At 60.9% G+C, this 166299-nt stretch carries 148 protein-coding genes, 2 tRNA genes and 3 pseudogenes (1 of these 153 only partly in view); 56 read left to right on the top strand and 97 right to left on the bottom strand.

Going from position 1 to position 166299, the window contains the following annotated elements; translation table 11 throughout:
• The 3 genes from ACFQ95_RS08155 to ACFQ95_RS08145 all read right to left on the bottom strand — a co-directional run.
• Positions 1 to 1174: GMC family oxidoreductase (locus ACFQ95_RS08155; RefSeq protein WP_422830341.1), on the bottom strand; the 1174-nt coding region annotated here is incomplete at its 3' end.
• A gap of 4 nt (positions 1175 to 1178) precedes the next feature.
• A complete protein-coding gene (locus ACFQ95_RS08150; RefSeq protein WP_422830340.1) occupies positions 1179 to 2795 on the bottom strand; it encodes a GMC family oxidoreductase in 1617 nt (538 codons plus the stop codon).
• Between the two features lie 9 nt (positions 2796 to 2804).
• The gene (locus ACFQ95_RS08145; protein WP_422830339.1) at positions 2805 to 3788 is read right to left on the bottom strand and encodes a Bug family tripartite tricarboxylate transporter substrate binding protein; all 984 of its coding nucleotides are present in this window, start codon (positions 3786 to 3788) and stop codon (positions 2805 to 2807) included.
• A gap of 493 nt (positions 3789 to 4281) precedes the next feature.
• Between ACFQ95_RS08145 and ACFQ95_RS08140 the strand changes: the two genes are divergently transcribed.
• Positions 4282 to 4578 carry a YciI family protein gene (locus ACFQ95_RS08140; RefSeq protein WP_422830338.1) on the top strand — a complete coding sequence of 99 codons (297 nt, stop codon included), beginning with the start codon at positions 4282 to 4284 and terminating at the stop codon, positions 4576 to 4578.
• Positions 4579 to 4745: 167 nt separating this feature from the next.
• Here ACFQ95_RS08140 and ACFQ95_RS08135 read toward each other — a convergent pair.
• Positions 4746 to 5489: pseudogene (locus tag ACFQ95_RS08135) on the bottom strand (Bug family tripartite tricarboxylate transporter substrate binding protein).
• 321 nt (positions 5490 to 5810) lie between these two features.
• Between ACFQ95_RS08135 and ACFQ95_RS08130 the strand changes: the two are divergent.
• From ACFQ95_RS08130 to ACFQ95_RS08110, 5 genes are all read left to right on the top strand, one after another.
• Positions 5811 to 6137, top strand: a complete 327-nt coding sequence (locus tag ACFQ95_RS08130; RefSeq protein WP_422830337.1) for a hypothetical protein — start codon at positions 5811 to 5813, stop codon at positions 6135 to 6137.
• 69 nt (positions 6138 to 6206) lie between these two features.
• A complete protein-coding gene (locus ACFQ95_RS08125; RefSeq protein WP_422830336.1) occupies positions 6207 to 7349 on the top strand; it encodes a Re/Si-specific NAD(P)(+) transhydrogenase subunit alpha in 1143 nt (380 codons plus the stop codon).
• A gap of 14 nt (positions 7350 to 7363) precedes the next feature.
• On the top strand, positions 7364 to 7690 hold the full coding sequence (locus ACFQ95_RS08120; RefSeq protein WP_422830335.1) for an NAD(P) transhydrogenase subunit alpha: 327 nt from the start codon (positions 7364 to 7366) through the stop codon (positions 7688 to 7690).
• Positions 7687 to 9123 (top strand): NAD(P)(+) transhydrogenase (Re/Si-specific) subunit beta, encoded by a 1437-nt coding sequence (locus ACFQ95_RS08115; protein ID WP_422830334.1) that lies wholly within the window; start codon positions 7687 to 7689, stop codon positions 9121 to 9123. The genes ACFQ95_RS08120 and ACFQ95_RS08115 overlap by 4 nt, the downstream gene beginning before the upstream one ends.
• A gap of 134 nt (positions 9124 to 9257) precedes the next feature.
• Complete coding sequence (locus ACFQ95_RS08110; RefSeq protein WP_422830333.1) at positions 9258 to 10652, top strand: MmgE/PrpD family protein; 1395 nt, start codon at positions 9258 to 9260, stop codon at positions 10650 to 10652.
• A gap of 43 nt (positions 10653 to 10695) precedes the next feature.
• Here the strand turns inward: ACFQ95_RS08110 and ACFQ95_RS08105 are convergent, their stop codons facing one another.
• The 3 genes from ACFQ95_RS08105 to ACFQ95_RS08095 form a co-directional block, all read right to left on the bottom strand.
• Positions 10696 to 11238 carry a nuclear transport factor 2 family protein gene (locus ACFQ95_RS08105; RefSeq protein WP_422830332.1) on the bottom strand — a complete coding sequence of 181 codons (543 nt, stop codon included), beginning with the start codon at positions 11236 to 11238 and terminating at the stop codon, positions 10696 to 10698.
• Complete coding sequence (locus ACFQ95_RS08100) at positions 11225 to 12733, bottom strand: aldehyde dehydrogenase family protein (protein WP_422830331.1); 1509 nt, start codon at positions 12731 to 12733, stop codon at positions 11225 to 11227. The genes ACFQ95_RS08105 and ACFQ95_RS08100 overlap by 14 nt, the downstream gene beginning before the upstream one ends.
• Positions 12734 to 12803: 70 nt before the next feature.
• Positions 12804 to 13856, bottom strand: coding sequence for a zinc-dependent alcohol dehydrogenase family protein (locus ACFQ95_RS08095; RefSeq protein WP_422830330.1), 1053 nt, complete (start codon positions 13854 to 13856; stop codon positions 12804 to 12806).
• Between the two features lie 261 nt (positions 13857 to 14117).
• Between ACFQ95_RS08095 and ACFQ95_RS08090 the strand changes: the two genes are divergently transcribed.
• The 6 genes from ACFQ95_RS08090 (at position 14118) to ACFQ95_RS08065 (ending at position 19738) form a co-directional block, all read left to right on the top strand.
• The gene (locus tag ACFQ95_RS08090; protein ID WP_422830329.1) at positions 14118 to 14999 is read left to right on the top strand and encodes a 3-keto-5-aminohexanoate cleavage protein; all 882 of its coding nucleotides are present in this window, start codon (positions 14118 to 14120) and stop codon (positions 14997 to 14999) included.
• Positions 14996 to 15832, top strand: coding sequence for a carbon-nitrogen hydrolase family protein (locus ACFQ95_RS08085; protein ID WP_422830328.1), 837 nt, complete (start codon positions 14996 to 14998; stop codon positions 15830 to 15832). Before ACFQ95_RS08090 ends, ACFQ95_RS08085 begins: the two co-directional genes overlap by 4 nt.
• Positions 15833 to 15844: 12 nt before the next feature.
• Positions 15845 to 16411 carry a carboxymuconolactone decarboxylase family protein gene (locus ACFQ95_RS08080; RefSeq protein WP_422830327.1) on the top strand — a complete coding sequence of 189 codons (567 nt, stop codon included), beginning with the start codon at positions 15845 to 15847 and terminating at the stop codon, positions 16409 to 16411.
• The gene (locus tag ACFQ95_RS08075; RefSeq protein ID WP_422830349.1) at positions 16309 to 17337 is read left to right on the top strand and encodes an NAD(P)-dependent oxidoreductase; all 1029 of its coding nucleotides are present in this window, start codon (positions 16309 to 16311) and stop codon (positions 17335 to 17337) included. The genes ACFQ95_RS08080 and ACFQ95_RS08075 overlap by 103 nt, the downstream gene beginning before the upstream one ends.
• A gap of 3 nt (positions 17338 to 17340) precedes the next feature.
• Positions 17341 to 18705 carry an MmgE/PrpD family protein gene (locus tag ACFQ95_RS08070; protein WP_422830326.1) on the top strand — a complete coding sequence of 455 codons (1365 nt, stop codon included), beginning with the start codon at positions 17341 to 17343 and terminating at the stop codon, positions 18703 to 18705.
• A 130-nt stretch (positions 18706 to 18835) separates the two neighbouring features.
• Complete coding sequence (locus ACFQ95_RS08065) at positions 18836 to 19738, top strand: IclR family transcriptional regulator (RefSeq protein ID WP_422830325.1); 903 nt, start codon at positions 18836 to 18838, stop codon at positions 19736 to 19738.
• Positions 19739 to 19813: 75 nt separating this feature from the next.
• On the opposite strand, the gene ACFQ95_RS08060 is transcribed toward ACFQ95_RS08065, so the two are convergent.
• Positions 19814 to 20638: an SDR family NAD(P)-dependent oxidoreductase gene (locus tag ACFQ95_RS08060; RefSeq protein WP_422830324.1), complete on the bottom strand. Its 825-nt coding sequence runs from the start codon at positions 20636 to 20638 to the stop codon at positions 19814 to 19816.
• A 270-nt stretch (positions 20639 to 20908) separates the two neighbouring features.
• Between ACFQ95_RS08060 and ACFQ95_RS08055 the strand changes: the two genes are divergently transcribed.
• From ACFQ95_RS08055 to trxB, 4 genes are read left to right on the top strand one after another with little or no spacing between them, the layout of a single operon-like run.
• Complete coding sequence (locus ACFQ95_RS08055; protein WP_422830323.1) at positions 20909 to 22009, top strand: WD40/YVTN/BNR-like repeat-containing protein; 1101 nt, start codon at positions 20909 to 20911, stop codon at positions 22007 to 22009.
• 42 nt (positions 22010 to 22051) lie between these two features.
• Positions 22052 to 23761: a GMC family oxidoreductase gene (locus ACFQ95_RS08050; protein ID WP_422830322.1), complete on the top strand. Its 1710-nt coding sequence runs from the start codon at positions 22052 to 22054 to the stop codon at positions 23759 to 23761.
• A gap of 19 nt (positions 23762 to 23780) precedes the next feature.
• On the top strand, positions 23781 to 24569 hold the full coding sequence (locus ACFQ95_RS08045; protein WP_422830321.1) for an SDR family NAD(P)-dependent oxidoreductase: 789 nt from the start codon (positions 23781 to 23783) through the stop codon (positions 24567 to 24569).
• 12 nt (positions 24570 to 24581) lie between these two features.
• Positions 24582 to 25532, top strand: a complete 951-nt coding sequence (gene trxB, locus ACFQ95_RS08040; RefSeq protein WP_422830320.1) for a thioredoxin-disulfide reductase — start codon at positions 24582 to 24584, stop codon at positions 25530 to 25532.
• Between the two features lie 42 nt (positions 25533 to 25574).
• On the opposite strand, the gene ACFQ95_RS08035 is transcribed toward trxB, so the two are convergent.
• On the bottom strand, positions 25575 to 26594 hold the full coding sequence (locus ACFQ95_RS08035; protein WP_422830319.1) for a Bug family tripartite tricarboxylate transporter substrate binding protein: 1020 nt from the start codon (positions 26592 to 26594) through the stop codon (positions 25575 to 25577).
• A gap of 50 nt (positions 26595 to 26644) precedes the next feature.
• Positions 26645 to 27574 carry a Bug family tripartite tricarboxylate transporter substrate binding protein gene (locus ACFQ95_RS08030; RefSeq protein ID WP_422830318.1) on the bottom strand — a complete coding sequence of 310 codons (930 nt, stop codon included), beginning with the start codon at positions 27572 to 27574 and terminating at the stop codon, positions 26645 to 26647.
• A gap of 407 nt (positions 27575 to 27981) precedes the next feature.
• On the opposite strand from ACFQ95_RS08030, the gene ACFQ95_RS08025 reads away from it, so the two are divergent.
• Positions 27982 to 28725, top strand: coding sequence for an SDR family NAD(P)-dependent oxidoreductase (locus ACFQ95_RS08025; RefSeq protein WP_422830317.1), 744 nt, complete (start codon positions 27982 to 27984; stop codon positions 28723 to 28725).
• A 19-nt stretch (positions 28726 to 28744) separates the two neighbouring features.
• Here the strand turns inward: ACFQ95_RS08025 and ACFQ95_RS08020 are convergent, their stop codons facing one another.
• The 12 genes from ACFQ95_RS08020 to ACFQ95_RS07965 all read right to left on the bottom strand — a co-directional run bounded on the left by ACFQ95_RS08020 (position 28745) and on the right by ACFQ95_RS07965 (position 39415).
• Positions 28745 to 29680, bottom strand: coding sequence for a LysR substrate-binding domain-containing protein (locus tag ACFQ95_RS08020; RefSeq protein WP_422830316.1), 936 nt, complete (start codon positions 29678 to 29680; stop codon positions 28745 to 28747).
• A 210-nt stretch (positions 29681 to 29890) separates the two neighbouring features.
• Positions 29891 to 30757 (bottom strand): NAD(P)-dependent oxidoreductase, encoded by an 867-nt coding sequence (locus ACFQ95_RS08015; protein WP_422830315.1) that lies wholly within the window; start codon positions 30755 to 30757, stop codon positions 29891 to 29893.
• A 1-nt stretch (position 30758) separates the two neighbouring features.
• Complete coding sequence (locus ACFQ95_RS08010) at positions 30759 to 31679, bottom strand: NAD(P)-dependent oxidoreductase (RefSeq protein ID WP_422830314.1); 921 nt, start codon at positions 31677 to 31679, stop codon at positions 30759 to 30761.
• A gap of 206 nt (positions 31680 to 31885) precedes the next feature.
• Positions 31886 to 32392, bottom strand: a complete 507-nt coding sequence (locus tag ACFQ95_RS08005) for a peroxiredoxin (protein WP_422830313.1) — start codon at positions 32390 to 32392, stop codon at positions 31886 to 31888.
• A 246-nt stretch (positions 32393 to 32638) separates the two neighbouring features.
• Entirely contained in the window at positions 32639 to 32920 is a 282-nt protein-coding gene (locus ACFQ95_RS08000) for a LysR substrate-binding domain-containing protein (protein WP_422830312.1), read from the bottom strand.
• Positions 32835 to 33548: a LysR family transcriptional regulator gene (locus ACFQ95_RS07995; RefSeq protein WP_422830311.1), complete on the bottom strand. Its 714-nt coding sequence runs from the start codon at positions 33546 to 33548 to the stop codon at positions 32835 to 32837. Before ACFQ95_RS07995 ends, ACFQ95_RS08000 begins: the two co-directional genes overlap by 86 nt.
• 77 nt (positions 33549 to 33625) lie before the next feature.
• Complete coding sequence (locus ACFQ95_RS07990) at positions 33626 to 34603, bottom strand: Bug family tripartite tricarboxylate transporter substrate binding protein (protein ID WP_422830310.1); 978 nt, start codon at positions 34601 to 34603, stop codon at positions 33626 to 33628.
• A 279-nt stretch (positions 34604 to 34882) separates the two neighbouring features.
• Entirely contained in the window at positions 34883 to 35638 is a 756-nt protein-coding gene (locus ACFQ95_RS07985) for an SDR family NAD(P)-dependent oxidoreductase (RefSeq protein ID WP_422830309.1), read from the bottom strand.
• A gap of 46 nt (positions 35639 to 35684) precedes the next feature.
• A complete protein-coding gene (locus ACFQ95_RS07980) occupies positions 35685 to 37166 on the bottom strand; it encodes an aldehyde dehydrogenase (RefSeq protein ID WP_422830308.1) in 1482 nt (493 codons plus the stop codon).
• Between the two features lie 13 nt (positions 37167 to 37179).
• Positions 37180 to 38157 carry a Bug family tripartite tricarboxylate transporter substrate binding protein gene (locus tag ACFQ95_RS07975; RefSeq protein WP_422830307.1) on the bottom strand — a complete coding sequence of 326 codons (978 nt, stop codon included), beginning with the start codon at positions 38155 to 38157 and terminating at the stop codon, positions 37180 to 37182.
• Between the two features lie 628 nt (positions 38158 to 38785).
• The gene (locus ACFQ95_RS07970; RefSeq protein ID WP_422830306.1) at positions 38786 to 39067 is read right to left on the bottom strand and encodes an aldolase/citrate lyase family protein; all 282 of its coding nucleotides are present in this window, start codon (positions 39065 to 39067) and stop codon (positions 38786 to 38788) included.
• A gap of 126 nt (positions 39068 to 39193) precedes the next feature.
• Entirely contained in the window at positions 39194 to 39415 is a 222-nt protein-coding gene (locus ACFQ95_RS07965) for a hypothetical protein (protein ID WP_422830305.1), read from the bottom strand.
• Between the two features lie 92 nt (positions 39416 to 39507).
• Between ACFQ95_RS07965 and ACFQ95_RS07960 the strand changes: the two are divergent.
• Positions 39508 to 39772, top strand: a pseudogene (locus tag ACFQ95_RS07960) (transposase); the annotation flags it as partial.
• A 265-nt stretch (positions 39773 to 40037) separates the two neighbouring features.
• Here the strand turns inward: ACFQ95_RS07960 and ACFQ95_RS07955 are convergent.
• Positions 40038 to 40628, bottom strand: a complete 591-nt coding sequence (locus tag ACFQ95_RS07955) for a VOC family protein (protein WP_422830304.1) — start codon at positions 40626 to 40628, stop codon at positions 40038 to 40040.
• A gap of 652 nt (positions 40629 to 41280) precedes the next feature.
• Here ACFQ95_RS07955 and ACFQ95_RS07950 point away from each other — a divergent pair.
• The gene (locus tag ACFQ95_RS07950; RefSeq protein ID WP_422830303.1) at positions 41281 to 42702 is read left to right on the top strand and encodes an aldehyde dehydrogenase family protein; all 1422 of its coding nucleotides are present in this window, start codon (positions 41281 to 41283) and stop codon (positions 42700 to 42702) included.
• Between the two features lie 6 nt (positions 42703 to 42708).
• Here ACFQ95_RS07950 and ACFQ95_RS07945 read toward each other — a convergent pair whose 3' ends face one another.
• The 3 genes from ACFQ95_RS07945 to ACFQ95_RS07935 form a co-directional block, all read right to left on the bottom strand.
• Positions 42709 to 43353, bottom strand: coding sequence for a carboxymuconolactone decarboxylase family protein (locus ACFQ95_RS07945; protein ID WP_422830348.1), 645 nt, complete (start codon positions 43351 to 43353; stop codon positions 42709 to 42711).
• Between the two features lie 103 nt (positions 43354 to 43456).
• The gene (locus ACFQ95_RS07940; RefSeq protein ID WP_422830302.1) at positions 43457 to 43960 is read right to left on the bottom strand and encodes a (R)-mandelonitrile lyase; all 504 of its coding nucleotides are present in this window, start codon (positions 43958 to 43960) and stop codon (positions 43457 to 43459) included.
• 42 nt (positions 43961 to 44002) lie between these two features.
• Positions 44003 to 44428 carry a (R)-mandelonitrile lyase gene (locus ACFQ95_RS07935; protein ID WP_422830347.1) on the bottom strand — a complete coding sequence of 142 codons (426 nt, stop codon included), beginning with the start codon at positions 44426 to 44428 and terminating at the stop codon, positions 44003 to 44005.
• Positions 44429 to 44557: 129 nt separating this feature from the next.
• Between ACFQ95_RS07935 and ACFQ95_RS07930 the strand changes: the two genes are divergently transcribed.
• A complete protein-coding gene (locus tag ACFQ95_RS07930) occupies positions 44558 to 45478 on the top strand; it encodes a LysR family transcriptional regulator (protein WP_422830301.1) in 921 nt (306 codons plus the stop codon).
• Between the two features lie 21 nt (positions 45479 to 45499).
• Here the strand turns inward: ACFQ95_RS07930 and ACFQ95_RS07925 are convergent, their stop codons facing one another.
• The 10 genes from ACFQ95_RS07925 to ACFQ95_RS07880 all read right to left on the bottom strand — a co-directional run bounded on the left by ACFQ95_RS07925 (position 45500) and on the right by ACFQ95_RS07880 (position 56107).
• Positions 45500 to 45856 carry a cyclophilin-like fold protein gene (locus ACFQ95_RS07925; RefSeq protein ID WP_422830300.1) on the bottom strand — a complete coding sequence of 119 codons (357 nt, stop codon included), beginning with the start codon at positions 45854 to 45856 and terminating at the stop codon, positions 45500 to 45502.
• Positions 45853 to 47034 (bottom strand): arabinose transporter, encoded by a 1182-nt coding sequence (locus ACFQ95_RS07920; protein WP_422830299.1) that lies wholly within the window; start codon positions 47032 to 47034, stop codon positions 45853 to 45855. Before ACFQ95_RS07920 ends, ACFQ95_RS07925 begins: the two co-directional genes overlap by 4 nt.
• A 115-nt stretch (positions 47035 to 47149) precedes the next feature.
• Positions 47150 to 49342 (bottom strand): xanthine dehydrogenase family protein molybdopterin-binding subunit, encoded by a 2193-nt coding sequence (locus tag ACFQ95_RS07915; protein ID WP_422830298.1) that lies wholly within the window; start codon positions 49340 to 49342, stop codon positions 47150 to 47152.
• A 13-nt stretch (positions 49343 to 49355) separates the two neighbouring features.
• Positions 49356 to 50348, bottom strand: a complete 993-nt coding sequence (locus tag ACFQ95_RS07910) for an FAD binding domain-containing protein (RefSeq protein WP_422830297.1) — start codon at positions 50346 to 50348, stop codon at positions 49356 to 49358.
• Positions 50335 to 51087, bottom strand: coding sequence for a 2Fe-2S iron-sulfur cluster-binding protein (locus ACFQ95_RS07905; protein WP_422830346.1), 753 nt, complete (start codon positions 51085 to 51087; stop codon positions 50335 to 50337). Before ACFQ95_RS07905 ends, ACFQ95_RS07910 begins: the two co-directional genes overlap by 14 nt.
• Positions 51088 to 51406: 319 nt before the next feature.
• On the bottom strand, positions 51407 to 52570 hold the full coding sequence (locus ACFQ95_RS07900; RefSeq protein ID WP_422830296.1) for an MBL fold metallo-hydrolase: 1164 nt from the start codon (positions 52568 to 52570) through the stop codon (positions 51407 to 51409).
• Positions 52567 to 53211 (bottom strand): NAD(P)H-binding protein, encoded by a 645-nt coding sequence (locus ACFQ95_RS07895; RefSeq protein WP_422830295.1) that lies wholly within the window; start codon positions 53209 to 53211, stop codon positions 52567 to 52569. The genes ACFQ95_RS07900 and ACFQ95_RS07895 overlap by 4 nt, the downstream gene beginning before the upstream one ends.
• Before the next feature lie 3 nt (positions 53212 to 53214).
• On the bottom strand, positions 53215 to 53748 hold the full coding sequence (locus ACFQ95_RS07890; protein ID WP_422830294.1) for a cyclophilin-like fold protein: 534 nt from the start codon (positions 53746 to 53748) through the stop codon (positions 53215 to 53217).
• Positions 53745 to 54965 (bottom strand): MFS transporter, encoded by a 1221-nt coding sequence (locus tag ACFQ95_RS07885; RefSeq protein WP_422830293.1) that lies wholly within the window; start codon positions 54963 to 54965, stop codon positions 53745 to 53747. The genes ACFQ95_RS07890 and ACFQ95_RS07885 overlap by 4 nt, the downstream gene beginning before the upstream one ends.
• Complete coding sequence (locus tag ACFQ95_RS07880; protein WP_422830292.1) at positions 54962 to 56107, bottom strand: alpha/beta hydrolase; 1146 nt, start codon at positions 56105 to 56107, stop codon at positions 54962 to 54964. Before ACFQ95_RS07880 ends, ACFQ95_RS07885 begins: the two co-directional genes overlap by 4 nt.
• Positions 56108 to 56274: 167 nt before the next feature.
• On the opposite strand from ACFQ95_RS07880, the gene ACFQ95_RS07875 reads away from it, so the two are divergent.
• The 4 genes and pseudogenes from ACFQ95_RS07875 to ACFQ95_RS07860 all read left to right on the top strand — a co-directional run.
• Positions 56275 to 57180 (top strand): LysR family transcriptional regulator, encoded by a 906-nt coding sequence (locus ACFQ95_RS07875; RefSeq protein ID WP_422830291.1) that lies wholly within the window; start codon positions 56275 to 56277, stop codon positions 57178 to 57180.
• Between the two features lie 632 nt (positions 57181 to 57812).
• Positions 57813 to 58367 carry a hypothetical protein gene (locus ACFQ95_RS07870; protein WP_422830290.1) on the top strand — a complete coding sequence of 185 codons (555 nt, stop codon included), beginning with the start codon at positions 57813 to 57815 and terminating at the stop codon, positions 58365 to 58367.
• A 41-nt stretch (positions 58368 to 58408) separates the two neighbouring features.
• A complete protein-coding gene (locus ACFQ95_RS07865) occupies positions 58409 to 58903 on the top strand; it encodes a hypothetical protein (protein ID WP_422830289.1) in 495 nt (164 codons plus the stop codon).
• Between the two features lie 736 nt (positions 58904 to 59639).
• Positions 59640 to 60884, top strand: a pseudogene (locus ACFQ95_RS07860) (amidohydrolase family protein); the annotation flags it as partial.
• Positions 60885 to 61110: 226 nt separating this feature from the next.
• On the opposite strand, the gene ACFQ95_RS07855 reads toward ACFQ95_RS07860, so the two are convergent.
• From ACFQ95_RS07855 to ACFQ95_RS07845, 3 genes are all read right to left on the bottom strand, one after another.
• On the bottom strand, positions 61111 to 63390 hold the full coding sequence (locus ACFQ95_RS07855) for a hypothetical protein (protein WP_422830288.1): 2280 nt from the start codon (positions 63388 to 63390) through the stop codon (positions 61111 to 61113).
• Positions 63391 to 63712: 322 nt separating this feature from the next.
• Positions 63713 to 65584, bottom strand: coding sequence for an ATP-binding protein (locus tag ACFQ95_RS07850; RefSeq protein WP_422830287.1), 1872 nt, complete (start codon positions 65582 to 65584; stop codon positions 63713 to 63715).
• Positions 65585 to 65977: 393 nt separating this feature from the next.
• The gene (locus ACFQ95_RS07845) at positions 65978 to 67483 is read right to left on the bottom strand and encodes a hypothetical protein (protein WP_422830286.1); all 1506 of its coding nucleotides are present in this window, start codon (positions 67481 to 67483) and stop codon (positions 65978 to 65980) included.
• 267 nt (positions 67484 to 67750) lie between these two features.
• On the opposite strand from ACFQ95_RS07845, the gene ACFQ95_RS07840 reads away from it, so the two are divergent.
• A complete protein-coding gene (locus ACFQ95_RS07840) occupies positions 67751 to 70588 on the top strand; it encodes an AAA family ATPase (RefSeq protein WP_422830285.1) in 2838 nt (945 codons plus the stop codon).
• Positions 70589 to 71333: 745 nt separating this feature from the next.
• Here ACFQ95_RS07840 and glmS read toward each other — a convergent pair.
• Positions 71334 to 73235 (bottom strand): glutamine--fructose-6-phosphate transaminase (isomerizing), encoded by a 1902-nt coding sequence (glmS, locus tag ACFQ95_RS07835; RefSeq protein ID WP_422830284.1) that lies wholly within the window; start codon positions 73233 to 73235, stop codon positions 71334 to 71336.
• A gap of 134 nt (positions 73236 to 73369) precedes the next feature.
• Here glmS and ACFQ95_RS07830 point away from each other — a divergent pair, with 134 nt between their 5' ends.
• The 4 genes from ACFQ95_RS07830 (at position 73370) to ACFQ95_RS07815 (ending at position 76892) form a co-directional block, all read left to right on the top strand.
• Positions 73370 to 73855, top strand: coding sequence for an Lrp/AsnC family transcriptional regulator (locus ACFQ95_RS07830; protein WP_422830283.1), 486 nt, complete (start codon positions 73370 to 73372; stop codon positions 73853 to 73855).
• 267 nt (positions 73856 to 74122) lie between these two features.
• A complete protein-coding gene (locus ACFQ95_RS07825) occupies positions 74123 to 74281 on the top strand; it encodes a hypothetical protein (protein ID WP_422830282.1) in 159 nt (52 codons plus the stop codon).
• 457 nt (positions 74282 to 74738) lie between these two features.
• Positions 74739 to 75671, top strand: a complete 933-nt coding sequence (rpoH, locus tag ACFQ95_RS07820; RefSeq protein ID WP_422830281.1) for an RNA polymerase sigma factor RpoH — start codon at positions 74739 to 74741, stop codon at positions 75669 to 75671.
• Between the two features lie 159 nt (positions 75672 to 75830).
• The gene (locus tag ACFQ95_RS07815; protein WP_422830280.1) at positions 75831 to 76892 is read left to right on the top strand and encodes a Bug family tripartite tricarboxylate transporter substrate binding protein; all 1062 of its coding nucleotides are present in this window, start codon (positions 75831 to 75833) and stop codon (positions 76890 to 76892) included.
• Between the two features lie 82 nt (positions 76893 to 76974).
• On the opposite strand, the gene ACFQ95_RS07810 is transcribed toward ACFQ95_RS07815, so the two are convergent.
• The 5 genes from ACFQ95_RS07810 to ACFQ95_RS07790 form a co-directional block, all read right to left on the bottom strand.
• A complete protein-coding gene (locus tag ACFQ95_RS07810) occupies positions 76975 to 77589 on the bottom strand; it encodes an SCO family protein (RefSeq protein ID WP_422830279.1) in 615 nt (204 codons plus the stop codon).
• 17 nt (positions 77590 to 77606) lie between these two features.
• A complete protein-coding gene (gene cyoE, locus ACFQ95_RS07805; RefSeq protein WP_422830278.1) occupies positions 77607 to 78542 on the bottom strand; it encodes a heme o synthase in 936 nt (311 codons plus the stop codon).
• Positions 78539 to 79708 carry a COX15/CtaA family protein gene (locus ACFQ95_RS07800; protein ID WP_422830277.1) on the bottom strand — a complete coding sequence of 390 codons (1170 nt, stop codon included), beginning with the start codon at positions 79706 to 79708 and terminating at the stop codon, positions 78539 to 78541. The genes cyoE and ACFQ95_RS07800 overlap by 4 nt, the downstream gene beginning before the upstream one ends.
• 130 nt (positions 79709 to 79838) lie before the next feature.
• On the bottom strand, positions 79839 to 80579 hold the full coding sequence (locus ACFQ95_RS07795; RefSeq protein ID WP_422830276.1) for a hypothetical protein: 741 nt from the start codon (positions 80577 to 80579) through the stop codon (positions 79839 to 79841).
• Positions 80512 to 81282, bottom strand: a complete 771-nt coding sequence (locus ACFQ95_RS07790) for an SURF1 family protein (RefSeq protein ID WP_422830275.1) — start codon at positions 81280 to 81282, stop codon at positions 80512 to 80514. Before ACFQ95_RS07790 ends, ACFQ95_RS07795 begins: the two co-directional genes overlap by 68 nt.
• Positions 81283 to 81309: 27 nt before the next feature.
• Between ACFQ95_RS07790 and ACFQ95_RS07785 the strand changes: the two genes are divergently transcribed.
• Positions 81310 to 81540 carry a twin transmembrane helix small protein gene (locus tag ACFQ95_RS07785; protein WP_422830274.1) on the top strand — a complete coding sequence of 77 codons (231 nt, stop codon included), beginning with the start codon at positions 81310 to 81312 and terminating at the stop codon, positions 81538 to 81540.
• A gap of 74 nt (positions 81541 to 81614) precedes the next feature.
• On the opposite strand, the gene ACFQ95_RS07780 is transcribed toward ACFQ95_RS07785, so the two are convergent.
• The 8 genes from ACFQ95_RS07780 to ACFQ95_RS07745 form a co-directional block, all read right to left on the bottom strand.
• Positions 81615 to 82496 (bottom strand): cytochrome c oxidase subunit 3, encoded by an 882-nt coding sequence (locus ACFQ95_RS07780; RefSeq protein WP_422830273.1) that lies wholly within the window; start codon positions 82494 to 82496, stop codon positions 81615 to 81617.
• Positions 82497 to 82544: 48 nt separating this feature from the next.
• Positions 82545 to 82760: a DUF2970 domain-containing protein gene (locus ACFQ95_RS07775; protein ID WP_422830272.1), complete on the bottom strand. Its 216-nt coding sequence runs from the start codon at positions 82758 to 82760 to the stop codon at positions 82545 to 82547.
• Position 82761: 1 nt separating this feature from the next.
• The gene (locus ACFQ95_RS07770; RefSeq protein WP_422830271.1) at positions 82762 to 83379 is read right to left on the bottom strand and encodes a cytochrome c oxidase assembly protein; all 618 of its coding nucleotides are present in this window, start codon (positions 83377 to 83379) and stop codon (positions 82762 to 82764) included.
• Between the two features lie 19 nt (positions 83380 to 83398).
• Positions 83399 to 83509 (bottom strand): cytochrome oxidase small assembly protein, encoded by a 111-nt coding sequence (locus tag ACFQ95_RS07765; protein ID WP_422830270.1) that lies wholly within the window; start codon positions 83507 to 83509, stop codon positions 83399 to 83401.
• A gap of 15 nt (positions 83510 to 83524) precedes the next feature.
• Positions 83525 to 85147 (bottom strand): cytochrome c oxidase subunit I, encoded by a 1623-nt coding sequence (gene ctaD, locus ACFQ95_RS07760; RefSeq protein WP_422830269.1) that lies wholly within the window; start codon positions 85145 to 85147, stop codon positions 83525 to 83527.
• 40 nt (positions 85148 to 85187) lie between these two features.
• Positions 85188 to 86375: a cytochrome c oxidase subunit II gene (coxB, locus tag ACFQ95_RS07755; RefSeq protein WP_422830268.1), complete on the bottom strand. Its 1188-nt coding sequence runs from the start codon at positions 86373 to 86375 to the stop codon at positions 85188 to 85190.
• Between the two features lie 23 nt (positions 86376 to 86398).
• Entirely contained in the window at positions 86399 to 86920 is a 522-nt protein-coding gene (locus ACFQ95_RS07750; RefSeq protein ID WP_422830267.1) for a DUF2244 domain-containing protein, read from the bottom strand.
• A 168-nt stretch (positions 86921 to 87088) separates the two neighbouring features.
• Positions 87089 to 87994, bottom strand: a complete 906-nt coding sequence (locus ACFQ95_RS07745) for a biotin synthase (protein ID WP_422830266.1) — start codon at positions 87992 to 87994, stop codon at positions 87089 to 87091.
• A 75-nt stretch (positions 87995 to 88069) separates the two neighbouring features.
• Here ACFQ95_RS07745 and ACFQ95_RS07740 point away from each other — a divergent pair, with 75 nt between their 5' ends.
• Positions 88070 to 88786 (top strand): ComF family protein, encoded by a 717-nt coding sequence (locus tag ACFQ95_RS07740; protein WP_422830265.1) that lies wholly within the window; start codon positions 88070 to 88072, stop codon positions 88784 to 88786.
• 36 nt (positions 88787 to 88822) lie between these two features.
• Positions 88823 to 89293: a tRNA (cytidine(34)-2'-O)-methyltransferase gene (locus tag ACFQ95_RS07735; protein WP_422830264.1), complete on the top strand. Its 471-nt coding sequence runs from the start codon at positions 88823 to 88825 to the stop codon at positions 89291 to 89293.
• 54 nt (positions 89294 to 89347) lie between these two features.
• On the opposite strand, the gene ACFQ95_RS07730 is transcribed toward ACFQ95_RS07735, so the two are convergent.
• Positions 89348 to 89989 carry an AAA family ATPase gene (locus ACFQ95_RS07730; protein WP_422830263.1) on the bottom strand — a complete coding sequence of 214 codons (642 nt, stop codon included), beginning with the start codon at positions 89987 to 89989 and terminating at the stop codon, positions 89348 to 89350.
• A gap of 105 nt (positions 89990 to 90094) precedes the next feature.
• Between ACFQ95_RS07730 and ACFQ95_RS07725 the strand changes: the two genes are divergently transcribed.
• The 3 genes from ACFQ95_RS07725 (at position 90095) to ACFQ95_RS07715 (ending at position 92793) form a co-directional block, all read left to right on the top strand.
• Positions 90095 to 90760, top strand: a complete 666-nt coding sequence (locus ACFQ95_RS07725) for an NAD(P)H-dependent oxidoreductase (protein WP_422830262.1) — start codon at positions 90095 to 90097, stop codon at positions 90758 to 90760.
• A 9-nt stretch (positions 90761 to 90769) separates the two neighbouring features.
• The gene (gene kefC / locus ACFQ95_RS07720; protein ID WP_422830261.1) at positions 90770 to 92611 is read left to right on the top strand and encodes a glutathione-regulated potassium-efflux system protein KefC; all 1842 of its coding nucleotides are present in this window, start codon (positions 90770 to 90772) and stop codon (positions 92609 to 92611) included.
• A 106-nt stretch (positions 92612 to 92717) separates the two neighbouring features.
• A tRNA-Gly gene (locus ACFQ95_RS07715) sits at positions 92718 to 92793 on the top strand.
• 148 nt (positions 92794 to 92941) lie between these two features.
• Here ACFQ95_RS07715 and ACFQ95_RS07710 read toward each other — a convergent pair.
• From ACFQ95_RS07710 to ACFQ95_RS07685, 6 genes are all read right to left on the bottom strand, one after another.
• On the bottom strand, positions 92942 to 93697 hold the full coding sequence (locus tag ACFQ95_RS07710) for a sulfite exporter TauE/SafE family protein (RefSeq protein WP_422830260.1): 756 nt from the start codon (positions 93695 to 93697) through the stop codon (positions 92942 to 92944).
• A 79-nt stretch (positions 93698 to 93776) separates the two neighbouring features.
• A complete protein-coding gene (locus tag ACFQ95_RS07705; RefSeq protein WP_422830259.1) occupies positions 93777 to 95015 on the bottom strand; it encodes an FtsX-like permease family protein in 1239 nt (412 codons plus the stop codon).
• Positions 95009 to 95692: an ABC transporter ATP-binding protein gene (locus tag ACFQ95_RS07700; RefSeq protein ID WP_422830258.1), complete on the bottom strand. Its 684-nt coding sequence runs from the start codon at positions 95690 to 95692 to the stop codon at positions 95009 to 95011. The genes ACFQ95_RS07705 and ACFQ95_RS07700 overlap by 7 nt, the downstream gene beginning before the upstream one ends.
• Before the next feature lie 14 nt (positions 95693 to 95706).
• Entirely contained in the window at positions 95707 to 96150 is a 444-nt protein-coding gene (locus ACFQ95_RS07695) for a hypothetical protein (RefSeq protein WP_422830257.1), read from the bottom strand.
• Between the two features lie 10 nt (positions 96151 to 96160).
• The gene (locus ACFQ95_RS07690; protein WP_422830256.1) at positions 96161 to 97921 is read right to left on the bottom strand and encodes an alkaline phosphatase; all 1761 of its coding nucleotides are present in this window, start codon (positions 97919 to 97921) and stop codon (positions 96161 to 96163) included.
• 115 nt (positions 97922 to 98036) lie between these two features.
• Positions 98037 to 98258: a hypothetical protein gene (locus ACFQ95_RS07685; protein ID WP_422830255.1), complete on the bottom strand. Its 222-nt coding sequence runs from the start codon at positions 98256 to 98258 to the stop codon at positions 98037 to 98039.
• A gap of 148 nt (positions 98259 to 98406) precedes the next feature.
• On the opposite strand from ACFQ95_RS07685, the gene ACFQ95_RS07680 reads away from it, so the two are divergent.
• Positions 98407 to 98841, top strand: coding sequence for a DUF1841 family protein (locus tag ACFQ95_RS07680; RefSeq protein ID WP_422830254.1), 435 nt, complete (start codon positions 98407 to 98409; stop codon positions 98839 to 98841).
• Positions 98842 to 98947: 106 nt separating this feature from the next.
• Here ACFQ95_RS07680 and ACFQ95_RS07675 read toward each other — a convergent pair whose 3' ends face one another.
• The gene (locus tag ACFQ95_RS07675) at positions 98948 to 99562 is read right to left on the bottom strand and encodes a c-type cytochrome (RefSeq protein WP_422830253.1); all 615 of its coding nucleotides are present in this window, start codon (positions 99560 to 99562) and stop codon (positions 98948 to 98950) included.
• Positions 99563 to 99737: 175 nt separating this feature from the next.
• Between ACFQ95_RS07675 and ACFQ95_RS07670 the strand changes: the two genes are divergently transcribed.
• From ACFQ95_RS07670 to ACFQ95_RS07630, 9 genes are all read left to right on the top strand, one after another.
• Positions 99738 to 100601: an AAA family ATPase gene (locus tag ACFQ95_RS07670; RefSeq protein WP_422830345.1), complete on the top strand. Its 864-nt coding sequence runs from the start codon at positions 99738 to 99740 to the stop codon at positions 100599 to 100601.
• A 49-nt stretch (positions 100602 to 100650) separates the two neighbouring features.
• The gene (locus ACFQ95_RS07665) at positions 100651 to 101238 is read left to right on the top strand and encodes a GNAT family N-acetyltransferase (protein ID WP_422830252.1); all 588 of its coding nucleotides are present in this window, start codon (positions 100651 to 100653) and stop codon (positions 101236 to 101238) included.
• 18 nt (positions 101239 to 101256) lie between these two features.
• Positions 101257 to 102471, top strand: coding sequence for a vWA domain-containing protein (locus ACFQ95_RS07660; protein WP_422830251.1), 1215 nt, complete (start codon positions 101257 to 101259; stop codon positions 102469 to 102471).
• A 68-nt stretch (positions 102472 to 102539) separates the two neighbouring features.
• Complete coding sequence (locus ACFQ95_RS07655; RefSeq protein ID WP_422830250.1) at positions 102540 to 103064, top strand: C40 family peptidase; 525 nt, start codon at positions 102540 to 102542, stop codon at positions 103062 to 103064.
• A 76-nt stretch (positions 103065 to 103140) separates the two neighbouring features.
• A complete protein-coding gene (locus ACFQ95_RS07650) occupies positions 103141 to 105129 on the top strand; it encodes an autotransporter assembly complex protein TamA (protein WP_422830249.1) in 1989 nt (662 codons plus the stop codon).
• Positions 105126 to 108965, top strand: a complete 3840-nt coding sequence (locus tag ACFQ95_RS07645; protein ID WP_422830248.1) for a translocation/assembly module TamB domain-containing protein — start codon at positions 105126 to 105128, stop codon at positions 108963 to 108965. The genes ACFQ95_RS07650 and ACFQ95_RS07645 overlap by 4 nt, the downstream gene beginning before the upstream one ends.
• Positions 108966 to 109006: 41 nt before the next feature.
• Positions 109007 to 109081: transfer RNA gene (locus ACFQ95_RS07640), tRNA-Arg, on the top strand.
• Positions 109082 to 109217: 136 nt separating this feature from the next.
• Positions 109218 to 109418 carry a hypothetical protein gene (locus ACFQ95_RS07635; protein ID WP_422830247.1) on the top strand — a complete coding sequence of 67 codons (201 nt, stop codon included), beginning with the start codon at positions 109218 to 109220 and terminating at the stop codon, positions 109416 to 109418.
• Between the two features lie 64 nt (positions 109419 to 109482).
• Positions 109483 to 110505, top strand: coding sequence for a sensor domain-containing diguanylate cyclase (locus ACFQ95_RS07630; protein ID WP_422830246.1), 1023 nt, complete (start codon positions 109483 to 109485; stop codon positions 110503 to 110505).
• A gap of 23 nt (positions 110506 to 110528) precedes the next feature.
• Here the strand turns inward: ACFQ95_RS07630 and ACFQ95_RS07625 are convergent, their stop codons facing one another.
• Positions 110529 to 111734 carry a saccharopine dehydrogenase C-terminal domain-containing protein gene (locus ACFQ95_RS07625; protein ID WP_422830245.1) on the bottom strand — a complete coding sequence of 402 codons (1206 nt, stop codon included), beginning with the start codon at positions 111732 to 111734 and terminating at the stop codon, positions 110529 to 110531.
• Between the two features lie 146 nt (positions 111735 to 111880).
• Here ACFQ95_RS07625 and ACFQ95_RS07620 point away from each other — a divergent pair, with 146 nt between their 5' ends.
• The gene (locus ACFQ95_RS07620) at positions 111881 to 112342 is read left to right on the top strand and encodes an Lrp/AsnC family transcriptional regulator (RefSeq protein ID WP_422830244.1); all 462 of its coding nucleotides are present in this window, start codon (positions 111881 to 111883) and stop codon (positions 112340 to 112342) included.
• 9 nt (positions 112343 to 112351) lie between these two features.
• Here the strand turns inward: ACFQ95_RS07620 and ACFQ95_RS07615 are convergent, their stop codons facing one another.
• The 17 genes from ACFQ95_RS07615 to mraZ all read right to left on the bottom strand — a co-directional run bounded on the left by ACFQ95_RS07615 (position 112352) and on the right by mraZ (position 131253).
• On the bottom strand, positions 112352 to 112528 hold the full coding sequence (locus ACFQ95_RS07615; RefSeq protein WP_422830243.1) for a hypothetical protein: 177 nt from the start codon (positions 112526 to 112528) through the stop codon (positions 112352 to 112354).
• Between the two features lie 11 nt (positions 112529 to 112539).
• Positions 112540 to 113463 (bottom strand): UDP-3-O-acyl-N-acetylglucosamine deacetylase, encoded by a 924-nt coding sequence (gene lpxC / locus ACFQ95_RS07610; protein ID WP_422830242.1) that lies wholly within the window; start codon positions 113461 to 113463, stop codon positions 112540 to 112542.
• Between the two features lie 122 nt (positions 113464 to 113585).
• A complete protein-coding gene (ftsZ, locus tag ACFQ95_RS07605; RefSeq protein WP_422830241.1) occupies positions 113586 to 114833 on the bottom strand; it encodes a cell division protein FtsZ in 1248 nt (415 codons plus the stop codon).
• A 179-nt stretch (positions 114834 to 115012) separates the two neighbouring features.
• Positions 115013 to 116242 (bottom strand): cell division protein FtsA, encoded by a 1230-nt coding sequence (gene ftsA, locus ACFQ95_RS07600; RefSeq protein WP_422830240.1) that lies wholly within the window; start codon positions 116240 to 116242, stop codon positions 115013 to 115015.
• 18 nt (positions 116243 to 116260) lie between these two features.
• Positions 116261 to 117055, bottom strand: a complete 795-nt coding sequence (locus ACFQ95_RS07595; RefSeq protein WP_422830239.1) for a cell division protein FtsQ/DivIB — start codon at positions 117053 to 117055, stop codon at positions 116261 to 116263.
• Entirely contained in the window at positions 117052 to 118041 is a 990-nt protein-coding gene (locus tag ACFQ95_RS07590; RefSeq protein ID WP_422830238.1) for a D-alanine--D-alanine ligase, read from the bottom strand. Before ACFQ95_RS07590 ends, ACFQ95_RS07595 begins: the two co-directional genes overlap by 4 nt.
• Positions 118038 to 119471 (bottom strand): UDP-N-acetylmuramate--L-alanine ligase, encoded by a 1434-nt coding sequence (gene murC / locus ACFQ95_RS07585; protein WP_422830237.1) that lies wholly within the window; start codon positions 119469 to 119471, stop codon positions 118038 to 118040. Before murC ends, ACFQ95_RS07590 begins: the two co-directional genes overlap by 4 nt.
• A complete protein-coding gene (gene murG / locus ACFQ95_RS07580) occupies positions 119468 to 120586 on the bottom strand; it encodes an undecaprenyldiphospho-muramoylpentapeptide beta-N-acetylglucosaminyltransferase (protein ID WP_422830236.1) in 1119 nt (372 codons plus the stop codon). The genes murC and murG overlap by 4 nt, the downstream gene beginning before the upstream one ends.
• Positions 120583 to 121842, bottom strand: a complete 1260-nt coding sequence (gene ftsW / locus ACFQ95_RS07575; protein ID WP_422830235.1) for a putative lipid II flippase FtsW — start codon at positions 121840 to 121842, stop codon at positions 120583 to 120585. Before ftsW ends, murG begins: the two co-directional genes overlap by 4 nt.
• Entirely contained in the window at positions 121839 to 123605 is a 1767-nt protein-coding gene (gene murD, locus ACFQ95_RS07570; protein WP_422830234.1) for a UDP-N-acetylmuramoyl-L-alanine--D-glutamate ligase, read from the bottom strand. The genes ftsW and murD overlap by 4 nt, the downstream gene beginning before the upstream one ends.
• A 4-nt stretch (positions 123606 to 123609) precedes the next feature.
• Positions 123610 to 124788 carry a phospho-N-acetylmuramoyl-pentapeptide-transferase gene (gene mraY / locus ACFQ95_RS07565; RefSeq protein WP_422830233.1) on the bottom strand — a complete coding sequence of 393 codons (1179 nt, stop codon included), beginning with the start codon at positions 124786 to 124788 and terminating at the stop codon, positions 123610 to 123612.
• Positions 124778 to 126253 carry a UDP-N-acetylmuramoyl-tripeptide--D-alanyl-D-alanine ligase gene (locus ACFQ95_RS07560; protein WP_422830232.1) on the bottom strand — a complete coding sequence of 492 codons (1476 nt, stop codon included), beginning with the start codon at positions 126251 to 126253 and terminating at the stop codon, positions 124778 to 124780. The genes mraY and ACFQ95_RS07560 overlap by 11 nt, the downstream gene beginning before the upstream one ends.
• Positions 126250 to 127755 (bottom strand): UDP-N-acetylmuramoyl-L-alanyl-D-glutamate--2,6-diaminopimelate ligase, encoded by a 1506-nt coding sequence (locus ACFQ95_RS07555; RefSeq protein ID WP_422830231.1) that lies wholly within the window; start codon positions 127753 to 127755, stop codon positions 126250 to 126252. Before ACFQ95_RS07555 ends, ACFQ95_RS07560 begins: the two co-directional genes overlap by 4 nt.
• Positions 127755 to 129515: a peptidoglycan D,D-transpeptidase FtsI family protein gene (locus ACFQ95_RS07550; RefSeq protein ID WP_422830230.1), complete on the bottom strand. Its 1761-nt coding sequence runs from the start codon at positions 129513 to 129515 to the stop codon at positions 127755 to 127757. Before ACFQ95_RS07550 ends, ACFQ95_RS07555 begins: the two co-directional genes overlap by 1 nt.
• Positions 129512 to 129871: a cell division protein FtsL gene (gene ftsL / locus ACFQ95_RS07545; RefSeq protein WP_422830229.1), complete on the bottom strand. Its 360-nt coding sequence runs from the start codon at positions 129869 to 129871 to the stop codon at positions 129512 to 129514. Before ftsL ends, ACFQ95_RS07550 begins: the two co-directional genes overlap by 4 nt.
• Positions 129868 to 130815 (bottom strand): 16S rRNA (cytosine(1402)-N(4))-methyltransferase RsmH, encoded by a 948-nt coding sequence (gene rsmH, locus ACFQ95_RS07540; RefSeq protein WP_422830228.1) that lies wholly within the window; start codon positions 130813 to 130815, stop codon positions 129868 to 129870. The genes ftsL and rsmH overlap by 4 nt, the downstream gene beginning before the upstream one ends.
• 9 nt (positions 130816 to 130824) lie before the next feature.
• Positions 130825 to 131253, bottom strand: a complete 429-nt coding sequence (mraZ, locus tag ACFQ95_RS07535) for a division/cell wall cluster transcriptional repressor MraZ (protein ID WP_422830227.1) — start codon at positions 131251 to 131253, stop codon at positions 130825 to 130827.
• Between the two features lie 570 nt (positions 131254 to 131823).
• Between mraZ and ACFQ95_RS07530 the strand changes: the two genes are divergently transcribed.
• A complete protein-coding gene (locus ACFQ95_RS07530; RefSeq protein ID WP_422830226.1) occupies positions 131824 to 131976 on the top strand; it encodes a hypothetical protein in 153 nt (50 codons plus the stop codon).
• A gap of 323 nt (positions 131977 to 132299) precedes the next feature.
• The gene (locus ACFQ95_RS07525; RefSeq protein ID WP_422830225.1) at positions 132300 to 132971 is read left to right on the top strand and encodes a hypothetical protein; all 672 of its coding nucleotides are present in this window, start codon (positions 132300 to 132302) and stop codon (positions 132969 to 132971) included.
• 377 nt (positions 132972 to 133348) lie between these two features.
• On the opposite strand, the gene ACFQ95_RS07520 is transcribed toward ACFQ95_RS07525, so the two are convergent.
• On the bottom strand, positions 133349 to 134365 hold the full coding sequence (locus ACFQ95_RS07520) for a zinc-dependent alcohol dehydrogenase family protein (RefSeq protein WP_422830224.1): 1017 nt from the start codon (positions 134363 to 134365) through the stop codon (positions 133349 to 133351).
• 34 nt (positions 134366 to 134399) lie between these two features.
• Complete coding sequence (locus tag ACFQ95_RS07515) at positions 134400 to 135158, bottom strand: SDR family oxidoreductase (RefSeq protein WP_422830223.1); 759 nt, start codon at positions 135156 to 135158, stop codon at positions 134400 to 134402.
• Positions 135159 to 135251: 93 nt separating this feature from the next.
• Here ACFQ95_RS07515 and ACFQ95_RS07510 point away from each other — a divergent pair, with 93 nt between their 5' ends.
• Entirely contained in the window at positions 135252 to 136136 is an 885-nt protein-coding gene (locus ACFQ95_RS07510) for a LysR substrate-binding domain-containing protein (RefSeq protein ID WP_422830222.1), read from the top strand.
• 159 nt (positions 136137 to 136295) lie between these two features.
• Here the strand turns inward: ACFQ95_RS07510 and hslU are convergent, their stop codons facing one another.
• From hslU to ACFQ95_RS07460, 10 genes are all read right to left on the bottom strand, one after another.
• A complete protein-coding gene (gene hslU, locus ACFQ95_RS07505) occupies positions 136296 to 137654 on the bottom strand; it encodes an ATP-dependent protease ATPase subunit HslU (protein ID WP_422830221.1) in 1359 nt (452 codons plus the stop codon).
• Positions 137655 to 137657: 3 nt separating this feature from the next.
• Positions 137658 to 138206: an ATP-dependent protease subunit HslV gene (gene hslV / locus ACFQ95_RS07500; RefSeq protein ID WP_422830220.1), complete on the bottom strand. Its 549-nt coding sequence runs from the start codon at positions 138204 to 138206 to the stop codon at positions 137658 to 137660.
• Positions 138207 to 138349: 143 nt separating this feature from the next.
• Positions 138350 to 140239: an STAS domain-containing protein gene (locus tag ACFQ95_RS07495; protein WP_422830219.1), complete on the bottom strand. Its 1890-nt coding sequence runs from the start codon at positions 140237 to 140239 to the stop codon at positions 138350 to 138352.
• 47 nt (positions 140240 to 140286) lie between these two features.
• A complete protein-coding gene (dksA, locus tag ACFQ95_RS07490) occupies positions 140287 to 141159 on the bottom strand; it encodes an RNA polymerase-binding protein DksA (RefSeq protein WP_422830344.1) in 873 nt (290 codons plus the stop codon).
• A 430-nt stretch (positions 141160 to 141589) separates the two neighbouring features.
• Positions 141590 to 142657 (bottom strand): CobW family GTP-binding protein, encoded by a 1068-nt coding sequence (locus ACFQ95_RS07485; RefSeq protein WP_422830218.1) that lies wholly within the window; start codon positions 142655 to 142657, stop codon positions 141590 to 141592.
• A 217-nt stretch (positions 142658 to 142874) separates the two neighbouring features.
• Positions 142875 to 144077: a class I SAM-dependent rRNA methyltransferase gene (locus ACFQ95_RS07480; protein WP_422830217.1), complete on the bottom strand. Its 1203-nt coding sequence runs from the start codon at positions 144075 to 144077 to the stop codon at positions 142875 to 142877.
• Positions 144078 to 144172: 95 nt separating this feature from the next.
• The gene (locus ACFQ95_RS07475) at positions 144173 to 145144 is read right to left on the bottom strand and encodes a tyrosine recombinase XerC (RefSeq protein WP_422830216.1); all 972 of its coding nucleotides are present in this window, start codon (positions 145142 to 145144) and stop codon (positions 144173 to 144175) included.
• Positions 145145 to 145158: 14 nt separating this feature from the next.
• The gene (locus tag ACFQ95_RS07470; RefSeq protein WP_422830215.1) at positions 145159 to 145842 is read right to left on the bottom strand and encodes a DUF484 family protein; all 684 of its coding nucleotides are present in this window, start codon (positions 145840 to 145842) and stop codon (positions 145159 to 145161) included.
• A gap of 16 nt (positions 145843 to 145858) precedes the next feature.
• Positions 145859 to 146752: a diaminopimelate epimerase gene (gene dapF, locus ACFQ95_RS07465; RefSeq protein WP_422830214.1), complete on the bottom strand. Its 894-nt coding sequence runs from the start codon at positions 146750 to 146752 to the stop codon at positions 145859 to 145861.
• Between the two features lie 25 nt (positions 146753 to 146777).
• Complete coding sequence (locus ACFQ95_RS07460) at positions 146778 to 147692, bottom strand: LysR family transcriptional regulator (RefSeq protein WP_422830213.1); 915 nt, start codon at positions 147690 to 147692, stop codon at positions 146778 to 146780.
• A gap of 119 nt (positions 147693 to 147811) precedes the next feature.
• Between ACFQ95_RS07460 and ACFQ95_RS07455 the strand changes: the two genes are divergently transcribed.
• The 6 genes from ACFQ95_RS07455 to ACFQ95_RS07430 all read left to right on the top strand — a co-directional run bounded on the left by ACFQ95_RS07455 (position 147812) and on the right by ACFQ95_RS07430 (position 154972).
• Entirely contained in the window at positions 147812 to 148744 is a 933-nt protein-coding gene (locus tag ACFQ95_RS07455) for a dihydrodipicolinate synthase family protein (RefSeq protein WP_422830212.1), read from the top strand.
• Positions 148745 to 148776: 32 nt separating this feature from the next.
• Positions 148777 to 149775, top strand: coding sequence for a Bug family tripartite tricarboxylate transporter substrate binding protein (locus ACFQ95_RS07450; protein WP_422830211.1), 999 nt, complete (start codon positions 148777 to 148779; stop codon positions 149773 to 149775).
• A gap of 200 nt (positions 149776 to 149975) precedes the next feature.
• Positions 149976 to 150674, top strand: coding sequence for an SDR family NAD(P)-dependent oxidoreductase (locus ACFQ95_RS07445; RefSeq protein WP_422830210.1), 699 nt, complete (start codon positions 149976 to 149978; stop codon positions 150672 to 150674).
• A gap of 46 nt (positions 150675 to 150720) precedes the next feature.
• Complete coding sequence (locus ACFQ95_RS07440) at positions 150721 to 151887, top strand: mandelate racemase/muconate lactonizing enzyme family protein (RefSeq protein ID WP_422830209.1); 1167 nt, start codon at positions 150721 to 150723, stop codon at positions 151885 to 151887.
• 282 nt (positions 151888 to 152169) lie between these two features.
• Entirely contained in the window at positions 152170 to 152748 is a 579-nt protein-coding gene (locus ACFQ95_RS07435; RefSeq protein ID WP_422830208.1) for a PEP-CTERM sorting domain-containing protein, read from the top strand.
• A 34-nt stretch (positions 152749 to 152782) separates the two neighbouring features.
• Complete coding sequence (locus ACFQ95_RS07430) at positions 152783 to 154972, top strand: phosphocholine-specific phospholipase C (protein WP_422830207.1); 2190 nt, start codon at positions 152783 to 152785, stop codon at positions 154970 to 154972.
• Positions 154973 to 155052: 80 nt separating this feature from the next.
• Here ACFQ95_RS07430 and ACFQ95_RS07425 read toward each other — a convergent pair whose 3' ends face one another.
• From ACFQ95_RS07425 to ACFQ95_RS07400, 6 genes are all read right to left on the bottom strand, one after another.
• Positions 155053 to 155631, bottom strand: coding sequence for a nucleotidyltransferase family protein (locus ACFQ95_RS07425; protein ID WP_422830206.1), 579 nt, complete (start codon positions 155629 to 155631; stop codon positions 155053 to 155055).
• A 352-nt stretch (positions 155632 to 155983) separates the two neighbouring features.
• The gene (locus ACFQ95_RS07420; protein WP_422830205.1) at positions 155984 to 158350 is read right to left on the bottom strand and encodes an arylsulfatase; all 2367 of its coding nucleotides are present in this window, start codon (positions 158348 to 158350) and stop codon (positions 155984 to 155986) included.
• A 458-nt stretch (positions 158351 to 158808) separates the two neighbouring features.
• Positions 158809 to 160371 carry an arylsulfatase gene (locus ACFQ95_RS07415; RefSeq protein WP_422830204.1) on the bottom strand — a complete coding sequence of 521 codons (1563 nt, stop codon included), beginning with the start codon at positions 160369 to 160371 and terminating at the stop codon, positions 158809 to 158811.
• Between the two features lie 438 nt (positions 160372 to 160809).
• Positions 160810 to 164157: an autotransporter outer membrane beta-barrel domain-containing protein gene (locus ACFQ95_RS07410; RefSeq protein WP_422830203.1), complete on the bottom strand. Its 3348-nt coding sequence runs from the start codon at positions 164155 to 164157 to the stop codon at positions 160810 to 160812.
• 338 nt (positions 164158 to 164495) lie between these two features.
• Positions 164496 to 164726 carry a hypothetical protein gene (locus tag ACFQ95_RS07405; protein WP_422830350.1) on the bottom strand — a complete coding sequence of 77 codons (231 nt, stop codon included), beginning with the start codon at positions 164724 to 164726 and terminating at the stop codon, positions 164496 to 164498.
• A gap of 585 nt (positions 164727 to 165311) precedes the next feature.
• Positions 165312 to 166091 carry an IclR family transcriptional regulator domain-containing protein gene (locus ACFQ95_RS07400; RefSeq protein WP_422830202.1) on the bottom strand — a complete coding sequence of 260 codons (780 nt, stop codon included), beginning with the start codon at positions 166089 to 166091 and terminating at the stop codon, positions 165312 to 165314.
• A 164-nt stretch (positions 166092 to 166255) separates the two neighbouring features.
• Here ACFQ95_RS07400 and ACFQ95_RS07395 point away from each other — a divergent pair, with 164 nt between their 5' ends.
• A protein-coding gene (locus ACFQ95_RS07395; protein ID WP_422830201.1) for a 3-ketoacyl-ACP reductase crosses the window boundary here: on the top strand, positions 166256 to 166299 show its 5' end (the start). It continues 745 nt past the right edge of the window; only the first 44 of its 789 coding nucleotides appear in the window; it begins with the start codon at positions 166256 to 166258; its stop codon lies off the right edge, out of view.

Raw genomic sequence — 166299 nt, 5'->3', positions numbered from 1 at the left:
GGCGCGAAACGATCGGGCGTAGATAGAAGAGATCCTTCCATTCGTTGAAGCCAGGAAACCAGGGCTTAGCCTCGAGAGCTCCCGCACCAAACAGCACCTGCAGATCAGCCGGCTCACTGCCAGGACGCGAGCGAAGAATTGCGTTGACGCCTCCGGGCAGGACGGTCGCCGTTCCTTTTCCCGCAAAGATTGCATTGGCCAAGGCGGGGATCAGCCGATCTGCGCGCAACATCCGATGCAGCGGGCTTTCTTCACCGATGCGCCGATACTCCAGCGGTATCGACAGATGGTCTTGCAGATTTTCACCGACGCCTGGCAAATGCTGAACACATTCGATGCCCAAGCGATTCAGCTCAGACGCATTGCCTATGCCCGAAAGCAGCAGCAACTGGGGCGAAATGAACGCTCCGCCACACAGGATGACCTCTCGATCAGCTCGGACCTTGTGGACTGAGCCTCCGTGCGAATACTGTATTCCCGCGGCCACCTTTCGTTCGAAAAGGATCCGCGTACTTAGAGCCCGGGTCCGGACGGTCAGGTTTCTGCGGGAACGAACAGGCCGCAGGTACGCGCGAGATGCACTCGAACGCCGCCCCCCATCGATCGCTGACTGCGCAAGGCCAAACCCCAGCGGCTCAGGGCCATTGATGTCATCGAAGATAGGATGTCCCGCTGCTCGGGCCGACTCCAGAACAGCGAGGCCAATTGGGTCACCTTGGCACGTGTACGTTATTCCAACCGGTCCAGCATCTCCACGATGTTCAGCAGTTCCACCGTGCCAGGTTTCGAGTCGTTTGAAGTAAGGCAACAGCTTGTCGTATGACCAGTCCGTGACGCCAAGCCGTTCCCACCGTTGGTAGTCACCACGACTGCCCCTGTTGTGGGCCATGAAATTGATAGACGATGAGCCGCCGAGGACTTTTCCGCGCTTCAACTCAATGACTCGATTCCCAAGATTAGACTGCGGTTCACTCAGATAGCCCCAATCGAACAGCCCTTTCTGACGGATGCGTCCTACGCCAAGTGGAATCTGAATGTAGGGGTGCCAGTCTGGTCCGCCAGCTTCTAGAAGGAGGACCCGAACGTCCGGATCTTCACTCAGTCGTGCGGCGAGCACGCATCCGGCTGAGCCGCCACCCACGATGACGTAGTCGAAATTTTCTCCACGCTTCATCGGATCAGTTAACTAGTTGTCGGCCAAGCTTTTCGCCAATCATCATGCATGCCGCATTAATGTTTCCGCTGATGAGGTCGGGCATCACCGATGCATCGGCAATCCAGAGGTTTTCAAGGCCTTTGACCTTCAGGTCTGGCGTCACCACCGCCATTTCGTCGACGCCCATCCTGCAAGTGCCCGACGCGTGGTACGCCAGCCCTGTGCGTGATTTCACATACTCAACCAGCGCTGCTTCGGATGTCGCATGTGCGCCCGGCTCGACTTCGTCCAACACCATCTCGGCCAACGGCGACATGGAGACAATTCGACGCACGATGCCCATCGCCTTCACCAAAGTTTCCACATCCCTGTGGTCCGCCAAAAGGTTGGGATTGATCAATGGCGCTGCCTTTGGATCAGGACTGGCGAGCCGGACCGTGCCTCGGCTAAGGGGGTAACTCTTGTCTAGCACCATCGAGAACGAAGGGTACGGAAGAACTTTGAGGCTCTTGTAGAACTTTCGTTCGTCATCGTTGACAGCGCCTGCAACCGAAAACAGCATGTGCACGTCCGGCATGGTTTCGGCAGGTGAAGTTCTCAGGAATGCCATGGCTTCCGTGATGGTCGCGAGCGGACCTTGTCCGGTCAGCAAGAACTTGGCGCCAAAGCCGGCCATCCGCAACATGTTGTTCGTGGGGCTGTAGCTCGCCCCTTTCACGCGCCAAGTCGGCCTAATGAGGGGATGCTCCATCAAGTTACGACCCACACCCGGCGTGTGCAATGCGACATCGATGCCAAGTGACTGCAGATCATGCCCATCGCCAATGCCCGACAACATCAACAACTGAGGCGTGTTGATCGCCCCTCCACAAAGGATCACACGCCCCGCCCTCACCTGGCTTACGACGCCATCGCGCTCGTAGGTGACCCCCTCGATGCGGCCATTGTTAACCAGCAGTTTTTTGACGAGCGCGTCCGTGATCAGTTGCAGGTTTGGTCGCCGCAGCGCCGGCTTAAGCCAGGCATCGACCGAACTGACTCGCATCCCCCGGCGCTGATTGAACTGCCCGTAGCCGACCCCTTCTTGTTGCGCACCATTGAAGTCGGGCGTTTGAGGAATTCCGGCCAGCTGTGCAGCTTTAAGAAATGCCTCGGTGAGCGGGTGGCAGTGCCGCACCTCGCGAATAGGCAACGGCCCTGAGTTCCCGCGGATGGCGTAGTCGGGCGGCGCGTGGTAGCCCGGTTCGCAACGTTCCATGTCGCGGAACAAAGGCATGACTTCGTCGGCCGACCAACCGACGTTGCCCATGGCGGCCCACCGGTCATAATCGGCGCGGGCGCCGCGCACGTAGTTCATCCCGTTGATGGTGCCGCTTCCACCGACCACACGTCCGCGCCGCCAATGGTCAGTTCGCATGTTCCGCGTCGAATCGGGCTGGGACCAGAATCCCCACTCGTAGCGGGAGAAGTCAAGGTAGTAGCTAAGACCGAACGGCTTCATGAGCCAGACGTCTCGCGGGCCGGCCTCCAGCACAAGTACGCGTCGTGAAGTGTTCTCACTGAGGCGCGCTGCGACGACACAGCCAGCGCTGCCTGCCCCGATGACGATGTCGTCCCACTGCGATGAGTCTTGATGCATGGAGGAAATTCAGTTGAACTTGATGTTCAATTTCTTACCGAGTTCCCGCCATTTGTTGCCCTCGACTTCAAGGTACTGACGGACCTCGTTCGGCGCGGACGTGGTCGCTTTGACATAGATGCCGTCAAGCCTTTGCGACACCTCCGGCATCTGAGCAACCTTGTTGAGCGCATCATTCAGGACTTTGACTACGGGTGCGGGAAGGCCGGCTGGCCCCAGCAGCGCATACACGGAGTAGACACCGGAGGACTTCAGCGCGTCGACGCCCTCGCCCATCGTCGGCACATTAGGCAGCGCTTTCAAGCGTTGCGTTCCTGTAACAGCGATGGCTTTGAACTTCTTCTCGTTCACGAAAGGAACCGCCTGCGCCGCAACCGGGATGCCGAAGTCAACGGTACCCGCAGTCAGCTCCCGGGCCACGTCGACATCACCCTTGAACGGCACATGCGTCATCTTGATGCCCGTCACGTTCATGATGTATTCGGTCAGGAGATGGTTGCCCGATCCAACCCCCGCAGTCGCGAAGAACAATTTGTTCGGATTGGCCTTGGCGTAACTGACCAATTCGGGAAGGGAGTTGACTGGCAGCTCGTTGCGGACGGCAAGGACAGCTTCAACCTCTCCGATCCTGGCAACCTGTGTGAAGTTCTTGATCACATCGTAGGGGATGTCAGTTCGCACACCCGGCCCCATCGTCAAAGCACCAGCCGTGCCTAACCAAAGCATGTAGCCATCGGGCTGCGACGCTAGTACGGCCTGTGCCGCCAGTTGTTCGAACGCGCCCGCTTTGTTCTCGACAATAACCGGCGTGTTCAGTACGGTCGAAAGCTTCTCTGCATAGACTCGCGCCGTCAGATCAGCAGCACCGCCTGGCCCGTAACCCACGACGATCTTGATAGGCCTAGACGGAAATGTCTGAGCGAACACCGCGCCCATGAACAGCGATATCCAGCCCGCGATGGCGAGCGTACGCAAAAAAGATAGATATTTCATTTGTTGTCTCCTGTTGACGCTGCGGCGCCTGTTGTGAATATCGGTGTCGGCCGCTGGTGTGGACTGCAAGCCATGCCTACAACCAATTCCCAAACTAGTCCCATATATCGGGATAAGTGTAGTTATCCACATGGGCATTAACAAGCAAAAATGACTTTTGCCACGGTAAGTTCGTCTTACGGATGGTCAACAATTTACGAATGGACGGCCTTTGCCCCTATGCCTACAGTTCGTCGGCCCTACGTCGTTGGACTCAACAGAACGCTGGGTCAATAGATCAGCGGAATTCATCACACGCGGGGCCAGACGTCATGAGATGGCGTGAGAACTGAAACGGTCACTGCAACAGGCCACTGCGTGACGAAGACACAGTGATAACCCGCTGCTTCAGGGCGCGATTCAACAAGCGAAGACTTACAGGCACCTCATCGACATTTGCGGCTTAGCCAGTCTCTGGTCAGCGTCCATTAAAAACTGCAACCGAAAGCCAAACATGCCATTTGCCATTACTTTTTTCGACAAACCGGGAACCGATAAATCTACTAAGAGCAGTTTTCGCCAAACACATATCGACTATGTATCGAGCAAGGCCAAGCTCATCATCGCAAGCGGCGGTCTCTTTCCGGATGATGACGATTTTCCGAACGGGGGCTTGATTCTTCTGGACGTGCAAACGAGGGGGGAAGCCGTGCAATACATCGAGAACGACCCGTTCTTCATTCACGGGATCTTCAACAGCTACAACATTGTTCGATGGAAGAAGTTTGTGTTTGACCATCAGCGTGTTTAGGCCTCACGGTTCATTCCCCTCCCCATCCATCTTCTCCACTTAAGGCGATGGTCAGGGCGGTGTAACGTCATAGCCAGCTTCAACGTTGGCTTTCAACGCGGGCATGAACTGAAACTGATCAGATCAAATACTCAGGACGCCCCCACCTTGATCTTGCCGCGCAGTTTCTACCACTTCGCCAGGTCATACTGCAGTTGCTGCCGAAAGGTATCGGGCGAACCGGAGCCGGGCCGCAGACTCACATCACGCAGGCGTTGAGCCACTTCTGTCATCTGAGCCACCTTGTTGAAGGCATCGTTCAACTGCTTAACGAGATCAGGTGCCATGCCAGCAGGGCCCATCAGCGCATAGAAGGTGTACGACCCGACTTCCTTCAGTTCCGGAATGCCGGACTCGGCGATTGTTGCCACGTCAGCCAATGCATTGATCCGGCTCTTACCCGTCACTCCCAACGGCTTCACCTTTCCGTCCTTGATGAGGGGCACTGCGGTCGCCACCATAGCCATGCTCACGTCCAGATTGCCGGCAATGTTGTCCCGGGTAGATTCCGCCTCACCCTTGTAGGGTACATGCAGCGCCGATGCACCGGTCAGCGTGAGAATGTACTCGGCTGTCAGGTGACTACCAGAGCCCATACCGGCGGAACCATAAGACAACTTTCCGGGATGCACGCGCGCATAGGCGATCAGCGCATTTGGGGTGAAATCCTTCAGCGGGTCGTACGGCAGGTCGGTTCGAACGCCGGGGCCCTAAACCAGGGCCCCGCCCGATCCGATCCACAAAGTATGCCCATCGGGCGGTGCGCGCATAACAGGCTGCGCGGCAAGAATCTCCGAAGCGCCCGGCCTGTTTTCAACAATGACGGGGACTTTCAGCAATTCCGGTAGCTTGGCGGCGTAGAGGCGCGCCATCGTGTCCATGCCACCACCCGGCGAGTAGCCCACCATGAGGCGAATTGGCTTACCCGACAGCGGCTGAGCCACGGCTACCACGGGGAGCAAAGCGGACGCAACGATAGTCGCGGCCACGCGACGGGTGATCCTGAAATCGGGCATGTAAATGTCTCCTAATAGAAGTTATGTTTTTTTTGACAAGCCTGCGTAGCAGGTTGAGAACACCGATAATCGAAGACTACATAAGTCCCACATATTGAGACAAGTTATAGTAACGTCGATCGGATTTGCAAGTCAATCCCAGTCGGCTTGAGACATCTTTTCAATGAGGAAGCGAACATGAACATGAAGGCATCGACCGTACGCGTCGCCGAGGTCAATCAAGCCGCTGTCACACGGTACAAGGAAATGCGCAGCGCCCTGCTGCCGAGCGAGGATGGTGATGAACGGCGATGGTGTGAGATCGTCATCACGTCCCAGCTTGCCCTTCTAGGCCATGAAGTCCCCTTCAAGTTGCACGCCATCCGGCTCTTCGAATTGAAAGTTTCGAAAGAACAGCTTGAGCGCGTGATCCTGTGGGGTGTAGGCGTGACCTTCCTACTGCCACAAGCCGCACAGGTTCTCGACTGGATAGACGAAGCACACCGCAGTTTTGTGGCTGGTTAAACGGCCGCCACGCTCCGTCAGGCGCCGATGCACTGACCACATTCATGTTTTTAATTTGGAGATCAAGCGATGCTGATAGGCGTGCCAGTGGAGACGGTAGCGGGAGAGACGCGGGTGGCGCTGACGCCCGAGACGGCGAAGAAACTCAAAGCGCAGGGCCACACCCTGCGACTGCAAAGCGGAGCCGGTGTGGCCGCGAGTGCACCAGACGATGTGTACCAGGCGGTGGGCGTGGAGATCACCGACGCCGCAGGCGCCTTCGCTTGTGACCTGGTGCTCAAGGTTCGCGCCCCGACCGCCACCGAACTCCCCTTGCTCAAACCCGGCACCACTGTCGTTGGCATGCTCAACCCCTTCGATCTAGACGCCCTGCAACGCCTGGCCGCTGCGGGTGTCACCGGCTACGCCCTGGAAGCCGCCCCACGCACCACGCGCGCCCAAAGCATGGACGTGCTCTCCAGCCAGGCCAACATCGCCGGCTACAAGGCCGTGGTGCTGGCCGCCAACGCCTACCAACGCTTCTTTCCCATGCTGATGACGGCGGCGGGCACCGTGAAGGCCGCCCGCGTCGTCATCCTCGGCGTCGGTGTCGCCGGCCTGCAAGCCATCGCCACCGCCAAACGCCTGGGCGCGGTGATCGAAGCCAGCGACGTGCGCCCCAGCGTCAAGGAACAGGTGGAATCCTTGGGCGCCAAGTTCATCGACGTGCCCTACGAAACGCCGGAAGAGAAAGAAGCCGCCGAAGGTGTGGGCGGCTACGCCAAACCCATGCCGCCAAGCTGGCTGGCGCGGCAAAAGGTGGAAGTCGCCAAACGTGTGGCGCAGGCCGACGTGGTGATCACCACCGCCCTCATTCCCGGCCGTGCCGCCCCGGAGCTGGTGAGCGAAGACATGGTCAAGGCGATGAAGCCGGGTTCGGTGCTGGTCGACTTGGCCGCAGGGAAGGGCGTGGCCCGGCCGGATGGGGGTATCGGCGGCAACTGCCCCATCACGGTTGCCGACCAAACGGTCGTGCTGCACGGCGTCACCCTGATCGGCGACACCAACCTGCCAGCCTTGGTCGCCGCCGACGCCTCGGCCCTGTACGCACGCAACGTCCTCGACTTCCTCAAGCTCGTCGTCACCAAAGAAGGCACGCTGCACCAAGACTTGAACGACGACATCGTTGCCGCCTGCCTGATGACCCACGGCGGCGAAGTCAAGCGCAAATAAAAAAGGACAAAGACATGGACGCTGTTTCCCCCACCCTGATCAACCTGATCATCTTTGTGCTCGCCATCTACGTGGGCTACCACGTGGTCTGGACGGTGACCCCGGCGCTGCACACCCCGCTGATGGCCGTGACCAACGCCATCTCCGCCATCGTCATCGTCGGCGCCATGCTGGCCGCCGCGCTGACCGAAACCACCCTCGGCAAAACCATGGGCGTGCTGGCCGTGGCGCTGGCGGCGGTCAACGTCTTCGGCGGCTTTCTGGTGACGCGCCGCATGCTGGAGATGTTCAAGAAGAAAGAGAAAAAGGCACCTGCCGCCGAACAAGGAGCCAAGCCATGAGCATGAACTTGGTGACTTTGCTGTACCTGATCGCCAGCGTGTGTTTTATCCAGGCGCTGAAAGGCTTGAGCCACCCCACGACCTCCATCCGTGGCAACCTGTTCGGCATGAGCGGCATGGCGATCGCCACGCTGACCACCGTGGGGCTCATTTACACCCACGCGACGGCCTTGCAGCGCAACCCGGTCGAAGGCCTGGTCTACGTGGTCGTGGCCCTGCTGGTCGGCGGCACCGCCGGCGCCCTCATGGCCAAACGCGTGGAGATGACCAAGATGCCCGAACTCGTCGCCTTCATGCACAGCATGATCGGCCTGGCGGCGGTGTTCATCGCCGTGGCCGCCGTGGCTGAGCCTTGGGCGTTTGCCATTGCCGCCAAGGGTGAAGCCATTCCCGGCGGCAACCGTATCGAACTGGCCTTGGGCGCCTTCATCGGTGCCGTGACCTTCAGCGGCTCGGTCATCGCCTTTGGCAAGCTCAGCGGCAAATACAAGTTCCGCCTGTTCCAGGGCACGCCGGTCAGCTTCCCTGGCCAGCACAAACTGAACCTCGTGCTGGGTTTGGCAGCGGCTTTCTTCATCTTTGGTTTCTGGCACAGCCAAAGCTGGATGGACATCTGCCTGGTCATCGCGCTGGGTTTTGCACTCGGCGTGTTGCTCATCATCCCCATCGGTGGCGCCGACATGCCGGTGGTGGTGTCCATGCTCAACAGCTACTCGGGTTGGGCGGCGGCGGGCATCGGCTTCAGCCTGAACAACAGCATGTTGATCATTGCGGGTAGCCTGGTGGGCAGCTCCGGCGCCATCCTCAGCTACATCATGTGCAAGGCCATGAACCGCTCGTTCTTCAACGTGATCGGTGGCGGCTTTGGTGGCGATGCCACGGCCGCATCCGGCACTGCCGCCGTGCAGCGCCCGGTGAAAAGCGGCAGCGCCGACGACGCCGCCTTTGTGCTGGCGAATGCCGAAACGGTGGTCATCGTGCCGGGCTACGGCCTGGCGGTGGCGCGTGCCCAGCATGCGGTGAAGGAGCTCGCGGCCAAGCTCACCGAAAAAGGCATCACCGTCAAATACGCCATCCACCCGGTGGCCGGGCGCATGCCGGGCCACATGAACGTGCTCTTGGCCGAGGCCGAGGTGCCGTACGACCAGGTGTTCGAGATGGAAGACATCAACGGCGAGTTTGGCCAGGCGGACGTGGCCATCATCCTGGGCGCCAACGACGTGGTGAACCCGGCGGCGCACACCAAGGGCAGTGCGATCTACGGCATGCCCATCCTCGAGGCCTACCGCGCCAAGACCGTGATCGTCAACAAACGCAGCATGGCCGCGGGTTATGCGGGCCTGGACAACGAGCTGTTCTACATGGACAAAACCATGATGGTCTTTGGGGACGCCAAGAAGGTCGTGGAGGATATGGGCAAGGCGATTGAATGACTTAATGCCTTCGAAATGCAAACGAAAATTCACCCCGATCACGCATCCCGTGACCAGTCCGGACCGATAGCTGGGGCACTCCTATCCACCGCATCACGAACGCATTCGGTCACCAAAAATGTTGCTCTATAGCTATGACCACTTCGACAAATGTGATCTCTGATCTTTGCGAGGATATTGCCGACTACGTCATCACGTCCCGGTTCGAAAAGTTGACGCCGAGCGTGGTTACGTCGGCAAAGATGGCTTTGATCGATCATCTTGGCGTGACACTCGCAGCCAGCGGCCTGGAGCCAGCCGTGCAAAGCGCCATCGCGGTCGCCAGGGAGGCGGGAGGCAAGCCTGAAAGTGTGGTCATCGGGTGTGGATTTCGGACTTCAGCCGTCATGGCGGCTTTTGCTAACGGCGCGATGGCGCATTGCCTTGATTTCGACGATCAGTCACCCTGGGGTCAGCATGCCGGCAGTTCCGTTCTCCCCGCGGTTGTCGCCCTGGCACAGCGTCAGCACGTTGTGAATGGCAAAGACGTCATCACGGCGATCGCCATCGGCCACGAATTGTTCAACCGCTTCATTCAGAACCTTGTCTGGAAGAAAGACTGGAACTTCTCGACGGTCGTAGGCGTCTTCTGTGCCACGGCCTCCGCCTGCCATATTCTAAAATTGTCGCGTGACCAGACCAAACATGCGCTCGGTATCGCCTTGATGCAGTGCAGCGGAACGATGGAAGTCATCAATTCCGTGGGCAGCGATCTACGTGCGATGTACGCCGGGTTTTCTGCCAAGGGCGCGGTCCTTGCGAGCTTGCTCGCAGAAAAGGGGGTCACAGGCGTTCCAAAGGTATTCGAGGGTCCCCATGGACTTTTCCAGATGTATTTCGGCGGTCGATACAACCGTGAAGCCATCCTGGACGGCCTGGGGCAGAAATACATCGGTGACCAGACTTTGTTCAAGCGATGGCCTGCAGTGGGGACTTCTCACAGCCACATTCATGCGACTATCGATCTGGTTGCAGAGAACAAAATTTCTCCGGCGGAAATCCAGGAAATTCGAGTGCATGTCGGCGACTACCACCAACTGATGTGCGAGCCGATTGCCTCGCGCCGCGCGCCTGCAACACTCGTCGATGCCAAATTCAGCCTGCCGTTTCTGGTGGCGATAGCAGCAGCGAAGGGTGGAATGGGCCTCATCGATTTCACGAGCACCGAGTTGAGAAATCCGGAAGTGCTGGCCACCGCACAAAAGGTGGTGCCAGTGCCGGATACTGCGTTCAACTGGAAAACGGAAATGCCGCTGGGGCATGTCGAAATTCACACCACGGATGGGCGGATATTTGCCCGGACCGGCATCGATGTGCCTGGAAGCCCAAGCGCGCCGATGGACTGGACCGCCCTCCGGACGAAATTCGAGGAATGCAACACGGTCGCGGCTTTGCCCAGGACGCCGGAGCAACTTCGCAGCGCGCTGGCCATGGGGCAAAACCTGAACAAGGAAACAGACTGCACTCAGCTGTTTACGTTGCTCCAGTAGACAGCTCAAGGTCGATGTCCTCCGGCTCAAGAGGCCGGCGGGTTTATCCCATCTGCAGGCCGTGCCACGAAGTCAACTTCTCGGCAAAGGGTCTCGCAAATGTACAAGGTACAGCCATCGCCCAATCCAGCGTGTGCAGGCGTGCAGCGACCTTCCATTCACCATCTTCTTTGCGCAAACGGTCGAGGTAACGCAGGCTCCGAATAGCGACCGTGGTGCCGCTCTGATCGACGAGGCAGGCAAACGCATTCAACTCCGTTTCTGCCCATTCGCGTCGCAGCTCCTTGAAGCGCAGGTTGCCGGCGAAATGTGTGGAAACGCGGCAGACACCGGACGCCAGATTGCCCAGCAGAACAATCTGCTCTAGCAGTGCATCGACGCCGCGTACTTCGGGCCTACTTTCGTACTGCGCCCGCACATCCTCTGTGAAGCACTGGCGTACGGCCAGCCGGTCTCCCGCATCCGCCGCGCTGAAGTACAGCATCAGCACGTCCTGGATCGCGGCGCGATCGATCAGCGCCTGAATTTCAGGCGGAATCGTTGCGCCGTCGCGTTGCTCGCGTGATCTGTCGTCAAGCAGTGACATTGATGTAGGCAGCCTTCTGGTACAGGTAGCCGTCGATCTGGGCGGCGCCGCCTTTCCAGCCATACCCGCTTTCCTTGTAGCCACCGAAACCCACCGCCGGATCGACCATGCCGTAGCAGTTGACCCAGACGGTGCCCGCCTGAATGCCATGGACCATCTTCATCACGGTATTAACGTTCGCCGACCACACTCCGCTGGCCAGGCCGTATGGCGTGGCGTTGGCCAGCGCCAGGGCTTCATCGGCCGTGTCGAACGGAATGACCGATGCGACAGGCCCGAAAATTTCTTCCTGCGCCACGGTCATCTGGTTGCTGACGTTGCCGAAGAGCGTCGGCTCCAGGAAGTAGCCATTGGCCAGATCGCCTCCGAGCCGCCTGCCTCCCGAGACCAGCGCGGCGCCCTCCTGCTTGCCTTGTTCCACATAGCCCAGAACCCGATCGAGCTGTCGCTGCGTGATCAACGGCCCGAGGTCTGTCTCCAAGGCCAGCGGGTCGCCCACCTTCAGCGTGTTGCCGAAGGCGCTCATCCGCTCCAGAAATTCCGCCTGGATGCTGCGCTGCACGAACACGCGAGTGCCGGCGAAGCAAATCTGGCCGCTGTTTCCATAAACACCCATCGCCACGCCGGGCACGGCCTTGTCGAGGTCGGCATCAGCAAACACGATGTCCGGCGACTTGCCGCCCAACTCGAGCTGCAGTCGCTTCATATTGCCAGCAGAAGCCTTGATGATTTCCCGGCCCACGCCGGTAGAGCCGGTGAACGCGATGCGGTTGACATCGGGATGTGCCGCAAGCGCCGCGCCGGCTTCAGCGCCGATGCCCGTCACCACGTTCACGACACCGGGCGGAAGCCCCGCCTCCACCAACAGCTCGGCCGTACGCAAGACGGTCAGCGATGCATCTTCGGCCGGCTTGATGATGGCGGTGCAGCCTGTGGCGAGCACCGGGCCGAGCACGTGCATCTGCGCGAACAAGGGGCCGTTCCAAGGAATGATGGCCCCCACTACACCCACGGGCGCCTTCAGGATCATCGTGGTGACCTGGCCGGGCAGGGAGTTGTGGGGCGTTTCGCCCTGGATATTCCGGGCCTGTGCCGCGTAGTAAAGAATGGTCTGCACCAGGGCCGCCTTGCCAGGCCGCAGCCGTGTGTGCAGCGGGGCTCCCATGTCGAGCGATTCGAGCAGCGTGAGTTCATCGAAATGCTTGTCGAAGAGCTCGGCAAAACGCATGATCAGCCGCTGCCGTTGGCCAGGCGTGAAGCGCCGCCATGGCCCCTCGAAGGCCTGACGCGCCACGCGGACCGCACGGTCGACGTCCTCCTGTCGGCCCCGGGCCAGTGTGGCCAGCAGTCCGCCCGTCGCGGGATTGAAAGTGTCGATGCATTCGCCGGACGCGGAGCCGACCCATCGGCCGTCGATGAAGTGTTTCTTGTTGCGTTCCACCAGAAAGGGAGTGAGAAGCGGAGTGGAAAGCGCTGCGTTGGAGATGGCGTTCAACGGATGTCCTTGATGGTGTGGCTGAGGGAAGGGGCCGGATTGCTAAAACGGCCCGAGGGGCTCAAAGGCCTCAAAACTCGAAGACTGCCTTACCGGAAGTCTGTTTGTCGAATTCCTGGTAGGCGCGCACGGCATCTTCTAGCTTCCACCGTTCGCTGAACTGCTGGTCCAGGTCGATTCCGTGGTCGGCCACGAAGCGCACGCATCGGGCCATCGCCACGTCCGAGAACGTGAGGTGCCCGATAACGGTACGCTGGCGGAGAATCAGGTCGGCCGTCACGTCGAAAGACACATTTCCGCCAACGCCAACGAAAGCGATCCGTCCCCAGGTCGAGGTCGACCTCACGGCCGCATGGCGGGCGGCGGCCACCCCCGCGCAGTCGATGGCCGTGGATACGCCCTTGCCCCCGCTCCACTGCATGATGGCCTCGACCGGGTCGGACTGGCTCGAGTCGAAGGCTGCAGTGGCTCCGAATGAAAGTGCGCGGGCCACGCGTTCCGCCGACACGTCCACGGCCACCGTCCGCACGCCCATGGCTTTCGCCAGCTGAATGGCCGACAAGCCGACTGGGCCGAGACCGAACACGGCCAAGGTATCCCGACCGCTCACGTCGAGGCGTTCGAGCGCGGCAAACGCCGTACCGGTGCCGCAGGACACGGCGGCGCCCGCCGCGAAACTGATCTCCGACGGTAGATGGATCAGGGATTTGGCGGGGGCCACCATGTAGTGCGCATGGCCGCCGTGCGCGGTCTGCCCATAGACCGTGGAGCCACGTTCGCACATCTGCACCCAGCCGGTGCGGCACTGGTCGCAATAGCGGCATCCGTCGTAGTGGTAGACCATGACGCGATCGCCTTTAGCAAACGCCCTGGGATCGACGTTCTTGCCGATTTCCGCCACGATGCCGCAGGGCTCGTGCCCCGCGATGATCGGGTCGTCGAAGCTGATGCCGCGCTCGCGCAGGAACTCGGGGCTCTTTACGCGCAGGGATTCGCCGCGGGCGCCTCGGTAGTGATGCAGATCGCTGCCGCAGAACCCGGACGCCTTTATCTCGATGACCACGCTGTCCGCTCCGGGCTCCGGGTCCTTGAAGTCCATCAACGCCAGTTGGCGATGGCCCATGAAAACGACTCCACGCATTGAATCTCCTTGGTGATTTCTGATGTGCGGTCCATCGACAGCGCTGGTGCACCGCGGTCGAAATAGACTTGTAAATTTCAATAATCCCTATATTCGAGATTATTTTATTCACATCTATAGTTCACAGCAAGTCAAAATTAAATTGATTAAATATTGCACCAATCCCTAAATATGAGACTTATTGACAAACCGCGCGTCGGTCAGGATAATTTGTCTGAACCATCCAGACCTTAAGGAACAGCCTTGAAACAACCAGTCATCCTGACCTGCGCGGTCACCGGCGGCGACGACACCGCAGGCCGATTTCAGGCCGTGCCCGTCACGCCAGAACAGATCGCCCATGCCGCAATCGAGTCCTGCAAGGCAGGTGCGGCCATCGCCCACATTCACGTTCGCAACCCCGAGTCGGGCAAGCCGAGTATGGAGTTGGCGCTGTACCGCGAGGTCGTCGACCGGATACGCGACAGCGGCAGCGAAGTGATCGTCAACCTGACCACCGGCCCCGGCGCCCGCTTCGTGCCGAGCGATTCCGAAACCAACCAGGCTCAGCCCGGATCGAACCTCAGGCCGCCGCTCGAACGCGTTCAGCACATCGTTGCGCTGAAGCCTGACATTTGCAGCCTGGACATGGGCACGCTGAATTTCGGCAAGGGTGCGCTGGTCAACGTGCCCGGCCACGTGGAGACGATTGCCGCAGCGATCCGCAGCGCCGGCGTCAAGCCAGAGCTCGAAGTCTTTGACACCGGCCACATCGCCCTGGCGCTCGACATGATCCGCCGTGGCCTGCTCGACGATAAGCCGCTGTTCCAGATGGTCATGGGCGTACCCTGGGGCGCCCCGGCCACCACGGAGGTGCTGGCCGCGATGAAGAGCATGTTGCCGCAGGGTGCGGAATGGGCGGCCTTCGGCGTCGGCCGCTCGCAGTTCCCCATGGTGGCGCAGGCCCTGATCCTCGGTGGTCATATCCGCGTGGGACTTGAAGACAACCTGTACATCGCCAAGGGTGAGCTCGCCCCCGACAACGCGTCGCTGGTGCGCAAGGCCGCCAACATCGTCGACCTGCTCGGCAGCCGCCTGGCGACTCCAGCCGAAGCACGTGCCATGCTGGGGATCAACGCGGCATGAGCGCAGATCAGTTCATCGTCGGCTGCGTGCAACTGTGCCCCGGCGAAGACCGCGACGCCAACCTGGCGCGGGTGGTGGACGGCGTCAGGTCCGCCAAGGACCAGGGCGCGGCCCTGGTCGCCTTGCCGGAGTACGCCACCTTCCTGCATGCGAGTGGTGCAGCGATGCGGGCCAATGCCGACGAGGAGGCAAGCGATCCATCCCTGCCCAAGCTGCAGAAGCTGGCCATCGACCAGAAGGTATGGCTGCTGGTCGGCTCGCTGGCGCTGAACGGCCCCGAGGGCCGTCTGGTGAACCGCTCCTACCTGTTGTCGCCCAGTGGTGACGTGGTCGCAAGTTACGACAAGATCCACATGTTCGACGCCACCCTGAAGAACGGCCGGGTGATTCGCGAATCGTCGGCCTACGCGCCGGGAGGCCGCGCCGTGGTGGCGCGAACGCCTTGGGCCTGCATCGGCATGTCGGTCTGCTACGACGCCCGATTTCCGCAGCTCTATCGGGCTCTGGCGCAGGGCGGGGCCGAGGTGCTTGCGGTTCCCGCGGCCTTCACTCGGCAGACAGGCACACTTCACTGGAAGGCTTTGCTCCAGGCGCGCGCCATCGAAAACGGCGCCTTCATCATCGCGCCTGCCACCTGTGGAGAACATCCCGGTGGCCACCAGACCTACGGCCACGCGATGATCATCGACCCAAATGGCCAAATACTGGCCGAGGCCGGTGAAGCATCAGAGGTCATCTGTGCGCCCATCGACCTCGGCCAGGTGGCGCTGGCACGGTCGCGTATTCCGTCACTCAGCCACGACCGCATCTTCGAACTCGCACACGCAGGTTAACCCGAGACTTCCATGACTAGATTCGACATTCTTGAACGCGAACAAATGAGCGAGCAGCAGCGCGAGGTTGCCGATGTCATCGCCAGCGGACCGCGCGGGGCGCTCAAGGGCCCCTTCTTGGCCCTGATCCACAACCCGGCGCTCGCCAGCAAGGTACAGGCGCTCGGCGAACACCTTCGGTACGGCACCGGCCTGCCGGCGGCCCTGGTCGAGATTGCCATCCTTGTCACGGCGCGGCGCTGGGCATGCGATTACGAATGGGTTGCGCATGCGCGGATCGCCCGTGAAGCGGGCCTGCGCGAGGCGGTGATCGAATCCGTATCCCGAGGCCGTCGACCCGAGAACATGGATCACCGTGAATCCCTCGTGCACGACTTCGCCCACGAGACCGTGTGGCGGGGCGAACCCTCCGACGCCTCGTTCGATGCTGTGGCGGAAACCTTCGGCAAGCCGGCTGCGCTCGACCTGCTCGCCGTCTGCGGCTACTACACCATGCTCGCGTTCGTCCTGAATACCGCCAGGCTGCCCCTGCCCGCGGGCGCTTCGCCGCTGCCAGCTTTGGCAGGAGAACAGCCATGACCGGCATCAAGGTAGGCCTGATCGGCGTCGGCAACATGGGCCAGCCGATGGCCCTTAGGCTACTCGAGCAAGGTGTGGACCTCACCGTCTGCGACCGCAACCCCGAAGCCCTGAAGCCGCTCGTCGCGCAAGGTGCGCAGGTGGCCGAAGATCCGCTGGACATGGCGAACCGCTGTGAACTGATCATCGCCTCCATGCCGTCGCGCGACGCCAGCCTAGCTGTCGCGCTGGGCGAGCGCGGCGTCGTCGGCGGCAGCGCCTTGCGCGTCTACGTCGAGACTTCCACGCTGGGCAGCGCCATCATCGACCGGATCGCCACCGAGCTGCGCGCGCGCGGCATCGGCCTGATCGACGCGCCGGTCAGCGGCGGACCGCCCGGCGCGCGGGCCGGCACGCTGGCGGTGCTGGCCTCCGGCAGCGAGGCTGATTTCGCCTTCGCCCACGCCACCCTCGACCTGATGGCCGGAAAACTGATCTACCTTGGCGCGAAGCCTGGCATCTCGCAGGTGGCGAAGGTGATCAACAACCATGTTTCCGCGGCCGGCCGGATGGCGGTCTTCGAAGGCCTAGCGATGGGTGTCAAGGCCGGCCTCGACCCCAAAGTATTGAACGACGTGCTGAACGCCGGTTCCGGCCAGAACTACACGACGACACACAAGATCCCGGCCGCCATCCTCAGCGGAACCTTCAAATACAACGGCCCGCTGTCGATCGGCCTGAAGGACGAGGCGCTGATGCTCGAAGAGGCCCAGCGCCACGGTGCCCCCCTGTGGCTGGCACCGCGCATCCTCGAGCTCTACCGCGAGGCTGCGGCCGCGGGCTACCGCGACGAGGACAGCATGAAGGTGTTCCTGTTCATGCAGTCCCAGTCGTTGCCCGATGGCGGTGCCGCCGTGGCCCCGCAGTGGTCTTCGGAAAAGGCCTGAACCATGCCTGAGTCAACGGTCCGTTCCGGCCTGACGGCGGAGCTTGCACGTTACGTGCAAGACCTGGCGCTCGCGTCGGTGCCCGACGGCGCGCGTCATGCCGCGAAGCGGGCCCTGGTGAACATCGTCGGCTGCTGCGTGGGCGGCGCGCGCCACGAGATCGTGGATGTCGCCATCCGCGCACTGCTGCCGTTCGGCGGCGCACCGACCTCGGGCCTGCTAGGCCGGCCGGAGCGGTCCGACGCACTGAGTGCCAGCCTGTTCAATGCCTTGAGTTCGGCGGCCTACTCGTTCGACGACACCCATGCACAGACCATCCTGCATCCCACCGGCGCGGTGGCGGCGGCGCTGTTAGCGCTTGCCGGTCGGAAGCCGCTGTCGGGAGACGAGTTCCTGCTGGCGCTGATCGTCGGCGTGGAAGTCGCGTCCCGGGTCAGCAAGGCGATTTCGGTGGCGCCAGCGCGCGGCCACATCGGCTGGTCACAGACGGGCGTGGCCGCGGGCATCGGCGCCGCCGCCGGCGTGGCGAAGGCCATGCGGCTGGACGCCCGCGCCATCGGCTGGGCCATCGGCCATGCGGCCCAGCAGGCTTCCGGCCTGCGCGTGGCCCACGGCAGCATGTCGGCGACGATGATTTTCGGCAACGCCGCCCAGGGTGGCTTGCGCTCCGCCCTGCTCGCGCAGCAAGGCATGGCTGGGCCGGCGGCCCCGCTCGAGGGCCAATACGGTTTCACGGACCTGTTCGCCATCGAGCCGCACCTGGCCTATCTGACCGATGGTCTGCCGATGAATTTCGAAGTCACTGCGCTGGCTTACAAGCCCTATCCTTGCGGGATCGTGATCCATCCGGCGGTAGATGCTGCCATCGCCTGGCACCGGGGCCACCAGGCACCCGGCGACCCGATCGCTGGCGTGCGCGTGCGGCTGCACCCTTCTGCACTGGCATTGGGCTTTCGGCGGCATCCGGCGAACGCACTCGAGGCCAAAGTCAGCCTCTACCACTGGATCGCCGTCGCGCTGGCTTTCGGGCGCGCAGGCCTTGCCGAAGGCCAACAGTCTGTAATCGATGACCCTCACGTGGTCCGTTTGCGCGACGCCATTGAAGCCGAGCCGGACGAACAACTTACCTCCGAGGCGGCCGAACTCTCGGTCGTCTGCCAGAGCGGCCGGCGCACCGAAGAGCTCATCCAGCATTGCAAAGGCAGCGTTGCCAACCCGATGACTGATGTCGATCTCGCCGACAAGTTTCGGGGACAGACCGGACTGCTGCTAAACGCCGCCGCGTCCACGCGCCTGCTGGACGCCTGCTGGGGAATCGAAAAGTCTCGCGACGTGACAGAGCTGATCACGCTCGCGCAGCCCGGCTGAGCTCGCTGTCCGTTGGTGTTTCTGTCGCACGGGCCTCACACCGGGTGCCCCTTTCGCCAGGGGAGCTCGGCTATAGTTCCATCCATCTTTCATAGACAGGTGGGATTTATTCCACAGACCATCCTCGACCATGGCGACACGTACGACCAAAACCTCTACCGCCCCAAAGGCCACCGTTTCCAAGGCCGCCCCGTCAGCCGTGAAACGTAAGTCCGAGGGCGACACACAAAGCAGCTTCGAGCGCATGCTCGGCTTGCTCGACCTGTTCACGCCGGGCATGTCCGTCCGGCCAGCCATCGACCTGGTCAACTACCTCGGCACTTCCCGGTCCACCTCGTACCGCTACATCAAGGCATTGCACGCTGCGGGTTTGATCGAAGCCGTGTCCAACGGCCGCTATGTGCTCGGCCCACGCATCGTTGAGTTCGACCGGCAGATCCGCATGTCGGACCCCCTTTACAAAAGCAGCGCCAAGGTGTTGCAGCCCCTGGTCGCGCTGACGGGCAATTCGGCGCTGTTGTGTGCACTCTACAGCGACACGGTGATGTGCATCCGCGAAGAGTTGGCCGAAGGCAGTCCACCCGTGCTGTTCTCGCGAGGTCAGCGCCGGCCGCTGTTCGCGGGCGCCGCATCCAAGGTGATTCTTCCTTACCTGCCGCCGCACCGCTTGCGAAGCATCTTCCAGCAGCACCAGCGCTCTATCGCGCTGGCCGGCCTAGGCACCGACTGGACTTCGTTCCGCGTAAGCCTAGCCGCCATCCGGCGAGACGGTTTTGTGGTCAGCCAGGGCGAGTTCAACCCCGGTGTGTTCGGCATTTCGGCACCGGTGTTCAACGCCGACGGCCTGGTGGTAGGGAGCATCGGCGTGGCCGGTGCCCAGGACCGGCTGGACCGCAAACGCATGCCCGGCTTCTGCGAGGCGGTGGTGGCCGCTGGCAAACAGCTGAGCGAAGCCCTGGTCAATGAGGACACCGACCTGGTCAGCCCACCGAGGGCATTTGGCTCGGTGTCGGCGCGGAACAACACGCGCTAGGCAACGGGCGATGACGCGTGCGGCACTCACTCACTGAACGGGGGCGATTGACGCCCGGCTAAATCAGCTAGTGAATCAGCTGCTGTGGGTCAGGCCGCCATCACAGGCAATGGTCTGGCCGGTCACGAAGGCCGATGCCGGCGAGGTGAGAAACATCACCAGACCTACCAGATCTGCCGGAACCTGGCTGCGTGGCACGCACTGCTGGGCCAACTGTTGCTGGCGTCTTTCGAGCGTCGGGTTCACCGTCCGGTCCACTTCGGTCGAAACCCCACCCGGCCGGATGCAGTTGACGGTGATGCCGTGGCGACCCAGTTCACGCGCCAGCGCGTTCGTCATGCCGATGAGCGCGGACTTCGAAGTCACGTAATGCAGGTAGTTCGCCACGCCGAGCCGAACGGCATCAGACGAGATGTTGACGATGCGGCCCCAACCCGCTTCGCGCATGACGGGCACCACTGCGCAGACGCTGTTAAACACACCGGTGATATTGATCCGCATAACACGCTCCCATTCCTGCAAGCCGATCTGATCGAAGGGCTTTTTCTCGAGCGTCGCGAAGATGGCAGCGTTGTTGATCAAGGCATCGACGCGGCCATGTTCGGCCAGTGTCGCATGGACCATCGCATCGACGGACGCGCGGTCGCCGACGTCCACCTTCACCGCCATCCCACGACCGCCTGCGGCCTTGATTTCGGCCAGCACCGCCTGAGCACTTTCGATGTTGAGATCAGCCACAACCGGAATCGCACCAGCCGCCGCGAACTGCCTGGCGAATTCCCGGCCAATGCCCTGGCCCGCACCGGTGATGACCACCACCCTTCCGGCGACGCCGAAATCGCGTGCACTTTCCGGCACACCGGAGTCCTGAGGCGCGTGAACCAATGCTTTCGTTTCCATGTTTGTCTCTTTAAAGGGTTGGCCTAGGCAACTAGGCTGAAGTGACTGCAGCGGCAGCCGGCCGCAAGCCGACGGTGTGCAAATAGGGATGTGCCGATGACTAGCCATTATAACTTATCCCGCATAAGGAGATTATTTTAAAACAAGATTGAACAGTTGGGCAAGGGAAATCCGTCTAAAGGTAAATCGACGATTCTTAAAACAGCATGAGACAGAATCTATACATTAGTGTCATATCATGGGATAATTAAACAAACTTCCAAGTCCAACATGAAGCCCAAAAGCACTCTTGATGCAAGCGCTACTGGCGCACTCCATTCCGCCCCAATACAGGAGATCCACCTCTACGCGGGCACTGCAGGCCATTCGGCATGGTTCAGCGACGACCTGGGAGAGACCTGGGTTCATCCGAACAGCCATTCCGGCATGTACCTAGAGGCGCGGGTCTGGGCCATGAGCAGTCATCCCGAGGCCCCGCAGACCTTGCATGCCGGCACGGACGAAGGCATGTATCTCTGGGACGAGCCCACGGCGCGTTGGCAGGCGATCTGTCCCGGGCTGGGCGACGTCTGGGCGGTGGCCCACGACCCCAACGACCCACACACCTTGTTCGCCGGAACACGGCCCGCGGCCCTGTTCCGCTCAAGCGACAACGGGGTCAGTTGGACCGAACTGGCCGCGCCTGGCATTGCCCAGTTCTCCGATATCAACATGGGCCCCACACGCGTCACGCAACTGATGTTCGACCCTTTTTCAGACAACACCTTGTGGGCAACCGTAGAGATCGGTGGCATCTACCGAAGCGACGACCGTGGCCAGAACTGGAAGCTGCTGACCGAAGGGCTGATCTCCGCCGACGTGCACGGTATCGCCGTGACACGCACGCCGACCGGTCAGGCGCGGGTCATTGCATCGACTAACCGCGGCCTGCATTACAGCGAAGACCAAGGCGAACATTGGCGATTCGTTGAAATCGATTCCCCCTGGCAGTACACCCGCTGTGTGGTGACGCGCACCGACGACCCCGCCACCGTGTTCCTCACCAATGGCAATGGCCCTCCGGGTAACGACGGGCGCCTCCTGCGCAGCCGGAATGGCGGCGACAGTTGGGAACGCCTGACGCTGCCAGGGGAACTCAACAGCACGTTATGGTGCGTCGCGCTGCACCCATCCAACCCCGACCTGATGTTTATCTGCACAAACCTCGGACAACTTTTCCGAAGCACGGACGGCGGCGATCAATGGCAGCGCATGCCGCACGAATTCGGTGAACTCCGCTCGCTTCATTGGCGCGCAGTACCGGCGGGCACTCGCGCTGCCCCGCATTCGATCACTCGACCCATCGCGCCAAAACCGGTTGTGACGGCCTGACCCCGAAGCATCTAGCCACAGGTCGAGAACACAGAGAAACGAATGCAAACAGCTTACGACTACATCATTGTCGGCGCGGGATCGGCCGGCTGCGTCCTAGCAAGCCGGCTTTCCGCTGACAACCGCACCACCGTGCTGCTGCTCGAAGCCGCGCCGGACACCGCCGCATCGGGCGAGGCGAAGGACGTACTCGATCCCTATCCCCTGTCTTCATACAACCAGTCCTATTTCTGGCCCGAAGTGAAGGCATTTTGGCGCAATGGCACGAGCGGCGGTGCGGTTAAATTTCCACAGGCGCGCGTGATGGGGGGCGGTTCGTCGGTGGCGGGCATGGTCGCGTTTCGCGGCACGGCCGACGACTATGCTGAATGGGAAGAGCAAGGCGCATCGGGCTGGGCCTGGAACGATGTCCTGCCCTACTTCTGCAAGCTCGAATCGGACCAGGATTTCCAGGGCCCCGCCCACGGCAACACCGGGCCGATCCCGATCCGCAGAATTCCCCAAAGCGAGTGGCCACCACTCAGCAAAGCACTGTACCGTTACGCCAGCGGCGATGGCATGGCTTATGTGTCGGACATGAACGCCGACTTTCGCGACGGCTACGGCATGACACCGATCGGCAACAGCAAGGCCGGCCGCGTCACAACCGCCGCCGGTTACCTGACGCCCGAAGTACGGCGCCGACCCAATCTCACCGTAATGGCCGGTTCGACCGTGCGCTCGCTCCGATTCGACGGCACGCGCGTCGTCGGACTGGACGCAGAAGCTGCGGGATTAGTTGTCAACTTCAGCGCCCGCGAGGTGATCCTTTGCATGGGGACCATCCATTCGCCCGCGATGCTGCTGCGCTCGGGCATCGGCGATGCGCAGGCACTCGCGAAACTCGGCATTCCGGTCGTGGCGGACCGCCCTGGCGTGGGCCGCAATCTGCAGAACCACGCGGCCCTGTTCGTGGGCGCGATTCTGGGCCGCAATTTCCGCCAGGACCCGGCACTGCGCACGCATCCCACCACCTGTATGCGCCTGACCTCCACACAGCCCGACGCGCCGCGCTCCGACCTCTACATCAACATCCAGAGCAAGACATCCTGGAACGCGATGGGGCTGCGCCTTGCGAGTCTGAATGCCGTGCTGCTGAAACCGCAGGGCACCGGCCGGGTCAGTCTGGCGAGCGCCGAGGCAGCCCGAGCTCCACTGGTGGAGTTCGGCTTTGGCGACCACGAAGGTGACTTGCTCCGGTTGTCGGAAGGCTTGCTGCGCATCTTCGACATGCTGGCCTCGGAGCATGTGGCACCACATATCGGTACGCCGTTCATCGTGCGTGTCGGGGACCGCATCCGCAAATGGAATGCCCTGACCGAACGCAATGCGGTGCAGGCGCGTATCTTCTCGCTGTTGCTCGATGCCATGCCAATGGCGCTGGCCGACCGTGTCCTGGCCCGCATGACCGGCAAGGCGCTCGACGTAAAAGGCCTATCGCAGGACCGGCAAGCACTGCTGGACTTCGTGCGTAGCGAGGTATCGGGTGTCTACCACCCCGTGGGCACCTGCCGGATGGGACGAGAGGACGACCCACAAGCCGTGGTCGATTCGAACGGACGGGTGCTCGGGGTGCAGGGCCTGAGTGTCGTCGACGCTTCCATCATGCCGACCATTCCGAGAGGCAACACGAACATCCCGACCATCATGGTCGCCGAGAAGATGTCCGACCACATCCTGCGGAGCCACGCAGCGAAGATTCACACGTACTAAGGTAAGGGGTAAAGCAGCCATGGATCTCAAACTCAACGGAAAACATGTTTTGATCACGGGTGGCTCTAAAGGCATCGGGCTGGCCTGCGCGCGTGAGTTCCTGCAGGAAGGCTGCACGGTCAGCTTGGTGGGACGTGACCAGGCCCGGCTCGCACAAGTATGCGAGGAACTCGACGTCTCGGGCCAGCATGCGCATGGTCTGACGGCCGATCTGACGGACGCAAAGAGCGCCCTGGCGGTGGTCACGCAGGCCGAAGCGGCTTACGGGCCGATCGACGTGCTGGTGAACGCCGCGGGTGCGGCCCGACAGAAGCCGTTCAGGGAGCTCGAGCCGCAGGATTGGCGCGGGGCGATGGACGCCAAGTTTTTCACCTACATCAACGTCATGGACCCGCTGATCAAGCTCATGGCCGCACGTGGCCACGGCGCGATCGTGAACGTCATCGGCATGGGCGGGAAGATCCCCATCACTACCCACCTAATCGGCGGCGCAGCGAACGCCGCCCTGATGCTGGCCACCGCCGGCCTGGCCCTGGCCTATGCGCCGCAAGGCGTGCGGGTGAATGCGCTCAACCCATCCAAAACGTCTACAGGCAGGCTGGTGGAAGGTGTCGAGGCCGATGCACGCCAGCGCAACATCACCGAGGATGCCGCCATGATCAAGGCGCGTGAGTCGTTGCCCATTGGACGGATAGCAACGCCGGAGGACGTGGCCGCTGCGGTGGTGTTTCTGGCATCACCGCGCGCTGGCTACATTTCGGGCTCGGTGCTGTCGATGGATGGTGCGACACGGCCAATGGTTGTCTGAGGCTTTGCATTCATGAACCCAAGCAAACACGCCAAGGTGCTGATACTGGGCTCCGGCCCTGCCGGCTACTCAGCCGCCGTCTACGCCGCGCGCGCCAATCTGCAGCCGGTGCTGATCACCGGCATCGCGCAGGGCGGCCAACTTATGACAACGACCGAAGTCGACAACTGGCCGGCCGACGTGCACGGCGTGCAGGGGCCGGAGCTGATGCAGCGTTTCCTGGAACACGCCCGGCGTTTCAACACCGAAATCATCTTCGACCACATCAGCGAGGTCGATTTCAGCGAGCGGCCGTTCAAGCTTAAGGGCGACAGCGGCAGTTATAGCTGCGACGCGCTGATCCTGTGTACTGGTGCGTCGGCGCAGTACCTCGGGTTGGAATCCGAGACGGCCTTCCAGGGCCGCGGCGTCTCCGGCTGCGCAACCTGCGACGGCTTTTTCTACCGCGACCAGGAGGTCTGTGTGGTCGGCGGCGGCAATACGGCGGTCGAAGAGGCCTTGTATTTATCAAACATCGCCAGCAAGGTGGTGCTAGTGCACCGACGCGACGGGTTCAAGGCCGAGGCCATTCTGGTCGACAAACTTATGGATAAAGTGGCCTCTGGCAAGATCGAGCTGAAGCTGTTCCATACACTGGACGAGGTACTTGGCGACGCGTCAGGCGTGACCGGCGTGCGCCTGCGTCACGCACTCGAAGGTACTTTGCATGAGGTGGCGCTCAAGGGTTGTTTCATCGCCATTGGTCACAAGCCGAATACTCAGATCTTTGAGGGCAAGCTGACGATGAAGAACGGCTACATCGTCACGCATGCGGGAACAGAAGGATTTGCAACGATGACGAGTGTACCGGGGGTGTTTGCCGCCGGCGACGTGCAGGATCATGTATATCGCCAGGCCATCACCAGCGCCGGCACCGGTTGCATGGCGGCGTTGGATGCCCACCGGTTTTTGGCGAACCAATAAAACAAGACGATTGTGAGGGCCTCGCGCCCCCGCTTCCCATCTTCAGTCGACAGCAATTTTCGCCGACCGTATCAGCTTCCCCCAGCGGACGCTTTCTTCCTGTATGAACTTGGCCATTTCAGCCGGCGTACTTCCAATCGGCAGAATGCTCATGCCTTGAAGCTTGGCCTCGACATCGCTTTGCTTCATGACCTCTGCAATCGCAGCGGATAACTTCACCGCGATTGCAGGCGGAGTTTTGGGCGGAGCAACCAAGCCATACCACGCCGAGGTCGTGAAAGAAGGCAGCGTTTCTGCCATGGTCGGCACGTCTGGCAATGAGGATACGCGCTTGACACTGCCAATGGCGATGGCCCGGACCCTGCCGTCCCTGATGAAAGGCATGCTGTTGCCAAGTTCTGCTACAAAAAAATCCGCTTGCCCCTGGATGAATCCTGACATCGCTGCCGCCGAACCTTTGTAAGGAATGTGCAGGATATCAAGCCCTGCCTGTGATTTCAACATCTCGACCGCTAGATGCTGGGTGGTGCCCGCACCACCGCTGGCGTAGCTGAGCGCGCCCGGACGGGCCTTGGCATGTTCAATAATTTCCCCCAAAGTCTTGAATGGAGAGTTGGCCCTGACCACAAGAACGTTTTGGGCCGACGCCACCAATGAAATTGGAACGAAATCAGCAGGATCGAACCCGAGCTTTGGATAGAGGAACTTGTTGATCGACAGTGGTCCGGGGGACGCGAAAAGCAGGGTGTAGCCGTCTGGCTGCGCACGTGCGGCGTACTCGGATCCAACATTACCTGCAGCGCCACTGGCTCGGTTTTCCACCACAAAAGTGGCGTTCATCTTGACCCGTAGGTTTTCTGCGATCAAGCGCGCCAAGTAGTCGGTTGCGAACCCCGGTGCCACTGGCACGACGATCCGGATCGGCTTGCTGGGATAGTCGCTTTGCGCGGTCGCGTAGGCAGGCATGGCAAGCGCCCCCACGGCGAGCGCACGACGCAACAACTCGCGCCGGCCAAGGCAGGCCTCAAGGCCCGATTCGATGAGGTGAAAAATGTCGGTCATGGCGGCTTTGATAGTGATGTGCAGCTGGCGTACTGGTCGTTACACCCATGCTAAGGCTTGCTGGCGAGGTTGGCGTCTCGAACCAGTTTCCCAAGGCGCAGACTGTCACTCTGCTGGAATGCAGTGAAAGCGTTCCCAGTCAGAGGCAAAGGCTCCAACGCATAGGTGGTGAAGGCGTCCTTCACGGATTGAGTCTTCAAGGCTTTTTCAACGATGTCACGCATCGCCGCAACAATGGCTGGCGGTGTCTTCGCCGGAAAGTAAGCTGCCCACCAGCCGCTGACTTCATAGCCGGCAAGTCCTTCCTCTTGCGCGGTAGGCACATCGGGCAAGGCCGACATGCGTGACGTGCCGGTCACCGCCAATGGACGCACCCTACCGGACTTGTAGTGTGGACTCGAACCCGGCAAGTCCATGAATACTATGTCCACCTGTCCGCCAGCTAGGCCGACGATGGCATCCGTCTGCGATTTGTAAGGCACTGCAAGCAGCTTGATACCTCCCAGGCTTTGCAACAATTCAGCAGCAAGCCGTGTAGTGGCCGTACCGCTTCCAAAACTAAACTTCCCCGGATTCTCCCGTGCAGCCTTCAGCAGTTCACGCAAATTGGGCTGGGTGACTGACGGCCCGGCATTCAAGATCAGCGAGAACTTGGCGATGCCGGCTACCGGCGTGAAATCGACCACCGGGTCGTAGGCGAGATTGGGGATCATGTGCGGATTGAGCACCTGGGTTGAACTCGTCGTCATCACCAGGGTGTAGCCATCGGGCGCCGCAGTTTTACCAGCCACCATGCCGATCTGGCCCTCAGCACCGGCCTTGTTGTCGACGATCACATTCAGTCCGGCCACGTCGGAGATGCCCTTGGCGAGAGCGCGGGCCAGGATATCAGTCGAGCTGGCCGCACCGAACGGGACAAGTACCCGCACGGCGCGGGACTTATCCGGATAAACCTGGGCGAACGCGGAGGTGCTCAACATGCCCAGGCAAAGAAACCCCGCCATGAGGACGGGGGCCAGCCGTACTTCAGTCCATCCGCATTTATTCATCTTCTGGCACTCCTTTGTTGGTTGTTATCGCCCGGTCTGCCTGTGATTAACGCATGACATAGTGTCAATATATGGGATTAATTTAACATAAGTCCGCCACCCCTAGTGGCGATGAACGCGTTTCACGGCTGCCGCGTCTGTTAGTTTTTCTTACGGGTTGTCAACTTAATGCAAATGGACGATTTACCACGAAGGCCATAAAGTTCCTGTGTCCCAAAGCCGTCGGCAACGCTGCGTGCTTGGGCCCCCAGAACCACCGGACTTCGAATGCAACGCACACTTCCTGCCCACATGAGCCGCACGCCCGACATCTCCTCATTTCAATCCGGAGATGGCGTATGAGCCAGAGAATCACATTGATCACCGGCGGCGCAGGCGGTATCGGCATGGCCTGCGCCGAGATGTTCGCGGCCGCAGGACACAGCGTTGCGCTGGTCGACCGCAACCCGGATGTCCACCGGATGGCAGCCGAGCTCGGCGAAAGGCACAACGTGGCGACCGTTGGCTTCGTTGTCAATCTGTCGCATGAAGCCGAGGTTGTGGGGCTGGCCCGGGATGCGCTGGCCTGGAAGGGATGCATCGACATCTTGGTCAACAATGCCGGCATCCACCCGAAACAGGCCGACCGCAAGTTCAACCTCGAGGAAGTGACCAGTGAGCACTGGGCCGAAGTCTTTGCGATCAACCTCACCGCGCCATTTATTCTCACGCGGGAATTGCTGCCGCAGATGAAGGCGCGCGGCTGGGGACGCATCGTCAACAATGCGTCGACCTCCGGCCGTACCGGGCGCATCAACGGCAGCACCCCCTACACCGCTTCCAAACACGGCCTAATCGGGCTCACGCGCAGTGCGGCCGTCGAGTCGGGCCAGTCCGGCGTGACGGTGAATGCGATCGCGCCCGGACCGGTGCTGACTCAACGCATCATGAACGCACCGGAATACCGATCAGGCAAGGCGCAGATGGTCCGCTACGGCAAACCGGAAGAGGCCGCCGCGGTGATTAACTTCCTAGCGTCTGAAGCAGCAGCCTATGTGAACGGCGCGGTCTACGATGTCAACGGCGGCACTCTGATGGCGTGAGCCCGGCTGGGGCGGTTGGTCAACCTGCGATCGACTCGACAATCTCGATCATGCGGTCAAGCGCTGGTGTTCGCTCGCCTTTCACCCACGCGAACACGAACGTCGTCGGATAATTCATGTCGCTGATGGGCAGGACCGTCAGGTCGGGCGGGTACATGAAATTTTTCCCAATAATGGACAGGCCGATCCCCATGCCGACGGACACCAGGTTCAATTGCGAAACCGTGGTGCTCACCTCCTGCACGATCCTCGGCTCGAAGCCGGCTTTGCGGCAAAGGTCGAGGATCGCGCCATGCCCCGGGCTGCTGATACCCCGAGGCACAACGACGAAGCGCTCGTTCGCCAACTCGGCGAGCTTCACAGATCTCTTCTTGGCAAGCGGATGCTCGTTCAGCATCACCACGCCGACCTTCCCCGCTTGAATATTCACCCAATCAAGCGCCGTGCGATCCTGGCCACTCACCAGCGGCGTGGTCCTGCGTTTACGCAGGAACGCCTTGTTAGGCCCGAAGTGCATGAAGCCCGCGTGGATCTTCCCGTCCTCGAGGGCTTTCTGTTGGTCGATCGTCACCTGCTCTACCAGCGAAAGCGTGACATCGGGGAATTCCTCGCGAAAACGCTTGATGGCGCCACGAAATAGCGAGTGAAGCAAGGTGAGCGACCCGTACCCGATTGTGAGTGCGCCGCTTTTACCTTCGCCAACCCGCTTAGTCATCGCCAGCGCATCGTGCAAATCGTTCATCAGCGCGTCTAGTCTTGGCAGTAAGGCCTTGCCAGCTTCGGTCAACCGGACGCGGTGGGCCAATCGTTCGAACAGTTGGGTGCCAAGCTCGCTCTCGAGATCGGCGATCAGTTGCGACACGGCTGGCCGGGTCACGTGCAGGCGTTCCGCGGCCCGCCCGAAGTGCTCCTCCTCTGCGGCAGCCTTGAAGTAGCGAAGATGTCGAAGTTCCATGAATTGCTCGTTGTACTGCTGTTGGCTGACCTGCCGTGCGCATCTGCGGACAGATGGATGTCGACGACGTCAGGGGCGCCATGGCAACTATCGTAGCCATTTCCGTGGCGCGATAGTGGCGCTCGTGGGACCGCGCCCGTATGGATTGGAGCCCAGGGCGCACGGCTGGTCGACTTTCCACGTCCTTGCCGCCCTGCCGCGAAGCTTACGCTAAGCGTCTGCGAACCTGAAGTCTCCGACAGACTCGTAGAAGCGCGCAACATCGTCCAGTGTTGCATCATCCGACAGCTCGTTGTACGCCATCTCGACGACGCTGCGTGCTAGATTGCCGATGAGCACCGGAGCACCGAAGCTGGCCGCGGCCTTGCAGAATAGCTGCAGGTCTTGCACCACCCGGCCCAGGGGAACGTCCGCAGTAGGCTGCGCCAAGTAGAAACTTGGTAACAGCCGCTCTGTTGCACTGCTGCGGCCTGAACTGTTGTTGAGTACGGTGTCCATGTCCCGCATAGTCAACCCCTGCCGCGCGCCAAGACCCGCGCACTCGCAAGTCACCACGCGGTTACATATCGCGATGGCCTGTACCACCAGATAGGTGGCGTGGCCATTGCCGGAAGCACCGGCAAGCACGACCCGCGGTGTGATGACCTCGAGCAGAGGCTTTACCTTGGCCAGCGTGGCCGCGTCTCCGCCGCAAAAAATCGCTGCGTGGGCCGCGAGGTCGGCCCAGATTTCGGCATGCACTGGGGCATCGACCAGTTGCACCCCGCGTTCACTCAAAGCGACCGCAACGACCCGCGTCGACTCTGGATCACCCGCAGTCAGGTCCACTACTATCTTCCCGGGCTCTAAGTTGGAAGCGAAATCGCCGTGCTCGAACACAACGTCGTGCAGATTTTCCTCCAACGGTTTGCCACAAACCACAATCACATCGCTGGCCCGGACGAGCGCCGAAAGCTCGATATCATTCTGGGCGCGGGCGTTCCGTGTCGCGTCAAACACCAATACATCATGCTTCAGTGCAAGCTGCTGAATAAGGGTATGACCGAGCGGTCCAAAATTCACACATCCGACCTTCATCTCAAGCCCTTTCAAATTGATTCTGCGCCACCGGCACCGGCTCAACGAAGTGCACGCCCGCCAACGATTCGATGAGACCGATCATCTGCTCCAGCTGCGAGTTCTTTCCCAGCGTGTTGACGCCTATCTGCAGCAGGCCGCGCACGATGGTCGTGATCGGCATGGGTGCGCAATTCTCCAAGCTAAGAGCCAGCGCCTGGTTCGTGTCCTTCAACTGCAACGCCAGGCCGAAATTTGTTGCCTGCCGTCTTTCGGCGATCGCATGCAACATGCCGGTCGAAGTAAAGTTGCTTGCCGTGGTGTGGTTAATTGCTTCGGTCATCACCTCGAGAGGTAATCCCATCTTGCGCCCCAGCGCGACGACCTCAAGCGTAGAAAACCGGCAGCCCGTATTCATGAGGTTATTCACCGATTTCATCGTCTGGCCGTTACCGACGCGATCTCCACAACGGTAGACATGCCGGCTGATAGCCTGCAGCACTGGCTTGGCCAGTTCATAAGCTTCTTCAGGTCCTGAAGTGATGATCGACACCGTTCCTGCCTCGGCCGCGGCCATCGAGCCCGACACGGGCGCATCGAACAGCACCACGCCGCTTTCGGCCAGACGCCGCGCAAACGCACGGGTCTGGTCAGGAATGCCACTGGTCTGGTCGATCAGTATTTTCCCCGGAGACAGCCCCTCGATCAGCCCATTCAGCCCGAAGATCACCTTCCCAACGTCCGAGCTGCGCGGCAGGCACATCAGGACGATGTCGCACTGCCGCGCCATGTCCGCGGCCGTTGAAACCGCAACAGCCCCTTTTTTCTCGAAGTCCGCGACGACAGCGGCATTGAGGTCCAACACCCACAAGGGAAATTTCCCGATGATCTGGCGTGCCAGTGCTCCGCCCATAGCACCCAGTCCGATATAACCAACGTTCATCATTTGTCTCCAGATCAGCAACTACTGACGATCAATACGTTAATTATTCAAAGTGAAGAGCAGCGGGTCAAGACACATTTTTTGGTGCGTCAGGTCAGCTTTTCTTACCTTCAAAATGGTCACCAGGTGGGCTGCGATTATTAGCGACCGAGGAGCCCAGGCGGTGGCAGGCGATTGGTCCGCGATGCCATCCGCCGACCTGCGGATCAGGCCTTGGCCTGGGCCAGCAGCGTCTCGGCGTTGCTGACTTCGAACGCCCCGGGACGTTCGACGTTGAGGTTGGACACCACGCCATCCTTCACCAACATCGAGTAGCGGCTGCTGCGCACCCCCATGCCGCGAGCCGTGAGGTCCAGCGCGAGGCCGGTGGCGTTAGTGAACAATGCGCTGCCGTCACCCAGCATGCGCACCTTGCCGCCGGTCTGCTGGTCTTTCGCCCAAGCACCCATGACGAAGGCGTCATTGACGCTCACGCACCAAATCTCATCGACCCCGGCCGCATTAAAAGCTTCCGCATGCTCGACATAGCCGGGCACGTGGCTCGCTGAGCAGGTGGGCGTGAAAGCACCTGGCAACGCGAACAATGCGATGGTCTTGCCGGCGCTCGCCTCGGAGACATCCACTGGATTGGGGCCCAGACTGCAGCCTTCTCCCTCGTGTTCGATATATTCCATCAGGGTGGCAGGGGGAAGTGTGTCACCGACTTTGATCATGAGTCTCTCCGTTTGTATTGAGCCATCAGGGCAAGCCATGAAGAATGGCCGTGCCTCATACCGATGTCGCTGATACGCGCCTGATGGACCTGAAAGCATCCCTTGAGAATACCAAGGGGCGTCAAACCAGCCGAGCTGCGTAAGGCAACATCCGACTCTAGATGGCCGCCTGGATCATGTCCATTTGGATTTAGTTCATCACGCGTCAGCAAAACTGACCGGACTGCGGAGTTGGCCTGGGAGCCCCTAGGCCTGGGTCAGCGCTTGGCCGGTTTCTTCAATGCACCTGATCAGATCCTGGCTGACGGCAGCAAGAGGCGCGTTCTCCCGAAACACCACCGCGATGTTCCGCTTCAGCGACGAAACGTCCAATGGCAAGGCCTTGATGAAGCCCGCACTCACATCGGCTGCAACTGCATGAATGGGCAGCATCGCCAGATGGTCACTCGAACGGATGAGTGTTCTGGTGAAGTCGATCGATCCACATTCCACAAGGTTCACTGGCAAGCGAATCCCTTCCCCGTCCATGACGCTTTTCAAGCACGGTGCGCTGCGACCGACCGACCATCGGGCAGATCCAGGGGCACTTCGCTGCGTCGTTCCAGTTCACTGTTTTCTGCTGGAAGAGACCATGGTCAGCCCGCGCGAAAACGGATAACTTGTCTCGAAACAGGACCCGCTGTTTCAGTCCGTCGAAAAGAATGTCGAAGAATTCAGTCAGCCCAACGACAAAATCGAACTTACCCCGCTGCAGCCCGACCAGCAGCTCGATCTGCACTTTCTCCACGACACGCAGCAACACGTTCGGGTGGGCCTTTCGCCAACGCGCCACGGAGAGCGGAATGAGGTTGCTCGCAAGACTCGGCAAGGTGGCAATGGTCACTACGTTTGCCCGGGCATCGTCCCGCTCGGAACAGCTCTTGGCGCGGGTCATCTCCTCGCGGATCAACTTTGCATGCGCATAGGCAAGCTCACCCGGCTTCGTCGGTGCGACACCGGTGGGGCCACGTTCGAGCAGACGGACGCCGAACTCGCCCTCCAGCCGGTCCATCGATTTCGAAAGCGCCGGCTGCGAAACAGCCAGTTGCTTGGCCGCCTTGGCCAGACTGCCCTGCTCGCTGCTGGTGGCGAAGTAAAGAAGTTTTCGAGGATCCACCGCGGACGCTTCAATCGTTGATCACACGCCGCAAACTGAAACCAGGCTCCTGCTGGGATCAGAGCGGTCGGCGCCTATCAATCCAACGAAATCTTCAAGGATTTGATCACTTCGCCAAATTGCTGGTAGTCCTCGTCCATCACCTTACGCAGTTGCGCAGGACTGCCCGCCCAGGCTGTGAAACCCACGGCATCCAGACGCTCGCGGATGTCGGCTTCGGACATGACGCGTACCAGGTCAGCATTGACCTTGTCCACGATTGGCTTGGGCACGCCCGTCGGAGCGAACAGCGCCACCCAGGTGCGCGCCTCCACGTTGGCTGGGCCACCCGACTCTCGTACCGTAGGAATGTCCGGGTAGCTCGGGTGGCGCTGCGGCGCCGCGATGGCCAACATCCTCACCTTGCCTGACTTGGCCAAGGGACCGACGGTGGCCGCCGTGCCGAACGCCCAGGCGATGTCGCCACGCGCGATGCTCACGTAGATCTGCGGCGTGTCCTTAATGGGAATGTGGTTCATCGGCAGCCCGAGCGCGGTTTCCAGGATGGCTGCGTTCACATGAAGCTGGCTGCCCACGCCCGATGATCCGTAGGTCAGTTGGCCCTTGGCCTCCTTGGCCGCGGCGGCCAGATCGGCTACGCTTTTCCATTTCGAATCCGCCGCCACCACGATGAAGTAGTTCGTGCGGTACATAGGGCCCACTGGCTCGAAATCATGGAACGGATCGAACGGCATCTTCTTGTACAGATGCGGCTGGATGGTCATGTAGGACGCATCGACCTGCAGAAAAGTGTATCCATCGGGGGCGGATCTTTTGGCAGCTTCCACCGCGATCCAGCCGTTGCCGCCAGGCCGGTTGTCGATGATGACCGATGTGTTCCAGAGCTTGCCCAGCTTCTCGCCCACAAGGCGCATCACCCCGTCCGGCCCCGTGCCGGCCGGGAACGGAAGAATAATTTTTACCGGCTTGTTGGGAAAGGCCTGTGACCAGGCCGCAGTAGGCAACACCGCGGCCATGGACAACGACAGCAGCAAGCTTCGTTTAGATAGGTTCATCTAGAGTCTCCTGTTTATAAAATTCGGCTCGTACGAATGCGATGCCGGTCGGCATTTCCGTTGCCGTTGACGTCGAAAATGTAGACCTGAGCCCGGGTGGAGTCCATTTGTTTTTTGTGTCCCGATACGTTAGAAAAACTAACCATTTTCTCGAGACAGGTGCGCTGCTGCGGGGCAGGCGGTAGAGGTGCAAAGGGGCGCGGCGGCGGCACGCGCATGGAAGCCTTTGACTCCGGCCCCCGAGCCCGTTGAAACAGGTTTGTGGTCTAGATGCAATACTCAGTGGAAGGATCGTCCGCCGTCCGTTGCAAGGGCGGCCCCCGTCACATAGGAAGAGTCCGAGAGTGTGAGGAACAGGATCGCGCGGGCGATTTCCAAGGGATCGGCCAGCCGCTTCAAGGCGTAGTTGCCGACGTTGGCCCGGTAGCCGTCGGCCATTGGCGTATCAACCATGCCTGGGCAAACCGAATTCACGCGGATCTGTGGCGCCAGTTCAGCGGCAAGCACGCGCGTCAATGCAATGACTCCACCTTTTGATGCTGCGTAGGCCGTGAGGCCCGCCGCGTTGGACAACAAGCCCGCGGCGGAGGCGATGTTGACGATCGTCCCTTCCGACTCGCGTTGCATCCACGGCAGGCAGCTTCGGACCACGATGTAAGTGCCGGTCAGATTCACATCCAGAATGCGGCGCCAGGCATCGGCGGGCACTTCGGTGGTGAGCCCCTTGGACATAATGCCCGCCGCGTTGACTACGCCGTCGATGCCCGACATCACCTGGCCGGCCTGCTCGATCACCTGCATGACCGCACTCTCGTCGGTGATGTCGACGACATAGCCGGTAGCGCCGATTTCCTGGGCCGTCTCTGCAACGCGCGCATCACGGTCGAGTAGCGCGAGCGACGCACCTTCGGCAGCGAACAACCGGGCAACTGCCCTGCCGATGCCGGAAGCGCCGCCTGTGACCACCAGTCGCCGCCCTGCAAGCCTGTTCGAAGGCGCTGCGCTCCCCGCCTGGTTCAATTCTTTCTCAGCCATCGTTATCTACCCTTTTGTCATTTTGAAGTTTTGGAAGTCCGCACGCTCATCGTTGGACAAATGCGTTCGCTGGCGCGCCTTCTGCGGTGGAGATGAACACACTCTTCGTCTCAAGGTATTCGTTGACCGATTCGATACCCTGCTCACGCCCGATGCCCGAACGCTTCATGCCGCCGAAGGGCATCATGTAGCTGTAGGTTCGGTAAGTGTTAATCCAGACGGTGCCGACCTCAAGACTCTTCGACATGCGTAACGCCCTGCCGATGCTCTTCGTCCAAACGGCTGCAACCAGACCGAAGTCGACGTCGTTGGCAATCTCGACGGCCTGCTCTTCGCCGTCGAATTCAATGATCGACAACACCGGGCCGAAGACCTCTTCCTGTGCGATACGCATGCCGTTAGTGACACCATCGAAGATGGTCGGTTCGACGAACTGGCCGCCAATCAAACCCGGTCCCACGGCTGGCTTTCCACCGAGGATGCATCGCGCGCCGTCTTCCTTGGCAACTGCGATGTAATGCAGCACCTTCTGGAACTGGGGTGGTGTTGCGATGGGCCCTACATTGGTGGCCGGATCCATGGGATCGCCGAGTCGAATGTTCTTCGCCATCTGCAGCAGCTTCTGGGTGAACTCCTCCTTGATCGACTTTTCAATCAACAAGCGTGAACCGGCGGAACACATCTGGCCCGCAGCACCAAAGATGCCAGAGACAACACCCGCCGCAGCTAGATCGAGATCGGCATCCGCGAACACGATGTTCGGGGACTTGCCACCCAGCTCCAGGGATACCCGCTTCAGGGTGCGGGCCGCGGTCTCGTAAATTCGGGTGCCGGTGACGTCCGATCCCGTGAAAGTTATCTTGGCGATGTCGCGATGCTCGACGAGCGCCGCTCCGGCTTCGTGCCCGAGCCCCGTAACCACATTGAAGACACCATCCGGCACGCCAGCCTCTTTCAGCAGCGCTGCGAATTCCAGTGTGCTGACCGAAGCAAACTCCGAAGGTTTTACCACCACCGAACACCCGGCGGCCATGGCTGGAGCAGCCTTGACCGTGGCGAACCACAAAGGGGAGTTCCAGGCCGTGAGAGCGGCCACTACGCCGATGGGTTCACGTGTAGTGAAAGCAAAGGTATCGGGTTTTTCCACCGGAACCGATGAGCCCTGAATCTTGTCGGCGAGGCCGGCGTAGTAGTACCAGCATTCTGAAATGGCGGCAAGCTGCCCATGCATCTCAGCAAGCAGTTTGCCGTTGTCCCTGGCCTCGATCTCGGCCAGGCGCACGGCGTTCTTCGCCACCACGTCGCCAATGCTGCGCATCACCTTGCCACGCTTGGTCGCCGACATCGTGGCCCATGCACCCTTGGTCATCGCCAGCCTGGCGGCAGCTACGGCCCGGTCCACATCCTCCGCACCTCCACGCGCGATCGACGCCCAGGCTTCACCGCGATACGGATCCACCGTCTCGAGCCATTCGCCTCCCTGAGGATCAACTTCGCGTCCGTCGATGTACAAACCATACTTTTTCATAATTTCCTTGAGATCAGTCGGTAACTCGAATGTTGTTCTCGGTGATGACTTCACGCCAACGGGCGGCCTCGCCGGTGATGAATGCAGTCAGCGCCGCACCTGTCTTGACGTCGGTCTGAAATGCCAGCGACTTGAATCGATTCTGGAAATCGGGCTGGTTCACGCCTTGGGTGATGACGTCGGCGATCTTCGCCACGATGTCGGGAGGTGTACCAGCTGGCGCGACGAATCCATGCCACAGCGACGTGTTGATTTGCGGAAGCCCCAACTCGCGCGTGGTTGGCACGTCGAGCAAATTGCTGGAGCGCTCCGGCGACGACACAGCCAACACGCGCAACAGGCCATCGCCTCTCATCGGAGCTACCTCCGATACCGAGGCGAACATCATGTCCGCGAATCCTCCCGCAATGGCTTGGAGACACTCGGGGTTGTTACGGTATGGCACGTGCAAGCCCGTACCGCCAATCGTTTTGAGAAACTTGACCGCGTTCAGATGGCCCATGGTCCCGACGCCACCGGAGGCGAACTTGACGCCACCTGGCGCTTTGGCCGCGGCCTTGAGGTCATCCATCGTCTTGATATTGCCGGACGCTGAGACCGCCAAGCCCAGTGGGAATCCACCGACGCCGGCGATCGGGACAAAACTGTCGAGGCTATACCGCATCTTTTCGCGCAAGACAGTTTGCACGATGCTGGTACCGATCAAGCAAAGCACGGTGTAGCCATCAGGCGCCGCCGACGCCACGTAGCCGCCTGCAATCGTGGTGGAAGCGCCGCCACGATTTTCAATGATGACGGGCTGCGCCCAGCGGCTTGTCATGTATTGACCAAGCGTACGACTGATCAGATCATCTGTCCCACCGGGGGCGTTGCCGACAACGATCTTGATGAGACGCGTCGGGTAGGCTGCATCGGCCATGGCCTTTCCCACTGGAATGCCGACCACGGCAAGACCTGAGGCCGCCTGTAAAACTGCTCGCCTTGAAATCATTTTTTGTCTCCAGGTTTTATACTTCTTTGTCGTGGACGCTTCGTTCCCGCAATGAATGCTCTTGCGAACTGCCAAAGCACACCACTGCGGCTCGACGCGGCCCAGACACCCACCGCGGGTGTTCTTTCCTACGGTGTGGCGAGTATTGAAGTTGCCAGAACAGGGGTCAAGACGGCTTTTCTGCAGCGTTCGTTAAGATTTTCTTACGTCGCATGCTCCAACCTTTCAGCGCTCTGCTCGCTGCCCTGACGGGAAGTCATGCTGCGACATCGACGATGCGAATATCCCGGTTAGCTCCACCGGCGAGAGCGCGCAAAGCCCCTGGTATGCGGCCCCATCGTGCGTGGCGGTGGCCTGGACGGCCCGGCCGACAAGCTTGCCGTATATCGCAAGTGCGTCCGGTTGGGTGATCCCACAGTAGGTCTTGATGCAATAGGCTTTAGCCAAGCGGAAGCTTCTTCTGTTGTTGAACATTAGCGAATGGGCATGGGAGCTCCCGCTTTGGATGGTTAGCCACCCTGGGCTTCTCTGCCTACGGCAGCAAACCCATATCTCAGTTGCCGCAAGCCTGCTTGGCCTTCGGAGTCGCACCGTTCAGCAGAAACGACAGATCGGTGCGGGTCGAGATCTACCGGCAACCTAGGGCAATCATTTCGGTGGCCAATTTGGGGAAGGCCACGAGGCCACCGATGCCGAGATGTTTGCACTGCTTGCGGCAGGGGGCGATGCTCGTTGCATGGGCCTCGCGGACCTTGGGGTGTTCCAGTTCACCCGGGATGCCCAGCGACGAAGCGTGATCGTTTGAGCTGATAAAGAGCGTGTCGACGCCCGGCACAGCCGCAATCTCTTCCACGTTGGCAAGCGTCTGGCCGGATTCAATCATGACAACCACCATGCTGGCCTCGTTCATGGCCAAGAAAACATCTTTGGTTGGAAACGACTTGACCCTAAGGTGGGGCAAGGCTCCGTTAAACCCTAAATTGCCAAGAGGCGGAAACTTTGAGGGATCGACTGGCCGATTCCACATGGGGTGCTATCACGCTAGTGCGCCGCCGTCCGGCACGCGGCCGATTGACTCGGGGGATGTATTCGCGACCCGGACGAGCGGCGTGATACCGAGCGCGAGTCGTGCCATGCAGATCTGCGCGGTGGTCTCGAGCGAGAAGCTGCTGTGCTCCATATCGATGTAGAAAGTATCGAATCTGGCAGACCCTGCAATCTCTGCGATCTCGACCGTACGCACCAGGCGCACCGTCATCTAAACCACCAGCGCGTCTCGCGCGAAGGAAGGTCTGCATAAATCCGCTCCCGACGTTCTCGTTGAGCCGACGCGCTGACAAAATCTGGGCCATGAAACAAGCCGACCTGGGACTGAGCCTGACGACCAAGCGCACGCTCCCGCCGTTTTTCGTGGAGACAATGTTGCGCATCCACTTCATGCAGCAAGGGTTCACGCTTGGTGATCCGGCGATGGAAGAAGTACTGCACGACATCGGGATGTTCCGCAAGTTCGCGGTCTGAACTTGGACAGAGCGCCGCCCGACGAGACGACGATTCCTCGGTTCCGCCAGTGGCTGAGGAGCACAAGCTGGCCCCGCAAATCCTGGCGCTGGTATGCCTTCATGGCGCCTGCAGCGCCCCCCGCGACATGACGCCTTCGCCAAAGTGTTGAAGGATCCGGAGGTTCAGTGTCGCTTGAGCGCAATCGGCTTCTTTGCTGAGAGCAAGAATGCGCCTGCCGTGGCCGCTATGATCAAAAGCGAGGCTCAGCGATGGGCAAGGTGATCAAGGACAATCACATACAAGTGTCGGAATAACCATCTCCAACTGAGTATCGGCCTGTGTCCTGCACCGAGGGCGCAAGCTCCCGCATGCAAAGGTCAGCTGCAGACCTTGGCCAGAAACTCGACACTATCGCGATAACGCCGTACCGGATCCATGCCGTCCCACGAGGCGGCAAGTGCCTTGATGCGGTCGTAGTAGGTTCGGCGCGCAGGCGTCATAGGCACCAGCTCGACCACAACCCCCACGCTTTCAGGGCTCTGAAAATAGCTCACGTTCTTGGTTCCGTCGGGCATGTGGATGGCGCTCACTTCTTTGAAGCCGATGGCCTGAAAACGCCGGCAGGCTTGCTCATAGTCGGCTGCGGCAAATGCAATGTGCTGCAAGCCCTCACGGCCGGAAGCAAAGAATTCGGAATAGATGGAAGGCGCGTCGTTGACCTGGGTGATGATCTCGATCTGGGTCTCGCCGCGGTATGACAGCGCAACGGACATCTGCACGTCGCTGACCTTGCCATGGTGCAGGAAACGCCTGTCGCCGAGCGACTTTTCAAAAACGACGAACGGGCCGACGCCCATTTGCAGCGTCCACAAATCGAGAGCGGCATCGAGGTCTTTCACTACGAAGCTGATCTGAAGATCAGGGCCCAACAGTTCGCGCAAAGTTTTAAGGTCTTGATGGGGAGGCATATGAATTTCGATCTATCTATGTCAGTTTTGATTACAAGACGTCGACTTGTTCCAAAGCTGCAGGCCTTGGTGGAGTGAGCGTGCTAAGCAATCTAAATGGCGCTGTAGCGGTCGTCACACAGCAACGACGGTTTCTCGATGGGCAAGTTTCTCGCGGATTAATCTGATTCTTGACCTTCAAGTCTCGAGAGCTTTTCAGAACCCTTTGGTTCTGAACGGCATGAACTGTTGCCTTCGGCGTCATATCCTTTCCTTATTTTTCGTATCATTTCTCACGTGATCTAGCGACGAGGTCTGGAGGACTGGGCTCAAGCCCCTACCGTACTTTGACGCAGCGAAAAATGCGCGTCCAGTCACATTTCATGCCCCGACTGGTAAACGGAACTAACAACCGACAGCGGCTTCCAGCGCTTCAATAAATTATGTTGCGTTTAACGACGTGCAAGCGCTGCAGTGGTAAGCAGAACTTACGGTTGATCAATAAATTACGAATAGACGTTTCATCTCTCGGTCCGTAAAGTAACTGAATCTCTATGCCAACCGGACGAAGAGTCAGACTGCATTGCGGCCTCAGCATGCCCGGCTGATTGGACGACTGCTGGCTCGCCTTCGCTCTGCATTTCATCAACCAAAAATCTGACGACGATCGAAAATGAAAACACTTGACAAATGCTATATCGATGGGCTGTGGGTACCCGTGAGTGGCCGCGATAGTTTCGAGCGAAAGAATCCGACGACCGAAGAGCCTCTGGTAAGGCTGAAGATGGCCACCGCAGCCGATGCCGACCAAGCCGTCAAAGCTGCCCGGCGCGCGTTTCCCCGCTTTAGCCGCAGCTCGACCGCTGAACGCATCGAGCTGCTCGAAAGCGTCATTGCCCGCTTCACGGCAAGACAGGCCGAACTCGCCGACATCGTCTGCACCGAGCTCGGCGCGCCGAAGAGCGCGACCATCCATACCGTGGGCACAATTGGCGTGCTCAATGAAGCCGTCGCCACGCTGAAGAACTACAAGTTCGAAGTCTTTCAGGGCCCCAATCTGATCAGCCGCGATCCCATCGGTGTCTGCGCGTTGATCGCCGCCTGGAACTGGCCGCTTCAGTTGCTTGGCACGAAGGTCGGCTATGCGTTAGCGGCAGGCTGCACAATGGTGCTCAAGCCGAGCGAATTCACGCCACTTAGCGCGATCGCCTTCGCTGAAATCCTGCACGAAGCCGGCACGCCACCGGGCGTCTTCAATCTTGTGATCGGCGATGGTGCAACGGTAGGCAATGCACTGTGCGCGCACCCTGAGGTCGATATGGTGTCGTTCACCGGTTCGACCCGCGCTGGAATATTGGTCGCGGAAGCCGCCGCACCCACGGTGAAACGCGTGTCCCAGGAACTGGGCGGCAAGTCTCCGTGCGTTGTACTACCTGATGCCGACGTGACTGCGGCCGCCCAGTGGACCATGGGCCGCGCGTTTTTCAACACGGGCCAATCCTGCCACGCACCGACAAGATTGCTGGTTCACGAGAGCCAGATCGACGAGGCCATCGCCGCACTTCGCAAAGAGGGAGCGAAGGTACAACCCGGCGATCCCTTCGATTCCGGCACCACGATGGGCCCGTTGATCAATGAGGCTCAATTCGAACGGGTGCAAAAGTACATCCAGATCGGAATGGACGAGGGTGCGGAACTCGTATGCGGTGGCCTAGGTCGGCCGGAAGGATTGAAGCGTGGTTACTTTGCTAAGCCAACCGTTTTTGCGAGAGTGGATCCACGCTCTAAGATCGCGCAGGAAGAAGTATTCGGCCCTGTACTGGCCCTGATCGCGTACTCGGATGTGAAGGAGGCCATCGATATCGCGAACGGCACGGAATACGGTCTTGGCGCATACGCCTTCTCCAAAGACCCGGATGCCGGGCTTGCCCTCTGCCGCCAACTCAGAGCCGGGAGGGTGTTTTTCAACGGCGCCGCAAGCAATCCCGCAGCGCCGATGGGTGGGTACAAAAAATCCGGGAACGGTCGCGCCATGGGTGTCTTCGGCCTCGAGGAGTACCTCGAGGTGAAGGCGATGGTTGGCTTCGCGGATTAATAAGATTTAAACGCCCTTTGCAAGGTGACGTGTCAGTGCTCCGCGCGCGCGTTGCGCTGCGGTAGCATCCACGTGCTCATCTAGCACGTGGGTCAGTTGATTGAGTTGTTCTGCCGTCAAGCCGACGTTCATGCTCATGCCCATGTGTGACTGCAGCTGCGAATCCGCGCCCTGCAACGCAGAAAGCATGCCCAGCGTGGCGATTTCACGGCTTTGCCAGTCGAGGTTGTCTCGCTCGAAGATGTCGCCAAACAGATGCGTCCTCAGGTATTCACCGGCGGCAGGTGCAAAGTCGAACAAGGCCCCCTTCACAGGCGCTCCAACGAGCTTGGTTTGGTTGGCGGTGCCTGCCGCAAGCAATGCATCGCCTTTGGGAATCGCGCGACGGGGCTCTTGGCCCTGCGCATCTTGAATACCGCGTTGTCGACGTTGTTCAACAACTTTCATCAACTCGCTTAGCGCGTTCAAGCTGCGCGGAAAACCGGCGTAGGCGTAGAGTTGAACCAGTACCTCCTTCGCGTCACTAACGGTCAGCCCCGCGTCGAGGCCTTGGTTCAGCGCGACCCCGAGCCTTGTGATGTCGCCAGCCGCACCGAATGCAGCGATGGGAATAATGGACTGCTGACGAATCGACAAAGAGTCCGACTTCATCTGGACTTTGAGCGTGGCGTCGGTCTTCTTCTCAGATGCGGTGGCATCGGCGCATAACGCGGAGACCCCGAGCGCGAGGCCGAGCGCGACCTGCTTGGAAAGACTAGCGGGCTGTGTATTGTTCATCGGTGACCTTTTCCATCCATTCCACGTTTTTGCCGTTAAGCGTTCCTGAAACCGCAATGTGCGTCATCGCCGTTGTGGGCGACGCGCCATGCCAATGCTTGATGCCTGGCGGGCACCACACGCTGTCACCAGCGCGAAGTTCCTGCATCGGTTTGCCCCATTCCTGCGTTCTGCCAACACCGGATGTGACCACCAGCCTTTGGCCGCTCGGATGGGTATGCCAAGCAGAGCGCGCGCCGGGCTCGAAGGTGACATAGGCGCCCGATGCATTGATCTCTTGGCTAGCGGGCCAGATGGGGTCCACCCTCACGCGTCCCGTGAAAAACGCGTCTGGTCCAGAAGCGGACGGCTGTGATCCTGCGAGCGTAATTTCTTGGCCGTGGGTGGGCGGGGCGGACTTGCCGGACGCATCGACAGCGCTGGCTATACCGCCCTGCACTACCGCTAAGAAGACTACAACTTTACGTAGACGATTGTTCATGTTGATTAAACATCCAGTTGTTAAGAATAGTTGGCATCAAGGTCAGCAACCCTGTGCCGAGCTGCTTCGCGGCCCCACCGAATACTCCTCATCGGTGACATGGCTGAGCCACACGACGTTCTTGCCATCGAGCGCTTCTTGAATTGCAATATGGGTCATCGCCGTTGTGGCAGACGCGCCATGCCAATGCTTATGGCCGGGCGGGCACCAGATCACGTCGCCGGCGCGAATTTCCACAATCAACTCACCTTCGCATTGGGTCCATCCACAACCCGCTGTGATGATCAATGTCTGTCCCAAGGGGTGCGTGTGCCAGGCTGATCGAGCGCCCGGCTCAAACGTCACGCTTGCACAAGAAACACGAGATGGCTCCGGAGGGCTATTCAGCATGTCGATGCGCACATTGCCTGTGAAATATTCGGTAGAACCCTTGATCGAGGGTTGTGCTCCGGGATGATGGAGTTGCATGTCTTTATCCTGAGTGATTGAAGTGGCACCTTTACCGCGAAAATCGGTGCCCAAGCGGTAACTCTATAGTCGGCTCCGACTTCTGAGAAGATAGGTAAATCGGGAAACGCTTGTGCAAATGAATCACCAATGGCCAAAGAAAATTTGAATGACCTTCAGGCGTTCGTAGTGGTTGCACGCGAACGCAGCTTCACACGTGCCGCCGCCCAACTCGGGTTGTCGCGTTCAGCGCTGAGCCACTCCATGCTGGCATTGGAGGCGCGGTTGGGTGTGCGTCTTTTGACACGCACCACGCGAAGCGTTTCGACCACCGAAGCGGGTGACAGACTGCTCAACAGTGTTGCGCCACGGCTGACGGAAATTGAAGCCGAGCTCAGCGCGTTAAGCGCGATGCGCGACAAACCTGCGGGCACAGTTCGCATCACGGCACATGATCACGCCATCGCGTCCGCGCTCTGGCCGCGCCTGATGCCGCTGCTCAAGGCCTACCCCGACATTCAGATCGAGTTCAACGTTGACTATGCTTTCACAGACATCGCGGCACAGCGTTTCGATGCGGGGGTTCGATCCGGCAATAGGGTGGACAAGGACATGGTGGCCGTTCGCATCGCGCCAGCGTTGCGCATGGCCGTAACGGCATCACCCGAATACTTGAATGGCAGGATCTTGCCGATCATCCCCCAAGGTCTGACGGTCCATCGCTGTGTGAACCTTCGGCTGCCAACCCACGGAGGTCTTTACGCCTGGGATTTCGAGAAGGAAGGTGAAACGGTCAAGGTGCGTGTCGAAGGACAGACTGTGTTCAACAACACATTGCTGATGGTGCAGGCAGCCCTAGATGGCATGGGCTTCGCCTACGTGCCGTTAGACATCGTTCGACCGCACATCGCAGAGGGAAAATTGATTCCGGTACTGGAAGACTGGTGGCCAAGTTTTCCAGGTTATCACCTCTACTATGCGAACCGACGTCAGATTTCGCCTGCACTGGCGCTAGTGATCGAAGCGTTGCGATACCGCGAAGAGCCGCCAGAGGCGCCTAGTCCAGCGTGAACTCACTCGACGATCTGCGTCTCAATCTCTAGCTCGTTCAATCCGTACGCTCGCCGAACCAAGATGCTCGATTGCGTCGACCCCGAAATCAAGGCGAGCCAAGCGGACGAGCCCAATCGAAAAATCTCCGTCCTTGTAGAAAATGGCTAAGTTGCCCCAGGGGACGTAGTAACTGAGGTCGCCCACGCTCGGTGTATAGGCATCACGAGCCCCTTCAACAGATAACTTTTGTGAAAGACTGGCAATCTTTTCGGTCGCGGCATAGTCTTTCAGCGATAGGTCCAGCGGAAGCAGCTCCGCAAAATCGCGAGCACTTTCGTTGTTGTCGAGTGTTGCCCGTGCGATGACGGCCCCGTCTACAGTCATCTGAATTTTCATAAGACCCTCTGCGTGTCGGATCGCAATTCGCCTTCCGCTCCACGACGCTGGCGAGCGATCAGCCCGACCGCGATGGCTGTTGCCGCCAGCGCTGCAAACGCACTGAACAGAAAGATTCTGGAAAGACCGGCCACATCGCCGATCCAGCCCATCGCTGGACTCGCGAGTCCGAGCGAAAGGTCGAGAAACGCCGTGTACACCCCGATGGCAAGCGCACGGTTGGAGGGTTGAACCCGGCTGACGGCTTCGACACCAAAGCCGGGAAACACCAACGAAAAGCCGAATCCGGTGAGAGCGGCGCCGACAAGCGCGACCGTCTGCGTCGATGCTAAACCAATCAGCGCGAGCCCAATGGCTTCAATGACCAGGCACACTAACGCGACCCGCGCGCCACCGAATCGATCGGCCATGTGACTTAAAGCGACCCGGGCCATGATGAATGCAATCGCATAGGACGAGAAGATGGGCCAGCTTGGCGACCAGCCTCTATCGGCGAAGAGAAGCGATCCGAACCCGATGATGGCGCCGAAGCCGGTGCAGCTCAAGGCCAAGCCGATCCCGGGCAGCCATACCGCGCTTAACACCGTACGCGCTGAGGCTCGCTCGGCAACGATCGGAGGCGCGCCGCGAATCGGCGCGACGACGAGCAAAGTCAGAAGCGGCAGAGCCATCGTCGTCGCAGCCACGGCGCCGAAACCGTAGATGACGTAGAGAACCGATCCGGCCGGTGCGCCTACCGCGAAGGCCGCGAACATGGCCGTGCCGACCCATGCGATGACTCTTCCGGTGTGCTGTGGGCTGGCCAGCCCGAGACCCCATCCCAGAGCGCCGGTGATGATGAAGCTCTCAGCTCCCCCCAAAACGCCCCGGCCCACAATCAATAGAGCCGCCGACACCATCGGTGAGCCGACGACTTGCAGCGATGCCAGGTAGAAACCGCCTGCCACTACGGCAGAGATCAATCCGACAACGACCGCTTGTTTGCCACCGGCCCGATCAGCGAAGAGTCCTGCCCAGGGACGACAGAGCAGAGATGCGCCGAACTGGCTGCCGGATATCAAGCCGACGGCAACCGGTCCCATCCCCAGTTGGTCTTGTACATGCAGGGGAAGTGCCGGCAACGCCATACCTATGGTTGCAAAGCTCAGCAGCATAATCACCATGATCGGAAACAGCACCAGCAGGAGCGATGGGGCGCTCCTGCCTGATCCTCGTGATACCGATGCAACCATTACGGCTAGGCTTCTAGTCTTGGGCTGAACACTAGGCCTTCAACTCCTGGTAGTCGACGCCTCAAAGCAACTTATCCGGCGTGATCGGCAAATCGCGCACCCGTTTGCCCGTTGCATGAAAGATCGCATTGGCAATCGCCGCCGGTATACCCACCATGCCGAGTTCCCCCATGCCCTTCACGCCCAGTGGATTGACGATGGTGTCGTCTTCCTCGACAAAGATAGTTTCTATCGAATGGATGTCGGCGTTCACCGGCACGTGGTAGTGCTGCAGGTTAGCATTCATGATGCGGCCGTACCGATGGTCAATCTCGGTTCCTTCCTCCAGCGCCATGCCTATGCCCCAGACCACGCCACCGATCTCCTGGCTGTGTGATGCGAGCGGGTTGAGGATCTTGCCGCAGGCGGTGACCTCGATAACGCGGGTGACCTTCACCGTGCCGAGGTCCGGATCGACCTTTACCTCGACGAACTGGGCACCGTGCGCCAGCGTTGCATACTTCGCTCGCTCCGGCGATGGCGTCGAATCAAAGGTCTCGGCAATTTCGCTGGTTCCCGTGCGGCGCATGACTTCGACGATATTGACCGAACGCGAAGCATCACTTTTCAGGCTCAGGCGACCATCCAACATCTCCACGTCCGTGGACTTAACGCCTTTCAGCGGCGAAGCGGCGTCCTGGTTCGCCAGTTCCATCAGCTTGCCAACAATGCTCAGCGCGGCGCCCTGCACTGCTGACCCGACGCTCGAAGTAGTCCACGAGCCGCCTTGCGGTGGTGCCTTGGGCTGCCGGGTGTCGCCCAGTTCGAAGTGCACCTGGTCGAGCCGCAGCCCGAGGAACTCGGCGGCGATCATGGTCATCACGGTGTAGGTGCCTGGCCCGATATCGCTGGTGGCACTGGTCACGCCGGCCGAGCCATCGGCACGGAAGATGATGCGCGCGCTGGCGGGCTGCTGCATGGCGCCCCACACGCTGGAGGCCATACCCCAACCCACCAACAGGCGGCCGTCGCGCATCGAGCGCGGCTCGGGCTTGCGGTTCTTCCAGCCAAACTTTTCTGCACCCAGGCGGTAGCACTCGCGCAACGCCTTGCTGGAGAACGGCTTGCCGCTTTCCGGGTCGACTTCGGCATAGTTGACGAGGCGCAGTTGCATGGGATCGATCTTGAGTGCGTAGGACAGTTCATCCATGGCACTCTCCAGCGCGAACATGCCGCTCACTGCGCCGGGCGCGCGCATCCAGGTGGGTGTGGCCATGTCCGTCGCCGCCACCTTCAGAGGTGCGTGGAGGTTGGGACAGGCATAAACCTGTCGCGTGAAACCTGTGGTCGCATCCGAGAACGGCTCGAACGAAGAGGTGTTGTGAAAGGCCTCGTGCACCATGGCCGAGAGCTTGCCGTTGCGATCAGCCCCCAGCGCAACCTTCTGGATGGTGTGTGGCCGGTAGCCATGCCCCGTGAACATTTGGGCGCGGGTGAACACCACCTTGACCGGGCGCTTGAGCTCACGGGCCGCCATGGCGGTCAGCGACGGATAGTAGTTGGGATTCAAAGATGAGCCAAAAGCACCGCCCACAAAGGGCGAGACCACGCGAATGTTCGCCGCCGGCAGGCCAAAACTTTCTGCAAGGTGGCCCTGCACGCCGAAGACGTTTTGTGTCTTGTCGAAGATCGTCAACTCATCGCCCTGCCAAAACGCAATGGCCGCATGCGGTTCAATTGGGTTGTGGTGGTTGATTGGAATGCGGTACTCGGCTTCGACCTTCACCGCCGCTGCCTGCAGGGCCGCGACCGGGTTGCCACGCGGCTTGCCCTTTGCAGTTTCTGCGTCCGGCTGCGCACGCTCGAGCACCGTGGCGAAGTCGGTGTTGTGGGGCTCGGTTTGGTAGCTCACCTTCACCAGCCGCGCTGCGTACCGGGCCTGCTCGTAACTTTCTGCCACCACCAGCGCCACCGGCTGGCCGTTGAAGAACACACGGTCTGATTGCAGGGGCCTGGACCACTGCGCGGGTGCACCGGCCACGGGTGCTGGACCCATTTTGGCGGCGTTCAAGTGCGTGAAGATGCGGATCACGCCGCCGGCCTGCTCGGCCTCTCGTGTGTCGATGGCGGAGATGCGCCCCTTGGCTACCGTGCTCAGCACGATGAAGCCGTAGGTGACATGCGGGACCTGAAACTCGGCCGTGTATTTCGCCTTGCCGGTGACCTTGGCGAGCCCGTCGACGCGGGTCGTTTCTTTGCCTAGATAGCGTGCCATGACGATCCTTCTTTCAAGCCAGTTGCGCGGCGCGCATCAGCGCTCGCACGACAGAACGGTGACCCAATTCGACCTTGTAGGCGTTGTGCGCCAATGGCCGGGCATCCTGCAATGCCGCGCTGGCGGCCCGCCGGAAGCTTGCCTCGTCAGCGCGCTGGCCCACCAGTGCCGCTTCAGCCTCGGCGCTGCGCCAAGGCTTGTGGGCCACCCCCCCCATCACCACACGCGCTTGTCGAATCGTGCCGCCGTCCAGGTCTAGCGCGGCGGCCACAGACACCAGCGCGAAAGCGTACGAGGCCCGGTCGCGCACTTTCAGGTAGTGCGAATGGCGCGCGAAGTCGGCTGTAGCCACCGGAAGTTCGATCGCCACGATCAACTCGCCATGCGCAAGATTGTGGTCGCGTTGCGGCGTGTCGCCCGGCAACCGGTGGAAGTCGGTGATCGCGATCAAACGCTCGCTGGCATCTGGCGCGCGCACCCGCACCTTGGCGTCAAGCGCATACAAGGCAGTGGCCATGTCGCCGGGATAGGTGGCCACGCAGGCTTCGCTCCAACCCAAAATCGCATGGATCTTATTGAGCCCATCGCGTGCACCGCAGCCACTGCCGGCCTCGCGCTTGTTGCACGGTGTGGCCGTGTCGTAGAAGTAGTTGCACCGCGTGCGCTGCAGCAGGTTGCCACCGTTGGTGGCCATGTTGCGCAGCTGCCCCGAGGCACCCGCCACAATGGCCTGCGTGAGCAGTGGATAGTTCTCCCGGATCGACGCGTGGTTGGCCGTTTCGCTGTTGGTGGCCAGGGCGCCGATGGAGAGGCCGGCGCGGGTACGCACGATGTCGCGCAGAGGCAGGCGCGTGATGTCCACCAGGCGCGTTGGGCGCTCCACGTCTTCCTTCATCAGGTCGAGCAGGTTGCTGCCGCCGGCAAGATACTTGGCTTGCGGCGCGGCAAACACGGCGGTGGTCGCAGAGGCGGCATCGGCCGCACGTACGTATTCAAACGGTCGCATGGCCGTCCTCCTTCTTGGCGCTGGCTAATTGCGTTTCGGTAGCAAATCCCCAAGTCTGTGCGGCCTGGCGGCCCGAATGCACTTCCTGAATCGCCGCCACGATGCCTGGATAGGCGCCGCAACGGCAGATATTGCCGCTCATGCGCTCGCGAATCTCGTCATTGCTCAGTCGCGTGGTGGTCTTGCCAACGTTCTCCGTCACATGGCTGACCTGCCCGCGCTGCGCCTCGCCCAGCATCCCAACGGCTGAGCAGATTTGTCCCGAAGTGCAGTAGCCGCATTGAAAGCCATCGTGTTTGATGAAGGCCGCCTGCATGGGGTGAAGGCGGTCGCCGGTGGCAAGCCCTTCAATTGTCGTCACTTCGCGGTCCTGGAGCGTTGCCGCCAGCGTCAGGCACGAGAGGACGCGTTGTCCATCGACCAGCACGGTGCATGCGCCGCATTGGCCCTGGTCGCAGCCCTTCTTGGTGCCAGTCAATGCCAGATGCTCACGGAGAGCATCGAGCAACACCACGCGTGAATCGAGCGCCAGTGCCTGCGGCGCTCCGTTGACCTTGAATACGACCTTCACGACGTTTTGCGCGACGACTGGAGCGGAGGCGGCGCCAGACACAGGCGCCATCTGGGCCAGCGCCGACTCAGTAGCCAACAAGTTCGCGGCAAACAGCCCGATGCCGCCGCCACCGGTCTGCATCATGAACGTGCGCCGCGACTGGCCGACGTCGCTCAGGTCCGGCATCTCCGCCAGAAGCGCCTGTTCGTCTGCACTCAATTCAGGTGGCATTTGGTGATCTATTTCGTGGGGCATGAAGTTCTCCTTTTTAATGTTGGTGGGTTGGCCGAATGCCAATCCAAGACGGAGCGTGCGCGAGTTGTTCTGTTTATTTTTTGCCACCTATCAGTGTGGCAAACGCCCTGCCGGTTGACTAGATAGAAATGCTTAAAAAGCTTATTACCTGTACTACTCAATCGCGACACCGAAAGTCGTGCCCGACGCCGGCGTGACGGCCACAGTGGCACGCGCAGAAAAGCGAGCTGCGAGCAAATGACGTGTCGGCTCAGAGGTCATTGCCACCCGCCAATTTTTGTGGGGCGTTAGCGTTAACCGAAGGCCACCATGGCGAGAAGCTCTGCTCACGTCCGTCCAGAAAGACCGGGCGGCCGATCACTGGTGTCCACAGGGCATAACCACGCCCTTGGCTGGCCGCAGTGATACGCCTGAATGGATCATCCCAGTCATGCGCAGAAATGGAGAAACGCCCTACATGCCCTGGCGTCAGCGCCCGGGTGTGAAGATCATCGGCGGCTTGAGCGGCCCGCTCAGGATGCATGTGAACATTGGCCCAACGAGGGTCATACTGGCCGGCGTCCAAAGCAACCCAGTCGAACGGTCCATAGCGCTGGCCAATCTCAGCAAAGTGCGGCGAATAGCCTGAATCACCGCTGAAGAAGATACGACGCTGTTCCGACACCAGCGCAAAGCCAACCCATAGAGACTTATCGCGAGTGAAGGTGCGTCCGGAGAAATGACGGGCAGGCGTGACATGGATCTGCAGCTTGGGTACTGGGGCGACGGTGTCGTACCAGTCGGCCTCGTGAACGACATTCTTGTCGTAGCCCCAAGCCTCGAAATGCGCACCCACACCAAGCCCTGCTACCACCTGCTTGACCTTGGGCTGCAACGCCTTGATGCTCGGGTAGTCCAGATGGTCGTAGTGGTCGTGGGTGATTAACACAAGGTCGATGATCGGCATGTCTTCTGCCGCGTAGATGCTGGTGCCAACGAACGCTACGTTCGTCAGTGGTACGGGCGACGCGTTGGTGCTGAACACCGGATCGATCAGAATTCGCTGCCCACCCAGTTGAACGTAGTAGGACGAATGGCCAAGCCAGATCACTAGATCCTCGGAGGGGTCCAGTGCTTTAAGATCCGTCTTGACTGTCGGCACAATGCCAGGTGGACGAACCTGGCCCTTCTTGCCTAACGAATCGCTGAGCATGATCGAAAGTTGGGAATCGTCCGTCGTCAACATGGGCGTGTCGATCTGGTTGCGGAACGCGCCGTCGAGCTGGTTAACCGAGCGAGTGATGCGGTCGAGCCGCTCTCCTTCCGGTAATGCCCCGAAGAGCGGGTGTTGCAGGTAGGCGCAGATGGCCAGTGCTCCTAACGCGAAGATGATCATGATGACCTTGACAACAGAACGGGCAGAAAAAGGAGTCATTGGGCGTAGGCCTGCGGCCGGTTGCCATCGGTATCGGGTTGGCTGATTCCCAGGTCTTCATTGGCATGGAGCGCCGGGTCTTTCACTACGTTTGCCACAAAGCGGCCGATGCTCGCGCGGGAAGTTTCCGTGCCTTTGTAGACTTCGCCTCTTTTTGTCAGTTGGAACACTTCGGTAGGTTTGTCGGTCAGCCAAACAGGACGCAAGACGGTATAGATCAGCGATGATTTCTCGATCTCCTGAACTGCTCTTAAATTGACCGGTCGAAACGAACCGACCATACTTTTGTCCCAGGCATTGAAGGGCTCAGGCAGTTCGTCATAAATACCGCCGGCACTGATCGCGATGACGCGCCGGGTGCCCACGACCTGAGTTGCCTTTACAACATTTGCGGTTTTGAAGTCGAGATCTCCACCACCCATGGTGCTGACCACAATGTCCTGGCCCTTGATGGCGTTCCTCAAATTCTCTAGGTTCGTGGCGTCCCCCTCAACAAAATTGACGCGATCGCTTCTTAAATGCGCCAGGCGGTTGGTACGGCGCATGAATAGGGTCAGCCTCACGTCCGCCTGTACAAGCAAACGAGGAATGATTTGCCGGGAGGTGGCCCCATTGGCACCGATCAGAATCACGTTCTTCATCGTTTAATTCTTGGAGAACGCCACCCGCGCATTGCGTGGTCCAAGCGTCTGAGCTAGGCCGGCGGGGTCGTCCACACGGCCGAGGCGCGTGTACGCATATAAAGAGTCGAATGTCAGATAAAAAAGGACCACTGTGTTCGAGCCGTACAGCATGAGGTCACCATTGCGGATCGCTCCTGGGCGACTGGCATTCGCAGGTAGCGGTGTTGGCAAGTCGAACTTCTTTTCGTTGCCGTTGAGTTCGGTCATGTCCAACGTCATCGGCAGTCGCGCGGCAAATGCGCTGGCCGCATCGGTATCGGCCAAGGTGATGGCGAAGCGGCGCTCGCCAATAGTCATCCACAAGCGCGACGCCGTAGTTCTGGACGATGCCGCACCAACATCAGTGGTAGCGGCAGCCAAGGGGCTAGGCGCTGGGCGCTCTTCGGCTTGGCAGGCGGCAACTACGAACAGGCCGAACAGCATACCCATTGACCTAAGGCGCAAAGAGCTATGGTGCGCAGCACCTACGGCAAATCGAAATAAGTCTTGCGTCATGTTGGCCTCTCTTTGTCCGCACTTGCTGTAAGTAAAACAAGAGCCGCGCCAATCAGCAGCGCAACTGCGCTGAATGCAAACGTGCTCTGGTAGCCGCGATGGTCAAAAAGCAAGCCCCCCACCGTGGACCCCAGCGCGATAAAGAGTTGAACCACAGCCACCATGAGCCCGCCGCCAGCTTCTGCGTCGTTTGGCAGGGTTCTGGCAACCCAGGTCCACCAGCCCACCGGTGCGCCAGTGGTCACCAGGCCCCACAGCCCCAGCAGCACCGTGGTGATGGTGACCGAGGCGCCAAAGGCCATCAGCGTCAGCGCAATGGCTGCCATCAGCACGGGAATCGCCGCAAGCGTGCTGTAGAAGCCCATCTCCAGAACCCGCCCGATCTGCGAGGTGCCAATAAAGCCTGCAATACCCAGCGTTAGCAAGATGAGCGACAAGGTCGATACGTCGACCCGCGTCACGGCTTCCAGGAACGGCCGAAGGTAAGTAAACAACGCAAACTGGCCCATGAAGAAGATACCTACCGCCAACATGCCGAGCGCGACCACCCGGTTCTTTAAGAGCCGAAAGACGTTACCTGACCCTGGCGCCCGTGGCTTGGCATGCATGGAAGGCAAACTAAACCACTGCCACACAAACGCGATGACAGCCACCGGCACGAGGCAAAAGAACGCGCCGCGCCAGCCCACGATGGACGCGAGGTAACTGCCCAGCGGTGCCGCGACCACCGTGGCAAGCGCGTTGCCCCCGTTGAAGATCGCCAGCGCGCGCGGCACCTTGGCGGTTGGCACCAGTTGCATGGCCGTGGCCGCCGACATGGACCAGAAGCCGCCCACCACAACACCGATCAACGCCCGACCTAGCATGTAGGCCAGGTAGTTTGGGGCCAGCGCGACGATGGCGCCAGAGAGGCACATCAACGCCGTCAATCCCAGCAACAGCGTCTTACGATTGAGCATGCCCGCAATCGCCGAGATCGACAGGCTGGTGAGCACCGCGAAGGCGCCAGAGATGGCAATGCCCTGCCCGGCCATGCCTTCGGTAACCTGGAGATCGGTTGCCATCGGCGTGAGCAGACTCACCGGCATGAACTCCGAGGCTATCAAGGCAAAGACGCAAAGCGTCATGGCAAAGACACCTCCCCAGTGCGCAGGCTGTGACTCGCCCCGTGAATCCAAGGAGTCACCCGTTGGTGCGCTAATTGCCTGGGCTGTCATGCGGCACTCGGCGTGACAAAATGCTTGCTGAAAAACGACGTGAGCTTATCGAATGGAATCAACGGCACTCGGTCGTACAGGTCAACGTGACCAGCCCCTGGGACCACGTGCAGTTCCTTGGGTTCTGCGGCCAGCTTAAAGGCGAGTTCGCTGAATTCTTTGGAATGCGCCTGGTCGCCGGTTATGAAGAGCATGGGGCGAGGCGAAATCGTCTCAATGTCGTTGAACGGGTAGAAGTTCATGAACTTCACGTTGCTGGTCAGCGTGGGCATGGTGGTGGTTCGAGAAGATGCGCCTTTAGGCGTGACCTCGCCACGCGGTGTGCGGTAGAAATCGTAGAACTCACGCTGAATAGGATGTGTGTCGGCAGCCAATGCGAGTACCGTTCCGCCGGTGTACTGCACGGCACCGCCGTTGAATTCCGCCAAGCGCTGCTCGGCTGCTGCAGCGATGATCTGCTTGCGCTGCTCCAACGTTTGCGAATGGTTGAGCGCATCGCGGTTAGCCGCACCCATGTCGTACATGCTGACGGTGGCGATAGCCTTCATGCGAGGGTCGATCTTCGCTGCGCTGATGACAAAACTGCCACTACCGCAAACGCCAATCGCCCCGATCTGCTGCCTGTCCACGAAAGTTTGGCTGCTCAGGAAATCGACAGCCGCGCTGAACGTTTCGGCGTACATGTCCGGTGAGACGGCGTTGCGGGGTTGCCCCGCGCTGCCACCCCAAAAAGCGAGGTCGACAGACAAGGTAACGAAGCCTTGCTCGGCCATTTTGGTGGCATACAGATTCGCACTTTGCTCCTTCACCGCCCCCATGGGATGACCGACCACAATGGCTGGATGACGCTTCTTCCGATCAAGTGTCTTGGGCACGAAGAGGCTGCCTTCCACCGTCATTTGGTATTGGTTTTTGAAAGTGACCTTCTGCACCGTCAGCTTGTCGCTGGTGTAGAAATTGTCGGCGCCGTTCGGCAGCGCGGTGTTCTTGTTCGGAGTCGCGGCCAATACCTCGCTGGTGCTCGACAACATGCCCGCGGCCACAACGCCGGTCCCTGCCATCTTCAGGAAATCGCGTCGATCCGACGTTTTGAAGTGATGTTCTACTGTGGTAGCGAAGGTGCTCTCGGCGGATGTTTTCATGTGTTGCTCCTTAGGAAATTGGCGACAGGGCAGTCACGCATTGCCTTGTCAGAGAGTGTTTTCAGCGTTGAGGAAGTTTGCCAAGCGTTGAGGAAATTGACTAGATAATGAATGCTTAATACATTTATTACTCATGCTAATCAGTCAGTACGACAAGCGGAATCCATATGCCTCGACGTAATTTCAATGATCTATTGGCTTTTGTGACGGTCGCACGTGAAGGAAGCTTCACCAAAGCCGCTGGCACACTCGGCGTAACGCAATCGGCGCTCAGCCAGGCCATTCGAGGACTTGAGGAAGGACTGCAGATCCGTTTGCTGACGCGCACCACGCGCAGCGTGGCGCCGACATCGGCCGGAGAACGGCTCATGAAAGCCATTGGCCACCGCTTCGACGAGATCGAGTCCGAGCTAGCAGCTTTGACAGAGCTGCGCGAAAAGCCAGCTGGCACCGTGCGAATCACCTGCGGTGATCATGTGCTGCACACGATTCTTTTGCCCAAACTCATGCCACTGCTGCGCGAGTACAAAGAGGTCAAGCTGGAGTTCGACATGAATTACGGCTTCCGAGACATCGTCGCCGATCGCTTCGATGCCGGCGTTCGGATGGGAAACACGATTGATAACGACATGATCGCTGTGCCTATCGGGCCGCCGTTGCAGATGGCCGTGGTGGCTTCGCCCGACTACTTTGCGGTCAACCCCATCCCCAAGACGCCCGCTGATCTGACCATGCATCAATGCATTAACCAGCGCATGCCGACTTCTGGTGGACTGTACGTGTGGGACTTTCAGAAGCGAGGCCGCAAGGTCAATGTCCGTGTCGACGGACCTTTGATCTTCAACACCACCATTCCGCAGGTGGATGCCGCCCTTGCTGGAATGGGTATAACTCTCCTGCCGGAAGATGAGCTGATGCAGCACATCGAATCGGGCCGCCTTGTGCGTGTAATGCAGGACTGGTGCCCCAAGTTCTCTGGCTACCATCTGTACTACCCCAGCAAGCGACAACCTTCCCCTGCGTTTTCTCTGGTGGTTAAAGCGCTGCGCTTCACCGGATCGAGACAGCAATAGGCTTGCCGATGGTGCAGCCAGCCCTTGCGCCAACCATTACGATTCCGTGGTTTTCGATGCGTTGGTACAGGCCTGGAAGATCTGCCGCACGTTGATATAAAGGCCAGAGGCTTCGATTTGGCTGTGTAGAGTACCCAGTACCACGCCGGGGAATGGGTGATACAGCTGTAGAAAATTTGATCACGTCGGCCAATTTAAGTGCTCAACTTGCGAGTTGGAAAACCGATGGCTAGCGTGAATCTCTACACGGGTGCGAGGCTCATCAGATTTTGGCCGGGTGCTTAAACCCATTTCGCAGAAATAGTTCGAACTTTACCTCCAGCCTGAGTTTGACCGCAGTGCTCTGGTGGAGGCCGAGGCATTGATCCCCTGCCCCCCGCCCATGAAATCGTGGCTCCCGGCAGGTTCAACCCTATCGATGAGGAGACAGCGTAAGCTCTCGCTGGAAGTGTGCCATGGAGCATTGATTACCCCAACTAATATAGCTTTTAAGTTTTCATTAGCTAGTCGGGTTGACTGCTGAGCCGCAACATAAAGGGTCTGAAAAATTTAGTGCCGATGCCTCTGGGCTGGCGGAGACGTCGTGCCCTGTGGGCTTAGTGGAGCAACTGATTAAAGCGGAGAGATGAAGAATGCCCAATGCCGACCAGAAACACATTCTTGGGAATAAGGCTGTATCGCGCGGCCGACGACGCGTGATCATCGGCGCTGCTGCGCTGGCCTCGTTTTTACCCGCCCTACCGGCGTTCGCACATCACGGGTGGCCCGGCTTCAACACAGACCATCTCATCTACATCGCGGGAACAGTATCTTCCGATGGAGTCTGGGGTAATCCGCACTCGCTATTCGATGTAACCCTGGATACCAGCTTGCCCGCCCGCACTCCCAGACTGGTTATTCCAAAAGAGTTGCAAGATCCAGAGGACAGCATCCGGGTCAATGCCGCGCCCTCGTACAAAGGCTCCCAAAAGGGGCTAGAGATCGTCATCGCGCCGCCGGCCTGGTCGGGCAGGTGGGGGCTGGCTCGCGCGCTGAAGATCGGGGAGCGCTTCCAGGCGGTCGGCTACATCAATCGGACAGACGACGGCTTGTTTCGGCCCGTTGTATTTTGGTACGGACCTGACGCAATTCCCGTGAATCAGATCATTGGCAACACGCTTCCGGTGCGGGCTCCGCTGCCGAAGTAAGGCTAGCGGACGCTATCGCACCGAGCGGAATTGAACGAACCATGGCTGAATTACTAAACGCGCTGCTGAAGCTGTTGCAGGGCTCTGCGCTCGGCGAGGCGGTGCGCAGCGCCGAATACCTCTATCCCGCGCTTGAAGCTAGCCACATCCTCGGGATCGCTGTCCTTGTTGGCCCGGCTTTCACTTTCGACCTACGATTGCTGGGAGTTGGACGCCACGTTGTGTCTGTCACCTCGGCTGCTCGCAATCTGCTGCCCGTCTCCCATGTCGGTTTTGCCATCGCCGTGATCACAGGCATCGCACTGCTCAGTGCGCAAGCGACGGTGATTGCCGGCACTGGAGCTGCACCCTGGAAGCTTGGTTTGTTGATCCTCGCCTGCCTCAACGTGCTGGTATTCCACGGCGGTGTCTACCGCCGCGTGAACGATTGGGCGGATGCCTCTATAACCCCGGTCGCTGCCCGAATCGGGGCGGGAGTGTCACTGACCGCATGGACAGGCGTGATCTTCACCGGTCGGCTCCTCGCTTACACCTGACTTTCGTAGCGTCGGGATCGACGCGAAGCCTCAATCTAATGTCAGACCATGGTGGCGGTTCAACAAGGCATATTGGGTAGCACAACCAATATGCCCCAGAAGATTTCACTAGATACTCAGGTTGACTTTCCGCATCAATATTGGCGTAGCCTCGAATTTTTTGCCAAATCGGTGGGCCTTCAAGGAAGGGTTGATCCCTAATATAGGCAAAGGTCAGTTGACCAAAGGATTCCTGTGCTGACGCTTTTGGGGCCGTGGTGCGGGAGGCGCGATTGGGAGCTGGAGTTACTCAGGCATCACTGCCCAGTATGGCCAATGTGGAGCGCTCTTACTACGGTCGTATTGAGCCCTCTAAATGCCAGCAGACGCTGTTTGTCATCTTGAAAATCAGTGCTGCCCTTGGCCGCGACAGTGGGAGCGTTGTGGGGCAAGTCGAGGCTGCACTCAGTCCGTGACGACTCACGCCCTTCTTCCTTGCCTCAAGGAGAAGTTGGGTCGTGGCACCGCTGCGCATGACGTTGATTTCGACAAGGACTGGAAAATCCGTCTATTCAACTTGAATCAGGCAGCCCCCGCCAGCCTTGGCAGGTCTAGTTCTGGATCAATGCCATCGCCCCCCCTGTAGGACGCTGACTCAAATCCTCATCCGATCTAGCCATGTTGGGCGCTTGAATTTGCCAAACGTAAGTGGTAATTGCACTCAACCTGAAGGCTAATCGAGCCAACGAACGAAAAAGTCAACTCCACACGGCATTTCATGCGCGAGCTCAATCGGCTGGGGGTGACGGGCGCGATCGACGCCGGCGGTGGTTTCCAGAACTATCCTGAAGACTACGAGGTGATCGAACAGTTGTCTAAAGAGAAGCAGTTGACCATCCGACTGGCCTACAACTTGTTTACCCAAAAGCCCAAGCAAGAGAAAGATGATTTCCTGCGATGGACCGCCGGGTCCAAGTACAAGCAAGGTGACGACTACTTCCGCCACAACGGTGCGGGCGAAATGTTGGTGTTCTCGGCCGCTGACTTTGAGGACTTCCGCCAACCCCGCCCTAACATGCAATCAGAGATGGAGGACGACTTGGAAGAGGTCGTTCGTGTCCTGGCACAGAACCGCTGGCCATGGCGCATGCATGCGACCTACGATGAAACCATCAGCCGTGCATTGGATGTCTTTGAGAAGGTCAACCAGGACACGCCCCTCGAAGGCCTGAACTGGTTCTTCGACCACGCGGAAACCATCTCCGAACAATCGATGGACCGTATTGCAGCATTAGGCGGCGGCGTTGCTGTACAGCACCGCATGGCGTACCAAGGCGAATACTTCGTCGAGCGCTATGGACACGGCGCTGCGGAGGCGACACCGCCGGTAGCCAAGATGCTGGAAAAGGGCCTGAAGGTTTCCGCAGGCACGGATGCGACGCGGGTGGCTTCATACAACCCATGGGTTTCGCTCTCTTGGCTCATTACAGGAAAGACTGTCGGAGGGATGCAGCTCTATCCTCAACGCAACTGTTTGGATCGCGAGACCGCGCTTCGCATGTGGTCAGAGAAAGTGACCTGGTTCAGCAATGAGGAAGGAAAGAAGGGACGGATCGAAGAAGGCATGCTGGCCGACCTGATGGTGCCCGATCGCGATTTCTTCTCCTGTGCCGAGAGTGACTTGATCGACACGACCTCTCTGCTGACGGTGGTGGGTGGACGTGTGGTGTGGGGTGCGGGCGACTTTGCGACGCACGACGATTCTGAGCCGCCGCTGGCGATGCCAGATTGGTCGCCGGTGCGCACATTCAAAGGTTATGGCGCTTGGGGCGAGGCTGAAGGCAAGCCCCTACAGGCCGCAATGCAAAACGTGGCCTGCGCATGTGCGACTGCTTGCCAAGTACATGGTCACCAGCACGCGAAGTCATGGGCGGGGGATGCGCCTGTTTCTGACTTCAAGAGTTTTTGGGGCGCGTTAGGCTGCGCTTGCTGGGCGGTGTAAACCCGAACAGGGCACTTTGACGATGTCGAAGTGCCAGGCTCCGTTGTTTAGGGAGAACGTCTGCGCTCTTCCAAGACACTAACCACTGCATCCTGGAGGTCAAACAACCATTCGGTGGCAGCCTGACGCGATTAGTGTTTTCATCGTCACTACTTGAGTAGTCCGAGAGCAAATGTGAAGCGACTAAAGTGCGCCTGGATAACACCAATACAACGGCGGAATATCGCTATTCATCAACGTCACTGAACATCGACCGTCCCTTTGGGGCCGGTGCTACCTTCGCAGGTGAGATTTCTGGCCAACTATCAGGTTCCTCTTCAGGTGTCTTCTTCTTCGACACTTCCGAAATTGCATCGTCGATCACGACATCCAACGATTGCAGCCTTGTTTGAAAATTTTCGTCTTCCAGAAAGGTATCTCTTAACTGACGAACAAAGCTGCGCACTTGGTCAAATTGGTCAGGAACGTCGTAATCGGGATCAGCCTGTTCCGCGATCTCAGATATCTTGGTTGGCAAAGAGCTGTCAAGTGTGCCTGCCAGCAGCAGACCAAGGTTCAGAATGCGCGTTGGTTGGAGCAGCGCCAGGATGTCATCATCATCCAGAAACGATACGTCGAAATCTTGCAGCGCGAACCTCTCAAGTTCATAGGCAACATCCCATCGAATGTCGTCGGGCAAGAGATGCAGCTTGTTTACTCGGGCAAGAAGTCGCAGCCTCGGGTCACTCGAAGCTCGCCAAAAACTGCTGGACTCACGCCGGAGTATTTCACTCCCCGACGCAATGACATCCGTGACCACAGCGTCGGACGCGCGAGTGGCTAAGAATCCGAAGACCAATCTATTGATATCCGGCTCATCTGGCGCACCAAGCAATCGCTCGACCAGTCGGCCAGAGGCCGCCACTGGAACTACAACTGCATCGCGAATAGAAGAAGCTCCCTCACACACGACCTCAGTCAGTAACGTCTCGAGTCGAGCTCCTTGAACATAAAGCTCCACAAGGTCAGGGCGCGCGCTTAGCATGCTGCTAATCGCGTCGGTGAATGTAGGATGAACGAAGCCCCAAATTTGACTAGCGCCGTCCTGACGTACGGAAAGAAATGACCTATTCAACTGAGGAAGTGCCTCTGCAATGGCGCGTGAGGTCACGTCATATTTCGCCGAAACTAAATTTGTCGCCCCACCTGAAAGTTCATGTGCCGGTAGCTTTCCTTGACGAAGAAAGACCAAGGTCATCGCAGCCTGATGCGCGTCGTCAAGCTCCTGAATCGTCTGTTTCAAGAACTCCTCTGGTTTCGATACGAACTTATCCAAATCGGTAGAAAAAATTCGAATTCCTTTTGTGAAGCTGGGGTCTCCCAGCCGGCGCGCAATTTCAGGCAACAACATTGGATTTTTCGCCAACTGCGGTAGATACCCCTTAAGCCGGGCTTTCCATAGCGCGGTTTGGTTACCCGCCTTTACGTGGTTGTAAAGGATTTGCTCCCGCTCCTCAGGACTTAGGGTACCTAGGTCAACGACAGCCCTCCCATCTGCGAGTACGGGAAGGTTACGCGTACCAAGTTTCGGCTTCGCACCAAACCAAATGTGACTCCTAGAAGTCAAGATAAAGCGGTTCCCCAGCTCAATCGCGGCTTTGACCTTAGGCATGGCCGCGATCCATCCATCCACGTAATCAGAGCGCAACTGGTTTGGCCCAAAGGCATCATCTACCCAGTAAAGTCGGTTCTTCTCGTTTGGATTCCAGCGAGCCGCAAGCTCCAGAGGCCCATCACACTTCATGCAAGCATGACTCTCACCGTCAATTGCGGTAGTCGCAAGGATCGCTGCAAGCATTGACTTGCCAGTCGCCGGGGCTCCAAGCAATAGTGCGATTTTGTGTTCAGACAACACATGAATTGCTTGCCGATGAGCTGACGTCGGAACATACACCTTTAAACTGGGTCTTAGATGCCCTAGCAGCGCTAGTGTCTGTTCTGCACACCGCTCATCGAGGATCGTGGACAAGTCGCCGAGACCATAAACTCGCGGCACCAACGCCCTAAGCCGAGCGCTGGCACGAATCTGTTGCGTAAGCCACTCTCGGCCCAGCACATGGGGCTCAACAACGCCGGCTTCGGCTAACCTAGCGCGAATTTCCGCTGCTACTGGCGCATCAACGCCTTGGCTTGTGATTAGGTAGTAAATTTTCGCGCGCCCAGAGGCGGTCAACTCTCGCACGGTAGCAAGCTCTGACGTCACATCGTTTGCACGCAGGCGCAGATTTTCCTTGCTGCTGAACTTACATTGGACCGTGACCTCACCCGGAATTCCTTCACTCCCGATCCCGTGCGCAAAGAAGACTGCATCCTGACCTCCGTCTTGTGCCTCTCTATAGATCGAGACAGTCTTCGAGAAGGCCACCGAGCAGATCTGGGCGCAAAGGTCTTGGAAGGCTTTCCAGCCAAGCGTGTGAATCGCAAGGTCAACGATAGGGCCTTGAGCAAGAGGGACTGCATTGGTCATAATTTTTTTTCAACTTTCAGGAGCGCCAAACAACGGAAAGTGTTTTATCTGCATCTGCTCGGCGCACGTTATTCGGAAATGATTCGCCGAACCATTCGACGGGAGCTAGCGTCCAAAGGCGATCCCCGTTCTTTCCTCGATTTTTTGGGTATAGCTATCGGCTATTTCCCTGGCAAGCGGAGTGGGAACATTGATCACTGGCATGTGCATCTCTAATGAACCCTTGTCCCCCGCTTCCTCGACAGCCGTTTCCGCATCGGACGCAGTCGTTGTCATGGGCTCGAGAGTCGAGAAAGCAATCTGGAGCGAAGCCGGCTCCGCGCTACACGGCTAAAAGCAACATGCGATCAATGTCTGTCAACCATGACTTCATCTCGCGATCTGGATCGACTTCGGCCACCATCTGTGGAGTCATGCTGGCTAGAACTACTTCGGCCAACCATGCCTTCACCCGGTTCTGCCCCCACTTAGAACTCGCAGGGGCAAGCGGGTTAAGCACCGCGACAAGGTCCGCAGGAACGTCCGAGTCAGGCCCGAAGGGCGCGTTGAGTGTGAGCGGTAATTGCAAGGCATTCGCGCATGCGTTGACCGCTTCGTGATGCATGAAATTCTCCACCTCTCGCCGCGTTGTTGAGACTGCTTTACAAGCAGGCCTCTGATTTACTGCATCGACCTTCGCTTGATGTTTTGGTGGCTCAGCCGCACCCGCATCCCGATCGTATAGATGGAACTCGGGCCGATTGAGCGTGTACAGCCTTGATGCCCAAAGCGCCAAGTTGTTAGCTCCACCTGCTGGGACAAAAACTAACTCGCCCGCCATCTCAAGGGCGTCCAAGTCCGGCACAGCCTCTCCATGCGAACGGAGAAGCTTGCTCAGATTCTTTAGGAAAGTGATGTCGTGAATTCCTTCGACGATTACAAAGACCTTGACGGCATGATCTGGAAGCACACCCAAGCTCGCAGCTATAGCTGCGTTCACCGCCTCATCCCCGCCGCACTGGATAGACCTTTGACCTGCAGCGTCTCGGGATAAAAACCGAAGGCTTGAACTCGGAAGAGCGCGAGCTAAGGTCGGTGTGTGTGTGGTCACTATGACCTGATCGTCGCCACACGCCAACTGCTGTAGGGCCCGCATAAGCAACCTCTGGTTGTGGGGATGCTGACTGGTCTCTGGCTCTTCGACCGCATAGATGGTCGACTGGGCACCCTTCTCAAGGATCGATCGCTCTACTTTGGCACGAAAAAAGTTGAGAAGAATTAACCTACGGACACCGCTGCCTCGTTTATTGAGCGGGATCTCTTCGTCACCAGTGATACTGGCTTTGATCAAGGAGGACCAATTGGGTTTATCAAACTTGGGAGCAAGTGTGGCTGCAACGCCAGAGTCCATCTCTCGAAGCTTAGTTAGCGTGAGGTCTGCCACCTTCTTGACCTCTTGCTCAACATGGCTCATCACTGCCTGAAGCTCCACCGCCTTTGCTGCCAGCGCATCCTTTATTGCGAGTTTCAGCGGATCCTGGGCCTCCACATCCTGATCGGAGCTTTGGCGGTCGCTCTTGAACAAGGCAAAAAGCGGCAAAGAGCTCTTAAGACCGTCCCAGACCTTGGCTGCATTACCTTTGTCGTCAACGCCATCGCCCACTAGGACCACGTTCGCTTCAGCCAACTTGAGATCCTGCACTTGGGCACGGATAGCAGATCGCAGCTCTTGTTTGACAGTCTTGTTTACTGTTTTGAGATCAACGCCAATTACTTGAGCCCGATCTTTCAGCTCGTCAATTTTTAGTAAGAGGAGGTCATTGACACTAGCCGCTGTCGGATGGACAGCCTTTAGCTGGATCGTCGTTAGCTTAGGTTTCTCGATCGAACAATTAAAAATCTTCGTGATCTCGAGAAAGCCGCTCGCGTTAAGCATGAACTCGTCGCCGAGGCTACTGGTCGCTGTTTCATCCAAAATCATGTCGGACGGGAGATCACCGAACACGCAGGTGATGGTTACTGCCTTGGCATCGCCACCTTTCGAGGCGTCGTGCTTGTCCAGAACTTTTTCGTTAAAGAAGACATCCAACGCTTCGAGCAGGGTCGATTTACCCGCATCGTTCTTGCCGATCAACGTCGTCAGATCGTCAAACGAGATCGTGAACGGGGCCTTGTAGCAACGGAAATTCGAGACCGTTAGCATGCGCAGCTTCATTGCTCCCCCCAGAATGTTTATTTAGTCCTTGCATGCTACACGAGCATGAGGCAAACGATGAACGGCCCAGAACCAGCGAGCGAACGGCGTAACTAGTGCCTGCGGCACCTTTCCACCGTGTGCGATCAGCGGACACTACCTACTAGTTGTTTGGCAACTATGCTGAGCCGACTGCCACATCGTCAGCCTCTTTCTAGGATCGGACCTTTCACCTAAAGCTGGGCAGTAACTACGGTTCGAAACTGCGCTCTAAATCCTGCGTCGCTAAGTCACTTGCAACCAAGCCGCTCATATGGCAACAACGACGGAAGCAAAATGTCCCCATAAAACTACCTGGCTTTGAGCAACGGTGGGACGGGTGGATCCTGTGCACTTGCGCACATGTGATTGATCCTATGCAGCCTCTGCAACGGACCTGAATCGTGAGATCTCACCGTAGGCCAAAACGCGGGGGTTCTGCGTTGCGACCGGGAAGCGGCTCACAACGAAATTCTTGATCGCAGTCAGGCCCAGTTCTCCCACGAGCACGTGCTCGCGGCTGCGCTCCTTCTCGATGGCCTTCCGGTAGGCCCGGTCAAGGAAGCTGTTGTAGCGAACAAACCTTCGCACGTCGGCCTCGATCCGATTCAAATCGACGAGGTTGTTCTTGCACTGAACGTTGTAGATCACACCGTCGAGCGTCGCAACGACGTCGAACTCGGCGCGTCCGACTCTCTTGATCTCCGTGACATCGAACCCTTGGGCCCGCAGCGCAACTTTGACCGACCGCTCAAAGATAAATCCGGAGCGGATCTGGTATCGACGAACCCGGTTCAGACAGACATTCTTCCAGTGATTTGCGAATCGACTGAGTAGGGTGATCGAAGTGACCAAGTCGCTGCCGACGCGGGTGAACGGCGCGTAGGTGCTGGTATTGTCGACGTAGTCAGCGCTGTCAATAACAAGCGCACTTCTGAGAGCATCGGGCAGTTTCTGCGCTGAGCACAAGTCATCTAAGCGCTTAACCGTTAGTCGAACGAAATACTCGTCAACCACCAAAGGAAGCAGGCTGTGGATGAACGTGGCCAACTGGCCATATGATGTCTCGTGCAGTTTGAACTCTGCGTATGCCGCCCCGATGAACGCGAGATTGTTCACCAGCTCGGCCTTGGAAAAAATCAGTCGGCGGTTCACAGTAACAAGCTTGACCTCGGTGAAGTCGACATCGGCCATTTCAGTGATGGCTGTTCGCTCAGGCTCTAGAAACAACAAGTCCAGCCCGTGGAAGCTGTGGCTTGCCAGGATTCCCACATTTTCGACGTCCAAGGCGAAATCCGGGTACACCCGCGCCAGCATGATGTTGTGATGCATCGAAGTTGTCCCAAGGCCCGCAGTCTCGATCAGGTAAAGGAACTGATTTAAGCCGTCCAGATCGTTCAGCCGCTGAGTTCCCCTGCAGATGCCGGGAATCGTGTGAAGGAGGGCCAGCAGATGCCGTCGGCGAGACTGCAAGTAGCCGATGGCGGCGCCGACGTTCGTCAACTCCCGAGCCGCAGGCAACTGATGCATCGCAAACGATGTGGCGATGGCATGCAGTTGGATGAGCATGCGCATCAGTCGCTGTGCTACCAATCGGGAGAAGCGAGACTCCAGTCCTGCCTTGATGGACGGTAATGCCTGCAGCGCGCCATCCATGTCAAGCAGGGACAAACCCAAAATTTCTTCGAGGAGCGGCTCGCCACGCAGTTCTCCCGGCAGGTTGATCAGCTCTTCGATGCCACGGTAAGTCGAAAACCAGACCTCGAACGTACTTTTGGGCTCGAAGGGCGCAAGAGAGGATTCGATGCCAGCTCGCGAATGGGTTAGCGCCCGCAAGGCCTCGTCCTGCGCGGCTGCGCCCACCAATCGTTTTCGTTCCATCCTTTAGCTCCCTGAGTAAGGCGCTGAATCGTTGCTCGCGCCGTCTTGTTTTTGAAGTCGCCTAATATATAGAGTGGAGTTTCCCAAGTAAGGGAGACATCGAGTGCATCAATCTGGCGTTCGTTAACGTACGGATAGTCGGCAGAATGACGTGAATGCAAACTCCGCCGTTAGCGGCAGACAGCATAGGTATTGCATTCAGACGGGGGAATCTGCTAGCGCAGGCATATTGCCCCGTGAGCCCCGACGCCAAGTTTTCTTGCCGATATGACCCATACCCAGACGCTTGATCCAGCCCAAGAGATCCGCATTGAAGCTGTGCACCGCGGCTTCCTATATCAGCACCTATATGCCGCCGCATGTCTTCTTAATGCCGCGCAGATCGGCGCGACCTCGATAATGGTCGAGCGTGATGAGGACATTGAGGTCATCACGCCAGCAGGACAGACTTACATCCAAGTCAAGACTCGCGGCCAGGCAATCATGCCGGTTGACATCAAATCGGCACTGGAGCGGTTCGACGCGCTGCGGCAAGAACACTTGCACGGCCGGCGGCGGGGCCGAGCGAAGTTCGTGCTGGTGGTCAACCGCCCCTTGGGGCCGTCCTTAAGGGATCAGGTCGAGACAGGAAAACTGGCGGACGATATTGAAATTCTGTGGCCAGGCCGCGCGTGTTCTGGTGACCTTGGTCAGCTTCCGCCGGCTTGGGCGAGCATTGAGGAGGCTGTCTCATGGTGCATTGATCGAGCCGCGAAAGTGCCGCTCGCCATGCTAGCGCCCGACTCCCTCTTGTGGAAGCTGGCTGGACGCGTTCAGGCAGCCTCTGCCGGGGAAGCTCCCCATATGGATCACACCTTCGTGATCTCAGATTTACCGTCACTTTTCGACCAGATCCTGGTTCAGTTGCAGGACTTCCCCGCTCCTCCTGAGCAATACCGCCCCCAAGAGCACGAACCTCAAATCGACTCAAGTTCCCGGGTCCGGATCGTTTCCGGCTTCTCGGGTGCCGGAAAGACTGCATGGGCATCACAGGCGGCGACCTATAGCCGCCACAACTGCGCGTACTTTGACTGCTCAGAAACTCCGAGTGAGGCCCTCGCCCTCTCGCTGGTACGTGAGTTAGCGGCGAAGTTGGCCGGCGCCGGTTCGGATGTGGTGCGCCAGGTCTTGTTACCGGGCGCCACCGGCGTCGAGTCACTGCGCCAGTTGGACATCTACCTCAAGCGCGAGGGCCTCTCACCGATTGTTGTGCTGGACAACGTACACCGCGTTTCGGCTGAGAGCCTCAAACGTATAGCTGATGTCACATCGGCCCTTAAATTCGTGCTCCTGGCGCAGCCGATAGGAACGTTGTCCGAGATCGAAGCCCTTTTGGGCCTGACGCGAGAGCCTCTGAATGGGTGGGGTGTCGACGATGTTGCGGCGGCGGCTGTCGGGTGGGGAGGTCGAGGGAACGCCGCCGCCATGGGGCGTCTGAAGACACTAACGGCTGGCATGCCATTATTCGTCAGGAGTGCCGCTACGATTGCTCGCGAAGACTACGAGGGGCACATCGACCAGATGTGCGACGCCGTCGAGGCATTGACCAACCTGACCCAAACAGCGCAAGAAATCATCTTGGCGAAAGTCTTCGGTGCGTTCCCCATCGCCGCCCAACAATCGATCGCGGTGCTGAGCCTGTCCGATGTTGGCCTTCTCCCAGCCGAAATCTACAAGCTGCTGGACGCTGCCCTGGATATGGATGAGCGAACTGTGGCCGGCGTGATCCGGGCGTTACGAACTGCTGGAGTCGTGGAAATCTATGGAAACAAGGAGATCCGACTGCATGACGCCATTCGTATTGTGGGAAGCCAACACCTTTCAAGCATGCCTGCCGATGTCGCGTCAAGGGCTCGAGTCGCGCTCAAGAGCCTAATGATCGAGGCGTTCCAACGTAGTCGCAACACGGCGCGCCTCTCGCTCTACACGCGGCTTCTGCTGGCCACTGGAGACGTCAAGACGCTAGTAGACCTCATCGGCGAAGAGATGTTCCATGAGATGGGCGTTGCCGTCGAGGTCTGGCACGGCCTAGAGGCGCTGGTAGCCCAAGACGGATCAGATCCCGAACAGCGGTATTGGGCTCTCGATGGTCTTGTCTTCTCGGACATGAAGCTCGGACAAATGGACCGTGTGGCGCCTAGGTTGGCGGCGATGGAGCAATTGATCGACAGCGGAGTGCTCGGTGAGGACGAAGCTCTTTCCTTCCTGATGAAGCGAATGCTTCATTACTCGAATCAAGGTAACGAGGAGGGGGTTCAACGAGCGATTCGCGAGTTGGACAGCCGATTACCGGTGAAAACTGTCCACCGACGCATCTTCCTATACAACGCCGCGGCGGCTCTCTTTCGTTTGCGGCGCTACGAAAGCTCGCTGGGGGTGGTCGAGCAGGTGATCGACGAAACCTTTGCGGTTCTCGGCATTCGCCCGGAGCAGGTCGTTGGCGCAAAGAATGACGCTCTCTGGGCTTTTATCAACAAGCCGGGACTTGATCATGCAGACATTAAGCGGCTCGCGGATGCTCTTGAACTCAAGGCAATGGTGGCCGGCAAGCTCAATGTGCTCGCGCCTTTAACGCGAATCCATGCCATGAAGTTCTACAACATGGCCGGCGCTATTGACTCGCTCATACGTGTCGGGCAAGACCTCGCTGACGAGTTTGTCGAACGACATGATTTCGTGGGCGCGCGCGAAGTCCTTGAGCGATACGTCATGCCGGTGGTAGTGGGCAACCAACTGCTGAATCGGCATTTGGACGTCCGCGCGCAATACGCCGTCGTTCTGGCCTACTGCGGGGTGTACTCAGAAGCCGAGCGGGAGATGGAGCGGCTTCAGGCCTACGAGGAAGGCCTGACACCCCAGGCCCGCATGACCCTCGCGAACCAACGCCAGCTAGTCTCGGAAATCAAGGCCAATCCAATACCACAGTGGCGCCCGGGAGGGCGTCCACTGGCAATTCAAAGGATCAAGCAGGTTTCCGCCGGAATCAAGATCGGGCGCAATGAACCCTGCCCTTGCGGCTCTGGCAAGAAATTCAAGAAGTGCGGCTGCGTGTTGGCATCGACTTAAACTTCTCCCACCAAGAATGCACTGCCGACCCAAAATGGACACGGGAGCCCAACCTAACCTACCCAAGATACCCACAAATGGGTGGCAACTCGAGGTTGTCTTCAGCCCCGGAAAGGCCCGGTTGCCCTGCAGAGCAGCACCTCGGCGGGACCACGGTTCATAATTTGCAAACTCTATTTCTCGGCCTGTACGATCTAGGCCTCAAATTTTGCAAACTCTATTTTGTGTTTTCAAACTCTATTAAGTTGCACCATTGAGCCAGGCCTGCCGCAATCGTTGATCTCGATGGCACCATAGTCGACACCCGTAGCGACTTTCCGGTGGTGCTCAACGGCCGAAAGTTTCATGCCGTCAATGACTTCACTTTCGACTTTAGAAGTACATCAAAGCAATAAAAGCACGCCAAATCTAGCTCGAGACTTTCGACTCTAATTCGGCACTTTCGACTTTAATTGCTTGGAATAACAGCTTTTGACTGGTCGCTCTAACTCGGCCCACCGACTCAATCCGCCTAAAACGCCATTGGTCCCCGTAGAAGCTCACCTTTCGCATCAAGACGTCGGAGACTCACGCCGATAAACACTCCTGATGACCTTCACTTTTGTGCTCTACACACAGTAAAAAAGATATTTGTCCAAATTATCCACAATTGATAATTTTTAGTAAATTTGACTTTTTACCTATAGAAATTATCCATATCTTTAGTCAATTTAAGACAACAAAAAAGGCCCCGAAGGGCCTTGTCTTATTCCACTGTCACGCTTTTCGCCAGGTTGCGGGGCTTGTCTACGTCAGTCCCTCGCGCACATGCCGTGTGATACGACAGCAACTGCAGCGGCACCACGTGTAGCAGCGGCGACAACGCACCGTAGTGCTCAGGCATTCGGATCACGTGCAGGCCTTCACCGCTTTCAATGCGCGAATCTGCATCGGCCAGCACATACAACACACCGCCGCGTGCGCGCACCTCTTGCATATTGCTTTTGAGTTTTTCGAGCAATGCGTCGTTCGGTGCCACCGTGACCACGGGCATCTCGCTGGTGACCAGCGCCAAGGGGCCGTGTTTAAGTTCGCCAGCGGCATACGCTTCGGCGTGGATGTAGGTGATCTCTTTTAACTTGAGCGCGCCCTCAAGTGCGATCGGGTAATGCAGGCCACGGCCAAGAAAGAGTGCGTTTTCTTTGTTGGCAAAGTCTTCGGCCCAGCTGATGATTTGCGGCTCGAGCGCCAGCACGGCCTGGAGCGCGGCTGGCAAATGGCGCATGGCCTTCAAATGCTCGGCCTCTTGCGCGTCGCTCAGACGGCCTTTGGATTGGGCCAAGGCCAGGGTCAGCAAGAACAAGCCTGCCAACTGCGTGGTGAAAGCCTTGGTCGAAGCCACGCCAATTTCCACACCCGCACGTGTGATGTAGGCCAGCTCGCATTCGCGCACCATGGCGGATGTGGCAACGTTGCAGATGGTCAGTGTGTGTTGCATGCCCAGGCTTTGCGCGTGACGCAGTGCGGCCAGGGTGTCGGCGGTTTCGCCGGATTGCGTGATGGTGACCACCAGCGTCTTGGGGTTGGGCACCGATTCGCGGTAGCGGTACTCGCTGGCGATCTCCACCTGCGTAGGGATCTTCGCAATCGACTCCAGCCAGTACTTGGCCGCGCAACCGCTGTAATAACTGGTGCCACACGCCAGGATCAGCACAGAGTCAATTTCCTTGAACACACGCGCCGCGCTGGCAATACGGCCGTCTTCACCGGGCTGGCCGTCAAACAGATCGGGCGTGATCCCCACCACACCTTCGAGCGTGTCGGCAATGGCGCGGGGTTGCTCGAAGATCTCTTTCTGCATGTAGTGGCGGTACGGCCCCAACTCCGCAGCGCCGCTGTGCGCGTGCACGGTTTTCACGGTGCGGGTGACCGGCTTGTGGGCCTTGTCGACGATCCAGTATTTGCCGAGCTGCATGTCGACCACATCGCCCTCTTCCAGGTAAACGATCTGATCGGTCACACCCGCAAGCGCCATAGCGTCGCTGGCCAGGAAGTTTTCCGACGACTGCTGGCCCACTCCCAAGATCAGCGGTGAGCCGGCGCGCGCACCAACCACACGATGCGGCTCGTCTTTGGAGAACACGGCAATCGCGTAGCCACCGCGCAGTTGGCGCACGGCCGCCTTCACGGCCTCGAACACGTCGCCGTCGTAAAGGCTGTCAACCAGATGGGCAATCACCTCGGTATCGGTCTGGCTTTGGAACACGTAGCCGCGCGCTTGCAATGCAGTGCGCAGTTCGTCGTGGTTTTCAATGATGCCGTTGTGCACCAAGGCAATACGCCCAGGCTTGGTGGCGGCATCGGCACCGCTGCCGTGGCTGAAATGGGGGTGGGCGTTGTGCACGGCGGGCGCGCCGTGGGTGGCCCAGCGGGTGTGGGCAATGCCGGTGCCGCCAGCGACCTTGTCTTCTTCCACCTGGGCCATCAACTCCGCCACACGAGAAGTGCTGCGGGCGCGCTGCAGGCCCGTGGCGGCTTGGCCGTCCAGGCTACCGGCATGGACGGCAACACCGCAGGAATCGTAGCCACGGTATTCGAGGCGTTGCAGCCCTTGCACCAAGATTGGAACAATATTGCGTGTAGAAACTGCACCAACGATACCGCACATAACAGACTCCTGTAAAAGAATGGAGCGCATCGTAGGCGAGATAGCGTGACATATGCGTTCAAAATTTCACAATAAAAGTCTAAAAATTTCACCAATGTAGTCATGTGAAATTTTTGGTTTATATTTTCATTTAAATGAAAGAAATTGAATTAGATGCCACGGACTTTCGCTTGCTGGAGCAGCTACAGCGTGATGCCTCGTTGAGCAACCAAGCCCTGGCCGAGCAAATCCACGTTTCGCCACCGACCTGCTTGCGACGCGTGAAGCGATTGCTGGATGCGGGCCTGATTGAGCGGCAAATTGCCGTGCTGAACCCGGAGCGATTGGCGCCAAGCCTGGGCTACGGGCTGACGGCGATTGTGGAGATCACGCTTGACCGGCAAGACGCAGAATCCCTGGATGGGTTTGAGGCTCGCGTGGCCGACGACATTGCGGTGCAGCAGTGTTACCGGGTGTCGCCGGGTCCAGACTTTTGCCTTATCGTTTTTGCGCGCGACATGCCGGATTACCTCGCGCTGGCCCAGCGCCTCTTCACCAGCGACGCCAATGTGCGCAATGTAAAAGCCTTCTTCAGCTTGAAGCGCAGCAAGTTCCAGCCGAGTATTCCGCTACCGGTCTGACGCCAAGTGCGACCAAGGCTTGGCTGGCTTACTTTTTGATAGTAAGCCCAAGCCGTTGGATCACAACATTGGCCGTATTTGGCATGGAATAGGCAGCCCATCTGGCCTCTCAAGGCAAGGATTTTTTACGGGTAAGCCCTGATCTTTGCTTGGTTGTTACACACTGTTCCAGACCGAAACACCTGTGTGCCCTTACAGTACTGCTAAACCATGCAGTACAAAACCATATACAAATGTGGCCATTGCGGCGCTACCAGCTACCGCCCCGTGATTGACCGAGACAGCACCGGTGCGCTCACGCCCACTGGCCTCTACCGTTGCACCGGTTGCCGCGTGACCTTTGATGACCTGCGCACATGGTGGGGCCACGACGGCGCCGCACTGTCGGCCTTACACACCACGGACGTATCGCGCTCCGCCAGCTGACTAAACACGGCCAGCCCGTACCCCACGGCGCCCGGTCTTTTCGGCACCAGACACTTGTTTGAACCAATACAGCCTAACGGTTAGCCGCCATCCTATGCGCCATCAGCCTGGCAAGGCGCTATCTCCGCACCATTTTTAGGGTGGAAAAGCGTCGCGCCGAGGTCGCTTCCAAGGAATAACAGCGTTTCGAAAAATCGAACAATCTTTTCTCAGAAGCAGGATCAAACCTTACGCAACCTGAGTAGGGCAGCTCGAAAAATCCTTTATGCATCAATAACTTAAAGAAAGCGCGAAGCCCCAGCACAGGTCTAAGGCTGATACCTGGATTGCGGGTTCTGCCGGGTCTAAAGCGCATCCCAAACAAAAGCTATCAACTCCATAGAGAGATATGGAACTTCCGCGTTAGCACTCAACTCCATAGAGTGCTAATATTTCGTTCTGAGAAAGGGAATCTGGTATGAACATTCAAACTGGAACCATGGCACCGGCACTGACTTCTGCAAATCCTTGGACGCTTGTACCGTCCCTGGGCAATCTTGACGCCTATATTTCGGCCGTCAACCACATGCCCATGCTCACCCTGGAGCAAGAGCAGCAGTACGCCCGCCAGTTGAAGAACGACGGTGATGTGGATGCCGCAGGAAAGCTGGTGCTTTCGCACCTGCGCCTGGTGGTGTCCATCGCCCGCCAATATCTGGGCTATGGCCTGCCACACGGTGACCTGATCCAAGAAGGCAATGTTGGCTTGATGAAGGCCGTCAAACGTTTCGACCCCGACCAGGGCGTGCGTATGGTGAGCTACGCCATGCACTGGATCAAGGCCGAGATCCACGAATACATCTTGAAGAACTGGCGCATGGTCAAGGTGGCGACCACCAAGTCCCAACGCAAGCTGTTCTTCAATCTGCGGTCCATGAAGCAAGGTTTCAAGGCCGATGCCGCTGATGGCACACACCGCGACACGCTGAGCGAAGGCGAAATCAACTCGATGGCCGAGCAGCTCAACGTCAAGCGTGAAGAAGTCATCGAGATGGAAACCCGCCTGTCGGGCGGTGACGTGATGCTCGACCCCGGTCCATCCGAAGACGGGGAAGACAGCTACGGCCCCATCGCCTACCTGGCCGATACACACCAGGAGCCTACGGCCCAACTCGAAGCGCGTCAGCGTGACGCACTCGCCAGCGACGGTATCAGCACCGCACTGAGCGAACTCGATCCACGCAGCCGCCGCATCGTCGAAGAGCGCTGGTTGAAGGTCAACGACGACGGTTCTGGCGGCATGACGCTGCACGAGCTGGCCGCCGATTACGGTGTGAGTGCCGAGCGGATTCGCCAGATTGAATCGGCCGCCATGAAGAAGATGAAAAAGGCGCTGGCATACTACGCCTGACGCACTGGTTCATTTAATAGACAGGCGCCGCTCACCCGGCGCCTTTTTTCTGAAACGTTCAGGTTTCCACCACCACGCCAGCGCAAGCCGCTGGCGTTGTTGTTTGCGCTTTCATGACGATTTCGGCCAGTGCCGCACCACAAGAATGAGGACAACCAGATGACCACTCGCCCATCCCGCCCAAGCAAACGCAATAGCCCATCCACATCACGTCTACGCCGCGCTGCCATCGCCACCGCAGTGGCCAGCGTGGTTGCGGCGCCCTGGCTGTCGGCACAGGCCGCGCCCGCCGCCGCCCCGGCCGACAACGCCGCCGGCTGGCCCAGCCAACCGCTGAAGATCGTGGTCGGCTTTCCTGCCGGCTCGTCACCCGACCTGACGGCGCGCGCCATTGCCGAACCCTTGGCCAAGGCCCTGGGCCAGCCGGTGATCGTGGAAAACAAGGTTGGTGCGGGTGGCAACATCGGCGCGGACGTGGTGGCCAAGGCCACTGACCAACACACCATAGGTTTGATGATCAACGGCAACATGACGATTGCCAAGTTGCTCAACCCCAAGGTGCCTTACGACCCCATCAAAGACCTGGCCCCGATCTCGCTCATTGGCACGGCGCCGCTGGTGCTGGCCGCGCCGGTGAACGTGGGTGGCGGCGCGAACGCCTCGTCAACCGACTTCTTTGTGGCCGCGCGCAATGCCGGCGACAAGTGGAGCTACGGCACGCCGGGCGTGGGCACGGTGGGCCACCTGGGCATGGAGTTGCTCAAGCTCAAGAGCGGCATCAACCCGGTGCACATTCCCTTCCCGGGCTACGCACAGGTGTTCAACAGCATGCTGGGCGGGCAGATTGAAATTGCCATGCTGCCGCCGGCGCTGGCCATGGCACAGGTCAAGGCCGGCAAGCTGAAGGCGATTGCCGTCACCTCGGCCGCACGCAGTTCGCTGGTGCCCGATGTGCCCAGCATGAGCGAAATCGGCATCCGTGGCTTCCAGATGGAAATCTGGAACGGCGTGGCCGCACCGGCGTCCATGCCCAAGGCCTACGTGGCCAAGTTGTCGACCGCGATCAGCGACATCGTGCGCAGCCCGGTGATTCGCCAGCAGTTGTTTGTGCAGGGCTGGCAGGTGGTCGGTTCGTCGCCCGAAGGCTTGGCCAACCGCATCAAGTCGGACACGGCGCAACTGGGTGGTGTGATCACCATGCGCGGCATTTCGACCGAATAAGAGCCCACCGCCTTTAAGCAAAAAGAGCTGCTGCCGCTTATTCAACAAGCGGTAGCAGCTCTTTTCTTTATAGCAAAGTGATCTACGCTGATTTAAGCAGTTGCTTCAAGTCGGCCACCAGGTCCTTGGCCGGGCTGCCGTAGCGCACATACAAGCGCAGGTTGCCCTTGGTGTCGTAAACATAACTGCCGGCCGAATGGTCCATGCTGTAGCTGGACGGTGTCGCGCCTTCCACCTTCTTGTAATAGACCTTGAAGTCCTTGGCCACGGCGGCCAGCTCTTCGGCCGAGCCGCGCAAGCCTATGAAGGTCGGGTCGAAGTTGGCCATATAGGCCTTGATCACTTCCGGCGTGTCACGCTCGGGGTCGACGGTGATAAACACGGCTTGCAGCTTATCGCTGTCCGCACCCAGCGCTTTCTTTACTTCGGCCAGCTCGGCCAAGGTGGTGGGGCAGACCTCGGGGCACTGCGCAAAACCAAAAAACACCACCACCAGCTTGCCCTTGAAGTCGGCGATGCTGCGCTTCTGGCCGAACTGGTCGGTCAGCGGAAAGTCCTTGGCGTAGTTGGCGCCGGTCATGTCCACGGCGGTAAAGCTGGGCTTGGCTTCAGAACAAGCACTCAAAATGCCACCGGCACTTGCCACAAGAGCGGAGACAGCTATTGTTCTAATAGCACTGCGTTTATCCATGCGCATGTAAGTCGACCTCAAATTCAAAAGACATAGTGGTCGATCAACAAAGCCGCAAAAAGTGCACTCAAATGGATCAACGAAAAGCGAAAAGTCTTGCGCGACAAGGCGTCTGAGTAATTGCGCCACAGCGCCACGGCATAGGCACAGAAGCCAATGCTCAGCACGATGGCCACCACCAGGTAGAGCCACGAACTCATGCCGTAGATGAAGGGCATCAGGCAAGCGGCAAACAGCACAAAGGTGTAGAGCAGGATTTGCAGGCGGGTGAACTCGTTGCCGTGTGTCACCGGCAGCATGGGCAGGCCGGACTTGCGGTAGTCTTCGACGCGGTACAGGGCCAGCGCCCAGAAGTGTGGTGGTGTCCACAAGAAGATGATCAGGAACAGAATGCCCGCCTCGGGCCCCACCGAGCCCGTGACCGACGCCCAGCCCAGCACCGGTGGCATGGCGCCCGAAGCACCGCCGATGACGATGTTCTGCGGCGTGAGCGGCTTCAAGATCACGGTGTAGACCACGGCATAACCAACAAACGTGGCGAACGTAAGCCACATGGTCAGCGGGTTGACCCACAGGTACAGAATGCTCGAGCCAGCCGCACACAGCACCGCAGACAGGGCCAGCGCCTGCCAATCGGGCAGTTCGTTCTTGGCCGTGGGGCGCCAGGCGGTGCGCTTCATCTTGGCGTCAATACCCTTCTCCACCAGGCAGTTGAAGGCGGCAGCGGCACCCGCCACCAGCCAGATGCCAGCGCAGGCGGTGGCCCAGAGTTGCAGGTCGGCCAGCGTGGGCACGCCGGGCACGGCCAGCACCATGCCTATCAGCGCGCAGAACACGATGAGCTGCACCACCCGAGGTTTGGTCAGGGCGTAATACTGCCGCAAGCGCGAAGGCTGGGGCAAGCTTGCTGCAGCCGGCGTTGTCGGGGCTGCGGGGGGGCTAGTGTCTGCGGCACTCATCCAGAAAATCTCGGTCCATTCAGGTGGGACAAGCCCACGGGTTCGGTGGCGCTGCGGGTGGCATACACGGTCCAGGTCAGCACCACCACCATCGCGGCGGCACCTCCGGTGTGCAGCACTGCGGCCAGAAGCGGCCAGCCCAGCACCACGTTGCTCAGTCCGGTGGCCAATTGGGCCACCAGCAAAAATCCCAACCAGCGCGCGGGTTGGCGCAGGCTGTCAAATCGGTTCAGCTTCCAGGCCAGCAGCGCCAGCAACACGGCGGCCACGTAAGCCATCAAGCGGTGTACGTAATGGATGGCGGTGAGCGCTTCAAAACTGATGCTGCCGCCGTCACCCTGGCGCCCCAAAGCGCGCCACAGCTCAAAGCCCTGACGGAAGTCCATCGCCGGCCACCAGCTGTCCTGGCAGGTCGGGAACTGGGTGCAGGCCAGCACCGCGTAGTTGGTGCTGACCCAACCGCCGAGCGCAATCTGCAGGCCCAGCGCCGCCACACCCGCCCACAGCAGCCACACCAGGCCGCTGGGCAACACCTGCGCGGGCAAACGCCCATCGGCACGCGCATACAACGCGGCCTGCGCACACAGCAACAGCAGCAGCACCAGCCCGCCCAGCAAATGCAGCGTGACGATGGCCGGGAACAGCTTCATGGTGACGGTGAGCGCACCAAACGCGCCCTGCAAACACACCCACAGCAAGGTCAGTGTGGGCCACCAGGGGCTGATGGCCTTGGCGCCACTTTTGCGCGCGCGCTGCCACTGCAGCCAGCTCACCAGCGCCAGCACCAAAATCAACACACCCACGCCGGTGGCCAGGTAGCGGTGGATCATTTCTATCCAGGCCTTCTGGTGCGTCACCGGGCCCGTGGGCATGGCGGCTTGTGCGGCGGCAATGTCGCCGTGCGCACCCACCGGGCTGGCATGGCCGTAACAGCCAGGCCAATCGGGGCAACCCAGGCCGGAATCGGTGAGGCGTGTGAAGGCGCCGAACACCACCAGGTCAAAGGTCAGGAACAGCGTGAGCACCGTGAGTGCCTGCAGACGGCCGGCCGTTGTGCTGTGTTTGTTGCGCAGCCACACCCAGGCCAGCGGGCCCACGGCCAGCACCAGGCCGCCGAGCATCATCTGCAGCAGCGGCGAGAGGTTGTAGAGATCAGGTGTATCCATCAGCAAGCAAAGCTCAACTGTCTTCCGTGGGGAACACCATGGAGCCGGCTTTGCCGGGCCATGGGTGTTGCCCCCCGCAAGGGGGTTGGCGCAGCGACACGAAGTACGCGCAGACTGGGGGTGAGCAACATCATCGTCCCGGCTCGTCCCAGGACGCGGAGGCACGCAGCAAACGCTCAACCGAGCGCTTTGCGGATGCGGCACCCGTGTTGTCCATTGCAGCCGGGAAACGCATCATCCAGTTGCCCATGGGGTCGACCACATACAGGTGGGCAGACAAGGCCTGGCCTTGGGCCGGATGCAGCCAGGCAGCGAGTGCGGCCGCGTCCACACGCAACACGCTGGCGCCCTTCAGCGCGGGCATCAAGGCGTCTGGAATCGGGGCGTTGTCGGTCACCAGCCAGACGCGGTCCATGCGGTCCTTTTCGCGGCCCAGGCTTTCGCGCAACTGGCGCTGCAGATAAAGGTTGCGTTCACACACGGCGTCGCAGGCGGCGCCGCCCACCGTCACCAGCAGCCACTGGCCACGCAAAGCCGTCAACGGCTTGGCTTCGCCGCCAGCGCCAACCGCCGCCAGCGTAGGCAACGACGGCATAGGCTGCACCGGCTCCACCAGGTCGCCATACGCAGGACGGCCTTCGGGCTTGATCACGTAGAACGTGAAGTACGAAGCGATCACCGGCGCCGCACAAACCAGCATCACGGCCAGCATCTTCCAGCGGCCGGCATAGGTGCGCCGCGCATCTTCAGCGACCGCATCCTGCGGCGTGGGCAGGCTGTGGATGGTCAGGCCCAAAGGCTCGTCAACGGCTGCCGTCGAGCTGGCGTCTGCGCGGGAGTAGGTAGCGTCGGACAATTTGGAACCAGACATAAAGTGTTGTGATCAAGGCGCACAGCGCAAACCATTGGAACGCATAGCCGTAATGTTTTTCGACCCCTGAGGTGACCACCGGCCAATCGCGCTGCAGCGGGCCGTCTGCCGCACCGGTCTGCACCACCGACAACGGCAACAGGTCTAGCCCAGTTTCCACGCGAAACGCTTCCAGGTCGAGATTTTGCCGGATGGCCCCGCCCTGCTCCGTCCCCATGGCATAAAGCTTGCCGGGCGGGGGGGCCATTCGGCCTTGCAAAAGCACTTCCCCCGGTGGCGACACAATCTGTGGCAAGGCCGTGCGGTCGACAAAATTACGCGGCACCCAGCCGCGCTGCACCAACACCGCAGGGCCGCCGGCGCTGGGCTGCAGCGGTGTAACCACATAAAAACCGGGCTGGCCGTGCATCTGCCGGTTGTCCAGAAACACAGTATGCGCGGGCAACCATTGCCCACGCACGGAAACCGCCCTGTAGAGCAAATGACTATAGTCGGCGCCTGCGGCCAGCGACGTGGTCAAATTGTCCCACCCCAGCGCAGGCAACTGCTGCTGGGCCAGCATCTCCGCCTGCAAGGCTTCTTTCTGTGCCGCGCGTGACAGTTGCCAGCGCCCCAGCGCGGCGGTGCAGCCTATGCCCAGCACTGCGGCCAAGCTCACCAGCCAAAAACGCAGCCCGGGCGCCCCCAATGGTGTTTGGCTCACGACAGTCCGCGCGCCATAATGCGCCCCATGACGTATCTCGCTTCTGCCGCGTTCGCAGCCATTCTGATCAGCCTGGCCACGGCCTTGTATTTCATGCTCAAGGGCGGCGGTGCAGATGAGCAAAAACCAGCCAAGCCCGGGCGCATGGCACGTGCACTGACGTTTCGCATAGGCTTTTCGGTGCTGCTGTTCATCTGTATTCTGGTTGGCTGGAAACTGGGTTACCTACACCCGACGGGCATTCCTTCAGGGAAATGATAACGACCAACAAAAAAGCGCCGCGAGGCGCTTTTTTGTTGGGGCCGCGCGGGCAAAGCCGGCCATTCCATTACTTACAACCAATAGACCACCACATAAAGGCCCAGCCACACCACGTCAACAAAGTGCCAGTACCAGGCCGCGCCTTCAAAGCCGAAATGGCGCGCAGGCGTGAAGTGCCCCTTCATCAGGCGCAGGGTGATGAACAGCAGCATCAACATGCCGACCAACACGTGGAAGCCGTGGAAACCGGTCAGCAGGAAGAACGTGGAGCCATAAACACCGGAGCTGAGCTTCAGGTTCAGATCGGCATAAGCGTGTGCGTATTCATAACCTTGCACAAACAGAAAGACCGTCCCCAGGATCACCGTGGCCCACATGAAGGCAATGGTGCGGCCACGGTTGCCGGCCACCAGCGCATGGTGGGCAATGGTCAGCGTGACACCCGACGACAGCAGCAACGCGGTGTTGATGGTCGGCAGCCAGAACGGCGTCATGGTGGTGAAGGGTTCGGTGGTGCCAGCGGGCGATGCCGTCACCCCTGCAGCCATGCTGGGCCAAACGGCCTTGAAGTCGGGCCACAACAAGGCGTTGTCCAAACTGCCCAGCATAGGCACGGAATGCGACCGGGCCCACCACAAAGCCGTGAAAAAGGCACCGAAGAACATCACCTCGGAGAAGATGAACCAGCTCATGCTCCAGCGGTAAGACAGGTCGATCTTGTGGCCGTACAGCCCGCCCTCGCTTTCACTCACGGCATCGCGGAACCACTGGAACAGCACCACCCACCAGAACAACATGCCAAAGGCCAGCGAATACTTGCCCCATTCCACACCGTTGACCCACTGGCCTGCGCCCAGGATCACGAAGAAAAGCCCGACCGCGGACATGATGGGATGGCGCGAAGGGCCGGGTACAAAGTAGTACGGGGTTGCGCCGTGTGCAGTTGAACTCATTTTCAGCTCCTAGTCCCTAATTTTGTTTTCATCATGGCTGGTGAGGCGCTACGTGGCAACCACCCAGCGCACCACCAACATCAATCCCACCACCAGCAGCAACACTGCAGCCAACCCCACCACCACCAGGTGCAAGGGGTTGATCTTGCGCAAGTCGCTCTCGTAGCCCTCTCGCTTACGAATTCCCAGCAAGGCCCAAGCCACGGCCTTGAGTGTGACCCAGAAGCCTCCGGCTTCAGCGGTCTGCGGCCTGGGATTTGCCATGTCAGCCACCACGCTCGCTGCTCACATGGGCACTGGCGTCTGCCGACTCCGGCGCCGCAGGCGTTTTGCCCCCCACCTCAAAGAAGGTGTACGACAGCGTGATCGTTGTCACGTCCTTAGACAGCTTGGGGTCGATCACAAAGGCCACCGGCCATTGCTTCTTCTCGCCCGGCTCCAGCGTGTACTGGTTGAAGCAAAAACATTCGAGCTTGTTGAAGTGGGCCTGTGCCTGGCGCGGCGCGTAGCTGGGAATGGCCTGTGCGGCCATGCGCCGGTTTTGCACGTTCTGAAACTCGTACATCACCGTGGCCAACTCGCCCGGATGCACTTGCATGGAACGTTTTTCCGGCTTGAACTCCCATGGACCACGGGCGTTGGCATCGAATTCCACCGTGATGGTACGGCTGGTGTCGACCTGGCTATTCGCTGGCAGTTGCGCATTTTTGCCGGCCTTGCCAACACCCGGAACCTCGCGCTCGGCCAAGGCCAGGATGTTGATGCCCGTGGCTTCGCAAATGGCCCGATACAGCGGCACCAAGCCATACCCAAACGCAAACATGCTGGCCGTGATGACGGCCAACTTGCCCAGCATCTTGAAGTTTTCGCGGCGCAAAGCCATGGGCTAGAGCTTTCGTTCCTTAATGGCCAAGCGCCACCATCTTCACCACAAACCCGACCAGGAAAGCCAGGGCGATGGTGGCCAGGATCAGCGCGGTGCGAACGTTGTGGCGTTTTTGTTCTGGAGTCATGGCCATCACAAAGCCTTAACCAATCACGCGGGTTGCGGTGGCATCCAGCTTGGGCGGAGTCTCGAAGGTGTGGAAAGGTGCAGGCGAAGGCACTTCCCATTCCAGACCCTCGGCCGCTTCCCATGGCTTGGCGGCTGCCTTTTCACCCTGGCCACGCATGGCGGGCAAAACCACGAACAGGAAGAAATACACCTGCGCAAAACCGAAGAAGAACGCGCCCACCGAAGCAATGGCGTTGAAGTCGGCGAACTGCATGGGGTAGTCGGCGTAACGGCGTGGCATGCCGGCCAGCCCCAGGAAGTGCATGGGGAAGAAGGTCACGTTGAACGAAATCAGCGACCACCAGAAGTGGATCTTGCCGCGACGTTCGTTGTACATCACACCGGTCCACTTGGGGCACCAGTAGTAGAAGCCGGCGAACATGGCGTACAGCGAACCGGCCACCAGCACGTAGTGGAAGTGGGCCACCACGTAATAAGTGTCTTGCAGCTGGATGTCGATAGGCGCCACGGCCAGGATCAGCCCGGTGAAGCCGCCCATGGTGAACACGAAGATGAAGCCCACCGCAAACAGCATGGGGGTTTCAAACGTCATCGAACCCTGCCACATGGTGGCGATCCAGTTGAAGATCTTCACGGCCGTGGGCACGGCGATCAGCATGGTGGCGTACATGAAGAACAGCTGGCCCGTCACCGGCATGCCGGTGGTGAACATGTGGTGCGCCCAGACGATGAAGGACAGGATGGCGATGGAGCTGGTGGCATACACCATGGAGGCGTAGCCGAACAGCTTCTTGCGCGCAAAGGCCGGCACGATCTGGCTGACGATGCCGAAGGCCGGCAAGATCATGATGTAGACCTCGGGGTGACCGAAGAACCAGAAGATGTGCTGGTACATCACCGGGTCGCCACCACCGGCGGCGCTGAAGAAGCTGGTGCCAAAGTGGCGGTCGGTCAGCGTCATGGTGATGGCGCCGGCCAGCACCGGCATCACGGCGATCAGCAGGTAGGCGGTGATCAGCCAGGTCCAGCAGAACATCGGCATCTTCATCAGCGTCATGCCGGGGGCGCGCATGTTCAGGATGGTGACGATGATGTTGATCGAACCCATGATGGACGAGGCACCCAGGATGTGCATCGCAAAAATGCCGGCGTCCATGCTGGGCCCCATCTGCAGCGTCAGCGGGGCGTACAGCGTCCAGCCTGCGGCAGGCGCGCCACCGGGCATGAAGAACGAACCCACCAGCATCAGTGCGGCCGGAATCATCAGCCAGAAGCTGAAGTTGTTCATGCGTGCGAACGCCATGTCGGACGCGCCAATCTGCAGCGGAATCATCCAGTTCGCGAAGCCCACAAAGGCCGGCATGATGGCGCCGAACACCATGATCAGCCCGTGCATGGTGGTGAACTGGTTGAACAGCTCGGGGTTGACCAATTGCAGGCCGGGCTGGAACAGCTCGGCGCGGATCAGCAGCGCCAGCAAACCACCGACCATGAGCATGGTGAAGCTGAACAGCAGGTAGAGCGTGCCAATGTCTTTGTGGTTGGTGGCGAACAGCCAACGCCGCCAGCCGGTGGGGGCGTGGTGGTCATGGTGGTCGTCGTGGGCGTGACCGTGAGGATCGAGTACTGCGCTCATCTTCTATATTTCCTTGTCGTTGTCTCTGGGCACGCCTGACTTATTTGCCACGCTGGGCAAGCACTTCGGAGGGCTGTACCAGTTGCCCCGTTTTGTTCGACCAGGTGTTCTTGGTGTAGCTGGCCACGGCCGCCAGATCGGTGTCGCTGAGTTGCTTCCACGATGGCATGGCGCCGTTGTTCTGGCCTTTGAGCAGCACTTGAATCTGTTTGCTGTGGTCGGTGTCCAGCACCACCGCCGCGCCATCCAATGGCTTGATAGGGCCGGCGCCCTTGCCGTTGGCCTGGTGGCAGGCCGCGCAGTTGGCGGCATAGACCTTTTCGCCACGCTTCAGGATGTCGTCCAGCGTCCAGACCTTGGTCGGGTCGTCGAGTTTGGCTGCGGCCTTTTTCTTCTCGTCAGCCACCCACTTGGTGTAATCCTCGGCAGACACCACCTTCACCTGGATGGGCATGTAGGCGTGTTCCTTGCCGCAGAGTTCGGCGCATTGGCCATAGTAGGTGCCGATCTTTTCGGCGCGGAACCAGGTGTCGCGCACAAAGCCCGGAATCGCGTCCTGCTTGATACCGAAGGCCGGCACCATGAAGGCGTGGATCACGTCGTTGGCGGTGGTGATGATGCGCACCTTTTTGTTGACCGGCACCACCAGCGCGTTGTCGACCTTCAGCAGGTAGTCGTCAACCACCTGGCCGCCTTTGGGGCCGCCAGCGTTGGAGAGTGCGCGCTGGGTCGCATCCAGCGTGGAGACCATGGAGATCCCCTCGCCCTCACCGGTGAGGTAGTCGTAGCCCCATTTCCACTGCATGCCCGTGGCCTTGATGGTCACATCGGCATTGGTCGTGTCTTTCATGGCCACCACCACCTTGGTGGCCGGCAAGGCCATCAGGATCACGATCACAAAAGGCACGATGGTCCAGATGATTTCCACCGTCACCGACTCATGGAAGTTGGCCGGCTTGTAGCCCTTGGACTTGCGGTGCTTCCAGATGGAATAAAACATGACGCTGAACACGGCGATAAAGATCACCGTGCAGACGATCAGCATGCCCCAGTGCAGAAAGTGCTGCTCTTCCGAGATGCGGGTCACACCCACAGGCAGGTTCAATTGGCGTACGCCTGGCCCTCCGGGCAAATCGTTGGTGGCATGTGCGGCGGTGCTGAGCCAAGCGCCAGCCCACGCACCAAATGCGGGTAGCAGTGAAACAAACTTGTTATGCGTCATCTTCATCGTTTTCACTTTTTTCAACATTGCTATTGAACCAAACCACTGTCCATCGAACGAAGATTGCCGCTGCCGGCACCGCCACGCAGCGCCATACGGAGCTCACGCGCCAGCGCTGAACGCTGCTCGGGGCGCACGAACCGCCCCACCTCGATCGACTTGCCTCTCCCAGAAACCTCTATCAGTGAGCAATCGCCTGTTTTAGGTTCGATCCTGACCCACTCGCGATTGAACTCCGCCCGTTCCAATCGCCCAGCATTCTCGCGTTCGACCACCAGTTGAGCACCTTGGAGTGAGATTTTTTCGCCGTCGGTGGCATGCCGGGCATAGAGCAAAAACGCCACACCCACCGCCGCCAGCTCCAGCCAGGCAAACGGCAAAACCAAGGTGGCGCCCTGTACCCAGAAAAATGTCCCAATGGCCAACGACACCACGCAGATGGAAGCGTACAGACATCCCAACTGCAGCGGCGTGACCGAGCAGTTGCGCTTCAACAGCCAGTAGACGTTCTGGCCGGAAACTGTGGCGAAACGAAAGACCAGATTCGACACGGATGAGACTCACAAAAATCAGCCGCTCGCCGGCCGATCACATCCGGTCGATAAAGCTGTCTACGTGGGGAAATGCCCAAATCCAAATTGTTCTTCTGCGTTTCATTGTAGCCGTGCTTATTTCACGCAAAGCCACACCAGTCGCGCATTTCCGACGCATTCCCCCCCTCAATTGCCCCCAGGTTTTCCCCTAGTGAGCATCTCGCGCATGTCGCGCAAAGAGATCGCGCTTTGGGCATCGACGCGCAGTTTTGGCTTCGGCTTGAAGGCGTGGCCATAGATCAATTCAAACGTCATCGACAAGCGCCCCTGCTGCGCGGCATCGGCCAGACGCTCGGTCAGCGCGGCCTCCAGCTTTTGCCGCCAGCCCCGGCCACGCAGGGCCGGGAAACGCTGGGGCTGCAGGTTGCGGCCGATCTCACGCAGCTCCAGCAACAGACGTGCGGCGCCGGTATAGGTCAACTCTATACGCTCCATGTCCATCACGGGTTCGGCGAAACCGGCGCCAACCAACATGTCGCCCCAATCGTGCATGTCCGTGAACTCGTGGCTGGGCACGGGCCAGCCCATGGCGGCATAAACCTCGCGCAGCTGATGGGCGGTGTCGGGGCCCAGGCAGGAGAACATCAGGAACCCATCGGTCGACAATGCCCGGTGCCACTGGGCGATCAGCGCCTGCGGGTCGGCCGCCGAATGCAGCTGCATATTCGCCCAGACCAGTTGCACGGCACCGTCACCGGGCCGCTCGGCGCGTTGTGCGGGCGCCCTCCAGCGGCCCGGGGTCCACCACGGCTTAGCTACCGATTTAATAGCTTGCTGCGCTTGTTCCACACGCTCTTCCACCACAAAACACTCAGCCTCCGGGTAACGTGCGCTGATCAAGGCGTGGGCCTTGAGACCGCCACGCACGGGCGCCCAATGTGCCCAGGCCTGTGGCTTCATGGTGATCCACTGCAGCCGCTCTTCCATGCGCCGGGCGACTTCTTCGTGCAGCCACGGCGAGTCGGCGGTGGGCAATGCGGCCCAACGGGCGGCGGCGGCGGGATCGATGCTGGGGGGGCGCTGGGTGGACATGGAGAGACCGAAAGACAAGCCCGCCAAGTGGAACTCTGCGGCCTGAAAAGCAAAGCTGCCGAGTATATTGAGTCCATGTTCCGCGCGCTCATCCAGAGGCTGTTCACCCTAGGCGGCGCTGGGCTCCCCAGCCAGTGCGCCATCTGCCATGCCTGGCCGCGCGACCCCTTTTGCAGCGACTGCAAGGCCCGGTTTGTGCGCCCCGCGCAGCGCTGCCGCACCTGCGCGCTGGCGCTGCCCGAGGGCGTGGCGCAATGCGGCGCGTGTATCCGCGAGCCGCCGCCTCTGCAGCAATGTCTGGCCGCCGTGGACTACGCCTACCCCTGGGACGAATGCCTCAAGCAATTCAAGTTTCGCGACCAGGTTGGTGCCGCCGCCAGCCTGGCCGCGCTGATACAGCAAACCCCGGGTGCGGCGGCAGCCCTGGCGCAAAGTGATCTGCTGCTACCCATGCCGCTGGCCGCCGAACGCCTGCGTGAACGTGGCTACAACCAGGCTTTGTTGCTGGCGCGCCAACTCGCCCCGGATAAAACCCGGGCCCAGTTGCTGCTGCGCATACGCCACACCCCGCCGCAACACGGGCTGACGCGCGCCCAGCGCCTGCGCAATCTGCGCGGCGCTTTTTTGGTGGAGCCGCTGCAGGCAGCGCAAGTGCGACAAAGGCGCATCCTGCTGGTGGACGACGTGATGACCACCGGCGCTTCATTACACGCCGCCGCCCTGGCCCTGCGCAGCGCTGGCGCGGCCAGTGTCGGCGCGCTGGTCGTGGCGCGTACGCCGATCCACTCGTAGGACAGCCCCCCGCGCCAGTGCGGCGAAAATAGCCGCATGTTTCATATCGTTCTGGTCTCGCCGGAGATCCCCCCCAACACCGGCAACGTCATCCGCCTGGCCGCAAACACCGGCTGCACCCTGCACCTGATCGAGCCGCTGGGTTTTTCCATGGAAGACAAATACATGCGCCGCGCCGGGCTCGACTACCACGAGTACGCCGAAACCCGCCGCCATGCCGACTGGGCCACGTTCCTGGCCAGCGAGCAGCCGGCGGCCGACCGCATGTTCGCACTCACCACACGCGGTACGCGGCGCGTGCACGACGTGGCCTTTCAGCCCGGCGACTGGTTGGTGTTTGGTTCCGAGACCCGCGGCCTGGCGCCCGAATTGCGCGAGAGCTTTGCACCCGAGCAGCGCCTGCTGCTGCCCATGCGCGCCGGGCAACGCAGCCTCAATTTGTCGAACGCGGTGGCGGTCACGGTATTCGAAGCCTGGCGACAATGCGGCTTTGGTTCCGCCGATTGAATAAATTGCTATTAATTAAATAGCAAACCACGCAATACCAGAGGGCATCAGAGGCTATCCATTGGCAGGACTTTTGGATCCTGCATCCAGCCATTGGCAAAGCGGCACCCACTGCTCCAGATCTTTGCTGACGCGGCCTGGTGCCACGTCAAACAGTGTCAGCCCACCGGCGGCCAGATGTACGTAGTTCTGGGTGTCGCGCAGATAAGTGAGCACCGGCACCTCCAGTCCGCTGGCGTAGTCGCGCAGCTTGTCGGCCGACAGGGTGCGGTCGTCCACCCGCATGCCCACCAGGGCAAGCTTCAGGCCCTCAGCGCGACGGTTCTCGAACACCTCGTCCAGAAATGTGCGGGTGGCAAAAATATCGAACACGCTGGGCTGCAGCGGCACCACCATGTGGGTCGCCAGCTTCATGACCTGTTTAAACGTCTTGCCGTGCAGGCCGCCGGGTGTATCCAGCACCACATGGGTAGTGCCCTTGGGTGGACGGGCGATCTCGTCGTCGCCCAGGTCCCAGGTCTGAATGGGGCGTGCGCTGGGTGGCCGCAGGCCTAGCCACAGCTTGGACGACTGCTGGCGGTCGGCATCGCCCAGCATCACGGCATGCCCCTGCGAGGCAAAGTACCCGGCAATATTGGTAGACAGCGTCGACTTGCCCGCGCCGCCCTTTGGATTGGCCACCACCACAACCTGCATGTTCGACTCCTGACGTTAGAGGATTGAATCAGCCCGAGTATTTGGTACTTTTCTGTCCCAAAACTGCGTTATGTTAGCGAGATGCCTGAACGCGACACCCTCTCCATGTCTTCTGAACCCACCGCCCATGATCGCCAAGCGGACGCTGGCATCTACCTCATGGCAGCCCACCCCGACTGGCGCAACTCGCGTGTGCTGCACCGCTTGCTCACGGCCGCACGCGCCCTGGCCATCACGGAAGGCATGCCGGCGCTGGACATCCACGACCTCTACCACAGCTACCCCGACTACAGCATCGACGTCGCCGCAGAACAGGAGCGCATCGCCAACGCCAAAATGGTGGTGTTGATGCACCCTATCCAGTGGTATTCCATGCCGGCGCTGCAAAAACTATGGATCGACGAAGTGCTGACCTACGGCTGGGCCTACGGCGCCGTCTCCACCGGCACGGGAGACAACTCCTCCGCGCCGGTGAACGCGCCCGGCACCTCGCTGCGCGGCAAGAAGCTATGGCTGGTGGCCACCACCTCGGCCGCCCAGGACGACGCCGGTGTCATAACCGAACAAGACGCGGACGCGCCCTTTCTGCCGCCCTACCGGCAAATCGCCGCCGTTTGCGGCATGACTTTTTTGCCGCCACTGGTGCTGCACAACGCGCAATCGGCCGGGCAGCAACAAGTCAAGGAACACATAGAACTGTTCAAGAAAAAACTCGCGTATTACGGCCGCGCCGCCACCGGCATGGACCACACACCGCCGCCCGTCCTTTAAGAAATTTTCATGGAATCACACATTCCCTCCTGGCTGCTCAACAGCCTGATCTATCTCAGCGCGGCCGTGGTCATGGTGCCGCTAAGCCAGGCTCTGGGGCTGGGCTCCATCATTGGCTACCTGGCCGCGGGCATCGCCATCGGCCCCTGGGGCCTGGGCTTGGTGACCAACGTCGCCGACATCCTGCACTTTGCCGAATTCGGCGTGGTGCTGATGCTCTTCTTGATAGGCCTTGAACTCGAACCCAAGCGCCTGTGGAGCCTGCGTAGACCAATTTTTGGCTGGGGTACGGTGCAGGTCGCGGGCTGCGCGCTGGCGATTTTTGGCGGCGCCTATGTGTTGGGCGCGAGCTGGCAGGTGGCCTTGGCGGCGTCGCTGGGCCTGGCCTTGTCGAGCACAGCGATTGCCATGCAGGTGATGTCGGAGCGCAACCTCTTGGGCACACGCAGTGGTGAGGCGGGGTTTTCGATTCTGCTGTTCCAGGACGTGGCCGCCATTCCCATCCTCGCGCTGATACCGGCTCTGGGCAGCATGACCGCCGCCTACCACGACCCCGACCTGACACACGACTGGCTCGACGTGGTGAAACCGATTGCCGCCATCGCCGGCGTGATCCTCGGCGGCCGGCTGTTGTTGCGCCCGGTGCTGCGCTGGATCGCGCGCAGCCACAGCACTGAAATCTTTACCGCCGCGGCACTGCTGCTGGTGGTCGGCACGGCCGCGCTGATGCATGTGATTGGCCTGTCGATGGCGCTTGGCGCCTTTCTTGCCGGTGTGCTGCTGGCGGAGAGTGAATACCGGCGCGAACTGGAGACCGACATCGCTCCCTTCAAGGGCCTGCTGCTGGGCCTGTTCTTCATGGCCGTGGGCATGAGTGTCGACTTTGGCGTGCTGCTGCGTGCACCAATGATGACCGCCTTGATCCTGATCGGCTTCCTCGCCGCCAAGTTGCTGGTCATCTATGCGCTGGCCAAGGCCATGAAGCTGCCGTTTCAGGAGCGGCCGGTGTTCACGCTGCTGCTGGCCCAGGGTGGCGAGTTCTCGTTTGTGGTGTTTCAGGCGGCGACCAATGCCGGCGTGTTTAATGCCGAGCTGAACTCACAACTGGTGGCAGCCGTGGCGCTGTCCATGCTGCTCACCCCCTTGCTCCTCGTGGCGGCGGACAAGTTGCTGCTGAACCAACTGGCGCAACGCGGCAGCGGCAAAAAGCTGGACGAAATCGCCGAACCGCAAGAGGCGCCCATCATCATTGCCGGCTTCGGCCGCTACGGCCAGATTGTCGGGCGCACCCTGCTGGCCCAGGGCATTCAATGCACCGTGCTCGACCACAACGCCGATACCGTGGAGGCCATCCGCAGCTTCGGCTACCGCGTGTTTTATGGCGACGCCACCCGACTTGACCTGCTGCGCATGTCCGGCGCCGAAACGGCCAAAGTGCTGGTGGTGGCGGTAGACGATGTGAACCAGAGCCTGCAAATCGTCGACCTGGCACGCGAACACTTTCCACACCTGAAGATTGTTGCCCGCGCGCGCGACGTGCCGCACTGGGGCGACCTACGCGACCGGGGTGTAGTGAGTGTCGAGCGCGAGTTGTTCGAGTCCAGCCTGCGCAGCGCGCGCTCGGTGCTGGAAGCTCTGGGCCACAGTCCCCACGCCGCACGGCAACACGCCATGCGCTTTCGCCGGCACAACCTGGCCTTGTTTGAACAGCTTTACCCGCACCGCAACGACCGCGCCAAATCCATGGCCGTGGCCAAACGCGGCCGCCAACAGCTGGAAGAGCAAATGGCACAGGAACGCGCGCTGGCAGCCGAGCTGCGCGCGGCCCGCGCCGAGCGCTGGGATCAATAATTTAAGATTTTTTTGTGCATTTGTTGATTTCGCCATTTTTCAACATATAATCTGAGGCTTGCCGGATCAGATACAAATCTAGATTCAGCAAAATGCGAAAGCATATGCGGGAATAGCTCAGTTGGTAGAGCGCAACCTTGCCAAGGTTGAGGTCGAGAGTTCGAGACTCTTTTCCCGCTCCAGAATTTGGCAAAAAGGGAAGCTTAGGCTTCCCTTTTTTATTGCCCAAATTTTGCTGCAAGGCCTGAAGCCAAATCGGCAGCTAACGCTTATCCAATAAGCGCCAGAAGCTACCGATTCAATAGCATCCCTGTTTGGCGCTCCCGAGTCTCACACCAAGCTGTCCCACAGCAACTTGCAGCCGGTGAGCAACATGCCCAGGTACAACAAGCGGTAAAACAGCTTCTGGTCTATCACCTTGGCGATGCGCACACCCACATAAACGCCCAGCGGCGCCAAGGGCAGCAGCGCCAGCGAGGTGGCGAAATTACGCATGTCGAGCAAACCCAGCCAGGCGTACGGAATCCACTTCGACAAATTCACGCAAAAGAAAAACGCCGCCATGGTGGCCGCAAAGTCCACCGGCGACAGGCGTAATGGAATCACATAGGCGTTCACCGGCGGCCCACCCGCATGGGCGATGAAACTGGTAAAACCCGAAGTGGCAGTGCACAACGCGCCCACCCAGCGGGGCGGCGGCGGGCTATCCGGCCGGGGCGGAAACAACAGCCGCTGCGCCAGAAACAATAATGTGAACGCGCCCACAATGCCGGCCACCATACGCGGCTCCAGCACCTTGAACAACAGCGTGCCCACCAGCGTGCCCAGCAGCCCCCAGGGGATCAAAAACTTCAGCAGCTTGGCATCGAAGTGGCGCCGGTAGGCATGCAGCCCCAGCAAGTCCATCACCAGCAACACCGGCATCAGAATCGCGGCGGCTTGTGGCACCGACACCGCCAGCGCCATCATGGGCACGGCCAGTGAACCAAAGCCGGCACCAAAGCCGCTTTTGCTCACGCCCAACAACAACACTGCGGGAATGGCCACGGCGTAAAAGCCCCAATCGGTGATCAACGGAAACGACACCTGTGCTTACCTTCTTTGGATGAGGACAACACACGTCGCCCGAGCCAAGAAGTCTAGCCTTAAGAACGTGTTGACGTCGTCAACCGCGCAGAGCGCTCGCCGGGGATTGCCGGTACGCCAGCACCGCAGGCACAGCCGACACCAGTGCGGCCACCAGCAGCAACCCAACCGCTGCCGCCGCATCACCCGCCACAAACTCCACGGGCAGATGCACGCCAAAGCTGCCAGTGAACAGCCGCGACAAGTTCCACGCTGCGGCAAAGCCCAGCGCATAACCCAGCCCCAAGCCCAACACCACCAGCGCCAGCAACTCGCCCCACACCAGTGTGAACACCGCCAGGCGTGGCGCACCAAAGGCCCGCAGCGCGCCGATCTGCCGGCGCCGCTGGCTCACGTGCACCACGGTGACCAACACCACCGCTGCCGCCACCAACACCTGTGCGCCCAACGCGACCCAAGACAGCACCAGACGTGCATCGCCCAGTGTGCCGTAGAGCTGCGTCAGCACTTCGCCGGGGAACACGCCCACCGTGCCTTTGCTACTGCTCGCGCGGTACTCGCCGCGCAGGCGGTAGGCGTCGGCCACGGTTTTGGGTTTGACCACGATGGCGGGCAGGCCGGGTGGCGCAGCAGCCTCGGCATGTCCGTGTTCATCGTGATCTTCATGCTCCTCTTCATCACCAGCGTGATGATCGTGGTCATGCCCACCCTCCCCCATGCCATGTATGCGCCACACGGCCTCGATCGGCACCAGAATGGCCCGGTCCCAGGCCGTACCCGTGGGCGGCAAGCGGCCCACCACGGTGTAGCCCGCACCCGCATGTTCATGCCCGCCCTGGTTTGACAAGCCATGCATGGGCACCACGCGCTCGCCCATGGTCAAGGGTGAAGCGGAACCCACCACCGCCTCTTGCAGCCCCGCAAACCAGCGTCCCTCGCGCGGCTGCCGCTGACCACCCATGGTCAACAAATCTGGCGTGGTGCCAACAATCGGCTGGTCCAGAAAGAAGTCGCCAAAACCCACGGGTGCGGCCCAGGCCACACGTGGATCTTTTTGCAGACGAGTCAACACATCACCAGGCATCAACGGCAAGGCCGCAGGCTGCAAAAACACCGATGACAACACCAACTGGGTTTCGCTGCCCGCGGCGCCCACCACCAGGTCAAATTGGTCTGCGGCACGTGCACTGCCCAGGCGCAAGGCGCGCTCCTGCAAGGTCACGGTCACGCCCAGTGCGGTGGCCAGCGCCACCAGCAAAACGACCACCAAGGCACCGGCCCACATGCGGCGTAAATCGGCCCACATAAAACTCAGCATGTGGCGGCCTCGTTTTCCAGCAAGCGTCCATCACGCAACGTCAGGATGCGCTGCATGCGTGCCACCACACGCGGGTCGTGGCTCACCACCACCAGTGTGGCCAACGCGGACTGGGCCAGCGACAGCAGCAGCTCGACCACGGCCGCGCCGCTGTCGGCATCCAGGCTGGCCGTGGGTTCATCGGCCACGATCAGGCCGGGCGAGGCCAGCAGCGCACGCGCCACGGCCACACGCTGCATCTGCCCGCGCGACAAGGTTTCTACAAACTGCTTTTCACGCGTGATGCCGACCTGCGCCAGCAACTCCCGCGCACGCGCCACAAACAACTTGGCGTGGCGCGGCTGACGCAAACGCATGGGCAGCAACACGTTGTCGAGCGCACTCAAACCAGGGAACAGATGGAAGTCCTGCATCACCAGGCCAACGTGGCTGGCACGCCACTGGTCACGCTCAGCTTCGCTGAGGCGTGCGATGTCGGTGTCTTGCCACAGCACGCTGCCGCTCTGGCCCATTTGCAGGCCCGCCAGCACATTCACCAAGGTGGTTTTGCCCGAACCCGAGGGGCCGGCCACGGCCACATGTGCGCCCGCAGGCAGGTCGAGCTGGTCGATCGCCAAAGCCGGCACAGCCAAGCCGGAAAAGCGGACCTCAAGCCCGCGCACAGACAAGGACAACATGATTCAGAGACGATTTAAACGGACGAAAATTTCGCCCCGGTGAGGCGCACCAGGCTAACAAAGCCGGTGGCCGGGTCGGTCCACGAACCCACCTCGAGTTTGCCTGTTACCCGGATCGGCGCATTGTTCTGCACAAAGGTCTGGCGCTCGGTGAGATAGACCAACACGATGTTGTTCGGCCAGTCGGCATCGGACGAACAAAACGGGCACAGTGCCATAGGCACTTCGGTCAACACGAAGAACATGGCCTCGGCCTTGAGCGGCGGCGCCATGAAGCCCTGCATGCTGACCGTCTGCCCTTTCAGCGCCTGGGTTTTCGCTGAAAACGACAGGCCCAGCACACCGACCTTGCCATACATCTCGCGAAAACCCAGCGTGTCGGCGGCAGCACGCACCCGTGTGGCACACCACGCCAGCCCCACGGCCAGGCCCTGCGCCAACAGTTTGCGCCGCTGCATGCCCATGGGTTTACTTCTTCGGCGCCTTGGTCGCTTTGGCCTTGGCAGGTGCCAGCGCCAAGGCATCGGCCAATACGCGGTACACGTCGCTTTCTTCCATGTAGCCACGGAAGCCTTCGGTGCCCGGGCCCGTGGCCTGCAGCACCACGTCGTCCACCGCGTGCACAGCGGTGTCCTGGTCGCGTGGCAGGTTGCCTTCACGGAACACTGCGCCGGGCACCGATTTGTAAGCCTCGTTGGCGACGTACTGCTTCTTCTCGTTTTGCACGGCGGGCACATTCATGCCGTCGAGCTTGGGGCGGAAGGTCTCGTAGTAGTCTGGGAAGTTGTTGGCGAAGTACATCAGGCGGCGCGACACGTTCACGCTGTCGGGGTAGCCATCACCCTTGTTGTAGGTGTAGTTGGGGAAGCCGGCGGCGGCATAGGTGCCGACCTTCTCACGCATTTCGCTGCCGGGTTTGTTGTCGTCCACGGTGCCGATCAACGAGGCGCCATGGGTGTGGTCGCCGGTGACCACAATCATGGTGTCGGGGTGCTTCTTGGCAAACTCGCGTGCAATGCCCACGGCCTTGTCGAACTCTATGGTCTCGTAGACCATGCGGTCCCAGTCCATTGGGTGGGCCGACTTGTCGATCGACGCACCTTCCACCATCAGGAAGAAGCCGTCCTTGTTTTTAGACAGCACTTCGAGAGCGGCCGTGGTCATGTCTTCCAGACCAGGCTGGTCGGGGAAGTCAGGCACGGTGCCCTTCTTCAAGTCCTTGCGGTCGAGGATGGTGTCCATGTTGCCGGGGTTGAACAGGCCCAGCAGCTTGCCCGTCTTGGGCGCGGCCAGCAACTCGGTGCGGTTGGTGGCCAGGTTGTAGCCCGCGTCCTTGAAGGTCTTGATGTAGTCGATGTCGTCCTTGCGCTTGGAGCCTGGCGTGCTCTTGGGCAGGAAGTAGGCCGAGCCACCGCCCAGCATCACTTCGGGCGAAACCTTGTGGAACATGCCCACGATCTCGGCCTTGTCGGAACGCTTGCGTGTATGCGACACCACGGCGGCGGGTGTTGCGTCTTCGAGTTCGGCGGTCGACACCACACCAATGGACTTGCGGCCGGTGCGGCGCAGCGCTTCGGCAATGGTTTCCACCTTGGGGTCGTCCAGGCTGTCGGGCGTGCGGTCGGCGTACACGCCGAGTGCGTTGATGGCCGACTTGTGGCCCGTCATATAGGCCGACATGCTGTTGGCGCTGTCCACCGCGATAGAGTCGGTGGACGAGGTGCCAATGAAGGCCATGCGGTCCAGGTCGTCCATGTTCAGGCGGCCGTTGGCCTTGCCTTCGGTCACACCCTTGGACATGATGCGTGCGCCGGTGCGGAACGACACCGACAAACCATCACCCAGCAGGAAGATGATGTTCTTGGCCTTGGGTTTGGTCGCCGTGCTGTAGACGTCCCAGCTCACTTGTTTGCGCACACCAGCAGCCTGGCTGATGACGTTGTAGGCGCCGGGGCTGTTGATCACCACGTCGCGCAAGATCAGCGCCGAACCCTGGGCACCCTTTTCTTTTTCGACATAGGTGGCGCGGCCACCCAGCAGTTGACGGTAGTCCTGGCCGTTGATGGTGACCTGGATGTCGGACTCGGGCACCACGCCGTCGAACTCGACCTTGAAGTCAAAACGCGAACCGGCCAGGATGGTGGCGCGGTCCAGTGGGTAAACAGTGTCCGCGTGGCTCACACCCGAAAACACGGCAGCGGCGGCCAGCGCCAAAATCGACAAACGCATGAAAGCTCCAAAACCTCCGCAGGCTGCGGAGTACATGCGTTAGATTAAGTCGGCAGTGTGACAGCCGTGCGACAGCGTGGGGGCAAACCCGCGGCATGCCGGGCCAGCATGCTGCTCAGGATTTGCGTGTGCCCGCCACCAGCATCAAGGCCCCCGCCACGGCGGCGCCAATGCTCAGCCACTGCGGAATGTTCACCGACTGCTTCTCCTTGACGGTGAGTTCCAACGGCCCGATCTTGGCGGCAGTGCTCTCCTTGGTGAAGTTGAAGCCGCCGGTGAAGAAGCCAACCAGGCCGCCGACGATCAAGACGATGCCAACAATGCGAATGGCGTTCATGGTGTATCCCTCAAGAGTAGTGTTTGTGTCGGCCAATGTAGGCGCCGCCTGGCGACCGCCGCGTAGGACGCCACCACCGCGCCGCGCCAGAGTGCGGCGCAAAACGCCAGCCCAGCACGGGAAAAGGCCTGCGTGCTAACCTGCCGCCATGTTCAATCCTTCACAAGCCGACGTTCGCCGCTTTTTTTGCTCTGTTTACGATAAAAACAAGACAGGACAAGCGATGGAAGCTATTGAAATAATAGCTAGCCAGTGGATAGACGAGCACCCCGAATACCACGCCGAATTGCAGGACGTGGACGCCGCCCTGGCCAAGATGGCCGAGGTCAGCACGGTGCAGGAAAACCCGTTTCTGCATTTGTCCATGCATTTGTCGCTGAGCGAACAATGCTCCATAGACCAGCCACGTGGCATTCGCCAGGCGGTGGAGTTGCTCACGCGCCGGCGCGACTCGCTGCACGACGCACACCACGAAGCCATGGAATGCCTGGGGCAAATTCTGTGGGAAAGCCAGCGTGCCGGCCGCCCGCCGGATGGCGACGCCTATGTGGACGCGGTGCAGCGCCGCGCCACGCGCGACTGACACCGCCACCGATTGCCCCAGCCCTCCCATTCCCCGACTTCCCCCGCCCCATCAAACACAAATGCCCGCACGAAGCGGGCATTTGTGTTTTGGGCTTGAGCCGCCTTTAGCGGAACGGCTTCTCGGGCACCACTTTCAGCTCGGTGTCCAGCGTGGACAGGTAGTTGGCCATGAGCTTCAACTCAGCATTGGAGAACGGCTTGGCCACACCCGCCATCACACCATTGCTGCGGCCGATTTGTGCATTGCCAGCCACCTTGTAGGACTTCAAGGCGACAAACAGGTAGTCGGCATGTTGCCCGGCAATCTTGGGATAAGCCGGGTCAATCGGCTTGGAGAAGTTATCACCATGGCAGGAGATGCAATTGCCCTTGGTCAACAACTCAGCCACCTTGGCCGATGGCTCGCGCGATGGCTTGGCAGGAATGGCGGGCGCGCCTTCCAGCACACCGTTGGCGCTGTAGTACGCGGCCACATCGGCCATGTCCTGGTCGGTCAGCGAGTCGGCAATACCGCGCATCGAGGGGTGCTTGCGCTCAGCCGCACGGTAGGCGCTGAGGGCAGACACTATGTATTTGGCGCTTTGTCCCGAAATCATGGGCACTTTATGGACCTCGGGAAAAGTCGCCTGGTAGCCCTTGATGCCATGGCAGCCAATACACATGGCTACCTTGGACTCACCGGCCTTGGCGTCTCCCTTGATCTCTTGTGCACTAGACATGGCGGCCGCTGTTGCAACAGAAACCGCGAACACCGTGGTCAACAACTTATTCTTCATTTTTGCGAGCACAATCTAGAGAAAATCTTGCCTCTGATCAGCCTTCGATTATATCGATGAGTCTCTTTCAAGCACCTAGGGATTTGCCTGCCGTACCAACCGTCCAAACCGCTTGAATATGAAGTTCCAAGGCTCTGAAAACTACGTCGCCACCCCCGATCTGATGCTGGCGGTGAATGCCGCCTCCACTCTCAAAAGGCCGCTATTGGTCAAAGGCGAACCGGGCACCGGCAAGACCATGTTGGCCGAAGAAGTAGCCCAGACTTTGGGCCTGCCACTGTTGCAGTGGCACATCAAATCAACCACCAAAGCGCAGCAAGGGTTGTATGAATACGACGCTGTGAGCCGCCTGCGCGACAGCCAGTTGTCGACCGTGGCGGGCACGGACAGCGGCGAGCGTGTCAAAGACATCCATAACTACATCGTCAAAGGTGTGTTGTGGCAGGCCTTCACCTCTGAAACGCCGGTGGCGCTGCTGATCGACGAAATCGACAAGGCCGATATCGAGTTCCCTAACGACTTGCTGCGTGAACTCGACCGCATGGAGTTCTATTGCTACGAGACGCGCGAGCTGATCCGCGCCAAACACCGCCCGCTGGTGTTCATCACCTCGAACAACGAAAAAGAGCTGCCCGACGCCTTTCTGCGCCGCTGCTTCTTCCACTACATCAAGTTCCCCGACGCTGCGACCATGCAGCAGATCGTCGACGTGCACTTCCCCACACTGAAGAAGGAACTGCTGGCCGCGGCCATGAAGACCTTCTACGACGTGCGCAACCTGCCGGGCCTGAAGAAAAAGCCGTCGACCAGCGAGTTGCTGGACTGGCTCAAGCTGCTGGTGGCCGAAGACATCCCCGTCGAGGCGCTGCAAAGCAAGGACGACAAGGTCGCCGTGCCGCCGCTGGTGGGCGCGCTGCTGAAGAACGAACAGGATGTGACGCTGTTCGAAAAACTGGTATTCATGCAACGCAACAACCGTTAGGCACACCGCTCAACACCCCGATTAGGCAACACTGAGGAGCACCCAAGAGATGGCATTTGTAGAACCCGTCACGCTGCAGGCCGGTGATCTAGCCCTGGTCCCCCTGTCTCTGGAACACGAAGCCGGCCTGCGCGCTGCCGCCGCCGATGGCGAGCTGTGGAACATCCGTGTGACCTCGGTGCCCGAGCCGGAAAACACCCGCGCCTACATCGAGACCGCGTTGAAAACCGCCGACCGTTTTGCGTTTGCCGTCACCGAGGTCTCCACCGGCACGGTGCTGGGCTCCACCAGCTTCCACGACATCCTGCCGGCCGTGAAACGTGTGGAGATTGGCTACACCTGGTACGCCCAGCGCTGCCAGCGCACCCATGTCAACACCACCTGCAAGCTGCTGATGCTGGGGCATGCGTTTGACACACTGGGCTGCCACGTCGTGGGCTGGCGCACCGACAACTTCAACCACGCCTCGCAGCGCGCCATTGAGCGCCTGGGCGCGAAGAAAGACGGCGTGATCCGTGGCCACGCGCTGCGCCGCGACGGCAGCATACGCGACACCGTGATGTACAGCCTGCGCGCCGGCGAATGGCCTGATGTGAAGGCGCAGCTGAAAGACCTGCTCGCCAAACGACGCAGTTAGTGCGTCTGGGGAATCGCCATGCTGATCGACTTCTTCTACACCCTGCGCAGCGCCAAGCTGCCGGTGTCCGTCAAGGAATACCTGACCCTGCTCGAAGCCTTGCAGCAGGGCGTGGTGGGGCCGAACACGCCGCAAGACGTTGATAACAACACCAGCACGGGTTACCAGATCGACGACTTCTACTACCTGGCACGCACCACCCTGGTGAAGGACGAAAAACACTACGACAAGTTCGACCGCGCCTTTGCGGCCTACTTCAAGGGTGTGGAAATGCTGGCCGACTTCAGCAAAGACGTGCCGCTGGAGTGGCTGCGCAAGAACCTGGAGCTGGAGCTCAGCCCCGAAGAAAAGGCCAAGATCGAGCAAATGGGCTGGGACGAGCTGATGGAAACGCTGAAAAAGCGTTTTGAAGAACAGAGGGAGCGCCACGAAGGTGGCAGCAAGTGGATTGGCACCGGTGGCACCAGCCCGTTTGGTGCCAATGGCTTCAACCCGCGCGGCATCCGCATCGGCCAGGACAAGGGCCGCAACAAAAGCGCCGTCAAGGTGTGGGACCAGCGAGCCTACAAAGACTACGACGATACACAAGAGCTGGGCACACGCAACATCAAGGTCGCCTTGCGCCGCCTGCGCCGCTTTGCGCGCGAGGGTGCGGCCGAAGAGCTGGACCTGCCCGACACCATACGCGCCACCGCCGCCAACGCCGGCTGGCTGGACATCAAGATGGTGCCCGAGCGCCACAACAACGTGAAGGTGCTGCTGCTGATGGATGTGGGGGGCACCATGGACGACCACATTGCACGCGTCGAGGAGATGTTCTCCGCCGCCAAGGCCGAGTTCAAGCACCTGGAGTTCTACTACTTCCACAACTGCGTCTACGACTTCATGTGGAAGAACAACCGCCGCCGCTACAGCGAAAAGTTCGCCACCTGGGACATCATCCGCAAGTACAACAAGGACTACAAACTCATCTTCATAGGCGACGCCACGATGAGCCCGTATGAGATTTTGCAGCCCGGCGGCAGCGTCGAATACAACAACGAAGAAGCCGGTGCCGAGTGGCTGCAACGCCTGACCCACGCCTTCCCCAAGTTCGCCTGGATCAACCCCGAACCGCAGGGCGTATGGCAATACCGCCAAAGCATCAGCATGATCCAGCAGTTGATGAGCAACCGCATGTACCCGCTCACGCTCAAGGGACTGGAAGAGGCCATGCGCTTGTTGACAAAATAGCCACAGCTTCTCCCTGTGCAAAGCGCGGATTCAGCCGCTGAGCCGCGCCCGGGCGTTACCATCGGCCCATGCCACTGGACAGCTTTTCGCCCGCCCTGCGCAGGCTCAGCCTAGCTCTCGCCACAACAGCAGCCTTGTTGCTGGTCGGCTGTTCCACCGCACCGCCCAAATCCGCGCACACGGACTACGGCATTCCGCCCCCGCCACCCTCTGAAATTTCCGACCAGCAAGCCCAAGACGCCGCCGTCTACGCGCTCGGTCTGGTGGGCACACCCTACCGTTATGGCGGCAACACGCCCGACTCAGGTTTTGATTGCAGCGGCCTGATCGGTTTTGTCTACCGCTACACCGCCGGCCTGCAAGTGCCGCGCACGGTGCGCGCCATCAGCGGCTGGGGCGATGTGGTGGACCGCTCGCAACTGCGCACCGGCGACCTGGTGATCTTTGGCAGCAGCGGCAACGCGACACATGCGGGCATCTTTGTGGGTGAAGGGCGATTCGTGCATGCACCATCCACCGGCGGCACGGTGCGCATGGACAACATGGACGCACGTTATTGGTCACAACGCCTGATGGCCGTACGCCGCCCATGACGCGCACCATTCGCAAGAGAATGTAAGCAGCCCGGGCATGCGCGAGTTCGCCCAGCGTGCATGTCAAAATTGCAGCATGCTCCGACGCCTGCTGCTGTCACTGTCCGCGCGTTGGCGTCGCCCGCCGGCCCCCCTCTCTTCTGCCGCACCGCGCTGGGCCGGCGCCTTCTTGGCCTGCAGTCTGCTGGTGGGCTGCGCCGGTTTTCCCGGCTTTGGCGCAGGCGACAGCAAAGCCGACGCCAAAGAAACCGCCACCCGAGAGGAAGCCAAGGACAGCAAACAGGCAGAAGCCGCTTCGCCCCCGGCCTTCACCCTGGTGGTCGAAGCGCCCGACGAGATCCGCGAACTGCTGACCAAACATCTCGAACTGCAACGCTACAGCCGCCTCACCGACCTCAGCGCCTCCGAGCTGTCACGCTTGCTGGTGCTGGCAGAAGACAACGCACGCGACCTGATCGCCACCCTGGGCTACTTCTCGCCCAGCATAGACATTCAGCGCGAAGCCCCCGAAGCACTCACGGTGACCGCCTCTCCCGCCGACGGCACAGCCCACACCCCCAGCAAGGTCACGGCACCGCCAGTGGTGCGCATGAAGGTTCAAGCCGGCCCGCAAACCCATATCGGCAAGGTGGAACTGAACTTTGCCGGCGACATTGCCAGCAACCCCGCGCCGGATGTGGCCGAACAGCAGCAAAACATCCGCAGCAACTGGCGCCTGCCCGTGGGCAACGCCTTCAGCCAGGCGGACTGGAGCAGCGCCAAGACGGTTGCGCTGCGCGAACTCACCGCGCGCCGCTACCTCACCGGCAAACTTGTCAACAGCGCTGCCGATGTGGACCCCGAGGCCAGGCAAGCCAATCTGTCGGTCTCATTCGAATCGGGCCCCGAGTACCGGCTGGGCCAGATGACAGCCACCGGCTTGAGCCACTTCCCGCCCGAGATGGTGGAACGTTTCGCCCAACTGCGCCCCGGCACGGTGTACGACCGCGACGAACTCTTCAAGGCCCAGCAACGCCTCACCGATAGTGGTTACTTCGACTCGGCCTTGATGCTGGTCGATGCCGCCGGCGACCCGCAGGCGGCGCCGGTGCAAACACAGCTGCGCGAAGCCCAGTTGCAAAAGCTGGTGCTGGGTGTGGGCATCAGCACCGACAGCGGGCCACGCGCCTCGGTGGAGCACACCCACAACAAGGTGCCTTACATCGGCTGGCGCTCGGTCTCCAAGTTCACCATAGACAAACGCGACCAATACCTCGGCTCGGATGTGACCTCGCTACCCGATGAAGACTACTGGCGCTGGCTCGTGGGCGGCAAGTTGCAACGCGAGGTCGACGACCCTCTGGTCACCAGCAGTGTGCAGCTGCGTGCGGGGCGCCTGCAAAACACCGAGCGACTCGACCGCAGCCTTTATCTGCAATACGACAGGGCGCGCGTGACCGGCGGCGATGCCACCGCCAACACCGGCACCAACGACGCTTTCACGCTGTCCTGGGGCTGGACCACACGCAAGTTCGACAACGTGGTGTTCCCCACCAGCGGCTGGGGGCTGGGTGTGGAAATCGGCCCCGGCGTGACCATAGGCAGCCAGACCAAACCGTTTCTGCGCGGACTGCTGCGCACACAAGCCTTTTTTCCGCTGAGCAAGCGCGAAGGCCGCATTGCATTGCGCGCACAAGCTGGCGCGGTGTTCGCCGACCAGGATGCCCCTGTGCCCACGACCCAGATGTTCTTGACCGGCGGTGACAACACGGTGCGCGGCTATGGCTACCGCGCCATCGGTGTCACCACCTCCACCGGCATCGTCGAAGCCGGCCGCTACATGGCGGTGGGCAGCGTCGAGTGGCAGCGGCCCATCCACATCGGTGGCCGCCCCTCGGACTGGGAAAGCGCGGTCTTCATAGACAGCGGCGCCGTGGCCAACAGCTTGGGCAATCTCAGCCCGCAAACCGGCGTGGGTGTCGGTGCACGCTGGCACTCACCCATAGGCCCATTACAAATCGACCTGGCCTACGGTGTTGAGGTGAAAGACGTGCGGTTGCATTTGTCCGTGGGGTTCACATTTTGAGCAAGCGCCTGATCTACTGGCTGGGCCTGGCCCTGCTGACGCTGCTGCTCCTGCTGGGTGCGGCCGGCGCCGGGCTTTGGTGGTGGGCGGGCACGCCAAACTCACTGCCCAGCACACTCGCTTGGCTGCGCCAATGGCAACCCGAGCTGCCTTTGCAAACCGAAGGCGCAACCGGCTCACTGCGCCACGGCGGCAAGATCGACCGGCTGCAGTGGCAGCAAGACGGTCTGACGGTCGAGGCCCATGGTGTATCGCTGGCCTGGCAACCGCTGGCCCTGCTCGATCGGCAACTGCAGTTGAACCAGGTGCACGTAGACCGCCTGCGCGTCGATGACCAGCGAGCGCCCAAACCCAAGCCGGCCACACCCGAACCACCACCCGAATCCCTGCTGCTGCCGGGCAAGCTCGCAGTAGAAAAACTCAGCGTAGACCAGCTCGAATGGGCCGGCCCGCCCGCACTGGTGGCCACCGGCCTGCGCGCCAGCTACCATTTCGACGGCCAGCAACACGCGCTGCAACTCGATCAACTCGCCGTGGCCGACGGCCAATACCAGGGCCAGGCCACACTACAAGGCCGGGCGCCGATGCAGTTGGCCGCCGAGCTCAAAGCCAGCCTGGTGTCACCCGCGCTGGCACACCAACGCAGCGCACAACTCAATGCCGTTGTGAAGCTGGCCGGACCACTCGCAAAACTGGTGCTCGACGGCGAGCTGGCCGCCGCACCGGCAGCAGCGGGCGCAACACCGACCAGAGGCGAACCCAGCCCACACGCCCAGCTCCATGCCGTGCTCGAACCCTGGGCCGCACAACCTGTGCCAGAAGCCAATGCCGACTTCGCCCAGCTCGATCTGGCGATGTTCTGGCCCGAGGCGCCGCGCACCCTGCTCAACGGCAAACTACAAGCCACACCGGCGCCGGCCGCAAGCTCAGCCAGCCCCACGGACATCACGGCGGCCTGGAATTTCTCGGCCACCCTGGACAACCAGCTACCCGGCCCCTGGGACAAACAACGCCTGCCGCTGAGCACACTGCGCGCTGAGGCCGCATGGCGCGCCGGCCTGGTGCTCATCAACCGACTGAACATCACGGTGCCGGACGACAGCAACGGCAAAGGCCGCGGCGGCCAGATCCAGGCCCGGGGCCAATGGAACAGTCAGGACATCTCTGCCTGGAACCTGGGGCTGGACTTCAGCAACCTCAATCTGGCGCAGCTCCACAGCAGCATTGCCGCCGCGCGGCTGGACGGCAAGCTCACAGCCAAAAGCAGTCTGCAAGCCCAACACATGGGGGTGGACTTCAACGCCGACCTAGCGTCCGCAGGCAAAGACTCGGCGGCCGTGGCCGGCTTCACCCTGCGCCAGGCGAGTGCGCGCGGCCGCTGGGCAAACCAGACCATCACGCTGCAGCAGCTGCAAATCAACACCGCGGATGCCGAACTCAAGGCCAGCGGCGAAGGGCACATCGGCCAGCAAGCCGGGCGTGGCGAAGTCTCTTTAAAAGCCCCTGGCCTGCAGTTGCTGGGCAGTGGCGACATCAGCCCCACCAAGGGCAATGGTCAATTAAAGCTGGACCTGGCCGACGCCAACGCCGGCCTGCGCTGGCTGCAGAAGATACCCGGCATGCCCGAGGCGCTGAAGAACCTGGGCCTCGCACTCGAGGGCGGCGCACAATTGCAGGCCAGTTGGAACGGCGGCTGGCGCGACCCGGCCATAGACGCCCGGCTGCAAGTGGCCAAGCTGAATGTGCGCCAACCGAATGCGAATGCGCCCAGCGCTACCAAGCAGAACGACGCCGCGGCCGACAACATCATCCGCATCAGCGACACCGAAGCCAGCGTGCGCGGCCGGCTCAGCAGCGCCGAGTTGCAGCTCACGGCCAAGGCAGCGACCACAGCGCAACGTGTCGCGCTGCAACTGCAAGGCCAGGCAGGGCAAACCCCGGCCGGTGTGCAAGGCGTGCTGAATAGCTTCAAAGTCAGCGCAGAAGCGCCGCTGCGCGGACCTGGCGCCTGGACATTGGCAACACGCCAGGCCATCCCCCTGCAATGGGCCCACGGTGGCGCATGGCGTGTGGGCGCCGGGCAGGCCGCACTGACGCCGCCTGCACGCATTGCCGGCGGCAACACCCGCCCCGCCCTGCTGAGCTGGGATCCGGCCGAAGGCAAGCCGGGTCAATTACACAGCGTGGGCCGGCTCGAAGCCCTGCCCATGGCCTGGGTTGAAGCCATCTTAGGCAGCAGCCTCACCGAAGCCGGTTTGCACAGCGACCTGATGCTGGGCGGCGACTGGGACATCACGCTGGCCCAGCAACTGCGCGTGCGCGCCCAGGTGCAGCGCACCAGCGGCGACATCGTGCTGCTTGGCGAGGACACCAGCCCCGGCGGCGCCCACCCACAGATCCGCGCACAAATCCGTGAAGCACGCCTCACCCTCACCAGCGACGGCCCGGCCTTGCGCGCCGCCCTGCGCTGGGACACGGTCAACGCCGGCCAGGTGGACGCCACCGCCGACACAACGCTCACCCAACAGGGCGAGCAATGGAGCTGGCCCGAGCAGGCACCGGTCTCCGGACAATTCCAGGCCAAGCTGCCGCGTATTGCAGATTGGTCGGCGCTCGCGCCCCCCGGCTGGCGCATGCGTGGCAACCTCGAAGCCAATGCCACACTGTCCGGCACACGCGCTGTGCCGCAACTCCACGGCAAGCTGCTCGCGCAGAACCTGGCGCTGCGTTCGGTGGTGGATGGGGTCGAGCTGTCCGACGGCAGTCTGCAAGCAACTTTGCAGGGTGATGGCCTGAACATAGACAACTTCATTCTCAAAGGCGCGGGCGGCGGCGATGTCACCGCGCGCGGCACGGTGGGCTGGCCCGCTGGCAAACCCGCCATGGACATCCAGGCCCAGGCGCGCCAGTTGCGCGTGACCACCCGGCCGGACATGCGTATCACCGTTTCCGGCCAGCTCGGCGCCAAATTACAAGACACACAGCTGCGGCTCGACGGTGCCCTGAAGGTGGACAGTGCACGCATCACCCTGCCCGAAGAAAGTGTTCCCAAACTCGATAACGACGTGGTGGTTAGGCGCCCCGGCAACCCCGCCGCGCAGACGGCGGAGCTCGCACCCAAGGGGCGCCAGATCACCCCCGTGCTCGACATCAAACTCGACGTAGGCGAAGACTTTCACCTTCGCGGCCTGGGCCTCAACACCGAACTGCGCGGCGCGGTGCAACTCACCGGCGACGGCGTCACGCCCAAACTCACGGGTGCCATCCGCACACATCACGGCGAATACCGTGCCTACGGCCAATGGCTGGACATAGACACCGGGGTGATCCGCTTCACCGGCCCCTACGACAACCCCGCGCTGGACATTCTGGCGTTGCGCCCGAATCTCACCATCAAGGTCGGGGTGCAGATCAGCGGCACCGCTTTGGCACCCAACATCCGAATCTATTCGTCGCCTGCCTTGTCCGACACCGAGGCCCTGGCCTGGTTGCTGCTGGGTCGCTCGGCCGCCGCCGGTGGCGCTGAGGCGGCCATGCTGCAGCAGGCCGCCCTGGCCGTGGTCGGCGGTAAACAAACCGACGGAGGTTTTGCCGGCCGACTGGGACTGGACGAGTTCTCCGTGGGCAGCACCACCAACGCAGAAGGCACCAAGTCCGGCGCCGTCACGCTGGGCAAGCGTTTTTCGCGCAACTTCTACATCTCTTATGAAGCCAGCCTGGCCGGCGCCATGGGCACCTTGTATGTGTTCTACGACCTGTCGCAACGCTTCACGCTGCGCGGCCAAAGCGGAACCAACAACGCGGTCGATCTGATCTTCACGCTGCGCTACGACTAGGGACAGCAAAGCACCCAGCAGAGCCCCTACAATCGCCGCTCCTCCTCGTAGTTCAATGGATAGAACGGATGCCTCCTAAGCGTCAGATACAGGTTCGATTCCTGTCGAGGGGACCAACTACACCCATGGCAGCAACTGTAGGCCTTCGCCTACCGTCACTTGGGAGTAGGCTGGCATACCCGCCCAGGGGCATCACCTATCGTCACAGCCATGCCGCAAAACATGCGCAAACTGACGACAGAGGAGCCCGCCATGCCAGAAAGAACTTTTCAGACCCGCCGCCACACACATCACCGCGCCCATACGGAACCGCGTGACGCCCAGCACGCCACACCCACGCAGCACATCGCCGTGCGCCCAATGGCCGGCTGGCGCAACGCCAGCGGCAAGGCCCCCGACAGCTTGTTGCCAGGTGTGGGCCCGGATTACAGCAACGGCGACCGTCGCCACTAGATCTTGCTGAAAACCCGAGCGGCAACAGACTTCAAGCAAGCTCGCGGGCGCGCAATAATGCGCCATGGATCCATTACTTGACCATCTATCCGTCACCGTCACGTCGGCCAAGACACTTGAGGACTTGACCCGGCCGCTGCTGGAAATGCTGCAGTCGGTCACGGGACTGGAGTCCACCTACCTGACCACGATAGATCTCCAGCAAAGCGTTCAGCAAATTCTCTATGCGCGCAACGTCAGCCAGATGCAGATTCCCGAGGGGCTGTCCGTGCCCTGGGAAGACACACTCTGCAAACGCGCCCTGGATTCAAACCAGCCGTTCGCCAATGACGTGGATGTGCGCTGGGGCGATTCCGAGGCCGCACGTGCACTGCACATCCAGACCTATTTGAGTACGCCCGTACACCTGGCCGACGGTGCGCTTTATGGCACCTTGTGCGCCGCCAGTTCCGACCGGCATGAGTTGTCGCCGCAGGCACAACACATACTCTCGCTATTTGCCACCTTGATTGCCCAGCAGGTGGAGCGGGAACAATTGCTGCAAAAGCTGCTCCAGGCGAATGCGCGTCTGACGGCCTACGCCACAACCGACCCGTTGACCCAGCTCGCCAACCGGCGGGCCTTGCAGCAGGAGCTGACCCGTCTGCTGGCGCAGGGCAAACGGCGCGGCATCTCGGTGCTGGTGGCGTTTGTCGATCTGGATGGGTTCAAGACCATCAACGACACCCATGGTCACGACATAGGCGATCTGTTTCTCATCGCGCTGGCCGACCGCTTGCGTGCCGTGCTGCGCGTCGATGATCTGGCGGCTCGACTGGGTGGCGACGAATTTGTCGTCGTGGGACTGGGACCGGAACAACCAGGCCCGCAGCCGGCAGCCGAGCAGGCGTTTCAGAAGCGTGTGTTCCAAGCGACCGTGGGTGAATACAGCCTGGGCCGCCTGCAACTGCATTACCAAGGTGCGAGTGTGGGTGTGTGGGCCGTCGCCCCCGGCACCCAGGATGCGGCGCAGGCGCTCAAAGCCGCCGATGCCGCGATGTACCAGATCAAGCAGGCGCGCAAGGCCGACAAACAGCTGGCGCGTTAAAACACAGGCGTCGCCGCAACCCATCACCTCAAGACGGCGGCTGTGTTTTGAAGATCGCCCACTTGTGCCTGCGTTAGCCCCTTAGCTGGCGCGTCAATCCCGGGGTAAAGCGCATCCAGCGCGCTTTCGCCCGCCATCGTCCGGCCAAAGCGATTCGCCAAAAAGTCGCCCAAGCCGATTTGTTCCTGGCCAATAAAACCGGCCTGCGGCAATTGGCCCTGGGCCACCAGGTCAAGGGCGACACACATGCCAGCGGCAGTCGTGCGCTGGATGGCACTGAGTCTTTGCCCCTCTACCATATCCCCGAGCACACGCACCGCATACGACTCCTGCAGCCAGCGGCCCTCACGCCGGCCGGTGGCCGTGGCAAATACCAACACCACATCCTGGTCGGTGCCGGGCAGAGCGCCTTCCAGAATGTCTTTGAGCAGGCCACGTTTTTCGGCCAAGCGAAGGTCCTGCAGCAACAGCTTCATCACCGCGTGGTGGCCGGGATAACGGATCGACTTGTAGTCCACATGGCGAGCACGGCCTTGCAGCGTGTGGGTCAGCGTGCCCAGACCGCCCGAGGTGTTGAAGGCTTCGTAGGCCATGCCGTCGATGGCGAAGGTCTCCAGCCCCTCCAACGCAGGCACTTGTTGTGGCACGCCGTCCACCAAGGCCTCGCAGGGGTTGCAGTATTCGTTGATCAGGCCCTCGGTGCTCCAGGTGAGGTTGTAGCCCAGGCGGTTGCTGGGGTAACGCGGCAAGGCACCGACGCGCAGGCGCAAGCTGTCGACGCTGTCAAAACGCTTTGCCAGGTCGTGGCCCAGCACACCGATAAAGCCCGGCGCCAGGCCACACTGCGGCATCAACACACTGTGGGCATCGACCGCCAGCGCCTGAATCGCCTGGGTACTGCGCACGTCTTCGGTCAGGTCGAAATAGTGCACACCTGCGGCGACACACATTTGCGCCACGCTCACGGCCTTGTGGAATGGCAGCGCATTCAGCACGGCGTACTGGTGTGCGATGGCAACATGGGTGTCGGCGGCGCCCTGGATCAGGCAGACCTCGAACCCCAGCTCGTGCAGCACTTGCAGGCGCTGCGGGTCATGGTCGGCGACCCGCACGCTGTAGCCACCGGCACGGCGCAGCATCAACGCCAAGGCAAAACCGATATGGCCCGCGCCTAGGATGGTGATGGGGCGGGCAGCAACGTTCAGGTTTGGGTTGGGATTGGTGGTCATGGCGGGCTCCAGCGAATGGGTAAATCGGTAAGCCATCGTAGGAAAAATTTCTGTCAATTTGTAGCAACTAGACCGTCAAAAAGTTGTCAATAAATCGCCAAAACGGCGAAACTAACACTCGAACTAACCAACGATGCGAGCCCGCCATGTCTACAACACTTGACGACACCGACCGCCGCCTGCTCAGCCTGCTGCAAGCCAACGCACGTGAACCCACCGCCACACTCGCGCGCAAGCTGCATCTGGCGCGCACCACCGTAGTGGCGCGTTTGGCACGGCTGGAGCGTGAAGGCGTGGTGGCGGGTTATGGCTTGCGCTTGGGCACGCGGCTCGAGGGGGCTGCGGTGCGTGCCTATTGCGGGCTCAGCATCCAGCCCAAAACCACGGCGGCGGTATTACGCGCACTGCAGCAAATGCCCGAGGTGGAAGAGGCTTCAGCCGTGAGCGGGCCGTTTGATTACCTGGTGTTTTTGCGCTGCGAAACGCATGAGCAATTGGATGGCCTGCTCGACCGCATAGGCTTGATCGACGGGGTGAACCACACCCAAACCTCCATCGTGCTCAGCCGCAAGATTGACCGTCGCGGCGCGGTGGCGCCAGCGGTTTGAATCGCCGTGTCAGGCGACGCGTTCGAGAATCAGCACGATGAAGAAACCGGCCGCGGCCAGCAGTGTCCACTTCAGCGTAATCCAGCCTAAGCGTTTGTAGCGCTCCTGCCCGGTGCCAGCGTAGAACGCAAAACACACGGCCGCGCCCAGCAGGCACAGCATGATCAACCAGCGGAACAGCAGCATGCTGTAAGCGCTTACCAGGCGCGCGCCAACTGGGCAAAGCCCTTGGGCGCCTGGCGTTCGTCGTCAAAGGTGACGATCTCGTACGCCTCGGGGTGTGCCAGCAGCTCGCGCAGCAGCAGGTTGTTCAACGCATGGCCCGAGCGGAAGGCGCTGTAGGCCGCGAGCAGCGGCTTGCCAATCAGGTACAGATCGCCAATCGCGTCGAGTATCTTGTGTTTGACGAACTCGTCGTCGTAACGCAGGCCGTCGGAATTGAGAACCTTGTAGTCGTCCATCACGATGGCGTTGTCCAGCCCGCCGCCCAGTGCCAGGCCGTTGGCGCGCAGCATTTCCACATCCTTGGTGAAGCCGAAGGTGCGTGCCCGCGCAATGTCGCGCGAGTAAGAGTTTTCGCCCATGTCGAACTCGACGCGCTGGCCCGTGGAATCGACCGCCGGGTGCGAAAAGTCGATCTCGAAGCTGAGCTTGTAGCCGTGGTAGGGGTCTAGCCGCGCCCATTTGAGGTTGGCGCCCTCGCCTTCGCGCACTTCCACCGGCTGGGTCACGCGGATGAAGCGGCGCGGCGCGCGTTGTAATTCAATGCCCGCGTTGGACAGCAAAAACACAAACGACGAAGCCGAGCCATCCAGGATCGGCACTTCTTCGGCGTTGATGTCTATGTACAGGTTGTCTATGCCCAGGCCCGCGCAGGCCGACATCAAATGCTCCACCGTGTGCACCTTGGCGTTGCCGGTGGCAATGGTCGAGGCCATGCGGGTGTCGCTCACCGCCATGGCTGAAATCGGAATGTCCACCGGCTCGGGCAGGTCGACGCGGCGGAAGACGATGCCGGTGTCGGGTGCGGCCGGGCGCAACGTCAACTCGACCCGTTGGCCACTGTGCATGCCGACGCCGATGGCGCTGGTCAAAGACTTGAGAGTACGTTGCTGGAGCATGCTGCGATTTTAAATGCGGACCAATCACATCCATACGACAAGGTCATGAAAAAAGCCTACCACCACCATAGGCAGAGCCAGGCAGCGGTAGGCTTTAGGGGCTTTTAACCCTTGCTCAGGCCTTAGTCGGCTTGCTTGCGCAGGAAGGCCGGGATTTCGTAGTCGTCCATGCCGCCAGACGACAAGGCATCGACACGTGCGCTGGCTTGTGTGCGGTTAGGCGTACGCCACACCGCTGGGCCACGCAGCGACTCATAGTCGGGCTGCGAGCCACCCACGCCACCGGCACCACCCATGGCGCCCAGGCCGCCGGTAGCACCCATGCCGCCACCTTGTGGCAACTGGAAGCCCACGTTGTCGGTACCCGTGCGTTGCACCACTTGCAGCGGAGGCGCATTGCGGCGCGCACCTTGGCGGCTCAGGCCCGTGGCGACCACGGTCACGCGGATCTGGTCGCCCAGGTTGTCGTCGTAGGCCGTGCCGTAGATCACGTGTGCATCTGGCGAAGCGTAGGCACGGATGGTGTTCATGGCCAGGCGCGACTCGCTCAACTTCAGCGAACCCTTGGCGGCCGAGATCAACACCAGCACCCCCTTGGCGCCAGACAGATCGATGCCTTCCAGCAGCGGGCAGGCCACGGCCTGTTCGGCGGCGATACGTGCGCGATCTGGACCGTCGGCGACCGCCGTGCCCATCATCGCCTTGCCGGGCTCGCCCATCACCGTGCGCACGTCTTCAAAGTCGACGTTCACGTGACCCGGCACGTTGATGATTTCGGCAATGCCGCCGACAGCGTTCTTCAGCACGTCGTTGGCGTGTGCAAAGGCTTCGTCCTGTGTGACGTCGTCGCCCAGCACTTCGAGCAGCTTTTCGTTCAGCACCACGATCAGCGAGTCGACGTTGGCTTCCAGCTCGGTCAGGCCGTTGTCGGCATTCACCATGCGCTTGGGGCCTTCGAACTCGAACGGCTTGGTGATCACGCCCACGGTCAGTATGCCCATCTCCTTGGCCACGCGGGCAATCACCGGCGCAGCGCCCGTGCCCGTGCCGCCGCCCATGCCAGCGGTGATGAACAACATGTGTGCGCCGGTGATGGCGGCACGGATGTCGTCCACGGCCAGCTCGGCCGCTTCACGGCCTTTTTCGGGCTTGCTGCCAGCGCCCAGGCCACTTTGGCCCAATTGAATGGTCTTGTGCGCGACGCTGCGGCCCAGGGCCTGGGCATCGGTGTTGGCGCTGATGAATTCAACCCCTTGGACGGAGCAGCCAATCATGTGCTCGACCGCGTTGCCGCCACCGCCGCCCACGCCGATCACCTTGATCTGTGTACCCAGGTTGAACTCTTCGACTTCAATCATTTCAATAGGCATTTTTCTTCTCCTAGATTTTCAGAATTTTCGCAGTTGCTTGCATGTGATGTTGTTCTTTTATCGGCCCCTACCAGGCTCACACGGCTCGCGCCATGGCGGATAAGAGCTTCGCCATCGTCTGGACGGCGGGCCCTGCGGGCTACCCCGCGCATACCAGTGGGTTAAACACACAGCATGCATCAGAAGTTCCCGATAAACCAGTCTTTGACACGGCCCACCGCCGTTTTCATGGAACCATTTTTCTGCGCCACCTTGAAACCACGCAGACGGGCAATACGCGCCTCCTCCAGCAGACCCATGACGGTGGCAGCACGTGGCTGGCCCACCATGTCGGACAGGGCACCGGAATACTTGGGCAGGCCACGGCGCACCGGCTTCAAGAAGATGTCTTCGCCCAGCTCCACCATGCCCGGCATCACCGCGCTGCCACCGGTGAGCACGATGCCCGAGGACAACACTTCCTCGTAGCCCGACTCGCGGATCACCTGGTGCACCAGCGAATAAATCTCTTCGACCCGTGGTTCGATCACACCGGCCAAGGCTTGTCGGCTCAACATGCGCGGGCCACGGTCGCCCAGGCCGGGCACTTCCACCTGCGCGTCCGGATCAGCCAGCAGTTGCTTGGCGCAGCCGTTCTCCACCTTGATGTCTTCGGCATCTTTGGTCGGAGTCCTTAGCGCCATCGCGATGTCGCTGGTGATCAAATCGCCGGCAATCGGGATCACCGCCGTGTGGCGTATGGCGCCATTGGTGAACACCGCCACATCGGTGGTGCCCGCGCCAATGTCCACCAGGGCCACACCCAGCTCGCGTTCGTCGGCCGTCAAGACCGAGAGGCTGGAGGCCAGCGGGTTCAGCATCAGCTGGTCCACGTCCAGACCGCAGCGGCGCACACACTTGATGATGTTTTCCGCAGCACTTTGCGCGCCGGTGACGATGTGCACCTTGGCTTCCAGGCGTATGCCGCTCATGCCTATCGGCTCTTTCACGTCCTGACCGTCGATCACAAACTCCTGCGGCTCGACCAGCAGCAGGCGCTGGTCGGTGGAGATGTTGATGGCCTTGGCGGTTTCGACCACACGCGCCACGTCGGCGGCGGTGACCTCGCGGTCTTTCACCGCCACCATGCCGCTGGAATTGATGCCGCGCACATGACTGCCGGTGATGCCGGTGTAGACATGCGAGATCTTGCAGTCGGCCATCAGCTCGGCCTCTTTGAGCGCCAGCTGGATGCTCTGTACCGTGGCGTCGATGTTGACCACCACGCCACGCTTGAGCCCGTTGCTGGGGGCCACGCCAAAGCCGGCCAGCTTGAGCTCGCCACCCGACATGACCTCGGCCACCACCACCATGACTTTAGCGGTGCCGATGTCGAGGCCGACCACCAGATCTTTGTACTCTTTTGCCATACAGCCTTCCTGTTTCCCTTATTTCTTTCTGGGTGTGGGCAACGGTGAGGTCACCGTGGTCACACCATTCATGCGCAGCGCATAACCCTCGTCGTAGCGCAGGTCGGCCCGCTCTACTGCGTCTAGGGTCCGGCCATACTGGCTGGTGACCTGGGTCACCGTGCTTAAAAATCTTTGCAGGCGGCGCACCACGTCGTCGGCATTGCCCCGGCCAAGTTCGATCTCGGCGCCGCTTTCGGTCTTGGCCAGCCAACCGCCACGGTTGCTCAGACTCAGGTCTTCCAGCGTGGCGTCCAGCGGCTCGAACAGCGGCACCAACGTGCGGTACATGCCCAGCACCTGGCCCGCCTCGTCTATGGGACCGTTGAGGTGCGGCAGGTCTTCGCGGCCGGCTTCATCCACGTTGGCTTCAAAAATCTCGCCGTAGTTGTTCAACAGCTTGGACTCGCCATCCGGCCCCCAGAAGGCGGCGGCCTGGTGCTCCTGCAGCACCACGCGCAAGCGGTTGGGGAACTCACGGCGCACTTCGGCGCGGCGCACCCAGGGCACGGACTCGAAAGCGCTTTTCACCTCCATCAGGTCCACGGTGAAGAAGTTGCCGCGCAGCTTGGCGCCCACGTTGGCGTTGAGCGTCACCACGTTGTTGTGTGTGACATCGCCCAGCACCGAGATGCCGCGAATCGCAAACACCGGCTGGCGCAGACCCCACCACAACACACTGGCCAGCAGCGCGACGGCCATGCCCACAAACAGGACCGAAGCGGTCATGTTCATGAGCTTGACGTCGACAGGCATGGCCAGTGGTTTTCTCATGCGGCGGCGCCTCCAGCGGCGGGAGCGGCGTGGTCCAGGTGGTCGAGATAGTCGCGCGTCGCCCCCTGCAGCAGTTGCACACACAGTTCTTCGTAGGAGATGCCGGCCGCACGCGCCGACATGGGCACCAGCGAGTGGCCTGTCATGCCGGGAGAGGTATTGATCTCCAGCAGGTAGGGCTGGCGGGTGCTGGCGTCAATCATCACGTCGGCACGCGCCCAGCCACGGCAGCCCAGCGACAGATAGGCCTTGTGCACCAGCTCTTGAATGGCTTCTTCTTCGCCTTCCGGCAGACCGGCGGGCACCAGGTATTGGGTGTCGTCGGTAAAGTACTTGTTGTTGTAGTCGTAGTTGCCTTCGGGCGCCACGATGCGTATCACCGGCAACACGCGCGCAGAAGCCCCGGTGCCGAGGATGGGGCAGGTGACTTCGTCGCCGCGTATGAACTGCTCACACAACACCAGATCGTCGTGCTGCGCGGCCAGGCGGTAGGCTTCGGCGCATTGCTCGGCGGTGTAGACCTTGGTCAGGCCTATGGTGGAACCTTCACGCGCGGGCTTCACAATCATGGGCACACCCAACGCGGCAAAGGCCTGGCGCGTCGCCTCGGCGCTGTTGACTTCAAACCAGCCCGGCGTACGCAGCCCGTCGGCGCGCCAGATGCGCTTGGTCATGACCTTGTCAATGGCGATGCTGGAGGCCATCACACCCGAGCCGGTGTAGGGAATGCCGAGCAACTCCAGGGCGCCCTGCACCGTGCCGTCTTCACCAAAGCGGCCATGCAGCGCGATGAAGCAGCGCGCAAAACCGTCACGCTTGAGCTCGGTCAGATCACGCTCTGAGGGGTCGAACGCGTGTGCGTCCACACCCCGGCTGCGCAAGGCCTGCAGCACGCCGTTGCCCGACATCAGCGACACCTCGCGCTCGGCAGAAAACCCGCCCATCAGCACCGCCACCTTGCCCAGATTCAAGCCGTTTTGGCTCATACCGCCCCACCCTTCTGCGTAGATAGCTCTACTTTCGATAGCATCTCAACCACTTTGCCGGCCACGGCGCCAATCGAGCCCGCGCCCATGCACAACACCACGTCGCCCGCGCGCGCGTTCTCCGCAATCGCTTGCGGCATGGCCGCGATGTCGTCGACAAACACCGGCTCCACCTTGCCCGCCACACGCAGCGCACGTGTCAAGGCGCGGCCATCGGCGGCCACAATCGGCGCCTCGCCAGCGGGGTAGACCTCGGACAGCAGCACCACATCGGCGTCGCCAATGACTTTCACAAAATCTTCAAAACAGTCGCGTGTGCGGCTGTAGCGGTGCGGCTGGAATGCCAGTACCAGGCGCCGCCCAGGGAAGGCCCCGCGTGCGGCGGCCAGCGTGGCGGCCATCTCCACCGGGTGGTGGCCATAGTCGTCGATCACCGTGAAGCTGCCGCCATCGACCGCCGGCACCTCGCCATAAGGCTGGAAGCGCCGGCCCACGCCACGGAACTCGGCCAGGGCTTTTTGTACCGCCGCATCGGGCACGTTCAGCTCCACCGCGATGGCGATGGCCGACAAGGCATTCAGCACGTTGTGCCGACCGGCGAGGTTCAGCACCACGTCCAGATCGGGCAGCGTGACACCATTGCGCCGCTGCACCGTGAAGTGCATTTGACCGCCGACGGCGCGCACATTGATGGCGCGCACCTGGGCGGCTTCGTCAAAGCCGTAGCTGGTGACCGGGCAGGTGACTTGCGGCACGATCTCGCGCACCGCCGCATCGTCTATGCACAACACCGCCGTGCCGTAGAACGGCATGCGGTGCAGGAAGTCAACAAACGCCTTCTTCAGATTGCCGAAGTCATGGCCATAGGTTTCCATGTGGTCGGCGTCGATGTTGGTCACCACCGCCATCACCGGCAACAGGTTCAGGAACGAGGCGTCGGATTCGTCGGCCTCGACCACGATGTAGTCGCCGCTGCCCAGCCTGGCGTTGGCGCCGGCGCTGTTCAGCCGCCCGCCAATCACGTAGGTCGGGTCCAACCCGGCCTCGGCCAGCACACTCGCCACCAGGCTGGTGGTGGTGGTTTTGCCGTGGGTGCCGGCAATGGCAATGCCCTGCTTCAGGCGCATCAGCTCGGCCAGCATCAGCGCGCGTGGCACGACCGGAATATGTTTCTCGCGCGCCATCAGCACTTCGGGGTTGTCGGCCTTCACCGCCGTGCTGGTGACCACGGCGTCGGCCGCTGCCACGTTCTCTGCCGCATGGCCTATGGTGGTGGTGATGCCCAGGCTGTTCAGGCGGCGCAGCGTGGCGCTGTCGGCCAGGTCGGAGCCCGAAATCACGTAGCCCAGGTTAAACAGCACTTCGGCAATGCCGCTCATGCCTATGCCGCCAATGCCCACGAAGTGGATGTGTCGAATGGCGTGTTTCATGGGGTGTCTCCAGTCTTCACCTGCGCGGCCACAGCGGCTTGATCACCAGCCACCAGCGCAGCGCAGGCATCGGCCACCGCTTCTGCGGCGCCGAGTTTTTGCATCTTTTTAGCTTCCAAGGCACAGCGCAACAGCGCCGGCCGCTCTATTTTTTGCAGCTTTTCAGCCAGGCATTCGGCCGTCAGCGCCGATTGCTGCACCAGCCAGCCGGCGCCGTGGCCCACCAGGAACTGGGCGTTGGTGGTCTGGTGGTCGTCGACTGCGGCCGGGAAAGGCACAAACAAGGCCGCGGCGCCCACGGCCGCCAGTTCGGTCACGGTGCTGGCACCGGCGCGGCAGATCACCAGGTCGGCCTCGGCATAGGCTTTGGCCGTGTCGTCGATGAACGCGGTTAATTCGGCATCAACACCCGCCGCCGCATAGTTGGCGCGCAAGGCTTCGAGTTGTTTGGCGCCGCTTTGGTGAACCACCAGCGGACGCTGGTCGGCCGGGATCAAGGCCAAGGCCTGTGGCACCACTTCGTTGAGCGCACGCGCGCCCAGGCTACCGCCCACCACCAGCACCTTCAACGGGCCGCTGCGGCCGGTGAAACGTGTCACAGGGTCGGACTGGTGCAAAAACGCCTCGCGCAGCGGGTTGCCCACCCACTGCGCTTTGGGCAAGGCATTGGGAAAGGCCGTGAACACCCGGTCGGCCACCGCCGCCAGCGCTTTGTTGACCATGCCGGCCACCGAGTTCTGCTCGTGCAGCACCAAGGGCTTTTGCATCAGCACACCCATCATGCCGCCGGGAAAAGCGATGTAGCCGCCCAGGCCCACCACCACATCGGGCCGCACCCGGCGCACCACCTTCAGGCTTTGCCAGAAGGCGCGCAACAGGCGCAGCGGCAGCAGCGCCAGCGTCATGGCACCCTTGCCACGCACACCGGAGAAGTTGACCGGCTCGAACGCAAAACCGCGCGGCGGCACAAGTTGGCTTTCCATGCTGCCGGGCACACCCAGCCAGTGCACACGCCAGCCGCGTGCGCGCAGTGTCTCGGCCACGGCCAGGCCGGGGAAGATGTGGCCGCCAGTGCCGCCAGCCATGATCAAGGCGCAGGGTTGCTTGCTCGTCATACCCTGCCCCCATGCATCAACTGTCTGTTCTCATAGTCCACCCGGAGAACAACAGCAATCGCCACCACGTTCATCAATATCGCCGAACCGCCAAAACTCATCAGTGGCAGCGTCAGCCCCTTGGTCGGCAGTGCGCCCAGGTTCACGCCCATGTTGATGAAGGTCTGGAAGCCCATCCACACACCCACACCCTGCGCCACCAGCCCGGCAAACACACGGTCCAGCGCGATGGCCTGGCGGCCGATGTGCATCAGGCGGCGCGTGAGCCAGAAGAACAGGCCTATCACACAGACCACCCCCATCAGGCCGAACTCTTCGCCGATCACGGCGAGCAGGAAGTCGGTGTGCGCTTCGGGCAACCAGTGCAGTTTTTCGACACTGCCACCCAGGCCCACGCCAAAAATTTCGCCTCGGCCAATGGCGATCAGCGAGTGCGAGAGCTGGTAGCCCTTGCCCAGCGCGTATTTCTCGCCCCAGGGGTCGAGGTAGGCAAAGATACGCTCGCGGCGCCAATCGCTCAGCGCAATCATCAAACCAAAGGCCACCACCAGAATGGTTGCAATCAGGAAGAACATACGTGCGTTCACGCCGCCCAGGAACAGAATGCCCATGGCGATCACCGCGATCACCATGAAGGCGCCCATGTCGGGCTCGGCCAGCAGCAGCACACCCACCACGGCCACGGCCACACCCATGGGCATCACGGCGCGGAAGAAGTTCTCCTTCACGTCCATCTTGCGCACCATGTAGTTGGCGGCATAAAACAGGATCGCCAGCTTGGCCAGCTCCGACGGCTGAAAGTTCATCACGCCTAGCGAGATCCAGCGGCGTGCCCCGTTGACCCCTTTGCCGATGAACGGAATCAGCACCATGATCAGCAGCACCAGCGCAAACACAAACAACCACGGCGCCCAGCGCTCCCAGGTTTGCAGCGGCACCTGAAATGCCAGCAAGCCAAACAGAAACGCCACCACAATCGCAATCATGTGGCGCACCAGGAAGTGGGTGTGGGCGTAGTTGGCGAAGCGTGGGTTGTCCGGCATGGCAATGGAGGCCGAATAGACCATCACCAGGCCCCATGCCAACAGGGCTACGGTGACCCACAGCAGCGGCTGATCGAAACCTTTGACCAGCACCGGCTTGCTCGGCATACGCGAGAAACCGCTAGCCCCCAAACGCACGGGCAAGGCATCGGCCGCCGTCTTGGGCAAGCCCTTGAACCAAGTCGGCCACTGCAGTGACGAGAACAGGCTCATGCGTGACGCCCTTCGTCATCCGTGCCCAGGGCATCGTGGTCCTGCAACGCCTGCACCGCCGCCACAAACATCCTGGCGCGGTGCTCGTAGTTGTCGAACATGTCGAAGCTGGCGCAGGCCGGCGACATCAGCACGGCATCGCCCGGCTGCGCGCGCTGGGCCGCCAGCTTCACGGCTTGCGCCATGGATTCGGGGCTGCCACCGGCATCTTGCAGCGACACACCCGTGCCCTCCAGCGCAGCGCGAATCTGCGGCGCATCGCGGCCTATGAGCACCACCGCGCGTGCATAACGCGCCACGGGCTCGGCCAGCGGGCTGAAGTCCTGCCCCTTGCCGTCTCCCCCGAGAATCAGCACCACGCGGCGCTCGGCGCCCAGGCCGTTCATGGCCGCCACCGTGGCGCCCACGTTTGTGCCCTTGCTGTCGTCAAAATATTCCACATCACCGACCAGCGCGATGGACTCCACGCGGTGGGGTTCGCCGTGGTATTCACGCAGGCCAAATAACATGGGCGCGAGTGCACAGCCGGCGGATACCGCCAGCGCCAGCGCCGACAAGGCGTTGACGGCGTTGTGACGGCCGCGGATGCGCAGCGCATCGGCGGGCATCAGGCGCTGGATGTGCAGGTCTTCTGCGGCCTCGTTGCGTTTGCGTTTGGTTTCATCGGCCTCCAGCGCACGCACCAGCCAGGTCATGCCGTTCATGATTTCCAGGCCGAAGTCGCCGGGACGTTGTGGCATGTCGGCGCCGAAGGTCACATGTGCACGCAGCTGCGGCTTTTGCAGCTTCACCCGCACGGGCGGTGGCAGCATGGCCATCACCGCCGCATCGTCGCGGTTCAACAGCATCAAACCGTTGCGGCCGAACACACGTGCCTTGGCGGCCGCATAGGCCTCCATGCTGCCGTGCCAGTCGAGGTGGTCTTGCGAAAGATTCAGCACCGTGGCGGCCGTGGGCTCGAACTGGTTCGACGCGTCGAGCTGAAAGCTCGACAGCTCCAGCACCCAGACCTGTGGCATTTGGCACAGGTCGGGGGTCTTGTCCAGGTGTTCGCTCAGCGTGTCGAGCAGCGTGGGGCCGATGTTGCCGGCCACCGCCACGGTTTTGCCGGCACGCTCCACCAGTTGCCCGGTGAGTGAGGTCACGGTGGTTTTGCCGTTGGTGCCGGTGATGGCCAGCACCACGGGCTGGTAGCCTACGGGCACGGGTTCGGGTGCACGCAGGGTGATCAGCGGTTCGTCGGCATCAAAGCTGTCTTTGAGTTCGGCTTCGGCCGGGGCGTCTTCGGCCGCATCTTCAGCGACGTCTTCAGTCACCGCTTGTGCGACCGGCGCAGCCTCCACGACTGCCTCGTCAGCGGACTCGGCTGCGGCTGCAGCCTCTGCGGCAGCTTGCGCGGCGAGGATTTCCTGGCTCTGCAGGGTCAGGTCGCGGAGCGCCTGGCTGAACAAATCCAGCTCACCGCCCAACACCAGGCCCATGGCACGCGCCGCGTCCATCACAGGGGCCAGCGTTTGCGGCGTGAGGCCGGGTGAACGGTAGACCGCGCGGATCGGCGTGGCTTCCACCAAGGCAGCGCTAAACGCGCCACCGACAAACTGCGCACCCGGCACGTCGCGCTGCAAAGCGGCCAACTGCGGCGGGGCTTCACGGGTATCGGCCACGGTGACCACCGCCTCATGGCGCGCGCACCAGCGTGCCATCGCCAGGCCAGACGCGCCCAGGCCGAGGATCAGAACGTGGAGGTCTTTGAGGTGCAGCATGTGATCAGCGCAACTTCAAGGTCGACAGGCCGATGAGGCACAACAACATGGTGATGATCCAGAAGCGCACCACCACCTGGGTTTCTTTCCAGCCGCTCTTCTCAAAATGGTGGTGCAGCGGCGCCATCTTGAACAGACGCCGGCCTGTGCCAAAACGCTTCTTGGTGTATTTGAAGTAGCTCACCTGCAGCATCACCGACAAGGCTTCCACCACAAAGATGCCGCCCATGATGGCCAGCACAATTTCCTGGCGCACGATGACGGCGATGGTGCCCAAGGCGCCGCCCAGCGCCAGCGCGCCCACGTCGCCCATGAACACCTGCGCCGGATAGGCGTTGAACCACAGGAAGGCCAGGCCGGCACCGGCCATGGCGGCACAGAACACCAGCAACTCGCCAGCGCCCGGAATGTGCGGAAAGAACAGGTAGCGCGAAAACACCGCGCTGCCGCTGATGTAGGCAAACACACCCAGGGCCGAGCCCACCATCACCACCGGCATGATGGCCAGGCCGTCCAGACCGTCGGTCAGGTTCACCGCATTGCTGGAGCCGACGATGACCAGGTAGGTCATGATCACAAAACCGAGCACACCCAGCGGGTAGGTCACTTCCTTGAAGAACGGCACTTGCAGGCCGGCCTTGGGCGGCAGGTTCACATCAAAGCCCGACTGCACCCAGCTGAAGAAAAGCTCCATCACGCGCCAGTTGGAGTTCTCGGAAATGCTGAACACCAAATACAAAGCGGCCAACAGGCCGATGAGTGATTGCCAGAAGTATTTTTCGCGCGAGCGCATGCCCTCGGGGTCTTTGTTGACCACCTTTCTCCAGTCGTCCACCCAGCCAATGGCGCCGAAGCCAAAGGTCACCAACATGGTGATCCAGACAAAGCGGTTGGTCAGGTCAAACCACAACAAGGTGGAGATGGCAATGGTCAGCAGAATCAGCACCCCGCCCATGGTGGGTGTGCCTTGTTTGGCGAGGTGGGTTTCCATGCCATAACCACGGATAGGCTGGCCGACTTTGAGTTCGGCCAGCTTGCGAATCACAAACGGGCCGGCGAGCACACCGATGAGCAGCGCCGTCATGGCGGCCATCACCGCGCGGAAAGTCAGGTACTGGAAAACGCGAAAAAACCCGAACTCGGGCGACAGGGTTTGCAGCCATTGGGCCAGGCTAAGCAGCATGGGGCGGCTCCTTCATTTTTGTTGTTGTGGCAGATGCGGGGAGCGTATTGGGCTGGGTTTGGGATTGCACAAACTCGACCACGCGTGGCATCTGCATAAAACGAGAGCCTTTGACCAAAATACTCGCAACCTCGGGCAACATCGCGCGCACGGCGGCATTCAGCGCGTCGATGTTTTCAAAATGCTGGCCAGCGCCAAAACTGCTGGCCACGTGTAGCGCCAGCTCACCCAGCGTGAACACATGTTCGATGCCGACTTCGCGCGCGCGCAGGCCCATCTCGGTATGGAACTGCGGCCCCTGGTCACCCACTTCGCCCATGTCGCCCAGCACCAGCAGGCGTGGGCCGGGCAATGCAGCCAACACGTCTATGGCGGCCAGCACCGAATCGGGGTTGGCGTTGTAGCTGTCATCCACCAGGGTGATGGCGCGGCCCTGCCACGCCACGGGCAACGCACGTGAACGGCCCTTGACCGGCTCGAACGCCGCCAGGCCACGGCCAATGGCCTCCAGCGGCACACCCGCCGCCAAGGCACAAGCGGTGGCCGCCAAGGCATTCTTCACGTTGTGTTGGCCGGCGATGTGCAGTGTCAGCAGCAACGCACCAGCGGGCGTGTGCGCCGCGGCCTGCCAGGCGCTGTGTTCCCAGACCGGCTTGCCCGCCGCCGAAACATCGGCGCCCACATGTGCGCTGTTGTCCCAGGCAAAGGTGCTGCAGCGACGGCCCGCAGCCAGGCCACGCCACAGTTCGCAGTAGGGCTCATCGGCCGGAAACACGGCCACACCATCGGCTGGCAAGGCGGCGAACACTTCGCCGTTCTCCTGCGCCACGGCTTCCACCGTGGCCATGAACTCCATGTGTTCGCGCTGGGCGTTGTTCACCAGCGCCACCGTGGGCCTGGCCATCGCGGCCAGCTTGGCGATTTCGCCGGGGTGGTTCATGCCCAGTTCGACCACCGCGAGCTTGTGGCTGGCACGCAGGCGCAGCAGCGTGAGTGGCACACCAATGTCGTTGTTGTAGTTGCCCTGGGTGGCGAGCGAGGCGTCGGCCTCACCATCCACAGCCGCGCGCAGTATGGCCGCAATCATTTGCGTCACCGTGGTTTTGCCGTTGCTGCCGGTCACGGCGATCAGCGGCAGCGTGAACTGTGCGCGCCAGGCCGTGCCTAAGGCGCCGAGTGCAGCCAAGGTATCGGCCACCTCGATACACGGCAGGCCGTGCTGGGCAAAACCGCCACTGGCGCCAGGGTGGCACAAGGCCGCCACGGCACCACTGGCCTTGGCCTGGGCCAACATGTCGTTGGCGTCAAAACGTTCGCCGTGCAGCGCCACAAACAGGTCGCCGGGCTGCAGGCTACGGGTATCGGTATGTACACGCTTGATAGGCGTGTCGGCGGCGCCGAACAGGCGGCCGCCGGGGAGCCAGGCCAAGGCCTGCTCCAGGGTCATCATGATGGTGGCGCTCATGCCGAAGCACCTGTTTTCAAAACGGCGCGGCGCTCAAGAGCAGCCTGCGCGTGGGATTTATCGGAAAAAACGTGTTTCACGCCTGCAATTTCTTGTGTGGCTTCGTGGCCTTTGCCAGCCAGCAGCACCACGTCGCGTGCATCGGCCTGGGCCAGAGTCTCGGCAATGGCCAACGCACGATCGGCCTGCACCTGCACACCTGCGCGGTTGCACACGCCGAGCAGGATCTGGCTGATGATGGCCTCGGGCCGCTCACTGCGCGGGTTGTCGCTGGTCACCACCAGCACATCGCTTTGTTTTTCGGCCACGGCCGCCATCAGCGGGCGCTTGGCCGGATCGCGGTCGCCACCACAACCAAACACACACCACAGCTTGCCGCCGCGCGCCTTGGCCATGGGGCGCAGGGCCTGCAGGGCCTTGTCTAGCGCGTCGGGCGTGTGGGCGTAGTCAATCGCCACCAGGGGCTGGCCCAATTCGCTCAGGCAATCCATGCGGCCGGGCACGGGCGTGGCAAAGGCGCATACCCGCACCACCTCGGCCAGGGGCACACCCAGCGCACGCATGGCTGCCATCACACCCAGCATGTTGGCCACGTTGTAGAGGCCTATCAGCGGGGTGTCGACCAGGTGGCGCTCATCGCCCTCGGCAAGCGTGAAGCGCAGGCCAAGCGCGGAGTAGCCAATGTCCAGGGCGCGCAGACGTGCATCGCGTTCGCAGGACACGGTCCACACATCCAGGGCGCCATCGGCCAACTTTTGCGCCAGGGCTTCACCTTTGACGTCGTCCACATTCAGCACGGCGGCTTGCAGGCCGGGCCAGGTGAACAGCTCTTCCTTGGCCTGCCAGTAGGCGGCCATGCTGCCGTGGTAGTCGAGGTGGTCTTGTGTGAAATTGGTGAAGATGGCGACGCGGATCTTCGTGCCATCCAAGCGGCGCTCGGCAATGCCGATGGACGAGGCTTCGATGGCGCAGGCGCTGATGCCTTCGTCCACAAAACGGCGGAACTGCTGCTGCAGTTGCACGGGATTGGGCGTGGTCAGCCCGGTGGCCACCACATCGGGCGGAATGCCAATCCCCAAAGTGCCCATGACCGCACACGGAATGGGCGCAGGCAGCTCTACTTTCGAGAGCATCTGAGCCAACCACCAACTGGTGGAGGTTTTGCCATTGGTGCCGGTCACCGCCAGCACCGACAAGGCTTCAGACGGTTGGTTGTAATAAGCTGCGGCGATGGGGCCAGTGCTCGCCTTGAGCCCGGGGAAACTGGCCACACCACGCGTGCCGTCGAGTTGGAAGGCATCGCTGCCGGCTTGTTCGATCAGGCAGGCGGTAGCGCCGCTGGCCATCGCATTCGGCACAAAGGCACGACCGTCCACGGCCGCGCCGGGCCAGGCGATGAAGCCGTCGCCGGCCTGCACCTGGCGGCTGTCGACACGCAGCACGCCGGTGACGTGGCTGCGCAGCCAGGTCACCACGCCGTGTACCGAGTTCAGCGCCTGCATCAGAACGACTCCTCGACCGGGTTGGCGACGATCTGTGGTTTCACATCCATGTCCGGGGCCACGCCCATTTGGCGCAGGGTCTGCTGCACCACTTCACTGAACACGGGTGCGGCCACGGTGCCGCCGAAGTATTGGCCGGCACTGGGCTCGTCCAGCATCACGGCCACGATGACGCGGGGTTTGTCTATGGGCGCCATGCCGGTGAACCACGAGCGGTAGCGGTTGCTGGCGTAGCCCTTGCCGACTTGTTTGTGCGCCGTGCCGGACTTGCCGCCCACCGAATAACCCACGGTTTGCGCCTTCTGGCCGGTGCCGCCCGGGCCTGCCGCCATCTGCAGCATCTTGCGCACGGCGACCGCAGTCTTGGGCGAGAACACCCGTGTGCCCACCACCGGCTCGGTGCCCTTGAGCATGGTGGCCGGAATGATCTCGCCATCGTGCGAAAACGCGGTGTAGGAATGCGCCATCTGGAACAGCGAGGCCGACAGACCGTAGCCATAAGACATGGTGGCCTGCTCGATCGGGCGCCAGGTTTTCCACGGGCGCAGGCGGCCGGTCACGGCGCCGGGGAAGGTGATCTGCGGCTTCTGGCCAAAACCCACGGCGGTGAAGGTGTCCCACATTTCGTGCGGCGTCATACGCTGCGCGATCTTGGTGGCGCCCACGTTGCTCGACTTCTGGATAACACCTTCCACCGTCAACAAGCCGTAGTTGTGTGTGTCGGTGATGGTCGAGCCGGTAATGGTGAGACGGCCTGGCGAGGTGTCGATCAAGGATTGCGGCGTCACGCGGCCAGCCTCCAGCGCCATCGCCACGGTGATGGGCTTCATGGTGGAGCCGGGCTCGAAGGTATCGGTCAACGCACGGTTGCGCAGTTGCTCGCCGCTCAGGCGGCGGCGGTTGTTCGGGTCGTAGCTGGGATAGTTGGCCAGGGCCAGCACTTCACCGGTGATGGCGTCCATGACCACCACGCTGCCGGCTTTGGCCTTGTGCTGTATGACCGAGTCGCGCAGCTTCTGATAGGCGAAGAACTGCACCTTGCTGTCCACGCTGAGCTGTATGTCTTTGCCATCGACCGGCGGCACCTGGTCACCCACGTCTTCCACCACGCGGCCCAGGCGGTCCTTGATGACGCGGCGCGAGCCGGGCTTGCCGGCGAGTTCTTTGTCGAACGCCAGCTCCATGCCTTCCTGGCCATGGTCTTCCACATTGGTGAAACCCACCACGTGTGCGATGGGTTCACCTTCGGGGTATTCGCGTTTGTATTCGCGGCGCTGGTAAACACCTTTGATGCCCAGTGCGGCGATTTCCTGGGCAATCGGCTGGTCGACCTGGCGTTTGATCCAGACGAAGGTTTTGTCTTCGTTCTCCAGCTTCTTGTTCAGATCGGCCAGCGGCATTTCCAGCAAACGCGCCAAGGCCTTGAGCTTGGCCGGATCGCGGTCCACGTCTTCGGGAATGGCCCAAATGCTGGCGGCGATCACGCTGGACGCGAGGATCAAACCATTGCGATCCAGGATGCGGCCACGGTTGGCCGGCAACTCCAGCGTGCGCGCAAAACGCACCTCACCCTGGCGGATGAAGAAGTCGTTGCCAATCACCTGGATGTAGGCCGCGCGCGCGGTCAGCCCAATAAAGCCCAGCGCAATCATGGCCACCACAAACTTGCTGCGCCACACCGGCGTTTTGCTCGCCAGCAAGGGGCTGGAGGTATAACGCACGCTCACACTCGCGTTGCGGCTTCCGTTGCGGCGGCTCATTGCACTGGCCTCGCGGAATCGTTGCCTTGCAAGCCCTGCACACGGCCGGCGCTGGCGCCTGCCGCCGGGGCCTGGGTGGGTGCGGCGGCCTGGGCCTGCATGGTCACGTATTGGGTGATGGCGGGGCTGCTGGAGCGCATCTGCAGTTGTTCCTTGGCCAGCTTTTCCACCCGCAGCGGCGTGGCCTGGGTGCGCCGCTCGACCTGCAGGCGCTCGTTTTCCACCACCAGCTTGCGCGCCAGGGTGTTGGCGCGGTCCAGCTCGACAAACAGACTGCGCGACTCGTACTGGGTGTGCACCAGATACAGCGCACTCACCAGCACCGCCAGCAGCAGCATGAGGTTCAGACGCGTCATGCCACCTCCGTACGGATGGCCACACGCATCACCGCGCTGCGTGAGCGCGGGTTGCGGTCTACTTCGTCTTTGCTTGGTTTGATGCGGCCCAGCGCCTCCAGCTTCATGGCGGCAGGCTTGGCCAGCATCCAGTCGGGGGCGCGGCGGTCCACGGTTTCACGCGCATGTTTGGCGATGAACTGCTTGACGATGCGGTCTTCCAGCGAATGAAAGCTGATCACCACCAGGCGGCCGCCGGGCTGCAGCACACGCAGCGCGCCGTCTAGCGCTTGCTGGAGCTCTTCCAGCTCGGCATTGATGAAAATCCGAAAAGCTTGAAATGTGCGCGTGGCAGGGTTCTGGCCGGCCTCACGGGTCTTGACCGCACCAGCCACGAGCTCGGACAGCTCGGTAGTGGTTGTGATGGGGCCGCGCTCTGTTCGGCGAGCCACAATCGCCTTTGCAATCGGGCCAGCAAACCGTTCTTCGCCGTAGTCACGTATCACCTCTGCGATTTGTTGAACCTCTGCGGTAGCCAACCAGTCGGCCACACTTTCGCCGCGCGTGGTGTCCATACGCATGTCCAGCGGACCATTAAAACGAAAGCTGAAACCACGCGTGGGGTCGTCGATTTGCGGCGAACTCACGCCAATGTCCATCAGCAGGCCACTGACGCTGGCCTCGGGCAGTTCGCCCACGCTGCTGAAAGCCTGGTGGCGAATCGAAAAGCGCGGATCGACCACCGCAGCGGCGCTGGCAATCGCCATAGGGTCACGGTCGAAGGCGATCAGCCGGTCTTGCGGGCCCATGCGCGACAGCAGCAGGCGCGAATGCCCGCCGCGGCCAAAGGTCGCGTCCACGTAGGTCGCCGGGGAGCTAGCGTCCTGGGTGTGCTCCGGCTTGCGAAGGAGCGCATCCACAGCCTCCTCCAACAAGACGGTGGTGTGTGTGCTTGTGCTGTCCACCACGGGGCCTCAGAAGGAAAAGTCCTTGAAGGCATCGGGCATTTCGCCCTGCATGGCCTCGGCCTCTTTGGCGTCGTAGGTCGCTTTGTCCCAGAGTTCAAAGTGATTGCCCATGCCAAGCAGAACCGTGTCTTTGCTGATGCCTGCGGCCGTGCGCAACTCTGGCGGCACGAGAACGCGGCCTGTGCCATCCATTTCGACATCCATGGCATTGCCCAGAAAGATGCGCTTCCACCATTGCGCCGACATGGGCAGTTGCGCGATGCGTTCGCGAAACTTCTCCCACTCAGGGCGTGGAAACACCATCAGGCAGCCATCGGGGTGTTTGGTGATGGTGAGTTGACCGCCGGCCGTCGCGCTCAAGACGTCACGATGCCGGGTCGGCACTGACAGCCGCCCCTTGGCATCCAGACTTAGAGACGAAGGCCCTTGAAACACAAACCCACCCATCCTTGAGATTGATAGCGCAAGGGTGGGTTTTCACTTCGAAATCCCACTTAATTGCACTTTTTCCCACTGTAGCAGGAAAAGAACAAAGTGCACCTAGCAAAGCGGGGTATTTTTTGTAATCAAATCAACAACTTAGGCGCTATTATGCATGCCAGATCGAACAAAAATCTGTTCAAAATGAAGCACTTAGGGAAACTTCTGAATGTGTTGGTTTAGATACAGACCAGGCGGAAAAGCGGTTTCTGGCTTGACTGGCCCGGTTACTTATGGATTCAAACCGGCGCGTTAAACGCCAGCTGAGAGTTTACGAAGGTTTCAAACCAGGTCCGCTCTGCCACGCGGCGCACCCCAAGGCGCTGGGGGACACCGGCGGCGTCACCCTCAAGACACAGGCGGCACCGGGTCCATTTTCAGTTGGCACAGCGGTTGCATCACATGCTCGCCAGAACTTCACCACCGCAGTGAAGCCCGATTTCAGTGCTTGTTTGCTCACTGGCAGAGCAGCCGCGCCTGGTAATGAAGCGCGTTGACCTCTCAAACTTAAGACGGAGCACACCCATGAGCCGACCTGTTGTAGAAGAGAGTTATGACGATATGCGTTATATCGGGCTGACGGTAGGCTCCGTCGCCGGTGTGGCGCTGGTGGCAGCCTTCCTGGGCACGTTCATCTACATGGTGTTGCGAAGCCTGGCCCGCGTGCTGCCGGGCTGAACTGCGAGCCCGAAAAGCCGCCCGGGGAAACGGTCGGCTTTGGGTTTAGGAGAATCCGCTTTGCAGCGGGTGCGGCCGTTCGCGGTCGCCCTGTAAATTCACGGTCAGCGCTCTCAAGCCGCCCATCGGTGCGGCTGCCGGGGCTGGCCCGTGCGAGCGCAATGTGAGGTGCCGCAGACGTTGCCGGCGCGGGTATGAGGCCAGCACCGGCGCGACCCGGTCAATGACCGCTGTTCACTGCGCTGAACTCACGCAGCGGGTCGATCAAGGTCATCGGAGAGTGTTGGCCGACCGGCCGGCGGGCGTCCCTTATAGTGACGCCGATGACGAATCGACTGCAAGATGAAGTACGCCGACTGTTCCCGCCGCCGCTGCCGGACGGGAGCGTGCGGGCGCTTTGCATCGAGCTGGCCGGCCCGGCCGACTGGCGTTCGCTCGGTGCGCTGTGGCGCGGCGTTCAGGCCGAGCTGGACCTGCCGGCGCCGGGCATTGCCATTAATGGACGCCACGGCTATCAGCTGTGGTTCTCTACGGCTGCGCCAGTTGCTGCGACCGAGGCCGAGGCCTTCGCCGAGGCGCTACGCCGGCGCTGGCTGGCCCAAGCGGCCTCGCAACGCGTCCGCGTGCTGACCGCCAATCTCGAGGTCATCCTGCCCCCGCAGCAGGTGGCCGTCGAGCAATGGGCCGCCTTCGTGGCCCCAGACCTCGCCCCGGTGTTTGAGGACACGCCGTGGCTCGATGTGGAGCCCGGCGCGGAAGGACAGGCGGATCTGCTGGCCCGGCTGCAGACGATCCTGCTCGATGCCTGGCAGGAGGCGATGCGGCGGCTCGACGCGGCGCCTGTACCCGCGCAGCCCGGCCCGTCTGTTGTGACAACCGCACCGTTCGTCAACCAAGAGAGCGATCCGCGCGCCTTCCTGCTGCGCGTGATGAACGATCCGCATGTGGAGATGTCGCTGCGCATCGAGGCCGCCAAGGCGTTGCTCTCAAATTGAAATGTGCCTCTGGGGGCGATGCACCAGAACCCGCCGGAGCAGTTTCGAGCCCGAGTGACCAGTAATTCGCCCGCGCACCACCAGCCACTGATCGCCGTGCACCCGCCCTCGGAAGCAAACCAGTCAAAGGAGCAGCCAGCCGTCGAATGCCCGGTGACAGCCTCCGCAGTCGTTCAGCGGGTCACCCGCGTCTGACTCCAACCAGCCTGAAGCTGCCCCTGTGCTGCTCAGCTTTGCAGCCAAGCCGTCATAGCGGATGGCCAGCTTGAAAGCCGCCAATGGGCCGGTTCAGTCCGCAGTCCAGAAGCCGACGGTTGACCCTTGTGGCCCCCTTTCCACCCCACTGCCCTGGCCGACTGTGGAGCAGTTGAACAAAGTCACTGCACGATGGCAATCTTGCCAAAATGTTTTCCGCTGGCACTGAGTGCCGCATATGCCGCTGGCGCCTCATCGATGGCAAAGCTCTGGTCTATGACCGGCAGCATGCGATGCGCCGCGATGGCCCTGGCAGCGTCTGCCAAGTCGGCCACCGAGCCGGTGTTGTTGCCCACGATGCGCAGAGACTTGATGATGATAGGCAGCAGGTCTATGGACAACGAGGTGCCACCAACAAAGCCGAGCGTGAACACCGTGCCGCCGACTGCGGCTGCGTTGAGCGAACGCGCAAACGTCGCCGCGCCCACGGTTTCCACCACAAGATCGGCGCCGCGTCCGGCGGTGAGCTTCAGCACGGCTTCATCCCAGGCGGGCGTGGCGCGGTAGTTGACCAGGTGGTCCGCGCCAAGCTGGCGTGCACGCTCCAGCTTTTCGTCGGACGACGACAGCAGGATCACCGTCGCGCCGCTGGCCTTGGCGAACTGCAGAGCGAAGATGCTGACGCCGCCTGTGCCCAGCAATACCACGACGCTGCCGGGGCGCAGCGGCGCCGAGCGCACCGCGTTCCAGGCCGTGGTGGCGGCGATGGGCAACGCCGCTCCCTGGGCGAAATCCAGATGCGGCGGCAGCGCCACCAGGCTCGTCGCGGGCACCAGCACATAGTCGGCCAACGAGCCGGGCAGCGTGATGCCACGCATCGCCGCCACATTGCGCGCTGATATGGCCCCGCCCAGCCAGTTCGGCATGAAGTGCGGAACAACCCTGTCACCTATGGCCAGGCCTGGCGCTAAATGCGCCACACCTTCGCCCAGCGCAGCCACTTCGCCCGAGCCATCGGCAACCGGAACCATAGGAAAGCCCGCGCCGGGAAAGTGGCCCGTGGCGATGGCCACGTCCACGAAGTTCAGCGTGGCGGCGCGCAGGCGCACCAGCACCTCGCCAGGGCCGGCTTGGGGGTCGGGCAGCTCTACCTGGCGAAACGCCTTGAGGGAGGGAGCGGTCAGTTGAATGGCTTTCATGGGGTTTTCTCTGAATGTTGGTGAACGTTGCAACTTAATGCGCAAAGTGATGCATGCCACCGTCTACCGGAATCACGGCACCGGTGATGTAGCGCGCCTGCGGGGACGCCAGAAAGGCCACCAGATGGCCTATGTCTTCAGGCTCGCCGAAATAACCGATGGGAATGTGGCGGGCAATGAAGGCTCGTCGGCTGTCCTCGGTCGGGTGCAGCTTTTCGAGAATCTGCTCGCTGTGGATGCGCCCCGGCGCAATGGTGTTGACGGTGACGCCCTGGGCGGCGACCTCACACGACAGTCCCTTGGCCCACAAGTGCAGTGCGGCCTTGGCGGCCGTCGCGGCGTTCAGCGAGCGCGGCTCCATGGAGCCACTGATGTTGACGACACGGCCCCAGCCCCGCGCCTGCATCGATGGCAGCACGGCTTGTGTGAGCCGGCGTGCGGCGCTGAAATTCAGTGCAAAGGCTTCGTCCCAATCCGCATCAGGCGCATGCTGTTGCGTGGGGCGCGCACCGCCGGCGCAGTTGACCAGAATGTCGATCGGTCCAAGCGCGGCAGCTGCCTCGGCCGCCAGACGCTTCACCTGGTTGGGCTCGGTGACATCGGCTGCGACGACGACAGGCGCCAGGCCGTGGCTGTCTGCGAGCTGCGCGGCCAACTGTGCGAGTGCGGCGCCACGGCGCGCCACAAGCGCCAGACGCACACCTTCATGGGCCAGCACCCTCGCCACACCCGCGCCAATGCCGGCACTGGCCCCGGTGACCAGGGCGGTTCGCCCTCTGAGATTCAAGTCCATCACGGCTCCTTTCTAGAAAAGAAGCAGTGTTATTAGAAATTCACAATAGATAAACTAGCCATTAATGGATTCATTTGATACCAGGAGTTATGAATGGACTTGCTCGACAGCATGCAGGTGTATGTGCTGGCCGTAGAAAAAGGCAGCCTTAGCGCGGCGGCTGCCGCCAGCGGCATCTCGGCGACGATGGCCGGCAATCACTTGCGTAAGCTGGAACAGCGCCTGGGCATGCAGTTGCTGCATAGGACCACGCGTCGACAGCACCTCACGGCCCTGGGAGAGGACTACTACGCGCGCTGCAAGGAAATCCTCAGCTTGGTGGCCGAGAGCGATAAACAGGCGCAGAACCTGCAATTGGCGCCCGCCGGCAAGCTGCGTATCAGCGCGCCCGTGACCTTTGGTACCGAGGCCTTGATACCGGCCTTGTCGGTTTACCTGGCGCGTTATCCCGAGGTCAGCGTCGATGTGTCCCTGAGCGACCGCGTGGTCGATCTGGCGGAGGAAGGCTTGGAAGCCGCGATCCGTATCGGCGAGTTGCTCGATTCGGCGTTGATCGCCAAACCGCTCGCGCCTTACCGGTTGATGATCTGCGCGTCGCCCGACTACCTGGCGCGCAGGGGCACGCCGAGCCAGCCCGAAGAACTGAGCCAGCACGAGTGCCTGTCCTTCAGCCCGGCGGCGTTGGCCAGTTGGCGGCTGCAGGGCGCAGATGGTGCATCGCGCATTCCCGTGTCAGGGCGCGTGCAGGTCAATCACGGGCCGGCCTTGCGCGTGGCCGCCCTGCACGGTTTGGGCATCGTGCTGCAGCCGGCGATTCTGCTGGAAGCGGATGTACAAGCCGGACGCCTGGTACGGCTGTTCCCCGACCATCAATTACCGGTTCGGCCCATGAGTGTGGTCTATTTGCCGGACCGCTATCGGTCACCCAAGCTCAGGAGTTTTGTGGACTTCCTGGTCGAGCGATTCGCCAGCCCATGAACGACAACAAACGTCCGCAGCACGCAACTTCGGGCCAGCCCTGATTGCGGCGGTATCACGTGCCCGAACGGGCGCAACTGGCGTCAAGCGCATCTAGTGGAGAGAACTTGTCTTGGGATGAGCAAGCACTTGACGCCCGCCAGTTGCAACACCCATGCATCACAGGATGTAGCGGGACAAATCTTCGTTTTGACTCAGTTCCTGCAATCGAGCATCGACGTAGGCCGCATCGATTTCTATCGTCTGCCCTTCCAGCTTGGTGGCACCGAAGCTGACTTCGTCCAGCAGCCGCTCCATCACCGTAGACAAACGCCGTGCACCAATGTTTTCGGTGCGCTCGTTCACATCGAAGGCGATATGCGCCAAGCGGGTGATGCCCTCTGGCGTGAACACCAGGCTCACGTTCTCGGTGGCCAGCAAGGCTTGGTACTGCTTCACCAGGGACGCATGGGTTTGCGTAAGTATGGCTTCGAAGTCCTGCACCGACAGGGACTGCAGCTCCACACGGATGGGCAAACGCCCTTGCAGCTCGGGAATCAAGTCGCTGGGGCGGCTCAGATGGAACGCGCCAGAGGCAATGAACAGAATGTGGTCCGTCTTGATGGGGCCATATTTGGTCGAAACCGTGGTGCCTTCCACAAGCGGCAGCAAATCGCGCTGCACCCCCTGGCGCGACACTTCACTGCCTTGCCCTTCACCGCGCGAAGCCACTTTGTCGATCTCGTCTATGAACACAATGCCGTTCTGCTCAGCGTTGAAGATCGCCTTGGCCTTGAGTTCTTCCTCATTGACCAATTTGGCAGCCTCTTCATCTACCAAAAGCTTCATCGCTTCGGCGATCTTCAGTTTGCGCGTTTGGCGTTTGGCAGATCCCATCTGGCTGAACATGCCGCGCAACTGCTCGGTCATTTCTTCCATGCCTTGAGGCCCCATGATCTCCAGCTGAGGACGCGCGTCAGCCACATCGATCTCAATTTCCTTGTCGTCGAGTTGGTGCTCGCGCAGCTTCTTGCGGAACGACTGGCGCGCAGGACTGTCACCTGCGGCAACGGCTGCGCCGGTTTCAACAGAGCTCAAACGCGCAGGGGGAATCAGGATGTCGAGCACACGCTCTTCGGCCGCGTCTTCGGCACGCATGCGCACTTTTTGTTTTTCGGATTCGCGGGTCTGCTTGACGGCGACATCGACCAGATCGCGAATGATGGCATCCACGTCTTTGCCGACATAGCCCACTTCGGTGAACTTGGTGGCCTCGACCTTGATGAAGGGCGCATCGGCAATACGCGCCAGGCGGCGCGCAATTTCGGTTTTGCCCACGCCGGTGGGGCCAATCATCAAGATATTTTTCGGCGTGATTTCACCGCGCAGCTTTTCGTCCACCTGCTGACGGCGCCAGCGGTTGCGCAGCGCGATCGCCACCGCGCGCTTGGCCTGTTGCTGGCCGACGATGTGGCGGTCCAGTTCGGAGACGATTTCTTGGGGCGTCAAAGCGTAGGAAGACGTGGAGGATGAACTCAAGATTTACTCCAGCGTTTCAATGGTGTGGTTCATGTTGGTGTAGATGCAGACTTCGCCTGCAATTTCTAGCGACTTCTTGACGATGTCGCGGGCGCTGAGTTCGGTGTTGTCAAACAAGGCAATCGCCGCCGATTGCGCAAACGTGCCGCCCGAACCAATGGCCACAATGCCGCGCTCGGGCTCCAACACGTCGCCGTTGCCGGTGATGATGAGCGAGGCCTCCTTGTCGGCCACGGCCAGCATGGCCTCCAGGCGGCGCAACACGCGGTCGGTGCGCCAGTCTTTGGTGAGCTCAATCGCGGCACGCACCAGGTGGCCCTGGTGTTTTTCGAGCTTGGCTTCAAAGCGCTCGAACAAGGTGAAGGCATCGGCCGTGGCACCGGCGAAACCAGCGAGCACACGCCCGTGGTAGAGCTTGCGCACTTTGCGCGCCGTACCTTTGACAACGGTGTTGCCTAAAGTGACTTGCCCATCCCCACCAATGGCGACTTGTACGCCGTTGGCGGTTTGGCGCCGCACGCTGAGAATGGTTGTACCGTGAAACTGTTCCATAACTTTTCAGAATGAGGGCAGAGTTTGAAAACTCAAGCCAGGAATGCCTCTGAAGAGAGGCGTTGGAGACGATAGTTGGCCATGAAATGCGTCGTGGTGGCGCAAGCCCAACGCGCAATCAGAAGGTGCCGCTAGGCCAAGCCTCAGTTACGCCGCAGAATGATCTTGGCATTCTCGTTGATGCCGATCACGTTGAAAAACGTTGCCACCAGCCGGTGCACATCACGGAACTCCACGCGGCGCCCGACCGCTTGCTGCGTGGCCGCCCAGTTCAAAATCGAGCCTGCCGCAGAAAAGTCCGCACGGATGAGGTTCTTGCAGGAAATCACCATCAGTCCGTCGCCGCGCACCTGGTTTTCCAGCGGCGCCAGCAAGGCGCCAGCGTCCCCGGTGACCACACCCGATAACAAGCCCATGCAGACCGGCGCCGTAGACGGCTCAAGTTCCAGCACCGGCAACACCTGGTCCTGCTCGCCCGGCTCACCCTCCACGCCGGGAGTTTCGGGCAGGTCATCCAACAACGCCAGGTCGAACGCGTCTTCGGCCTGCACTTCCTCAAAACTCGACTGCGCATCACGCCACGATGGTGGCGATACCTCGTAGGTGACGCAGTACTCCAGCGCCACCAGGTCAAATGCGTCCTGCTGGCCCATGATGCGCAACAGCTCCATGCGCAGCCGCCACGCCTGCTTGGGCACCGTGGCGTCGCCCGCAGGTGTGGCCGCGCGCAGCACGTTTTGCAGGCGCTCACTGTTGGCAAACATCAGTTTGACCGACCGCCCGGCAAGATCACTCAACAAGCCGACCAAGACATTCATGGCGTCCGAGTCCAGCGGGGCAGCGAGTGCCCCCCAGTTCAGCCGCAAGGTAGGCGCGGCCTTGGCCTGTGCCGCCGCTTGCAAAGCCATGGCGGCGGAGGCGGTCAACTGGGCCGGACAAGTCCAGCGAAAGACCGTGGCATTCGCGGCCTGGTCGCCAGCACCGCCGGTCAAGCCATTGAGCTCGGGCATGGAAAACCACGCCGGCGCAGACAGGCTGAAACGCGTGGCGAAGTCGATGCCAGCGGAATCAAATCCGTCCTGCCGGCCGGTGGCACGATAAAAATCAAACAAGGTCAGCCATATATCTGCGAGCGTCGACCCCGCTGGCGGCTGGTCGATCAGCGCCAGAATCGCGTCTTCGGCGCCCTCATCATCGCCATTGGCAAAATGGATGGCGGCCTCTTCCAATACCGGATCGTGCACAAATTCGGGGCCGGCATCGGACTGCGCAACAACGGCGTCGTAATCCAGCTCAAGCGCCTCGTCCAACGCAGCAAGCATGTCGACGATAGGCTCATGCATGCCCTCGCCTCGCGCCATGGCGGCGGCCAGCCCGGACTCTATGGGCAGGATATCGGTCTTGGGGAAATTGGTATCTTTGAATGAGCGCGCAGCTGAGGCATCAAGTGCCGAAGCCCCCGGCACCGTATTGAGCACCGTGGCCGCAAAATGGTGCGAGGCATGCTCCGCATCCAGGCTGTCCGTCAAACTCATCGGCAGCGAACGCTCGGCGTCCAGGCTATGCGGGCGGGTCACCTCGGAACTTGCAGCGGACAAACCGCCGGCCGCCGCCGAGGCACGCAGCAGACCGGCACGTGAAGACAGCGGCACAGGGTTGGATGCACCCACATCTTTCGACTTCCACCACTGCTTGGACATCTGCTCTTCGATCTCGTCGATCTTTTTGAGCGTGCCAGCACGATCGTCGGTGGTGGATTGCAGACTGCTTTGGAAAAACGACGGACGGCCAGACGTGTCACTGTGCGTCTGAGCTTCGCGTTGCCTGAGTTTTCGCAGTTGATCGAACTCACGCCGCCGCACGAAATCGTTGCGGCGCTTGCGCTCGATCATCTCCTTGAGCATCTGCTTGCTGTAGATGCTTTCTTTGTCGAGCTCCGGTTGGTCCAGATCGGACCAGTTGACCGTCGGGTTACGAACGAACTTGACGACCTTTGAGAGTAAACCGGAGGGTTGTTGTTCGTCTTGGGCCATGAACTACATCCATCCTGAAGACGAAAAACTTCGCGCTGCAGCCAAGCTTAATCGCCAAACATCTTTTGCTTGAGTTCGCGGCGCTGTTGCGCCTCGAGCGACAACGTCGCCGTAGGACGCGCCAGCAAGCGGCCAACCCCTATGGGCTCACCGGTTTCATCGCAGTAGCCGTAGTCGCCGGCATCGATGCGGTTGATCGACTGTTCGATTTTCTTCAACAGCTTGCGCTCGCGGTCACGGGTACGCAATTCGAGTGCGTGCTCTTCTTCGATGGTGGCGCGGTCGGCGGGATCGGGCACCACCACCGTGTCTTCACGCAGGTGCTCGGTGGTTTCACCAGCGTTGTTCAGCATGTCTTGCTTGAGCAGAACCAGCTTGTGCCGAAAGAACGCCATTTGCTTCTCGTTCATGTACTCAGCGTCCGGCATGGCCAGCACTTCGGCATCAGACAACTGATCCACCGGGGTGGTTTTCCAGTTGTTTGCCAGTTTGGGGTCTTTTTTTGCAGCCATGTGAGGAGGGGAAACGATCATCGGAGAAGGAATATTCTGTAAGTAACTAGCTTTGGCGGCCGTCGAGGCCACCGATTGAGCCATTGATGGTACGGTGATTTGGGCAAGCCGGGAAGAGGCTCGCGCACTTTTCGGTGGGGCCAGCGTAGACGAGGGCACACTTTGCGCAGGCTGCTGAACATACACCGGTGTACGCACGGCCACAGGCTCGGGTGCCGCCGCCGGCTTGGGTTCAAGCACAGGCATCGCGGGTTTGGCCGCAGGCGCTTTGGCCGCAACGGTTTTGGCAACAGGAGCCGCCTTGGCGCTGGTCTTTTTGGCTGCTGCGGGAGCCGCAGCCTTGGCGACTTCCTTAGCGACTTCCTTGACGGAAGCGGTCTTCTTGGATGGACTGGTCTTGGGTTTCACAACAGGCGCCGGTGCGGCCGCCGCCTTGGCACTCTTGGGTGCGCTGGCGGGGGAGGCCTTAGGAGTTGATTTGGCCACGGCCTTGGCTGCGGGCTTGCTGACCGGCTTGGCAACAGCTTTGGGGGCTGCCTTGCTGCCGGCTGGCTTGGTACCTGGTTTTGCACCTGGCTTGGTGGCCGCACTGCTGCGGCCTTCTGCCTTGGGCTTGCTGCTACTGGAGCGTGCCGGGCGATCGCTGGCTTTGTCCAGCGCCTTATTGTTCACGCCGGGCTTGGCCGCAGCGGCTTGAGGCTTATCTACGCTTTCGGGACGAGGAGTCCGCGCAGCTCCGCCGGCGCGCCCCTCTTCCACGACACCGAAGGCCAAACCCATCATTTGCAGAAACGTTGCAATCATTTAGTCCATCCGGCAGAAAACACAGATTAAAACCTCAAATCAAACACTGCTCCATACCTTGCGAAAAGATGTCTTGCGGCAAATCGATGCCGATAAACACCATTTTGCTGGTGCGTTTCTCATCGGGCGCCCACGCCGGGCCCAAATCGCTGCCCATGAGCTGGTGAACACCCTGAAAAATTACCTTGCGCTCCGTACCCTGCATGTTTAACACACCTTTGTAGCGCAACATGCGGGGTCCGTAAATATTCACGATCGCACCCAGGAAGTCTTCCAGCTTGGCGGGGTCGAAAACACGGTCCGAACGGAACACAAAACTTTTCACATCGTCGTCATGGTGATGATGGTGGCCGTGGCCGCCCTCGTGCCCATGGTCGTGATCATGCTTGTGCGACGGGTGGTCGCAGTGCTCGCCATGTTCGTGGTCATGGTGGGCATGGTCGTCTTCCTTGAGGAAGTCGGGGTCGATGTCGAGCTTGGCGTTGAGGTTGAAGCCACGCAGGTCAAACACTTCCGACAATGGCACTTCGCCAAAATGCACGGCTTTTTGCGGCGCACGCGGGTTCATGTGCTTCAGGCGGTGGATCAAGGCATCAACTTCGTCCTTGGCCACCAAATCGGTCTTGCTGATGAAGATCTGGTCGGCAAAACCCACCTGGCGGCGCGCTTCCTGGCGATCATTGAGCTGGGTGGCGGCGTGTTTGGCGTCGACCAGCGTCAAGATCGAGTCGAGCAGGTAGCTTTCGGCGATTTCGTCGTCCATGAAGAAGGTTTGCGCCACGGGGCCGGGATCGGCCAGGCCTGTGGTTTCGATCACCACACGTTCGAAGTCGAGCAAACCCTTGCGTTTTTTGGCGGCCAGCAGGCTCAGCGTGGAGCGCAGGTCTTCGCGGATGGAGCAGCAGATGCAGCCGTTGTTGAGCTGGATGATCTGCTCACCGGGCTCGGACACCAAAATTTCGTTGTCGATGTTTTCTTCACCGAACTCGTTTTCGACGACGGCGATCTTCTGGCCGTGGGCTTCGGTCAAAACGCGCTTCAGCAGCGTGGTTTTGCCCGACCCCAGAAAGCCCGTCAGGATGGTCACGGGAATGAGGCTCATGTTTTCCTTGGAAGCACCCAGGGGCAAAAGCCGTTGCGCAGAGTCCGGGATGCGCCGCCGACACACATGTATGGGCCTACGGCGCAAGCACGGCCTGCCCCAGAAATGCAAACTACTGCGAATAAATTAGGTGGGGAGTGTACTGGGCCTTTCAATGCCCCTTGGCACCGAGTCTTGCCAGCACACCTATGGTTTGTTCGTAGATGCGCTGTTCGACTCAACGGCGCACCACCACCAGCCCCTTCAAATACTCCCCTTCGGGGAAGCTCAGCGTCGCGCTGTGGTCGGGTGCGCCACTCAGGCGGTCGGTGATAAAACCGTCCACTCCCGCGTCGTTGCCCGCCGATGCAACGATTTTGTGGAACAGATCGGGGCTGATGCCGCCCGAACACGAATAGGTGAACAACACCCCGCCCGGCGCCAGCAGCTTGAAGGCGAGACGGTTGATGTCTTTATAGGCACGCGCCGCACGCTCGGCATGTGCCACGGTGGGCGCAAACTTGGGCGGGTCGAGCACGATGCCGTCAAACGTGCGGCCTTCAGCGCCGAACTGGCGCAGCGAAGCGTTCACATCCGCGTCCATAAAGTCGGCGCTGCTGTTGGCAAAGCCGTTGCGCGCCACGTTGGCGCGCGCCCGCTCCAGCGAGGGGCCGGACGAATCTATGGACGTGACATGCCCCACGCCTTCAAGCCCGGCCGCACGCATGCCCGCCAGCGCCGCCACCGAGAAACCGCCGGTGTAGCAATAACAGTTGAGCACACGCTGCAGGCCCAGGCGCTGGGTCACATCGGCCATTTTCTTGCGGCTGTCGCGCTGGTCCAGATAAAAACCGGTCTTATGGCCTTCGGCAATGTCCAGGCCTAGCTGCCAGCTGTGTTCGCGTATCACCAACTCGGTTGGCCCCTCACCTGCCAGCCAGCCGGTGGACGCGGGCAGGCCTTCTAGCGCACGCGGGCCGGTGTCCGAGCGTTCGTACAACTTGCTCAGACCAGTCGCGTCGAGCAGCGCCTGCACGATGACGCTTTTCCAGCGTTCCACGCCGCAGAACAAAAACTGCGCCACCAGCGTGTCGCCATATTGGTCGACGATCAGGCCAGGAATGCCGTCGGACTCGCCATGCACCAGGCGCACGCCGTCGCTCTGAATATCAAAATGGGCTCTAGCGTTGACTGCACGCGCAACAGCAGCTACAAAAAACGAAGCATCGATGCGCACAGCCTCGTCAAAGCTCCAGGCCCGTGCACGGATTTTGGAGCTGGGGCTGAAGCCGGCCCAGGCGAGGAATTTGCCGTCGTGTGATTCCACACGCACGGTTTCACCCGCGTCGCCGCCGCCTTTGGCGATGGCCGATTCAAAGATCCAGGGATGGTGACGTTGGAGCGAGCGTTCTTTGCCCTCGCGCAGGCGTAAGGTTTTCATGGCCGCCATTTTCGGGCTTTTGGCTGCAGGCACGTGCCCAACGCCTAAATATCAGCCAAACAAGCTGCTGAGGCTCATCTGGCGAGCCCAAGCCGCTACTTTTTCGATAGCTTGGCGCGCGGATGCGCCGCGTCATACACCTTGGCCAGGTGCTGAAAGTCCAGCCGCGTGTAGACCTGGGTGGTACTGATGTTGGCGTGGCCCAGCAGTTCCTGCACCGCACGCAGGTCACCACTGGACTGCAACACGTGGCTGGCAAACGAGTGGCGCAGCATGTGGGGGTGCACCGGCATGGCCAGCCCGGCCAACTGGCTGCGCCGCTGCAGCCGCTGCCAAATGGCCTGGGCCGTGAGGCGTGTGCCGCGCCGCCCGGTGAACAGGGCCGACGACAGCGCCGCTGCGGGCACTTCGCCACGCACACCCAGCCATAACTGCAAGGCTTCTAGCGCCTTGCTGCCTATGGGCACACTACGGCGCTTGCTGCCCTTGCCCAGCACGTGGGCCTCGCAGGCGTCGAGATCGATCCAGCCCTTGGACTCGGCGCTGGGCCGCGCATCCAGCCCCACCAGTTCACCCACCCGCAGACCGCTGCCGTAAAGCAGCTCCACCATGGCGGCATCACGCGCGTCCAGCCAGGGGTCGTCGCCCGCGTCGCTGAAGTCGGCAAAGGCGGTGGCGTCGTCCACCCCCATGGCTTTGGGCAAGGGTTTGGGCGCTTTGGGCGCACGCACGTCCTGCACCGGGTTGGCGCTGACCAAGCCTTCGCGCCCCAGCCATTTATACAGACCGCGCCAGCCCGAGAGGATCAGCGCAATGCCACGCCCGCTGCGCCCCTTGCTGTGCATTTGCGCCACCCAGCGGCGGATGTGGCTGTGCTGCACCTGCGTCAGCCCCACGCCGGCCGTGGCTGCGGCCAGCGCCAGCTTGGCCAGGTCTTCGCGGTACAGCGCCACGGTGCGCTCAGCCAGGCGCTTTTCAACCTCGACGTGGCTCAGGTAACGCGCCACCAGCGCCTGGTCGGCGGCGCTGAGCTCGGGGGCAACGGGGGCATCGGCGGCTTGGCCCACGGGAGGTATTGTTTTTAAGACTGCAGGCGCGACAAGGCAGCGCTGGCCAACTCGGCAATGCGCTCCAGAAAGTCCGTGCCCATGGCCGACTCAAAACGCGATGCATCGGGCGACGCCAGCACCAGCATGCCAAACGCGGGGACGGCGCTGCCGATGGGGCCGGCGCGCAAGGGCAACAACGCCAACGACACCGCAGCCGCCGGATCGGGCAGCCAGGACACGGCCTCAAAGCCCGAATTCACGCCGCAGAACGGTGCCGTGAGCGAGCTGGCAAAAGTGCGTGCGTCTTCGCTCACGCCCTGCGCATAAGACGCATGTGCAAACGCCGGTGCCACACCCCAGACCTTGATGGCGGCTTGCGGCACGGCGAACTGCTCCACCACTTCGTTGCTGATGCGGTCCGGCAACTCGATCGCGTCGCGCGTGGCCAGCAGCTTGCCGGCCCAGCGTTGCAGCTTGTCGGCAATGATCATGTTTTCGTTGCCGTGGCGGATCATGTCCATGATGCGGTGTTCCAGGCCCTTGATCTTCTCGCGCAGCATCTCGGCCTGGCGCTCTTGCAGGCTCACGGCGCGGTGGCCGTGTGGGCTGGTCATTTGTACCGAAGCCAAAATTTCCGAATGCCGCTCGAAGAACTCGGGCGTATTGACCAGGAAGTTGGCGATGTCGTCTTCGGTGATCGGGTTGGTTTGGTTCATGGTCTTGTAGAGAAAGTTAGGCCGGCAGTTCAGCCGGCGCGTCGGGAACGTCAATCGTCCCCTGGAATACGGTGGTGGCCGGGCCGGTCATGTAGACCGGGGCGTCTTCGGTGCCGGCCCAATCAATGGTCAACACCCCGCCCAGCGTCTGCACGTCCACACGCGGGTCTAGCAGCCCCAGGCGAATGCCGGCAACCACGGCCGCACACGCGCCGGTGCCACAGGCCAGGGTTTCGCCCACGCCGCGTTCAAACACCCGCAGGCGCACGTGGCTGCGGTCCACTACCTGCAAAAAACCGGCATTCACACGGCGCGGAAAACGCACATTGTTTTCCACCAGCGGGCCCAGCGTGGCCACGGGCGCGGTGTCGACGTTGTCGACCAGGTGCACGGCATGGGGGTTGCCCATGGACACGACCGCTACCAAAAATGGAGCAGCTTGCGCATCACCCGCGAGCGTCAGCGGCCACTTTTGCCAAGAACCGCTAGGCTCGGGCGTCAAGCCCGCGGCGTCAAACGGTATCTGCGGCAAATCGAACACCGGCGCGCCCATGTCCACGGTGACGCGGCCATCGGGCTTGATTTGGGGTGCGATGACGCCGCTTTTGGTGGCCACACGTATGGTGTCCTTGGCGGTCAGGCCAGACTCGAACACAAAGCGCGCAAAACAGCGCGCGCCGTTGCCGCATTGCTCGACCTCGCCGCCATCGGCGTTGTGGATCACGTACTCAAAGTCTATGCCCGCAGCGGGTGCGGGGCGTACGGTGAGGATTTGGTCGGCGCCCACGCCGAAATGGCGGTTGGCGAGAAAGCGGTACTGGGCGGGCGTCAGGCCCAGGCGGCCTCGGGTCTCATCGAGCACCACGAAGTCGTTGCCAGCGCCCTGCATTTTGGTAAACGGGATTCGCATGCGGCCATTATCAGCGCATGCAGGGTTAAGACTGCGCGCTGCGCGCCCAAACCGCTTCTGACAGCGGTGTCTGTGTGGTCGTGGCGCGAAACAGCCGAATTTCCACCGGCACGCGCCACGCTGCGTCGTCGGTGATCAGCACCAGGCGGCCCTCGGCCAGCTCGGCCGTGATCAAGCTGCGCGGCAGCCAGGCCAGGCCACGCCCTTCCAGCGCCATGGTTTTCAGCAGCACCGCATGGTGCGAGGTGATGGCCGGCTTGAAGCGTGTCTGGCTCAAGACCTGCTGCATCAGCGTGCGCATGATCTGGCCCAGGCCGGACTCGGGGCTATAGGCCAGCACCGGCACGGGCTCGGACCCTTCCAGCAGGTGTGGGCGTGTGCCCGGCGCCGCCACCGGCACCAACTGGTCTTGCCCCACACAAGCGTATTCAAAGTCGGGGGACTGCAGCCGGGTCGCCACCGCCGCGTGGCCGTAACACAGCAGGAATTGCACGCGGTGGTTCAGCATCAGGTCTTCGCAGGCCTGAAAGCTGTCGGACACCATGTGGATAGGCCCCAGCTGCATGGGCAACTGCTGCTCCACACGCTGCAGCCAGGCCGGGAAAAACGCCATAGACAACACATGGGTGGCGGCCACGCGCAGGCTGCGCCCGGCCAGTTCCTGCGCCTCGTGGGCGCGGGTGCGTGCCTGGGTCAGGCGCAGCACCACGTCACGCGCCACGTCCACCATCACCTCACCGGCGGGTGTGGGGGTGGCCGGGTGCTGCGAGCGGTCGACCAGGGCCACACCGGCCCATTCTTCCAGCGAACGGATGTGCCGGCTGAACGCCGGTTGCGCAATGCTGCGCGCCTGCGCGGCGCGCGAGAAGTTGCCACTCTCGGTCAGCGCCAAAAAGTCCTCAAGCCATTCGAGGTCTAGCGGTCGGTTCACGGGGCCCATGGATGGTGTTCAGTCTCGTTTGAATAGTTCTATGCGATTCGGGTATTGGACGCTGCGCCGCCGGCTCGAGATGATGCCGCCAGTTCAGCAGCTTTCCAAACCAACAGGAGACACTCAGCATGCCTACCATTGAGAATTATCGCGGCATTGTTCCGGCCATTGCCTGCCCCTTCACGGCCGATGGAGCCATAGACGAACCCGCACTGCGCCGCCTGGCCTCGTGGCTGGCCAGCCACAAGGGTGTGGTGGCGGTGATGACCAACGGCCACACCGGCGAGGTGTTTTCGCTCACGCCGCTGGAGCGCGCCCAGGTCACACGCATCGTGGCCGATGAGTTGCGCGGCAAGATCCCGGTGATCTCGTCCATCGTCTGCGAAGGCCTGGCCGACGCCGCCGACCACGCGCGCCTGGCCAAGGAAGCCGGCGCCGCCGCACTCGACGTGATGCCGCCGCACCACTGGCTGCGCTTCGGCTTCCACGCCGACCACGCGCTCACCTATTTCGACGCCATCTGGCAAGCGTCCAAGCTCGACCTGGTGTGCCACGTCTACCCGGCCTACAGCAAGGCCTCGTATTCATCGGCCCTGCTGGCCGCCCTGGCGCGCCTGCCCTATGTGCAGGCCTTCAAGGTGGGCCAGCGCGAAATGAGCAAATACGCCCGCGACCTGAAAGCCAGCCGCGACGCCGATGCGAGCAAGGCCATCCTCACCTGCCACGACGAATACCTGCTGGCCTCCATGGTGCAAGGTGTGGACGGCGCACTCGTCGGTTTTGCCAGCTTCATTCCACAGCTCATCATCGACCTGTTTGCCGCCGTGCAAAAGGGCGACCTGCATGAAGCCATGCGCATCCAAAGCATCATCACGCCGCTGAAGGAAGCGGTGTACGGCGCGGGCGAACCCACGGGTGAAGCACACGCCCGCATGAAGACCGCGATGAAGTGCGCCGGCGTGATTGCGAATGACTTTGTGCGTGCGCCCACACACCGCCCCTCGGCCGCCGAAGAAGCCGAGATCCAGCGCGCCGTGGCCGCGGCCGGCCTGGCCCGCTAAGCCCAAGCCCAGCACTTCGGAGGAGACAAAAAATGCAAACCCAAAAGAATTCAACATCCCGCCGCACGGCTCTTGGCCTGGCTGTCGCCCTGGCGGCGGGCACGCTGCTCACCGTTGCGGCCCCCGCCTGGGCCCAACAAGCCTACCCCTCACGTGTGGTGCGTGTGGTGATTCCCTTCCCGCCCGGCGGCACCCTCGACACCGTGGGCCGGCAACTGGCGCAAAAACTCAGCGAACAAACCGGTCAGAGCTTCATCATTGAAAACCGCCCCGGCGGCAACGGCACGATTGGCGCGGACATCGTGGCCAAGGCCCCAGCGGACGGCTACACGCTGCTGTTCAACGCGTCCACCTTTGTCACCGCGCCCATGACCATGAAGTCCGTGCCCTACGGCATTGTGAAAGACTTCTCGCCCGTGGCACTGGTGGCCAAGGCGCCGCTGTCGGTGGCCATCAACAAGAACCTGCCTATCACCGATGTCAAGACGCTGATCAGCTACGCGCAGGCCCACCCCGGGCGCATGACGTTTGCCGTGGGCTCCATAGGCTCGGCCGGGCACTTGTCGACCGAACTGCTGAAACGCGCGGGCAACCTCGACTACATGATCGTGCCTTACAAGGGCACGGCACCCGCATTCCAGGACTTGATCGGTGGCCAGATCGACGGCTTCATAGACCCCATCCTGGGCTCGCTGCAGTACCACAAGAGCGGCATGCTGCGTGTGGTGGCGGTCACATCTGCCACACGCGCGCCCAACCTGCCCGACGTGCCCACCGTGAGTGAAACCATTCCCGGTTATGAGTTCTACAGCTGGTACGGCCTGTGGGGCCCGGCCAAGCTGCCGGCCGATATCACCAACAAGCTGAACACCGAGGTCAACAAGGCGCTGGCAGGCGACATGAAGGACAAGCTCAAGGAGCAAGGCCTGTTGCTCACGCCCGGCTCGGTGCAGGACTTTGTGAAGTTTCAGCAGGAGGACATGGCGCGTTCGCAGAAGATCATCACGGAGGGCAATATTCGTGTGGACTAGAACACCCCCAGTCTTCGCGCACTGCGTGTCGCTGCGCCAACCCCCTTGCAGGGAAAAGACTTTGGCTCACCCCCAGTCTTCGCGCACTGCGTGTCGCTACGCCAACCCCCTTGCAGGGGGCAACACCAGCGGCCTGGCAAAGCCAGTTCCGCGGTGTTCTGCGATTAAGGCAGGCACGTCCTTTTCTGTTGGAGGTGTGCATGAGTAGCTTGTCTCAACACGCGGTGGTCACGGGCAGCAGTGCGGGCATTGGGCGGGCTATTGCGTTGTCGTTGCTCGCGAGTGGCTGGCGCGTCACGGGGTTGGACGTTGCGGCGCCTTGCATTGAGCAGGCGGGGTTTACACATGTGGCGCTGGACTTGAGCCGGGGCGACGACATTGCGCGTGCTGCAGCGTCTTTGCGCGGCGTCGATGCCTTGGTGCATGCCGCTGGGGTGCTGCGTGTGGGGCCGCTGGGGCAATTGGAGCCTGCCGGGGGCGAGTTGATGTGGCGGCTGCATGTGGACGCGGCGACGCGGCTGGCCGATGTTTTTTTGCCCGCCATGGCGGCCAAGGGCGCCGGGCGCATGGTGCTGATTGGCAGCCGTGTGGCACAGGGCATGCCGGGACGCAGCCAGTATGCGGCCACCAAGGCGGCGCTGGTGGCGCTGGCGCGCAGCTGGGCGGCCGAGGTGGCGGCACAGGGGGTGACGGTGAATGTGATCTCGCCAGCGGCCACACAGACCGGCATGTTGAACGACCCTTCACGTGTTGGCAGTGCGCCACGCCTGCCGCCGATTGGCCGGCTCATACAAGCCGAAGAAATTGCCGCGCTGGTGGGCTACCTGTTGTCGCCCGCTGCTGCGGCCATCACCGGGCAAGACATTGCCATTTGTGGCGGGGCCTCGCTACCACGTTAAGTGCCCCGCTGAATCCTTTCACTGTTTTCCAACCACCACGACTCTCATGAAAATCGTCGACATCATCGAATCCACGCGCCCGATCAAATCGGACATCCGCAACGCCTACATCGACTTCTCGAAGATGACCCTGAGCCTGGTGGCCGTGGTGACCGACGTGATCCGCGATGGCCGCCCCGTCATAGGCTACGGCTTCAACTCCAACGGCCGTTACGGCCAGGGACATCTGGTGCGCGAACGTTTCCGCCCGCGTGTGCTCGAAGCTGCACCGCGTTCGTTGCTCGATGACACCGGCGACAACCTCGATCCGCACAAGATCTGGGCCAGCATGATGACCAACGAAAAGCCTGGCGGCCATGGCGAGCGCAGCGTGGCCGTGGGCACGATCGACATGGCCGTGTGGGACGCCACAGCCAAGATCGCCGGCCTGCCGCTGCACGAACTGCTGGCCCAGCGCTATGGCACGGGCAAGGCCAACCCCAAGGTGTTTGTCTACGCCGCCGGTGGCTACTACCACCCCGGCAAAGGTCTGCAAGGCCTGCGCGACGAGATGCAAAGTTACCTCGACCGCGGCTACTCGGTGGTCAAGATGAAGATTGGCGGCGCCAGCCTGGTCGAAGACCAGGAGCGCATAGAAGCCGTGCTGAAGATGCTGCGCCCCGGCCAACAACTGGCGGTGGACGCCAACGGCCGCTTCGACCTGGCCACCGCCGTGGCCTACGGCAAGGCCATGTCGCAGTACCCGTTGTTCTGGTACGAAGAAGCTGGCGACCCACTCGACTTCGAATTGCAAGCGCGCCTGGGCGAAAGCTACACCGGCCCCATGGCCACGGGCGAAAACCTGTTCTCCATGCAAGATGCACGCAACCTCATACGCTACGGCGGCATGCACAAGGAGCGCGACTACCTGCAGTTCGACTGCGCGCTGAGCTACGGCCTGGTCGAATACCTGCGCACGCTGGACATGCTCAAGGAATACGGCTGGTCGCCCAGCCGCTGCATCCCGCATGGCGGCCATCAAATGTCGCTGGCGATTGCGGCCGGCCTGGGCCTGGGCGGCAACGAGTCCTACCCGGATCTGTTCCAGCCCTATGGCGGCTTCCCGGATGGCGTGAAGGTAGACAACGGCTTTGTCACGCTGCCGTCACTACCGGGCATTGGCTTTGAGGGCAAGGCCGATTTGTATGCGGAGATGAAAGCCTTGGCGAGCTAAGGCGAGGCTGATCCGTTTTGTCACCCTGGCCTGCACCGCCACACCCTTATGGCGGTGCAGGCCATGGTTTTTTGCGCTGAGCAAACAGCCGCTTTTTCACCTTCAGCCGCTGGCGTTTGACCTGCGGCACACACAGCGCGGCAGCAAACACTGCCACACAAACTCGCACACACGCACACACACGGTCATCAAACTGTCGTGTGCGCCTCCTAGGATCGCGCGGCACCACGTCATAACGCGGGGTGTTCAGAACGCTCTTTAACTAATCCTGGGAGAAACTCGATGAGACACGCCATTCGCGGCTTGATCGCCAGTGCGGCCTTGGCCGTTTGTGCACCTTTTGCCTCTGCAACCGTACTCACGTTCGACAACCTCGTTGGTGCCGACGGTTACGCAAGCGTCCCTGCCAACTACGGTGGCCTGGACTGGTCGGCCGAGGGCTGGTCGGTGTTCACCGGCGCCCAGTACCCGTTCACGGCGCACTCCGGTGATGGCCGCGTCACTACCGGCTGGGGCAGCGACGACAGCGCCAGCCTCATCCGTTTTCTGACACCCACGGTATTCGACGGCGCCTGGTTCGCTGGTTATGAAGATGTGACGGTGACGTTCCAGATGTTCCTCAACGGCAATCTGGTCGCCACCTCGTCCACGCTGGGTCTGTCGGATGTGTCCAGCTTCCTTTCGAGCGGCTGGAGCGGCGCCATCGACTCGGTGCTGGTGTCCAGCGCCTACCAGGCCAACTACGTCATGGACGACTTCACCTTCCATGCGCTGAACCAAATACCGGAACCCGGCACGCTGGCGCTGAGCTTGCTCGGCCTGGCCTTTGTGGCCCACGCCGCACGCCGCCGCAACAGCTGACCCATCCCACAAACCCACATTCGCAGGCCACCCCATGACTGACACCAATCGCCGCAGTTTCTTGCGCGCCGTCGGCAGCGCCGCAGGCGCCACCGCCGCCATGACAACGTTCCCGCCCGCCATCGCGCGTGCGCTGTCCATCAATGCCGCACGTCGCGCCGGTACGCTGGAAGACGTTCAACACATCGTGGTGCTCACGCAAGAGAACCGCTCCTTCGACCACTATTTCGGCACACTCAACGGCGTGCGCGGTTTTGCCGACCGCTTTCCTATTCCCGTGGCCAACTCGGCCGGCATCACCGGCAAAAACGTCTGGTACCAGCCCAACGCCACGGCTGGCGCCACGCCGCCAGTGCTGGCCCCGTTCCGCCTGGACACCGTCAACAACTTCCCCTTGATGCGCGTGAACGGCACGCCGCACGGCTGGATCGACGCGCAGAACGCCTGGGATCACGGCCGCATGAACAACTGGCCGTTAGCCAAGCGCAACCACTCCATGGGCCACTATGCGCAGGCCGACTTGCCATTCCAGTGGGCCATGGCCAACGCCTTCACGCTGTGTGACGACTACCACTGCTCCTCGCAGACCGGCACCAACCCGAACCGACTGTTTTTGTTCACCGGCACCAACGATCCGCTGGCGCGCGGCAACGGCCCGGCCACCTACAACGACTACGACTGGTTTGACGGCAACCACGGCGACGGCGGCTACACCTGGACCACTTATCCCGAACGGCTACAGGCCGCGGGCATCAGCTGGCAGGTCTACGAAGACATGGCCGACAACTACACCGACAACCCGTTGGCCGGTTTCCAGACCTTCCGCGCCGCCTGGTACCAGAAGCCGGGCTACTCGGAGGCACTGCGCCAACGCGGCATCAGCACGCGCCATCTGGACTTGCTGAAGGCCGACGTGCTGGCCGACAAACTGCCCCAGGTTTCATGGGTCGTGGCCCCCTCCAAGGATTCCGAGCACCCAAGCCCTTCGAGCCCGGCACAAGGTGCGGACTACACCGCCCGCCTGCTGGACGCTTTGACGGCCAACCCCGACGTCTGGGCCAAGACCGTGCTGTTCATCAACTTCGATGAAAACGATGGTTTCTTCGACCACGTGCCACCACCGGCCGCGCCTTCCTTCCTGGGCCAAGGCAGCTACGCCGGTGCCTCCACCGTCGACACCACCGGCGAATACCACACCGTAATGTTGCCGTACGACGGCTATTACAACGACCCGAACGAAGTCGCGCTGATGCAGCGCCCCTATGGCATGGGCCCACGTGTGCCCATGTACGTGTTGTCGCCCTGGAGCCGCGGCGGCTGGGTGAATTCGCAGGTGTTCGACCACACCTCGGTGATCCGTTTCATGGAAGCGCGTTTTGGTGTGATGGAGCCCAATATCTCCGCCTGGCGCCGCGCCGTGGCCGGCGACCTGACCTCGGCCTTCAACTTCGCCGACCCCAATGACACGGCCTTCTTCGCCAGCCTGCCCGCCACGCTAACCCTGGCCAACCGCTCACGCGCACTGCCCGGCCGCACCACACCGGCCATGCCGCAGACCACCGCGCTGCCGGTGCAGGCCGATGGTGTGCGCCCCTCGCGCGCCCTGCCCTACGAGTTGCACACCAACTGCGACATCGCGGCCGGTGCCACGTTGGCCGCCACGCAGGTCACACTCACGTTCGGCAACACTGGCCGCCAGACCGCCGTGTTCCACGTCTACGACCGGCGCAACCTCACGGCCATTCCACGCCGCTACACCGTGGAGCCCGGCAAGACGCTCACCGGCAATTGGGCGCCGGTGACCGGTGGCGCCTACGACCTGTGGGTGCTCGGCCCCAACGGCTACCACCGCCATTTCACCGGCAACGCCATGCGCGCCGTGGCCGCCGGCCAGCCCCGGCCCGATGTGCAGGTGCGCTGCGACGGCGCCACCGGCGAGCTGGTGATGCGCCTGATGAACAGCGGCACCGCCCCCTGCACCCTCACGCTGACGGCCAATGCCTACAGCACGCAGTCGGGCAGCTACGTGCTGCCGGCGCGCAGCGAGCAGACCATTCGCCTGCAGATGAAGAGCAGCGGCTACTGGTACGACTTCAGCGCCAAGGTTAACGGCCAGCCAGACTTCAGCCGCCGCTTCGCCGGCCGCATTGAAACCGGCCTGGCCTCGTTCACCGACCCGGCCATGTTCGGCCCCGCCATAGGCGAGCAACTGCGCATTGGCTGACGCCTGCACAGCATGAGAAAACCCTCGCCACGGCGCTTGCCATGGCGAGGGTTTTTATTCAACGAACAAAGCGCGCAGCCTCAGGCTGCGCCCACACACCGCAACCACGGCCAGCGCTGCTGGTATGACGCCGCCTTGCGTTCATACAGTTCGCGGTGCGGTACCAGCGGATTCATCGCCAGCAAACCACCGTACAAGTCGGCAAAACCGTTGGGTGCATAAACCTCGCGTGGGTTCATGCCCACGCAGGTCGAGGGGATCAGAAAGCGGTCTATGCCGTCCTTGGCGCATGTCAGCGCTTGCGGATAGGGGTGGCCAAAATGGCTTTCATACCAAAGATGCACACGCGCCTGGTTGCACACCTCCAGCGTGACGCGCAGATCGGCAAAGACCTCTTGCACGCGCCGCTGCACGGCCTGTTCGGCCTCGGCCGACAAATCGTCTGCATCAAAGTAAAACAGGTCGTAATCCTTGATGCCGGTATCGGGTGCACGCTTAGACAGTCGGTTCCACACCGTCTGGAACAGGCAACCGGCCACCAGCCAGCCATCGGGCAAATACAGGGCGTCCCAGCGCGCGAGGATCTGGGCGTTGTGCGGGTTCTGATGAACGTCGTAGATAAATTGGTCTTGTGACGTAGGAGCTGACTGGTTGTTCATAAAAACTGCTAACACATGGCTTTGCTGAGCAAAGCATACGCCCCCCAATGGCGAGCCATTTGCTGAACACGGATGATCTCGTCAAAGCGCTGCTGCAAAACAAGCGATTCGATACGCTACTCAGTGCTGAATCGTAGGGCGGCTTTGCAGCGATTGCCGTCATCGGTTTGAGTGTTGTGACTTCACGGTATGAGCCCGCAAGCGGTCCGTTGCGCCGACTCAACTGTTCGAGCATTGATGGGAATAACGTGGGTCGAGCAAACGGGGCATCTTTCTAGGCCCTCAACTCGTGCGTGACCATGATGGAGACCCCCGGCCAGGATTTCATGGCCGGCGTGCAGCGTTGGCTTAGCTACTTGACCTCGACAACGACCTGTTTGATGTCGCCGTTGAATTTGAATGGGGCCTTGTACGCAGGTGTCACCGGCTGGCCGGTATCTTCACCGATGCCGAAGGTGTCGATACCAAAACGACCGCCGACCGAGGCCTCCATCGAGCCAGTGCCCACGGTCTCGCCATTAAGCTTGAGCGCGATTTTGGCCCCCTTGCCCACGCCGCCACCGGCGTAATCAAAGTCAAGCTGCACCGTGGATTCGCCCTCTGGCAGTGCCTTGCTCGCTTTCACAACGGTGTGCTCATCAAAGAGGTTGTAGTCAAAGATAGGCACGCCATCCTTGACGTAGAGTGTGATGCCCGCCGCCACCCCACCAAAGGCCATGATGACCCCTTGTGTCTTTGCCCCATCTCCTTTGACCTTGGCGTTCAGCGTCCAGGTCCTGTTTTTCATGGGCGGCGCAGCAGGCTCGGGGATACGGGTCGCACCGGCTGCATAGACAAATCGCTTGCCACCCGGCTCTGCGCCGGGCACGGAAGGTTTGGGCGATGACAAGCGCCCAGCGCCACGGTCATCGAGCGGATAGAGCGCGAACTTCTTGGCAGCGGCGTCGAACTTCGCTTTCAGCTCCGCCAGCTTCTTAGGGTTCTGTGCGGCCAGGTCGTTGGACTCCGAGAAGTCTTCGTCCAGGTGGTAAAGCTCCCAACGGTCTTTGTCCCAATTGCCCGGGGCCAAATCTTGCCGCCAAGGCAAGGTGTGTTGCGCATCCGCCTTCCAACCGTCGGCATACATCGAACGGTTGCTGAATATCTCGAAGTATTGCTCACTTCGGCCCTTGAATTTGGGGTCGTTGAAACTCGCCAGGAAGGACTTGCCCGCCAGGGGTTTCTGCGCGATGCCATTGACGGTTTTGGGCATGGGCACATGCGCCGCCTCCAGAATGGTCGGCACCACATCCACCAGATGCAGGAAGGTGTCGCGCACCTTGTCGTCATGCTTGATTTTGGCGGGCCAGGACACCACCATCGGATTACGAGAGCCTCCAAGATGCGAAGCCACTTGTTTGACCCACTGGAACGGCGTGTTGCCAGCCCAGGCCCATCCGACCGGGTAGTGGGGTTCCGATTCCGGCCCGCCCAACTTGCCCAGGTTCTTCAGCGTGTCCTCTAGCGGCGTGTTGATGCCGTTGAGCCCCTTGATTTCGTTGAGGGTGCCGTCGGGCCCGCCTTCTCCAGAAGCACCGTTGTCTCCCACGATATACATGATGAGGGTGTTGTCGGCATCGGGCAACTCTTTCACCGCCGCTTGCAAGCGGCCGATTTCGTGGTCCGCAAAGGCGAAGAAGCCCGCGTAGTTTTCCATCAGCGCCGTATAGACCTTCTTTTGGTCCGCGCTGAGCGTGTCCCACGCCTTGACCCACTCGGGGCGAGGGGTCAGCTTGGTGCCAGGGGGAATGACCCCCATCGCCAATTGCTGCTGATAGACAGTTTCACGGTAAGCGTCCCAGCCCATGTCGAACTTGCCCTTGAACTTGTCACGCCATTCCGCAGAGACATGGTGTGGCGCGTGCATGGCACCTGGCGCGAAGTACATGAAGAAGGGTTTCTCGGGTGCGACCGACTTGGAAAACTTCATGCGAGCGATGGCACGGTCGGTCATGTCGGTCATGAAGTGGTAGCCCTGCTCGGGTGTTTTATCGGGCTCCACAGGTGTGGTGTTCTCAAACAGCACCGGGTAATACTGGTGTGTTTCGCCAGAGTTGAAGCCGTAGAAGTAGTCAAAGCCCATGCCGGTGGGCCAGCGGCTGAACGGCCCGGCCACCGTTTGCTCCCAATCCGGGGTGTTGTGGTTCTTGCCAAACCACCAGGACGTATAACCGTTTTCACGCAGCACTTCACCGATGGTGGCAGTGGAGCGCGGAATCATCGTCGAGTAACTCTCAAAGCCCGTGGCCCACTCCATCAGGAAGCCGCTGTTGGCACTGTGATGGTTGCGCCCGGTCAGGAGCGCGGCGCGCGAGGGGCCGCAGATGGCAGTGGTGTGGAAGCGGTTGTACTTCAAGCCCTCCGACGCAAGCTTGTCCAAGTTGGGCGTGGGGATGAGGCCACCAAAGGTAGAGGTTTGACCGAAACCGACATCGTCCAGCAGGACAATGATGACGTTAGGTGCGCCTTTAGGCGCAGCCACCGGTGCTTGCCAATGCTCGGTCGATTCCTTGTAGGTCTTGCCCACCTTGCCCTCAAATGGCGATAGCGGCACAGGAATCCTGCTGCGGTCGGGCCACTGCTGAGCAAAGCTCAAATTCGGCATGCCCATGACAACGGCCATCAGCAGCGCCAGGGTGCACTTCCATAAACGCGGGCCAGACCAGATTGAGTTGGACACTTTCATTAATCCTCACCTTGTCATCAGTGCGCACTGAGCACTTCACTAGCAGGGGGCTAACGCCAGAAACCACGTCCTCGCCGAGGCAGGCTAACTGTATTTAGGTTGTCTGGAAAACACAAATGAAAGTTGTGCGACCTCTGGGCACATGTGCGACGTGTTCGGCGGCCGATTTGATGCTTGAAGAATGGTGCGTGGAACTTCAAGGAGACATCGGCTCGGTTCTCCAGGCAGAAATGGTGAACAGCGATATTTGATCCGGCGTCTGCTTTGGACTGAAGTGCCGAGATTCGTACGTCGCCAACCGAAGTCAACTGTTGGCACACAGCCGTCTTTGCGCACTCCTAAAAATGGTTCTTCACGACGGCTTTGCTTCAACGACCTGAAAGCCTGCTAGCTTGAAGGTCAGTTTGTTGATGGCGACGAGTGAGCCATAGAACCGGGTCGCAAGTATCGTGTCAGTCTGAGCTCGGGCTGTCCGACAGAGAGTGCATCAGCGCCGCGGCGCCGATGCCCGTACCCTCTTGAGACGGCGGGAAGTCCTTCATGCTTTGCGCGAATGCCTTTAATGGAGGCGCCAATAACGGCAGCAGCCAGGTTTTCTCTTTCATCCACAGCAGGTGGCCGCCGGTTTCGGGTGTGCGTTCATAGGGGTCGAGTTTGATGTCGATGATCAGCCCGCCGGGAATCTTTTCCGTCGCGCCCAGCCAAGTGTTCTTGACGGCGAGATGAATCTTCCATTCATCGACCCGCACGGCGTTCAGGCTGGTTTCACCAAAGTAGAAGAACTCACGGCGTTTGGATTTGCCACCTGGTGCCGTCAGCATCTCCAACTGGTTGTAGCCATCCAGATGGTTCTTGAAGGTCTTGCCGCCGACGTTGCGGCCCTTGAGTAGGTCGTCCTTGACGGTCGTGTCACCTGCAGCGGCCATCAAGGTGGGAAGCCAGTCCTCGCTGGTCATGAATTCGCCAGTCCAGGTACCGGGGGCAATCTTGCCCGGCCAACGCACGAGCATGGGTACCCGAAAGCCACCGTCCCAGGTCAAGCCCTTCTCGCCACGAAAGGAAGCCGTGCCGGCCATAGGCCAATGCGCCAGGTTGACGCCGTTGTCGGAGGTGAACAGCACGATGGTGTTGTCGCGTACACCGGCCTCGTCCAGGGACTTGAGCAGGTCACCCACCAGTTTGTCGAGTTGCAACAGCGCATCGGCATACGCAGTGTGGCCGCTCTTGCCTTCCCACTCTTTGCTCACATGAATCTGCTGATGCATGCGCGTTGGGGTGTAAAGCAGGAAGAAGGGCTTGTTGCCGGCCACTTGCTTCTTCATCCAGTCGATGGAGCGTGAGGTGATCTGGTCGTCAAAGGTCTTCATACGTTCGATGCCCAGCGGACCGTCGTCGGTGATGACCTGTTTTCCGACGCGGCCCCAGCGCGGATCGACCGTGGCATCGTCCCTGTCCGAGGCGAGCGCGTGGATCACGTTGCGCGGGCGGCCGACGAAGTTGGGGTCTTTCGGGAAGCCCGGCTGCTCGGGCATCTCCATCATGTTCAGGTGATAGAGGAAACCGTAGAACTCGTCGAAGCCGTGGACTGTTGGCAGATATTCGTTTCGGTCGCCCAGATGGTGTTTGCCGAAGTGGCCGGTAGCGTAACCGCGCACCTTCAGCAACTGGGCCAGGGTCACATCGCGGTCCTGTAGACCGACCTTGGCGCCTGGTTGGCCGACGGAGGTCAGCCCCGTGCGTATTGGATACTGGCCCGTGATGAAGGCTGCGCGGCCAGCCGTGCAACTTGGCTGTGCATAGTAGTCGCTGATGATCATGCCGTCGCGCGCCAGGCTGTCGATGTTTGGCGTGTTGACTGCGCCGAGTCCACGGTGATAGGCCGACACATCCATCGGTGGCATATCGTCGATCATGATGGTGACGATGTTGGGCGTGGCTTGCGCTGCCAGTACTGGCTGGATGGCGGCGGCCATCGGCACTATCAAGAGAAGCAGCAAACGTTTCAGCATTCTCATGGCGTCGTCCTCTCAGAGTTTCGGGCACCTGATATGTCCGGCGACGATGATACCGTTGACTCTTCAAGACAGGGGGAAGTCAACGACACTTCCAGTGTTTAGAGACATCGTCACCCCACTCCACGAATACCCGTCCACGGTTACTTTTCCACTATTGAGGGCGTTGACGGACGACCGAGAGTGTCTCCGCGTGCCGCCGATAGTGCCTAGTCAAGATCAGCATGCGAAGGCCCCCAAAAAAGGGCGAAAGCTGCCAGTCGGTCTGCAACGATAAGTGATTCGTTTGTGCACGAAAGCAGCCGTTCGAAGGCAAACCTATCCCGACCAATTCCCTGTTCACGGCACGGGCTCCGGACGCGCCCATCTACCGAACTCCAAGCCCTCGTAGCGAAAGTCGGCCGTGCTACTTGACCGAGCTCACCAGGGGTGTTGCCACGTCTACCAGGTGTACTTTGCCCCGAGACGCAAAGTCGTGGTCCGGAAACTTTGATCGCCCCACTGGTAACCCACATTGCCCCAGGCAGTCCAGCCCTTGTTGAGGTCTGCATTCAAGCCGAGTTTGACTTCGTACCGGTCTTGCGGATAGAGGTCTTCGAGCTCGATTCGGTTAAAGGCCATCCGGTTATCCATGCTGTCATGCCACCAGTTCAGTGTGAGATAAGGTTGAGTTTTGCGCCCGGATTCATTGAGCCAGGTGCGGTGAAAGCGAACCCCGAGTCGGGAAATCCAACCGCTGCCGCGGCTACCACTCACCTGGGTACCGTTGGGCTCAGTCACGTCATCTTCGTTGTATTTGACATAGATGATTTGCGCTTGGGGCTCTACCACCCAGTCGTTGCGCAGCTTGGCGGCGTAACCCGCTTCGCCGGACAGGCTCAGCGTATTGGCGTTGTATTTCACTTCTGGCAAGGTGTCGCCCCGAACGCTGTTTTTGTACCAGCCATAGAGGCCCCAGACATCGGTGTACCAGCCAAGCTTCTCTTCGTCGTTTTGGTACCAGGTGCCATACAGTCCCACGCTCCAGCCGTCCGTCTCTCCTTGAGAATGTGCTGGATTCAGAGCCGCTCTGGCGTCGGTGGTGCTGTTGCCATAACCGATCATGCCGCCTAAGTGGTAGCGCCCTTTTTCGTCGCCCGTGCGCCATTGTGCGAGGTCGCCGCCACCCTGTATGAGGGTACTGCGGGTGTCGACATCGAAATTGCCGTCCTTGCTGGTCGCACCGCCTTTTTTGCCAACTACCCGCAACCAGGCTGATCGCCGCTTATCGTCTTGGTTTTCAAACGTCTGGCTCTCGATGTATTGCGGCTCGCCCAGCCGGTCATGAAGGCTGTGCACGAACATGCCCGCGGCTTGGCGCTGAGTGGACAGATAGGCGCTGACTTCGGGCCTAAACAGCGGCCTCACGTCTGGCGTTGGTGGTCCTGGCGGGCTAGGGGGGACAGGTGGATCGGGGGGCGGCGGCCCTGGCACTTCGGAGCGAAGGTACCAGCCCTGCGCGTCGCTTGCATCCACTGTGCCCCGAAAAAGTTGGTACTCATAAGGCCCTTGCACCACACGTGTATTGAGCACGAACGCCGCCGCGGTAGTCGAGGCACCATTGACCGTACTCACCACCTGGATACCGTTCGCCACGGTAACGGCACCCGGGCCACCAGAATTGGTGATGCGTAAGCCGGTGAGGCCACTCGCGGAGCCGCCATCAATCACCAGACGGTCCGACGGGGAAGCGTCGGCGCCCAGATAGGTGTTCAGCCCTATGACCCCGTTCTGTCCGACATAGTTGCCAACCGTGAGTGTCTTGAATACACCTGCGGACGGCGGCGTGAACCATATGCCACTGGCGCTGTTGCTGAGCGTGCTGAGGTTGGAGTTGCCGCTAAGGTTCCACGCGGCAGCGTTGGTCAACGCCAGGTTAGACACGCTGCCTGGCAGCGTGACAGCGGAGCCATTCAACGTCCCGCCGGACACCGTGATGTTGGCCAAGCCCGACGTGACCGCCGCAAGCGTTATGGCTTGAGGTGCTAGCGTCACGTGGGCCAGTTGGGCGATGGATGCAAAACTTTCAACCGGCACGTCGGGTACCCCCGTGGGTGGCGGTTCCGGGGCGCCTACTGCCGGGAAATCGTCCGTTGTGCCCACCAATAGCCACTGCCCACTGCCTCCCACAGTGGCATTGCTCAACGATAGGTTGACCGTCCCAGCCAAACCTATGGTGGCACCGCTGGTGTTGGCAAGGCTGCCTCCGGTGATATTGGCGGTCGCGACGGTCGCGCCTTCTCCAATCGCATACAGCGCGCTAGCGCTTGCCCCGGTGGCAGTCAGGGTTGAGCCGTTGCTGGTGAGCACGCCGTTGTCATTGATAAACGACGCGTGTGCTGCCACGCCGTTGGTGACTACATTGCTCTGATTCAATGTCAACGTGCTCAAGGCGTTGGACGCCACCACGCCACGGGCTGCCACACCGCTGGTTTGAATGCTACTGCGATTCGCCACCACCACGCCGGCGCGTATCGCCCGCAAACCGTCAGCACTGGCCCCATGCGTGATAACCGAGGTGTCGTTGGTGGTGATGGACGACTGTGACTCTCCGAAGGTCCGCGCCGCCTGCCCCCCATGCGCTGCCGTACCTTGGGTTTCGATCGACACAGCGTTGGTGGTGATGCTGGTGGCCCTGTCAGCACCTGCTTGTTCCACGATGGAATAGAGCCCAATGGCGCTGGCCCCTTGGGTGGTGAGGGTGCCGCCGTTCAGTGTGGCGTTGCCCCCGTCGTCAGCCACCACGCCGTAGGCTTGCAGGCCTTGGGTGTTGATCGATGTATTGTTGATGCTTAAAGTGGCGCCGCGCTCGCGTGCCGTCAACGCGATCGGGCGCCGGCCATTGGGCACGTCGGCATCACCTGTTGTGGAAACCGAGCCGCCTGTCATCGTGATCTGACCGCCCGCTTCGGCCACCACGCCCATCGCTTGTCCTTGGCCAATGGTCGTTACGTGGGTGCCCGCCAAGCTCACGGTGGAGTTGCTCGCACTCAGCGCAATGCCATTGAGCCCTTCGGTATTGACCGAGCCGCCACTGAGTGTGGCAGAGGCACCAGCAAGAACGCTGAGGCCTGCCCCAGTGGTCGCAGTGGAAGTGATGCTGGTGTTCAGCATCACGAGGGATGCACCCAGTCCACTGACGGACCCTGCGGCCGCGCCGGTGGCCAAAAACACATCATCAGTCAAGGTGGCGGCCGCGTCCAGGATACGCAATGCCGTGGCACGTGCACCGGTTGTGGTGACGGTGGTGTTCGACACTATGGCCGTTGAACCTGCACCCTCTACCGACACACCGAAACCGCGCGTATTGCTGGTGCTAATGCTGCTGCCAACGCCGGTCAAACTGACCGTGCCACCGTTGCGCGCGCGCAATCCTGAGGGTGCATTCAAATCGCTGTTGCCTGCGCCGGTGGTGCTCAAGCGGCTACTCGTCAGGGAGATCGTGCCGCCATCGTTGGCAACGGCTGCAGGTGCATTGGCTCCGCTTGCCCGCACCGTGATGTCGTTGCCTGAGATCACCGCACCAACCCCGGTTGCCGATAAGGCAGGCGTTGCGGCAGCGGTGGATGTGACGGTGGCTGCGCTGGGGACGGTGCATGCCCCGGAAGTCATGGCCACCGGACCGGCCGGACAGGGTTGTGCCAAGGCAACTCCGCCCGTGCCGGTCAACGCCAGTGCGGTGAGCATCCAGCGTATGCCTACAGCGTAGGACCAAGAATCCGTAAAGCTCGCGTGGCCGCGTACAGACATGTTGCTCTCCTAGTCAGGGGCGCTAACGGAGGTATCGTTGAAGTCCGTTGCCAAAAGGCCAAGAACAATATCGCGTCAGGAACATCGGGCCAAAAGTCGTGAACTATGCTTCTAGTCCTTGGCTGCATTCGTCTGCCAACTGGATGCAGAACCTACGCAAACGCCCTGTTTTCTTTGCGCATGAAATTCGTCTTCAAGGCTCACCGGTCCTATAGATGCTTGATCCCCACGCGAGTGCTTTAAGCGGGTGATCGAGTTCTGCGTTCTATAGGATCATGCAGCTGAAGACGATGGTGGCACTCGATTTCTTCATCTTCTTCGCCGCTCGCCGCTAGGCGTCAATGGGACGGTAGACGTTGCCTGTCACCATGGCTTGATGCCCACTCGTCGGCCCCACCGAAGCGCGCTCGCGTATAGGCGCTGATGTTGGACTGGCCCACATCGCCCCCAAAGATGACAAGAATATGGGGCTTCTTTTGAGCGGCAGCTGGAGAGACATATCCCAGCATCAAGGCAACCAGCATCAGAAAACAGATGAACAAACTTCTCGATTGATTTCGTTTCAGCATGGCGTTGGTCCTGATAGCGTAGGTCGCAACTGGCGACCGCAGTGACTTCACTCCTCAGTGGGCCCAAGAGGGCCTCAATCGTCTTGATTTCATCCGTCGCTTGATCGCGTTGGCTAAATGTGGTGACGCCGCTAAGCACCTGGCCGCAACGTGCTGTCAGTTAAACAGTCACTCTGCAAACCTGTCAGAAGGACCAGGTACACCAACCTCCGCCGTCGAATGGGGAGGCTCAATTTGCGAATAAGTCGAGGTCGAGACTTGTGAATTGATTTGAGCCGCAGGAAGCAATACGGAGAATGCCTGTCGGACAAACCATGGCCCCGATAGGGAGCTATCGCCCATGTAGTCGTGGGAGATGGGCGAGTCATCTCTTCACGTTAGCAGCACCACAAAGTGCCACAGTTCTCACTCGGCCTTCTCGTCAGACCAAGCCCTCCCAAAAACCTTGTCCGGTCAAAGGGAAGGCCATCCTAACGAGCGCAATCCTAGTTGTCTAGGTTTGCCGAACTGAACGCCATCCCGGAGGGGTTCAAGGTGAAGCAGCCTTGACCACAAACCCATGAGATAGCCCCGTGACGCGGCCCCTCAAATAATGGGCCGCAAAGTCTCGGCCACTTCCTGCAGCACCGGCAGCAAGCGCGTGACCATCTGGTCATCAGGGTAGGCCAGGCGCTGCACGGTCACGCTTACGCCGTATTCACAACGCCCGCGCCTGTCCTTCAGCGGCACGCTCAGGCCGCATAGGCCGAAGTTGATGTATTGGTCGGCCTGCCAGTAACCCAGGCGCCGCGCCAGCACCACACTGTCCCTGAACGCCTGCGGCTCCACTAGCGTGAAGCCGGTAAAGCTGGCAAAGCTGTGGCCGGCGATCCAGTCGTCGAGTGCCGCGTCGTCCAGCGTCGAGAGTATGGCCAGGCCCGGCGCCACCACATGGGCCGGCACACGCGCGCCCTGGTGGAAGCCTATGGAGGCGCCACGCGCGGCATTGCTGCGCGAGAGGTAGACGATCTCGTGCCCGTCCAGCGCCGACACATTCAGCGTTTCGCCGCATTGGATGGAAGCGCGCTGGATGAAGGGCTGCACCAGGCGCGGCACACGCGCGCCCTCCATAAAGGCCTGCCCCAGCCGCAGTACCTTGGGCAGCAGCCAGTAGTGTTTGCCGTCGGTGGCGGCATAACCAAAGTGCACCAGGCTCAACAGGTAGCGGCGCACGGCGTAACGGGTCAAACCCGTGCGCTCGGCGGCCACGGTCACCGTCAGGCGCGGGAACTCATCGGAAAACGCCTCTATGACACGCAAGCCCTTGCCCAGCCCCTCCACCAGGTGCATGCGGTCTATGGCGGGTGTGTGGTCTGTCTGCTGCATTGGTAGTTACCCAAAATATGGGCGGCAACCGCCCGAATGAGGGCGATCATCGCCCGTATCAGAGCGGTTTGTCATTGTGGAGACCCCTGATGCACTCCTACATTCGCCCTGCCCTTTTTCCATCTTTCCTTTTTTCAGCAAGCGAATCTGTAGGAGCCCTCGCCTTGAACATTCCAACTTCTCGCCGCGTCGCGGCGATCACCGGTGC

Source organism: Variovorax sp. HJSM1_2 (assembly GCF_049316285.1).
Taxonomy (GTDB): Bacteria; Pseudomonadota; Gammaproteobacteria; order Burkholderiales; family Burkholderiaceae_C; genus Rhodoferax_B.
Note: the sequence above shows the minus strand (reverse complement) of the source record. Positions and strands in the feature narration are given on the sequence as shown.

Excerpts from the sequence above, each read along its gene's own strand:
- ACFQ95_RS08150 (WP_422830340.1), bottom strand. The coding sequence starts at position 2,795 with ATGCATCAAGACTCATCGCAGTGGGACGACATCGTCATCGGGGCAGGC.
- ACFQ95_RS08145 (WP_422830339.1), bottom strand. The coding sequence starts at position 3,788 with ATGAAATATCTATCTTTTTTGCGTACGCTCGCCATCGCGGGCTGGATA.
- ACFQ95_RS08140 (WP_422830338.1), top strand. The coding sequence starts at position 4,282 with ATGCCATTTGCCATTACTTTTTTCGACAAACCGGGAACCGATAAATCT.
- ACFQ95_RS08130 (WP_422830337.1), top strand. The coding sequence starts at position 5,811 with ATGAACATGAAGGCATCGACCGTACGCGTCGCCGAGGTCAATCAAGCC.
- ACFQ95_RS08125 (WP_422830336.1), top strand. The coding sequence starts at position 6,207 with ATGCTGATAGGCGTGCCAGTGGAGACGGTAGCGGGAGAGACGCGGGTG.
- ACFQ95_RS08120 (WP_422830335.1), top strand. The coding sequence starts at position 7,364 with ATGGACGCTGTTTCCCCCACCCTGATCAACCTGATCATCTTTGTGCTC.
- ACFQ95_RS08115 (WP_422830334.1), top strand. The coding sequence starts at position 7,687 with ATGAGCATGAACTTGGTGACTTTGCTGTACCTGATCGCCAGCGTGTGT.
- ACFQ95_RS08110 (WP_422830333.1), top strand. The coding sequence starts at position 9,258 with ATGACCACTTCGACAAATGTGATCTCTGATCTTTGCGAGGATATTGCC.
- ACFQ95_RS08105 (WP_422830332.1), bottom strand. The coding sequence starts at position 11,238 with ATGTCACTGCTTGACGACAGATCACGCGAGCAACGCGACGGCGCAACG.
- ACFQ95_RS08095 (WP_422830330.1), bottom strand. The coding sequence starts at position 13,856 with ATGGGCCATCGCCAACTGGCGTTGATGGACTTCAAGGACCCGGAGCCC.
- ACFQ95_RS08085 (WP_422830328.1), top strand. The coding sequence starts at position 14,996 with ATGAGCGCAGATCAGTTCATCGTCGGCTGCGTGCAACTGTGCCCCGGC.
- ACFQ95_RS08080 (WP_422830327.1), top strand. The coding sequence starts at position 15,845 with ATGACTAGATTCGACATTCTTGAACGCGAACAAATGAGCGAGCAGCAG.
- ACFQ95_RS08070 (WP_422830326.1), top strand. The coding sequence starts at position 17,341 with ATGCCTGAGTCAACGGTCCGTTCCGGCCTGACGGCGGAGCTTGCACGT.
- ACFQ95_RS08065 (WP_422830325.1), top strand. The coding sequence starts at position 18,836 with ATGGCGACACGTACGACCAAAACCTCTACCGCCCCAAAGGCCACCGTT.
- ACFQ95_RS08060 (WP_422830324.1), bottom strand. The coding sequence starts at position 20,638 with ATGGAAACGAAAGCATTGGTTCACGCGCCTCAGGACTCCGGTGTGCCG.
- ACFQ95_RS08055 (WP_422830323.1), top strand. The coding sequence starts at position 20,909 with ATGAAGCCCAAAAGCACTCTTGATGCAAGCGCTACTGGCGCACTCCAT.
- ACFQ95_RS08050 (WP_422830322.1), top strand. The coding sequence starts at position 22,052 with ATGCAAACAGCTTACGACTACATCATTGTCGGCGCGGGATCGGCCGGC.
- ACFQ95_RS08045 (WP_422830321.1), top strand. The coding sequence starts at position 23,781 with ATGGATCTCAAACTCAACGGAAAACATGTTTTGATCACGGGTGGCTCT.
- trxB (WP_422830320.1), top strand. The coding sequence starts at position 24,582 with ATGAACCCAAGCAAACACGCCAAGGTGCTGATACTGGGCTCCGGCCCT.
- ACFQ95_RS08035 (WP_422830319.1), bottom strand. The coding sequence starts at position 26,594 with ATGACCGACATTTTTCACCTCATCGAATCGGGCCTTGAGGCCTGCCTT.
- ACFQ95_RS08030 (WP_422830318.1), bottom strand. The coding sequence starts at position 27,574 with ATGTTGAGCACCTCCGCGTTCGCCCAGGTTTATCCGGATAAGTCCCGC.
- ACFQ95_RS08025 (WP_422830317.1), top strand. The coding sequence starts at position 27,982 with ATGAGCCAGAGAATCACATTGATCACCGGCGGCGCAGGCGGTATCGGC.
- ACFQ95_RS08020 (WP_422830316.1), bottom strand. The coding sequence starts at position 29,680 with ATGGAACTTCGACATCTTCGCTACTTCAAGGCTGCCGCAGAGGAGGAG.
- ACFQ95_RS08015 (WP_422830315.1), bottom strand. The coding sequence starts at position 30,757 with ATGAAGGTCGGATGTGTGAATTTTGGACCGCTCGGTCATACCCTTATT.
- ACFQ95_RS08010 (WP_422830314.1), bottom strand. The coding sequence starts at position 31,679 with ATGAACGTTGGTTATATCGGACTGGGTGCTATGGGCGGAGCACTGGCA.
- ACFQ95_RS08005 (WP_422830313.1), bottom strand. The coding sequence starts at position 32,392 with ATGATCAAAGTCGGTGACACACTTCCCCCTGCCACCCTGATGGAATAT.
- ACFQ95_RS08000 (WP_422830312.1), bottom strand. The coding sequence starts at position 32,920 with ATGGACGGGGAAGGGATTCGCTTGCCAGTGAACCTTGTGGAATGTGGA.
- ACFQ95_RS07990 (WP_422830310.1), bottom strand. The coding sequence starts at position 34,603 with ATGAACCTATCTAAACGAAGCTTGCTGCTGTCGTTGTCCATGGCCGCG.
- ACFQ95_RS07985 (WP_422830309.1), bottom strand. The coding sequence starts at position 35,638 with ATGGCTGAGAAAGAATTGAACCAGGCGGGGAGCGCAGCGCCTTCGAAC.
- ACFQ95_RS07980 (WP_422830308.1), bottom strand. The coding sequence starts at position 37,166 with ATGAAAAAGTATGGTTTGTACATCGACGGACGCGAAGTTGATCCTCAG.
- ACFQ95_RS07975 (WP_422830307.1), bottom strand. The coding sequence starts at position 38,157 with ATGATTTCAAGGCGAGCAGTTTTACAGGCGGCCTCAGGTCTTGCCGTG.
- ACFQ95_RS07970 (WP_422830306.1), bottom strand. The coding sequence starts at position 39,067 with ATGAACGAGGCCAGCATGGTGGTTGTCATGATTGAATCCGGCCAGACG.
- ACFQ95_RS07965 (WP_422830305.1), bottom strand. The coding sequence starts at position 39,415 with ATGACGGTGCGCCTGGTGCGTACGGTCGAGATCGCAGAGATTGCAGGG.
- ACFQ95_RS07955 (WP_422830304.1), bottom strand. The coding sequence starts at position 40,628 with ATGCCTCCCCATCAAGACCTTAAAACTTTGCGCGAACTGTTGGGCCCT.
- ACFQ95_RS07950 (WP_422830303.1), top strand. The coding sequence starts at position 41,281 with ATGAAAACACTTGACAAATGCTATATCGATGGGCTGTGGGTACCCGTG.
- ACFQ95_RS07945 (WP_422830348.1), bottom strand. The coding sequence starts at position 43,353 with ATGAAGTCGGACTCTTTGTCGATTCGTCAGCAGTCCATTATTCCCATC.
- ACFQ95_RS07940 (WP_422830302.1), bottom strand. The coding sequence starts at position 43,960 with ATGAACAATCGTCTACGTAAAGTTGTAGTCTTCTTAGCGGTAGTGCAG.
- ACFQ95_RS07935 (WP_422830347.1), bottom strand. The coding sequence starts at position 44,428 with ATGCAACTCCATCATCCCGGAGCACAACCCTCGATCAAGGGTTCTACC.
- ACFQ95_RS07930 (WP_422830301.1), top strand. The coding sequence starts at position 44,558 with ATGGCCAAAGAAAATTTGAATGACCTTCAGGCGTTCGTAGTGGTTGCA.
- ACFQ95_RS07925 (WP_422830300.1), bottom strand. The coding sequence starts at position 45,856 with ATGAAAATTCAGATGACTGTAGACGGGGCCGTCATCGCACGGGCAACA.
- ACFQ95_RS07915 (WP_422830298.1), bottom strand. The coding sequence starts at position 49,342 with ATGGCACGCTATCTAGGCAAAGAAACGACCCGCGTCGACGGGCTCGCC.
- ACFQ95_RS07910 (WP_422830297.1), bottom strand. The coding sequence starts at position 50,348 with ATGCGACCGTTTGAATACGTACGTGCGGCCGATGCCGCCTCTGCGACC.
- ACFQ95_RS07905 (WP_422830346.1), bottom strand. The coding sequence starts at position 51,087 with ATGCCGGACCTGAGCGACGTCGGCCAGTCGCGGCGCACGTTCATGATG.
- ACFQ95_RS07900 (WP_422830296.1), bottom strand. The coding sequence starts at position 52,570 with ATGACTCCTTTTTCTGCCCGTTCTGTTGTCAAGGTCATCATGATCATC.
- ACFQ95_RS07895 (WP_422830295.1), bottom strand. The coding sequence starts at position 53,211 with ATGAAGAACGTGATTCTGATCGGTGCCAATGGGGCCACCTCCCGGCAA.
- ACFQ95_RS07890 (WP_422830294.1), bottom strand. The coding sequence starts at position 53,748 with ATGACGCAAGACTTATTTCGATTTGCCGTAGGTGCTGCGCACCATAGC.
- ACFQ95_RS07885 (WP_422830293.1), bottom strand. The coding sequence starts at position 54,965 with ATGACAGCCCAGGCAATTAGCGCACCAACGGGTGACTCCTTGGATTCA.
- ACFQ95_RS07880 (WP_422830292.1), bottom strand. The coding sequence starts at position 56,107 with ATGAAAACATCCGCCGAGAGCACCTTCGCTACCACAGTAGAACATCAC.
- ACFQ95_RS07875 (WP_422830291.1), top strand. The coding sequence starts at position 56,275 with ATGCCTCGACGTAATTTCAATGATCTATTGGCTTTTGTGACGGTCGCA.
- ACFQ95_RS07870 (WP_422830290.1), top strand. The coding sequence starts at position 57,813 with ATGCCCAATGCCGACCAGAAACACATTCTTGGGAATAAGGCTGTATCG.
- ACFQ95_RS07865 (WP_422830289.1), top strand. The coding sequence starts at position 58,409 with ATGGCTGAATTACTAAACGCGCTGCTGAAGCTGTTGCAGGGCTCTGCG.
- ACFQ95_RS07855 (WP_422830288.1), bottom strand. The coding sequence starts at position 63,390 with ATGACCAATGCAGTCCCTCTTGCTCAAGGCCCTATCGTTGACCTTGCG.
- ACFQ95_RS07850 (WP_422830287.1), bottom strand. The coding sequence starts at position 65,584 with ATGAAGCTGCGCATGCTAACGGTCTCGAATTTCCGTTGCTACAAGGCC.
- ACFQ95_RS07845 (WP_422830286.1), bottom strand. The coding sequence starts at position 67,483 with ATGGAACGAAAACGATTGGTGGGCGCAGCCGCGCAGGACGAGGCCTTG.
- ACFQ95_RS07840 (WP_422830285.1), top strand. The coding sequence starts at position 67,751 with ATGACCCATACCCAGACGCTTGATCCAGCCCAAGAGATCCGCATTGAA.
- glmS (WP_422830284.1), bottom strand. The coding sequence starts at position 73,235 with ATGTGCGGTATCGTTGGTGCAGTTTCTACACGCAATATTGTTCCAATC.
- ACFQ95_RS07830 (WP_422830283.1), top strand. The coding sequence starts at position 73,370 with ATGAAAGAAATTGAATTAGATGCCACGGACTTTCGCTTGCTGGAGCAG.
- rpoH (WP_422830281.1), top strand. The coding sequence starts at position 74,739 with ATGAACATTCAAACTGGAACCATGGCACCGGCACTGACTTCTGCAAAT.
- ACFQ95_RS07815 (WP_422830280.1), top strand. The coding sequence starts at position 75,831 with ATGACCACTCGCCCATCCCGCCCAAGCAAACGCAATAGCCCATCCACA.
- ACFQ95_RS07810 (WP_422830279.1), bottom strand. The coding sequence starts at position 77,589 with ATGCGCATGGATAAACGCAGTGCTATTAGAACAATAGCTGTCTCCGCT.
- cyoE (WP_422830278.1), bottom strand. The coding sequence starts at position 78,542 with ATGAGTGCCGCAGACACTAGCCCCCCCGCAGCCCCGACAACGCCGGCT.
- ACFQ95_RS07800 (WP_422830277.1), bottom strand. The coding sequence starts at position 79,708 with ATGGATACACCTGATCTCTACAACCTCTCGCCGCTGCTGCAGATGATG.
- ACFQ95_RS07795 (WP_422830276.1), bottom strand. The coding sequence starts at position 80,579 with ATGTCTGGTTCCAAATTGTCCGACGCTACCTACTCCCGCGCAGACGCC.
- ACFQ95_RS07785 (WP_422830274.1), top strand. The coding sequence starts at position 81,310 with ATGACGTATCTCGCTTCTGCCGCGTTCGCAGCCATTCTGATCAGCCTG.
- ACFQ95_RS07780 (WP_422830273.1), bottom strand. The coding sequence starts at position 82,496 with ATGAGTTCAACTGCACACGGCGCAACCCCGTACTACTTTGTACCCGGC.
- ACFQ95_RS07775 (WP_422830272.1), bottom strand. The coding sequence starts at position 82,760 with ATGGCAAATCCCAGGCCGCAGACCGCTGAAGCCGGAGGCTTCTGGGTC.
- ACFQ95_RS07770 (WP_422830271.1), bottom strand. The coding sequence starts at position 83,379 with ATGGCTTTGCGCCGCGAAAACTTCAAGATGCTGGGCAAGTTGGCCGTC.
- ACFQ95_RS07765 (WP_422830270.1), bottom strand. The coding sequence starts at position 83,509 with ATGACTCCAGAACAAAAACGCCACAACGTTCGCACCGCGCTGATCCTG.
- ctaD (WP_422830269.1), bottom strand. The coding sequence starts at position 85,147 with ATGAGCGCAGTACTCGATCCTCACGGTCACGCCCACGACGACCACCAT.
- coxB (WP_422830268.1), bottom strand. The coding sequence starts at position 86,375 with ATGAAGATGACGCATAACAAGTTTGTTTCACTGCTACCCGCATTTGGT.
- ACFQ95_RS07745 (WP_422830266.1), bottom strand. The coding sequence starts at position 87,994 with ATGTCCACCCAGCGCCCCCCCAGCATCGATCCCGCCGCCGCCGCCCGT.
- ACFQ95_RS07740 (WP_422830265.1), top strand. The coding sequence starts at position 88,070 with ATGTTCCGCGCGCTCATCCAGAGGCTGTTCACCCTAGGCGGCGCTGGG.
- ACFQ95_RS07735 (WP_422830264.1), top strand. The coding sequence starts at position 88,823 with ATGTTTCATATCGTTCTGGTCTCGCCGGAGATCCCCCCCAACACCGGC.
- ACFQ95_RS07730 (WP_422830263.1), bottom strand. The coding sequence starts at position 89,989 with ATGCAGGTTGTGGTGGTGGCCAATCCAAAGGGCGGCGCGGGCAAGTCG.
- ACFQ95_RS07725 (WP_422830262.1), top strand. The coding sequence starts at position 90,095 with ATGTCTTCTGAACCCACCGCCCATGATCGCCAAGCGGACGCTGGCATC.
- kefC (WP_422830261.1), top strand. The coding sequence starts at position 90,770 with ATGGAATCACACATTCCCTCCTGGCTGCTCAACAGCCTGATCTATCTC.
- ACFQ95_RS07705 (WP_422830259.1), bottom strand. The coding sequence starts at position 95,015 with ATGCTGAGTTTTATGTGGGCCGATTTACGCCGCATGTGGGCCGGTGCC.
- ACFQ95_RS07700 (WP_422830258.1), bottom strand. The coding sequence starts at position 95,692 with ATGTTGTCCTTGTCTGTGCGCGGGCTTGAGGTCCGCTTTTCCGGCTTG.
- ACFQ95_RS07695 (WP_422830257.1), bottom strand. The coding sequence starts at position 96,150 with ATGCAGCGGCGCAAACTGTTGGCGCAGGGCCTGGCCGTGGGGCTGGCG.
- ACFQ95_RS07690 (WP_422830256.1), bottom strand. The coding sequence starts at position 97,921 with ATGCGTTTGTCGATTTTGGCGCTGGCCGCCGCTGCCGTGTTTTCGGGT.
- ACFQ95_RS07685 (WP_422830255.1), bottom strand. The coding sequence starts at position 98,258 with ATGAACGCCATTCGCATTGTTGGCATCGTCTTGATCGTCGGCGGCCTG.
- ACFQ95_RS07680 (WP_422830254.1), top strand. The coding sequence starts at position 98,407 with ATGTTCAATCCTTCACAAGCCGACGTTCGCCGCTTTTTTTGCTCTGTT.
- ACFQ95_RS07675 (WP_422830253.1), bottom strand. The coding sequence starts at position 99,562 with ATGTCTAGTGCACAAGAGATCAAGGGAGACGCCAAGGCCGGTGAGTCC.
- ACFQ95_RS07670 (WP_422830345.1), top strand. The coding sequence starts at position 99,738 with ATGAAGTTCCAAGGCTCTGAAAACTACGTCGCCACCCCCGATCTGATG.
- ACFQ95_RS07665 (WP_422830252.1), top strand. The coding sequence starts at position 100,651 with ATGGCATTTGTAGAACCCGTCACGCTGCAGGCCGGTGATCTAGCCCTG.
- ACFQ95_RS07660 (WP_422830251.1), top strand. The coding sequence starts at position 101,257 with ATGCTGATCGACTTCTTCTACACCCTGCGCAGCGCCAAGCTGCCGGTG.
- ACFQ95_RS07655 (WP_422830250.1), top strand. The coding sequence starts at position 102,540 with ATGCCACTGGACAGCTTTTCGCCCGCCCTGCGCAGGCTCAGCCTAGCT.
- ACFQ95_RS07650 (WP_422830249.1), top strand. The coding sequence starts at position 103,141 with ATGCTCCGACGCCTGCTGCTGTCACTGTCCGCGCGTTGGCGTCGCCCG.
- ACFQ95_RS07635 (WP_422830247.1), top strand. The coding sequence starts at position 109,218 with ATGCCAGAAAGAACTTTTCAGACCCGCCGCCACACACATCACCGCGCC.
- ACFQ95_RS07630 (WP_422830246.1), top strand. The coding sequence starts at position 109,483 with ATGGATCCATTACTTGACCATCTATCCGTCACCGTCACGTCGGCCAAG.
- ACFQ95_RS07625 (WP_422830245.1), bottom strand. The coding sequence starts at position 111,734 with ATGACCACCAATCCCAACCCAAACCTGAACGTTGCTGCCCGCCCCATC.
- ACFQ95_RS07620 (WP_422830244.1), top strand. The coding sequence starts at position 111,881 with ATGTCTACAACACTTGACGACACCGACCGCCGCCTGCTCAGCCTGCTG.
- ACFQ95_RS07615 (WP_422830243.1), bottom strand. The coding sequence starts at position 112,528 with ATGCTGCTGTTCCGCTGGTTGATCATGCTGTGCCTGCTGGGCGCGGCC.
- lpxC (WP_422830242.1), bottom strand. The coding sequence starts at position 113,463 with ATGCTCCAGCAACGTACTCTCAAGTCTTTGACCAGCGCCATCGGCGTC.
- ftsZ (WP_422830241.1), bottom strand. The coding sequence starts at position 114,833 with ATGCCTATTGAAATGATTGAAGTCGAAGAGTTCAACCTGGGTACACAG.
- ftsA (WP_422830240.1), bottom strand. The coding sequence starts at position 116,242 with ATGGCAAAAGAGTACAAAGATCTGGTGGTCGGCCTCGACATCGGCACC.
- ACFQ95_RS07595 (WP_422830239.1), bottom strand. The coding sequence starts at position 117,055 with ATGAGAAAACCACTGGCCATGCCTGTCGACGTCAAGCTCATGAACATG.
- ACFQ95_RS07590 (WP_422830238.1), bottom strand. The coding sequence starts at position 118,041 with ATGAGCCAAAACGGCTTGAATCTGGGCAAGGTGGCGGTGCTGATGGGC.
- murC (WP_422830237.1), bottom strand. The coding sequence starts at position 119,471 with ATGAAACACGCCATTCGACACATCCACTTCGTGGGCATTGGCGGCATA.
- murG (WP_422830236.1), bottom strand. The coding sequence starts at position 120,586 with ATGACGAGCAAGCAACCCTGCGCCTTGATCATGGCTGGCGGCACTGGC.
- ftsW (WP_422830235.1), bottom strand. The coding sequence starts at position 121,842 with ATGAGCCTGTTCTCGTCACTGCAGTGGCCGACTTGGTTCAAGGGCTTG.
- murD (WP_422830234.1), bottom strand. The coding sequence starts at position 123,605 with ATGCTGCACCTCAAAGACCTCCACGTTCTGATCCTCGGCCTGGGCGCG.
- mraY (WP_422830233.1), bottom strand. The coding sequence starts at position 124,788 with ATGCTGCTTAGCCTGGCCCAATGGCTGCAAACCCTGTCGCCCGAGTTC.
- ACFQ95_RS07560 (WP_422830232.1), bottom strand. The coding sequence starts at position 126,253 with ATGAGCGCCACCATCATGATGACCCTGGAGCAGGCCTTGGCCTGGCTC.
- ACFQ95_RS07555 (WP_422830231.1), bottom strand. The coding sequence starts at position 127,755 with ATGCAGGCGCTGAACTCGGTACACGGCGTGGTGACCTGGCTGCGCAGC.
- ACFQ95_RS07550 (WP_422830230.1), bottom strand. The coding sequence starts at position 129,515 with ATGAGCCGCCGCAACGGAAGCCGCAACGCGAGTGTGAGCGTGCGTTAT.
- ftsL (WP_422830229.1), bottom strand. The coding sequence starts at position 129,871 with ATGACGCGTCTGAACCTCATGCTGCTGCTGGCGGTGCTGGTGAGTGCG.
- ACFQ95_RS07530 (WP_422830226.1), top strand. The coding sequence starts at position 131,824 with ATGAGCCGACCTGTTGTAGAAGAGAGTTATGACGATATGCGTTATATC.
- ACFQ95_RS07525 (WP_422830225.1), top strand. The coding sequence starts at position 132,300 with ATGACGAATCGACTGCAAGATGAAGTACGCCGACTGTTCCCGCCGCCG.
- ACFQ95_RS07520 (WP_422830224.1), bottom strand. The coding sequence starts at position 134,365 with ATGAAAGCCATTCAACTGACCGCTCCCTCCCTCAAGGCGTTTCGCCAG.
- ACFQ95_RS07515 (WP_422830223.1), bottom strand. The coding sequence starts at position 135,158 with ATGGACTTGAATCTCAGAGGGCGAACCGCCCTGGTCACCGGGGCCAGT.
- ACFQ95_RS07510 (WP_422830222.1), top strand. The coding sequence starts at position 135,252 with ATGGACTTGCTCGACAGCATGCAGGTGTATGTGCTGGCCGTAGAAAAA.
- hslV (WP_422830220.1), bottom strand. The coding sequence starts at position 138,206 with ATGGAACAGTTTCACGGTACAACCATTCTCAGCGTGCGGCGCCAAACC.
- ACFQ95_RS07495 (WP_422830219.1), bottom strand. The coding sequence starts at position 140,239 with ATGGCCCAAGACGAACAACAACCCTCCGGTTTACTCTCAAAGGTCGTC.
- ACFQ95_RS07485 (WP_422830218.1), bottom strand. The coding sequence starts at position 142,657 with ATGAGCCTCATTCCCGTGACCATCCTGACGGGCTTTCTGGGGTCGGGC.
- ACFQ95_RS07480 (WP_422830217.1), bottom strand. The coding sequence starts at position 144,077 with ATGAAAACCTTACGCCTGCGCGAGGGCAAAGAACGCTCGCTCCAACGT.
- ACFQ95_RS07470 (WP_422830215.1), bottom strand. The coding sequence starts at position 145,842 with ATGAACCAAACCAACCCGATCACCGAAGACGACATCGCCAACTTCCTG.
- dapF (WP_422830214.1), bottom strand. The coding sequence starts at position 146,752 with ATGCGAATCCCGTTTACCAAAATGCAGGGCGCTGGCAACGACTTCGTG.
- ACFQ95_RS07460 (WP_422830213.1), bottom strand. The coding sequence starts at position 147,692 with ATGGGCCCCGTGAACCGACCGCTAGACCTCGAATGGCTTGAGGACTTT.
- ACFQ95_RS07455 (WP_422830212.1), top strand. The coding sequence starts at position 147,812 with ATGCCTACCATTGAGAATTATCGCGGCATTGTTCCGGCCATTGCCTGC.
- ACFQ95_RS07450 (WP_422830211.1), top strand. The coding sequence starts at position 148,777 with ATGCAAACCCAAAAGAATTCAACATCCCGCCGCACGGCTCTTGGCCTG.
- ACFQ95_RS07445 (WP_422830210.1), top strand. The coding sequence starts at position 149,976 with ATGAGTAGCTTGTCTCAACACGCGGTGGTCACGGGCAGCAGTGCGGGC.
- ACFQ95_RS07440 (WP_422830209.1), top strand. The coding sequence starts at position 150,721 with ATGAAAATCGTCGACATCATCGAATCCACGCGCCCGATCAAATCGGAC.
- ACFQ95_RS07435 (WP_422830208.1), top strand. The coding sequence starts at position 152,170 with ATGAGACACGCCATTCGCGGCTTGATCGCCAGTGCGGCCTTGGCCGTT.
- ACFQ95_RS07430 (WP_422830207.1), top strand. The coding sequence starts at position 152,783 with ATGACTGACACCAATCGCCGCAGTTTCTTGCGCGCCGTCGGCAGCGCC.
- ACFQ95_RS07425 (WP_422830206.1), bottom strand. The coding sequence starts at position 155,631 with ATGAACAACCAGTCAGCTCCTACGTCACAAGACCAATTTATCTACGAC.
- ACFQ95_RS07415 (WP_422830204.1), bottom strand. The coding sequence starts at position 160,371 with ATGAGAATGCTGAAACGTTTGCTGCTTCTCTTGATAGTGCCGATGGCC.
- ACFQ95_RS07410 (WP_422830203.1), bottom strand. The coding sequence starts at position 164,157 with ATGTCTGTACGCGGCCACGCGAGCTTTACGGATTCTTGGTCCTACGCT.
- ACFQ95_RS07405 (WP_422830350.1), bottom strand. The coding sequence starts at position 164,726 with ATGCTGAAACGAAATCAATCGAGAAGTTTGTTCATCTGTTTTCTGATG.
- ACFQ95_RS07400 (WP_422830202.1), bottom strand. The coding sequence starts at position 166,091 with ATGCAGCAGACAGACCACACACCCGCCATAGACCGCATGCACCTGGTG.